Genomic DNA, 228,304 nt, shown 5'->3' on the forward strand with positions numbered 1-228,304 from the left:
TGTCGGCCTCGGCCAGCTTGCCGGCCTCCAGTGCGTCCACCACCGCCGTGTGCTGCTCGATCAGTGTGGCCACCGGCCTGGTGTCGCGAAGGCTTAGGCGCCGGGCGCGGTCCAGGTGTGCCTTGGCGGAGTTGACCGCAGCCCATGCGGACTCATGGCCGGCCAGCCGAAGGAGTTCGCGGTGGAAGTCCTCGTCGAGGCGGAAGAACTCCTCCACATCACCATTGGCGTCGGCCGCCGCCTGGCTTTGCAGCATCTCCCGCAGGCCGGCGAGGCCCGCCGTGTCCGCCGCAACGTCCCGCAGGGACGCGCATTCAATGGCTTCACGGACGAACTGGGCCTCCGAGACGCGCGCCAGGTCCACCAGGGAAACAAAGGAACCGATCTGCGGGAAGACCTGGACCAGGCCTTCTTCGCGGAGCAGTATCAGGCTTTCGCGCACGGGCGTGCGGCTCACGCCCATTTCTTGTGCAAGTTCGTTCTCTGAGAGCGGCTCACCAGGGGGAAGTTGCAGGGAAATGATGCGACGCCGAAGCGTTTCCAGGGTCTGATCCCTCACGGACAGTCGGGGCTGCTGTCCCTTGCCGCTTTTCTCGGTTGCCATGGCTCCAGTATAAGACTCTTGACACACTAGAATGGTAGTGCTTGTATGGTAGTAGCAAACGGAATGCGGCGGATCACAACAGAGGATCTGCAGTCCAGCTTCCGTTCACACTCTCCCCTTCGTTTTTCATCGCCTGCAAAGGAGCATTAGATGACTGAGAGCATCGCGCCGCCGACAACCAAGCCGGAAGCAAAGCCCACCCGTGAACTGGCCAAAGTGGCGGTTTCCGGCTGGCTGGGGACGGCCATGGAGTTCATGGACTTCCAGCTCTACTCGCTGGCAGCAGCCATCGTTTTCAACAAACTCTTCTTTCCCGACGTCAGCCCGGTCATCGGCCTGATCGCCGCCATGGCAACCTATGGCGTAGGCTACGTGGCCCGCCTCGCAGGTGCCGTCTACTTCGGCCGCATGGGTGACAGGATCGGCCGCAAGAAGGTCCTTTTCATCACCATCGCCCTGATGGGTGCGTCCACCACGCTCATCGGTGTCCTGCCCACTTACGCGATGATCGGAGTCTGGGCTCCCATCCTGCTGGTCGCGCTGCGGCTGGCGCAAGGCTTTGGTGCCGGTGCCGAGATCGCCGGAGCCACCGTGATGCTGGCTGAGTTCGCTCCGGCCCGCCGGCGCGGCCTGATCTCCTCTCTCGTCTGCCTCGGCACCAACTCCGGCACCCTCGCCGCCTCCGCCATCTGGGCAATCCTCGTCTCCACGCTGTCTGAAGAAGACCTGCTCAGCTGGGGCTGGCGCATCCCGTTCCTGTTCAGCTTCGTGCTCATGATCTTCGCCGTCTGGGTCCGCCGCTCCGTCAAGGAAAGCCCCGTCTTCGAAGAGCGTGCCGACGTTGTGGATGGCGTGGCACTGTCCAAGCGGGAAATCGCTGCCGCCGAAGAGCTCGCCAACACCAGCACCATCGAAGCTGCGCTGCATCAGCGCAAGGGAAAGGCGTTCCTGATCGCCCTGGGCCTGCGCTTCGGACAGGCAGGCAACTCGGGCCTGATCCAGACCTTCCTCATCGGCTACCTCGCCACCGTCCTCCTCGTCGATAAGAGCGTGGGCACCACCGCCATCATGTACGGCTCACTGCTGGGGTTCCTCACCATCCCCGTCATGGGCATGCTCGGTGACCGCTTCGGGCGCCGTCCGCTCTACCTGGCACTGAGTTCCCTCACCGCGCTGTTCGCGATCCCCATGTTGATGATGGTCACCAGTGGAAACACGGTCCTCATCACCGTCGCCATGGTGATCGGCCTCAACCTGGGAGTGCTGAGCCTCTTCGCCATGGAGAGCGTCACCATGGCCGAGTTCTTCGGCGCCCGCACCCGCTTTACCCAGCTGGCCCTGGCCAAGGAAATCGGCGGCATCCTGGCCACCGCCATCGGGCCGCTGCTTGCAGCAACCCTCACCGCAATCACCGGCCACTGGTGGCCCCTGGCTGCGATGCTCATCGCCTACTCACTGATCACCCTGGTCTCGGCCTTCGTGGGACCCGAGGTCCGCGGCCGCGACATGGTCCGCCTGGAAGACGCCGTATGAAAGCCGTCGTAGTCCATGGCGCCAACGATCTCCGGATCGACGAACGGCCGGAGCCGGAGGCTGGCCCCGGGGAGGTAGTGCTCGACGTCGAATGGGGCGGCATCTGCGGATCTGACCTTTCGTACTGGCGCCACGGAGCCTCCGGGACCGCGGCCCTGAAGTCGCCGCTGGTCCTCGGCCATGAGGTGGCCGGCCGGATCGCCCAGCTGGGCGCCGGCGTCGAAAACCTGGAGATCGGACAGCCGGTTACGGTCCACCCTGCCGAACTCGTCGGAAACGGCACCATGCCTGACCGGCTCAGGGGGAGGACCAACCTCTACCCGCAGATCCGGTACTTCGGTTCCGCGGCCTTTGACCCCCACACCGACGGCGGCTTCAGCGAACGCAAGCTCGCAAAGGCTTCCCAGATCCGCCCGCTGCCCGACGGCGTGAGCACTCTTCACGGTGCGCTGGCCGAACCGCTCGCCGTCGCGATGCACGCGGTCGGCCGCGCCGGTGACCTTACCGGCCGGGACGTCCTGGTCAACGGTGCCGGCCCCATCGGCTCCCTGGTGGTGGCAGCGGCCAAGCACGCCGGTGCCAGGACGGTCATTGCCGCCGACATCAACGACGCGGCGCTGCAGATCGCCAAGGCCATGGGCGCGGACGAGGTCCGCAACGTCTCCGGCGGGGGCACCCTGCCGGAGGACATGGAACTGGTGTTCGAGGCTTCCGGGATTCCCGCGGTGCTGGGCGGCGTCCTGCGGGCCACGGCCCGGGGCGGCAGGCTCGTCCAGGTCGGAAACCTGCCGGGAGCTCCGGCCCCGGCGGCCCTGGGCGACCTGGTCACCCGGGAAATCACCTGGATCGGTTCCTACCGTTTTGTGGACGAGATCACCGACGCACTGCGCGCCATGGCCGAAGGCCTGGACGTATCCCCGGTCATAACGCACACGTTCGGAATCGACCAGGCCGCCGAAGCCATGCGCGTCTTCGGCGACGCTGCCGCCGGCAGCAGCAAAGTGATGCTCCGGCTCAGCCCAACTGAGTAGCAGCAGGTGTCGTTATGGGAGCGCATAACGACACCTGCTGCGACCTACATGCAGATCCAGATACCTACGAAGGACCAACCAGTGAAGATCACCGACGCACGGGTAGTGGTTTCGTCACCCGGACGGAATTACGTCACGCTCGTTATTGAAACCGAGGACGGCATCACCGGCATCGGCGACGCCACCCTCAACGGCCGCGAGCTGGCTGTGGCGTCATACTTGTCCGAACACCTCTGCCCGCTGCTTATCGGCCGCGACGCGCGCCGGATCGAGGACGCCTGGCAGTACTTCTACAAGGGTGCCTACTGGCGCCGCGGGCCGGTGACCATGACGGCGATCGCCGCCATCGACGTCGCACTCTGGGACATCAAAGGCAAGGCTGCCGGCATGCCGGTATACGAACTGCTGGGCGGTGCCGCCCGCGAGGGCGTCATGGTCTACGGGCATGCCAGCGGCTCCAGCCTTGAGGACCTCAGCGCCGACTTCCAGCACCACCTGGACCTCGGGTACAAGGCCATCAGGGCACAGGCTGCGGTTCCCGGCCTGGACAAGACCTACGGCATTGCGCCGGTGGACGGGAAACTTTACGAACCGGCCAGCGGCAACGTACCCCAGGAGGACACGTGGGAGACCTCGGCGTACCTGGACTTCGCGCCGAAGATGATGGCCCACGTCCGCGACGAATTCGGCTACGGCGTCCACGTCCTGCACGACGTCCACCACCGCCTCTCGCCGATCGAGGCCGGCAGGCTGGGCGCCACCCTCGAGCAGTTCCGTCCGTTCTGGATCGAGGATCCGACGCCGGCCGAGGACCAGTCGGCATTCCGCCTGATCCGGCAGCACACCACCACCCCCATTGCGGTGGGCGAGGTGTTCAACTCGATCTGGGACTGCCAGCAGCTGATCACCGAACGCCTGATCGACTACATCCGCACGTCCGTTTCGCACGCAGGCGGGATCACGCACCTGCGCCGGATCTTCTCCCTGGCGGACCTCTACGGTGTGCGCTCCGGCTCGCACGGCGCCGGCGACCTTTCGCCGGCGTCGTTCGCCGCGGCCCTGCACGTGGACATGAGCATCCCGAACTTCGGCATCCAGGAATACATGGGCCACCGGGAGCCGGCCAACGAAGTGTTCACTACTTCCTACAGCTTCAACGATGGCTACATGCACCCCGGCGACGCCCCGGGCATCGGCGTAGAGTTCAACGAGGAAGCAGCCGCAAGATTCCCCTTTGACCCCAAATACCTGCCCGTCAACCGGCGGCTCGACGGATCGGTGCATGACTGGTGAGCCACTCCAACCAACAACCCGTGGCCCCGTTCGACGTCGTCGTTATGGGGGAGATCCTCGTTGAGGTGGCCACCGACGTGGCCTTCGCGCACGGAGTGCCGGCCCAGCTCGGTATTTCCGGCGACGCACTCAACGTCGCGGCTGCCGCGGCGGCAGCCGGCGCCCGCGTGGGCCTGCTGTCAGTACTGACCGACGACGACCTTGGCAAGGCGATCGCTGCCCGGATCGTTGAACTCGGCGTTTCCCCGGACCTGCTGACGTTCCGGACCGGGCAGCAGGGCGTTTACCTGGTGCACTGCGACCCGGACGGGCAGCGCGAGTTCTCCTACGCCCGCAGCGGCAGTGTCGGATCCAGCCTTGGCCCCGATGACGTTGACCCGGCCGTGTTCTCGGCCGCCGGCGCCGTGGTGGCAGGCGGCATTGCCTGCGCCATCTCGGAATCGTCCCGCGCCGCCGTCCTCAAGGCCTCCGCGCTGGCCAGACGCTTTGTGTTCGATCCCAATTTCCGGCCGCGGCTCACCTCAGTGGAGCAGGCGACGGCGGCGCTCCTGCACCTTGCTCCGCGCACGTTCCTGGTGACCCCCTCCTTCCCCGGTGAAACGTCCGCGCTCCTGGGCTGCGACACCGCGGTGGACGCGGCGGCCAAGCTGCGCGGCCTCGGCGCCGCCAACGTTGCCGTGACCTGCGGCGCAGACGGGATCCAGCTGGAGGGTGAAGGCGAAGGAAGTACCTGGATCGAGTCCATCCCGGCGCCCGCTGTGGTGGACCAGACCGGCGCGGGTGACGCGTTCGTCGGCACCCTGACCGCCCGGATGGTCCTGGGGGACGCCCTTCCCCTGGCGGCCCGCCTTGGTGCGGCGGCTGCGTCGCTGGTGGTGGGCGGCAAGGGCGGCACAGGCTTCATCCCCACCCTGGAACAGACCCGCTCCCATGCCGGATCTGCCGTCGCGCCACCCCACGAGGGAGCGCAGCCATCACACGCCTAAACGCAGCCACTCTCGCGGCCGCCGGCAAGCACCAGCCGCCGCTGGCCCCCGGCACGCTCAAGCCCGGCATTGTGCACCTCGGCCTCGGCGCCTTCGCCCGTGCCCATACCGCCGTCTTCACCGAAAACGCCATGCTCGCCACCGGCTCCTCAGCCTGGGGGATAGTGGGGGTGACCCAGCGCTCGGACACCGTGGCACGCCAGCTCGCACCGCAGGACGGGCTGTTCACCGTGGCCGAGCGGGGCAGCGGAGCTGCTCCGCTGCGCGTGGTGTCCAGCATCGTGGAAGCCATTTCCGGCCGGGACGATCCCGACACTGTCGTGGAGCGGATCGCCGCCCCCACCACGCAGGTGGTCACGCTCACCGTCACGGAAAAGGGATACCGGATCGATCCGAGCACGGGTTCGCTCAACACCGCCGACCCGCAGGTCCAGGCCGACCTCGCCGGGCGGCCGCCGCAGACGGCGGTCGGACAGATCGCCCGCGGCATCCAGCAGCGCGCCCGCACCGGGGCCGGTCCGCTCACCGTCGTCTCGTGCGACAACCTGCCCGGCAACGGCGAGCTGACCGGAACCCTGGTCCGTGCGTTCGCCGCGGCCCTGCCGAACACGGAAGCGGAGCCGCTGCTCGCCTGGCTGGATGCCAACGTCACGTTCCCGTCCACCATGGTGGACCGAATGGTGCCGGCCACTACGGAAGGCGACCTCGCCGCCGTCGAGCATGAACTCGGACTCCGGGACGAAGCCGCGGTGGTGGCGGAGCCCTTCATGCAGTGGGTCATCGAGGACAAGTTCGCCGCTGGGCGGCCGGCATGGGAGGAAGCCGGTGCGCTGTTCAGCACCGACGTCGCCGCGTGGGAGGCAGCCAAGCTGCGCCTGCTCAACGCCAGCCATTCGATGCTCGCCTACCTCGGCCTCGCCACCGGGAAGGTGACCATCGCAGACTCCCTGGGGGAGAATCCCTTCCGCGCGGCGTGCCGCCTCATGCTGGGCGAGGACGCCCTTCCCACCATCAGCCTGCCCCAAGGCCTGGACGGCAAGACCTACTGCGCCCAGATCCTGGACCGCTTCGCCAACCCGGCCCTGGGACACACCACCGCCAAGGTGGGCAGCGACGGCTCGCAAAAGATCGGACTGCGGCTGCTGACCACTATCCGTGCAAACCTCGACGCCGGGCGCGAACCGAAGTGGGCTGTGCTCGCCGTGGCAGCGTGGATGCACCACGTGGCCACCACGCCCGCGAACGAGCTGAACGATCCCCTCGCGGCGGACCTCAGCGCCGCACTCCCCGCGGAGCGCACCGCCGCCGCCGTCATTCCGGCGCTGCTGGGCGTGCGAAGCATTTTCGACGCCGGGCTCGCGGCCAACACAGCCTTCACGGAACTGCTCACACACTGGTACAACATCATCGACACCGACGGGCTGGACGGCCTGAGAAAAGAGATCACCCATGGCTGACGCAACCAGCGCCCTGCATGTTTCCCCCGTCATCCCGGTGGTCACCATCGCCGATCCGCAGCACGCCGTCCCGGTGGCACGCGCCCTGGTTGCAGGCGGCATCTCAATTATCGAACTGACACTGCGCACGGACACTGCCCTCGAATCGCTGAAGAGGATCGCCAATGAAGTTCCGGACATCCTGGTGGGAGCCGGCACCATCCTCACCCCGGCGCAGGCCGACGCCGCTATGGCAGCGGGCGCCCAGTTCCTGGTGAGCCCCGGCGTAACGCCTGCCCTGTTGGACCACATGCTGCAACTCGACGTTCCGGTCCTTCCCGGCGTGGCCACCGTGGGCGAAGTGATGGCCGTCCTCGAGCGTGGATTGACCGCCATGAAGTTCTTCCCCGCAGGTCCCGCCGGAGGGCCGGACTACCTTGCGGCCATCGGCGCACCCGTTCCCGCCGTGCAGTTCTGCCCCACCGGCGGCATCAGCCTGGCCTCCGCGCCGGACTACCTGTCGCTGGCGAACGTCACCTGCGTCGGCGGCAGCTGGCTGACCCCCCGGGCAGCGGTCGAGGGCGAAGACTGGCAGGAAATCACCCGCCTCGCACGGGAGGCAGCCGGGCTGCCGCGAGGCTGAGCATTTCCAGCCCCAACGTACGACGGCGGGCTTCCCGCCGTCGTACTGTTCAGGCCTTGGCGAGCGGCAGCACCAGCATGTAACCGGTCGGCAGGTCGCTGCTCCAGCGTCGCGGCTCGCGGACGACGAACTGCGTCGCCAACTGTTCAGGGGTGAGTACGGCGTTGGGCGCGGGGGACGGTCCCCACTGCCCGTCGCCGTACGGGTAGAGCGGATCCTGGACGCGGATGCCGGTGACTGAGAAGTCCTGGAAACTGTCGGGATCGCCGAGTGACTCGAAGCCGCTCATCACCCATACGTGGCGGCCGCGCCACATGACCAGCCCGACCGGCCGGTCCGTGTCGGCGATGGCGCGCGCAGCGGTCTGCAGCGCTTCCTCGTAGTCAGCGATGCTGACAACGGCGTACGGCCCCATCCCGACCTCGTTCAGCACCTGCGCCCAACCCAAGGGGTTGGCACCGTTGAACGAGTTGGACGACCGTGCCCGGGCCATCTCCCACAGCTCGCCCTGCTGAACGCTATCGGCCCACGTGACGGTCCCCGTTTCGTCGATGAGGTTGTGCATCATCTGGATGCTCGCCGCCACACACCACTCAAAGGTGTACTGCGGCACGAAGTCCCCCTCCTGGTAGAGGTTGAGGGCGAACGCCTGGGGCACAGGGGGCGGCGCGGGAACCGGGGGCGGCGTGGCGACCGATGGCGGGGTCGGCGTGGGGACCGATGGCGGGGCGGGGACGTCATCGCGTGCGGCGGGAGGGGCCGAGGAGGACTGGATGGGTTGATCGGGGGTGTTCTCATCGAGTCTGATCGCGGGTGTGCAGGCCGAGAGGAGGGTCGCCAGGATGACGAACCAGGCCAGAAGCAGACGGAGCTGGGCACCGATCATGATCGATCCAGTTTATCCCGGTCAGGCGCAGTTCGCCCTCAGCATCGGGACGCTCGTGGCAGCACTGGCGGGGGTCATCCTCGTCGCCGTGCCCTATGCGGAAGCAGGAGTCCAGTTACTCCGCGAGCGCAAGGATGTCGCCGGCGGATGATGCGAGCTACCCTGCCGCCCGGACTGCAGCCGGACTAGGTGTATTGACCTGAGAGGTTAGTGACGCGGCTGGCCGGTGTCTGACCCTTAAGGGCAGTGTGGGCTCGGTGGTGATTGTAAGCATGGAGCCAGTCGGGGAAGGCGGCAACACGCTCGGCCTCGGAGCGGTAGGGGCGGGCGTAGGCCCATTCCTCCAGCATCGTGCGGTTGAACCGTTCGACCTTGCCGTTGGTTTGCGGGCGATAGGGGCGGGTGCGTTTGTGCTTGATGTCCGGGCCCAGGGCTTGGGCGAAGGCGCGGGACCGATAGCAGTTTCCGTTGTCGGTCAGGACGCGCTGGACCGTGATCCCTTGGGCTTGGAACCAGGCGTTGGCGCGGTGCCAGAAGGCTGCTGCGGTTTCCTTTGTCTCGTCGGTGAGGATCTCGGTGTATGCAAGGCGTGAATAGTCATCGACGGCATTGTGGAGGTAGTGGTAGCCGGGCCGGCGGTTGGATGGAGTCCGGGCCTTGTTCCGGCGTCCGGTGGCCCTGCCGAGGGCGCGGTGTCCGCCGCCGTCCGGGATCCGACCAAGTTTCTTGATATCGACATGGACCAGGTCCCCGGGCTTCTCGTGTTCGTAGCGGCGGATCACTCTTCCGGTGCCACGATCAAGCCAGGCCAGTTTCGCCAGCCGGTAGCGGGACAGGACGCGGTGCACCGTGGAGGGGTGGATTCCCAGCAGATAACCGATCCTTGCCGGCCCCCACCGGCGGTTCACGCGCACGGCGATGATCCGCCGCTCCGTCCGCGTTGCTGTCCGCCGGGGCGAGGAATGCGGGCGGCTGGAACGGTCATTCATTGCCTCCGGGCCGTGCTCGCGGTAGCGCTGCGCCCAACGAGCCGCCGTTGGCACTGAGACCTGGAAGCGTTCAGCGGCACGGCGCAGACTCCAGCATTGGTCAACGACACATTGTGCGAGCTGCAGCCGGCCACGAGGGGTCAGAAGAGCGTTAGGGTGGGACATGAAGACCTCCGTGCGTGGAATTGGACTCTAGACAAGCCCCACTCCACCCGGAGGTCTTCTTCATGTCACCAAACCACGCCGCATGTAACTAACGTCCGTGGTCAATACAACTAGGATGGCCCAAAACGAAGGGCTTCCAGAAACGAGCGGAGAACGACCTGATGGATCAGCAAGCGACGGCGGCCCCCGAAACCGGGTACGCCCCCGTCAACGGAATGCAGATGTACTACGAGCTGCATGGTGCCGGCGGCACGCCGCTGCTGCTATTACATGGCGGACTGTTCGATATCGAGCAGCAATTTGGGGCTTTGCTTCCGGGCTTGTCGGCAGGCCGCCGGGTCATCGCGACGGACTTCCAAGGTCACGGCCGAACCAACGACATCGACCGTCCACTGAACACCCGCGACCTCGCCTCCGATATCGTCGGACTGCTGGAACATCTGGACGTCCGGGAAGTGGACATCTTCGGATTCAGCGTCGGCGGCGCGGTGGCACTGCATCTGGCAGTCAAGCGCCCGGACCTAATCCGCAAACTCATTGTCTCGTCCGTGTCTTTCCGGCCAGACGGCGATCGGGGCGAAAACTCCGAAGCGGTCGCCGCAATGACCGTGGACATGATCGCCGGCACCCCCATGGAAGAGCGCTATCTGACGGTGTCGCCGCACCCCGACCACGATCATCTGCAAGGACTCCTGGACAAGCTGGGGCGCTACGACGCGGGCGCCACGGGATGGAATGATGACGAGATCCGGGGCATCGCGGCCCCCACCCTGATCACCGTCGGCGACTGCGACATGGTCAGGCTCGAGCACGCGGTGCGGTTCCTGCAACTGCGCGGGGGAGACGTGAACGGCGACTTCGAGGGCGTACCGGCGTCGCAGCTCGCGGTTTTTCCCGGCACGACACATTTTTTCGGGCTCGCGAAGACACGTCTGGTGCAGGAAGTTGTGACCACTTTTCTGGACTCGCCTCCGCCGTCCGGGTGGCGGGACCTGTGACCACCTGAAGCGTCCGACGGCGGGTGCGCGCCGCCGTCGAACGCTTCAGGTCAAATGGTCGAAGTCTCCTCGCGCCCAGGCAGCGTGTCTTTGGGCGGAATCGTGCAGGATGGCTTTGGCTCCGGACGCGATGACGTTGTTGAAGTTGCCGTAGATCCGGTCGAACGTGAGCCCTTCCAGCTGCGCGGCGATGCGCAACGCCACCTGTCCGGATAGCGGTAAATGATTCGGGTAGCTGCGCATGAACGAGATGGAGCGGCGGTCCGGATTCGGATACACGCTGTCGCCGGTCAGCAGGACTCCTTTGCCGTCCGCGCCTGCCGGCCAGTGCACCACTGCGCTGCCCGGGAAGTGCCCGCCGGTCTGGTGGAGCGTCAACCCTGCGGCGATGGTTTGACTGCCGGACCAGTAGTCGATGATCGCATCGTGGCGCCCCAGCCACCGCCGGTCTGCGTCCGCCACGAGCACCGGGACGCCACCGAGCCGACGCGACCATTCGACCTGCACACCGAACATATGTGGATGGCTGGCGGCAATCGCCACGACCGGGCCTCGCTCGAGCACTGCCCTCACAGCGCTGTCATCGACATATCCGACCGGATCCCACAGCAGGGAACCTTCGGGTGTCACCACAAGTTGGGCGGTCTGGCCGATCCCGACTTTGGGCTCCGTCTTGATCCCGGTAAGTCCAGGCTCGTTCTCTTTCAGGATTGTCTGCTGGCCGGCGTTCGCCAGCTCGTCCAGGGTGAGCCACTTCTGTCCGTCTTCGGGCACATACTGCCGCTCATCGGTGCAGATCGGGCAGAGCCCGGGAGCGGGTTCGTCGCGTTCGACGGCGCAGGTTGCGCAGATCAGCATGGTTGGTCCCTCCAGGGCGTCTGGTGTCCAGCTTTCAGCCTTGTTCACCTTTGGCCTCAGGCTGGCGTGCCCAGACTATGGCACACGAACGTGTCCGAGGAAGACTCTTCCGGGAGACAGTGAACGCGTTCCGGTTCACGGCCGCGGCTGTTGTGCCTGGGTTCCCACGCTATGACGCCGTGACCTTGCCAAACAGGAACCGTCATAACACCTCACAACAGGTACTCCCACGCTCATGAAGGGACTGGTTTCCTGGAATCAGTTCCGCTTTCCCGCACTGAAGGACATGATGCACTCGCCGGCGACCGCACCGACCTGGAAGTCGGCAACACTGAAGTGCTGGCCGGCATGATCCGGGAGCTGATCGGATGCGACGTCCACCTGATCGAGGCAGCGGACCCCTATCCGGAAGACTACGAAGAAACCGTTGCGCGGAACAGCCGGGAACAACGCGAAAACGCCCGGCCGGCCATCGCCAATCCACTCCCGGACCTGTCACAATATGACACCGTGCTGCTGGCAAGCGGCATCTGGGCAACCGGGCACCGATCATCATGACGACATTCACCGAGGCGCTCGATTTCGCCGGCAAAGCCATCCACCCCGTCACCACCTTCGCCGTGAGCGGTCTCGGGTCCACCGAACGGGACTACGCAGCTGCCTGCCCCGGGGCCACCGTCGGCGAAGGGCTCGCCGTGCGCGGCGAGGAAGTAAAGGAAGCCGGGGCCGACGTCGAGGCCTGGCTCCGCCGCACCCTGCTGCTCGGCAGCTGAACAGCGCGCCTTAGCCGAAAGTTCTCCGGGAAAGCACTCATCGCTTCGGGATGCCTTGCCGGTCTCGCTTACTACGCAGGAATGACTTTTGTCGCCGATCCGATCACCCTTGTCGGGCTTCAGCTGCTCCATGCCTGGTTCTTCGGAGTAGTGGCCGGCGTAGGCCTGACCTTGTTTCAGCAGATCATCCCGCGTCCGGGTCTGGCGTCAGGCCTGTTCACCAACACGCGGCGTCTTGGCGCAATTGCGTCCGGTCCGATTATCGCCGTTGGATCAATGACGGCGTTCGGGTACCAAGCAGTCTTTGCCGCCTGCGCGGTCCTCACGGCCGTGGCCCTGGTAATCATTGAACTGACAGCAAAGACCCGGGAGCAACCGCGGAGCCAGGCCGAACGGCGAGTAGCGTTGAGGCCATAAGTGGTCAAGTACCGAGAGGGGATAGACGTTGAAACTGACACTCACGCAGTTCCTGACCCTGGATGGTGTTTCCCAGGGTCCTGGATCCCCAGAGGAGGACGCCAGCGACGGATTCAGTAAGGGAGGCTGGTTCGTGCCCTACCTTGACGAGGAGTTCGTGAAACTGGCCGCGGACTGGCTGGGCCGGGCCGATGCTTTGCTGTTTGGCCGCCGCACCTACGACAACTTTTCGCGGGACTGGCCACGGATCACGGACCCGGATGATCCGTTCACGGAAAAGATGAATGGACTCCCAAAGTACGTGGCCTCCCGCAGCTTGAAGACAGCGGATTGGGCTCCGACGACGATCCTGTCGGGAGACATCGCCGCGCAAGTTTCTGAACTAAAGCAGGAGTCCGGCCGGGAGTTGCAGATTCACGGCAGTGCAACCTTGGCCCAGTCGCTGTTGGCCGCAGGGCTGCTCGACGAGTTGCGCCTGGTGATCGCTCCGGTCGTGTTGGGCAGCGGCCGGAGGCTCTTTCCTGAGGGAGGCGCCGAGGCCGGGCTGCGGCTGATTCGCAATGAGACGACGCCGGGCGGCCTGGCGGTTCACGTCTATGAGTCGGCGGGTCTTCCCGAGTACGGGACCTACGAGCCGGGCGCGTAGTTCCCCGGAGGTTCTACCGCTGCTCCTCGTTTTTTCGGACAATCTCAGGGCCCTTGACGGCCTGCCTCGATCTTGGGATCGTGGAAATTGGACCGAGGAGGCGGCCACCATGCAAGAGAAAAACTGGTCGGTGAAAATCGTCATCGACGAACATGAAAACCAAACAAGGGCCACCGCGCGATTGAGGACCGGGAACCCGGCTGAACTGGAAGGCGTCGGGTTGGCCAGGCTGAATCCGGTGGACTCCAATGTGCCCGAGATCGGGGACGAGTTGGCGACCGCACGCGCCCTGGCGGACCTGGCGCATCAGCTGATCGAAGTCACCGCGGCCGATATCGAGAAAATTACCAAGGAACCTGCGCATCTCCGCCCGTAAGCCCGGGCGCTGCGTCGCTGGCAGTGTCGCCGTACCCTTGATACATGAGTGACATCGCGCATTCGACCGTCACGTTTGATGGCCGCTTCGCACGGGACTTCAAGGAGATGGCCATTCCCTGGCGGGCGGAGGAAGCTCCCGACCCGCAACTCCTGGTCCTTAACGAGGCCCTGGCCGCCGAGCTCGCTCTCGATCCTGCCTTCCTCCGGAGCCCCGAGGGTGTGCGTCTGCTGATCGGCAACGCCATACCTGCGGACGCCACTCCGGTGGCGCAGGCGTACGCCGGCCACCAGTTTGGCTGGTACGCGCCACGTCTGGGGGACGGGCGGGCGCTCCTGCTCGGTGAGGTCGGGCATGCGGACGGGCACCCTCGCGAGATCCACCTCAAGGGGTCGGGACGGACGCCGTTCGCGCGGAACGGGGACGGCCGGGCAGTGGTCGGGCCCATGCTGCGTGAATTCATCCTGAGCGAGGCAATGCACGCTTTGAACATCCCCACCACGAGGTCCCTCGCCGTCGTCGCGACCGGGCGTTCTGTGCAGCGGGAGTCTCCGCTGCCGGGCGCCGTTCTGACCAGGGTTGCCAGCAGCCACCTGCGCGTGGGCAGCTTCCAGTACGCCAGGTCCACGGGCGACATCGGCCTCCTTCGCCGCCTCGCCGACTACGCACTCGCGCGTCACTACCCGTCCATAGCTGCGGCGGGGAACCCATATCTCGCACTGTTCCAAGCGGTCATATCCGCCCAGGCGTCGCTGGTGGCGCGGTGGATGCTCGTGGGATTCGTGCACGGGGTTATGAACACCGACAACATGACGATCTCGGGCGAAACCATCGATTACGGGCCGTGCGCCTTCATGGAAGGCTTCGATCCCGGGGCCGTCTATAGTTCGATCGACGAGGCCGGACGCTACGCATACCGGAATCAGCCGGTGGTCGCGGAATGGAATCTTGCCCGGCTCGGCGAGTCTCTCCTGCCCCTGATCCACGATGACCAGGAGCAGGCGGTGGTCCTCGCGGTGGAAGCACTAGGCGGCTTCCGCCGGCAGTACAGTGACGCCTGGGCGGCGGGGATGAAGGCCAAGCTGGGGTTCCGTGCGGGCCTTGACGATGAGGTGGCCTCGGCTCTCGTGGACGAGCTTGTGGCTCTGGTGCAGGAGTCCCGTGCGGACTACACGTCGTTTTTCCGTCACCTCGCCAACGCTGCCCGCGGACGAGCAGGGGCTGCGCGCGGCATGATGGTTGACCTGGCCGCATTTGATGCCTGGGCTGAGCGCTGGCGCGCCTTGGGGCCGGATGCGGACGCCATGGACCGGGTCAACCCCGCGTACATCCCGCGGAACCACATGGTGGAGGAGGCATTGACGGCCGCCACTGGCGGGAACATGGGTCCGCTGCAACGGTTGATGGAAGCAGTTGGTTCACCCTTCGTTGAGCGGCCCGGACTCGAGCGTTACACCGTGCCCGCACCGGACAGCTTTGGCCCCTACCGGACCTTCTGCGGAACCTGAACCGCTGCGTCTGATGCGTGTCATCGTACGCTTCGCATCCCGCTGTAGGCTGCGACGGCCCCTACCAGGAAAATGAGGACGGTCAGATAGACCGGGCCGAGGTGCCCGGGCGTGGCCAGCCCCCATGGGTAGTGTGCAGGGAGGGCCACGGCGAGTCCGACGACCGGGACGACAACGGCTGTGGCGAAGGCCCACCGGTCTCCGCGGCGCACCCCGAACCAGGACAGGCCTGCGATGGCCAGTCCGGTCGCAGCGATGAAGCCGCTGAGTGCGATGTGCAGATGGCTGATGTAGTGATACAGCTGCGGGCTGAACGCCTCGACGTCCGCCTTCCCCTTGTCCACCTCATCGGGGCCGATGCCCAGCTCGAGGAAGGTGCCCGAAAAGTTCAGTACCAAGAAGACTGCGGCATACCCCACGAAGGCCAGGCCGGCAAGCGTCATGAGAGCGGCTCCTGTCCGGAGGCGGGACTGTTTCCCTTGGGGAGCTTGGACGGCAGACAAGGCCACCACCCCCTTTCCTATTCACGTAGATAGGTGAATGGGAGTCCCCTCGCCTCTGGCTTGTCAAGAGACGACTTGTAGATGCACAGGCTGGTCAGGAACCCGCACGGGAAGGCTAGACTCTGATCGGACTGCCGGAGGCGGTCCTGCAATCGGAACGCACGCAAAGGAGCAGCGATGGCCGGCGGCAGCCGCGAACCTGGCCGTTCCGTGACGTCCAAGGTCCTGGCCATCCTGGAAGCATTCGAGAAATCCCGCGGCGCAATGAGCCTGACCGACATTGCGGAACAATCAGGGCTGCCGCTGAGCACCGCACACCGTCTGGTCAACGAACTCACGGACTGGGGTTTCCTGACGCGCGAACCCAACGGCCGCTACCAGCTGGGCATCCGGCTGTGGGAACTTGCCCAGAACACCGGACGGCAGCTCCGCGAAGCTGCCCGTCCCTACATCCAGGACCTGTTCTCCCTGACAGGCGAGACAGCGCACCTGGCCATCCGGGCGGGACATGAGGTCCTTTACATCGACCGGGTCTACGGTTCCAAGCGCGTGCCCCGGGCCTCCCGCGTCGGCGGCCGCCTTCCCATGCACGCCACAGCCGTCGGGAAAGTCATCCTTGCGTTCGAGGACGACTGGGTCCGGGACGCCTACCTCAACCGCGACCTCGAGCGGCCCACCGCCCATACCCACATTGACCCGCGGCGGTTTGCCGAAGAGCTGATCCAGATCCGGGAACAGGGCTACGCCACCACCATGGAGGAGATGCGGCTCGGGTCGTGTTCCATTGCGGTCCCGGTTTTCCACACCGGCAGGATCGGCGCCGGACTGGGCCTCGTGCTGCCCACATCGCAGGCATCCACCATGACCAGGCACCTTCCCGTCCTCAAGGGCATATCGGCCCAGATTGAGCGTGCCACTGCACGGATTCCGCTGGAAACGTTGATTGGCGTGCATCGCGGAGCAAGGGACTGACGGGTCAAAGCGGCGACGCCGGGCCGGCTCTGACATTGCCTTCCGCTCAGTGGAAGTCAAAGCTGTTATCCCGAGGTGAGGTGGACCACACTGGTCCGTAAGAACCCCGGGCACCGTTGACGGTGCCGGGCGGAACCACTTTTCAAGGAGCCCCATGTCATCGTCGACAGAAACGGCCGGCCGCTGTCCCTTCGGATACGGCGCCGAAGCCCCCGCCGGACACCACGGCTATGAGCCCTTCCAGATGAAGGACCCTTTCGGTGCCTATGCCGAGCTCCGGTCCGAACAGCCGGTGATGTTCGATGAGCGCGTCGGCCTCTACGTTGTCTCCCGCTACGACGACATCAAGGCCGTTTTTGAGGACTGGGAAACCTTCTCCAGCGAAAACGCCCAGGCCCCGGTCCGCGAGCGCGGACCCGCCGCGAAAAAGATCATGGAAGACGGCGGCTTCACCGCCTACTCCGGACTTTCCGCCCGTCGCCCGCCGGAGCACACCCGGATCCGCGCCGTGGTGCAGAAGGCCTTCACGCCCCGCCGCTACAAAGCACTGGAGCCTTTCATCCGGGAAAACGTCGTCAAACTCATCGAGAAAATGCTCTCCCGCGAAGAGCGCCGCGGCGACATGGTCAAGGACCTCGCCTACGACGTCCCCACCATCACCATCCTCACCCTGATCGGCGCGGACGTTACCCGGGTGGACACCTTCAAGCGCTGGAGTGATTCCCGCGCCGCCATGACGTGGGGTGACCTGAGCGATGAGGAACAGGTCCCGCACGCCCGCAACCTGGTCGAATACTGGCAGGAATGCCTGCGCCTGGTCCGCGTGGCCCATGAGGAAGGCGGGGACAACCTCACCGCTGACCTCGTGAAGGCACAGCACGAAGGCGCGGAAATCTCGGACCATGAGATCGCCTCGGTTCTCTACAGCCTGCTCTTCGCCGGTCACGAAACCACCACCACGCTGATCGCCAATGCCCTGCGGGAGCTGCTGGCCCGTCCCGCGCAGTGGCAGCAGCTGGTCGAAGACCCCAAGAAAATCCCCGCAGCGATCGACGAGGTCCTCCGCTACGCCGGCTCGATCGTCGGCTGGCGCCGCAAGGCCCTGAAAGACACCGAAGTGGGCGGGGTCCCCATCGAGGAGGGGTCGCAGCTGCTGCTCCTGATGGGCTCTGCCAACCGCGATGAAAGCAAGTTCGAAGCCGGCGAAGACTTCGACATCACCCGCCCCAACGCCCGCGAGCACCTCTCCTTCGGCTTCGGAATCCACTACTGCCTGGGCAACATGCTGGCCAAGCTCCAGGCCAAAATCGCGCTCGAGGAAGTGGCCCGGCTCGCCCCGGAGCTGCAGCTCGAGGACCCGGAGGCCATCGCCTTCCGCGAGAACCTCTCCTTCCGTGTCCCCGAGACCGTTCCTGTCACCTGGAAGGCCTGACCCCATGCAAAGCAATGAATACATCCAGTTCTTCGACGGCGGCATCGAACCTGAGCTTGAAAACCTTGGGGGCAAGGGCGCTTCCCTGGTCACCATGACCTCCGCCGGCATGCCTGTCCCGCCCGGCTTTGTGGTCACCACCGCCCAGTTCGATGCGTTCATGGACGAAGCAGGCATCACCCGGCACATCCACCAGCTCCTCGCCGATCTGGATCCCGAGGACATGGGCCAGGTGGACAAGGTGTCCGCCGCCATCCGCGAGGACATCTGTTCCCGCCCCGTACCGCCGGCAATGCGTGAACTGACCATCACCGCCTACGAGTCGCTCATGGCCCGCTTCGACTCGCCGGTGCCGGTGGCCGTCCGCTCCAGCGCCACCGCCGAGGACCTGCCCGACGCCTCCTTTGCCGGCCAGCAGGACACCTACCTGTGGCTCGACGGGGTCAAAGCGGTCACCGAGCACATCCGCCAGTGCTGGGCCTCGCTCTTCACCTCCCGCGCCATCATCTACCGGCTCAAGAACAGCATCCCCAATGAGGGCCTGTCGATGGCCGTTGTGGTGCAGAAGATGGTCAACTCACGGGTGTCCGGCGTCGCCATCACCATGGACCCCACCAACGGTGACCGCTCCAAGATCACCATCGACTCCTCCTACGGGGTGGGGGAGATGGTGGTGTCCGGCCAGGTCACCCCGGACAACATCCTGCTGGACAAGGTGACGCTCGCCGTCGTCAGCGAACACCTCGGCGATAAGCACGCCGAACTGGTCCCCGACGCCGGCGCCAAGCGCCTGGTGGAACGCGAGGTCGACGCCGAACGCCGCGGCCGCCGCAGCCTCACCGATGCGGAACTCACCGCCGTCGCCCGGATGGCCAAGCGGGCCGAGAAACACTACAAGTGCCCCCAGGACATCGAATGGGCCCTCGACGCGGACCTGCCCGACGGCGACAACCTGCTGCTGCTCCAGTCCCGCCCGGAGACCGTGCACTCCTCGAAACCTGCCCCGCAGACGGCCCCGCAGCCGGTCGTCTCCGGCGGCTTCTTCAGCGCATTCAGCACGCCAACACTCAACCCTTCCGCCTAAGGCTCCACACACCAAGGCTCACCGCTGAGCCCTATGAAAGGACCGCCATGTCCCTGAAGTCCTTCCCCAAACCCTCCGAGCTAGCGGTCCCCGCCGGCGCCGACGGCTGGGAAAAGATCTACCCCTACTACCTCGTGTTCCAGGACAGGCTCAAGGAACAGGAGGACGCCAAGTTCTGGTTCTGCGACAGCCAGCACTGGCCCACCGTCTTCAAGCCCTTTGAAACCATCGGCGGCGAGTTCGCGGTCAAGTGCCTGGGCCAGTACAACGCCCGGCACCTGATGATCCCCAACGCCAACGGCATCGAATTCCGCATCCACCTTGGCTACCTCTACATGTCGCCCATCCCCGTGCCGGAAGACCAGATCGCCGCGCGTGTGCCGCTGTTCGAGCAGCGCGTGGGCCACTACTTCCAGAACTGGGAGCAGCTGCTCAAGGAGTGGCACGTCAAAGTCAAGGGCACCATCGCCGAGATGGAAACCATTTCCTTCCCCAAACTTCCGGACATGGTCCCCATGGAGGACATCGTTACCGGCAAGGGCAAGGACGGTTCCGAAAAGCTGCTGGAAAGCTACGACCGCCTGATCCAGCTGGCCTACCAGAACTGGCAGTACCACTTTGAATTCCTGAACCTGGGCTACATCGCCTACCTGGACTTCTTCAACTTCTGCAAGCAGGTCTTCCCGAACGTCCCGGACCAGTCGATCGCCACCATGGTGCAGGGCGTGGACATGGAGCTCTTCCGCCCGGACGACGAACTCAAGGGACTCGCTAAGCTCGCCGTGGAACTGGGACTCCAGGCCCACTTTGGCAACACGGACGACGTCGATGCCACCTTGGGTGCCGTCGCCGCCGCTCCGGGCGGGGACCGCTGGATCGCCCAGTACGAAGGGGCCAAGGACCCGTGGTTCAACTTCACGGTGGGCAACGGCTTCTACGGCCACGACAAGTACTGGAACGAGCACCAGGAAATCCCGCTCGGCTACATCGCGGACTACATCCGGCGCGTGGACGACGGCCAGGAAATCATGCGTCCCGTCGAAGCCCTGATCATCGAACGGGACCGCATCATCGAGGAGTACCGCGACCTGCTCGAAGGCGACAACCAGGCGGTCTTCGACGCCAAGCGCGGCCTTGCCGCCACCGCCTACCCCTACGTGGAGAACCACAACTTCTACATCGAGCACTGGACCATGGGCGTCTTCTGGCGCAAGATCCGTGAGCTCTCCCGCATGATGCACGCCGAGGGCTTCTGGACCGAACCGGACGACCTCCTCTACCTGGGCCGCAACGAGGTCCGCGACGCACTCTTTGACCTGGTCACCGGCTGGGGCGTCGGCGCCAAGCCGATCGGGCCGGACTTCTGGCCGGAGGAGATCGAACGCCGGCGCGGCATTGTGGACGCGCTCAAGACCGCCCGGCCTGCCCCGGCGCTGAACACGCCGCCGGAGTCCATCACCGAACCCTTCACCCGGATGCTCTGGGGCATCACCACCGAGCAGGTCCAGCAGTGGCTGGGTGCCGGCGAAGCGGTGGAAGGCGGCGGACTGCGCGGCATGGCAGCCTCACCTGGTGTGGTGGAAGGCCTGGCCCGCGTTGTCACCGACGCGGACCAGCTCTCCGAAGTGCAGCAGGGCGAGATCCTCGTTGCCACCGTGACGGCGCCTTCATGGGGTCCGATCTTCGGGAAGATCAAGGCTACGGTCACGGACATCGGCGGCATGATGAGCCACGCCGCGATCGTGTGCCGCGAATACGGACTTCCGGCCGTGACCGGGACCGGTTCGGCCTCCACCACCATCAAGACCGGCCAGAGGCTGCGGGTGGACGGGACCAAGGGCACGGTCCAGATCCTCGACGCGCTGGAACCTGACCTCCTGGCCGCCGGTTCCGGCGCGCACGCCCACAGCCATGTCTGACGTGACCATGCCTGAAGCAGGGAAAACTGTCCTGATCACCGGTGCCGCCGGCGGGCTGGGCCGGGCGTTCGCGCTCGGCTTCGCCGGCCGCGGCTACCGGGTCGCGGTGGCGGACATCAACCTTGAAGGCGCCGAGCAGACGGCGAAGCTGGTCCGCGAAATCGGCGGCGAAGCCGCAGCCTTCCCAGCGGACGTCACCAGCGTGGACTCCACGGAGGACCTCGCGAAAAGCTGCGCGGAGTTCGGAAACGGAAGCATCGACGTCGTCCTTAACAACGCCGCGGTGTACGCCGGGGTGACCCGGAGCCCGTTCGAGGACATTGACCCGGCCGAATGGGACCTGGTCATGAACGTGAACCTCAAGGGCCCGTGGCTGGTGACCCGCGCGGCCAGCCCCTACCTCCCGGAGGGCGGACGCGTCATCAACCTCTCCAGCGCCACCATCTTCAGCGGCTCCGAGCAATGGCTGCATTACGTCGCCTCCAAGGGAGGCGTGGTGGCCATGACCCGGGTCATGGCCAAGGAACTGGGCCGGCGGGGGATCACGGTCAACGCGATCGCCCCGGGCTTCACTCTCACCGAGGCCAGTTACGGGCTGATGGAAAACGCCGAGAACTACGGCGTGGACCGCGGTGCGATCAAGCGGGCCAGCCAGCCGGAGGACATCGTGGGTGCCGCGCTCTTCCTCGCCGGACCCGACAGCTCCTACTACACCGGCCAGACCATGGTGGTGGACGGCGGCCGCCAGTTCATCTGACGAGCCCGTCATCCAACCAAACATCCAACTTCAATCCAAGGAGGACCAATGCCAACGGTTCACTTCACCGACGCCCAAGGCGCCGTCCGCGACGTTCAGGGCAACGCGGGCGACTCGGTCATGGAAACCGCGGTACGCAACGGCGTCCCCGGAATCGTGGCCGAATGCGGCGGCTCACTGTCCTGTGCCACCTGCCACGTCTTCGTCCGGGAGGACTGCGTTTCGCAGCTGCCGCCCATGGAGGACATGGAGGACGAAATGCTCTACGGCACCGCCGTGGACCGCGAGGACAACTCCCGGCTGTCCTGCCAGCTGCGCCTGACGGACGACATCGAACTGTTCGTCACCACCCCGGAAACGCAGGTGTAGCCGTGGGCACCCACGCAGCGGCGCAGCCGACCAGCGTCACAGCCGGGGCACAAACCCTCCCCACACGGACGGGGCTCCTGATCATCGGCGCGAGCCAGTCGGGCGTGCAGCTCGCTGTATCCCTTCGCGCCCTGGGCTTCGACGAGCACATCACCCTCCTCGGCGACGAGGACCACCGCCCGTACCAGCGGCCGGCACTGTCCAAGGAGTTCCTGCAAGGCACGGTGGAGAGCGAATCACTCATCTTCCGCTCCAACGAGTACTGGGCCGAGCACAACGTGGAGCTGGTCAAGGGCGAATACATCGTCCGCATCGACAAGGAAGCGGACGGGTCCGGGGTGGCGCATGCGTCCTCCGGCCGGGAGTTCCCCTTCAAACGGCTCGCGCTCACCGTGGGTGCCCGTGCGCGGAAACTGGACATCGACGGCGGGGACCTGGACGGCGTGCTGTACCTGCGCAACGCCGACGACGCCCTGGCACTTAAGGCCCGGGTGGGCAACGCCACGGACGTGGTGGTGATCGGCGGCGGGTTCATCGGCCTCGAAGCCGCGTCCAGCCTGCATAAAATGGGCAGGAACGTCACGGTCCTCGAGTTCGGTCCGCGCCTTGTGGGCCGGGCCGTGGGGGAGGAGACCGCCGAGTACTTCCTGCAGGCACACCGCGCCCGCGGCCTGGACATCAGGCTCAACACCAGCGCGGCCCGCTTTACCGCGAACGACGCCGCAGGTGAAAATCAGAATTCAGTCGCCGCCGTCGAACTTCAGGACGGCACTGTGCTGCCTGCCCAGATTGTACTGATCGGCATCGGCGTCATTCCGAATACCCAGCTGGCCGAACAGCTGGGACTGGCCGTGGACAACGGCGTGGTGGTGGACCGGTTCGCGCTGGCGTCGGACGGGACCACCGTGGCGGTGGGGGATGTTGCCAACATGCCCAACCCCGTGCCGGGTTCCGAGCCGGGCGAACGGATCCGGCTGGAGAGCGTCAACAACGCCATCGAGCATGCCAAGGTGGCGGCCTACTCGCTCACGGGCAGGCGGGAGGAATACGCCGGCATCCCGTGGTTCTGGTCCAACCAGGCCGACCTCAAGCTCCAGATCGCGGGCCTCTGCAACGGCTACGACCGGACCGTGCTCCGGCGCGACGAGGAACGCGGCAAATTCAGCGTCCTGTACTACCGCCAGGGCCGGATCATTGCAGCGGACTGCGTCAATGCGCCGCTGGACTTCATGGCTGTCAAGAACGCCCTGGCCAAGGGCCGGAACATCCCGGCCGATGCCGCCGAGGACACCGCAACACCCCTCAAGACCATCACCACGGACAGCTAGCTGTACCCAGACAGCAGGTTGGCCCACCCGAAGGAGCATTATGAGCACCCCCAAGACTCCGGTCGCCGAGGCTGGCCCCGGCGCCGTCCCCACCGCTGTGGATACCGAAAATCCGGACCCGTTGGCCGAGGCCTTCGCCGCCGAGTACAGCATCCGGCCCGTTCCCGCACCGGGGCCGGTGGACACCACGCCCATCTGCACCACCCCTGCAGCCCTTGAGGAGCTCGACGCGCTGTGGCAGGCCGTTGTCCACGAGACACGGACCCGCGGAAACGACATCCACCTGCCGATTTCCCTCGCCTTCGCCGAACGGCTGTGCCGGGCCTACCCCCAGGCCGACGCCGGACTGGTGAGGGTGGCCACCCTGCTCCACGACACCGGCTGGGCCCACGTTGATGAAACCCGCATCATTTCGGAGGGCTTCGCCGGGGACTGGCGCAAGGCGGCCATCCGCTACGAACACGAGCAGCAGGGCTGCGACGTGGCACGCCGGGTGCTGCCCGGGCTGGGCTATTCGGCCGCGTTCGTGGAAAGCGTCTGCGAGATCATCGACGGCCATGACACCCGTCCCGTGGCGCGCTCGCTGGAGGATGCCCTGATGCGCGACGCCGACCGGCTGTGGCGGTTCGACCGTGCCGGGATTGCGCTGGCCTCCTCGTGGTTCAAGATGGATCCGGCAACCTACACGGACAGGCTGGCCACCGAGATCGTGCCCGAACTCATCACCCAGGCAGCCGTGGACATGGCCGCCGCAGACCTCGACCGCTCCAACGCCCTGCTGAAGACGGCGGTGATCCGATGACGTCCGCCACCCATGACGCTCCCGCCCTGACAGCCCGGAGTGGACTCTCCCTGCCGCACACCCACGTGGACACGATTTTCGTCGACGGTGCCTGGCAACCATCCCGCGGCACCGGCCGGAACCCGGTCACCGACCCTGCCACGGGCGAAGTCTGGGGCTCGGTCCCGGACGGCACGCCCGAAGACGTGGACGCCGCCGTCGGCTCCGCCCGGCGGGCGTTCCATAATTCCGACGACGGCGCCTGGCCCCGTCTGACACCTTCCGAGCGCGCCGCCTATCTGCTGCGGATTGCCGACGAAGTGGAACAGCGGGCTGACGAGCTGTCGCTGACCAACTCCCGGGAGAACGGCTCTCCGGTGGCCGAGTCCGCCGGTGCCGCGGCCAACGCGGCAGGCATCTTCCGCTACTTCGCGACCCTGGCCGAATACCTGGAGCGTGAGGACGTCCGTCCCTTCCCGCGCGGCGGGGGAGAGTCTGTGGTCCGGCGCGATCCCCTGGGAGTGTGCGCACTGATCGCGCCGTGGAACTTCCCCATCAACCTTGTGGTCATCAAGCTGGCGCCGGCACTGCTGGCCGGCTGCACCGTCGTGATCAAACCGGCGTCGCCCACGCCCTTGTCCATCCGTGTGATCATCGACGCGGTGGCCGCTGCCGGAGTACCCGCCGGCGTCGTCAACCTGGTCACCGGCTCCGGCCGGCTGGGAGATGCGCTGGTGAAGCATCCCGGTGTGGACAAGGTGGCCTTTACAGGTTCGACGCCCGTGGGCCGGAAAATTGCCGCCGCATGCGGGGAGCTGCTGCGCCCGGTCACGCTGGAGCTCGGCGGTAAGTCCAGCGCCATAGTACTGCCCGACGCCGACCTGGAGGCCATGTCCAAGGTGCTGATCCGCTCCTCCATGCGCAACACCGGCCAGACCTGCTACATCTCCACCCGGATTCTTGCACCCGCGAGCCGTTACGACGACGTAGTGGACATGGTCACGGCCACCATCGCCGCCGGGAAGCAGGGTGATCCGCTGGACCCCGCCACCGTCTTTGGGCCCTGTGCCACGGAGTCCCAGTACCGGACTGTGCTGGAGTACCTGGAATCGGGGCTTGCCGAAGGGGCGCGCGCCACGACCGGCGGCCGTGCGGCGTCGTTGGCCGGCGGGTTGGAGGGCGGCTACTTTGTGGAGCCCACGGTGTTCGCCGACGTCACCCCTGACATGCGGATCTCCCGCGAGGAGATCTTCGGCCCGGTGATCTGCGTCCTCAAATACGATGAGGTCGATGAGGCGGTTGCCCTCGCCAACAACACGGACTTTGGGCTGGGAGGCCTGGTGTTCGGGCAGGACCCCGAAACGGCCCTCGCTGTTGCTGACCGGATGGATACGGGCTCCGTAGGCATCAACTTCTTCGCCTCCAACCATGCCGCACCCTTTGGCGGCCGGCACGACTCGGGCCTGGGCACCGAGTACGGGATTGAAGGCCTGAATGCCTACCTGAGCTACAAGTCCATCCACCGCCGCGGGTAGAGGGAGCCGGTTCCCGTCGGCGTGACGCCCGCCGCGCTGAACCTCACGGCCTGCCTTCTCCCGCTGATGATCCGTCAGATAAACTGCCGTCGACGCTTCGGCAATGCCGGAAGGAGACCCGGATGGTGCAGCTAGGCCGGCCGTGGACACCCGGGGATTCGTGGTGGGTCCGGGACAACCTGCGTGAAGCCATAGACCGGCTCGTCGAGGTGGGCTACACGGTGAGAGGCGGGCAGGGCGAGGACCCGGAGCTGATTGACCCCGGGGGCTCGGCCGTGCAGACCTGGCGGGAGGACTACCCCTACCAGGAGCGGATGTCCCGGGAGGAATACGAACTCGAAAAGTATCGCCTGCAGGTGGAACTGCTGAAGTTTCAGTACTGGGGCCAGGATCACGGCCTGAAAATCGTGATCGTATTCGAGGGCCGCGATGCCGCCGGCAAGGGCGGGACGATCAAGCGGTTCACCGAACACCTTGATCCCCGCTCGGCCCGGACCGTGGCACTGAGCAAACCGTCGGACCGCGAGCACGGTCAGTGGTACTTCCAGCGCTACATCCAGCACCTTCCCACCGCCGGAGAGATCGTGATGTTCGACCGGTCCTGGTACAACCGTGCCAACGTGGAGCGGGTGATGGGCTTTTGCACCGACGATGAGTACGAGACCTTCATGGGGCAGGCTCCGTTGTTCGAGAAGATGCTGGTGGATTCCGGCATCCACCTCAGCAAGTTCTGGTTCTCCGTCACCCGGCACGAGCAGCGAACCCGCTTCGCGATCCGCCAGATCGACCCTGTGCGGCGCTGGAAGCTTTCGCCTGTGGACCTGGCCTCCCTGGACCGCTGGGAGGACTACACGAAAGCCAAGGAAGAGACGTTCCTGCGCACGGACACCGACCACGCACCATGGATCACGGTCAAGTCCAACGACAAGAAGCGGGGACGGGTCAACGCCATGCGCTTCTTCCTCAACCAGTTCGACTACGCCGACAAAGATGCCTCGGTTGTGTACGACCCGGACCCGCTCATCGTCCGCCGGGGCCGCGACGCCGTCGGAGACTGAAGGGTCCCACCGAAGTCAGAGTTCAGCGCTTTGAGCGTTGAACTCGCGGTTGAGGCGGTCCTTGGCCCGATGTTCCACCAGGGTGGGGATGTAGGTCCGGATCCTGCTGTCATCCAATGTTCCGTATTCCTCCGCGACAATCCGGCCCACAAGGGGGCGCGGTGCCTCGGGATATCGGGCGGCGAGCCGTTCCGTGATTTTGGCGATGGTGTCGGGCTTTTCCGTGTCGTCCATTAGATTATTTTGACGCCGGGGGGCCGCGGCGTCCATCACTTCGTAAGGCCTTCGTCAGTGGCGCAGCCGGATCTTGAGTGAGTTCTTTGCGGCAGCCTTCCGGTACGCGGCCTGGGTGTCGCGGGCGATGTCCTCTTCGATCTTCAGCAGCCGGGTGTAGGTGCGCGCCGCTTCCGGGGGCAGCCCCGGCTCCGAGGCCAGCCGGGTCAGGAGTCCGCGGGCCAGGACGCTGTCCTGGTGGTCGCCCAGGATCTGCTGAAGCCGTTTGGCCGCCTTGGCGAGTTTGCGGGCGCGTTTTCCGTGGATTTCCTCGACGGACTCGGCCGCGTGCCGCACTCTTTTGGCGTCCTTGCGGACCTGGTGCAGCGCGGCATCGCGGCCACCGGACTTGGCTTGTTTGGCAGTCTTGCGGGCACGCCTGAGGCGTTTGCCCGCCTTGTCGACCAGCGGGGCCGTTGTGGTGCCCGCGGGCCGGGAGGCGCGGGGAGTGGTTGGCGGATGGTCGCGGAAGTTCTCCAGATCCGTCAGGAGTTGGTGGTAGCGGCCGGAGTCCAGCGCGCTGAGGGTTTCCCTGAATCCGGTGTTGTAGGTGGTTTCGAGCTCATGCTCGATCGTTGCCTCGACGGGTCCGGTGCCGGACTGCCCCGGCAAGTCGTTCAAATGCTGACGGAGGCGTTCACGCATGACTTCGGCGTCCCGTGCTTTGCCGAGAATCCGGGCAAGCCACTTCAGTTCACCCGCAAGCTTCTTGACGGTGGATTTGTCGAAGAGCGGACGGTAGGTGGCCAGGGCGGAGCGGGCACGCCGGGTCGCGGACCTCATCTGGTGGACGGCGTCCGGTGCTTCCACGCGCACACCGGGGTCGTGAGTGAAGAGTTCAGTGATCTGTGCGCCGAGATAGGCGGATACGACGTCGGCCGCGGGTCCCTTGTTCCGCGGTTCCCGCGTGCAGGCCACCCGTTCCGGCGGCCAGGCATCCCCGAGAGCCCGCGCCAGTTTGGAGGGATGGCCCGAGCGGACCGCACCGGTTGAGGTAAGGACTTCCTCGGCGTCTGCGAAGAGGCGCTCCGTGCCGTGGACGAGTTCGACCTCCCATTCGCGCCAATCCTGCACCGTCTGGGCCGGATGCAGGGTCTCAGCGTGGACCATGTCGTCGGCAAGGTCGGCAAGGTGTTCGCCTGCCGGACCGTAGAGCCTGTGCGTGGTGCGCCCCGTGCTTAGCCGGGCGACGGGCACAAGTTTTTCTCCCCGGGTGTACACGTGCACGTGGCGGCCCAGTTCCTCCGGCACGGTGTCCGGTTGTCCGAGCGGGGCGTGAAGTTCCTGCCGCTGGTTGCCGCCGGCGGGGAGTTTGAGGTGCCACCCGTGGTCGTTGCCGCCGGTACGGCGGCGCAAAGTGATGCGCCGGGCAGCCAATGCAAGGGTGGGGGTGTCGAAGTACACCGCCTCAAGGCGATCCGTGACCGGTTCCGCGACGCGTCCCACACCGGGGACCTGCATCAGCTCCGGAAGCGCTGTGGAGGCATCGACGTCGTACTTCTGTTCGGTTTCGAGGCTCTCCATGGACGGCACGGCGGTCAGGCGTCCGCGCCGGCGGCGCCTTCAACCGTCAAGGGGGCAAAGATCGCTGCGACGACGTCGTCGCGGAGGAAGTACTGGCGTCGCTCCAGGGGTACCAGGCTGCCGCGGACTACGTAGTAGCCGCGGCCCTCGCCGGGGCCGCCGGCAGCAGTGTCGATGGCATCAAGCATCTCCGGGGCCAGGACCTGGTCCGGGCCCCGCTCCTGCAGCGCAGTCAGGTCTTCGGGCCGGAGGGAGCTGACGAGCCCCTGAATATCTGTCATTGTCCGTATCCTTGCCGGCACCGCTGGAATGACATTTGTTCCCCCCGCGGGCGATCCCGGGGTGCCATGGCCGGTTGCGTCCACCCCGATTGTAGGACCCGTCGTAGCGCGGGGCCAGACCTTGAATTCGGACAGGAAAAGTGACTTCAACTGATCGCTTCGCGTTTACCCTGCGTTAGTGGTGGTCCCGGATGCTGTCCGGACGATCCCGCAAGGAAAGGTCACCATGACACTTCGCCTTCCCCGCGCCCTGCCGACGCTCCACACGGCCACAGGCCGCTTTGTCCTGTCGCCGTTCAGTCCGGACGACGTCGAGCCGCTGGCGCACCTCCTGGCCAATGACGACATCTGGGCCACGGGGTTCGGTGACGGGCACCACCGGCCAGGTACGCACGAGGAATTGGTCCGCTTCATCGACCGGCGCCATGAAGGTCTCCGGATCTTCGCGGTGCACTATACGGGCTTGCCAGGCGGACCGTTGTTCGTTGGCACCACTGGTATTACGGAGTCGCACACACCGACACAGCGCGTGAAAATCGGCCGGACCCTCATCAGCCCGGCCTTCTGGGGAATGAAGGCAAACCATGAGGTGAAGCTGGCCCTGCTGGACTGGGTGTTTGCCCGCGGAGCAGGGCGCGTTGAATGCGATGTGGATCCGCGAAACCGCAGGTCACTGTCGTCCCTCAAACGGTTCGGGTTCACTGTTGAGGGCACCCGCCGGCGTTCTTCGCGGCGGAACGACGGATCATGGCGGGACATCGTCGTGCTGTCATTGCTGACGGAAGAGTGGCCTGCGACCAGGGAACGGGCTCTACGTGCCCTGGCAGATGTGGGCAATTTCCCGATGTGCCTCTGAAGCCGCCGAAGAAGGCATGCGCCTGGTTCGAGGTGAAGGGGGCATTCCGCCCCTAGCCCGGAGGAGGCACCCGGTCGACGATTGAATGAGACGACATGCGCGATGGGAGGTGCCGTCATGCAGTGGGATCTGGGACTTCAGGGTCTGGCGGTGCTGGGAGCGATGTCCGTTGGGCTCGGCATAGTCGCGGGGTTGACTGTGGGCGGGGGCGTGGGACGCCGGCTGTGGTCCATCGTGATCGCGGCCGTAGCGTGCTTCGGCGTCGGGCTGTTCACCAGCGAGGTGTGGTTCGGCTGGGCCACCGAGGCGGAGCTCCAGCCGAACATCGACGGGCTCTCGTTCGACGAAGTGCTCCTGTCCGGTGTGGTGACGACTGCCGTTGTCATCGTGGCCGCGCGGCTCCTGGCGCGCCGGGAGAGTTTTCGCGCCTAGATCCTTGTCCAAGGCTTCGAAGGCAGGGTCCAGGCCACCCTTCGGCCCGCGTCGGAGCTATTCGGCGGACGGCCGCTGGCGTTGCCTTTTGGTAGCCGACCGCTGCTGCTTTGTGGCGAGGCGACGCCGTTCCGACCCTCGGGTGGGCTTCGTCGGACGGCGGGGAGCCGCATCGGGAGCAAGGCCCTCGGAGACGAGTTCAGCCAGTTTGGCCAGCGCGGTCTGTCGATTGCGGAGCTGTGATCGACGCTCGGCGGCAGTCACGGTGATCACCCCGGAGCTTAGGCGACGTCCGAGCCGGGCGACGAGCATCGCCCGCTGGCCGTCCGAGAGCACAGCCGACTCGGCGACGTTCCAGGAGAGCTCGGCACGGCTGTCCGAGGTGTTCACGTGCTGGCCGCCCGGCCCGGATGAACGCGAGAACCTCCAGCTGAGTTCCGACGACGGGATCGTGAGCGCGGGGGTGACCTCCAGATCCATGCAACAAGTGTTGCATGGATGCTCCCTGCCGGTGCCTGACGGACTGGCACGGACGGCTCCTGCGCCTTGTTGCTCAGGCTGCCTGCCAGCCGGCGGGAAGCGTCTTCAGCCCGTAGACGATGGTGCTGTCCATCCGTTCCAGGCGCGCTCCCGGGGCGAGGGCCAGTCCGGGCAGCCGGGACAGCATGGCGGACAGTGCGATCCTTGCTTCCAGTCGTGCCAGCGGCGCTCCGAGGCAGAAGTGAATGCCGTGGCCGAAGGCCAGGTGCCGGTTCTGGCTCCGGTCGACGTCGAACTGCGCCGGGCGCTCAAATTGCCGTTCGTCGCGGTTCGCGGAGCCGATCCACGCGACCAGCGGGGCGCCGGCCGGAATCCGGACGTCGCCCAGGGTGGTGTCAGCTACGGTCACCCGGTACATGGACTGCACGGGGGACCGGAAGCGGAGCACCTCTTCGATGGCCCGGGGAAGCAGGGCCGGCTCCTGCCGTAACCGCTCGATGGTGCCGGGCACTTCAGTCAGGCAAAGAACCGCGTTGCCAATCAGGTTGGTGGTCGTTTCATTGCCAGCCACGAGAAGCAGGCTGCAGAAACCCAGCAGCTCGGCCACACTGAGCTTCTGCCCGTCAATCTCGGCCGAGAGCAGGTTGCTGATCAGGTCGTTGCCGGGCCGGCTCCGGCGCTGCTCGATCAGGTTCAGGAAATACTCGGTCATCTCCACGTTGGTGACGTGCTGGTCCTCATTCACCGCACCGGCCCGCGTTTGGCTGACGACGACGTCGGACCAGTGCTTGAAGCGGTCGCGGTCTTCAGCGGGTACCCCCATGAGTTCCGAGATCACGATGACAGGCAGCGGATACGCCAACTCCTGGATCAGGTCTGCCGATCCCAGGGCAGCGATCCCGTCCAGGAGTTCGTCCGTGAGCCGGGAGATGCGGGGAGCGAGAGCATCCACGGCTTTTGGCGTGAACGCCTGGGTCACCAGGGAACGCAGCTGCCGGTGCCGCGGGGGATCGGCCGTGATCAGGCTGGACGCGAACAACTGCCCCGTCTCGGACGGGTCGTCACCGCCCATCCGCGAGGAGAACCTGGCATATTCGGACAATACCCGCTGCACATCGTCATACCGGAAGACATGCCAGCTGCCGGATTGGTCGTCATGAAAGACGGGTGCGGCCTGCCTCATTCTCTCGTAATGGGGAAAAGGATCCAGCGGATGCTCATCGGCCGCCGCGAAGTCCATGGCTGTGTCAGGCAGTCGCCGGGTAGCTGGAGAGGATGTAGTCCGCCGCGGCAGGTCCTTTCATCCGCCGCCGGGAGTTGCGCAGGTCGATGCCGCAGCGCTCCATGGCAGCCCGGAAGGCGATGTCGTCCACCGGAGCGATGCTGTGAAGCAGGCACCAGCTCGTGTACAGGCCATAGAGACAGTCCGGTCCCAGGGGACAATGTGTGTCATCCGGAGCAGTGGCGTCGAGAAGGAATCGTTCGAAATGCGAGATGGCCATCAGGGCTCTTTTCCGCGGGTGCAACATGGCGCCACCGTTCGGCTACAGCGGCTCTCCTTGCGGCCGTGCACCCGGCGGCAAGGGGTCCCCACCTTGGAAAGGTGATTAGGGCTGTTACGAATCTACGGAATTCCGACGCGCCTGTCTAGACTACGAGCCGGTCCGGAGGGAGCCTGGGACTATCCCGCGATGTAACCTACACGAGCGGCCACGGGTACCGTGTCCCGGTGCGGTCAACCGCAGCACACCGTCGCGCAGCAAACGCTGCACCCGGCGCTGCAATGCGGTGACCTCCTCGTCGTCGAGGAGTCCGGCCACGCATGCCGGTACGGTTTCCGCGAGCGGGGTGATGTCCTTGAGCAGGGCGCGGGTGGAATCCTCGCGTATTACCGTGGGCGGCACGATATTCCACCTCAGGTGTTCGCTCAGCAGGTAGGCCGCGCGTTCCCGCCGGTACAACCCGGGCTCGAAGTCGTGCAGCGGCCGTTCCCCCGCCTCGGGCTTGTATACGGCACATGCCGAATCTTCAGCGGAGGAAACCCGGACGAGGAACGTCTCGTTGCTGCTGCGCAGCATGCGTCCAAGCAACTCAATGCGGCCCTCGGCGAGCAGTGTCAGCTCCCGGCCGGACACCGGCTGTCCCCTGTCACAACGCCCTCAGGCCGCTCAAGGGTTCCGACGACGAGTTCACCATGAGTACGGCCGGCGCCTGACCCTCAACGAATGAGACAACCGAGACCGACCCCGGGCTGATGACTATCCGCTGGAAGAGGTCCAGCGGCGTACCCAGGGCGTGGGCCACGGCGGCCTTGATCGGGTCGGCGTGGGAGAAGCACACGACGACGCCCCCGGCGTGCGCGGCGCACAGCACCTCGAGCGCGGCGACAATCCGCTCTTGCATCTCGGTGAAGCTCTCCCCGTCCGGGAAGCGGAACGCAGACGGGCTGCGCTGCACGGTCTGCCACTCGGGCAGGCCGGTCAGGCCGGCGAGCGCAGCGCCGGTCCACCCGCCGAAATCGCATTCGATCAGCCCGGCGTTGTCGTTCACCTCGAGCCCGGTGCGCGCTCCGGTGGGCTCTGCAGTCTCCCGGGCGCGCTCCAGCGGCGAGGAGTAGAGGCCGTCAATGGGAAGTCCCGTGAGCCGCTCGGCGACCCGTTCCGCCTGGACCCGGCCCCGGTCGGACAGGTGGAGTCCGGGGGCGCGTCCGGGCAGCACGGTTCCCGTGGTGGGCGTTTCCCCGTGGCGCACCAGCAGGAGCAGGGTGCCCTGCGATGTCGAAGGCGGTGTCGATTCCGACGGCGTTGCTGCAGTCATCAGGACCAAGCGTAGGCCGTTCCTCGGGTCCGCGCTCGGGAACTTCAGAAATTCCCTCGATTCCCCCCGTATTCGAGGTCTACCGTAGAGAGGTGAGTGATCGTCCCGATATCTTCACCGTAGGTGAATTGCGTGCCTCCGGCCACGTCCACAAGGACCTGCGCCACGAAATCCGTGACAACCTGCTCGCCGCGCTCGCGGCCGCCCGTGATCCGTGGCCCGGGATGTACGGTTTCAGCAGGACGGTCCTTCCCCAGCTGGAGCGTGCCCTGATTGCCGGCCACGACGTCGTCCTGCTCGGTGAGCGGGGACAGGGCAAGACGCGCCTCCTCCGCACCTTGGCGGGGCTGCTGGACGAGTGGTCTCCGGTGATCGAGGACTCGGAACTGAACGAACACCCTTATGAACCCATCACGGAGCACTCGCGCGCCCGGGCACTCACCGAAGGCGACCGGCTGCGGGTGGCGTGGCGACACCGCTCGGAACGCTACGTCGAGAAGCTCGCGACGCCGGATACCTCCGTTGCCGACCTCATCGGCGACGTCGACCCGATGCGCGTAGCGGAAGGCCGCCGGCTCGGGGACCCGGAAACCATCCACTACGGCCTCGTTCCGCGCTCCAACCGCGGCATCATCGCCATCAACGAACTCCCGGACCTGGCTGAGCGGATCCAGGTGGCGATGCTTAACGTGATGGAGGAGCGGGACATCCAGATCCGCGGCTACGTGCTGCGGCTGCCGCTGGACGTGCTCGTCGTCGCCTCCGCCAACCCGGAGGACTACACCAACCGTGGCCGGATCATCACACCGCTGAAGGACCGCTTTGGCGCCGAGATCCGCACGCACTACCCGATAGAGCTGGACGACGAAGTGGCCGTCATTCGGCAGGAGGGGCGGCTGGTGGCCGACGTCCCGCCCGTCATCCTGGAAATTCTGGCACGGTACACCCGGGCGCTGCGGCTGTCCCCGGCCATCAACCAGACCTCCGGGGTTTCCGCGCGGTTCGCCATCGCGGGCGCCGAGACTGTGGCCGCTGCCGCGCTGCGCCGGGCCAGCGTGCGCGGGGAGGATGAGGCAGTGGCCCGGATTGTCGACCTGGAGGCGGCGGTTGAAGTTCTCACGGGCAAAATTGAGTTTGAATCCGGTGAGGAGGGGCGTGAGCAGGCTGTCCTCGACCATCTCCTGCGGACTGCGACGGCTGAAGCCGTGCGGGCGCACTTCCATGGCATCGACCTCGGCCCGCTCGTGGCCGCGCTTGACGGTCACACTACCGTGACTACCGGGGAGCAGATCACCGCCCGGGAGTTCCTCGAGAACCTTCCGTCCCTTGACGGGTCGAGCCTCTATGACGAGATCAGCGGGCGCCTGGGGGCCAAGAACGACGGGCAGCGGGCCGCGGCCATCGAACTTGCGTTGGAAGGCCTCTTCCTCGCACGGCGGATCGCCAAGGAGTCCGACGACGAGGAAACGGTTTACGGCTAGCAATGGCCCCAGGCTGACACAGGATAGGGAAGGCAGCACCATGACCGCACACAACCGGTCCCGGTACAGCCGGTACCGGGGAGGGCCGGATCCGCTCGCCCCGCCGGTGGACCTGGCGGAGGCGCTGGACGCCGTCGCCGAGGACGTCATGGCCGGATACTCGCCCCGGCACGCCCTGCAGGAATACCTGCGGCGTGGCGGCCGCAACCGGGAAGGGCTCGACGACCTCGCCGGCCGCGTCCAGCAGCGGCGCAAGGACCTGCTGGGCCGGCACAAACTGGACGGCACCCTCAACGAGGTCCAAAAACTGCTGGACACCGCAGTGCTGGAGGAGCGCAAGCAGCTCGCCCGCGACGCCATGATAGACAACACCGACCGCGCATTCCGGGAAATGCAACTGCAGAACCTGCCCCGGTCCACGGCGGCGGCTGTCAATGAACTGGCGTCCTATGACTGGCAGTCGAGCACGGCGCGGGAGGCCTACGAGCGGATCAAGGACCTGCTGGGCCGCGAGGTGCTGGACCAGCGTTTCGCCGGGATGAAGGAGGCCCTCGAGGGTGCCACGGAGGAGGACCGCGCGGCCGTGGCCGAGATGCTGCAGGACCTCAACGGGCTGCTCGACAAACACCGGCGCGGCGAGGACACCGACGCGGACTTCCAGGAGTTCATGGCGAAGCACGGCCAGTTCTTCCCGGAGAACCCGCAGTCGGTCGAGGAGCTGATCGACGCGCTCGCGCAGCGCGCGGCCGCCGCCCAGCGGCTCCTGCAGTCCATGTCCGCCGAGCAGCGCGAGGAGCTGATGCGGCTCTCCGCGCAGGCGTTCGGCTCGCCCGAGCTTATGGCACAGCTGGGCCAACTCGACGCCAACCTTCAGGCCTTGCGACCCGGCGAGGACTGGAGCGGTTCCGAACGCTTCGAGGGCGAGGAAGGGCTGGGGCTCGGCGACGGCACCGGCGTGCTGCAGGACCTCGCCGAACTGGACGAGCTCGCTGAACAGTTCTCCCAGTCCTACAACGGCTCGCGTCTGGACGACCTGGATCTGGACGCCCTCGCCCGCCAGCTGGGACAGGATGCCGCGGTGTCGGCCCGGACCCTGGCGGAAATCGAGCGGGCCATGCACGACGGCGGCTTCCTGCAGCGCGGTGCCGACGGCGACCTCCGGCTCTCCCCGCAGGCCATGCGGCGGCTCGGCAGGTCGCTGCTGCGGGACACCGCCAGGCAGCTTTCCGGCCGGCAGGGCCGCCGGGACACGCGCGTTGCCGGGGCGGCGGGGGAGCAGACCGGCTCCAGCCGGCCGTGGGAGTTCGGCGACGCCGAACCGTGGGACGTCACTCGGACCATCACCAACGCCATCCGCCGCACAATCGGCAACGGCGGCGACCCCGGCCGCGGACTGCGCCTCGCCGTGGACGACATCGAGGTGACGGAGACGGAAGCCCGCACGCAGGCCGCCGTCGCCCTGCTGGTGGACGTCTCCTTCTCGATGGCCGCCGAGGGACGCTGGGTGCCGATGAAACGCACCGCGCTCGCCCTGCACCACCTCGTCACCACCAAGTTCCGCGGCGACCGGCTGCAGCTGATCTCGTTCGGCCGCTACGCGCAGTCTATGGACATTGGCCAGCTCATCGCCCTGGCGTCCCGGCGGGAACAGGGAACCAATCTGCATCACGGTCTGCTGCTGGCCGGCCGGTTCTTTCGCCGCCACCCCTCGATGCAGCACGTCCTCCTCGTGGTGACCGACGGCGAACCTACCGCGCATTTGTTGCCGGACGGGGACTCGTGGTTCGACTACCCGCCGGACCCGGAGACCATCCGTGTCACGGTTGCGGAGCTCGATCGCCTTGGCCGCGCAGGCGCGCAAGCCACGTTCTTCCGGCTTGGGGATGATCCGGGGCTGGAGCGGTTTGTTCAGCGGATGGCCCGCAGGGTCGACGGCCGCGTGGTTGCGCCTGAGGCCGGGGACCTCGGGGCCGCAGTGGTGGGGGAATACCTTCGCGCTCACTTCCGCGGCCGCCCCTACGACGACGCCGACTGGGCTTCGTAGCGGGGCGGAGGACGGCCAGGAAGCGCAACTAACGATCAGCCGCGTCAGCGCGGGCCCTGACGGATAATTGATGCGACCTGGCCAGGTGCGGAATTCCCTATGTGAGACTGGTCTGGTGATTACAGAACATGCCGTCTTGCCAGTCATTCCGGGCCAAGAACAGGACTTCGAGCGGGCGTTTAGTCAGGCGAGGCCAATAATTGCCTCGATGCCTGGCTTCCGAAAACTATCGTTGTCGCGTTCGATCGAGTCGCCGGGTACTTATCTGCTGCTTGTTGAATGGGATCGGCTCGAAGACCATACCGTTGGATTCCGACAGTCAGCGCAATACGGGAACTGGCGCGCATTACTGCACCACTTCTACGCTCCCTTCCCTGTCGTGGAGCACTACACGCAAGTCCTCTAAGCGGTCGAGATGTGGCGGATCACGGACCGCTTCGCGCGATGGAGGCCGTGGGCCCGCTGAGTCAGATGCGCAGCTCAACCGCATCTGCGAGGATAGTCCGGTCCCTGCAGTGCGAAGAAGGAGTCGACGCGATGACGAAGTACCTGATCTCGTTCCCGAGTGCAGCAATGGTCTTTCCCGACGAGGACCTGCAGGCAGTTTCGGATGCGTCGCACGCGGTCGTGCAGGAGGCGAAGGACGCCGGCGTCTGGGTGTTCGGCGGCGGCATCGACGAGAGCATCCCGCCCGTCATGGTCGACGGCGACGGGACCGTGAGCGAGGGCACCTACCCGCAGACGGCGCAACTCGAAGGCGGCTACTCCGTGCTGGAGCTGCCCTCGTACGATGCGGCACTGGAATGGGCAGCGAAGATCGCGGCTGCCTGCCGATGCGCGCAGGAGGTGCGCGCGTTCCAGTACGACCCCGCCAGCTGACGGCCCTCCACGTTCCTCTGCATCACGTGCGCTCACCACCCGGCCGTGCCCGGGCCACCCTTGAACGGGCCAACGATCTTCGTGGTGATCCAGCCGCCGTAAAAGTTACCTTCCTGGAAGGTGACCCGCTCGCCGTCGACCTCGCAGGAATCCATCGGACCCGGGTAGAGGGCCACTCGGGTGCTGAGGGCCTCGAAACCCCGGGCCGGTTCCGGGTAGGTCCACCCGCCACGGGGAACGAGGACTCCGCCGGCAACGACGTCGAAGTAGTGCGCTTCTCCCTTGAACTCGCAGAAGCTGGTGCCCTCGACCGGGACCAGTACACCTGCAGGGAATGCGTCCAGCGGCAGATAGTAGACAGGCGGATGACTCGTCTCCAGGACTCGCACTGCATCGGTGGTGTCGGCAATCACCTGCCCGCCTAGGCGCACAATAATACGTTCCGATCGCGGCTCCACCCTCGGCGGCCGCGGGTAGTCCCACACCGATTCTTGACCAGCCTTGGGTTTGATGGGCTTGGGACGCCGCACGAAGCCGGGAAATCCGTGAGCAGGAGTCATGTCCCCATGGTGCCATCTTTCCCGGGCATGCCGCCTGATACCAGGTTCAGCTTCCGCGCAGCGGCCAGGGACGCCACGCGACGGGTATATCGCGTAGCCGGACCTCCGCGTCGTCGAGTCGGTAGGATGCGACAGGGACAGGTTCACCTTTTCCACTTTCAGAGCCGGATCCGTCGTACGCTGTCAGCGCGTATTCACTCCACCGCTGGCTGCCCACGGGGTAGCGTTCGCGGTAGCCGCCAGCCGCGACGGTGAGCACCAGCCGCTCCATCCGGTCTGCCGTTGTCTCAGCCGTTTCGTCACATGCATCGCAGCCGCACACGGGAAATGGAAAGTCGTGCAGCACTCCGGCGTGCACTAAGACGCCCGGATACCCGGTCAGCACAAACGTCAGGGACGCTGCCCCGGACCGCCGCGGCGTGACCTTTACCGCCTGCAGCACGTCTCTGGCCTCTGTTAACAGAGCCGCGGCGTGCGCCGGGCTTTCGTGGACTTCCACGTCGTACACGGCAGCCAAGTAATCGAGGAGAGCAAGGGCCACCCTGTGAAGGCCGGCAAATCGCTCCGGGTGGCTGTCGATGCCATAGGAATCCGGGTCCGGGCCGCCATCGCCCCATTGCTGACCGTAGGGAATGGGTTTCCCTTCATCGGAGTAGTACGTGACCGCGGGAAGGGGCGGCCGGACGTAGCGCGGGTGTTCTGCAGGCGGTGAAACCGGGAGAGGAAGCCCTGGCGGGGACTCGTCCGGCTTTTCCTGGGCCCAGTCTGCCAACACATCAATGAGCGCCTGCACCGCGGCTTCGTCTGCGCTGCGCAGGCCGTCGAGCAGGCGATCGACCTCGAACTGCTTCTTCCTGTTTCCCACCGTAGGAGAGCCGCCTTCGTAGGCGGTCCACCGTGAGTCTGGCCTCAGCCGGGCAATAGTGTTCCCGGCAAATATGGCTGCAGCAGACCTGAGCATGCTGTCCTGCTCCAATTCGGACCCGTAAGTCCGAAGAAACCAAAACAGTCGGCCAGGGTCATCGGCCAGTTCTTCGGCCCGCACTCCGTGCCCGGCACAAAATCTCATGAACAGGACATAACCTCCAACATGCTTGACCTGCGGCTCAGGGCCCGATCTTGGCATATACAGCCCGGTGCGGCGGGCCATTGGAACGGGCAGTCCAGTTGGCTCCCCCTCGAACAAGTCTTCTGCCGATCCCATGCCGCGATCCTAGTCCGGGTGTCAGTCTCGCTTCAGTTTCTGGGCGAGCATCACGAGGATTCCGCTGGGACCGCGGAGGTAGGTGAGTTTATATTCGTCGCCGTAGGTCGCCACGCCGCGTAGCGGATGGCATCCGTGCTTCGCGGCTACCTCTAGGGCTTTGTCGATGTCGTCGACCGAGAAGGCCACGCGGTGCATGCCGATATCGTTGGGACGTGTTGGGCTGGACTCGATCGCTTTGGGGTGGATGTATTCGAAGAGCTCAAGTCGACCATGGCCGTCCGGTGTCTGGAGCATCGCAATCTTGGCATGGTTGCCGTCAAGGCCGACAGCAGTGTCGGTCCACTCGCCGCTGACCGTGTCACGGCCGACGACCGTGAGCCCGAGGTCGGCGAAAAAGTCGATGGTTGCTTCGAGATCGCGAACGGCGATACCGACGTTCTCAAGTTTGATGGCCATGCGTTGAAGCTACCAAGGCGGACCCATTAGCTCCAGTGGCAGCACTGGACGCGACTGAACAAGCACCGGGAAGGCACAGAGCTTTTCTTGGGCGAAGCCGAACCCTGACCGGGCTGAAAGTTGGCCTCTTCAGAGCCTCCCTTCCAAGGTGGGAAAGAATAGGCGGTCCGAAAGATTGCAACCTAATCGGGCATTATTCATCGCATCAAAAAATGCCAAAACCCATCTTCGGCGAATGGCGCGCTCCCCGCACCCGGGCTGGCATCTTCCGGTGAGGAGCGGGCCGTTCTAGCTCCGCGGTGGTTTCTCGGACAACGATATGGGGACGAGTATCTGAATGAATATGAAGCCAGCGCCTACCGAACCATAATGATGAAATGAAGCTCTGTTCCCAGGTTTCTTTTCCCCGCCACAGCAAGCGATTTGCGGTGTCTGTTGCGGCCTGTTCCGGTATGGTGATCACTTTTTTGTCAGGTTGCATTGTGTCTTCGGGGGACGGATACCCGCCTTGTATGCCGTCGGCTTTCTCAGTGAACCCGCCGAGCGCGACACCCGGCGGCATGGTGACGGTCCAAGCATCGGACGCCGGCTGTGATCCCCGCTATGGGGAGAACGCCCGCATCCAGGTCACCGTAACCGATGCGGCCGGCACGAAGGTCATCAACACAACTGCCCCGATGAATGACGCAGGCGGTTTCACCTACACCTTTGAGGTTCCATCCCAGGTGGCCATAGGAGACGCGACAGTTGAGGCTACACCGTACGGCATTGATTGGTGCGATGACACTGGCAGGAACAACCGCGCCGCCGGGCCAGACGCCACCATAGTGCGGGTGTCGTGTGCCGCACGAATTGAGCCGCTAAGCATCACCCGCTAGAGGCTCCGGCAGTCCAATCAAGCTATTCGAACCTCATCAACAGCCGAACCTTGACCGGGCCGAAAACTGACCATCTGGCGTGTGGGACTAGTTGGTGCCAGGAATTGGTCGCTCAGAGCGATAGCGACCTTTAACAGGCACCTGACCGGACAGCTCCTCCTGCAGTGTCGGTGAGCAGGGGCACGCGTCGGCCGGTGAGTCCAGTCAGGGTTGGGGCCAAATGCCAGCCCGTTGCTCTGCCCAAGCGGAAAGCCACCCTGACCGGGCAATATTGAGTGCGAGCTTACAACAGCGCACTAGGTGTATTGACCACGGACGTTAGTTACATGCGGCGTGGTTTGGTGACATGAAGAAGACCTCCGGGTGGAGTGGGGCTTGTCTAGAGTCCAATTCCACGCACGGAGGTCTTCATGTCCCACCCTAACGCTCTTCTGACCCCTCGTGGCCGGCTGCAGCTCGCACAATGTGTCGTTGACCAATGCTGGAGTCTGCGCCGTGCCGCTGAACGCTTCCAGGTCTCAGTGCCAACGGCGGCTCGTTGGGCGCAGCGCTACCGCGAGCACGGCCCGGAGGCAATGAATGACCGTTCCAGCCGCCCGCATTCCTCGCCCCGGCGGACAGCAACGCGGACGGAGCGGCGGATCATCGCCGTGCGCGTGAACCGCCGGTGGGGGCCGGCAAGGATCGGTTATCTGCTGGGAATCCACCCCTCCACGGTGCACCGCGTCCTGTCCCGCTACCGGCTGGCGAAACTGGCCTGGCTTGATCGTGGCACCGGAAGAGTGATCCGCCGCTACGAACACGAGAAGCCCGGGGACCTGGTCCATGTCGATATCAAGAAACTTGGTCGGATCCCGGACGGCGGCGGACACCGCGCCCTCGGCAGGGCCACCGGACGCCGGAACAAGGCCCGGACTCCATCCAACCGCCGGCCCGGCTACCACTACCTCCACAATGCCGTCGATGACTATTCACGCCTTGCATACACCGAGATCCTCACCGACGAGACAAAGGAAACCGCAGCAGCCTTCTGGCACCGCGCCAACGCCTGGTTCCAAGCCCAAGGGATCACGGTCCAGCGCGTCCTGACCGACAACGGAAACTGCTATCGGTCCCGCGCCTTCGCCCAAGCCCTGGGCCCGGACATCAAGCACAAACGCACCCGCCCCTATCGCCCGCAAACCAACGGCAAGGTCGAACGGTTCAACCGCACGATGCTGGAGGAATGGGCCTACGCCCGCCCCTACCGCTCCGAGGCCGAGCGTGTTGCCGCCTTCCCCGACTGGCTCCATGCTTACAATCACCACCGAGCCCACACTGCCCTTAAGGGTCAGACACCGGCCAGCCGCGTCACTAACCTCTCAGGTCAATACAACTAGGCCGCCGGTTGTCCGGCTCCGGAGGGCTAAATGACAAAACGAGAAATTTTCGGATCTATGTTGGGCCTGATAGTCACCATCGGCGTGACCGTACTGGTCATGTCCTTTATGTTCCCTCCGGGCCATCCAAATTTCGGCGTAATGGTTGGAACGATCGTGACTGTGTTCGTGCTCCTCGACGTTGCCCGAAACCTTTGGATTCACAGAATGCGCCGAAGTAACAGCGAATGACCTAGCTCAGATGCTCGGCACTGCTTCTGTGCGGTCCCGCATCGGCTCACTCGTAGACCGAACCCTGAGCGGCCCGAAAAGATGATCGGCCCGCCATATCGGCCGAAAAGTCCGTTCGCCATGGGAACCAGTTGTCTTGGGATAAATGCATTGGAATGCGGGCAGCCAGGAGCTCGTTTCAGGATGGGCTGTTTTTGGGACATGACCGTGGTTTACGCTCTGGTCATGGCAAGCGGAACTGGGGGCACTGTCCTGTAGCGGAAGGGAGCGAAAATGGCCAAGCGTCGAATGCACGGTATCTGGGTTTTGTACTTGTTGCCACCCTTCGCTTTCGCCGCCTTTCTCGTTTGGCTTATGAGGGACGTCTGGCACTGGTTCTGACGGGCCTCAGGGAAACTTTGACCCTCAAGTCCCTTACAACGGACTGTCCCTGCACCCGCATCATCCGCAATTACCGCAGTGCGCATCCGCTGAGACTAGCCGCCAGCGTCCCGGGTGCTCCTGGTACAAACAGCGACCAGCTCCTGTTGCTTCCCACCGCAGTAACGCCATTCAACACGCGTGAACGTAAGTGGCGGCCAGCGGTGTCGCTGGCCGCCACTGACTTACTCGGCCGAGGCAGTTCAGGAATAGTCGTAGAAACCTTTGCCGGACTTGCGTCCCAGCTCGCCGCGCGCCACCAGGTCGCGGAGGATGCGGGGCGGGGCGAACCGCTCACCTAGCGTTTCATGCAGGTATTCGGCGATGCCAAGGCGCACGTCCAGCCCCACGATGTCCGTGGTGCGCAGCGGTCCGGATGCGTGCCGGTAGCCAAGTTCCATCGCGGCGTCGATATCCTGTGCGCTGGCCACACCTTCTTCCAGCATTCGCATGGCCTCCAGTGCAATGGCGACGCCCAGGCGAGAACTGGCGAAGCCCGGGGCGTCATTGACCACGATGGGCGTCTTGCCCAAAGACGGTGTTCCGCACCGAGAACGGCACGGTCACGGCCGGGAACGCGTCCCCGCTCTCTGATGGGGCGTCCGCGGCGTGGATCGGTTCGGAGAACGCCGCGGGGATCCTGGGGATGGAGCCGCTGGCGCGGATCGCGGGCCGGGGTGCGCACGCGAACGATCCGCAGTATTTCGGGTACGCCCCGGTGGAGGCTGCGAACAAGGCCCTCGCGAAGGCGGGCATCAGCTGGGAGCAGGTGGGCGCCGTCGAACTTAACGAAGCGTTCGCCGCGCAGTCCCTGGCGTGCATCAACGCCTGGGGGATCGACCATGAGATTGTGAACCGGCACGGCGGTGCGATCGCGATGGGCCACCCCCTGGGCGCGTCCGGCGGCCGGATCCTGGGCACCCTGGCCCGGTCCCTGCAGGCCTCCGGTGAGCGCTGGGGCGTCGCCGCGATCTGCATCGGCGTCGGCCAGGGCCTCGCCGTCGTCCTCGAAAACATGACCGTTGCCCGCAGCTGAGTCCTGGAGCGCGGGCAGCGGTACCGGAAGATGCCGCAGCCCCGTTCGCCTTCATGGTCATGCTTTTGGGATACGGATGGCGGATCATCTAAGGTTGATGCCCGATGCTAGCTCTTGATGAAACGCCCGATCAGCCGACGCCCGCGCCTCCGCGTGGGCCGGTCTTTGTAGACGGATCGGGCCGGCGCCTGCGGCTGGTGAAGCTTGTCGGCCTCGGGTCGGTGGGGCTTGTGGCCGGATATGTCGTTCTCCTGCTGGTTGCATTCATCGGGGGGCCCAATGTCGCCGCCCCGTACCTCCCTCTGCCTCCGGCCCCGGCGGCTCCTGCGGCCGGTGACGTTCCTTCATCCCCTTCGGCGCCGGCGCCAAACGATTCAGCGCCCCCGGCTGGCGAGGCCGTGCCTGCGCCAGCCGCCTTCCAGGCACCGGTGACCGAACCTTCGGCCGTTCCGGTGGCGCCACCGGCCGGTGGCACGGACGTTCAGCAGACGCCCCCCTCTGATCCTGATACGGCTCCGGCGCCGCCCCCCGAGTCCACCTCGCCAGGCAAGAGCGGGACGGCTCCGGGTCAGACCACGCGGCCATCTGCCCCGTCGCAGCCGTGAGTGCACGTCGCCCGGCTAAAACCGCAGTTCCCGTCAGTGTAAGGGCCCACTGGTTCGTCCTCATCGCCGTCCTGTTTGCGCTGGGAATTGCCCTCGCAGTGCAGGGATACATGCACCACCTTGCCGGGATCGGCGACGACTCCGTGCCGGCGAGTGCGTCTGCGGGAAGCGTGCCGGATGCCGTCTCGAGCGGCGGCCCCGTAGTAGACGCCCGGGGCGGGGAAGTCCGCACCGCGAGTCCTCCGGACCATACGCTCGCGCTCACGTTCGACGACGGCCCGGACCCTGTCTGGACCCCTCAGATCCTCGATGTCCTCCGAAAGCATCAGGTTCACGCGACCTTCTTTGTGGTCGGCTCCGCGGCCATCGACAACCCCGAGCTCGTGCGCCGCATCATCGCCGAAGGCCACGAGATCGGCGTGCACACGCTCACCCACACTGATCTCGGCACTGCCCCGTCCTGGCGACGCGAACTCGAAGTCCAGGGTGCTCAGGAGGCGATCACCGGGATCACCGGACAAGCCACCTCGCTGCTGCGCCCACCGTACAGCTCCGGGAACGAAGCGATCAACGACAGCACCTGGTCCGCCATGCGAACGTCTTCGGACGAGGGGTACATCACGGTGTTGAGCACCGTCGACAGCCAGGACTGGCGGCGGCCGGGAGTTGAAACGATCGAGCGGAATCTCGCCCTGTCCGGTCCGCAGGGGCAGGTGCTCCTCATGCACGACGGCGGCAGCGACAGGGAGCAGACGGTCGCCGCGCTCGATTCCGCCTTGTCGCGGTTCGCCGGCCAGGGCAACCGTGTGACAACTGTCGGCGACGCAATCGGGATTGACAGCATGCGGGACGCTTCCACCGCGGAACAGATGACCGGAACCGCGTTCGTGCGGGGCATCCAGCTCAGCGATTTCGTCGTCACGGCTATCTCGTGGGGGCTGGTTGCGGCCGGCATCGTGACGCTAGTCCGTGCAGTCCTGGTAGTCGGCTTCGCGGCGCGCCACAGCCGGGCTGCGCGCCGTGTCCAGTCGGTGAGCCGCGGCCGGCGGCGCGTGGACGTGCCCGTGAGGCCGGAGATCACCGAGCCCGTCACCGTGATCGTCCCTGCCTACAACGAGGCCGTCGGCATTGAAGCCGCGGTCCGTTCCATCGTTGCCTCGACCCACCCCGTGGAGATCATCGTGGTCGACGACGGTTCAACCGACGGGACTGCAGGCATCGTTGAAGCGCTCGGCTTGCCCGGCGTCACAGTGATCCGCAAGGAGAACGGAGGGAAGCCGTCGGCCCTTAATGCCGGTCTTGACGCTGCCAGCCACGACCTTGTGGTGATGGTCGACGGCGACACCGTCTTCGAGCCGGATACGGTCCATTCACTGATCCAGCCGTTCGCCGACCCGCGGGTCGGGGCAATTTCGGGTAACACCAAGGTGGCCAACCGCGGCGGCATCCTCGGTGCCTGGCAGCACATCGAGTACGTCGTCGGCTTCAATCTGGACCGCCGATTGTTCGACGTCGCGGAGTGCATGCCTACCGTCCCCGGGGCCATTGGTGCTTTCCGCCGGGACGCCCTGCTGCGGGTCGGCGGAGTTAGCGACGACACGCTCGCCGAAGACACGGATCTCACCATGGCCCTGTGCCGCGACGGCTGGCGCGTCGTCTACCAGGACGACGCGCGGGCGTGGACCGAGGCCCCCGCCACCCTTGGCGCCTTGTGGCGCCAGCGGTACCGGTGGTGCTACGGCACGTTGCAGGCAATGTGGAAGCACCGCGGCGCGGTGGTGCAGCGGGGAGCCGCCGGCAAGCTCGGCCGGCGCGGACTTGGCTACCTCCTCGTTCTCCAGGTGCTGCTGCCCCTGTTTGCCCCTATCGTCGACGTGTTTGCGGTCTACGGGCTGATCTTCCTCGATCCACTCCGGATCGCGGCGCTCTGGTTCGTCTTCCTGGTGGTCCAATTACTCATGGCCGGCTACGCGTTCCGGCTCGACAGGGAACGGCTCGGGCCGCTCTGGACGCTTCCGCTTCAGCAGTTCGTCTACCGGCAGTTGATGTATCTCGTGGTCATCCAGTCCGTGGTCACGGCGTTGGCGGGTGTACACCTTCGCTGGCACCGCATGGAGAGGTATGGCAGCCTGCGGGTCCCGCCAGCTACTGAACGCCAGGCGTAGGAGGGGCTGCGCTGGCATGGCCGGTGGCGGTCCCCTGACGGTAGATCCGCCGGACGGCCGGCCAGTCGCCGTCGTGCATGGAACGGATGGTGATACTGGGTGGGACCGGTGCGGTCACAGGGTGGCCAAAAGTCCGGCCGTCTGCTCCAGGGCTCCGGGAACCAGGGAGTAGTAGGCCCACGTGCCGCGCTTCTCGCGGTGCAGCAGCCCGGCTTCCACCAGGATCTTCAGGTGGTGGGAGACCGTGGGCTGGCCAAGGTCCAGCGGCCCGGTCAGGTCGCACACGCAGGATTCACCGGAGGCGTCCGCCTTGACGATGGAGAGCAGGCGCAGCCGGTTCGGATCGGCCAGAGCCTTGAAGACCAGGGCTTTCTGCTTTGCCTCCTCTGCGCCCAGGGCAGGCGTACCTGCCGGGGCGCAGCAGGTTTCATCCGTGACCGGCTCGAGTACGGGCAGCGAGTTCATGTACCTATTATGCCCCGACATTGATAATCATCAATGTATGGACGTCCCGCAAAACTACGTTAGCCGGCCGCCGCGGAACTGTGCGGGAGCACGACGTCGTCCGCGGCGCGGGCTGCGGCGGGGAACAGGACGAGGAGAAGGCCGAGGCCGATTGCCCCGCCGATCAGTTGCGCCACGACGAAGCCTGGCACGGAAGGAGGGGCGATGCCGGCGAACGTGTCACTGAAGACGCGGCCGACCGTTACGGCCGGGTTCGCGAACGACGTTGAGGAGGTGAACCAGTATGCGGCCCCGATGTAGGCGCCCACAGCCGGCGCGGCAAGGACGCCCCGCTTGGTGGCGGCGAGGGCGAAGATGAGAAGAATGAGCCCCGCAGTCGCGACAACCTCAGCGAGCAGATGGCCCGGGGTGGCGCGCTCTTTGGTGGAGATGGAGGTCCCCACCTCAAACATCGCGTTCGCGAGCACGCTGCCACTTATTGCCCCTGCGGTCTGGGCTGCCACATAGGTGGCGAGTTCCGGCAAGGTCAATCCGGAGCGGCTGCGCCGGCCCAGGATCCAGTCGGCGAGGGAGACCACGGGGTTGAAGTGCGCACCGCTCACCGGTCCGAGCATCAGGATCAGCACGGTCAGGCCCAGCACCGTAGCAGTGCTGTTCTGCAGCAGCTGCAGGCCAACATCGCCGGGGGAGAGCTGCTGGGCGGCGATGCCGGAGCCGACGACGATGGTCACGAGCAGGCAGGTGCCCAGCAGTTCGGCAGCGGCGCGGCGCCACAGGGGCGGCTGGTTTGAAGTCATGCAAACAGCTTGACCGAAAGAATAAACTCAGTCAAAATTGAATCAATGAAAATTGAGGCAACTGGGGAGTTTAGGATTCGGGTCGCTAGGCACGCGGCCCTTGCCGATCCTGCGCGACTGCGCATCGTGGACCTGCTGACCTTGGGGGACTTCTCCCCGACGGAGCTCCAGGCCGAGCTGGGGATGTCATCCAATTTGCTGTCGCATCATTTGCGCACCCTTGAAGACGCCGGACTGGCCGTGCGCCGCCGCTCCGAGGCCGACCGGCGCCGCAGCTATTTCCGTCTCGCAGCCGGCGCGCTGGAGGGACTGGTGCCAGGCGGCGGGCAAGATGCCCGTCGTGTGCTGTTCGTCTGCACTCGGAATAGCGCCCGGTCCCAGCTTGCCGCCGCACTCTGGCAGCAGGCCAGCCATGTTCCGTCCATGTCGGCCGGCACTCACCCGGCGGACCGGGTCGCCCAGGGTGCCATCGACGTGGCCCGCCGCCACGGCATGGACCTCGAAGGCTGCCTTCCGCGCACGCTGGACCAGGTGGCGGAGGGCGGGGACTTTGTGGTGACCGTCTGCGACAATGCGCATGAGGAGCTGCCAGGCCTTGCCGGCGCCCACTGGTCAGTGCCGGATCCGGTTCGCCTGGGCACGGAGGAAGCCTTCGAGGCGGCCTTCGCGGACATAGCGCGGCGCGTCCAGGACCTGGCGCCCCGTGTGCTCACCGCATAATCGCCGCCTCATCGCCGCCCGCGCAATCGGGTGGCGATTGCCTGCGTCCGTGACATATTGACAATCATCAATCTATTACCAATACTCATTACATCGATCATCATCAATGTTCCATCGAGCGATGCCGAAACTGATTCCAGGAGAAACACTGTGAGCACCGAAACCGCCAAGAAGCCGTCCGTCCTCTTTGTCTGCATCCACAACGCGGGCCGCTCACAGATGGCCGCAGCCTTCCTCACTACCCTGTCCAACGGTGAAATCGAGGTCCGCTCCGCCGGTTCCCAGCCCGCCGAAAAAATCAACCCGGCAGCAGTCGAAGCCATGGCCGAGCTCGGCATCGACATGTCCGCCGAGATCCCGAAGGTCCTCACCACGGAAGCTGTCAAGGAATCCGACGTAGTAATCACCATGGGCTGCGGCGATGAATGCCCGTACTTCCCCGGCAAGCGCTACGAGGACTGGGTCCTGGAGGATCCAGCCGGTAAGGGCGTTGACTCCGTCCGCCCGATCCGCGACGAAATCAAGACCCGCATCCAGGGCCTGATCGAATCCCTCATCCCCGCCGCCAAGTAACCGTCCCGGACCAAGGAGCCTTTTGTGAGCACCCCCGCGAGCACCGAACAGCTGATCATCATCGGGTCCGGCCCCGCCGGCTACACCGCAGCCATCTACGCCGCCAGGGCGGGACTGAAGCCCCTGGTCCTGGCCGGATCGGTCACCGCCGGCGGTGCCCTGATGAACACCACCGAGGTGGAAAACTTCCCCGGGTTCCCCGGCGGTATCCAGGGCCCTGAGCTCATGGACGGGCTGCAGCAGCAGGCTGAGCGCTTCGGCGCCAAGGTGGTGTTCGACGACGTCACTGAAGTGACATTGGCCGGGCACCTCAAACGCGTGGTCACCGGCGCCGGCGACACCCACGAGGCGCCCGCCGTCATCCTCGCCACCGGATCCGCCTACAAGGAGCTGGGGCTGCCTGAAGAGAAGCAGTTCAGCGGCCACGGCGTCTCCTGGTGCGCCACCTGCGACGGGTTCTTCTTCCGCGACCAGGACATCGTCGTCGTCGGCGGCGGGGACTCCGCGATGGAGGAAGCGACGTTCCTGACCCGCTTCGCCCGGACTGTTACGGTGGTGGTCCGCAAGGGCGAACTGCGCGCCTCCCGCATCATGGCCCAGCGAGCCAAGGACAATCCCAAGATCAGCTTCGCGTGGAACTCCGCCGTCACCAGGATCCACGGCGATGGCAAAGTCACCGGCGTGACCCTGACGGACACACGGACCGGCGAAACCCGCGAGCAGGCCGCAACCGGCATCTTCGTGGCCATCGGACACCTGCCGCGCACGGAACTTGTGGAAGGCCAGGTTGACCTCGACGCCGAGGGCTACATCAAGGTGGACGCTCCCACCACGGTCACCAACCTTTCCGGCGTCTTCGCCTGCGGTGACGCCGTGGACCACCGCTACCGCCAGGCCATCACGGCTGCGGGCACCGGGTGCGCAGCAGCCCTCGATGCTGAGCGCTACCTGGCCGCCCTGGACGATGCGGACAGCATCGCCACGGCTTTGGTGGAAGAACCCACCCACGCCTAGAGGCCGCCGCACCTACTGAAGAAAGAGGACCTGATGGATTCGACGACGAACCTTCCCATTGCAGTGATCGGCGCCGGCCCGGTGGGCCTGGCCACCGCGGCGCACCTTTTGGAGCGCGGCCTGGAACCGCTGGTCTTCGAATCCGGGCCCTCCGCCGGCGCGGCCATCGAACAGTGGCGCCATATCCGGCTGTTCTCGCCATGGCGGTACAACATCGACGCCGCCGCCGTCCGCCTGCTCGAAGCCGCCGGCTGGGAATCTCCCCGGCTTACGGCGCTGCCCTATGGCGGGGAACTGATCGACAATTACCTGGCCCCGCTGGCCGCACTGCCAGCCATCAGCTCACGGCTGGAGACCGGTGCAAAGGTCATCGCTGTGACACGGTCCGGCATGGACAAGACCCGCACCCGTCACCGCGAAACCACCCCGTTCCTCGTCCGGGTGGAACACCAGGACGGCGAAATCCGCGACCATGCCGTGGCAGGTGTCATCGATGCCTCCGGCACCTGGTCCACCCGCAACCCGCTCGGCACCTCGGGCCTGCCTGCCATCGGCGAAGACACGGCTGCGGACAGGGTGTCCTCGCCGCTGCCCGATGTCACGGGACGTGACCGGGCCTCGTTCGCCGGCCGCCGCGTCCTGGTGGTCGGAGCCGGTCACTCCGCAGCCAACACCCTGATCAGCCTCGCCGACCTTGCCAAGGAAGAACCGGACACCCGGATCCTGTGGGCCGTGCGCGGGCCGTCCGCCGAGAAGGTCTACGGCGGCGGTGACGCGGACGGACTGCCTGCCCGCGGACAGCTCGGCAGCCGCCTCCGCCGGCTCGTCGGGGCAGGGACCATTGAACTGCACACCGGCTTCGGCATTGCTTCCCTCAAGGCCCTGGAGTCGGGCGTAACCGTTGGAGCTGTCGACGGCCGCACGCTGGAGGCCGACGTCGTGGTTCCCTGCACTGGCTTCCGCCCGGACCTGGACATCCTGCGCGAACTCCGGCTCGATCTGGACCCTGCCGTCGAAGCGCCCCGGGAGCTGGGACCGCTGATCGACCCCGAATTCCACTCCTGCGGCACCGTTGCGCCCCACGGCGCCAAGCTCCTTGCCCACCCGGAGCAGGACTTCTACATCGTCGGCATGAAGTCCTACGGCCGGGCGCCGACCTTCCTGCTGGCCACCGGCTACGAACAGGTCCGATCAGTGGTGGCGGCCCTCGCCGGGGAGCGCGAAGCAGCGGACACGGTTCACCTGGAGCTTCCGGAAACCGGGGTCTGTTCGTCCGACGCCGGAACCAGCTGCGACGTGCCGGCCCCGGCCTCCGCAGGAACGGCGGATGCAGGCTGCTGTTCCGCCCCCGAACCGGTACTGGTCGGCTTCCCCACAGGGCTTTCCCACGGACGTTCCGGCAGCAACTGAACCACCCCTTGACCGCATCCCTGCTCCCAAAGGAAACGACTAGTTTATGACCCAGGAAACCACCCGTCCGGGGGAGGCCCCGGCCGTCCTCTTCGTCTGCAGCAAGAATGGCGGCAAATCCCAACTCGCCGCCGGTCTCATGAACCAGCTCGCAGGCGGGGCGGTGACCGTCTACTCCGCGGGCACCAAACCGGGCAAGGCCCTCAATCCCCAGGCCGTTGAGTCCCTGGCCGAACTCGGCGTCGACATCACGGGCGAGCACCCGAAACCTGTGACCGACGCGGTCCTGGACGCCGTGGACGTCGTCGTCGTGCTGGGCACCGAAGCAAAGGTCGAGCCGCGCGATGGCACCCGGTTCGAGGTGTGGGAAACGGATGAGCCCTCCGAACGCGGCATCGAAGGCATGGAGCGCATGCGCCTGGTCCGGGATGACATCAAAGCCCGGGTCCAGAAGCTGTACGCGGAGCTGACCGGGAAGTAGCCGTGCCCGCGCCCGCGGTAACCCGGACACTGCTCGCAGAGGGTGCACCGCGGGGCGGCCTTCAGCGTTGTGCGTTACCCAGGCCACCGGCTGGGGCATCCTTTACTACGCGCTGCCCGCCGCGGTCCGGCCGATCAGCGAGGACACCGGCTGGGACCCGGCCCTCATCACCGGAGCCTTCTCCGCGGGGCTGCTTCTCTCGGCAGCTGCGGGCGTACCAGTGGGACGTGCACTGGACAGGGTAGGGCCGCGAACCGTCCTGACCCTCATCGCAGGATTCACCTCCACGATCTTCGCCCCGCTCACTGCCGTCCTGAGCAACGGGATCGGCTGGCGGGCCGCTTTCCTGGTCCTCGCCGGACTCCTGGGAGTCATTACGGTGCCGCTGCACGCCCGCTACCTCAACCGGTCCTGGACCTCCGCCCAGCACGGGGTAAACCCCGCAGTTGTCAGGCACCGGGTCCGCGACATCCGCCGCAGCCCTGAATTCATCGGGCTTCAGGGCCTCATGGTCCTGCTCTGCCTCGGCCTCTACACCGTGACGTTGAACATCATCCCGCTGCTGATGGAAAAAGGCGCCGGCTACGCAACGGCTGCCTTCGGGCTCGGTCTTATCGGCGCAGGCCAGGTTGGCGGGCGGTTGATCTTCTCTGCCATTCCCTCCGGGGCGCGGCTGCCGGTCATTACGGTCACCGCCACCGTTGCCATCCTCGTGCTCGCCCTCTTTCCGGGACCGGTGTCCCTGCTGATCGCGGCAGGCATGCTCGCCGGTGCCGTCCGGGGCTGTCAAACCCGGCTGCAGGCCACGGTCGTTGCTGATCGGTGGGGAACCGCCGGCCTTGGTACCCTTCAAGGCGCGTTCGCTGCACCGCTCACAGCCGCTACTGCCCTCGCCCCGGCCGCCGGACCGGCCATGGCAGCCTGGCTGGGCAGCTACACGAACATGGCCTACGCCATGGGAGCCGCCACCGGAACCGCGGCTGCCGTCACCCTCGCCGTTCGCTCGACAAAAGCCACCCACCGCCTTCGGGGGGTCGTGGAATGGGCGCCAGGGTGGCAGACTGCGGCCATGGATATCGAGCAATGGTGGGCGCAGCTGAAGCCGTCCACGAGGGCGTGGCTGATTGATAACAACGGCGACGCGGTTCCGGCGGAGATCGTCGCCGAGATCACGGACGCCGGAGGAAGCGTTGAGGCCGATGCCTGGTGGGTTGGCGAAAGCGGTCCCTCAGGTTTCTACTTCTCGGACGAAGCCATCGACTGGATCGAAGCGGTCGGAAACGGCGAAACGCCCGAACCCCGCTGACTGCTGGCACCACGAACTATGCGCCGCCCGCCAGGGATCAGGTTTCGTCCAGATTGGCCGGGAATAATGGGCGGGGCGGCGTCTGGAACCGAACCGGCGCCCGAAATGAATTCATCCAGATAGGGCTGTGGAGGTCATTTGACGTTGCTGGTTGACGGAACGGTCGGAACGGTTGCCGGGCGGGCAGCCGGGCAAAGTACGGTGCGGCAGAGGCTGGACGGATTGGACGTCCTGCGCGGTGCTGCCGTGGGTGCCGTTCTCCTCGGACATTCCTGGCCAGGGGTCTTTCAGGGTGCCGGAATCGTCGGAGTCATAGCCTTTTTTGTGCTGAGCGGGTACCTGATCACGGGCGTGCTGCTTCGGGACATCGAACGGCACCGCAAAGTTCGCTACGGCCTTTTCTATGCGCACCGGGCCTTCCGGCTGCTGCCGGCGCTCATTGCCTTCCTGGGGGTCTATGCCATCGTTGAACTGACGGCGGACGTCCTGGGGGACCGTTCCAAGGGAATCATCGGTTACACCCTTCTTGCCGGTTTTGGCTATCTCAAGGACCTGCCGCTTCCTTTTGATGTCAGCATGGCCATCGGGCCACTCTGGACGCTGGCGGTGGAGGAACAGTTCTATCTGGTCTGGCCGGCCCTGCTGGTGGTCGCGCTGCGGAAGAACCGCCAGGGACGGCTGGTGGGCTGGTCCGCCGCCGTCGTCATTTTCCTCATGACGGCGACTGTGGCGGGGATGCTTGCGCTGGCCCCGCACCTTCACTCGCTGGTTTACGCCCTTCCCACAACATGGGGACTCGGGCTGATCATCGGTTCGGCTGTGCGCCTCTACAGGGTCCGGGTCTTCCGCTGGTTCTCCCGTCCCCGGCTCCGGCTGGCGGCTTTGCCTGCCGCCGTCCTTGTCCTTGCCGCCCTGGCGTTCTTCCCCAGGGCCAACGAATCGCCGGTTTTCTTCTTCGTTGGAGGCCCGCTGGCCATGGCTGCCGCGGCCGTCCTGGTAATACTGGCAGCTTCCCGGCCCCTGGAAATGCCCGCGTGGACGCGTCCGCTCCAGTTGCTGGGCACGGTGTCCTACGCCGCGTACCTCTGGAACTACGTCATCATTCTCTGGCTGAACGACGGGTCCACGGCAGATCTGCCACCGCTCGTGGCTGTGTCGGCAATTATGCTCACACTGCTCGTGGCGGTCATCAGCTGGCACACGGTCGAAAAGCTGGGCCGCCTGGGGCGCGATCGTTTCGACGCGCGGTATCAGGCGAAGGCGGGTTCCCGCCCATGATCGGCTGCCGCCCGGAGTAGGGTTTTGCCATAGTCGACGAAGGAGTCAGCATGAGCTACAAATATCGAACCGTCCGGGTTCGCGGTACCGAACTGGTGGGAACAATTGCCCGGAAGCATGGCGGTGCGCCGGAAATTTACGAAACGTCCAAGGACGCGAGCACATCAGTGGTCCCGGTGTTCTTCGAGGAGACGGGCGAGATCCGTTTTTTTGACAGGTCAGTGCTACAGGACGTTGTGGCGCCTGCCGGTTAGCGGCGAACGTCAGGGTGGACGCCGACGGATGTCACGAGCATGATGAAGCCGTGATTTCTGATGACTCAGCGAACGTCGTGGCGCCGCGCCGGGCAACGCCGGCAGACGCGGCGACAGTGGCCCGGATGCTCCACGATTTCAACACCGAGTTTGAGACGCCTACCCCGGGCACAGCCGAACTGACGTTGCGAATTGCGAAGTTGCTGGCGGGGGAGGACGTGGTGGTGCTGCTCATCGGCGCGCCGCCCTGTGGGCTAGCGGTGTTGAGCTTCCGGCCCAACGTCTGGTACGAGGGCCCGGTGGCAATCCTGGACGAACTCTACGTTCAACCAGCCCTGCGGGGTCATCGCCTCGGGAGTGCGCTACTCGCCGCGGTTTGTGACCTGGTCCGCGGTCGCGGCGGCGCGCTCCTTGAAATCAACGTCGACGGCGACGACACCGATGCACGCCGCTTCTATGAAGCACGCGGGTTCACCAACACCGAACCCAACGGCACCGAGCCGATGCTTTACTACTATCAAGAGCTCTGACCTGCAGTCCGCGACCCGGCAGGATTCTCAAGGAGACACATCCGTGTCAGGATCAGGTATGCCCCACCGCCTGATGTTGCTGGACACTGCATCGCTGTACTTCCGTGCGTTCTACGGCCTGCCCGACACGATCCGCCGCGCGGACGGCACGCCGGTGAACGCCGTTCGCGGCTTGCTGGACATGATCGCGCGGCTCACCACTGACTTTGAAGCCACACACTTGGTGGCCTGCTGGGACGATGACTGGCGCCCGCAGTGGCGGGTTGACCTCATCCCGAGCTACAAGTCACACCGGGTGGCGCGGGAGGTGGCCGGTGCCCCTGACGTAGAGGCGGTGCCGGATGCGCTCGAGGCGCAGATCCCGATGATCCGCCGCGTGCTGGAGCTTGCCGGCATCGCCGTCGTGGGGGCGGCTGAACATGAGGCCGACGACGTCGTCGGCACCTACGCCACTAACGCCGGCTTGCCGGTGGACGTGGTCACGGGCGACCGTGACCTCTTCCAGGTCATCGACGACGACCGCCAGGTGCGGGTGATCTACACGGCGCGCGGCATGAAGAACCTCGAAGTCGTCACCGACGCGGTGGTCGTCGGCAAGTATCGCGTGCTTCCCGAGCAGTACGCGGACTACGCGATCCTCCGCGGCGATACTTCCGACGGGCTGCCGGGCGTGGGAGGTATCGGCGAGAAGACCGCCGCGTCGCTGCTTGGCGAATACGGCACGCTCGAGATGCTGCTCGAGGCGGCCACGGATACGGAAAGCGGGCTGTCCGCATCCGTACGGGCAAAGCTTGCAGCGGCAACTGACTACCTCAAAGTTGCACCCACTGTCGTGAACGTCGCACGCGACCTCGGGCTGCCGACGCTCGAGGAAGCGGGCGCGCAACTGCGCCCCGTGGCGGGCGATTCGCGCGCCGACCTTGAGCGACTGGCCACCGAATGGAACCTTGGCGGTTCTGTCAGGCGCCTCCTTGAGGCGCTCGACAAGCGGCAGTGAGGCGGCCCGGATAACTCTCCTGGCGCGTCAGGCCTTCGGGGCGGGCGCGGTGCTGTTGCGAACCACCAGGCGCGGGGTCAGCACTTCGGTGCGCTGGGGCAAGGACGGGTCTGCCAGGCGTTCGAGGAGGAGCCGGGCGGCGCGGATGCCGACGTCACGGCTGACAGGGTCCACGCTGGTCAGCGAAAGGTGCCGGATTCCGGCCAGGTAGGTGTTGTCGTAGCCGACGAGCGAGAGGTGCGACGGAACGCCGATGCCGTGCTCGTCGGCAGCAGAGAGTGCTCCCACGGCGAGGATGTCGTTGGCGGCGAGGACAGCGGTGGGCGGCTGCCCGCTGTCAATGAGGCCCTTCATTGCTTCAAAGCCGGAATGCTCGCTCAGGTCCGTTGCCACCACGCGGATGTTCTCCTGGAGGCCATGACGGGACATCGTGTCCTCATACGAGCGGGCCCGCAAGGCAGCTGACCGGGTGGGTGCGGTGAGGTAGGCGATGTTGCGGTGGCCGAGTCCGATCAGGTGCTCGACGGCGGCGCGTGCTCCGGCGACGTCGTCATTGGTGACGATGTCCGCAGAAGGTAGCTGGAAATCGCGGGCTCCGGCTATCACCGTCGGAGTATGCGCTGCGGCCCGCATAAGGGTGTCATCGGCCTGGACGTCTCCGGCAATGATGAGGCCGTCGACCCGGAGATCCATGAATGCCGAGACCGGGCTCTCCCCGGGCCGGGCAAGATAGGTGGGATCGCTCAGGACCATCCGCAGGTTCTGCTCACCGAGCACGCTCTGCAGCCCGTCGAGCAATTCCACGAACCAGGGGTTCGCCAGGTCGTCCAGCAAAACGCCGATGATTCCCGTGCGCCCGCTGGCAAGCCAGCGGGCAGCGTTGCTGGGCCGGTAATCGAGTGCTGCAATCGCGTCGGCCACCGCCTGCTTCTTTTCAGCACTGACTTTGGGGGAGCCACGCAGCACGAGCGAGACAAGGGCGCGGGAGACGCCGGCCACCCGGGCGACGTCGTAAATGGTGGGGCGTTTGGCCGCTTCCTGCTGCTTCACTTCACTCCCCGACGATCGGCCGTTTACTGCAGGCAAGCCTATCGCGGCCGGGGCGGCAGGTGCCGCTCCGGCCGCGATAGTTCACGGCGGCGTTGTGGAAAAGACCGGGCTCTACTTGGCCGCGGCCGGAGCGGCGATGACGGGCAGGCTGCCGGTGCGGAAGTGTACTTCCAGTTCCTCCAGCGACTGCCCCTTGGTCTCGGGAACGAACTTGGACACGAAAACCAACGAAACAATGTTCACCAGGACGAAGACTGCAAAGGTTCCGGTCGAGCCCAGGGCAACTACCAGGATCGGGAACAGGAAGGAGATGCCGGCGTTGACCGTCCACAGCGCAAAGACAGCGATCCCCATGGCGAACCCGCGGATGGCCATCGGGAAGATCTCCGACAGAAGGAGCCAGACGCACGTGCCGATGAAGCACTGCACGAAGGCGACAAACAGCATCATGGCGGCGAGGATCGTGTAGCTGACGAAATCTGACTGCGGCAGCATGAAGACGACGGCGAGGATCGCCTGTGACGCGACGACGCCGGAGAAGCCAATGACCAGCATGCGGCGTCGTCCGATGAAGCCCAGCAGGTAGATTCCCAGGATGGTCATCAGCACCGAGGTCACGCCCACCGCGACGGTGGCTACGAGTGAGGCGCTGACGCCGAGTCCGCTACGTTCCAGGATCGAGGGTGCGTAGTAGTTCACCGTGTTGATGCCGGTTGCCTGCTGGACCACTGCGAGGCCGATGCCGATCCAGAGGAGCTTGCGCATCCACGGGTTGTTCTTCAGGTCACGCCATGCGTGGGAGCGCTCATTCTTTGCAGTGTTCGCGGCTTCGACAATTTCCTTGTATTCGAAGTCGGCTTCTTCCGGGCTGCGGCTAAGGTCCAGGATGCGGCGGCTGTCCGAAAAGCGCTCCCGGATCGCGAACCAGCGGGGCGATTCGGGCAGGATGAGCATGCCGATCAACAGGGCGATGGCAGGAATGGACGCCACTCCCAGCATGAGGCGCCAGACCTCAGGATCGTGGATCAGCGAGTCGAGCAGTGCGTTGATGGCAAAGGCGAGCATCTGGCCGGTGACGATCATCAGTTCGTTGATGGTGACCATGCGCCCGCGCAGGTGGGCCGGTGCCATTTCCGCCAGGTAGAGGGGGCAGGTGACAGCCGCGGCGCCGACGCCGAGGCCGAGGATGACGCGGGCCACCACCATGAACCCGACCGTCGGTGCGATCGCACAGCCCAGTGCGCCCACCAGGAACAGCAGCGCGCAGATGAGGAGCGTGCCGCGGCGCCCGAGGGTGTCAGCCAGGCGGCCGCCGCTGAGGGCGCCCACCGCCGCACCCGGGAACAGCAGGGCGCTGACCACGGTGGCTTCTTCGACGGGGCTCATGCTCAGCGAATCCTGCATGTAGAGCAGTGCGCCGGAGATGACCCCGGTGTCATAGCCGAACAGGAGTCCGCCGAGGGTGGAGATGACAGTAAGGCGGGTCAGGTACCCGCGGTGTTTGGAGCCCGGTTTGTTCTGCGGTGCGGTAGGGCGTGCTGCATGCAACGACATTGTTGACTTCCTCGGATCGATTGGCCCGGACAACTGGACCGTGAGTGGGGTGCCGGCGAGTGTGCCAGATCACGTGCTGCACCCAACGTTAGAGCGCTCTAACGCTTAGGTCAAGACTTTGTTCTGACATAAGGTCAAATAGTCGGCCTGGCCGGCTCTGGACCAGCTCGGGGCACAATGGAGGCAAAGCCAACGAAACGAGAACACCATGACCACGCTCAAAGAACGCCTCCACGGCGACGTTGTGATCCATATGAAAGACAGGAACAAGGTGGCGCTAACCACCGTACGGAACGTCCTCGGCGAGATCGAAACACGCGAGAAGTCAGGCAAGACGCCGATTGAACTGGACGACGCCCAGGTGACCGGCCTGCTCCAGAAGGAGGCCGCCAAACGCCGCGACACCGCCAAGATCTACACCGAGGCCGGCGAGGCTGACCGTGCTGCCGCGGAAATCGCCGAAGCAGAGGTCATCGAGGCCTACCTGCCCAAAGCCCTGACCCGCGACGAGGTCGAAGCGATTGTGGACGAAGCTATCGCCGGGCTGAACGCCGAGGGCCAGGAACCGTCCATGCGTCAGATGGGCGCCGTGATGAAGCCGGTCACTGCGAAGGTCGCGGGCCGATTCGACGGCAAGGCCGTCAGCGAGATCGTGCGGAGCCGCCTGGCCTAGCTGTACTCAGCCATTAGGTTGGTTGCACCTGCTGATGGGCGGTTTGCCTCCGAGGCTGCCGTGGGGCCGGTGGTTGTTGTAGAAGTTTAGCCATGGTTGCAGGGCCTCGGTTCGGGCCTGGTTTGATGTGAAGGGCTGGCGGTAGGCCCAGCCTTCCTGCAGCGTGCGGTTGAAGCGTTCGGCTTTGCCGTTCTGCCAGGGATGCCGGGGTTTGATCAGGATGTGTTTCGCGCCCAGTGCGGCGAGTGCGTTCTGAAAATCCCGGGAAAGCCGATAGGCGAATGCGTTGTCAGTCATGACGCGTTTCACGGGTGCTCCGTTGGCTGCCATCGCTGCCGCGGGCCTGGTGAGGAACGCGGCGCAGGTCGGCCCTTTCTCGTCTGGCAGGACCTCGGCGTAGGCGAGACGGGAGTGGTCATCGACGGCCACATGGACGTAGTCGAAACCGACCCTTTCGTGGCCTGTGGAATGGTTGCGGGTGGATTGCTTTGGGTCCGCCCGCCATCCGCCGCCGTCGGGGATCCTGCCAAGCTTTTTGACATCGATATGGATCATGTCTCCAGGGGCATCTCGTTCATACCGGCGGTCTGTGGCCCGGGAAGCGCGGATTCGATTCCCGGTGACCGGATCCAGATCCCACAGCCGCGGCACCCCGGCCCGGGCCAAGATCCTCGACACAGTCCGGGCGCTCACCCCACACCGCCGTCCCAGATTCGATGGGCCTTCCCGGTGCTCAACACGCTGGGCAAGAACATCGGCTACGACCCTTGCCGGGGTCGCACGCGGACAGGACCTCGGCTTGGAGCTCCGGTCTTCCAGCCCTGCCCACCCATGGGTTCGGAAGCGGCTTATCCACCGGTGGGCGCAGGTCCGGGAGATGCCCAATTCCTTGGCCACATGGGCTACAGGACGGCCGGCAAGGACGCGCTCGACGATGATGCGCCTACCGTTCGGAGTCAGGCGGGCATTACGGTGGGACATGAGGACCTCTTAGTCGTTGGCTGTGTGTGGTAACCACCAACCTAAGAGGTCCTCACCTATTCACGATGTAACCAACGTCCTGACTCAGTACACCTAGCTGCCCCTGCTACTGGTGCGAGCAGCCTAACGGGACGAGAATGAGCTAGTGCTCTCACCTCGCCCCAGCGGCGACGTCAACGCCATGAGCGCCGGCGCCCGAAAGATCCAGCGTGTCTATCTCACGTTGACGCTGGGCAATACTGTTGCCGCCTCGTTCATCTGGGGCATCAACACGCTGTTCCTGCTGGATGCGGGGCTCAGCAACCTCGAAGCGTTTGCCGCGAACGCCTTCTTCACGGTGGGCATGGTGCTGTTCGAGGTGCCCACCGGAGTGGTCGCCGACGGCTGGGGTCGCCGCGTGTCATTCCTGCTCGGCACCGTGACCCTGGCTGTAACCACCTACTTCTACTATCTCCTCTGGCAGCTGTCCGCCCCGTTCTGGTTGTGGGCGGTCGTGTCGGTCCTGCTCGGCCTTGGCTTCACCTTTTTCTCGGGCGCGGTGGAGGCCTGGCTCGTCGACGCCCTGCGCTTCGAGGGCTATGAGGGCGGGTTGGAAGCGGTGCTGGGGCGGGGAGTGATGGTGTCCGGCGTTGCGATGCTCGTGGGTTCTGTGGCCGGCGGCGTCATTGCGCAGATCACCGACCTGGGCGTACCTTTCCTCATCCGTGTGGCTGTGCTGCTGGCCATGTTTGTGGTTGCGTTCCGGCTAATGCACGACGTCGGCTTCACACCCGAGCGCTCGGCCCACCCCGTGCGGGCGACGCGTGCAGTACTGAGGGCATCGGTCGATAACGGTTTGAAGAACCCGCCGGTCCGATACGTGATGCTGGCCGCGCCGTTCAGCGCCGGCGTCGGGATCTATGTGTTCTACGCGCTGCAGCCGTATCTGCTTGAGCTCTTTGGCGACCCGCGGGCCTACTCCGTGGCGGGCCTGGCGGCGGCCCTGGTGGCCGGCGCGGACGTGCTCGGCGGATGGCTGGCGCCCCGGATCCGGCGTCGTGTTCGCAAGCGCACCACTCTATTGGTCCTAAGTGGCGGCATCGCCGCCATCATCCTGGTGGTGCTCGGCTTCACCCACGTATTCTGGGTGGCCCTTGTGCTGCTGACTCTCTGGGCGGTGGTCGACGCCGCGAGCGTGCCGGTGCGCCAGGCCTACCTGAACGACATGATCCCCTCGAAACAACGGGCAACGGTGCTCAGCTTCGATTCACTGATTGGTTCCAGCGGCGGCGTGGTGGTGCAGCCGCTGCTCGGCCGCTCAGCCGATGCCTACGGATACGCGGCCTCGCTGGCAATCGGCGGCGTAATCCAGCTGATCGCGGTGCCGTTCCTGGTGGCCAGCCGCAGGCAGGGACACCCGGCCGATCTGTCCAACGCCCCCAGCGGCAAGGCTGTGCTGTGAACGCCTGGATCGATCACCTGGTGATCGTTGCCGATTTCCCTGGAGCAGGGTGCCGCCTGGTGGGCGGCAATGCTTGGCGTTGAGCCCACCGTGGCGGCAAGCACGCGCTGGGGCACGCACAACAGGGTGATGGCCATCAGCAGCGAAGGCATTCCTGATTGCTACCTCGAGGTCATTGCGATCGACCCCGAAGCCCCGGAGCCGGGGAGGCCGCGCTGGTTCGGCCTCGACAACCCCGAACTGCGCGAGGCCGTCCGCGAATCACCCCGTCTGGTGCACACGAGCCCGATCGACGCTAAGCACACGGCGCCGCTCACCGCGACGCTGGAATCACCACGGGGCCGTGTGGTGCTCGATGCCTGGCACACCGCACGCTGAACGGTGGAAAAGCCGTCTGAGGGTGCGGCGCTGCCCCCATGCGCTGCCCTCCCAATGCATTGAGTGTTGAGTGTCACTACGGGCCGGAGTAACGTGACCCTCACCCCACTCCGCACCACCCTGACTCGGGAGCAACCATGCCAAAGGTGAGACGTCGAATTGCCGCCCTCACGGCGGCTCTGGCCATGAGCGTGACAGGCGGCGCCGTCATGAGCCCCGCCTTCGCTGATCCGCGGGAAATCAAGAAGGAGCCCACCGCCGAGGGTTACGGCGGTGCCGTCAGCACCGTTGACCCGGAGGCATCCGCCGCGGCAATAGAAGTGCTCCGCAAGGGCGGCAATGCGGCGGACGCCGCCGTCGCCGCGGCCGCGACCCTGGGGGTGACCGAACCGTACAGTGCCGGGATTGGCGGCGGCGGCTACTTCGTCTTCTACGACGCGGAGAGCGGTGAAGTCGGCACCATCGACGGCCGCGAAACCGCCCCGGAAGATATGCCGACCGACGCGTTCATCGACCCCGCGACCGGCGCGCCCTACAAGTTCACGCCAGACCTGGTCACGAGCGGGGTTTCAGTCGGCGTCCCCGGCACGCCGGCCACGTGGGAGCGGGCTCTCGACCGGTGGGGCACCTTGGACCTTGGCGATGCCCTGAAACCTGCCATCAAAGTGGCCAACCGCGGCTTTGTGGTAGATGAGACGTTCCGCCAGCAGACGCTCGATAACAAAGTCCGCTTTGCGGCGTTCACGTCTACAAGCGATCTCTTCCTCCCCGGCGGCGACGCACCCGCCGTCGGCAGTGTCTTCCAAAACCATGACCTCGCCGCGACGTACCGGCTCCTCGCGAAAGAGGGGACAGACGGCTTCTACGAAGGCCCGCTCGCGGACGAGATCGTGGCCGCGGTGGAGGCCCCGCCGAAGACCGCCGAAACCACGCTGCCGGTTCCCGTCGGCTTCATGAAGGCTGAAGACCTGGCTGAATACGAAGCCCTGGACCAGGCACCCACGCACGTCGAGTACCGCGGCCTGGACGTGTACGGCATGGCTCCTTCGAGCAGCGGCGGCACCACCGTCGGCGAGGCCCTGAACATTCTTGAGCCGTTCAACCTGTCCGGGATGGCCACAGCTGACGGCAAGAATCCAGCCGCCCTGCACCACTACCTTGAGGCCAGCGCGCTCGCCTTTGCGGACCGCGGCAAGTACGTAGGCGATCCGGCTTTTGTGGACGTCCCCACCGACGAGCTGACTGATCCGCTGTTCGGCAAGGAGCGCGCGTGCCAGATCAACCCGGACAAGGCAGCCACGAAGCCCGTCGCACCGGGGGACGTCTCCGGCTACGACGGCGCGTGCCCGGCCGCCGCTGCCGCGCCCGCCGATGAGACGGATACGGAGAACATCTCCACGACCAACCTGACGGTGGCGGACAAGTGGGGCAACGTGGTGGAATACACCCTCACCATCGAGCAGACCGGGGGATCCGGCATCGTGGTGCCGGGCCGCGGATTCCTGCTGAACAACGAGCTGACGGACTTCTCCACCGTCTACAAGGACGACGATCCGAACCGGATCCAGCCGGGCAAGCGCCCGCGTTCCTCGATGTCCCCGACTATCATCCTCAAGGACGGTGATCCGTTCCTGGCGCTCGGTTCGCCCGGCGGATCGACCATCATCACCACCGTCCTGCAGACCATCCTGAACCGGGTGGACCTGGGGATGGATATCTCCGAGGCCATCGCGGCGCCGCGTGCTGCCCAGCGCAATACCGAAAAGGTCACGGCGGAACCAGGTTTTATCGCGGCATACGGTGAGGAGCTGGCACCGTTCGGCCACGTGTTCACCCCATCGGGTGACGCCTTCACATCGGCAGCGGAGATCGGTGCCGCCACCGCGGTCGAGTTCGGGCCCGGCGGGCTGATGGTGGCCGCTGCTGAACCCGCTAGGCGCGGCGGCGGCTCGGCGATGGTGGTCAAACCGTCGCGGTGATTCGGTCGCCAAGGAGGGCGACGGCGGGACTGACTCACGCCGTCGCCCTCCGTTTAGTTTCCTATATCCGGGACGCCAAACTGCGGCCATAATGACGGTATGAACGCGGGGGAGACCCCCGGCCGGCCGTTGACAGCCGCGACGAAGGCCTCCCCGGCAACCGTCCCGGTGCACGGCAAAAGGCCGGGAGCCGGCGCGAGCCGGCACCTCCGCCCCGCTTGCACCGCCTGCGGGGCGGGCATTTCGATCGCTTCACCTAAGGAGAATTCGACATGCTCAAGGACAGTGAAGTCGCCGCGGTCCTCCCTGCCAAGGACATCGCCAGGGCCCGTGGCTTTTATCGTGACGTCGTGGGTCTGGACGACCCGGAAGTCATGGACGACGAAAACGTGTTCTACCGCTGCGGCAAGGGAACTGTTTTTCTGCTGTACCAGACCGACAACGCGGGCACCGCGAAGAACACCCAGCTGGGCTGGATGACGGACAACGTCGAAGCCGAGGTCGACGAGTTGCGGGGCCGCGGAGCCACCTTCGAGGAGTACGACTTCCCGGGCCTGAAGACTGAGAACGGCATCGCTACCCTGCCGACAGGCAAGGCAGCCTGGTTCCTGGACACGGAGGGCAACATCCTCAACATCTTCCAGCGGACCTGACCACCCGTGGCTCCCGGCGATACAAACCGGGGGCCACCCGGAAGTGCACCGACTGCGACTGCTCCTCCGACGCGGCTTGCCCAGCGATACGACTGCTCCTCCGATTCGACGTGTGGCGGTAGCCTGACTGCAGCGACCCCATGCTGCCTACACGGAGGATCCATCCATGCGCCTTGCCATTTTGGACGATTACCAGTCTGTCGCCCGGGACTATGCGCCCTGGGAGCAGCTTGCAGCAGACGGCGTCGAAGCCACGTTCTTCGACCGGCCCTTCAAGGACGAGGACGACGCCGTAGCCAGCCTGGGCCGCTTCGGCATCATCATCGCCATGCGGGAGCGGACCGCCTTTGGTCGCGATGTCCTGGCGCAGTTGCCCGGACTGAAACTCCTGGTGACCACCGGCATGGCCAACCAGTCCATTGACCTTCGGGCGGCCGAGGAGCTGGGCGTGGCGGTGTGCGGGACCGGCGGCTCGCCGACTGCCGCCCCGGAACTGACCTGGGGCCTGCTGCTCGCGCTGGCCCGCAGCATTCCGTTCGAAGACCGGCGGCTGCGCGACGGGCGCTGGCAGTCCACCGTCGGCTTCGAGCTCGCGGGCAAGACACTGGGAGTCCTCGGCCTGGGCAAAATCGGGCGCCGCGTCGCCGCCTACGGACAGGCCTTCGGCATGAATGTCATCGCGTGGAGTCCCAACCTCACTGACGAGGCCGCCGCCGGCGCCGGCGTGGGGAAGGTCAGCAAGGAGGCGCTCTTCCGGGAATCAGACGTTGTTTCAGTGCACGTGCGCCTCTCGGAGCGCTCCCGCGGCGTGGTGGGCGAGGAGGAACTGCGTCTCCTGGGGCCGGCGGGCGTGCTGGTCAACACCGCCCGCGGACCCCTCGTCGATGAGGACGCCCTTATCCGGGGACTGAACGAAGGCTGGCTCGGCGGGGCCGCGCTTGATGTCTACGACCTGGAGCCGCTGCCGGCAGGCCACCGCCTGCTGTCCGCGCCGCGGACCGTCCTGACGCCACACCTGGGCTACGTGACGGAGCAAAGCTACCGGGAATTCTACGGCGGCGCGTTCGGAGCCGTGCAGGCCTGGCTCCGGGGCACCCCTGTTCGGCTGCTGACCGGTGCTCCCATTGGGAACTGAGCTGAGCCCCGGAGCCATGCCGTATCCGCAGCTCCGGCTCAATCTCGATGCCCTTGACAACAACATCCGCGTCATGGCGGCCTGGTGCCGGGACCGGCAGGTGGATCTGGCGCCACATGTGAAGACCACCATGTCCGCCCCGATCATCACCCGCCAGCTGGCCGCCGGTGCCGTCGGCGTAACCGTCGCCACCGTGGACCAGGTGGCTACGGCGTTGGGCTGGGGCCACCAGCAGGTTCTCATCGCCAATGAGGTGGTGGACCGGGACGGCCTGATACGGCTTCGCAGCTGGCTGGAGGAGGACCCCGCACGCGAAATCCGCTGTTTCGTGGACTCCGCTGCCGGCATCACCGCAGCGGCGCAGGTGTTCGCCGGGGAAGCGGGCGCGCCCCTGGAGGTGCTGCTCGACGTCGGACCCCGGGCGGGCGCACGGGAGTGCGCAGCCTCCACGACGCTGTCCGCCTTGCCGAACTGGTCAGCGCCGCGCCCGGCCTGAGGCTCGTTGGTGTTGCCGGTTACGAAGGCGTGGTGCCCAACAGCAGGGCGGATGAGACCGTTGCAGCCGTTGACCGGCACTGCCGGCTGGTGCGGGACATCTTCCTGGAAGCCGCGCCGTTTTTTGAAACGCACGGGCCCGTCTACTCCATGGGCGGTTCCGCGTTCCCGGACCGTGTGGCGGACTACCTTCCGGACGCCGGCCAGGTGCCCGGAACGCGGCGGATTCTCCGATCGGGTTGCTACGTCACCCACGATCACGGCACCTACGCGGGCGTCAGCCCCGTGCCCGGCCTCATCCCGGCCCTGACTGTCCGCGCCGTCGTGCTGTCAGTCCCCGAAGCAGGGATGGCCGTCGTCGGCGCCGGCAAGCGGGACCTTCCCTACGACGCCGGCCTGCCGGTGGTCCTGTCCGCCCAGACCGCGGACGGCGCCGCTAAGGACGGGGCAACAGCTGTGGTGCGCAATCTCTACGACCACCACGCAGTCCTCACCGGAGTGTCCGGCCTGGACGTCACCGATGTGGTTGACTTCGGCATCTCCCATCCCTGCTCGGCCTTCGACCGCTGGCCCGAATACGTCGTCACCGACGGAATGGGACGGGACATCGATGTGTGGCACACGGATTTCCACCGGTCATCTTTGGACGCTGTCCGCATGGGGATCACCCGGCGATGATGCTTCCCAGGTTCCGGTACTTAGCCAGCCGCCGGGGGAGCAGCTCATTCATCCCGGCGGCGGACAGGGTGGCGAGCTCGTATTCGATGGCCCGGCCCATGCGCAGGCAGAATGCCCTTGCCTCGAGGGAGGCGTCCCCGTGGCCGGCGTGGCCGCGTTCGTCCACGATGTGCTCCACCAGGCCGGCGGCGTAGAGGGCTGCCACGTTGACGCCTTGGGCTTCGGACATGGCCGGGGCAAAGGCGGTGCTCCGGTGGACGATGGCGGACGCGCCTTCGGGCGGGAGCGGGGACAGCCAGGCATGCCGGGCGGCGATGGTACGGTCCGCGGGCAGGAGCGCCAATGCCCCGCCCCCGGCACCTTGGCCCAGCAGTACGGACACGGTGGGGGAATTCAGTCCGATCAGGTCGTGCAGTGACCGGGCAATCTCGCCGGCCAGCCCGCCTTCCTCGGCCTCCTTGGACAAGGCCGCGCCGCCGGTGTCGATGACCGTGAGCAACGGCAGCCCCAGTTCTTCGGCGAGCCTCATCCCGCGACGTGCTTCCCGGAGCGACGCCGGTCCCATGGCGGTCTGCCGTGCGGGCCTGGGTCGGGTGTGGCCGATGACCACGCACGATTCCTGGCCGAAGCGCGCCAGGGCAAGTTGAAGCCCGGGGTCCTTTTCCCCCTGACCTGTGCCGTTCAGCGGGAGGACGTCCCTGGCACCGTAGGCAAGGAGCTGCCGCAGGTCCGGCCGGCGGGGATTGCGGGAGATTTCGATCGATTCCCAGGCGCCGGCGTCGGACGGCTTGACTGAGAGGGTCTTCGGCGCCGCGAGCTGTGGGTGCGGACCGCTGACCAGGATGCCCAGGGCGCGGTCGACGACGTCGGACAGTTGCGCCGGAGGGACCACGGCGTCGATGAGGCCTTTGTCGAAGAGGTTTTCAGCGACCTGAACGTTCTCCGGAAACGGCGTGCCGTACAGCGCCTCGTAGACGCGCGGTCCAAGGAAGCCAAGCAGGGCGCCGGGTTCCGCCACGGTGATATGGCCGAGGGATCCCCACGACGCCATGACCCCTCCGGTGGTGGGGTGCCTGAGGTACACGAGGTAGGGGAGCCCGGCCTGGCGGTGCGCGCGGACGGCGGCACTGATTTTCACCATGGACAGGAAGGCGATGGTGCCTTCCTGCATGCGGGTGCCGCCCGACGCCGGGCCGGCCAGGAGCGGCAGGCCCTCCCGGGTGGCCCGTTCGACGGCGGTGACGATGCGTTCCGCTGCGGCCAACCCGATGGACCCGGCGAGGAACCGGAACTCGCTGACGATGACAGCCACACGCCGGCCGCGGATGAGGCCTTCGCCGGTGATGACGGATTCGTCCACTCCTGTCCTGGCACGTGCGGCTGCCAGTTCCTCCCGGTACTCGGGTCCGGCATCGGGATCAACCACCGGAGCGTCCCAGCTCAGGTAGGAGCCCGGGTCGAGCACGGCGGTGATGAGTCCGGCGGCGTCGAGGTGCCTGACCTTCTGTTCTGTCAGCATGGTCAGCGCACTTCCTGCTCCGGGCCGGCGGGGGTGCCGTTTGCACGGGCGGGCAGCAGTCCGAGCCACTGCCGGATCTGTTCGCCGTCCTGGTCCAGCAGCGGCGGGGCGGTGTGCGCCGTGAGGGTCGTTTCGGCGGTGTCTGCTGCGCTGAAAAACCGCAGCGGTGGACCGGGCAGGCTCACGCTGCCCAGGATCTTGTGGTCGACGTCGATCACCAGCCCCTGGGAATGGACCTGCTCCCAGGCATAGACCTCGTCCAGCGTCCGGACCTTGCCGGCCGGTATGCCGGCTTCGTTGAGCTTTGTGAGCAGTTCCCCGGCCTCGTAATCGGAGAACGCCAACTCCACTTCCTCAATGACTTTCTCGCGGTTGCGCACCCGGTCCGCGTTGCTGGCGAATTCCGGCCGTGCTCCGTCGATTCCGAAGGTGGAGGCGAAGGTGTTCCAGAGCTTTTCGCTTCCCACGCTGATCTGGACCTTCCCCTGCCGGCAGTGGAACAGGCCGTAGGGGGCGATGGAGGGGTGGTGGTTGCCTTGGGCTTTCGGAACCTCGCCGGCCACAGTGGCCCGGGTGCCCTGGAAGGCGTGCACACCGATAAGGGCCGCAAGCAGTGAGGTGCGGACGATCTGGCCCTGCCCGGTCCGTTCGCGCTGCAGCAGGGCCGCCAGGGTGCCGAAGGCGCCATACATGCCGGACAGGAGGTCGGCGATGGGCACGCCCACCCGCTGGGGGTCCTCGGGCCCGGATCCCGTCAGGGACATCAGCCCGGCTTCGCCTTGCAGGATCTGGTCATAGCCGCTGCGCCGGGATTCCGGGCCGTCATGCCCGAAGCCGGTGATCGACAGGATCACCAAGGCGGGGTTGAGCGCGTGCATTTCAGCGGCGGAGAAACCCAGCCGGTCCAGGACGCCGGGGCGGAAGTTCTCGATCACGACGTCGGCGCGTTCCAGCAGTTCGCGCAGGACTGTCCGCCCGTCGTCGCTCTTCAGGTCCAGGGCGATGGATTCCTTGTTCCGGTTGCAGGACAGGAAGTAGGTGGCCTGCGGATCATCCTCAGGCCCGACAAATGGCGGGCCCCAGCCGCGGGTGTCGTCCCCGGTGCCGGGGTTTTCGACTTTGATGACCCGGGCTCCGAGATCGGCCAGCATCATGCCGGCATGCGGGCCGGCCAGGGCGCGGCTCAGGTCCACCACAAGGTAGCCCGAGAGCGGGCCGTCGGTCCGCGTCGTGGATTCAGTGCTCTTCATGGGAGTTCCTTTTGTTGAATATGGATGCCTGGGTTGCAGCGGCGGGGTTGGGTGGCGGCCCTTACAGCCAGCCCGGGACCACCATGACCAGCCAGGCGATGGCGGGACCGGCCACGACGACGATGCCGCTGTAGGCCAGGATCTGCTTGTAGAACCGGTCCTTGTCCACGTCTTCGGGCGCGTTGGCAAGCACCAGTGCGCCGTTGGTGGAGAACGGCGAGACGTCAACGATCGTCGAGGCGACGGCGAGGGCGGCGATGACGCCCACCGCGCCGATTTCGCCGGTGGCCAGGAAGGGTACGGCCAGCGGGATGAGGGCTGCGAGGATGGCGGTGGAGGAGGCGAAGGCCGAAACGACGCCGCCGATGTAGCAGATCAGCAGGGCAGCGAGCAGCGGCATGCCGAGCTGGGCTACGCCGTCGGAAACGAACTTGATGGTGCCGGCTTCTTCGAGGACGCCCACAAAGGTGAGCATGCCGCAGATGAGAAGGACGGTGGACCAGCTGATCTTGTTCACAGCGCCCTTCTGGGCGGCCGGGGACACCAGGGCCAGGACGATGGCGATCGTGATGGAGACGAAGCCGACGTCCACCTTGAAGCCGAGCGAGATGACAGCCAGCGCGATCAGGCCCAGGATGGTGACGAGCTGGGGGATATTGGCGCGGACCCCGTTTGCGGAGGCGCCTGCGTGATCCGCTGCAGGCGCACCGGATCCGCCCGATGTGCCCTTGGCCGACACGCCCGCCGGGGAGATGTCCGAGCCGGAGCCCTGCAGGGTGACGCCGGCTGCGCGGGCGCCGACGCTGACGGACATCCGCGTTTCAGCGGCCTGTTCCACTACCCGGCCGGCTTTGGTGGACCGGAACCTGCCGCCGCCGAGGACGAGCGACAGCACCACCGCGATGGCCAGGTTGAACAGGAAGCTGGCCAGGAAGATGGTCATGGGGCTGGCTTCGAGGTCGGTCTTGGCGATAATGCCGTTGACCGTCACGCCGTAGACGGCGATGGGGGAGAAGCCGCCGGCCTGGGCGCCGTGGATGACCATCATGCCCATCATGAGCGGGTTGATCTTGTGCTTGGCTGCAAAGCTGAGGGCGATCGGCGCGATGATGGCGACAGCGGCGGGGGACAATGCGCCGACGGCAGTGATCAGCGCGGTGATGGCGAACATGACCCAGGGGATCAGCGCCACTTTGTTGCCTACCAGCCGGACGGCGCCGCGCACCAGGAGGTCTATGGTGCCGTTGTTTTGTGCGATGGCGAAGAGGTACGTGACGCCGACGATGGTCAGGAAAAGGCCGCCGGGGAAGTTGGCCAGGATGTCGTTGGTGGACATGCCGAGGACGACCGACCCCAGCAGGAACGCCCCTACGAAAGCCAGGGCGCCCATGTTGAGGGGCAGCACCGTGGCCAGCAGGAACATCACCGCCAGGATGATGATGGACAGGACGGGAGCGGACATCGTTGTTCCTCCGGATCAGGGGTTGGTGTGACGTGGATTACTGGCTCACTGGCCTAGCCTCCTAGACACTAGGTGTCTTTGTCAATAGTTCTTCGGTAGGCTTGGGGTCAGGACGTCGCCGGAAGGACGCGCAATGCCAAAGAAGACAGCAACGCAACAGATCTCCAGGGTCTCGCGGCCGCGGCTCTATGAGCAGCTGGTGGAGCAGCTCATGGACTTCATTGAGGCCGCCGAGCTGGGGCCGGGAGACACCCTGCCGGCAGAGCGTGAGCTGGCTGAGCGGCTGGGGGTCTCCCGCGCAACGCTGGCGCAGGCCCTGGTGGCGCTTGAAGTTCTTGGCGTGATCGATGTCCAGCACGGCACCGGTGCCGTGCTGGTCTACCGGCCCAATGTTCCGTCCGTGATCAAGGGACTGCGCGAACACCGCAGCAGGCTTCCGGAGATCGTTGAAGCGCGGAGCACGCTCGAGGTCAAGCTTGCCGAACTGGCCGCGGCCCGGCGCAGCGAGGCGGACATGAAGGCCATTGACAAGGCCCTCGATGCGATGGCTGAGGAGGTTGCCTCAGGCGGCCGGGGCGCCCATGGCGACGAACTGTTCCATCAGGCCGTAACCGCCGCCGCGCACTCCGCGGTGCTCGCACAGCTCATGACGTTCATCGCCGGGATGGTGCTGGAGACCCGGCTCGAGTCGCTCGGGCAGCCGGGCCGCCCGGAGCAGTCACTCGCATCCCACCGCAAGATTGCTGACGCCATCAGGGCGCAGGATTCTGCTGGTGCGGCCGCGGCAATGCTGGAGCACATCGAACTCGTCTCGGATGTGGCCCTGCTGAAGAACTCCTAGGCCGCCCCGCGGGGGGATGGGCGTCCCAGGCCCGGACGGCGGACGAGGTGCGGCACAATTACTTGCAGGTTCAACTAACCAGCTGTACGGTTAACTTCAACCTTCAAGTAATTTGCACCCCTACCGAATGCTGAGGCCAAGATGACCGTTGTGTCCGAGCCCTTCACGCCGCCTGCAGTGGCAGTGCCCGACGCTGCCATCCGCAGCAGGGTTACCGTACCGTTGCGCTTCCCCGACGGGTTCGTGTCCACGGCAGAGGTGCTGACGTTTCAGGGGCTTGCCGACGGCAAGGAACACCTGCTGCTCGCCCTGGGCGCCTGGGAGCAGGCGCTGCTTGATACGGATGTTCAGGATCCGGCGATGCCTGGCGCAGGCCCGCTGGTCCGGCTGCACAGCGAATGCCTGACCGGCGACGTGTTCGGCAGCCAGCGCTGTGACTGCGGTCCTCAGCTGCGGGAAGCGGTGGAAGAAATCAGCGCCACCGGAGGGTTCCTCCTTTACCTCCGCCAGGAAGGCCGCGGCATCGGCCTGTACCCGAAGCTGGACGCCTACGCCCTGCAGGACACCGGTCTTGACACCTACGAGGCGAATCGTGCCCTGGGCCATGGCGACGATGAGCGCGACTACACGGCAGCTGCCCAGATGCTGGGCGCCATCGGTGCCACCACCGTCCGCCTGCTCACCAACAACCCGGACAAAGCAGCCCAGCTCCGCGTCCTGGGCATCGGCGTCACCGAGCAGGTCCCCACCGGGGTTCACCTCTCGCCGGCCAACCGCAGTTACCTGGCCGCCAAGCGGGACCATACGGCCCATACCCTCAACCTTGCGCCCGCTGACCTTCCAAGCCATGAAGAGATGCTGGCCCGCGTCGAGGCGCTCGTGCCACGCCTGCGGGAGCGGGCCGAGGAAACCGAGCGGATCCGCCGCCTTCCGGACGCCACGATGGCGGATTTGAAGGAGGCGGGTGTCTTCCGTGTGCTCTCGCCGAAGGCCGTTGGGGGCTTCGGCATGGGCGTGGAAACATACGTTGAGGTTGTGCGTCGGCTCGGCCGGGGATGCCCCTCCACAGCGTGGACCGTCGGGCACCTTATTGAGCACGTCTGGATGCTCTCCCGTTGGCCGCGTGACGTCCAGGACGACGTCTTCGCCGACGGACCGGCACCTCTGGCCGCCGCTACCGGCGCCCCCGTCGGGCAGGCGGTCAAAGTTCCGGGAGGCTACTCCATTACGGGCCGTTGGACCTTTGCCTCGGGCATGATGCACTCGGAGTGGGCGCTGCTGGCCGTGCAGCAGGGGGACGCCCGCCTGCAGTGCCTGGTTCCCATGTCCGACGTCGAACTGCTGGACGTCTGGCATACCGCCGGCCTGAGGGGAACGGGCAGCAACGATATCCAGGCGGAGGGCCTTTTTGTTCCGGAGTATCGGACGCTTGACTGGGCGTTGCTGAGCGCCGCTGACAATCCCGGCAGCCGGATCCATCCGGATCCGATCATCCACACACCCCTGGCCACGCTGCTGAACCTGGTGGCACCTGCCGCCGCCCTGGGGGCGGCCGAGCACGCCGTCGAATTGTTCCGCGAACGCGTTCTGGTGCGCAAAGTCAAGAACACGGCTGAAGACCGGCAGGCTGATTCGCCCCTTGCGCAGGCGCGGTTCTCGCACGCTTACGGGCTCGTTGCCACGGCTCGCTTGCAGTGGGATGAAGCGGTCCGGGTAATCACTGCCTCCCATCAGCGACGGCCCATGGCAATGACGGACCACGAGCGGGCACAATTCCGGCTCGCGCTCGCCCTCAGCGGCAAGGCTTCGGCCGACGCGGTTCGCCACATCATGGCAGGATCGGGCGGGAGCGCGCACCGCCTGTCCCATCCGCTCCAACGCATCCAGCGCGACGTTGACGTTCTGCTCAATCACCCGACGCTGACTCTGGACCCGATCCTTGAACAGGCGGGCCGCGGCCTGCTGGGCCTGGGGTTCACGGTTTCAGCGTTTTGACGGGTTGAAGGGGGCCATGGCCCGGCGTAAAGTCCATCGGACCACGGAAGCGAGGTGCCGATCATGGGTCGATTGATTGTTCAGGAATTCGTTACCGCCGACGGTTTCGCCGCCAATGCCAATAACGAATTTACGGCCTACGAGATGCTCAAAGGGGGCACGGCCGAATTCGACCGCAGCCAGTCGGCGTGGCTCGATACCGTCGATGCGATGGTCCTCGGGGCATCCACATACAGGATGTTCGCTGAATTCTGGCCCACTCTGGCATCAGAAGGCGAAATCATCGCGCCGGCACTCAACGCACTGCGCCGCTTTGTGTTCTCCCGGACGTTGAAGAACGCACCGTGGGGCGACTACCCCGAGGCCGCGGTCGAATCAGGGGATGCGGTTGCGGCGATCCGCCGCATCAAGGGCGAATTTGGAGGCACCATCGTGCTCTGGGGCAGCCTTACCTTGAGCGAGGCATTCTTTGACGCCGGCGAAGTGGACGGCGTCCGGCTTGTCGTCATGCCCGTTGCCATTGGCGCGGGCCGGGGCGTATTCCCTTCCGGCCGTGATCCCCTCCTCCTCACCCTCCTGGGCGCAAAGACCTACGACGCCGGGCTGGTTGAGCTCGAGTATTCTGTTGGGTCCGGCGGGCCGCGGCCTCGGCCGGAACGATCAGGATCAGCACGATGATGAGGGCGGCGGCGAGCATGTAGGTTCCGCCGGTGCAGGCAGTGGCAGCGCTGTCGGCCAGGGAGGCTGCGCCGGCGGAAGCCGTCACCAGAACACCCACTCCCAGGCTGCTGCCCAGCTGGTGCGCCGTATTGATCAGCCCCGAGGCCGCGCCTGCGTTGGCGGCGGACGCGCCGGCGAGGCCGGCGGCGGTCAGGGGACCGAAGGCGAGTCCCTGGCCGACGCCAAGGAGGACCATGGGAAACGCGCCCTGCAGCGCTCGGGCCGCCACCTGCTGTTCCGTGGACTGGCAGACCACCCTTCAGCAAGGTGTCCGCGGCGTAAGCCGCCTCGATCGGTGTACTGGCAGGCCCTCCCGGGATCGCGGGACCCGACGTAGCCTGATTCCATGGATGGCCAAAGCGACGTACGTGAGTTCCTCCGGTCCCGCCGGGCCAAAGTGACGCCCGAGCAGGTGAACCTGATCGTCGGCACCAACCGGCGCGTGCCCGGGCTGCGCCGGGAAGAAGTGGCCACCCTGGCCTCGGTCAGTGTGGACTACTACGCCCGGCTGGAGCGCGGTAACCTTACCGGTGTTTCCGACGAAGTCCTGGAAGCGATCGCCCACGCGCTGCGGCTGGACGAAGCCGAAACTGCCCACCTTTTTGCCCTGGCCCGCGCGGCTCAGCAGCGGCCTGCCCGCCGTCGTCGTCCGGCACCTCCGCAGCTGGTGCGCCCCGGGCTGCAGCGGTTCCTGGATTCCGTCACCGGCGCGCCCACCTGGATCCGCAATGAGCGCATGGACTTCGTCGCCGCCAACGCGCTCGGCCGCGCGCTGTACGCGCCGATCCTCGCTGATCCGGTGCGTCCCGCCAACAGTGCACGCTTTGTGTTCTTCAACCCGGAGGCGCGCACCTTTTACCCTGATTGGGAACAGGTGGCGAACGACGTCGTGGCCATCCTTCGCAGCTACGCCGGCCAGCGCCCGCACGACAAGGGCCTCACCGATCTGGTGGGGGAACTCGCCACCCGCAGCGAGGAGTTCCGCACCCGGTGGTGGGCGACATTGAACTCGCCTACGAGGCGATGGAACTGCCGGCCAATCCCGGCTGGACCATGTTCGCCTATACCGCCGAACCCGGTTCTGCCAGCGACGAGCGCCTGAAGCTGCTGGCCAGCTGGGCGGCCACCACCGACAGCGAAGACGCCGTGCCTGCCGCGGAAAAGACGCAATAGGTGCGCTCCGGCCCTATTGTCCGGCGCCGGGGAGCATCTGACGGTTCCTGATCCGTGATTCGCCGAACTCTATGGTGAGCGGTTGAATCTCCCGCGTCCCGGCGTTCCTGGTGCGGGGGCTGCCCACGGCAACATGCGGTAACCAGTGCGGGGACCTGAAGCCCAGGGCCCGGGAACTGAGGATGAAGTCATCGACGTTGTCCACCAGCAACCCGTCCAGCAGTTCGTGGAGGGCCTGGACGAGGAATACCTGGTATTTCCGGACGTGCTCCGGAACGTCCACTTCAAGCCCGGTCACGTTGCCGCCGCCCAGCGGAACCAACCGCTCGGCGCTGCCGGCGAAGCCCTCCAGCACGGGCAGCCCGTCCAACCAGGTCAGTGTGCTGTGGACAGCGGCATCAGCGCTGGTTATGCCTTTGGTCCATTCCGAGACGTCATGGGAAAAATCGTCCAGTACCCCGAGGTGCAGCAACGTCATATGCAGTCCGCGCGGCCTGCGCAGGGCACGGACGTAGCTGCCAAGGCCCTCATAGTCCGAGGGGCCGGATCCGATGCTGAGCACCGGCACCTCCACCGTAATCCGCGGAATAGTGTGCATTCCGGCCCCTCCTGACCGCGCCGACCGTAGTCTGTGGATGACATTATCCGCCGGGACGGGTCTCTCCGCCCAGTGACGGGCCCCTCGCCCAGCGGCAGGGGTCATCCGGCCAGCGGGCGCAGGCCGTCAAGCAGGGGAGTGGTGGGACGGCCTACCAGCCGGGCGAGGTCGCCGGTGGACAATGCGAGTGCACCCTGCTGGATGTTGCCGTCCAAGGCTGCGAGGAATCCTGCTGTCGCGGCGTCAAGGCCTGCGGCCTCCAAGGCGAGGGCGTGCTCAGCCGGACTCACCGAGGCATAGCTAACGGGGCGTCCAAGGACCGTGGAGAAGGCCGACGCCAGCTCCTCGTAGGTCCAGGCGTGATCGCCGGACAGCTCGTAAACGTGGCCTTCATGTCCGGCTGTGCTCAGGACGGCGGCGATGGCTGCGGCGTAGTCAGCGCGGGTTGCGCTGGCCACACGTCCCTCGCCGGCGCTGCCCAGGAGCGTTCCGGTCTCGCGGGCCGAGTGCAGGGCAGCAGCGTAGTTTTCCGTGTACCAGCCGTTGCGCAGGAACGTGAAGGGAAGTCCGCTGGCGCGGATGAACTCTTCGGCCTTCACATGGTCGGGTGCCAGGACCAGCGGGGTGGTGTCGGCGGCCAGGACGCTGGTGTAGAGGATGTGGCCGACCTTCGCCCGGACGGCGGCGTCGATGACGGTCTGGTGCTGGGTGGTGCGGTTCTGGATGTCGCTGCCGGATATGAGAAGGAGAGTGTCGTCCTCGTTCAGGGCAGCATCTACGCTGGCCGGGTCGTTGTAATCAAGCGTTGCCGTATTGACGCCGCGCGCCGACAGTTCGGCGAGCTGCTCGGCGGACCTGCCCGCCGCCACGATCCGGTCGGCCGGTACCCCGCGGCTCAGCAGTTCCTTGACGACGAGGCGTCCCAGCTGGCCGGTGGCTCCTGCAATGACAATGGACATGGAATTCTCCTAGGTATCCGGGCGCTTCTGTTCAGCGCCTTCTGTCATGGCCAACCGGCTTCGGGGGGCAACAATTCCGTCGCCGGATGACGCACTTTGAAGTGCAATAGGCACCGTCAGGTAAGCATTGGCAGGTCGATTAGCTCTCTCCCAGGGGCGGCTGAGAGGCGGGGATAGTATGAGCCAGTGCCGCACAGGATTTCGAAGGGCCAGGTCATTGCGTTCCGTCTTGGCGCCCACTGCCTCACCGAACGGCTGGTGGAGGACGGGCTGCTCCGCGCTGCCGGGCGGTGCGGAATCCAGAACAGCCCGCCCGGGTCGGCGCTGCTGGCCCTGCACGCCAGGGTGGGGAACCTCAGGCAGGGTCAGCTGGCCTCCGCAATCGCCGAGGAGAAAAGCCTGCTCCAGTCCTGGTGCATGCGCGGCTCGCCGTTCTACTTCCCGACCTCGGATGCGACGGTCTTCACTACCGGAATGCTGCCGCCCACCGAGGGGGCGATGCGCCACCTTGTTTCCGGCGTGGAGCCGGCGTTGGACAAGCTCGGGATGAGCTTCACCAAGGCCGTTGAGCTGACGGCCGCCGAGGTCGGCGACGTACTGTCCGGGCGGAGGCTCGCCATCAACGAGTTGGGCGCAGAGATAGCCACGCGAATTGCCCGCAGGCTGCCGCAGCGGCAACGAGGCATCTGGGAGGACCACGGTCCATACGCCCCCGGGCAGCCGCTTGGCGAGGGCATAGTCCATTTCTGCGTCCGCATCCTCACATTGCAGCGCGTAGTTTGTTTTGCGCCGCGCGCCGGGAACAAGGCACCACTCGTCCTGGTGAATGAATGGCTTGGCCATCCGATCCCGGACGTCGCCCCGGACCTCGCACGGGCCGAGCTGCTTCGCCGCTACTTGCGCTGCTACGGACCGTCAACACGCGGAGGGTTCGCCACGTGGACGGGGATCCATCCGGGTGACACCGGCCCTTGGTGGAGCTTGGTCGAGGACGAGATGACACAGGTCGACTTCGCCGGCCGGCCGGCCTGGATCCTCACCGAGGATCTCGACGCGCTGCTGTCGGCGCCGATGACGAAAGGGGTGCGTCTGCTCCCGCCACATGATCCGTACACCCAGATACACGATCGGAACACGATCGTCGACGAGATGTACCACCGGGAAGTCTGGAAAGCGGTGGGCGGACCAGGAACCGTCCTTACGAGGGGGGAGCTTGCGGGCACCTGGCGTGCGCGCCTGAGGGGGCCGAAGCTGACCATCGCCGTGAAGACGTTCGGCGCTCTGGGAGATCAAGACATCAAGTCGCTCAAGGATGAGGCCGGGCAGGTCGCGGCGCTGCGTGGCGCGCCGGCCGTAGAGGTCGGGTTCGAGACCTACTGACCCTGCAGCGGCGGACGCCGCGCGAGTATCACTGCCTGCGGCGACCGCTCAAGGCGCCCGGGTTCGCGTGTCATCCGGGCCACGGTGCTGAATCCGGCGTTGGCCAGTTGTTCGGAGATCCACGCAGTTGGGAAGAGTTGCGCATCCATGGAGACGTCGTGTCCGTAGGCGCGGGAGATTTGCCGGCGGCCCTCACCCGCCTGGAAGCTGACGAGCACATATCCTCCGGGCGCAAGGACCCGAAAGAATTCCGTAAAGACCTCGGGTATCTCCCAGGGTTCCAAATGGATGATGGAATACCAGGCGAAAATCCCGTCCAGCTGCTGGTCTGCATGGGGGAGGCGCGCGAGCTCTGCCACATCGAAGTCCAACCCCGGATGGTTCCTCCGGGCAACCTCAAGCATTCCGGCGGACATGTCAATCCCCGCCGTCGAAAGTCCCAAGGACTCCAACAATCCGATCATCCGGCCCGTGCCACAGCCGGCGTCCAGCACAAACCGGCCGTCCCCCTCGTTGACGTGGCTGGCGAACGCTTCGATCATTCCGCGGTCAGCCGGTGCTTCGATGCTGGCATCAGGGAGCAGCCGCGAATAACTCTCCGCGACCACGTCGTAGGCGGACCGGGCCCTGGCAAGTCGATCGTCAACAGGCATCCGGAAAGGCTATCCCGGGAATGCCATTACTGGCACAAGGCCTGCCGCAGGAACTGCACCTAATTCCATGTACAGGCTGCCGGACTCGCGTGGAATATTTTTCATGACAGAGTCTTCGTCAGTCATCTTGATAAATATAATCGGCGCCTTTGCGTGTTGCCGCGGCTTTTGGGATATGTGCGCAAATGCCGGGACCACTCGAATCAATTTCCACTTAATTGGGGGCGAAAGTCCGTAGTAATTCGGTCATGCGAGTACACCGGCGCAGCGAGTTAGGTGGACACCACTGCTGTATTTGTCCGACTCCCGAGTTTAACTGTGAGTGCTACTAAGTTTTTGCACTCCCGCCCTAGGCTATTCAGAGCTGTCGCGGGTGGGTAGGCCGGCCGGCCTCCGGCCGGCTGTTAATAATGAGGGAATTGCTGGGAATTCCAAGGTGTGGGGCTAATTCCCCACGGTGTTATCATCCAGCACAGAAAGTGAGAATTCCGTGAAAAACAAAACCGTCGCCCATTGGGGTGCAGGTTTAGCGTGTTTGGTTTTACTTCTCTCCGGAACCACAGCGGCCCAGGCCAACCTCGCCGGCAGCAGCTTTGATGCGGGCGACGGAAACCTAATCGTAAATGACGAGGCCCAGGACTGGGCCTCCATTGGCATCGTCTGTCCCCCCGGCACGGTCTTGGGGTGTGGGATTGACAAGCCCACTGGCCAGACTGACGATTCGTTCGGCAACGGCACCAAGGAAGACGATGCTGTACCAACTGTGATTGACGGCTCCATTCCGAACAACAAGAGCGATCTGCTTCGCTTCTACACGCGGCTCATGCCGGAAAACGGCGATGATTTCCTCTACCTGGCCTGGGAACGTGTCCAGGAACCAAACGGCACAACGAATATGGACTTCGAATTCAACAAGTCCAAGGACCTGTCAGACAACGGGGTCACTCCGGTCCGCTCGGCGGGTGACGTCCTCATCAAGTACGACCTCTCTCAAGGCGGCGTAAACCCTGTACTTGGCTACCACCTCTGGGTGACCAGCGGCGATCCGCGGGTCGTGTGCCAGGCCTCGAACACGGTTCCGTGCTGGGACAAGGTCCACACCCTGACCGGGTTCTTCGAAGGCTCCATCAACACTGCCCCTGTCACGGACCCTATTGCCCCGAATGCCCCGCGCACACTGAGTACCCGTACATTCGGTGAGGCCGCGATCAACCTGACCGATGCCGGCCTTATTCCGTCGGGAGCCTGCCTGCCCTTCGCTTCCGCGTACCTGAAGAGCCGCTCGTCTGACTCCTTCACGTCGGCCGTGAAGGACTTCATCGCGCCGATCAGCGCCGGCGAATCGCGGTGCGGAACAATCAACGTGATCAAGCAGGATGACGACAGCCCTGCCTCGGCCCTCCAGGGCGCCGTTTTCACGCTCTACAAGGACAACGCCCCTGTTGGCGGCACACTCGGTACCGAGGACACGCCCGTTGTGCCCGAAACGACGTGCACCACCGGTGCTGACGGCAAGTGCTCCTTCGCCAATATTCCGGTAGGCAACTACTGGGTGGTGGAGACCACCACCCCGGCGGGACATGACACCGCAGATCCGCAGCAGGCTGTTGTGGGGGCCGGAGGCACAGTGGCACTGACCTTCATCAACCCTCGCGATTTCAAGGTCATCGTCCTGGTGTGCAAGGAAGCCGACAACTCGCTCTACCCCAGCACCGTGACTGTGGACGGAGCGGACAAGACGTCCCTCGCTGCCGCACCGTCCGGTCTGACGGCTGCCCAACTGTGCGGCCTGGGCGGCGCCGCCTACGGCGACTTGAGCTACGGCGACCACCCGGCAAACGTCAACATCCCGCAGTAGGCGCAGAGTCTGAGCGCGAAGGACCCGGATCAGTTCGCCAGCTCCGGGTCCTTCAGCGGTTCAGGCCGGACGCAGTCGGTCTACTATTGCCGCATGCGACTCTGGATCAGGGCGTACCCGTCTCACCAGCGCGATGAAGACAACTGATGAGGAAGAAAAGGGCATCTCAATGACAACCCGCGATACCCATTCAATCGGCGCGCCGTGCCTCGTCGACACATTCCAGCCCGATCCCCGCGCCGCTATGGACTTCTACGGAGCCCTCTTCGGCTGGAGCTTCGACGATCCCGTTCCGATGCCGGCCGGGCTCGAGGGCGAGTACTTTGCTGCCCGCCTCAGGGGGCGGCGGGTGGCCGGCGTCGGCCAGGCGCCGGCGCTGTCCGGGCCGACGTGGAACACCTATGTACGCGTCGATGACATCGGGCAGGCCCTTGCTCGTGCTGAGCACGCGGGAGGCAGGCTTCTGGCGGGCCCGTTCGCCGCTGCCTCAGGTGGCGGGCTTGCCGTGGTCGCGGACGCTACCGGAGTACCATTTTGCCTGTGGCAGTCCGGTGAGAACGACGGCGCCGAGCTCGCCGATGAGCCAAACTCGTGGGCGATGAGCTCGCTGCACACGAGCGACGTCAGCAAAGCCCAGGCGTTCTACGGTGCCATGTTCGGCTGGGACCTTGAATCGGTGCCGGACGTGGCCTTCTCGCTGTGGCGGCAGTCGGGCCGCGTCGTGGCTGTCGTAACCGCAACGGACGGCACGGCTGTCCCGCCGCATTGGAGCGTCAATTTCGCCGTGCATGATGCGGACTCCACGGCCCGCCGCGCCGTCGCCCTGGGCGGCAGCATCTTGATGGCTCCGATGGACACGCCCGGATTCCGCAATGCCGTGATCGGCGACCCCCAAGGAGGCTTCTTCGCCGTCAGTGCAGCCGCAGGCTGACCGCCGGCGGTCACGGGCAGGCACAATGGAGGCGTGACTTCTCCGCTCCACCCTCCGGCCCCCGCACGCTCCAATCCAACCTTCGATATGGGCGTCATCGGCGCGGGCCTGGCATTCGCTGCCTCCCTGGAGGAATTAGCAGGTGCCCTGCTGGCCGGCGGGGCGGGCGGAACCGCTGTGGTCCAGGCGCCGCCCGGTACAGGCAAGACCACCCTCGTTCCACCCTTGCTGGCCAACATCGCGTCCTCCTCCGGATCCGGCGGCGCCGGCACCGCCCGGGCAGGAAAACACAGCGGGCCGCGCGTGGTGGTGACCCAGCCCCGCCGCGTGGCCGCGAGGTCGGCCGCGCGCCGCCTCGCAGCCCTGGACGGCAGTCGGCTCGGGGACCGCGTCGGCTACACGGTCCGTGGCGAGCGCGTCTCCGGCGCGGGCACCTTGATCGAGTTCGTCACCCCAGGAATCCTGCTCCAGCGGCTCCTTTCCGACCCGGGCCTGGAAACCGTGGACGCCCTGATCCTGGACGAGGTCCACGAACGCGGACTCGAGACCGACCTGCTCCTCGGCCTGCTCGCGGAGGTCCGCGAGCTGCGCAGCGACCTCACGCTCGTAGCGATGTCCGCCACACTGGACGCGCCGCGCTTCGCCGCCCTGCTCGGGTCAGGACAGGACGGAAACCACGACGGCGGCGGCCCGGCTCCCGTCGTCGACTGTCCGTCCGCGCTGTTCCCGCTGGAGACGGAGTGGGCGCCGGCGGCTGTGGCGCGGCTGGACACACGGGGCGTGACCCGCGCGTTCCTTGACCACGTGGCGGACACTGCCGCGGCAGCGCAGGCCAAGGCATTAGCAGCCGACCCGGGCATCGACGCCCTGGTCTTCCTTCCCGGGGCGCGGGAGGTCTCGCACGTCGCTGACCGCCTCCGGGGCCGGACTGACGCCGAGGTGCTGGAACTGCACGGCCAGGCCGGACCGGCGGAACAGGACCGCGCGGTCTCCGGCCGGGAACCCGGCGGACGTGCCCGGATCATCGTCTCCACCGCGCTGGCCGAATCCTCCCTGACGGTCCCGGGAGTCCGGCTGGTCATAGACTCCGGCCTGTCCCGTGAGCCGAGGCGCGACACGAACCGCGGCATGTCCGGCCTGGTGACTGTGTCCTGCTCGCGTGCGTCCGCCGACCAGCGCGCCGGCCGTGCCGCCCGCCAGGGGCCGGGACGGGTGGTCCGGTGCTATGACCAGCGGACGTTCGGTGCCGCTCCGGCCCACGCGACCCCGGAAATCGCCGTCGCCGACCTGACCGGCGCGGCGCTGCTGCTGGCCTGCTGGGGATCACCGGGCGGGCAAGGCCTGGCCCTTCCGGACGCCCCGCCCGCGGCCGCTATGGATGACGCCATCGAGGTCCTTCGCGAACTGGGCGCAGTTGGTCCGGACGGCCTTGCCACGGGCCTGGGCAAGACCCTCGCCAGGATTCCCGCAGACCCGCGCCTGGCCCGCGCCCTCCTGGACGGTGCCGCAACCGCCAGCCACCGGACCGCGGCAGAGACCGTCGCCGTCGTAGCCGGTGACCAGCGCGCTCCGGGCGCCGACCTCACCCGGCTGCTGGCTGCGCTGCGTCCGGGCAACGATCCGGCGGCCCGCCGTTGGAAGGACGACGTCCGGCGGATGGAAGCGATCGTCCGCAAGGAGATCACCGCCGTCGAACAAACCCCGGCCGTGTCCCCGGTGGCCTCCGCGGAGGCCGTCGGGTTCGTCGTCGGCCTCGCCTTCCCGGACCGGGTGGCGCGACGCGTCCCCGGGGCGGGGGAGCGCTACCTGCTGTCCTCCGGCACCCGGGCGGGCCTTCCGGCCGGCAGCCCGCTGTCAGGCCAGGAGTGGCTGGCTGTCGCCGACGTCTCACGCGCGGAAGGCCGCGACGCGGCGGGAACCGGCGCCGTCATCCGCTCTGCCGCCCCGCTGTCTGCCGAGACGGCTGAAGCCGCCGCCCGGCACCTGCTCAGGGAAACCGTGGAAGCCGGATTCGCCCAGGGACGCGTCACCGCCCGGCGGGAACGCCGGTTGGGCGCCATCCTGCTTTCCTCGACGCCGGTCCGGCCGTCAGCCGCCGAGGGGCGGGCCGCCGTGGCCCGCGCACTGGCCAAGGAAGGATTGGAGACCATCGGATGGTCGACGGCGGCGGACGCCCTGCGCCGCCGTCTTGCGCTGCTGCACCGGGAACTGGGCGGTCCGTGGCCCGACGTGTCCGAACAGGCGCTGCTGTCCCGGCTGGACGACTGGCTGGCGCCCGAGCTCGAAGCGCTGGCCGGCGGGAAGGCCACGGCCGGCGTCGACCTCACCGAACCGCTGCGCAGGCTGCTGCCGTGGCCCGACGCCTCCCGGCTGGGGGAACTGGCGCCGGAAACGCTGGAGGTGCCGAGCGGTTCGCGCGTCCGGATTGACTACCCTGATGCAGAGCACGACGACGGCCGCCCGGTGGTGGCGGTCAAGCTGCAGGAGTGCTTCGGCTGGGCCGAAACGCCACGGCTGGCGGGCGGACGGGTTCCGGTGCTGTTCCACCTCCTGTCACCGGCACGGCGGCCGCTTGCGGTGACGGATGACCTCGCTTCGTTCTGGTCGGGACCGTACGCGCAGGTGCGGGCCGAGATGCGCGGACGCTACCCGAAGCATCCCTGGCCGGAGGACCCGTGGACGGCGCCGGCCACCGCCCGGACGAAGAGCAGGATGTAGCGCCGTTAAGGGCAAGCCGGCTTCATTCGGCGGTGATGCGTATCCCGGCGACAGCCCCTGTCCAGGGGCCCGTGGGGTCCTGACGCGTCAGATGGACACCGACGTAGCCGGGCTGCAGTTCGACAACCTGCGACAGCACGCCCGAGCAATCGAGAACCAAGGGCGGCAACTCGACCGCGGTCCCTGGATCCTGGCTGATTGAAATGTGGACCTCTTTGATGCCTGCACAGGCCGCCGTCACGGTGTACGAGCCGGCAGCCTTCACTGTTGCGGTTTTGCTGAAGCCGACCCCGGGGCCGTTCGCGGGACCGGACTCGTCAAGCAGCACAGACCCGGCCGCCACTGTCAGGCGCTCTTTCAGTTCGGCGTAGTTGCGGGTTTCCCTGCCCAGAATGTCCGCACCTTTCGCCGGGACGGACGGCGCAGGACGGCCGCTGTACTCAAGGGCGGCGGTTGGCGGAGGATCGCTGGCGTCCTCGTACGCACACCCGGCCAGCAAGCCGATTAACGCCACTACTGCCGCACTACAGCGGCCCGGCCTCGTTCCCCCACGGCGTGACATGGGCTGAGTCTACGCTCCGCCCGCGGAAAGGTAAGCCATATCGGTCCGGATGGCGGATTCACTCTCGAGGCCACAACAGCGCCGAGACCAGACGACGAATCAAGACCATTGATCGGCGATACTTACCGATATATCGTTAAGTATCGCCGATGGTCGGCGAGCTTGAGAAAAAGAGGCGATGCCATGATGAAAGGCATTCAGGACAAATTTGCAGACAATGGGCCGGAACGCGGACGCTTCGGGCGCGGCCGGAGCCACCGGGGGCCCCACGGCCATGGCGGTGGCGGGTTCGGACGGGGCTTTGGGCCGGGGTTCGGACCGGGTTTCGGGCCGGGGGGACCGCGCCGGGCCAACAGGGGCGATGTCCGCTCCGCCATTCTTGCCCTCCTGGCCGAAGCGCCCTCCAACGGGTACGGGCTGATCAAAGCCATTGCCGAAAAGACCTCCGGAGCCTGGCGTCCCAGCCCGGGGTCGGTTTATCCGACGCTGCAGCAACTCGTCGATGAGGACCTGATCACGCAAGTCGGTGAAGGCCGCCGCACCGAGTTCACCCTCACCGATGCCGGCAAAGCCTACGTGGCGGACCACGCTGAGGAACTGGGCAGCGCCTGGAACACCGACCCGGAGGGCACAGGGCCCGCGTTTCATCAGAGCGTGGGGAAGCTCATGGGCGTCATTCATCAGTTCAGGGTGGCGGCAACCGACGAACAACGCCTGGCAGCCGTCGAAAAAATCGATGAGGCCCGGCGCGCGCTGTACCTCATCCTTGCGGAGTGAGCCGGGCAAGCCTCGAGGGGCACCAGTGAGGTAACTGATACACGGCGGAAACCTCGCGACGTTGCCGCGAAACATTGCACCGTTACGCTCATTCCTACCTGGACACAGCGGTCCACGCAGCGAACGGAAGGACACACCATGATGACTCTTTTGAGTACTTTGACACTCTCCCTTCATTCCGGCTGGAAGGACAAGGATCCGCACGCCGGCGGGCCGGGTTCCCTGAGCGCTTTCCCCAGCGGGCAACTCTCCTCCACGCCCTGGGAAGGGTGGTGGCACGACGAACCCTAGCCCGTCAGGCAGGAGTCACAACTCTCCCTCTTGAAGTTCAGCCGCTTCAGGGTGTCGAATCGTCTTACAGAGGCCGCACGGCGGCTCACGACTAAGACGCCTGGAGTTGCTCATGTCGGTAAAAGGCTCAAATGGCCGGGCCAAGAGCCCGGCCCGCGGCACCTCTGATTCCCGGAAGGCGGACGCCTCCGCCGGGGCCCCGGCCGAGGCGCCAGAGAAAGTCCGCAATGTGGCTCTGGTGGGCCACTCCGGCGCGGGCAAGACGATGCTGGTGGAGGCGCTGCTGGCGGCCACCGGCGTGATCTCACGGATGGGATCGATCGCGGACGGGTCCACCGTCAGCGACGCCGAACCCTCCGAGGTGCACCAACAGCGCTCCGTGGTGCTCTCCGTGGCCCCGCTGGTGGTGGAGGGCATCAAGGTCAACCTCCTCGACACACCTGGCTACGGGGACTTCACCGGCGAACTCCGCGCGGGCCTGCGGGCAGCCGACGCGGCCCTGTTCGTGGTGTCCGCCATCGACGACATCGATGCTGCCACCACGGCGCTCTGGGCGGAGTGCGACCAGGTGGGGATGCCCCGGGCGGTGGTGATCAGCCGGCTGGACCACCCGCGCGCGAACTTCGAGGCAACGGTGGCCGCGTGCCAGCGATCGTTCGGCGAATCAGTGGTGCCCGCCTACCTACCGGTGCGCACCGGCGATACCACCACCGGGCTGCACGGGCTGCTCTCCGGAACCGTATCGGAGTACTCCGCCGGCTCGGCGACGCCCGTTGTCCGGGATGCCAGCCCCGACGAGATCGCCGCCGCGGAAAGCGCCCGCGGAACCCTCATCGAGGGAATCATCTCGGAGAGCGAGGATGAAACACTCATGGACCGCTACCTCGGAGGTGAGGAGATCGACGTCGACCCGCTCGTCACCGATCTGGAGACCGCCGTCGCCCGCGGAACATTCTTTCCCGTGCTGGCGACATCCGCCGAAACAGGACTGGGCATGGCCGAACTCCTGGAAATGCTGACCCGCGCCTTTCCCTCTCCGCTGGAGCGCGCCCTCCCGCAGGTGACCAGCCTTGCGGGCGCGCCGGCAGCCCCGCTGGCGTGCGATCCTGCGGGCCCCCTCGCCGGCGAAGTGGTGCGGACCACCATAGACCCGTTCCTGGGCCGCGTCTGCCTGGTCCGCGTCTTCTCCGGCACACTGCGCGAGGATTCAGCAGTCCACGTCAGCGGGCGGGGGTTGTCCGAGCGTGGCCACGAAGACCATGACAGCGATGAGCGACTCACCCACCTCTACTCCCCGGTGGGCTCCAACCTCAAAGCCGTGCCGTTCTGCGTGGCGGGGGACATCTGCGCGATTGCCAAGCTGGCCAGTGCCGAGACCGGAGACACCGTATCCGCCAAGGAAGACCCGTTGCTGATCGTTTCGTGGGACATGCCGGAACCCCTGATGCCCGTGGCCGTGGAAGCGGCCTCCCGCAGCGATGAGGACGCCCTCGCCAAGAGCCTGGGGAAGGTGGCGGCAGGCGACCCGACGCTCCGCGTGGAACGGAACTCCGAGACCCATCAGCTGATCCTGTGGTGCATGGGCGAAGCCCACGGAGAGGTGGTTTTGGACAGGCTGCGTGAGCAGGGGGTCAAGCTGCAGACCGTGGACGTGATTACGCCGCTGCGGGAAACGTTCGCGGCACCCGCATCGGGACACGGGCGGCACGTCAAGCAGTCCGGCGGGCACGGCCAGTACGCCATCTGCGACATCGAGGTGGAGCCGCTGGAACGCGGCGCGGGCTTCGAGTTCGTTGACAAGACCGTGGGAGGTGTCATCCCGGGGCAGTACATCGGCTCGGTGGAGAAAGGCGTCCGGGCGCAGATGCAGAAAGGAGTGTCAGCCGGCTTCCCGCTGGTGGACATCCGCGTGACGCTGACCGGGGGAAAGGCGCACAGCGTCGACTCCTCGGATGCGGCGTTCCAGGCAGCAGGGGCGTTGGCCCTGCGGGAGGCGGCAGCCGGGGGCCGGATCCAACTCCTCGAACCGGTCCTGGCGGTGACCATCAGCGTCGCCGATGACTATGTGGGCGCAGTGATGAGCGACCTCTCGTCCCGCCGCGGCAGGCTGACCGGAACCGCCTCGGCGGACGGCAGCGGAACCGAGATCAACGCGGAAATACCGGAACAGGAACTGCTGCGCTACGCCGTGGAGTTGCGGGCCCTGACCGCCGGCACCGGCCGCTTCCGCCGCACCTACCTGCGCCACGAGCCGGTCCCGCCAAACCTGGCCCACTCGGCGCCGCGGCAGTAAGTCCCGTCCTGCGGACGCGGCACGTGGGAACCTAGGCGTGTGAGCGCAGATAGGCCGCGACCGGGGCAGCCACGGATGCGCCGATTTCGGCGGCACTTCGCTTGGTGCCTTTGACTGCAAAGGAGTGGTCGCCGCCGTCGTACCAATGGAGCGCGGCCGTTGGCCCGATCCGGGCAACCACGCCCTCCAGTAGATCAGGGGTGGCGAACGTGTCCCGCGTACCCTGCATGAACAGCATGGGAAGGGTGAGGCCGTAGAGGTGCTCATCGCGCAGCTTCTCCGGCTTGCCCGGGGGATGCAGCGGATAGCCGAGGTACACCAGCCCGGACGCCGGCATTCCTTCGGCCACCGCCATGGACGCCATCCGTCCCCCGAACGACTTGCCGGCAGCCCACACCGGACCCGTGTCGGAGTGTGCGGCCGCCCTGGCCGCGGCTTCCTGCATGGCGGCACGCCACGCCGCTATGGCAAGGGCCGGCCGGTCCGGGAACTTCCGCCCGGCCTCGCGGTAGGGGAAGTTGAAGCGCAAGGTGGCAACGCCGTCGTGATTCAACGCGTTGGTGAAGCCGACCATAAAAGGGTGCTCCATGCCTGCGCCGGCGCCGTGCGCCAGGACGAGCGTGGCGAACGGGTTGTCGGGCCGGGCGTAGACGCCGGAGACCAGGACATCGCCGACGCTGATGGTTACGGGGGACTCGTGTGCGGGCATGAGTCCATCATGCCGGACACGCATGCACAGCCGGCACACAGACCGGCGAAAGTCCCCGGCTCAGCCGCCGGCCGGGGTGACCCGCAACCAGCGGAACTCCTGGGGCCGGAGGGGGACACCGCCGTCGATTCGCACCGGGTTCCCTGTCAGCACGTCCACGGCCCCGGACGCGAATCCGGAGAGCGTCTGCGCAGTGACGGTCTCGTGGCCGTCGCTGAAGTTGGCGAGGACCAGGATGAGGGTTCCTTCGCCTGGCCGCTGGTAGCCCAGGACGCCCGGGTTGTTCGTGCCGAAATGAACCAGATGGGTTCCGGCGAATTCCGGAGTCGCGGACCGCACCGAGATCATGGTGCGAAGGCCTTCAAACACCGCGCCCTCGGGGGTGTCCGGGTCGTGGCGCTTCGCGTATCTCCCGGCCGGGTAGTGGGGACGGTGCACCCATCTGCTGTCCGCGCCGTGGCCCTCCTCCGCCGCGTAGCCGTAGTCGTTGAGCTGACCCACTTCATCGCCAAGGTACAGCAGGGGGATCCCGCCGGTGCTGAAGGCCACCGAATGGGCCAGCAGGATCCGGTCCACCGCCTGCCCGGCGCCGTCCTCCAGGCCGCACAGCGACGCCGTCGTGCCGGAGATGCGGCAATCACCCGTCCGCGGGTTGTCCTGGAAGGGAACGCCGCGCGCGAAGCTGCCCGGGAAACGGTTGACGTAGAAGGAGTTGAGGAAGCGGCGGTGGTCGAAGCCGTTGATGCCCAGTTCCGCGGCGTCCTCGTCCGCGAACGTCCAGCCGATATCGTCGTGGCTCCGCACATAGTTCACCCAGGAAGTACCTTCGGGGATGGTGTGCCGACGCTCCAGCGCCTGTGACAGCAGGGCCACATCCCGGGTGGCCATCGCCTCCCAGATCAGTGCCATCTGCAGCGGGTTGTACGAAAGCTGGCACTCTGCCGGATCGATGTACAGCGCCACTTCGTCGGGGTGGACGATCGCCTCGGACTTGAACAGCAGCGACGGCGCGGCCAGGCGGCAGACGGCGTTGAAGGCCTGAAGCAGCGTGTGGGCCTCAGGGAGGTTCTCGCACGGGGTTCCGAGCTGCTTCCAGATGAAGGCGACAGCGTCCATCCGCAGGATGTCCACCCCCTGGTTGGCCAGGAACAGCATCTCGCCGGCCATGGCCCTGAAGACGTCCGGGTTGGAGTAGTTCAGATCCCACTGGTAGGTGTGGAACGTGGCCCAGACCCAGCGGCCGTCCTCCATCCGGATGAAGGACCCCGGGTGGTTCTCGGGGAAGATCTCGCGCACGTTCTGCTCGAACGCGTCCGGCATGGTCCGGTCCGGGAAGATCCAGTAGTAGTCGCTGTACCCGGGATCGCCCGCCGCGGCCCGCCTGGCCCACTCGTGCTCATCCGAGGTGTGGTTGAAAATGAAGTCAACCACCAGGCTGATGCCGTTGGCCCGCAGCTCAGCGGCCAGTTCACGCAGCTGTTCCATGGTCCCGAGTTTCGGGTTGACGTCGCGGTAACTGGAAACGGCATAGCCGCCGTCGGAATGCGGTTCAGGCGCCAGGAACAACGGCATCAGGTGCAGGTAGGTGAGGCCAAGCTCCTTGAAATAGGGAATCCGGGCGCGGACTCCTTCGAGGTCCTCCGCATACCGGTCCACGTAGCAGACACCGCCCAGCATGCTGTTGGAGAGGAACCATCCGCTGTTGTGCTCGCGTTCGGCATCCAGTGCCTTGAGCTCCGCCGGGCGTTCGTTCCACGAGCGGGCCGCCTGGAGGACCAGCGACGTCAGCTGGTCCTGGAAGTCCGGCCGGGTGCCGTAGAGGGCATGGAAGAGCCGGTACAGGTCAGGGAAGTAACGGTCGAGCCGCTCACGGAAGCAGGCACTGTCCTGCCCCTGCGGCAGGAGGCCTGACTGCCCATCCAAGGCGCTGAGTGCATGTTCCCTCGATGCGTGGTCCACACCAGCAGCTTCAACCATGGAACGGGTCTCCTTCGACAATTTCCGGGCACCTTCCCGGGTGCTTTTCCCGGACTCCGCGGGGCATCCGGCCAGTTCACATCCTTACAGACCGTCGCGCGCGTGCCCAGTGGACAGGTCCAAGTTTCTTCCGTTCGGTGCCAGCAGCTGACGCAGCGGACCGGCCGGGGTAGGTTGTCACCATGGCGAGCGAATCCACCACCCTCACCGTCAACGGGCTCAACGGCCCCCGCGACATGCGCATTTCCAGTCCCGGCCGTGTCCTCTGGCCGGATCTGGGCCTGACCAAGCTGGACCTTGCGCGCTACCTCGCGGAGGTGGGGGAGGCGTTCATCGCGGCGAACGGCGGCCGCCCGGTTGCGCTGCAGCGGTTTTCGGAGAACGTCGACGGCGACCAGTTCTTCTCCAAGAATCCGCCGAAGGGCACACCGGACTTTGTCCGCTCGGTGATGGTGACGTTTCCGAGCGCGCGCTCGCATCCCATGCTGGTTCTTGACGAACCGGCTGCCGCGGTGTGGGCCGCCCAGATGAATACCGTGGTGTTTCACCCGTGGCCCTCCCGGGCCGGGAATACGGACAACCCGGACCAGTTGCGGATCGACCTGGACCCCCAGCCGGGAACGGACTTCGACGACGCCGTCCCCGCTGCGCTGGAGCTGAAGGAGGTCCTTGCCGAAGCGGGCCTCAACGCGTTTATCAAGACCTCGGGAAACCGCGGGCTGCATGTGTATGCGCCCGTGGAACCGGTGCGCGAGTTCCTGGAGGTGCGCCACGCCGTCATCGCAGCGGCCCGTGAGCTGGAGCGGAGGATGCCGGACAAGGTCACCACGGCCTGGTGGAAGGAAGAGCGCGGCGAACGGGTGTTTGTGGACTTCAACCAGGCCAACCGCGACCGCACCATAGCCGGCGCGTACAGCCCCCGCGCACTGTCCCACGCGCCGGTCTCCTGCCCCATCACGTGGGACGAACTGGGCAGCGCCGATCCGAAGAACTTCACCATCCTCACCGTCCCGGAGCGGCTGAAGACCGTGGGGGACCCGTGGGCGGACATGAACGCCAACCCGGGAAGAATCGACGTCCTGCTCCAGTGGTGGGAGCGCGACGTTACGGCCGGGCTCGGGGAGCTGCCCTTCCCGCCGGACTATCCGAAGATGCCTGGTGAACCGCCGCGGGTGCAGCCCAGCAGGGCGCGCAAGAAGGACTAGCTCATGAGCGGCTACTCGAACCGGGACGGATCGCCCATGCCGCGCCGCACTACCTCTGCCGAGCCGCCGGAGAAGTCGATGACCGTCGTCGGCTCCGCACCGCAGTCACCGGAATCAACCACGGCGTCCACCACATGGTCCAGCCTTTCCTTAATTTCCCAGCCCTGGGTGAGCGGTTCCTCCTCGTCCGGCAGCAGCAGCGTGCTGGAGAGCAGCGGCTCGCCCAGTTCGGCCAGCAGCGCCTGGACCACGGCGTTGTCCGGAATGCGGACGCCCACGGTCTTCTTCTTCGGGTGCAGGAGTCGCTTGGGCACTTCCTTGGTGGCCGGAAGAATGAAGGTGTAGCTGCCGGGCGTGACTGCCTTGATACTGCGGAAAACGTCGTTGTCGATCTGGACGAACTGGCCCAGCTGGGCAAAATCCTTGCACACCAGGGTGAAGTGGTGTTTGCTGTCCAGCTGCCGGATGGCACGGATGCGGTCCAGGGCGTCCCTGTTGCCCAGCTGCGCACCGAGGGCGTAGCAGGAATCCGTGGGGTAGGCGATGAGGCCGCCGGACCGCAGCAGCTCCACTATCTGGCCAATCGCGCGGGGCTGGGGATCATCGGGGTGCACGTCAAAATATCTGGCCATGCCCTGAGCTTAGGGCCCTGCGTTGATTTCTGCACGGAGGCGCCCGACCCTGAGGCGTTATGCCGTGGGCGGCCCCTATGCAGTTCCGCAGGTCTGGGGCAACATATGAAGTGTTTCAGGCCCGGGGCCGCCGGTTCCACGGGTGGTCCGGGTATCGACCGGTACGAGAGGACACCCCTGACGATGACCACGACACTCAATCCCTACCTCGGCTTCCGGGACAATGCGCGGGAGGCCATGACCTTCTACCAGTCCGTCTTCGGAGGCGAACTGGCACTCAGCACCTTTGGCGATTTCCACGCCAGCGAGGACGCATCGGAGCAGGACAAGATCATGCACGGCATGCTGTCCACCGGCACCGGCATGGTGCTGATGGGGGCCGACACGCCCAACAGCATGAGCTACAAGCCCGGCGACAACTTCTCCGTTTCCCTCAGCGGCGAGGACGACGCCGAACTGCGCGGGTACTGGGAGAAGCTGTCCGACGGCGGCACCGTGACGGTGCCGCTCGAACAAGCGCCGTGGGGCGACACCTTCGGCATGTGCACGGACAAGTTCGGCGTCGCCTGGCTTGTGAACATCGCCGGTCCCCAGCAGGGCGGTCCCCAGCAGTAGGTTCCCGGCCGTAACGGGCGGAAGGCCGTTCGGCGCCTACTTGCGAGCCACGAAGTAGGCGTTGAACGGATCCTCCTCGAGTTCCCTTACCTGCACGGAGCCGAAGCCCGCGGCCCGGACCATGGACTCGGCCAGTTGCACGCCCCACACCGTCCCGAGGCCTTCGCCGCCCTGCGCCAGGGACACTGACATGCAGTGGAACGTGGAGATCGCGTAGAGGAACGTCCCCCACGGCAGCTCAATGTTGTCGCCCAGGTTGCTTGAGGCCTTGATGTCGACCATGAGGAACGTGCCGTCCGGGCGCAGGGCCCTGTGGATGTTCTGCAGCACTTTTGCCGGCCGGGCCTGGTCGTGGATCGCGTCGAAGACAGTGACGAGGTCGACGCCCTCCACGATGTCCAGGTCCGCCGCGTCCAGAAGTTCGAACCGGGCGTTCGTGAGTCCCAGCCGCCGGGCCTCCGCCCGCCCGGCCTGGACGGCGTCCTCGAAGAAGTCGTACCCGGTGAACCTGCTCGCCGGGAAGGCCGCAGCCATCAGGTTGACGGCATGCCCGGCCCCGCAGCCGATATCCGCGACGTCGATTCCAGCCTTCAGCCGGTCGTCGCAGCCTGCCAGCGGCAGGATGGCAGACACGAGGGACGCGTCGTGGACGGAGGCGCTGTCCCCGGCCTGGATGTCCAGGAAATCCGGGTAGTCCTCATACCCCAGGCCGCCGCCTGTCCGGAACTTCTCCGCGATCCGGCCAGCCACCTCACCCATCAGGGTGATGTACTGCAGCGTCCGGGCCAGGTTGTCCACTCCCGGGCCGGAGACGGACGGGGCCAGCGCGGGGTCCAGCCGGTAGGTGTCCCCGGCGGGCTGGTACTGCACGAAGCGGGCCGTCACCATGCCGCCGAGCCATTCGCGGACGTAGCGTTCGTGGAGCCCCGCGGCGTCGGCAATCTGTTCGCTCGAGGCCGGCGGAAGTCCGGCCATCACGTCGAACAGGCCGGTCTGGTGGCCAATGCTGGCCAGGACGGCGGCCGAACTGTCGTTGAGGATACCGAGCAGCCGGGCAGCGCCCTCCCCAACAGCCTCTTCCGTGATTGCGGCCTCCTCGCCGGCAGTCCCGGCGCCTGCTGCAAGGCCGATATCGGTGGTGGTCATGATCTTTCCTTTCGTCCGCGGACGTCGATGTCCGGCTACTTCGAAGGTACGTTCGCGGCCGGGAGCGCCGCGTCGGGCGGATGATGCATCTTTCCCGGGGGCCGTGGGGAGAATGATGCAGGGAACCGGCCGGAGCCGGGACCGAAGCGGGCGAACGACGGCGGCGTGCGTGTGCCGCCGTCGTCGTCCGTCAGGTCAGTCCGTGTTCCCTTGCCCAGCCGGCCGCGGCTGTCCGGCTGGAGACTCCGATCTTGCCGAAGATGTTTGCCAGATGCCGGCCCACTGTTTTTTCACTAATGACCAGGGCCTTCGCCACCTGACGGTTGCTGGCGCCGGTAGTGATGAGTACCAGGACCTCGCATTCACGGGCGGTCAGGCCGCCCCTGTCCGCGGTGGCGGTGGCGGCATCGCGCTCCAGCCGTGCGATGTCCGGAGCGGCGCCGAGCTGGCGGTAGATGGCCATCGCGGTGGCAAGGTCGGCGTCGGCAGCACCCGTCTGGTCCAGCGCACGGCGGCAGCCGGCCAGCAGCTCATGGATCCGGGCCGTGCGGTACCGTGCACGCTGCCCGCGGTACGTGCGGGCCGCCGCATCGAGGAAGGGCAGGGCGTCCTCCGACCGTCCGGCGGTCAGCAGGACGGCGCCCCGGGCCTGGCATGCCCACGCCTGGATGCCTGGGGAGGCGAAGCGGCCGGCTGTCCGTTGCAGCTCGGCGGTCAAGGCTTCGGCGAGCGCCAGGTCATTCTGGTCCAAAGACAGTTCGACGGCCGGCAGGAGCAGCCGTGCCCGGTCCAGGAGACGGCTCTCGCCCAGGGCGGCACGCAGCTGGTTGAGCGCCTGCGCGGTGTCGCCGGCAGCGTGGCGCAGCAGGGCTTCTCCCGGCTGGGGATCCACGCCGACATCCCGGGCACGCCGATAGGCGGCCAACGCGCCGTCGGTGTTGCCGCGAAGCCGCCGGACCTCGCCCAGTTCGTAATAGCCCGCACCGGCCATCCAGCCGTGCGAATCAACCAGATTGTCGCTGGAGAGGCCGATTTCCCGTTCCACCGCATCCCAGCCGCCTTCGGCGCTGAGCAGCTGCAGCTCGTGGACACGGGCCACTCCGGTGTACACAAAGGCGGATGACTGGCCCGCGGTCCAGTGCTCCAGGGCGTCCGTCCAGGCACGCATCCGGGCAAGGTCGCCGAGCTGATGGCAGAGGTGGATGACCGTGCAATAGATGTCTCCGGACCACACGGGTGCAACATCCCCGGCCAGGACCGGCAGCATAGCCTCGTCCAGGTCGTTGAACCCGTCCACAGTCCGCCCGGCGCGGACGCCGGCCAGTCCCGCCAGTACGCGGGCGAAGCACCCCAGGGTGGGGTCCGCCAGGCGCCGGGCCAGGGTGTCGAGTTTGTCAGCGGCTGCCTGTGCCGGTCCGGGATCTTCCTCCAGATCCAGGGACATGGCACTTTCGAGATAGAGCAGGTATCCGTGCTCCGGCCGTTCCGGCAGGCCCTGCAGCAGGCGCCGTGCGCGGTTGAGCCAGCCCGAGGCAACCATAAGATCCCCGCGCATGCCCCACTGCAGTGACAGGACTATTGCCTTCATTGCTGCGGCGGGCCGGTCTCCACCAGCGGTGAGGCCGCGGTACAGCTCCTCGGCAACGGACTGCGATTCGGGAAGGTTGCCCAGCCACCACATGGCGTCGGCGAGGGCGTCCAGGTCCTGGAGCTCCAAACCTGTCGCGGTCCTGGCGGCCAGCAGCCCGTTCCGTGCCGCAGGCCAGTCCCTGCGGGCATAGGCCTCGCGGGCACTGGTAATCAAATCCTGTTCAGCCATACGACGTCTCCAAGGGGTGCTTCCAGCGTACTGCCGGGTGGAGTTTGCCGAAAAGGCGGTGCTGCCAAAAGACGCGGAGCACGGGCAGCCATGACTTTCGGCCCTACGGGGACACCCGGAAGAGGCGGAAGCTAGGACGTACATCTCCTCAACGGGAACGTGCCCGACGGAACGCCGCCCGACGGGAACAGGGAGCACTATGAAAAACCGACACCCGCAACTCCGGTTCCTCGGAGCGACGGACAGCGTGACCGGCTCCAGGTACCTGGTGGAAGCAGGCGGGAAACGCATCCTCGTGGACTGCGGGCTGTTCCAGGGCTACAAGCTGCTCCGCGTCCGCAACCGGGCCCCGTTCCCCGTCCCGCCGCACTCCATTGACGCCGTGCTGCTCACCCATGCGCACCTTGACCACACCGGCTACATTCCCGCCCTGGTCCGGGACGGCTTTGCCGGACCGGTGTATGCCACCGAAGGCACCACCGAACTGTGCACCCTGCTCCTGCCCGACAGCGGGCACCTGCAGGAAGAGGAAGCCAAATATGCCTACGAGCACGGATCGTCCAGGCACAGCCCGCCGGTACCGCTCTACACGGCGGCGGACGCGGTCAGGTCCCTCGACAGTTTCCGCAAACAGGGCTTCGACACCCCGTTGTCGCTGGGAGCGGGCATCTCCGCCACGTTCCTGCCCGCAGGCCACATCCTGGGGGCTGCCCAGATCAGGCTCGAGGTCGGCCCGCACTCCGTGCATTTCACCGGCGACCTCGGGCGCACAGACGATCCCCTGATGTTTCCGCCGCGGGGGCTGGGCACCACCGATATCCTGGTCACCGAGTCCACGTATGGCAACCGGAAGCACTCGACCCTGGATCCCGAGCTGCAGCTGGGCGAGATCATCACCCGGGTGGCGAAGAAGAACGGCGTTGTGATGATCGCCGCGTTCGCCGTGGGGCGGGCTGAGACACTGATGCTTCACTTGTCCCGCCTCCGCGGGCGAAACGCGATTCCGGACATCCCCGTGTACCTGAACAGCCCCATGGCCATCGACGCCTCCGGAATGTACCAGCGGCACCCCGACGAACACCGGCTCAAGCAGCAGGAATACGAGGACATGTACAAGGTGGCCAAGATGACCCGTACCGTGGACGATTCGAAGCTGCTCAATCTCCGCGGCGGCCCCATGGTGATCATCTCCGCCAGCGGCATGCTCACCGGAGGCAGGATCCTGCACCACATTGCGGAATACGGACCCGATCCGAAGAACGCGATCATCCTGAGCGGGTACCAGGCCGGCGGAACGCGCGGTGCCGCGCTCGCCGCCGGTGAACGGCAACTCCGCATCTATGGCGAGGACGTCCGGATCCGCGCCGAAGTGATCCAGATGGAAAGCCTCTCCGCGCATGCGGATTCGGACGGGCTGATCGAATGGATGAAGGCGGCCGGGCGGGAACCGCGGATGACGTACATCACCCACGGCGAACCCGAGGCATCCGATGCCCTCCGGGTCCGGATCAAGCGGGAGCTCGGGTGGCGGGTGCGCGTGCCTGAGCATCTCGAAAGCATCCTCCTGGAGGACCCGACGTGACCAACGGAAACCGTGCCGTCCTGAGCATGCTGGACGAAATCCGGACGCTGGCCCGGCCCCTCAACGGGTTCCGGGACCTTGACCGGCTGGTCCACCGGGCAGGCGCCGGCCGCTTCACGGCCATCGGCGAAGCCTCGCACGGCACGCACGAGTACTACACCCTTCGGGCCCGTCTTAGCATGCGGCTGATTGAGGAGCAGGGCTACAGCTGGATCGGCGTCGAGGGCGACTGGCCGGACTGCTGGCGGATTAACCGGTGGGTCCGGGGACAAAGCGGGCATGACACCGGCGTACACGCCATGCTCGCCGGGTTCGGACGCTGGCCCACGTGGATGTGGGCCAACCAGGAAGTGGCAGGCTTCCTGGACTGGCTTCGCGGCTGGAACCTCGAACGCCCTATGCAGGAGCGCGTGGGGTTCTACGGCCTTGACGTCTACTCGCTGTGGGATTCCCTGCGGGAGATCATCGGCTGGCTCCAGGACAACGAACCGGACGCGGTTCCCGCGGCCATGCGGGCATGGCAGTGTTTCCTGCCGCACCACGAAGACCCGCACGAGTACGCCTGGCGCACGCGGCTGGTGCCCGAATCGTGCGAGCGGGACGTGGTGGCACTGCTGGCCGAAGTCAGGAACCGGGCGCTGGCGCTACAGGACCACGAGTCCCGGGCCGAAAACGACGAGGCGTTCGACGCCGTGCAGAACGCCGTAGTCGCCGCCAACGCCGAACATTACTACCGCATCATGGTGCAGGGGAACAGGGAGTCCTGGAACGTCCGGGACCATCACATGGCGGACACGGTGGACCGGCTCAGCGCGCATCTTGGCCCCGCATCCAAGGGCATCATCTGGGAGCACAACACGCACGTGGGCGATGCACGGGCCACGGACATGGCGCGGGACGGGCTGGTCAACGTGGGCCAATTACTGCGCGAGCGCCACGGACCCGAAGGGGTGACCCTGGTGGGTATCGGATCGCACCGGGGAACTGTGATGGCTGCCGACGCGTGGGGCTCCCCTGAACGTGTCCTGACGGTGCCCGACGCCCGCACCGGCAGCCACGAGGACCTGCTGCACAGGGCACTGGGCGCCCCGGCCTTGCTGGAATTCGGCCGGGACAGGTCCGGGCCGTGGCTGTCGGCCTGGCTGGGGCACCGGGCTATCGGTGTTGTCTACCGGCCCGCCAGGGAATACGGAAACTACGTTCCCACCCGGATGGGAGGGCGCTATGACGCCCTGATCTGGCTGGAACAGACCCAGGCGCTCCGTCCGCTCCATCACGAGGCGCCGCCCGGCGAGCCGGAGTTCGAAACGGAACCCTCAGGTTTCTGAAGCCCTTGGCCGGCCGGCGCAGGGAGCCTACCGGCGACGCAACATGAAGATGGCCGCCGGTACGTACCAGAGCAGCGGTACCAGCCGCAGGACAGTGGTCAGCCAGCCCACGGGAGACAGCGGCCCGGCCTCCGGGATCACCGACAGCGTGGACACGAACGAGGCAGCCGCCGCCAGGGCCGCGACCCAGCCCAGGGGTGCAGGAAAAGCCTGCTTCCGCAACGCCACCACGGCGACGGCGGTGAACATCACTCCGGCCGGCAGGTTCGCCAGGGCCAGCGTCACCAGGCAGAGATCCGCGACGGCCGCAGCCACCCCCGGAGACACCCCGGCCTGCGACGGCAGCGTCAGGGTGATCTGGGCAGCCTGGCCCAGGATGTTCAGGCCGGCGCCGAGCACCCCGGCAGCGAACGCAATGCCGGCCAGCGTCCCGGGTTCCCCTTCCCTCCGGTGCAGGAGTGAACGCACGTAGCCCAGGAACCAGATCAGGGCGGCTGAGCTGAACACAAATAGCAAGCTCTGTGCCAGGACGGGCGTCCTGTTGGCGAGCAGGAAGGCCGCATAACCGGTGTCCGATGCCGTGGGCCACGGGCCGGTGAGGAGGACTTCCATCGAGCCGCCTGCGATCCCAAGGGCTGCGGAGACCAGGCCGGCCACGGCCCCCTCCAGCCCGAAGTGCTCCCCGCCCGCCGCGTCGTTAGCCGGAACCTGCCGACGGCGGGTCATGGGCGCTCCCTGGCCGCCAGCAGTCGGCCCATTACCAGGCCGGTCACCAGCGCCATTCCCGCGGCCATCAGGATGGCGGCGGCAACGCCGATGGCGAGGACCGTCGTCGGCGGCTGTCCCGGCTGCCACAACGGGGTTGCGACGGCGAAGAACACTCCCAGCCCGACGCACCACGCCACGGCGTTCCCGGCAACCCACCATCCGCTGTTGGGAAGGTGGCGGCGGAGTTCCGGCCATTGCGCCAGTCCGATCGAACATAGCAGCAGCAAGGCGGCGGGCACCGCGACGGCGAACTGCAGGAGCGGTGGCCATGCCTGCCATTGCACGGCGAAGGTGCTCGGGCTCAGCCCGATGAGCCAGGCGATTGACGCGCCGGCGGCGGTGCGGATGGTCCAGGCGCGCACCCGGAGTCCGGGCAGGGCACGCTTGAGGACGTGGGCCTGGGCGAGCCCCAGGACCGTGCCCTCGGCCGCGCCCGCCAACGTCAGCCAAACCAGCGCGGCTCCGGTGTCCGGAATGACCACGAAGACGGCGACGACGGCGGGAGCCAGGAAGCCTGCACTTTCGCCCATTGTGACCCACAGCAACCAGCGCCTGAGGAACGGCTTTGACCGTACGGGAGCGGCGGCCGCCCGGGTGTCCTCCATGGCCCTGACGCTACGCGGGGGCAGGCGGCCCGGTGAGGGGCTTAAGGCCCTAACCCCGGCGTCTGCCCGCGGAGCACACTGAAGGGGTCAGCGGCCTTCGGCGTGCTGATCCGAAAACGCGACGGAGAAGAGCAGGATTCAGAATGAGCAAACCAATCGTCGTCGGCATCAACGGCTCCACGGGAAGTGAGGCCGCAATGTCGTGGTCCCTTCACCGTGCGGCCAAGCTGAAGCTGCCGGTCATCGGAGTCCATGCGGTGGATGACCGCTGGATGTCACCGGACTTCCAGTACCACGAACTGATCAGGGAATCCGGCATGGAACTCCTGAGGCAGGTGCAGGAGGATGCCGCCAAGAAAGCACCGGATGTCGCCGTCGATGTGCAGTTGCGCCACGGCAGCGCCGGCTCGGCCCTAAAGGAAATGTCCAAGGACGCCTCCATGGTGGTCATCGGATCGCACCACCGCCACTGGGCGGACGGCGGGCCCATGACGGACCGGGCCCTGCAGATCGTTACCGCCTCGGACAGCCCGGTGGCGGTCATTCCCACGGACCAGGGACCGGAAGGGCGTGGCGTGGTGGTGGGCGTGGACGGTTCGGAGGAGTCGCTGCAGGCCGTCGCTTTCGCCGCCGCAGAAGCTGACCGCGAGGGGGACGAACTGACAGCCGTGCTGGCTTTCCGGCGTCCCGCCCGCTGGGTGCAGAGCGGGATGCCGGCCAGCGGCTTGGCCGAAGTCATTGAGGAAGAAGACAAAATCGTGCTCGCCGAATCGGTGGCGGGGCTGCGGGACAGGTACCCGGACCTGGTGGTGAATCAGGTGCTCGACAAGGACACCGATCCGGCCAAGGCGCTTGTGGAGGCGGCCGCGAACGCCCGGCTCCTGGTGATCGGCAGCCGCGGGCGCGGGGGATTCAGCAGGCTCCTGCTCGGCTCCACCGCCCACGCCGTCCTGCTACGGGTTCCGTGCCCCACAGTGGTGACCAGGGTGCACAAGGTCAAGCACGAGGAATAGCGGGCACCTCCGGTGCACAAGGGAGGCCCCCTCTGCTGAACTGGTCAGCGGAGGGGGCCTCCCTTGCGCACAGGACTAGGTTCTGCCGCCATCCTGCCGATGTGAGGGCTCCAGCCTGGTGGCTAGATCCATTTGGGTGCTGGCGGTACTTCGGGCAGGTCAGCGTCCGACGGCGGTGTGGCGGGGTCCGCTGTTGTGGTGCCTGTGGCTGTGGTGCTTGTTGCCGCCACTCCGCGGCTGCCGCGTCCGGTGGCCCATTGCGTGACGGCCGCGAGCGGGCCGGAGATGACCGTCGGTGTTTCGGCGTCGGTGTCCCCGAAGGTCATGACGTCCGGCTGGTCGGTGACTTTGACGAGCAGTCCGGTGTCGGTCCCGCGGGTGTGCCAGGCGCCGGTGATGTCCTTGAGCAGGCGGGACAGGACCGGTGCCGGGATGTCGTTGAAGGTGGCGCCGTTGTCCAGGTCCACGGCGTGGACCCAGACTTCGCGGGTGCGCATCCAGACGGTTTCCTCGGCCGGGACGGTCCGTCCTTGCGCTGTTTTGACTTTGTGGTGCCAGGCCTCGGCCGGGAGGTCCCGCCATTCGACGTTCAGGTGCACCGCGGAGTGGTCGAACAGGTGCCGCAGGGCGATCGGCGGCAGGGTCGCGCCGAAGTCGATTTCGTGGTCCCGCACCGACGTGGAGGCATACATGGGTGTCTCCACGCCGGTGGCTGCCCACTCGATGAGACGCGCGATGGCCCGCGCGTTGTAGCCGATGTGGGCCGTCACGTGCCGCCGGGTCCAGCCTGGCAGCAACGAGTCCCCGTCCAGGTCCGCGTCCGTGAGCTCGTTGAGCTTGCGGGCGAAGAATGCCGTGCCCCGCCGTGCCTGCAGCAGGCCCTCGAGCAGGACCGGGTCGGTGGTCCGGTCGTGGCGGGCGACCATCAGGCTTCCTTGACCACGCGGTTGGTCAGCTGGCCCAGGCCCTCGATGGTGGTGACCAGGATCTGGCCTTCCTGCAGGTAGCGCTTGGGATCCTGGGCGTGGCCCACACCGCCGGGGGTGCCGGTCGCGATCACGTCACCGGGGTTCAGGGTGATGATCGTGGAGATGTAGGAGACCAGGAATTCCGGGGTGAAGACGAGGTCGCCGGTGGGGGTGCTCTGCTGGACTTCGCCGTCCACGGCCGAGGTCATCAGCGGACCGGCGGTGAACTCATCCTGCGTGACGAGGGCGGGGCCGAACGGGGTGGAGTTCTCCCAGGTCTTGCCCTGGAGCCACTGGATGGTGCGGAACTGGTAGTCGCGCATGGACACGTCGTTCAGCACCGAGTACCCGGCGATGTGGTCCTTGGCGTCGGCTTCGCTGATCCGGCGGCCCTTCTTGCCGATGACCACGGCGAGTTCGGCTTCCCAGTCCACGGTGTCCGATTCCTGCGGCAGGGCCAGGTCATCGTTGGGGCCGATCAGGGATTCCTGGTACTTGGCGAACACGGTGGGGTATTCGGGGATTTCCCGGCCCATTTCCTTGATGTGGTTGCGGTAGTTGTGGCCCACGCAGATGATCTTGCCCGGGAACGGGACCACCGGGGCGAGGTCGGCGCCCTCGAGCGGGTGCGTCGCACCGGTTGCGGCCCTGGCGGTGGCCTCCCAGGCCTCGGTGCGGAGGAGTTCCCCGACGTCGGCAAACCCGTCGATCTCGGTCAGGGTGGTCCCGTCCTGGCGCACGGCCTTGGTAACTGTTGTTCCCTCATTCGAGAGGCGGAGGGTGAGGAGTCTCATTACTTGGTGCGTCCTTCGATGTAGGTGCGGTTGAAGTTCAGGCGTTCAAAGATGGGGGCGTCGCTGAACCGGAACAGGTCAAACGACGTTTGTGAATCTGTCCCGGCCTGCAAGGACCAGGCGGCCCAGGACGGGACAACGAAGAGGTCGCCCTTGGCCAGGTTCCGGGTTTCGCCGTTCAGGACCACGGAGCCGGTCCCTTCGAAGACCTGCCAGACGCTGGAGCCGACTTCGCGGACGGTCTCTGTGGACGCGCCGGGCCGGAAGCGGTGGAATTCGGCCCGGATGGTGGGCATCACGTCCCCGCCGGTGGTGGGGTTGGTGTAGCGGACGGCGGCGTGGCCCTGGGACACAGTGGCCGGGTGGCCCTCGTCCTCGAGCAGGAGCTGCTCGGTCAGGGCGCGGTCGGTGTATTCCCAGCGGTAGGCCGCGATGGGGGAGCTGGTGGTGTCATCCAGGCCCGAGAGCGGGCGAAGGCCCGGGTGGGCCCAGAGCCGCTCGGAACGGGAGATGTCCGGGGTGGCCTCGTCCGTGACGCGCTCGGTGCCGAACTCGAAGAACCCGGCGTCGGCGTAGTGCACGAACGGGATATCGAGGCCGTCGATCCAGGCCATCGGCTCATCTGTGTCGTTGTGGTGGCCGTGGAAGTTCCAGCCCGGGGTCAGCAGGAAATCCCCGCGGGACATCCGCACCGGATCCCCGTTCACCACGGTCCAGACACCCTCGCCCTCAACCACGAAACGGAACGCGTTCTGCGAGTGGCGGTGCTCCGGGGCGGTTTCCCGGCCCCCCAGGTACTGGATCGCAGCCCACAGCGTCGGCGTCGCATACGGCGTACCGGCCAGGCCCGGATTCGCCAGCGCAATGGCGCGGCGTTCCCCGCCCCGGCCCACCGGCACCAGGTCACCGGCACGGGCCGCCAGCGGGTACAAGTCACTCCACCGCCACACGTGCGGGACCGCCTTCGGCGACGGGACCATCGGCATTAAATCCGCGATCTCAGTCCACAACGGGATAAGGTTCTCGCGATCAAAATCCCGGTACAGCTCCTTGAGCTGCGCAGCCTCTTCGGGCGTCGGCTCCGGAGCAGTATGCCCCGCGGCCACTGATTCATGAGTCGTGTTCTCGGCGCTGATGGACACGTGGGCCTCCTCTATAGGTCAGAACGGCTTTTTTGGCGTAGTTCGACTCTACGGATGCCGCCGTGTGACCCCCAACATATTCTGCTGGTCAGAATTATCCGAGGTGCCGTGCCAGCTGTCCGACCCGGTGCCTAGTCCGGCTCCGCCGGATTGGCGGCGATATCGATCTCCAGCTGCCGGCAGGTTTCCCGCAGGGCCCGCACCAGTCCGGCGTCGAACACCCTGCGGAAACGGGTTGCCGGAGTGGCGACGCTGATCGCGCCGACGACGATCCCGTGCCGGTTGTGCAGGGCCATTCCCAAGGCGCTGACACCCTCTTCGGTGCCTTCGAAGTTGGCGGCAAAGCCGTTGCCGCGGATGGACTCCAGTTCGCGCAGGAAGGCGGGGTACTCGGCATCCGGAATAGTGTCCCCGCCAATCTCGGCGTTGTTGCTGCGGAAGAGCTGGTCAATCATGTGGGGTTCCAGTTCGGCGAGCATGGCCTTGCCCCCGGAGGTCTTATTGGCAGGCATCACCGTTCCCTGCCGGTCGCCCACCCGCAACACGTTGTTTCCCTCCACCGTGGCCAGAAAGCGCACTTTGGTGCCTACCCGCACCATCAGGTTGACCGTCTCGTTCAGCTGCGCGGAAAGCAGTTCCATGTGCGGCTGGGCGAGGGAGCGGAGCAGCCGGGTCCAGCTCAGTCCGGCCGGCCCCACTCCCATTGCCGGGCCGGGCACGTAGCGGCGGGTTTCATCCTGGACGGCGAAACCGCGGTAGACCAGCATCGCCAGGAGGCGATGGGCCGTGGACGGGGCAACAGCCAGCTCCTCGGCCGCATCCTTGAGTCGCAGCGCTCCGCCGTCGCGGAGCAGCTGCAGGAGCTGCAGCGCGTTGTCCACCGCCTCGATGGAATAGGTGGGCCGCTTTTGCACGGGCTTCCGGGCTGATTTTGCTGCCCGGTTGGAGGTTGGCTCTTTCTGCACATCAGAATTATATTGTGGTTCACCTCCAACAGCCATGACAGTAGTGGCATGAATCACACACCTCTCGCTGCAGCGCCGCAACGGTCCTCGCCGGGGGCCTCCGCCCCCACAACCGTTGATGGGCCTGCATCACGGTTCTCGAAAGCTTCGGCCGCAGCCGTTCTCGTCTGCTGGCTCCTGGTGGTCTTCGATGGCTATGACCTCATTGTCTACGGCACGGTCCAGTCTTCCCTGATTACCGAGACCGGCTGGGGCCTAAGCAAGGCCACCGCCGGCACCATCGGGTCCATGGCCTTCCTCGGCATGATGATCGGTGCGATCTTTGCCGGCCGGATGGCGGACTCATGGGGGCGCCGCCGCACCATCCTGGGTTGCGCCATCGTTTTCTCCATCTTCACCGTCCTCTGCGCCTTCGCACCCAACGCCGCTGTCTTCGGTGCCCTCCGGCTCCTCGCAGGCATCGGCCTCGGCGGCCTCGTGCCGTCGGCGAACGCCCTCGTTGCCGAACTCGTCCCCACCAAATGGCGGTCCACCATCGCCACGCTGATGATGTCCGGTGTCCCCATCGGCGGATCCATCGCCGCCCTGGTCGGCATCCAGCTGATTCCCGCTTTCGGCTGGCAGTCGATGTTCCTCGTGGCCGTCCTGGCCCTGGTGATCGTGGTGCCGCTGGGACTGAAATACCTCCCGGAGACGCTGGCCCCGGCCGGCGCCGCAGTCAGTGCTGCAGGGAAAGACCCGGCGAAGGACGCCGGCAAGGGCCATGCTGTCAAGGAACCTTCCGGCTTCTCCTCCCTGCTCCGGGCCCCCTACCTGGGCGTCAGCATGCTGTTCGCCCTGGCGACCATCGCCACCCTCTTCGCCTGGTACGGACTGGGGACCTGGCTGCCTAACCTCATGCAGCTGGCCGGCTACAACCTGGGTTCCGCACTGACTTTCGCTCTGGCCCTCAATCTGGGTGCGGTGGCCGGCTCGGTCATCACGGCCTGGGCCGGGACCCGCTTCGGCCCGGTGCCGACCGCCATCGCGGCTGCCGCCGTCGCCGCCGGCGCACTGGTGGTCCTTGTCACCGGACCGTCGGTGACGGTCGTCTATCTCATGCTGGTCCTGGCAGGCGTCGGCACCCACGGCACGCAGTGCCTCATCATCGCCGCCGTCGCGAGCCACTATCCCGGACACCTGCGCGGTACCGCGCTGGGCTGGGCTTTGGGGACGGGCCGCATCGGCGCCGTCGTCGCACCCCAGGTGGGCGGCCTCCTGCTGGCCGCCGGACTGGGCGTCAATTCCAATTTCATTGCCTTCGCCGGTGCAGCCGCCATCGCAGCGGTCCTGCTGGCCGCCGTCGGTCTCAAACTCAAATCGAAACTCTCAACACCCTCACCTACAGGAGCAATCAATGTCTGAGCACGCCACGTCCACCGATGTCCTCGTCATCGGAGGGGGAATGGCCGGACTGGCCGGAGCCCTAGCGCTGCGCGAAAACGGTGCCAACGTCACCCTCGTGGAGCGGGCTCCGGAATTCGGCGAGGTCGGCGCCGGGCTGCAGATGGCGCCCAACGCCTCACGCGTCCTCCGCCGCTGGGGCCTGCTGGAAAAAGCGCTGGAAATCGGCGTCCAGCCCAAGCACCTGGTTTTCCGCGACGCCGTGACCGGCGAGGAGCTCACCCGCCAGACCCTCGGTGCTGAGTTCGAGGAACGCTACGGCGCCCCGTACGTCGTGATCCACCGCAGCGACCTTCACCGGGTCCTGCTCGAAGGCTGTGAAGCGGCCGGCGTGACGCTGGTCAACGACGTCATGGTGGAGAGTGTTGAAACCGTCAACGGCCGCGGGGTTGCCCACACTGCAGCCGGTGTGGACTACGAGGCAGACGTCGTGATCGGCGCCGACGGACTCAAGTCCACCCTGCGCCCGCTCGTGGCCAGCGACGAACCGGTCCCCTCGGCCTACGTCGCCTACCGCGGCACCGTGCCGATCACCGAAAACACCCCCAAAACGGACCTCGAGGACGTCATCGTCTACCTCGGTCCGGACTGCCACCTCGTGCAGTACCCGCTGCGCAAGGGCGAGCTGCTGAACACTGTGGCCGTCTTCAAGTCCGCCTCCTTCGAACGTGGGGAGGAGCAGTACGGCGGCGTCGACGAGCTCGAGGCAGCCTACAAGGATTGCGTGCCGGCCGTTCAGGATGCGCTCAAGAACCTGGCTACCGGCATCCGTTGGCCGATGTACGACCGCGACCCGATCGAAAACTGGGTGGCCGGCCGGATGGTCCTGATGGGCGACGCCGCCCACCCGATGCTCCAGTACCTCGCCCAGGGCGCCTGCCAGGCGCTTGAGGACGCCGCCGTGCTGCAGGACGTCAGCAGCGGAACCGTCTTCACCGCAGATGGCGTCAACCCGGACGCGTGGGACGGAGCGATCAAGGAATTCACCAACCTCCGCGCCGGCCGTACCGCCCGGGTCCAGCGCACCGCCCGCGTGTGGGGCGAATCCTGGCACGTCTCCGGGCTGGCCCGGACGCTGCGCAACCTGCTCTTCAAGAGCCGGAAGGACAACGACTTCCAGTACAACGACTGGCTGTACGGCCAGACCGGCGAGGGCATGCCCGCCCAGGGCCGCCCGGCGGCGGCTAAAGTTCCCGCCTGATCCGCGGACCCTGCTGAGAGCTGCACCGGTGCCTTGAACTGCACCTTCTGGAAGTGCCGGACACGTTCCCGTGTCCGGCACTTCCTGCGTCTGCCGCTGTCAGCGCCGGCACTCATGGTCCCGGGCAGCCCGCGCCGCGGCCGGGTTGTTGCCCGCGCCCCAGCCCGTCGGTAACGTTTTGGGTGGAACTCCCGGAGGAAAGGATGCCGCCGTGAGGAAAGTCTCCCTCTACCTGGATGTGGACGGAGTCCTATGCCCGTTCGGGGCCGCCGGGGTTACCGACTGGGGGACCAGGTGGCGGATGTCCAACGCAGGACTCCTTGAGGTGGCCTACGCCGGCGAGCTGGTGGAGTCCCTCAACACGCTGTCCCGGACACCCGGCCTCCGGTGCGTCTGGCTCACCAGCTGGGAGGAGATGGCCCCGGAATACCTGTGCCCGGCAATCGGCCTCGCCGGCCGGGAATGGCCCGTCCTGGCCAGCTCCGGACCGGCCGGCGGCGAAGGCTGGTGGAAACTGCGGGCCCTGCAGCGGGACCTTGAGGAGACGGCGCCGGACCGTGCCGTGTGGATCGATGACCAGCTCTAATTCGAAGCCGAGGCGCGGGCCTGGGCGTCCATCCTTGGCCCTCGCCTGCTGTTGGTTTCACCGCATCCCAGACGGGGATTGTCCCGCGCTGAACTGGAGGCCGTGCGTGCTTTCCTTTGACCGCCGGTTGTTTTGTCCTCAGGGCGTTGACGCGTACGATCGTTAGGGTTTCAAGCCCCTTCCGAACAACACCACGTGAATTTCCGGCAAACATCCGGGTAATGCTGCGTGCGGACAGGGCACGGGGAAGTGGAACTGCTGACCGTCGACTCTGCAGATTGGGCAACAGGTGGAAATCACCTTCATGGTGGCGCTGGTAATAGCGCTGGCACTATTTTTCGACTTCACCAACGGCTTTCATGACACCGCCAATGCAATGGCTACGCCCATCGCCACCGGTGCCATCAAACCCAAGACGGCGGTTGCCCTGGCAGCAGTCCTGAACCTGATCGGAGCGTTCCTTTCCACCGAAGTTGCCAAGACTGTTTCCGGCGGCATCATCAAGGAAGGCTCCGACGGCATCCAGATCACCCCGGACATCATCTTTGCCGGTCTCATGGGCGCCATCCTCTGGAACATGATCACGTGGCTCAAAGGCCTCCCGTCGAGTTCCTCGCACGCCCTCTTCGGCGGCCTCATCGGCGCGGCGATCGCCGGCATCGGCATCCACTCGGTGAATTTCGAGTCCCTCATGCAGAAGGTCATCCTGCCCGCCATCTTCGCACCGGTCATCGCCGGAGGCGTGGCGTACATCTGCACCCGCCTGGCCTATGCGCTGACGGCCCGGCATGATCCGGAGACGGGCAGCAAGCTCACGCAGAAGCGTGGCGGTTTCCGCACCGGCCAGATCTTCACGTCCAGCCTGGTAGCGCTGGCTCACGGCACCAACGACGCACAGAAGACGATGGGCATCATCACGCTCGTGCTGATCGCCGCCGGCACGCAGCAGCCGGGCTCCGGCCCGCAGTTCTGGGTGATCGCAGCCTGTGCCTTCGCCATCGCCATCGGAACCTACGCCGGCGGCTGGCGGATCATCCGCACCATGGGTTCGGGCCTGACGGACGTCAAGCCGGCCCAGGGCTTCGCTGCGGAAGCCAGCACGGCCTCGGCGATCCTTGCGTCATCGCACCTGGGCTTCGCGCTGTCCACCACCCAGGTGGCCTCCGGATCAGTGATCGGTTCAGGGCTTGGCCGCAAGGGCACTTCGGTGCGCTGGGGCACGGCCGGCCGGATCGCCGTCGGCTGGCTTTTCACGCTGCCTGCCGCCGGCATCGTGGGCGCCCTGACCGCTCTGCTGGTCAAGACAGGCGTCGTGGGTGTTGTCATTGCCGCCGTTGCCGGGACCGCCGCAGTGCTGTTTATGTTCTTCGAGTCCCGCAAGTCCCATGTGGGCCACCACAACGCCGTGGAGGTGGAGGAGGCAGGGCAGGCCGTCCGCTTCCGCAAGAAAAAGGCATTGGCCGCTAGCCGCGCCCACAAACTGAACGGTGGAAAATAGATGAAATGGTTGGAATTGGTCCAGGTGGCCGGTGCCACGCTCCTCGCCGCCGTTACGGTGGTGGTCCTGTACTCCATCGGAGTCCGCTTCACTGCGATCGCGGGTGACCCCGAGCAGGCTACGCCCCGGTGGATGAAATCGCTCGCCTACGCCTGCTTCGGGCTCTGCGGCGTGGCCGTGCTGTTCGGGCTGTACCTGATCATTCCGTACTTCAGCAAATAGCTTCAGCAGTCAGTGCCGGTCTCGCTTAACCCCTGGAGCACGAGGTGCTGCTCTGGCGGATACGGCCCATCGGGGGAATAGTTAACACTGTTTCAGCGTGTTTGGTCCGGCGCCGCCACCGGCCGATTCCGGGAGCCATCCCGAAGGGTTCTATCCAGTCCGGTTCCCCTGCCGGGAACCGCAAGCAGGTGGGTCTGTCATGCACAGTCAAACCGGGGCTGCGGCCCGGCTAACACCCCGACTACCAGGAACCGCGGCGGCTGTGTGCCTGCTGGTCGTGATGAGTGGCTGCTTCGGCCCGCCGTCGCCGTCATCTACGGAGAGCACGACGACGGCATCCTCCTCGACGTCCGATTCATCCGCTACCGCGTCCCCGGACGACCCCAACGACCCGCCAACGGCTGCGCCTTTGCCGGGGCCCGGGGACGGCCCGCCGCCCGCGGCGGGCGCACCCGTCATCCGCTGGGTCCCCATCGGGCCGGCGGCTCCCTCCGACCCGCCGGAGGGAGCGCTGTACGAGTTCCTGCGCAAGCGGGACTGTGCCGGCCTGCGCGACTCGACGCTCAACACCGGTTTCCCTGCCGTGTGGACGGCTGCGGAAGCCACCTGCCAGGCCCTGGCCACGGACCTGCCGGTGGACTGGGAACGGGCACAGACTGCGCTGGCAGATGTCACAGGCCTTCCGCCCGGAAGGTGCTGGGAAATCAAGGTCACGGCATCCCTGCAGCAGGCCGTGGATCTCCGGAATGCACATCAGGGGGTTCAACTCCTCGTGGATGCCGCAGGCGCAGGCGACGACTGCCCCCGCCGGCTGACAGGACTGACGGTCCTCGCCGGGCCTCACGCCGGTGCGGCCGCTCCGACCGTTCCCGCGGGCGGGGGAACACCGGTGCGGCTCGAGGGCTTCTTCGTGAACGTGGACAACGTTTTGGTGAGCGGCAATCCGGTTGAATTCGAAGGCCCGCAGTTTGGACCCTTCGTGTTCTACGCCCCGCCCGCAAACGGCATCGAGTCTGCGCGTGTGACGGTGGAAGCCACGCCGCCGGTGTCTGGTGAAGCCGTGCTGTTCTTTGCCGGCCCGACGCCGCCCGGTCCCACACCAACAGAGCCGACCACGACGGCACCGCCGGAGCCGCCGGGAACGGGACTTCCGACAGTCGGGCCCCCGGCAGCTGAAGCCCCGCCGGCGCCACAGCCATGAGCGGAGACCCGGAGGCAGATCCCCGCTGGAAGCGCGCCGTCGACATGCTGGCGGTCATCGGCCCGCCGCTGACCATTGCCACGGCATTGCTGGTCTACTTCGGCTGGGCGCGGACGGATGCCCAGGCGAAGGCCATGGGGCTGGACGTGAGCCTCTTTGGATACACCGTGCAGGACTTCGTCCTCCGGAGCATCCCTTCGCTTTTCATCCCGCTTGTCTGGCTGCTGATTGTTGCTGTCGGCTGGCTTTCCCTGGACCGGTTCCTGGCAAGGCACCTGGCCGCCGGCCGGACCGCAGGCATCCGGCGGCTCGCCGCGGTGATCCTGATAGCCGGATTGGCCTGTGCAGCAGCGATGTGGCTTGTAGTGATCCTGCAGCCTGAACGCACGGTACTGTTCGTGCCGTACATCATGGCCGGAGGCGTCCTGCTGGCCGCCTGGGGCCTGAGCCTCTGGCGGCGCTCCGCGCCAGAGCCAGGCCGCAGCCTGGCCGCACTGTCGCGGGGATCGGAAAAAACGCTTATCTTCTGCCTGGTCACCCTGCTGCTTTTCTGGGGCACCTCGGACTTCGCCCAGGCGCTGGGACGGGGACTGGCGGTGAGCTACGAGGAGCGGTCCGCGCTCCTGCCCACCGCGGTTGTCTTCAGCAAGGACCGGCTGGGCATCAGTGCGCCCAACGTCCATGAACAGTCCAGCGGCACGGCGGAGAATCCGGTCTACCAGTACAGCGGCCTGCGCCTTTTGGTGGTCAGCGGCGGACGGATCTTCCTGCTCAATGAGGGCTGGACGCTCCGGAGCGGCAAAGTAGTGGTGCTCCGTGACGATCCCGGCATGCGCGTGGAGTATGGGAACCCCGAGTCGAAATGACTAGGCTGTGGCCATGTCCAGTCTCCAATACTTCGTGGCCACATCCCTCGACGGATTCATCGCCACGTCAGACGACAACCTGGCCTGGCTCCTCCAGTTCGACGGGTTCGAGGGCGGACGCGAAAGCTACGAATCATTCATGTCAGACGTCGGCTGCATCGTGATGGGCGGGGAAACCTACGCCTGGCTGATGGAGCACGAGCCCGGCAACTGGCCGTACCCTGACACGCCATGCTGGGTTTTCACCCACCATGAACATTCCGCGCCCCGGGGCGCTGACATCACCTTCGTCCGCGGCGACGTTCGCGAGTTCATGGATGACTTTACGGCGGAGGCGGACGGCAAGAACATCTGGCTGGTTGGCGGGGGAGAGCTCGCGGCCCAGTTCGCCGATGCCGGCCTGTTGGACGAAATCATCGTCTCCATCATTCCGGTGGTGCTCGGCGCAGGTAAGCCCGTGCTGCCCATCAGGACCGGTCCCACCCGGCCGCTGGAACTGGCGGCGTCCACTCCCATGGGCAGGGGAATCGTCGAGCTGCGGTACCGGCTCCGCTGACACCTCACGGGCTCAGTCAGGGGGCGACGTCCCTGATCAGGTTGGTGATGCGCGCCGTGGACAGGCGGCGGCCCTTTTCGTCGGTCATCACCACCTCGTGGGTGGTCAGCGTGCGGCCCAGGTGGATGGCCGTGCAGGTTCCTGTCACAATGCCGGAGGTGATGGCGCGGTGATGCGTGGCTCCCACCTCGATGCCCAGCGCCTGCCGCCCCGGACCGGCGTGCATCCCTGCAGCAAATGAACCGAGCGTCTCGGCCAGCACCACGTGGGCACCGCCGTGCAGGATCCCGGCCACCTGGGTGTTGCCTTCCACCGGCATGGTTGCCACGGTCCGTTCCGGACTCATTTCCAAGAAATGGATGCCCATCTTCACCACCAGGGCGCCAACACCGAATTCGCCCAGCCACTCGTGCAGTTCTTCCGGGATTCCGGCGGCCGCCAGTTCGTCGGCGAACCGGCCGGGCGTGAAATTGTCCATCATGGCAACTAGGCTGGCACCTGTGAGCGAAACTACCAAACCGGCCCTTGCCCCATCTGCACCAGACATCCTCCCGGCAACAGAGTCCGCATCAGCGACTGCGGCCAAGCCCACCCGGAAAACCACAAGCACTGCGGAGCCGGTTTCCGCCACCGTTGCCCCCGTGATTCCCATCACCGACCAGCCCCGGCTCCTGGTGCTGGACGGCCACTCCATGGCGTTCCGCGCCTTCTTCGCCCTGCCGGCGGACAAGTTCTCCACTGCCTCGGGGCAGCACACCAACGCGATCCACGGTTTCACGTCCATGCTCATTAACCTGATCAAGGAACAGAAGCCCACCCACATTGCCGTGGCCTTCGACGTCTCCGACGAAACCACCCACCGCAAGGTCGAATACAGCGACTACAAAGGCGGCCGTAACGAGACGCCCCGGGAGATGAGCGGCCAGATCGACCTCATCGACAAGGTCATGAACGCGTGGGGCATCAAAACCATCAAGCTGCCCGGCTACGAGGCGGATGACATTCTGGCCACCCTCGCCGCGATGGGGGAAAAGGCAGGCTACGAAGTGCTGCTGGTGACGGGCGACCGTGATGCCTTCCAGCTGATTACGGACAATGTATTCGTGCTGTACCCCAGGAAGGGCGTCAGCGACATTCCCCGGCTGGATGCGCCTGCCATCCGGGAAAAGTACTTCGTCAGCCCGGCCGAGTACTCCGACCTGGCAGCTCTGGTGGGCGAGACGGCGGACAACCTCCCGGGCGTGCCCGGCGTTGGCCCCAAGACAGCCGCCAAGTGGATCAACCTCTACGGCGGGCTGGAAGGCGTACTGGAACACCTCGACGCGATCGGCGGCAAGGTCGGCGACGCCCTCCGCGAGAATGTGGAGGCCGTCAAGCGGAACCGCCGGCTGAACAGGCTCCACACCGACCTGGAACTTCCGGTGACGCTGGACGACCTGGCAGAGCCGCGACCTGACCAGGCCGCCCTCGAGCAATTGTTCGACGAGCTTGAGTTCAAAACCATCCGCACCCGCCTCTTTGCCCTCTACGGCAGCGACGACGTTGACCTCGCCGAGCGGGAAAGCCTCGATGTCCCGGACTACGTCACGCCGGCCGGTGCGGCCGAGCTCAGCGTCTTCCTTGAAGCAGGCGCCGGACAGCGGTCCGCCGTCGCCGTCGACCTCGTCCCCGGACGAATCGGCGAAGACGCCGCCGCGCTGGCGATCGTCAGGGACGGCGCCGCGGCATTCATCGATCTGTCGAGCCAGGATGCGGAGTCCGAAAACGTCCTGGCGGCGTGGCTGCGCGACCCCGAAGCACCGAAGGTGATGCACGGTTTCAAGGCTGCCCTGAAGGCCCTGACTGCCCGCGGCCTGGAGCTGGAAGGAGTGGTCGATGATACGTCGATTTCCGGTTACCTCATCCAGCCGGACCGCCGCACTTACGAGCTCGCAGAGCTGGCGCAGCACCACCTCAACATCGAAATCTCCACCGCCGTTGCGAAGGCCGGGCAGCTGGAACTGGCGTTCGACGGCGATGACGCAGCCGCCGCCGGCGAACTCGTCCACGCTGCCGCCGTCGTCCAAACCCTCAGCCGCTATTTCGAGGCGGAGCTGAAGGAACGCAAAGCGGAGGAACTGCTTTCAACCCTTGAGCTTCCGGTCAGCCGGGTGCTGGCCGACATGGAGCTCGCCGGAATCGCCATCGACATGGCTCGGATGGATGAGCAGCTGGCTGACCTCGCCAAAGTCATCGACAACGCCCAGGATCTTGCCTTCGCCGCGATCGGCCACGAGGTCAACCTGGGATCACCGAAACAGCTGCAGACTGTGCTCTTCGACGAACTGCAGCTGCCGAAAACCAAGAAGATCAAGTCCGGTTACACCACTGACGCTGCTTCGCTGAAGAACCTGCTGGAAAAGACGGGCCACGAATTCCTGGTCCAGCTAATGGCGCACCGGGAATCGTCGAAGCTCCGCCAGATGCTCGAATCACTGAAGAAGTCGGTCGCCGAGGACGGACGGATCCACACCACCTACGCGCAGAACGTGGCGGCCACCGGCAGGATCTCCTCAAACAACCCCAACCTGCAGAACATCCCCATCCGCAGCGAGGAAGGCCGCCGCGTCCGTGGCATCTTCGTGGTCAGCGACGGCTATGAATGCCTCCTGTCCGCGGACTATTCGCAGATCGAGATGCGCATCATGGCGCACCTCTCGGGGGATGCCGGGCTGATCCAGGCGTACCGGGACGGCGAGGACCTGCACCGGTTCGTGGGATCCAACATCTTCCACGTCCCCACGGACCAGGTAACCAGTGCCATGCGTTCGAAGGTCAAGGCGATGTCATACGGCCTTGCCTACGGCCTGACCTCCTTTGGGCTCTCCAAGCAGCTGGAGATTTCCGTCGACGAAGCCCGGACCCTGATGAAGGAATACTTCGACCGGTTCGGAGCCGTACGCGACTACCTCCGGGGCGTGGTGGACCAGGCCAGGATCGACGGCTACACGGCCACCATCGAGGGCCGCCGCCGTTACCTCCCGGACCTCACCAGCACGGACCGACAGCTCCGGGAAAACGCGGAACGCATTGCGCTGAACTCTCCCATCCAGGGATCGGCGGCGGACATCATCAAGCGCGCCATGCTCGGCGTGCACGCGGAGCTGAAGGCCCAGGGGCTGAAGTCGCGGATGCTCCTGCAGGTCCACGACGAACTGGTGCTTGAAGTGGCCGCCGGAGAGCGTGTTGCAGTGGAGAAACTCGTCACCGAGCAGATGGGCTCCGCAGCGGACCTCAGCGTCCCGCTGGATGTCCAGATCGGTGTCGGTCCGAGCTGGTACGACGCCGGCCACTAGCAGTTTCAGGACCCGCAGGACGCCGGTAACCCGGCGTCCTGCGCGGTCATCCATTCGGTTCAAGGGGGAGCAGGACGTGGCAGACAAGTACGAGATCCGTCGTTTCAGGGCAGCTGAGAAGGGCCTGCCCGGCTATGAGCAGGGAACGGACTGGATCCAGGCCGTGGGTTTCGGATTCCACGACACCCGCCGCAACGGCGATTACGTGGACAAGATCATGGCCATGTACCGGACGGACGGACGCGAGCTGACCGGGGTCTACCAGACCGGTGCAGTGGCACAGCACTCCCTGGGCGCCCGCGTTCCGGTAGCGACGTTCGGCACCCTTCGCAGGGACCTGAATGTTGGTTACGGCCGCCAGCTCCTCACACACATGGTGACGGCAGTCACCGTGCGCGGAACACACCGGCGCCAGGGCCTCCTGCGCCGCATGATGAGCGAAGACCTCACCGCGGCGAAAGCGGACGGCCTGGCAATTGCGGCGCTGACCGCTTCCGAAGGCTCCATCTACGGCCGGTTCGGCTACGGTGTGGCAACATTTGAGCGCAGCATCAAGGTGGATACCGGGCCGCGCTTCGGCCTCCGCCACCAGCCTTCCGGAACGGTGGAAATCGCCGACCGGAAGGTGCTCCTCGAACTGGCCCCGCAGGTGTTCGAGCGCGTGCACCGCCACACCCCGGGCTCCATCGTCCGGCAGGACGCGTACCGGCAGAACATCTCCGGCACCGTGGGCCGCGACGGCAATGAAGATGAAGCAATCAAGTGCGCGCTGCACTACGACGGCGACGGAACGGTGGACGGCTACGTCTCGTACAAGTTCGCCGGCTGGGACAGCAAGCCGTACACCGTGGACGTCGTGGACCTCGTGGCCGCAACAGATGCAGCGTATCTGGAGCTCTGGCAGTTCCTTGGCAGCATTGACCTCATCCAGCGCGTCAGCTGGGCGGATGCGCCGGTGGACGATCCGCTGGTGTGGGCCCTCGCGGACCCGCGCTGCGTCGAGGCCTCCGACCATCGGGACATGCTCTGGCTCCGCATCCTGGACAGCATCGGTGCCCTTGGTGCCCGGCGTTACTCCGCCGACGGAAGCCTGGTCCTTGCTGTCGAGGACACCATGGGATTCGCTGGCGGGACGTTCCTCCTGGACGTCAGCGGCGGTGAGGCCAGTGTTTCGGCGGCACCGGCCGGGGCACAGCCGGACCTGTCGATGGACGTAGCCGATCTCGCCTCCATCTACCTCGGCGCCGTCTGTCCGGTTACGTTGAAGGCGGCCTGGCGGATTCAGGAACACACCCCCGGTGCCGCGCTCCGCGCGAGGCTCATGTTCGCCGTCGAACGGGCGCCCCACTGCCTGACGCATTTCTAGGCGGCCTTTCGGCGTGCATCCGCTTTGACCGGTGTTGGCCGCGGCGACTAGAATAAACGGGCGTGTACTACGTGCACGTATCTAGAATCCACAAATCAGGATGAACCTGGCAGAACCATGCGTTCTGCCATCACCCGCGCACTCGTCAATACGGGTGGGCGGCGGTCCGCCTGACCGACTAACTATCCACAACGGAGCCCCTACTACATGACCATCACCTCCACCGAGAAGCCCGGTACCCCCGTAGTCGCGATTAACGACATCGGTACCGCTGAGGACTTCCTCGCAGCAGTCGACGCCACCATCAAGTACTTCAACGACGGAGATCTCGTCGAAGGTACCGTCGTCAAGGTCGACCGCGACGAAGTTCTGCTCGACATCGGTTACAAGACCGAAGGTGTCATCCCCTCCCGCGAGCTTTCCATCAAGCACGACGTTGATCCCGGAGACGTCGTCTCCGTTGGCGATCAGGTCGAAGCCCTGGTGCTCACCAAGGAAGACAAAGAAGGCCGCCTGATCCTCTCCAAGAAGCGTGCTCAGTACGAGCGCGCCTGGGGCGACATCGAGAAGGTCAAGGAAGAAGACGGTGTCGTCACCGGTACCGTCATCGAGGTTGTCAAGGGTGGTCTTATCCTCGACATCGGTCTGCGCGGCTTCCTGCCCGCATCCCTCGTCGAGATGCGCCGTGTGCGCGACCTTGCTCCGTACATCGGTCAGCAGATCGAAGCCAAGATCATCGAGCTGGACAAGAACCGCAACAACGTTGTGCTTTCCCGCCGTGCATGGCTCGAGCAGACCCAGTCCGAGGTCCGCTCCACGTTCCTCAACAAGCTGGAAAAGGGCCAGGTCCGTCCCGGCGTCGTTTCCTCCATCGTCAACTTCGGTGCATTCGTGGACCTGGGCGGCGTAGACGGCCTGGTTCACGTTTCCGAGCTGTCCTGGAAGCACATCGACCACCCGTCCGAGGTTGTCGAAGTTGGCCAGGAAGTCACGGTCGAGGTTCTCGAAGTCGACCTGGACCGCGAGCGTGTTTCCCTGTCGCTCAAGGCTACGCAGGAAGATCCGTGGCAGACCTTCGCCCGCACCCACGCCCTGGGCCAGGTTGTCCCGGGTAAGGTCACCAAGCTGGTTCCGTTCGGTGCGTTCGTTCGCGTCGAAGACGGCATCGAGGGCCTGGTCCACATCTCCGAGCTGGCTGTCCGCCACGTGGAGCTGGCCGAGCAGGTTGTCTCCGTTGGCGACGAACTGTTCGTCAAGGTCATCGACATCGACCTGGAACGCCGCCGCATCTCGCTGTCCCTCAAGCAGGCCAACGAGGGTGTCGACGCCGAATCCACCGAATTCGATCCCGCTCTGTACGGCATGGCCGCAGAGTACGACGAAGAGGGCAACTACAAGTACCCCGAGGGCTTCGACCCCGAGTCCAACGAATGGCTCGAGGGCTACGAAAACCAGCGCGCCGCCTGGGAGCAGCAGTACGCTGACGCCCAGACCCGCTGGGAAGCACACAAGAAGCAGGTTGCCCAGCACGCTGCCGACGACGCTGCAGCTGCAACGTCCGGTGACAGCGATTCCGGCACCACCAGCTACTCCTCCGAGCCGGCTGCAGCCGAGACCGGTGCAGGCACGCTTGCTTCGGACGAGGCTCTTGCAGCACTGCGCGAGAAGCTGACCGGCAACTAATTTCCCGGTTCCCTGAGGACGTGATTCCTTGGGACCCAGGCAGTTAGCTAGCTGAAGGTGGCCGTCCCCCGAAAGGGGGCGGCCACCTTTTTGTTTACGCCAGCAACGTTCCTTACCGCAGCAACCGGTCGGTCGCAGGGTCCGCGCTTCCGTCGAAGTACTGGTCGAGAACTTCCTGGAACACGGGCTCGTGCGGAGCGGCGCGCAGGAACAGCGTCATGCAGGACTGGAGCTTCCGGGCATCGATCCCGCCGAAGATCCGGACGGCGCTCAGGCCGGTATGGGCGGCAACAGCCCGGGCGCATTCCAGGAGCCGCGGCCCAAGCGCAGGGTGCGCCAGATAGGCCTCCGCCTCCGCCAGCGACGTGATGGCATATTTCCGGGACGTGGGGCTCTGCCCGAGGCCGGCGATCTGCGGGAAGATGAACCACATCCAGTGGCTCTGCTTCTCCCCGTCACGAAGCTCCTGAAGGGCCCGCTGGTATGTCCCGCCAGCGTCCTGGGCGTGCACAAACCGTTCAAGGTCGAAGGGATCTTCCACCGCGGGCCTCCTCAAACTCAGCTGGACACTGTCCATTCATCCAACCACCGGACCCGGCCGCATGGCGAGGGGGTTGATGCGCGCCGCCTGGAAAGGTCCTCCTGCCGGCACAGGTCAGCGAAGGTTGATCCGCGCCGTCACCGTTGGGCTCAAACCATCCCCGGCCAGCTCGGCGCCCGCCGAACGCAGGAGTGCCTGTGCCGCCGTGTTCCCGGCGCTCGTTTCGGCCTGCAGCACGGAAGCGCCGGTGCCTCGGGCCACGGCGTGGACGAGCCTCAACGCCTCACGGCCGATGCCCTGGCCACGGAAGCTGCGGCCCAGCCACATCCCGGTTTCGAGCGACGCCATCCCCGACGGCGTGGTTCCGGCGCGCTTGAGCCGGATCGAGCCGGCCACCCGGCCGCCAAAACTGACAGCCCAGGATTTCTGGCTAGCCGGACTGTCGAGGCCGGCCGCCGCGGCGCGGTGGTAGTCGCGGAACCAGCTGATCCGCTCCTCGTTCCAGCCGGGTGTAGCGCCCAGCGGGGGAGTGACCTCGTCGGCCGCGGCATCGGTGAGGGCGAGGCCCAGCAGCGCCTCGAGGACTTGCTCGGTGACGTCGAGCAGCTCCACACTGCCGGCGAGGGGCAGCGCTTGTTCAGAATGCGGCGACGGCTCAGAAGGGGACATCGATCCATTCCGTTTCTTCCGGCCGCAGGACTGCGCTGCCTGCTGTCATCGACGCCAGGCGTTCGGCGGCCCGCTCCAGTTCGTCGGGCTGGTCGGCCAGGGCTACCCGGAGGACAGTGTCCCTGGCGCCATAGCTGGTTTCCGCCATCACGTAGCCGGCTGCGCGGAGGTCGTTCTCCAGCCGTCCGGCGGCCGCATGCGGAACCTCCACCGAGCAGATCCGCAGCCGGCTGCGCCGGACCAGCGGCGCCAGGTCCAGCGCGGAGGACACCGACTCGGAATAGGCCCGCACCAGGCCGCCTGCACCCAGCAGGATCCCGCCAAAATAGCGCACGACGACGGCACTGACGTCGCTGAGGTCCGTCACCCCGGGCACTGCCTCCCGCCGGAGGAGGGCCTCGAGCATGGGGATGCCTGCGGTTCCGGACGGTTCGCCGTCGTCGCTGGAACGCTGGATGTCCCGGTCCGGGCCCAGCACGAACGCTGAGCAGTGGTGCCGGGCGTCATGGAATTCCTTGCGCAATCCTGCCACCAGGGCCCTTGCGCCGTCTTCGTCCCCGGTACGCCGGATCACGGTGATGAACCTCGACCGCTTGATCTCCAGTTCGTGGCGGAAGTCGGGCCCCGCCGCAAGGGTGGTGTAGGCCGTGGCCCTGCTCTCGCCGCGATCCGCCTTTTCCACCACCGGTTCAGTTTAGTCTGGTGGGGTGCTGAAAATCGGGTTGACGGGCGGCATCGCCTCGGGGAAGTCAGTTGTCGCGTCGCGTTTGCGGGAGCTGGGGGCCGTGCTGGTCGACGCCGACGCCCTGGCGCGTGACGTGGTGGAACCAGGGACGCCAGGGCTTGCCCGCGTCGTGGAAGCCTTCGGGGAGGACATGCTGGGTCCCGACGGCGGGCTGGACCGGGCACGGCTCGGCGCGGTGGTGTTCGGCGACCCTGACCGGCTCGCGGTGCTCAACGCCATCATCCATCCCCTCGTCCGGGAGCGGGCCGCCGCGATGATCGATGCCGCCCCCGCCGCCGCCGCCGTCGTCGTACAGGACATTCCGTTGCTGGTGGAAACGGGCCAGGGCAGTAATTTCCATCTGGTGCTGGTGGTGGATGCACCGGATGAGGTGCGGGTGCAGCGCATGGTGGAACAACGGAAGATGACAGCGGAACAGGCGAGGTCCAGGATGGCGGCGCAGGCCGCCAGGGACATCCGCCTGGCCGCTGCGGACGTGGTCCTGGACAACTCCGGAAGCATTGATGAGCTCAGGGCCGCTGTTGACCGGCTGTGGTTCCGCCGGCTGGCCCCTTTTGCGGACAACATCAGCAAGCAGCGTCCGGCGCCGCGGGCGGGCGGGCCTGTACTTGCCCCGTCCGATCCGACGTGGGAAACCCAGGCGGCCCGCCTGGCTGCCAGGCTGGAGGCTGCCGCTCCGGCGGACATCCTGGCGGTGGACCATATCGGATCCACTGCCGTGCCCGGGCTTGATGCCAAGGACATCATTGACCTCCAGTTGACCGTTGCGGACCTGGCGACGGCGGACCGGATCGCGCCGCTGCTTGCCGCGGCGGGCTTCCCCCTCTGGCCCGGGGTGTTTGCTGACAGCCCCAAGCCGTCGCACCCTGACCCGGCGGACTGGGCCAAGCGCCTGCACGGCAATGCCGACCCCGGCCGGCCGGTCAACCTCCACGTCCGGCCCGCGGGATCGCCCGGCTGGCGTTTTGCCCTGTGTTTCCGGGACTGGCTCCGTGACGATGCTGCGGCCAGCCGCGACTACCTGGCCGAGAAACGGAGGGTTGCCGCCCTCCACAGCGTGGACAAGTCGACGGCGGGCTATGCAGCGGACAAGGAAGCGTGGTTCTCGGAGCATGCCGCCGGCCGGATGGACGCGTGGGTGCAGCGCACCGGCTGGCAGCCGCCGTCGTACGGAGCCGGTCCGGACGCCACCGGTACTCCCGGCATCACAGCCGGCCCGGCAGGCAGTGATGCCGGGAGTACCGCCCAAAGCTGAATCGGGGGCACGATGTCAGAGCCCGGCGGTAGATTAGATTCATGAGTCTTGCCCAGCAAATCAACCGCGTCGTGGCTCCGTTCGAGGTCATCAGTGAGTTCAAGCCGGCAGGCGACCAGCCGGCCGCCATCGCGGAACTGACCGAACGCATCAAGAACGGCGAAAAGGACGTGGTGCTGCTCGGCGCCACCGGTACAGGTAAGAGCGCGACGACGGCCTGGCTCATTGAGCAGGTCCAGCGTCCCACCCTGGTGATGGTGCAGAACAAGACCCTCGCCGCGCAGCTGGCCAACGAATTCCGCGAACTGCTCCCGAACAACGCCGTCGAGTACTTCGTGTCCTACTACGACTACTACCAGCCGGAAGCCTATGTGGCGCAGACGGACACCTTCATCGAGAAGGACTCATCCGTCAACGAGGAAGTCGAACGCCTCCGCCACTCCGCTACCAATGCCCTGCTGACCCGGCGGGACGTGATTGTGGTGGCCACCGTTTCCTGCATCTACGGCCTGGGCACGCCGGAAGAGTACATCGCGGGCATGGTGACGCTCCGCAAGGGGGCGGAGATGAACCGTGACGACCTGCTCCGGAAATTCGTCTCCATGCAGTACACCCGCAACGACATGGACTTCCACCGCGGCACGTTCCGGGTGCGCGGCGACACCGTGGAAATCATTCCGATGTACGAGGAACTGGCCATCCGGATCGAGTTCTTCGGTGACGAGATCGAGAACATCCACACCCTCCACCCCCTGACCGGCGAGGTGATCCGGGACGAAGAGGAGATGTACGTCTTCCCGGCCTCGCACTACGTCGCAGGGCCGGAACGCATGGCCCGGGCCATCAAGCGGATCGAGGATGAACTCGCCGAGCGGCTGCAGGTGCTGGAAAGCCAGAACAAGCTGGTGGAAGCCCAGCGGCTCCGCATGCGCACCACCTACGACCTTGAGATGATGCAGCAGATGGGCTTCTGCAACGGCATCGAGAACTACTCCTCGCACATCGACGGGCGGGCACGCGGAACTGCGCCGCACTGCCTCCTCGACTACTTCCCGGACGACTTCCTGCTGGTGATCGATGAGTCCCATGTGACGGTGCCCCAGATTGGCGCCATGTACGAGGGCGACATGTCCCGCAAGCGGAACCTGGTGGACTTCGGCTTCCGCCTGCCTTCGGCAATGGACAACCGGCCGCTAAAGTGGGACGAGTTCCAGGAGCGCATAGGCCAGACCGTGTACCTGTCCGCCACCCCCGGCAAGTACGAACTCGGCAAGTCTGACGGCTTCGTGCAGCAAATCATCCGGCCCACGGGCCTGATCGACCCCGAGGTGGTGGTCAAGCCCACGAAGGGCCAGATCGACGACCTGCTGGGCGAGATCAAGACCCGCACCGCGAAGAACGAACGTGTCCTGGTCACCACGCTCACCAAGCGCATGGCCGAGGACCTCACCGACTACCTGCTGGGCCACGGCGTGAAGGTCGAATACCTGCACTCCGACGTGGACACGCTCCGCCGGGTGGAACTGCTGCGGGAACTCCGGATGGGTGTCTTCGATGTCCTCGTGGGCATCAACCTGCTCCGGGAAGGCCTCGACCTTCCGGAGGTTTCGCTGGTGAGCATTCTGGACGCGGACAAGGAAGGCTTCCTGCGATCGTCCACCTCGCTGATCCAGACCATTGGCCGCGCCGCCCGTAACGTGTCCGGGCAGGTGCACATGTACGCCGACCGCATCACCGACTCCATGGCGCACGCCATCGACGAGACCAACCGCCGCCGCGCCATCCAGGTGGCCTACAACACCGAAAACGGCATCGACCCGCAGCCGCTGCGGAAAAAGATCGCCGACATCACCGACCAGCTGGCCAAGGAGGACGCGGACACCCGCGAACTGCTCGCCACCGCCGGGAAAACCCGGGGCAAGGGCAAAGGCGCGACCACCGTGCGCCAGGACGGCCTGGCGGCCGCACCGGCGGAGGACCTTGTGGGCCTGATCGAGCAGCTGACGGAACAGATGCACGCCGCGGCCGGTGAACTGCAGTTCGAACTTGCTGCGCGGCTGCGCGATGAAGTGGGCGAATTGAAGAAGGAACTGCGGCAGATGCAGGCCGCCGGCCACGCCTAGGGTAAAGTTGTTGTCACGTAGGGGAGTATCCCAAGCGCTACGATCGTCAACACGCACGGCATAGATGCCCTGCCGGGCGTAGCGGGCTGCCGTTTCAGCACTAAGTGCGCAGGCAAGTCGGAGAGACTTACACCGCATCTTTGTACCCTGCGAAAGGCATCCCTGTGCTCGAACTACCCGTCTGGTTCGAGGTCGGCTCACTCGTCGCCCTCGGCCTTATCCTCCTGATCGACCTGTTGCTGGTTGTTCGGCGTCCCCACGAACCTTCCATGAAGGAAGCCGGCCTCTGGGTGGCGTTCTACGTGACGCTCGCCCTGGTCTTTGCGGGCGCCATGTTTGCCTTCACAGGCCCGGAGTACGGCGGGCAATTCGTTGCCGGCTGGGTGACGGAATACAGCCTCAGCATCGACAACCTCTTTGTCTTCATCATCATCATGGCGCGCTTCTCCGTGCCCCGTAAGTACCAGCAGGAAGTGCTGATGGTGGGCATCATCATCGCGCTGGTCCTGCGCGGCATCTTCATCCTCTTGGGCGCCATCGTGATCGAGCAGTTCAGCTGGGTCTTCTACATCTTCGGTGCCTTCCTGCTCTGGACCGCCTGGAAGCAGGCCCAGGACGAGGGCGAAGACGAAGAGGACAAGGAAAACCCGCTGATCGCAAGGCTCCGCAAGGTGATTCCGATGTCGGAGAAGTTCGACGGCGGCAAGCTGCGCACCACGGTTGACGGCAAGAAGGTCTTCACCCCGATGCTGATCGTCTTCGTCACCATCGGCCTGACCGACCTGCTCTTCGCCGTTGACTCCATTCCGGCGATCTTCGGCCTGACCCAGAGCCCGTTCATCGTCTTCACCGCAAACCTCTTCGCCCTCATGGGCCTGCGCCAGCTGTACTTCCTGCTCGGCGGCCTGATGAACCGCCTGATCTACCTGAAGCACGCGCTGTCGTTCATCCTGGCGTTCATTGGCGTCAAGCTGGTCCTCCACGCAATGCACGTCAACGAACTGCCGTTCATCAACGGCGGCCAGCACATCGAGTGGGCTCCCGAGATCCCCACGTTCGTCTCCTTGGCGGTCATCGTCGGCACCATCATTGTTGCCGTGATCGCCAGCCTGGTCAGTTCCAAGGCTGCCCAGGCGAAGGTGGACGCCCGTCTCGAAGAGGACGCCCGCAAGAGCATGAGCGACGCCGAGTAAAGGTTCCGCACCGCTTCGAACACACCAGACAACCCCGGTCACCTCCAGTGGCCGGGGTTGTCTGCATGGGAAGGCCTTCCTCGGTCCGGCGGCCCTGTTTGCCCGGGCGGCCCGGGGCTATGCTCTGAAGATGGCAGACACTTCCGGGGCGGAGCCCGGCGTTAGCCACGCGCAGCGGCTTCTCCTGCAACGCCATACCGTCCAGCGGCGCACCGTCATCCTCCTGGGGTCGGCGCAGCTCCTGAGCGGAATCGGCACGGGTGCCACCGTTGCCATCGGCTCGCTGCTGGCAGTGGACCTTTCCGGATCCAGCGTCTGGGCAGGGTCCGTCGCCACGGTGATGACACTCGCCGCCGCGCTGTCGGCGCTGCCGCTGGCGTCGCTGGCCGAACGCCGCGGCCGCCGTGCCGGCCTGGTGACGGGTCTCGCGGCAGCCCTCGCCGGTATGGTGTGCATCGTCGGTTCCGTGGTCTCAGGAACTTTTGCCTTACTGCTCCTGGGCACGGCCGGCGTGGGGGTCGGCACCGCGTCAAGCCTGCAGTCGCGCTTCGCCGCCGTGGACCTCGCCGATGACGAACACCGCGGGCGCGCCCTGTCCGCCGTCGTCTGGGCGATCACCATCGGCGCCGTTGCAGGACCCAACCTCATCCAGCCCGGCGCGGTGGTGGGCCAGGCAGTGGGGCTGCCGCCCATCGCGGGCCCCTTCATCATTTCCGCCGCCGGGCTCATGCTGGCCTGCGCCCTGCTCCTTGCAGGGCTCCGCCCGGACCCGCTGCTGTTCGCGCGGCAACTCGCGGCAGCCGGGAGCCAGCCGGCCGCCGGCCTTCAGCCGGCCGTGCCACGCGGGCGGGCCCTTGGCCGGGGATTGCGGGCGGCCCGCAGCTCGCCGGCCGCCGTCCTGGCGCTGTCCGCCGTCGTGGGTGCCCATGCTGTCATGGTGGGCGTGATGTCCGTGACGCCGCTGCACCTTCAGGAACTGGTGGCCGGCCCCGGCACCGCCACCCATGCGGGGCACGCGGCCTCCGGGGACGTCCTGGTGATCATTGGCTTCACCATCTCGCTGCACATTGCCGGGATGTTCGCGTTGTCGCCCGTGTTGGGGTGGCTGACGGACACGGCAGGCCGGAAGCAGACGATCCTCCTCGGGTTCGTCCTGCTGCTCGCGGCAGTGTCCGTCGCCGGCCTGGGACAGAGCTCCACTGCCGGAGTCGCCGTCGGGCTGGTTCTCCTCGGACTCGGGTGGTCTGCAGCAACGATCGCAGGATCAACGCTCCTGGCTGAAAGCGTCCGCCAGGAAGACCGTGTGGTGGTGCAGGGCGTGTCGGACATGCTGATGGGAGCAGCCGGCGCGGTGGGCGGCGCCATCTCCGGCGTCATCCTCAGCTGGGCGGGCTACCCGGGCCTCAACCTGGCGGGAGGACTGGTTGCCGGAGCTGTCCTTGCGGCAGCCGTCGTCGCGCTCCTGCCCGGGCGGGCAGGAGGCCTTACGGGCAGGATGTCCCGAACCGCCCGGGGCCGCTCACTTGCGGACTGAGCGCACCATTCCCAGCAGGCGGCCGAAGATGCCTTCGCCGTCGTCCGCAATGCCGTCGTGGTGGAAGTCCGCTGTCTCCCACACCTGGAGCCCGCGCACCGCCGAGGCCGTTTCGAGCGAGAGGTCCCGGTCAACGTAGATATCCTCGCTGTACACCGCGGCGGCAACGGGAACCGTGTTCGCAGCCAGCCGGTCCGGGTTATACAGCGGCTTCCAATTAGGCTTCTCCGCCAGCAGCTGCGCAACGTTCCCCAGCGGACGCAAGGCCGGATCCTGTTCAAAATACCAGGGGTAGACCATTTCGCCGGTCAGTAACGGCTCGGCGGCCTCCGGACGGAACTCCGGGAAGTCCTGGAGCACCCGCAGCGCTGCCCAGTCCGTCGCCTCGCCCTGGCCATAGATCGATTCATGCATGAGGGCATACAGCGGGTTCCCGGCACGCGTGACAAGTCCACGGACCTGTTCCAGGAAGGCGTCCGAGAGGCGCTCCCCGTCGGGCGTCGCCACAAAGGCGTCCTCAAGCAGGTGGTGCAGGGTGTCCACGCGCGTATTGCCGCCGAGGAACGACCCAACCATCTGGAAGCGCTCCACGGTGAGCCGCCCGCCGTCGGGCAGGTACTCCTCCGTGTCACGAAGGTGCCGTGCAATCCGGCTCACGGCGGCGCGGTCCTCGGGATAGGCGGCGAAGTATTCCGCGTTGCGGGCGGCGACCCGGCGGTAGGTAGCCTGGTACACCCTGTCCGCAGGACCGCGGAGCGGCGCGAGTCCGCCGGTGATGAGCGCCTCGCGCAGACCCTCCGGGGCGAAGGAGAGGTAGCTGAGCGCGCAGAAGCCGCCGTAGCTTTGGCCGTAGATGGTCCACGGGGCGGACCCGAGGGCATGCCGGATCGCTTCGGCATCAGCCACAATCGAGTCCGCGCGGAAGTGCGTCAGGTACTCCAGCTGGTCCGCATCATTCCCGCGCAGAGGGAGCGTGTTGCGGTCGATCGGCGTGGACAGCCCGGTCCCGCGCTGGTCCAGCATGAGGATGCGGAAGTCCTTCGCCGCCGCCTTGCTCCAGCCGCCGAGCGAGGGAAGCCGGTTGCCGCGGCCTCCGGGGCCGCCCTGCAGGTAGAGCAGCCACGGAAGCTCCGCGGCTTCCTCCTCGCTGTGGTCGGCCGAGACGTATTCACGGGCAAAGACGGTGATCGTCTCCCCGGCGCCCGAGCCGCCACCGAAGTGGTCCAGCGGCACCTCGAAAAAGTGCTCAGCCGTGCGCATCCGGCGGTATTCGTGCCGCGCCCTGACGGTATGCGGGACGGCCGGCGCGGTGGTGCCGGCGGCCGCGGCCTCCAGCATTCCCACGGCGGCCAGTCCGGTCATCGGAAGATCAGCCAAGGACCTGCGCCTGACGGGCGGTGCCGAAGGACTCAAGGGCTTCCCCGGTCAGCCGGAACGTGGACCACTCCTCCATGGGGAACGCGCCCAGCTTCTTGTAGAAGTTGATGGACGGTTCATTCCAGTCGAGGACGCTCCACTCGACGCGCGCATAACCGTGTTCGACGGCGGTGGCGGCCAGGTGCTGCAGCAGTGCCTTGCCGTGGCCCTCGCCCCGTGCCTCCGGAGCCACGTAGAGGTCCTCGAGGTAGATGCCGTGGACGCCTTCCCACGTGGAATAGTTCAGGAACCAGAGCGCAAAGCCCTGGACGTCACCGGATTCGTTCTCCGCCATGGCGGCATACACCCGCGGATGATCGCCGAAAAGTACCGCGGTGAGCATTTCCGGTGTGTTCCGGACGGCGTGGGGTTCCTTTTCGTAGACGGCCAGGTCGTGGATCATCTGCAGGATGACGGGGACGTCGTCTACGGTGGCTGGCCGGATTACACTCATGATGGGGTTCTCGTCTCTCCCTGCTGGAGGGTGTGTTTTGAAGCTCGGGCTTGATGTCCACTCTACTGAATCCTGCCGCCCTGCCGCTCGATGCGGGGGGAGGCAACCGGCGCCCACACTACTACCCACCGGCGGTGAGCTATGAACGGCCAGAACGGAGTGCGCACCCCGGCGAAACTCCTGCTCATCGTGGTGCTGGTAGTGGGAGGTGCCGCGCTTGCCGGCGGGGCGCTTTTTCAATGGACCGGCCCGCGTCCGGATCCGGTATCACCAGCATCCGCTCCGGCGGGGGCCGTGCCGTCGCCAGCATCCGCTCCGGCGGGGGCCGTGCCCCTCACCGACCTCCGGGCGCTGGTCAGCGGTCCCGGGGCGCTGACCATCAGCGTCCTGGGGGACTCCACCGGGGATGAACCGGGCGAATGGGTCGACTTGTGGGCCCGGGACCTGGCGGCACGCGGAACCGTTACCCTCCACTTCTGGGACGCGGCCGCAGGCAACTGGGATGCGCATCCCACGGTGTACCCGGGTCCTGATCGATCCATCACTGTCTGGAACGGTTCCCGGGCAGGCGCCTCCTACGGCTATCCGCTCGAACACCTGCACCGGATCCAGCCCTCGCGGCCTTCGTTCACGGTGCTCAATTTCGGGCACAACCCGTACCCGGACCGGGCTGACGAGGGGGCCGCGGAGCTTCTGGCGGCTTCTGACGCCAAGTGGGCCGCGCCGGTTCCGGCAGCAATCGTCCTGCAGAACCCTTCGTTGGGAATGTGGCAGGAGCAAACGGCGGGCAGTGTGTCCGCGCTTCGGGGCTGGGCGCCGGGGGCGGGCTACCCCGTGATCGACGTCAACGAAGCGTTCCGGGCACGTGGAGGCCTGCCTGGCCTGCTGGCGGACGACGTCCATCCGAATCCAGCAGGGCAGCGGCTGTGGGCGGACACAGTCCGTGCCGCCCTGGGTTGATGGCCGGAGCCCCGGTCAAAGCCTGTTGACGTCGGTCACCCGCACCACAGCGGTGCCGGTCTCATCCGACGCCGCCAGGTCCACCTCCGCAGAGATCCCCCAGTCGTGGTTTCCGGCAGGGTCGGCAAAAATCTGCCGGACCTTCCACATACCAGGTTCCTCGGTGATGATGAGCAGGCCCGGTCCGCGGGCGTCCGGACCGGTTCCGATGTCGTTGTGTTCGTCGAAGTAGTCGTCCAGGACGTCCTCCCAGCGGTCGGCATCCCAGCCGGTGCCGCCGTCGAGCTCGCCGAGTTCCGTGGCAGCCTCATCGGCGAAGAGTTCCACGCGCCGGAACATTTCGTTCCGGACCATCACCCGGAACGCCCTGATGTTGGAGGTCAGCGACGGCGGCGGAGGCGGGGGAGCGTCGTGCGGTGTCGGGGCGGCGCCGGAGGTGAGCTCCTCCCACTCGTCCAACAAGCTTGAGTCCACCTGCCGGACCAGCTCACCGAGCCAGGCAATGAGGTCCTCGAGGTCTTCCCGCAGGGCATCCTGCGGGACCGTCTGGCGCAGCGCCTTGAAGCCGTCGGCCAGGTACCGCAGCACGATGCCTTCGGAACGGGCCAGGCCATAGAACTGGACGAATTCGCCGAAGTTCATGGCCCGCTCATACATGTCACGGACCACGGACTTGGGAGCGAGTTCGAAGTCGCCCACCCACGGCGCTGCCTTGCGGTAGACGTCGAACGCTTCGCCCAGGATTTCCGCGAGCGGCTGGGGATAGGTGACGTCTTCCAGCATGGCCATCCGCTGGTCGTACTCGATGCCGTCTGCCTTCATCGCAGCGATGGCTTCCCCGCGGGCCTTTTTCTGCTGGGCCGAGAGGATCTGCCGGGGCTTTTCCAGCGTGGATTCGATGACGGACACCACGTCAAGGGCGTACGACGGCGACTCCGGATCAAGGAGTTCCAGTGCCGCCAGCGCAAACGGCGAGAGCGGCTGGTTCAGCGCGAAGTTGGCCTGCAGGTGGACCGTGAGCCGGACGGTCCTGCCGTCGGGTCCCTGTTCCCCGGCCGGGATCCGTTCCACCACTCCTGCGGCCAACAGTTCCCGGTAGATGCCCAGCGCCTTTTTCATCAGCTGCAGCTGTGAGCTGCGTGGTTCATGGTTTTCCGTGAGCAGCCGCCGGGCGGCCTTGAACGGGTCGCCGGGCCGTTCCATCAGGTTCATCAGCATGGCGTGGGTCACGGTGAAGCTTGACGTCAGCGGATCCGGCACCGAGGAAACCAGGCGGTTGTAGGTGGGTTCACCCCAGGACACGAAGCCCTCCGGCGGCTTCCGCTTGACCACCTGGCGGAGCTTCTTCTGGTCGTCCCCGAACTTTGCAGTGGCCTTGGCCATCGCCTTGACGTTCTCGATCACATGCTCCGGGGCCTGCACCACCACGGTGCCGGCGGTGTCGTAGCCGGCCCGTCCGGCGCGGCCTGCGATTTGGTGGAACTCGCGGGAGTTCAGCAGCCGGGTGCGGACGCCGTCGTACTTGCTGAGGGCGGTGAGCAGGACCGTGCGGATGGGCACGTTGATGCCCACGCCCAGCGTGTCGGTGCCGCAGATGACCTTGAGCAGGCCGGCCTGGGCCAGCTGCTCCACCAGCCGGCGGTACTTCGGGAGCATGCCCGCGTGGTGGACGCCGATGCCGTGGCGGACCAGCCGGTTGAGGGTCTTGCCGAACCCGGCCGCGAAGCGGAAGCCCGCAATCAGCTCGGCGATCTTGTCCTTCTCCTCACGCGTGCAGACGTTGATGCTCATCAGGTTCTGGGCGCGGTCGATCGCCTCCAGCTGGCTGAAGTGGACCACGTACACCGGGACCTGCCTGGTGGAGAGCAGCTCTTCAAGGGTCTCGTGGACCGGCGTCTGCTCGTAGTAGTAGTGCAGCGGAATCGGACGTTCAGCGGAACTGACAGTCGTCGTCGGGCGCCCCGTCAGCTCGGTGAGGCCGGCCTCGAAGCGGCTGACATCGCCCAGCGTTGCGGACATCAGCAGGAACTGGGCCTGCGGCAGCTCCAGAAGCGGCACCTGCCAGGCCCAGCCGCGCTGCGGGTCGGAGTAGAAATGGAACTCATCCATGATCACCGCGCCCAGATCCGCACCGGCCCCCTCGCGCAGGGCGATGTTGGCGAGGATTTCTGCAGTGCAGCAGATGATCGGCGCGTCCTGGTTGACGCCTGAATCACCGGTAATCATCCCCACGTTTTCGGCGCCGAAGATTTCGCACAGGGCGAAGAACTTTTCCGACACGAGTGCCTTGATGGGCGCCGTGTAATAGCTGCGATCTCCCCGGGCCATCGCCTGGAAGTGCGCGGCGATTGCCACCAGGGACTTGCCGGAGCCTGTCGGAGTAGCCAAAATGACGTTGTCGCCGGACGCCAGCTCCATGATGGCTTCGTCCTGCGCAGCGTAGAGTGACAGCCCCCGGCTTTCGGTCCACTCGACGAAGCGGGTGTACAGCTCGTCCGGATCGTGGGCCGTCCCGCTGGAGGTGCGTTCGGCCGGGACAGGGAGCTGCTCAACGAGTTTCATTGCTTTCAAGCTTAGTGCCCGCCGCCAATGGGTGGTTCTTCCTTGGTCGCGGGGCCGGCCGGGGCTAGGCTCGGCCTGACGGCAAGAGCACGAGCCATTGGAGGGCGTCTTTGAAATGGGATCCTGCGAAGTACGTGGAGTTCGGGAACCACCGCGACAGGCCGTACTTTGACCTCACGGCGCGCGTCCATGCTGACAATCCGCGCCACGTGGTGGACCTCGGTTGCGGGCCCGGCAACCTGACAGCCACGCTGGCCGAACGCTGGCCCGCTGCCGAGGTTGTCGGCATCGACTCGTCCGCCGAAATGCTGCGCCAGGCTGAAGACCATACGGCGCAGTACGCGAACCTTTCCTTTGCGCTCCGGAACATTACCGAATGGATGCCGTCGGACCTGACGGATGTGGTGGTGACCAATGCGGCCCTCCAGTGGGTCCCCGGGCACACCGGGCTGCTGGCCGGCTGGCTGGAGGCACTCAGGCCGGGCGGCTGGTTCGCCATGCAGGTTCCCGGCAATTTCGGTTCTCCCTCCCATGCGCTGATGAGGCAGCTTGCCGAGTCCGGCCGCTGGAAGGAAGCGCTCGACGGCGTGCTGCGCCACGATGACGCTGTCGCCGAGCCCGCCGAATATCTGAACATCATGCTGGACGCCGGCTGCGACGCCGACGCCTGGGAAACCACCTACCAGCAGGTGCTTCAGGGGCCGGACCCGGTGCTCGAGTGGGTCAGGGGAGCAGGGCTGCGTCCGGTGCTTGCGGCGCTGGCGCCGGAAGAGGCTGCGGAATTCGAAGCCGAATATTCGGCGCTGCTCAGGGACGCCTACCCTGCCACCGCCCACGGCACCATCTTTCCGTTCCGGAGGACCTTCGCAGTCGCTCGGAAACGGGCCTGAGAATGCCGTCACTGCGGGGGGAGGTGCGGTGCTCCGGGGCCTGATGCTGCGGCTGCTCGCCACGCACAAACCGGCGGTGCTGGCCATCGTGGTGCTTCAGCTCGTCCAGACAACGGCCAATCTCCTGCTGCCCACGCTCAATGCCTCGGTGGTCGACGACGGAATCGTCAAGGGTAATACAGACCTCATTCTTCGGCTGGGCGGCTGGATGGCTGCAATTGCCGCTGTCCAGGTAACTGCTGCGCTGGCCGCGGGATACCTCAGCGCCAATGTGGCCATGAAGCTCGGCCGCCAACTGCGCCTGGAGCTTTTCGCGAAAGTCCAGACGCTGTCCTCCCAGGAAGTGGCGATGTTTGGTGTGCCAAGCCTGGTCACACGTGCCACCAACGATGTGCAGCAGATCCAGGCGCTGGCCGTGCTGGTTTTCACCATGCTGGTGGCGGCGCCTGCGATGGGGATCGGCGGTGTTGTGCTGGCCCTGAACCAGGACGTGGCCCTTTCCGGCATCGTGGTGGCCATCGTGCCGGTGCTGGCGCTCATTATGTACGTGATCGTCCGCCGGCTGGTGCCCCTGTACCGCGAAGGGCAGGTCCTCGTCGACCGCATCACCAGCGTGTTGCGGGAGCAGATCATCGGCGCCAACGTCATTCGCGCCTTTGTCCGCCAGGCACACGAGGCGCGCCGGTTCGCCGTCGTCAACCGTGACCTGACCCGGAACAACCTGCAGTCGGCGCTGCTGGTGGCAGGAATGCTGCCGCTGATCATGATCGTGGTTAACCTGTCGTCCGTGGGCGTGGTGTGGTTCGGCGGCCACAGGATCCAGGCCGGGGAAATGCAGATCGGCGCACTCACGGCGTTCATTGCCTACATCCTGCAGATCCTCATCGCCATCATGATGGCGATGTACGTTCTGACGACCGCTCCCAGGGCCGCCGCCTGCGCGGAACGGATCCGGGCCGTGCTGGAGACCCGCCCGGCCATCGCGGATCCGCCGGTTTCCCGTTCGGGGCTGCCCCACGGGCGGCGCGCACCCGGCGGCACGGTGGAATTCCGGGACGTCACTTTTTCCTATCCCGGAGCTGAGGCGCCGGTGCTGGACCGCATCAGCTTTACGGCTTCGCCGGGCACCATCACCGCCATCATCGGTTCCACCGGCAGCGGAAAGTCAACACTGATCAACCTGTTGCCCCGGTTCCTGGACGCCACCGCAGGGGACGTCATGATCGGCGGGCATAACGTCCGCTCGCTTCCGCTTCATTTCCTGCGGGACAGCCTGTCGCTGGTGCCCCAGCGTGCCTATCTCTTTGCCGGCACCGTGGCCGAGAACCTGAGGATAGCCGCCCCCCATGCCAGCGACGAGGACCTCTTCCGCGCGCTGCGTACCGCCCAGGCGGAGGACTTTGTCCGGGAACTGCCGCAGGGACTCAACAGCGCCGTCGGCCAGGGCGGTACCAACCTGTCCGGCGGACAGCGCCAGCGCCTGTGCATAGCCCGGGCTCTGCTGCGCGACGCTCCGGTGTACCTGTTCGACGACAGCCTCTCGGCGCTGGACTATGCCACGGACGCCCGCCTCCGCCAGGCGCTCGCCCCGCTCACGCGCCGATCCACGGTGATCATCGTGGCCGAGCGCATCGCCACCATCCTTGATGCGGGCCTCATCCTGGTGCTGGACCAGGGCAGGCTCGTTGCCCAGGGGACGCACGCGGAACTCATGCGCACCTCGACGGTGTACCAGGAAATCGCCGCCTCACAGCTTGCGCTGGGAGGCAGTCTATGACCGAAAGCACGACGGCGGCGGTCGCCGGCGGCGGACCTGTCGCCGGTGCCTGGGCCACCGGCCGGCGCCTCCTGGGACTTCTGGGGCCGGTCAAATGGCGGATGCTCGCCGCCGTGGCGGCCACGTGCGCGTTTGTGGCCCTCAACGTGACAGCGCCCAAATTGCTGGGTGACGCCACGGACGTCGTCGTCGACGGGGTCTTTGGAGGCACCTTCAGCGAACAGGAGCTGGCCTCCCTGCTGCTGATCGTGGCAGTGATGTACCTCGGGGCGTCTGTTTTTAGCTGGGTGCAGGGCGCCGTCACCGCGACGGCGGTGCAGCGGGTGAGCTACCGGTTGCGGGCCGCCGTGGAGGACAAACTGCCGCGCCTCCCGTCTGCGCATTTCGACGAGCAGCGCCGCGGCGATGTCCTCAGCAGGGCCACCAACGACGTAGACAACATTTCGCAGGCCCTGAACCAGCTGCTGAACCAGCTGATCCTGTCCGTGCTGATGCTGTTCGGCGCACTGTCGATGATGCTCTGGCTGTCACCGTTGCTGGCGGTCATTGCGCTGGTGACTGTGCCGTTTTCCGCGCTCGTCACGGTCCTCGTGGCGCGGAAGTCCCAGGCGCATTTCTCCAAACAGTGGAGCACCACGGGCGAACTCAACGCGCACCTGGAGGAGTACATCACCGGCCACGAGGTGCTCAAGGCTTTCGGCCGGCAGGGGATGGCCACCGAGACCTTCACCAACAGCAATGACAGGCTGTTCCGGACCAGCGCCCGCGCACAATACGTCTCCGGGGCCGTCCAGCCCCTGCTGGTGTTCGTCTCCAACCTCAATTACCTTGCCGTGGCCGTGGTCGGGGCCCTGCAGGTCACGGCCGGCGCGATGACCATCGGCGGAGTCCAGGCCTTCATCCAGTTCAGCCGGCTCTTCAGCCAGCCCATCAGCCAGATCGGCGGCACGGTGACGCTGATCCAGTCCTGCATCGCCTCAGCCGAGCGCGTGTTCGCACTGCTCGACGCGACCGAAATTCCGCCGGAGAGGGTGGCACCCGGGCAGGCGGACCCGGTTCCGGGGGAGTCGGTGCAGGGGGACCCGGTGCAGGGGGAGCCGGTGCCTGGGGAGCCGTCAGGCGCCCTCAATCCAGGAACCGAAATCGACCAAACCGGAATCACCCGAGTCGGGGTTGCCGGCGGCCGCGTGGTGTTCGACGCCGTCACCTTCGGTTACAGCAGTGAAGCACCCGTGGTCCATGAACTGTCCTTCACCGCCGAGCCGGGCCGGACCGTCGCCATCGTGGGCCACACCGGTGCAGGCAAAACCACCATGGTGAACCTGCTGATGAGGTTCTACGAGCTGGATTCCGGCCGGATCACCATCGACGGGGTGGACATAACGGAATGCTCGCGGGATGAGCTCCGGTCCATGATCGGGATGGTGCTGCAGGACGCCTGGGTGTTCACCGGCACCATCAGGGAGAACATTGAATACGGCCGCCCCGGTGCGAGTGACGCGGACATCCAGGCCGCGGCCGAAGCCACGTTGGTGGACCACTTTGTCAGGGCCCTGCCGGACGGCTACGCGACAGTGTTGGGCAACGACGGCGACAGCCTAAGCCACGGCCAGCGCCAACTGATCACCATCGCCAGGGCACAGCTGGCCGGCCGCAGCATCCTGGTTCTGGACGAGGCGACGAGTTCGGTGGACACGCGCACTGAGGTGCAGATCCGGCGCGCGATGCTGCAGCTGAGGCAGGGCCGGACCAGCTTTGTGATTGCCCACCGTTTGTCCACCGTGCGGGACGCTGATCTAATTCTGGTCATGGACCACGGACGAATCGTTGAACAAGGGAACCACCACCAGCTGCTCGCAGCCAACGGGCACTACAGCAGGCTCTGCGATGCCCAGTTCGCCGGCAAGGAAGAGGCCTTGCGCGCAGGGGAGTCCGGGCTGTGAGCGGTGTGAACGAATTTCCCGGGACCTGGAAGCCGAACCAAGGCAGTTCCGTGCCGCTCTTCGAACAGTTGCGCCTGAACATCATCGAGCGGGCGGACAGCGGCGTCCTTGCCCCAGGCACCCGCCTGCCGGCGGTTCGCAGCCTGGCCACCGCCCTGGGCGTGGCTCCGCACACCGTGGCCCGCGCATATAAGGAACTGGAAGCGGCAGGAGTCGTTGCAACCCGCGGCAGACACGGAACCATCGTCTGCGCCAGGGACGAAGCCTGGTCCTCGCTGAGTGCGGCGGCGGCAGAATTCGCTACCGCGGCCAAGGCCCAGGGCGCCAGCTTCGCCGAGGCGGTCCAGCTGTTGGCGGCGGCCTACGACGCCGAATAGGCGGCCGCATGGAAATTCGAAGAAGTTTTCGATTAGCATTAGTGGGTGCCTAAAGCCGTAGCTGAAGAACCAGCCGTTGATGCCCGCTCCGCCGTCGTACCCCTAAACCAAGGAAAACCGGCGCGTCCTGACCTTTCCCGCCTCGTGGTGAAAGGGGCGCGCGAGCACAACCTGCGAAACGTGGACCTGGACCTGCCGCGGGACTCGATGATCGTTTTCACCGGGCTGTCCGGATCCGGCAAGTCATCCCTGGCGTTCGACACGATCTTCGCCGAGGGCCAGCGCCGCTACGTTGAGTCGCTCTCCGCATACGCCCGGCAGTTCCTGGGGCAAGTGGACAAACCGGACGTCGACTTCATCGAAGGGCTGTCCCCGGCGGTCTCCATCGACCAGAAATCCACCAGCAAGAACCCGCGTTCCACAGTTGGCACAATCACCGAGATCTACGACTACATGCGCCTGCTCTGGGCCCGTGTGGGGCGCCCGCACTGCCCCATCTGCGGCGAGCAGGTGGCCAAGCAGACGCCGCAGCAGATCGTCGACCAGTTGCTGGAACTTCCCGAGGGCACCCGCTTCCAGGTGCTGGCACCCGTGGTCCGCGGGCGGAAGGGCGAATTCGTCGATCTGTTCAAGGAACTCACGGCCAAGGGCTACTCCCGGGCCCGGGTGGACAGCGAACTGATCCAGCTCAGCGACCCTCCCAAGCTGGGAAAGCAGTTCAAGCACACCATCGAAGTGGTAGTGGACCGGCTAGTGGTCAAGGACGGCATCCGCCAGCGCCTGACCGACTCCGTGGAAACCGCGCTGGGTCTGGCCGAGGGCCGGGTTCTGGCGGAATTCGTGGACCTCGAAGCAGACGATCCGGAACGGGTCCGGGCGTTCTCCGAGCACCTCGCCTGCCCCAACGAGCACCCCCTCGCCATCGACGAAATCGAACCCCGCTCGTTTTCCTTCAACAATCCCTTCGGTGCGTGCTCGGCGTGCAGCGGCATCGGCACCAAGCTCGAAGTTGATGAGGAACTCATCATTCCGAACGCCGAACTTTCCCTGGGCGAGGGCGCCATCGCCCCCTGGTCCCTGGGCACGGCCACCAGCGAGTACTGGAACCGGCTGCTGTCCGGGCTGGCCAAGGAGCTCGACTTCTCCATGAAGACGCCGTGGCAGAAGCTCCCCGAGGACATCCGGCAGACCGTCCTGCACGGCAAGGACCACAAAGTCGTGGTGCAGTACCGCAACCGCTTCGGCCGGGAGCGCAAGTACAGCACCGGCTTCGAGGGTGTCATCCAGTACGTGCACCGCAAACACCTGGAAACGGATTCCGATTCCGCCCGGGACCGGTACGAAGAGTACATGCGGCAGATCCCCTGCCCTGCCTGCAACGGCGCCCGCCTGAACCCGGCCTCGCTTTCGGTGCTGATCAACGGCAAATCCATTGCCGAGGTCGCCGCCATGCCCATGCGTGAATGTGCGCACTTCCTGGACTCCCTGGTGCTGACCGGCCGCGAAGCCCAGATCGCGCACCAGGTCCTGAAGGAAATCCAGGCGCGCCTGACCTTCCTCCTGGACGTGGGGCTCGAGTACCTGAACCTGGAGCGCCCCTCCGGCACCTTGTCCGGCGGCGAGGCCCAGCGGATCCGCCTGGCAACCCAGATCGGTTCCGGCCTGGTGGGCGTTCTCTACGTCCTCGACGAGCCGTCCATCGGCCTGCACCAGCGCGACAACCGCCGCCTGATCGAGACCCTCACCCGCCTGCGCGACCTCGGCAACACCCTCATCGTGGTGGAGCACGATGAAGACACCATCCAGGAAGCGGACTGGGTTGTCGACATCGGACCCGGCGCCGGAGAACACGGCGGCCAGGTGGTGCACTCCGGCTCGTACAAGGAACTCCTGGAGAACACGGAATCGCTCACCGGCGACTACCTCTCCGGCCGCAAGAAGATCGACATTCCCAAGAAGCGGCGCAAATACGACAAGAAGCGTGAGCTGAAAGTCATCGGGGCCAGGGAGAACAACCTCGTCAACGTGGATGCCGCGTTCCCGCTGGGCCTGTTGACGGCCGTGACAGGGGTGAGCGGCTCCGGCAAGTCCACCCTGGTCAACGAAATCCTTTACAAGGTGCTCGCCAACAAGCTCAACGGCGCCAAGCAGGTGGCCGGACGGCACAAGTCAGTGCAGGGCCTTGAGCACCTGGACAAGGTGGTACACGTCGACCAGAGCCCCATCGGCCGGACACCGCGTTCCAACCCCGCCACGTACACGGGTGTGTTCGACAACATCCGGAAGCTCTTCGCCGAGACCACGGAAGCCAAGGTCCGCGGCTACCAGCCCGGGCGGTTCTCGTTCAATGTGAAGGGCGGCCGCTGCGAGGCCTGCTCCGGCGACGGCACGCTGAAGATCGAAATGAACTTCCTGCCTGACGTCTACGTGCCGTGCGAAGTCTGCCACGGCGCACGGTACAACCGGGAAACCCTGGAAGTCCACTACAAGGGCAAGACCATCGCCGACGTCCTGGACATGCCGATCGAGGAGGGCGCGGAATTCTTTGCCGCCTTCACGCCGATCGCCCGGCACCTCCGCACGCTGGTCGACGTCGGACTCGGTTACGTGCGGCTGGGACAGCCGGCCACTACGCTGTCCGGCGGTGAAGCGCAGCGCGTCAAGCTGGCTGCGGAACTCCAGAAGCGTTCCAACGGCCGGAGCATCTACGTCCTGGACGAGCCCACCACAGGGCTGCACTTCGAGGACATCCGCAAGCTGCTGATGGTCCTCCAGGGGCTGGTGGACAAGGGCAATACCGTGATCACCATCGAACACAACCTCGACGTCATCAAGAGTGCGGACTGGATCGTGGACCTGGGACCCGACGGCGGCTCGGGCGGTGGCCAGATCATCGCGACCGGCACCCCCGAACAGGTCGCAAAGTCCACCACGAGCTACACGGCCTCGTTCCTGGCTGAAATCCTGGGCTAGCCGGCCACTGCGCCGAATGGCTGGAGCGTGCTGATCCGGCGGGTAGAAGTATTCCCGCCGGGGAATGCGAGTTTCAGCCATTCGCGCACTCATGAGAAACTAGCCCGGTGACCCTTTCAACAGTGCCCGTGATCTTCGACCTGGACGGCACTCTTGTCGATCCGGCAGGCGGGATTACGGGCGGAATCTCCGCGGCCCTTACCCAACTCGGCATCAGGGTTCCCGCCCAGGCCCAACTGGACGCCATGATCGGTCCGAAACTCAGCGACTCCCTCCTCAACGTCGCCGGGGTTCCGCAGGAGCAGCTGGCCGAGGTCATCCGCCTGTACCGGGCCTACTACCTGGAAACCGGCATCGCGCAGAGCCGCCTGTATCCGGGCATCCCCGGCCTCATCGAGGAATATGCCGCGTCCGGCCGTCCCATTGCAGTGGCCACGCAGAAGCCCGAAGGTCTGGCACGGATTGTGCTTGAACACCACGGCATCGCGTCCTCGTTCCATTTCATCCGCGGTTCGGCAGCCGATGAAGCTGCCCACGCCACGGCCCCGCGCGGCAAAACCGAGATTGTTGCCGCAGCCCTGTCCGACCTCCGCACACAGCACGCCGTCATGGTGGGCGACCGTGCGCAGGACGTCGCCGGTGCCCTGGCCAACGGCCTTGACTGCATCGGCGTGAGCTGGGGGTTCGCGCCCGACGGTGAGCTGCAGGAGGCGGGCGCCGTGGCGATCGTGCACTCCACCACCGACCTCGCCGCCACCGTTAACAGCATGGACGCACTGCGTGCCGCAGCACTGGGCGGGGTGAACAACGATGGCGTTGTTTGATGCGATCCGCTGGACCACGCGCACGCTGATCTCCGGAACGTGCCGGCCCACCGTCATCGGGCTGGAGAACGTTCCCAAGGAGGGGCCCTTTATTGTCGCGCCGAACCACCTGTCCTTTCTGGACAGCGTGATTGTGCAGGCCCTCATGCCCCGGCCGGTGGCCTTCTTCGCCAAGGCCGAATACTTCACCACCGGAGGCGTCAAGGGGAAGGTCATGAAGTCCTTCTTCGAATCCGTCGGCTCCATTCCCGTGGAACGCGGCGAACAGGCCGCCAGCGTGGCGGCGCTCAAAACCCTCCTGGACATCCTCGAATCCGGAAAAGGCATCGGCATCTACCCGGAGGGCACCCGGTCCCGGGACGGCATCCTGTACCGCGGACGCACCGGTGTCGGCTGGCTCGCCCTGACCACGGGTGCACCCGTCATTCCCGTCGGCCTCATCGGAACCGAGCACCTCCAGCCGGCAGGCCAGAACGGCGTGAAGCCGCAGCACTTCACCATGAAGGTCGGCGAGCCGCTGTACTTCGAAAAGACCGGGCCCGACCACTCGCTGCCGGCACGCCGCCAGGTCACCGACCGCATAATGGACGCCATCGCCGAGCTCAGCGGCCAGGAGCGCTCCACCAGTTACAACCAGAGCAAGGTTGCGGAGTAGCGTCGGGGGCACCCGTGCATCCTCAGTAGACTTGATTCGTGGCAAATCCAGCTAGTTACCGACCCCAAACGGGTGAGATTCCAACCAACCCGGGCGTGTACCGCTTCCGGGATCCGCACGGCCGCGTCATCTATGTCGGCAAGGCCAAAAGCCTTCGCTCCCGCCTGAATTCATACTTCGCCAATCCGGGCGGCCTGCTTCCCAAGACCTACGCGATGGTCCACGCGGCCAGCAGCGTGGAGTGGACCGTCGTCGGAAGTGAACTGGAATCGCTCCAGCTGGAATACACCTGGATCAAGGAATTCAAGCCCCGGTTCAACGTGGTTTTCCGGGACGACAAGACCTACCCGTACCTCGCCGTCACCATGGGGGAGAAGCTGCCCCGTGTGCAGGTGCTCCGCGGAGAACGCCGCAAGGGCACCCGCTACTTCGGCCCGTACACGGCAGGGGCCATCCGCGAAACGATGGATACGCTGCTGCGCGTTTTTCCTGTCCGCAGCTGCAGTCCCGGCGTCCTGAAGCGGGCGCAGGCCAGCGGCCGGCCGTGCCTGCTCGGCTACATCGACAAATGTTCAGCACCGTGTGTGGGCCGCGTGACGCCGGAGGAGCACAGGGCACTGGCGGAAGACTTCTGCTCATTCATGGGCGGTGAGGCCAAGCGCTTCATCGGACGCCTGGAAAAGGACATGGCCGCTGCGGTCGCCGAACTCGACTACGAGCGGGCCGCGCGTGTCCGCGACGACATCATTGCCCTCCGGAAGGTTTTCGAACGCAACGCCGTGGTCCTGTCGGAGGACACCGACGCCGATATCTTCGCACTGCATGAGGACGAACTGGAGGCAGCCGTCCAGGTGTTCCATGTCCGGGGCGGCCGCGTCCGCGGCCAGCGCGGCTGGGTAGTGGAGAAAGTCGAGGACTCCACCACGCCGGACCTGGTGGAGCACCTGCTCCAGCAGGTCTACGGCGAGGAAGGCGAAACGCAGGGGCGGATGCCGCGGGAGGTCCTGGTTCCCGAAGAGCCGAGCAACGCGGCCGAACTCGCTCAGTGGCTTGCCGGCCTGCGGGGTGCAAAAGTGGACATCCGCGTCCCGCGCCGCGGCGACAAGGCAGCCCTCATGTCCACGGTGCGGGAAAATGCCGAGCACGCCCTGAAACTGCACAAGTCACGCCGCGCCGGAGACCTGACGAACCGGTCGCTGGCATTGCAGGAACTCCAGGAGGCCCTGGACCTGCCCGTCGCGCTGCTCCGCATCGAATGCTTTGATATCTCGCACGTGCAGGGGACCAACGTGGTGGCGTCCATGGTGGTGGTGGAAGACGGCCTTCCCAAGAAATCCGACTACCGCAAGTTCTCGATCACCGGCGCCGCAGCCGCGGACGACACTGCGGCCATGCATGATGTCCTCACGCGCCGCTTCCGGAACTACCTCCAGGAGCAGTCGGACCACGCCGAAGCCGCCAGGCTTCCCGGGCACCAGGCAGCGCTGGAGGCCATGGCGACCGCTTCCGTGCAGGACACCACCACACCCGCACCGCGCGCCAAGTTCGCCTACCCGCCCAACCTCGTGGTGGTGGACGGCGGCAAGCCCCAGGTCAACGCCGCGGCACGTGCCCTGGCGGAGCTCGGCATCGACGACGTCTACGTGGTTGGACTTGCCAAGCGCCTTGAGGAGGTATGGCTGCCGGACAGCGACTTCCCGGTAATCCTGCCGCGGACCTCCGAGGGCCTCTACCTGCTTCAGCGGATCCGCGATGAAGCCCACCGTTTCGCTATTACCTTCCACCGCCAGAAGCGCGGCAAGGCCATGACGGTGTCCGCCCTGGACAGTGTTCCCGGCCTGGGAGAGGCCAAGCGCAAAGCCCTGCTCGCCCAGTTCGGCTCGGTCAAGAGCATCCGGACAGCCAGCGCTGCGGAACTTGCCACCGCCAAGGGCATCGGGCCTTCGCTGGCGGACGCCATCGTCAGCCATTTCAGTAACGCCGCCGCATCCCCGGACCCTGAATCGCCGGCCATCAACATGACGACCGGCGAAATCATTGAAACTTAGCTAGGGTAAGGACCTGAAGCGGAACGCGCGGTTGCGTCGAATTACACAGCAGGAATGGGGCATTACTCATGGCAGAGTCAACGGCAGGATCCGACGCGGAACAGGACGGCATGACGCCGGTCAGGCCCGTTGAAGCGGAACTGCTTGTGGTGACGGGTATGTCCGGGGCAGGGCGCAGCACCGCTGCGGATGCACTCGAGGACCATGGCTGGTATGTCGTCGAGAACCTTCCGCCGCAAATGCTCGGCACCCTCGCCGAACTGGTCTCCCACGCCCCGCAGTCCATTCCCAAGCTCGCTGTGGTGGTGGACGTACGAAGCAAGGCCCTCTTCACCGACATCCGGGCAGCCCTTAAAACACTTGAGGCGAGCGGTGTAACGTTCCGGGTCCTGTTCCTTGACGCCAACGACGACGTCCTGGTTCGCCGCTTCGAGCAGGGCCGCCGCCCGCACCCCCTGCAGGGAGGCGGGCGGATCCTCGACGGCATCGCCGCGGAACGGGACCTGCTGCATGAACTTCGGGATTCCGCGGACATCGTGCTGGATACCTCCGAATTCAATGTCCACGCCCTCGCCACTGCCATCACGGAACTTTTCAGCGACACCGGCCCCGTGGCCCTGCGGCTGAACGTCATGAGCTTCGGCTTCAAGTACGGGCTGCCCGTGGACGCCAATTTTGTGGTGGACGCCCGCTTCATCCCCAACCCCCACTGGATCCCGCAGCTCCGCCCCCACACGGGCCTGGACAAGGACGTCAGCGATTACGTTCTGGAGGCTGAAGGCGTCAAGAGCTTCGTGGACCGCTACGTGCTGGCCATCGAGCCGGTTCTGGATGGCTACCGCCGGGAGAACAAGCATTACGCCACCATCGCCGTGGGCTGCACGGGCGGAAAGCACCGTTCGGTGGCCGTCGCCATGGAGTTGTCCAAGAAGCTCGCGCAATATCCGCGTGTCACAGTGACCACCACCCACCGGGACCTGGGCCGCGAGTAATGGGACTGCTTACCGGGCCGCTGCCCATGGTTCCGCCGGCCGGCGGCGCCGGCGGCGGGCAGCTGGACAAGGGTCCGTCCGTCGTCGCCCTCGGCGGAGGGCACGGACTGTCCGCCTCGCTGTCCGCCCTTCGGCTGCTCACCTCCGACCTGACGGCCATCGTCACCGTAGCGGACGACGGCGGGTCCTCCGGCCGCCTGCGCGAGGAGTACGGCGTCCTCCCGCCCGGCGACCTGCGGATGGCGCTCACGGCACTCTGTGACGACACTGACTGGGGCAGGACCTGGCGGGACGTCATGCAACACCGCTTCCACCCCGGTGGCGGCCGCGGCGGCTCCCTTGACGACCACGCGATGGGCAACCTGCTGATCGTCACCCTCTGGGAACTGCTGGGCGACACGGTCGGAGGCCTCAAATGGGCCGGCGCACTGCTGGGTGCCCGCGGACAGGTCCTGCCCATGTCCAGCGTGCCACTGACGATCGAAGGGGATGTCCGGGTGCCGGGTCCTGACGGGTCGTACACGCTGGAGACGGTGACAGGGCAGGCCAAGTGCGCAGTGGCGGGCTCGCTGGAGAGCGTGCGGCTCCTGCCGGAGTCGGCGCACGCCTGCGTGGAAGCCCTGACTGCCATCGAGCTGGCCGACTGGGTCATCCTCGGCCCGGGGTCCTGGTACACGTCCGTGCTGCCGCACCTGCTGCTGCCCGAGATGCGCCAGGCGCTCTCCGATACGCCGGCCAAGCGGTGCCTCACCATGAACCTGGCCACGGACACCAAGGAAACCTCCGGGATGTCCGCCGCCGACCACCTGCACGTGCTGCGGAGCTATGCGCCCGACTTCAGCATCGACGTCGTGCTGGCGGACCCGGTCTCCGTGCCGGACGTCGAAGAGTTCAAGCGGGCAGCGGGGATGCTCGGTGCCGAGGTGGTGTTGGGTAAAGTAGGGGCGTCGAGCCGCCGACCGATCCACGACCCCCTGCGTCTGGCAACGGCGTACCACGATATTTTCGGGAACAGTTAGGAAGGTGCCATGGCACTGACATCATCAGTCAAGGAAGAACTGTCCCGCCTGGACATTAAGAAGTCCTCGGTCCGCAAGGCTGAAGTCTCCGCAATGCTGCGATTCGCCGGCGGTCTCCACATCGTTTCGGGCCGCATCGTGATCGAGGCCGAGGTGGACCTCGCGTCCACGGCACGCCGGCTCCGGGCTGCCATCGCGGAGGTCTACGGCCACCAGAGCGAGATCATCGTCGTCTCCGGCGGCGGGCTCCGCCGCGGCAACCGGTACGTGGTGCGGGTAGTGCGGGACGGGGAAGCCCTGGCCCGCCAGACCGGCCTGCTGGACGCCCGCGGCCGCCCTGTGCGCGGCCTGCCCTCTGCCGTGGTCAACGGATCCGCCGCCGACGCAGAAGCCGTGTGGCGCGGCGCCTTCCTGGCCCACGGGTCGCTGACGGAACCGGGCCGCTCCTCGGCCATGGAAGTGACCTGCCCCGGGCCCGAGTCGGCACTGGCCCTCGTGGGCGCAGCGCGGCGCCTCGGCATCCAGGCCAAGGCCCGGGAAGTCAGGGGAGTGGACCGGGTGGTCATCCGGGACGGGGACACCATCGCAGCCCTGCTCACCCGCATGGGCGCGCATGATGCGCTGATGGTCTGGGAAGAGCGCCGCATGCGCAAGGAAGTCCGGGCCACCGCCAACAGGCTGGCCAACTTCGACGACGCCAACCTGCGCCGCTCGGCCCAGGCCGCCGTTGCCGCCGGGGCCAGGGTTGACCGCGCCCTGGAGATCCTCGGCGACGACGTGCCGGACCACCTGAAGTATGCCGGCGAGCTGCGCGTGGCCCACAAACAGGCCAGCCTGGACGAACTTGGCCGGCTGGCCGATCCGCCCATGACCAAGGATGCGATAGCAGGCAGGATCCGCAGGCTCCTGGCCATGGCCGACAAACGTGCCCTCGACCTGGGCATTCCCGGCACCGAGGCCAATGTGACGCCGGAAATGCTGGACGAGTAACGGCGCCCCTAGAATCGAGACCGGGTTACGGAAACCCGCTAAATTTCCGGGTGACCAGTCATCCGGATGCACAATCCGAGAGTTACCAAACCGGACAACCTGTCCACGACATTGGAGGATTTTGTGACCGAGTACGTACTGCCTGAACTCAGCTACGACTACGCAGCGCTGGAGCCCCACATCTCCGCACGCATCATGGAACTGCACCACAGCAAGCACCACGCAGCCTATGTGACCGGCGCCAACAACGCGCTGGCCCAGCTGGCTGAGGCACGCGAAAAGGGCGACTTCGCCAACATCAACCGTCTTTCGAAGGACCTGGCCTTCCACACCGGCGGCCACGTCAACCACTCCGTGTTCTGGAACAACCTCTCCCCGGACGGCGGCGACAAGCCCGAGGGTGAACTGGCCGCAGCCATCGACGACGCCTTCGGTTCCTTTGACGCCTTCCGGGCGCAGTTCAGCGCTGCCGCACTGGGCCTGCAGGGTTCGGGCTGGGGCTTCCTGGCCTACGAGCCCATCGGCGGAAACCTCGTCATTGAGCAGCTCTACGATCAGCAGGGCAACGTTGCGCTGGGCACCACGCCGCTGCTGATGCTCGACATGTGGGAGCACGCTTTCTACCTGGACTACGTCAACGTCAAGGCCGACTACGTCAAGGCTTTCTGGAACATCGTGAACTGGGCCGACGTCGCCAAGCGCTTCGACGGTGCACGCAGGAACGCCACGGGCCTCATTACCCTCTAAAGCCGTTCAGGCGTGACGTGGCAGACATGCCCCTGTAACAAACTTCACATTTAGCCCGTTTCGGACCGAATCGTGGAAGGTCGGCCCCCGCACTTGCGGGGGCCGACCTACTTAAACGTAAGATGGATCACGGAAGGCGGTTAGCCTTCAGCAATGTGGCTGGTCGCCCTCCGATCTGGTAATCATCTCTGCCCAATGGCGTGCGGGATCTGTTAGTTGGCTTGAACGCCCGCTCAACTAGTTGTGCTTCTACAAGCACCAAGGAGACTGAAAAAGTGACGACCCGTATTGGTATCAACGGCTTTGGCCGTATCGGCCGCAACTACTTCCGCGCAGCACTCGCACAGGGCGCTGACCTCGAGATCGTTGCAGTCAACGACCTCACCAGCCCCGAGGCGCTGGCCCACCTCTTCAAGTACGACTCCGTCGGCGGGCGCCTGAAGGAGACCATCGAGGTCAAGGACGGCAACATCGTCGTCAACGGGAACGTCGTTAAGGTTCTTGCCGAGCGCGACCCCGCCAACCTCCCCTGGGGCGAGCTGGGTGTTGACATCGTCATCGAGTCCACCGGCTTCTTCACCAAGGCCGCAGCTGCCAAGAAGCACATCGACGCCGGCGCCAAGAAGGTCCTGATTTCCGCCCCCGCCTCGGATGAGGACATCACCATCGTGATGGGCGTGAACCACGAGCTGTACGACAACGCCACCCACCACATCATTTCCAACGCGTCCTGCACCACCAACTGCCTTGGCCCGCTGGCCAAGGTGGTCAACGACGAGTTCGGCATCGAGCGCGGCCTCATGACCACGGTCCACGCCTACACGGCTGACCAGAACCTGCAGGACGGCCCGCACAACGATCTCCGTCGCGCCCGCGCCGCCGCCATCAACATGGTGCCCACCTCCACCGGTGCGGCCAAGGCAATCGGCCTGGTCCTCCCGGAGCTCAAGGGCAAGCTGGACGGCTACGCCATCCGCGTGCCGGTCCCCACCGGTTCGGCCACCGACCTCACGGTCACCGTTTCCCGCGAGACCACCGTTGAGGAAGTCAACGCCGCCCTGAAGAAGGCGTCTGAGTCCGAGGCACTCCAGGGCTTCCTGACGTACACGGATGAGCCGATCGTCTCCTCCGACATCGTCGGCGACCCCGCCTCCTCGATCTTCGACTCCGGTCTCACCAAGGTCATCGGCAACCAGGTCAAGGTTGTTTCCTGGTATGACAACGAATGGGGCTACTCCAACCGCCTGGTCGACCTCACGGAGCTCGTCGCATCCAAGCTGGGCTAGGGTTAGACACATGACATTCCACACCCTCAACGAACTGATCGCTGATGGTGTCCGCGGGCGGTACATTCTGGTCAGAAGTGACCTGAATGTGCCGCTCGACGGCTCTGAAGTGACTGACGACGGCCGCATCAAGGCCTCCCTGCCAGTACTGACGAAGCTCACGGACGCCGGTGCCCGCGTGCTGGTCACAGCCCACCTCGGCCGCCCCAAGGGCGCCCCGGAAGAGAAGTACTCCCTCAAGCCTGCCGCCACGCGGCTTGCTGAACTGGCCTCCTTCAAGGTCACCCTGGCCGGAGACACCGTCGGTGCCTCGGCCCGGGAGCTTGCCGCTGCGTTGCGGGACGGCGAAGCGCTGATCCTTGAAAACGTCCGCTTCGATGCCCGTGAAACCAGCAAGGACGACGCCGAGCGCGGCGCCTTCGCGGACGAACTGGTGGCTTTGACGGGGGAGAACGGTGCTTTCGTGGATGACGCCTTTGGCGCCGTCCACCGCAAGCACGCCAGCGTGTACGACGTCGCCACGCGGCTGCCGTCGTACCAGGGCGACCTTGTGCACACCGAAGTCGAGGTGCTGCGCAAGCTCACGACGGAAACCCAGCGGCCCTACGTTGTGGTTCTCGGCGGCTCCAAGGTTTCGGACAAGCTTGCCGTTATCGATAACCTGATCGGCAAAGCCGACACCATCCTGGTGGGCGGCGGCATGCTGTTCACGTTCCTCGCGGCTGAGGGCCACAAGGTGGCAGGCAGCCTCCTCGAAGAAGACCAGATCCCCGTAGTGCAGGAGTACCTGAAGCGGGCGGCGGACGCAGGCACCGAGTTCATCGTGCCCACGGACGTTGTGGTTGCGGCCAAGTTCGCTGCGGACGCTGACCACGAGACGGTCAGTGCTGACGCCATCGAAGACAGCAGCTTCGGCGCGCAGGGCATCGGCCTGGACATCGGCCCCGAATCCGCGGCTGCATTTGCCGCCCGGATCAAGGGTGCCAAGACGGTGTTCTGGAACGGCCCCATGGGTGTGTTCGAATTCGAGGCCTTCGCCGGGGGCACCCGTGCCATCGCGCAGGCGCTCACCGAAGCGGACGCGTTCACCGTGGTTGGCGGAGGCGACTCTGCTGCTGCGGTGCGTACGCTGGGCTTCGCTGACGACCAGTTCGGCCACATCTCCACGGGTGGCGGCGCCAGCCTGGAGTACCTCGAAGGCAAAGAACTGCCGGGCCTCAGCGTCCTCGACCGCTAGATCCTCCAGCCGGCAGGGCACCCACTGAAAAGTCGGGGCCCTGCCGGCTGTTCACATCACAAGCATTTTTGGAGAACACGTGACTACGTCAACGAATGGCAAGTTCGACCGCACGCCCCTGATTGCCGGCAACTGGAAGATGAACATGGACCACGTCCAGGGCATCACGCTGCTGCAGAAGCTGGCCTGGACCCTGTCCGACGCCAAGCATGATTACAGCCGCGCTGAAGTTGCTGTCTTCCCGCCTTTTACCGACCTCCGCGGCGTCCAGACCCTGGTCCAGGGCGACGAGCTGGAAGTTGTCTACGGCGCACAGGACCTGTCGCAGTTCGACTCCGGCGCCTACACAGGTGATATTTCGGGCCAGTTCCTGAACAAGCTGGGCTGCAAGTATGTGCTGGTGGGACACAGCGAACGCCGCACCATCCACAACGAGTCCGACGACGTCCTCAACGCGAAGGTGAAGGCTGCCTTCCGCCACGGAGTCACCCCGGTGCTGTGCGTCGGCGAAGGCCTGGAGATCCGGCAGGCCGGGACGCACGTCCAGCACACCCTTGACCAGCTGCGCGCCGACGTCGAAGGCCTCAGCGCCGAAGACGCGGCCGAACTCGTGGTCGCCTACGAGCCCGTCTGGGCCATCGGCACCGGCGAGGTGGCAGGTCCGGAGGACGCCCAGGAAATGTGCGCCGCCATCCGTGCCGAACTCGTCACCCTCTTCGGCGATGACGTTGCCGCCAAGGTCCGCCTGCTCTACGGCGGTTCGGTCAAGGCCAACAACGCAGCGGCCATCCTGAACGAACGCGACGTCGACGGCGTGTTGGTGGGCGGGGCCAGCCTCGATCCTGCTGAGTTTGCTAATATTGTCAGGTTCGAGAGTCACCTGCTGACGGATTAGTCCGGACACAGGCGTGACCCCCGCAATCATCAACTTCTGAAAGGCCGTCGTGGACGTTCTTCATGTCATTCTGCAGATCCTCCTGGGCATCACCAGCCTCCTGCTGACGCTGCTCATCCTGCTCCACAAGGGACGGGGCGGCGGTCTGTCGGACATGTTCGGCGGAGGAATGAGCTCCGGCCTCAGCTCGTCCGGAGTGGCGGAACGGAACCTCAACAGGTTCACGGTCATCCTCGGCGTCACTTGGGGCGTTGTCATCATCGCGCTCGGCCTGCTGATGCGCTTCTCCGGAGGCGGCGACTCCTAGCATTCCGCTCGAAACAGATCGGGGACCGGGAGTTTTCCCGGAATTTACACTCCCGGTACTAACGGCCCTGCCGCCGTCGGGAACTCCGCACTAAACTGTGGCTGTTGGCTTCCAACAACCGGTCAGTCGAGTAGCCAGGAGTTCCCGATGGTGCATGCTGCTTCAGGGTTCCGGGGAACCCGTGTCGGGGTGGCCGAAGGGTCAGCCCCCAGAATCCAGCCAAACGACGTTGTCGGTGAACGCTTGCCGCGTATTCGTGTTTCCTATTGGTGCGCCAAAGGACACGAGACGCGGCCAGTTTTCCTTAAGCTCCCGGAAGACCAGATCCCCGTCGTCTGGGACTGCCGCCGTTGCGGCTGTCCGGCGTCGCGCGACGAGACGCTGGTGGAAGTCCCGCACCATTCCGAAGAGGGCTACAAGAGTCACCTCGAGTACGTTAAAGAGCGGCGCTCCAGCCAGGACGCCGAAGACGTACTGGCTGGAGCGCTGGAACGGCTACGAGCCCGCGGAACCCTTTCGGACTAGCTGCTCGGGAACCCTTGAGGCGGCATTCTCATCGATCAGCCACAGTGTCCGTGTGCGGCCCCTTGGCCCTGCCGCCGGGACCTGTACCGGGTTTGCACCGGCCAGGGCAAGCCCTACGGCCCCGGCCTTGTCCTCACCCGCCACAACCATCCACACTTCACTGGCCGTGTTGATCGCGGGCAATGTCAGGGAAATCCGCTCCGGCGGCGGTTTCGGCGAGTTCCGGACACCCACCACCGTGAGCTCCTTTTCCCGGATGCCTGCCTGTTCCGGGAAGAGCGAAGCAACATGGGCATCCGGGCCCACGCCAAGAAGGACCACATCGAACCGCGGCAGCTTCCCCGGGTTCTCGGGCCGGTCGTCGGACATGTCCGCGGCATGCTCCGCCGCGGCTGCCTCGGCGAGTCGGCGCGCGTAATCGGCCGCCGCGTCCTCCGGGCTGTCGAAGTCGTCCGTGGACCCCGGCTGGTTTACGCGGTCCGGGTCCACTGATATGCGGGACAACAGGGCGTCGTGGGCCTGAAGGGTGTTGCGGTCGCTGTCGGTGCTGCCGACGAAGCGCTCGTCGCCCCACCAGAAGTTAACTTTGGACCAGTTCACTGCCGGAGCCGCCGCGGAGTCAGCAACCGCCTTGAGGGTTCCAATGCCCACAGTGCCGCCCGTAAGCACCACCGTCGCCTCATCGTGTTTGTCCTGGACGTCCACGAGCTTGGTGATGAGCCGCGCCGCAATGGCAGCCATCAGTACGGATGAGTCAGGGTGGATGCTTACTCTGGGATCAGCGCTCACTGGGACGGACACTCCTTAGATTTGTACGGGGCAGTCCAATAGTAATCACTTCGCCGAACACTTCGTCGGGATCCAGGCGCCGGAGCTCTTCCGCCAGGCAGTCCTTCAGGCTGCGGCGCGGGAGGGAGATGCGCTGCGCCGGCTGGCCGGGCTGGGTCAGTTCCGCCACGGACAGTCCCGGCCGGAACAGCTGGACGTCACCGCTGGCACGGCTCAGCCGCACCCGGCGGATACCGGTCCCGGCAGGATCGGCCACGATGGTCACGGGGGCGTCCAGGGCCAGCGTCAGCCATGCTGCGAGGAGCAGCGTGCTGGGGGAGTCCGAGGCGCCTTCCACGGCCACGGCCGTGACGGGAGACGGGTCCACCTGGTCCAGCACTGCGGCCAGCTGGATCCGCCAGTTGGTCAGGCGTGTCCAGGCGAGGTCGGTATCCCCGGCCTTGTAGGTGTTCCGGATGTTGTCCAGAGCCCGCTGCGGATCCTCCTCGTTGGCTGAGTCGGTGATCCGGCGGTGGGCTATGCGGCCGATGGATGTATCACAGGCGCTCTTCGGCGCGCCGTGCGGCCACCAGGCCACAATCGGTGCGTCCGGGAGCAGCAGTGCCGCCACCAGGGACTCGCTTTCCTCCGCGAGTTCGCCGTAGCCGCGCAGGACGATTACTTCGGACGCGCCGGCGTCGCCGCCCACCCGGATCTGGGCATCCAGCCGGGTGGGGGCCTTGGCACCGGCATCGGCGAGGACGATGATCCGGCAGGGGTGTTCCCGGCTGGCTTCGTTGGCCGCTTCGATGGCCTCTTCCTCGAGCCCGGACTTGGTGACGACCACGAGGGTCAGCACACGTCCGAGCGCGATCACGCCGCCCTGCTCGCGCAGGGACATGATCTTCTTGGAGATGGCGGAGGTTGTTGTATCGGGAAGATCTACGATCATGGCCTTCTCCAGGTTCGTCCGTCGCGGGCAAGCAGCTCATCCGCCGAGGCAGGGCCCCAGCTTCCGGGGGCGTAGGGTTCGGGCTGTTCGTCCAGGCTGGCCCAGTACTCTTCGAAGGGATCCAGGATCTTCCAGGACAGTTCCACTTCCTGGTGCCGCGGAAACAGCGGCGGCTCACCCAGCAGCACGTCCAGGATGAGGCGTTCGTACGCTTCCGGGCTGGATTCGGTGAACGAGTGCCCGTAGCCGAAGTCCATCGTCACGTCTCGGACTTCCATCTGGGTGCCCGGCACCTTCGAACCGAAGCGGATGGTTGCGCCCTCATCAGGCTGCACGCGGATCACCACGGCGTTCTGGCCGAAGTCGTCCTCGCCGTGATCGCGGAACAGCAGGTTGGGTGCGCGCTTGAAGACGACGGCGATTTCCGTCACGCGGCGTCCCAGGCGCTTGCCGGCGCGCAGGTAGAACGGCACACCGGACCAGCGACGGGTGTGGATGTCCACACGGACCGCGGCGTAGGTTTCCGTGGTGGAGTCGGCGGGAATGCCTTCCTCCTCCAGATAACCGAGGACCTGCTCGCCGCCCTGCCAGCCGCCGGCGAACTGACCGCGCGCCGAGTGGGTGGACAGGTCATCGGGGAGCTTGACCGCGGCCAGGACCTTTTCCTTCTCGGCACGCAGGTCATCGGCGTTGAAGGAAATGGGCTCCTCCATGGCGGTGAGCGCCAGGAGCTGCAGCAGGTGGTTCTGGATGACGTCGCGGGCAGCGCCCACACCGTCGTAATATCCTGCCCGGCCACCGGTACCGATGTCCTCGGCCATGGTGATCTGGACATGGTCAACATAGTTGGCGTTCCAGAGCGGCTCGAACAACTGGTTCGCGAAACGCAGCGCCAGGATGTTCTGGACCGTTTCCTTGCCCAGGTAGTGGTCAATCCGGAACACGGCATCCGGCGGGAACACGGACTCCACGATGTCATTGAGCTGCCGGGCCGACTCAAGGTCGTGCCCGAACGGCTTCTCAATGACCACGCGGCGCCACTTGTCACCCTCGGCCTGCGCCAGCCCGTGCTTGGACAGCTGCCGGCAAACCTGCTCGAACGCCTTCGGCGGAATGGACAGGTAGAACGCATGGTTGCCCCGCGTTCCGCGCTGTTCGTCCAGTTCGTCAATCGTGTCGCCGAGCCGCTCAAAGGCGTCGTCGTCGTCGAACTCTCCCTGGACGAAACGGATGCCCTCGGACAGCTGGTTCCACACGGCCTCGTCAAACGGGGTCCGGGCATACGCCATGACCGCCGCCTTCACCTCGGCGGCGAAATCCTCGTTCTCCCACTGCCGCCGCGCGAAGCCCACCAGGGCAAAGCTCGGCGGCAGCAGGCCACGATTAGCCAGGTCATACACGGCAGGCATGAGCTTCTTGCGGGCAAGGTCGCCGGTCACGCCGAAGAGGACCAGCGAGGAGGGGCCGGCGATGCGGTTCAGCCTGCGGTCCCGAGGGTCCCTCAACGGGTTGCGGCCCCGCGCTGCTGACTTCCTGCTGCCGTTTTCAGTTTCTGGCATGGTTGGTTCGGTGCCTTAGCTTTCAGTGTGGGATGCTGCCTGGCCGGCAAGCTCTGAAACAATGTCCTGCAGCTGCTTGACGCCGGCGGCGCGGTCCGTTAGGTGCAGGCGGAGGACCGGACGTCCGTGGTCGCTGAGGACCTGGGCATCACCGGCGGCCTGAGCCGAGATCAGCTCACCGAACGTGAACGGCCGCTCCGGAATGGAGAGGTCCGTCGCGGACTCGGCGGTGACCTGCAGGAACGCACCGATTGCCGGTCCGCCCTTGTGGAACTGGCCGGTGGAGTGCAGGAATCGCGGACCCCAGCCGAACGTCACAGGACGGCCACTGACTGCAGCGAGCTGGTCGCGGACGCCTTCGAACGGTGCGTATGCCAGCCGGTCGAAGTAGGCCTGGACGCTGAGGTAGCTGTCGTCTGCCAGCTGGGCGAGCAGTGCGGACACGGCGCCGGACGCCGTCGAAGCATCTCCGAGCCAGTCTCCGCCACGGACCTCAATGGCGCCGTCGACGAAATTGGCGGGCGTGGGCTCGGGCTGGGCGTCCAGCAGGCCGCGGGCGGCCACCTTGGCGGCCTCGACGTCGGGCTGGTCAAACGGGTTGATGCCCAGCAGGCGGCCGGCAACGGCCGTCGCGAATTCCCACACCATCATCTGCGTCGCCAGGCCACCGGCGATGGCAACCTCGTTTTCGCCGAGCTGCACGTCGTCAGCGTCGGCTGATACAAGGCGTACCACCAGGACATCGGCTGCACCGGAAGTGACCTCCGGTGCAGACGGGCCGGCCACCACGGGGAGAACGCCGGTGCCCAGCTTGCCGGTAGATTCGGCAATGAGCTGTTCGGCCCAGTCAGCGAAGCCGACAATGCCGGACCCGTCCTCCGCGATGACGATCTTGTTGCGCAGCGGGCTGGTGCCGCCCAGGGCGGTGCCCAAGGCCAGGCCGATGTTTTCGGCGGTGTCCTCGTTGAGGATCTCCGCGGCTTCCTCGGCTTCGTCCAGGAACCCCTGGATGTCCACTCCGGCGAGTCCGCAGGGAACGAGCCCGAAGGCGGTCAGCGCCGAGAAGCGGCCGCCGACGTTCGGGTCCGCGTTGAAGACGGCGCGGTAGCCGGCCTCCCGCGACGCCTTGTCCAGCGGCGAACCCGGGTCGGTGACGATGACGATCCGGCTCTTGGCGTCGATTCCGGCGTCGGTGAAGGCCTGCTCGAAGATCCGTCGCTGGGAGTCAGTCTCCACGGTGGAACCTGACTTGGAGGACACCACGATGGCTGTTTCGGTAATCCGGTCCACCAAAGCGGCACTGACCTGTTCGGGGTCGGTGCTGTCAAGCACAGTCAGCTCGACGCCAGCGGTTCCCGCGATGACCTCAGGCGCCAGCGAGGAACCGCCCATGCCGCAAAGGACAATGCGCGTCACGCCGTCGGCCTTCAGTGCATCACGGAGTTCCAGGATGTCGCTGACCAGGGGCTGGGAGACGGTGGCCGCCTCGACCCAGCCCAGTCGGATAGCGGATTCCTGCTCGGCATCCGGACCCCACAACGTATGGTCCTTCGCGAAAATCCGGGTGGCAATGCGGTCTTCCAGCAGTGCGGGAAGGTGCTGCTCAAGTGCCTTGCGGGCTGCGCCGGTGGCGTCGTAGCTGAGTGTGCTCATGGTGGGTTAGGAAGCCTTCCGTGCGGAGGCCAGCGCGGCTTCGACGTCGCCGAGGAGTTCCTTCCAGCTGGCCACGAACTTGTCGAGGCCTTCGGATTCGAGCAGTGCCACGACGTCGTTGTAGGAGATTCCGAGCGCGTCGAGGGCGTTCAGGGTCGCGTTGGCGTCGTCGTAGCCGCGGGTGACGGTGTCGCCGGTGACTACGCCGTGGTCGAACGTGGCGTCGAGGGTCTTTTCCGGCATGGTGTTGACCACGCCGGGGGCGACGAGTTCGGTGACGTAGAGGGTGTCCGGGTAAGCCGGGTCCTTCACGCCGGTGGAAGCCCACAGCGGGCGCTGCGGAAGCGCGCCGGCTTCGGCGAGCAGTGCCCAGCGTTCGGTGGAGAAGAGCTCCTCGTAGACCTGGTAGGCAAGGCGGGCGTTGGCCAGGCCGGCCTTGCCCTTGAGTGCCTTGGCTTCGTCGGTGCCGATGGCGTCGAGGCGCTTGTCGATTTCGGCATCGACGCGGGAGACGAAGAAGGACGCCACGGAGTGGATCTTGGAGAGGTCGTGGCCGTTGCCCTTGGCCTGCTCCAGGCCGGACTGGAAGGCGTTGATCACGGCGCGGTAGCGTTCCAGCGAGAAGATCAGGGTCACGTTGACGCTGATGCCCTCGGCCAGGGTCGCCGCGATGGCTTCGAGGCCTTCAAGGGTTGCCGGGATCTTGATCAGGACGTTGTCCTTGGCGACCTTCTTGTACAGGTGCTTCGCTTCGGCGATGGTCCCGGCGGTGTCCCAGGCGAGGCGGGGATCCACTTCGATGGAAACCCGGCCGTCAACACCCTTGGTGGCTGCGGCGACGGGAGCGAACAGGTCGCAGGCGTCAGCCACGTCGGTGGTGGTGATTTCGAAGACGGTCTCTTCCACGGTGGCGCCGGCAGCGGCCTGGGCGGCGATGACGGTGTCGTAGTCGTGGCCGGTGGTGATGGCTGCGTGGAAGATGGACGGGTTGGTGGTGACGCCAACGACGTTCTTCTCTTCGATGAGCTTGCGCAGGGTGCCGGTCTGCAGGCGGCCGCGGGAGAGGTCGTCGAGCCAGATCGAGACGCCGGCGTCGGAAAGCTGCTGGGTGGGGGTAGTCATGTCGAACTCCTTGAAGTCATGGGTTCCGGGGGACGGTGTCCCCCGGAACCGTGGTGGATCAGTTGGAGAGGCCGGCGAGGGATTCCTTCGCCGCGGCGGTGACGGCTTCTGCCGTGATGCCGAATTCCTGGAAGAGGCGCTTGTAGTCGGCGGAGGCGCCGAAGTGCTCGAGGCTGATGGAACGGCCGGCGTCGCCGACGAATTCGCGCCAGCCCAAAGCCAGGCCGGCTTCGACGGAGACGCGTGCCTTCACAGCCGGGGGCAGGACGGCGTCGCGGTAGGCGGCGTCCTGCTTGTTGAACCACTCCACACACGGCATGGACACCACACGGGTGGGGATGCCTTCGGCCTGGAGCGCTTCGCGGGCGTTCACGGCCAGCTGGACCTCGGAACCGGTGCCGATCAGGATGACCTGGGCGTCGGCGGTCTTGCCGTCCTTGGAGGCCTCGGCCAGGACGTAGCCGCCCTTGGCCACGCCGGAGACGGCACCGAACGTGTCGCCGTCGGCGTCGCCCTCGCCGCGGGCGTAGGTGGGGATGTTCTGGCGGGTCAGCACGATTCCGGCCGGGTTTTCGTGGTTTTCCAGCATGACCTTCCAGGCAGCGGCGACCTCGTTCGCGTCACCGGGGCGGACAACGTCCAGGCCCGGAATGGCACGCAGGGAGGCCAGCTGCTCCACCGGCTGGTGGGTGGGGCCGTCTTCGCCCAGGCCGATGGAGTCGTGTGTCCAGACGTACAGGGACGGAACACCCATCAGCGCGCCGAGGCGGATGGCCGGGCGCTGGTAGTCGGAGAAGATCAGGAACGTGCCGGAGAACGCCCGGGTCTTTCCGTGCAGGGCGATGCCGTTCACGATGGACGCGGCGGCGTGTTCACGGATGCCGAAGTGCAGCACGCGGCCGTACGGGTTGCCCTTCCACGCACCGGTGGACCGGGACGCGGGAATGAACGAGGGCGAACCCTCGATGGTGGTGTTGTTGGACTCGGCGAGGTCGGCCGAACCGCCCCACAGTTCCGGCATGACCGGGCCGATCGCGTTCAGGACCTTGCCGGACGCGGCACGGGTGGAGACGTCCTTGCCTGCTTCGAACACCGGCAGGGCGGAGTCGAGCTCCACCGGGAGCTTGCGGGCCTCGACACGCTCGAGCAGCGCGGCTGCTTCCGGGTTGGCGGCCTGCCATGCCTCGAAGGAGTCCTGCCATTCGCTGCGGGCAGCGGCACCGCGGTCCACGACGGCGCGGGCGTGCGCCAGGACCTCCTCGTCGACCTCGAAGGTCTTCGCCGGGTCAAAGCCCAGGACGTCCTTCAGCGCCGATACTTCTTCAGCACCCAGGGCCGAACCGTGGATCTTGCCGGTATTCTGCTTCTTCGGCGCCGGGTAGCCGATGATGGTGCGCAGCGACACGATCGAGGGCTTGGTGGTCTCCGCCTTCGCCGCGATCAGGGCCGCGTACAGTTCCTGGACGTCTTCCTTGTATTCGCCGGTCTTGGTCCAGTCCACGCGCTGGACGTGCCAGCCGTAGGCCTCGTACCGCTTGAGGACATCCTCGGTGAACGCAACGTCGGTGTCATCTTCGATGGAGATGTGGTTCTCGTCGTAAACAACCACAAGGTTGCCGAGTTCCTGGTGGCCGGCGAGGGAGGAAGCCTCGGAAGTCACGCCTTCCTGGAGGTCGCCGTCGGAGGCAATGACCCAGATGGTGTGGTCGAACGGGGACTGGCCGGCGGGAGCGTCGGCGTCGAACAGGCCGCGCATCCGGCGCTGGGAGTAAGCGAAGCCGACCGAGGACGCCAGGCCCTGGCCCAGCGGACCGGTGGTGATTTCCACACCGGCGGTGTGCTTGTACTCCGGGTGCCCCGGGGTCAGTGAATCCCAGGTACGCAGCGCCTTCAGGTCCTTCAGCTCCAGGCCGTAACCGGAGAGGAACAGCTGGATGTACAGCGTCAGGGACGTGTGGCCGGGTGAGAGGATGAACCGGTCACGGCCGATCCAGTCCGGGTTCTTCGGGTCATGGCGCATCAGCTTCTGGAAGAGAAGGTACGCGGCCGGGGCCAGGCTCATCGCGGTGCCCGGGTGGCCGTTTCCAACTTTTTCGACCGCGTCCGCGGCCAAAACACGGGCCGTATCAACAGCTCGCTGGTCCAAACTGGTCCATGACAGTTCTTGCTCTTCCAAATGTGGCACGAAAACCGGGCCCCTCTCTGTGCTGACGGCAGGTGGTACGAACAGGCCGGAGCGGGGGCACACATAATGGCGCCCGCTGCGGTTAGTACCAGCCGTTCACCATTGAAACGTTGATCTTCATTCAGTCGCGTCCGAGATTCCGGGAATGCGCATTCCATAGGCATTCCTTGCGTGCTGATCTGCAGACAGCTTAGCCCCATTCCAAGGGCTGGTCAGCGTGTATCTCACTAAGTGGACTGAATTTTCCTTATATGAATCACCGCGTCGCGCAGCGCCCGTGAGGATGGGTTAACGTGCCGGAATCATGGAGGCTTCGGAGTCCTAAGAGCCACGGTATGATATTCGGAGGCCACCGCCGGAGGGAGCGGGCCCGGTTTGGGCCGCCGCCGCTGCGAGAACCAGCCGGACTGAACAGCCAGACAGAACAGAGTGACTGCCACCGTGAGCACAACAGATACGCCGCTGAACGCCTCCCGGCTTCCCGGAAAGATCGGGATAGCCCGCAAAGCCAAGGCGTACCTTGCCCTCACGAAACCGCGGGTCATCGAACTGCTGCTTGTGAGCACTCTGCCAACCATGATCTACGCCGAACGCGGATTCCCCTCCGTCGGGCTGATCCTTGCCACGCTCGTGGGCGGGGCGTTTGCTGCCGGAAGTGCAGGGGCTTTCAACTGTTACCTCGACCGTGACATCGACAAGCTGATGCACCGGACCGAGAACCGTCCCCTGGTTACCGGCGAAGTGACTCCGCGCGAGGCATTGGTGTTCTCCTGGCTTCTGGGTGCCGCCGCCATCGCAATCCTCTGGTTCGGCGCCAACCCGCTGTCGGCGTGGCTGGGCCTCGGGGCAATCGTCTTCTACGTGGTCATTTACACCATGATCCTTAAGCGCCGCACGGCCCAGAACATCGTCTGGGGCGGAGCCGCGGGTTGCTTCCCGGTGCTGATTGCGTGGGCCGCCGTCACCAACACGGTCGAGTGGCCGGCGATCGTCCTGTTCATGGTCATTTTCCTGTGGACGCCGCCGCACTACTGGCCGCTGTCCATGCGCTACGGCGAGGACTACCGCAACGCGAAAGTCCCGATGCTCGGCGCTATCGCCGGGGCCAAGGTCGTCTCGGTCCAGGTAGTGCTGTACGCGTGGGCCATGGTGGCGTGCTCGCTGCTGCTGGTCCCTGCCGGCGGGGCGGGCTGGGTCTACACGGTCACCGCCGTGGCCGCAGGTGCCTGGTTCCTGTATGAATCGCACGCCCTCTACAACCGGGCCCAGGGTGGCGACGTCTCCGACAAGGGCGCCATGAAGGTCTTCCACGGTTCCATCAGCTACCTCACCCTGCTCTTCATCGCCCTGGCCGTCGACCCCTTTGTGGGCTCGGCCATCATGGGCTAGACGCTCTCTCACTACCTGTCGCTTTATCCCGGGCGCTCTCTCACCTGCGAGGTGAGGGGGCGTTCTGCCATGCGGCAGGAACTGCGAGAGCGTCCAGGGGAAACCCGCAGGAGCTGAGAGAGCGTCGTGGGGTACCGGTGGCAGGGCACACAAAAGCACCCCGGTCACTGCGGACCGGGGTGCTGATTCTTCGCTGCTTTACTTATCTGCGCTGCCCTACTTAAGCGGCCTCACTTGACCGGGCTGGACCGGGCGACGTCGGCGGCGTTCGTTGCGGCGCTTATGAGCAGGGCCGCACCCAGCATGTGGGCGCCCACCAGGAGGGCGGGGATGCCGTTGTAGTACTGCGTGAATCCGATGGCTGCCTGGAGCACCGTGACTCCCAGGAGCATCAGTACGGCGCTGCGGAAAGGGCCTGTGATCCGGTCGCGGAACACAAGGTACAGGCCAAACAGCGCGCCTGCCGTGACGAGGTACGCGGGCACCGCGTGGATGTGCGAGAACAGGTCCCAGTCCAGGCCGTTCCGGGGGGCGTCAGCATCGCCGGCGTGCGGTCCGGCTCCCGTAACCACAACACCGAGCATCACGGCGACGGCGGAGAAGAGGGCGACGGCGGCCATCACCGGCCGTGCAGCGCCCGGCAGGGATGGAAGTACGACGCCGGCGAACCGTCCCGTTCGGCCGTACGCCCTGTTGACCAGCAGGGTCGCAATCACGACGAGGGCCATCGACACCAGGAAGTGCAGCCCCACCACCCAGGGATTGAGCTGGGTCAGCACGGTAATGCCGCCGATGACGGCCTGCGCCGGGATGCTGGCCAGCAGGCCCAGGGCCAGGAGGAACAGGTCCCTGCGCTCCTTGCGGAGGTTCCACAGATACACCAGCATGAGGACCGCAATCGCGGCCAGTGCGAATGTCAGGAGCCGGTTTCCGAATTCGATGAAGCCGTGGATGCCCATTTCCGGGGTGTTCACCAGGGATGCGTCAGTGCAGCGCGGCCACGTAGGGCAGCCGAGCCCGGACGCGGTGAGGCGGACGGCCCCTCCGGTCACGACGAGCACCGTCTGGCCGATGAGGGAAAGGACCGCCAGCCTGCGGACGGTGCTGTCGACCGTGACTGGCAGCTTGGACGTCATTCGTCCGAGAATCTGGGGGAGGCGCGATTCCGTACTCACGGTTTTCTCAATTCCACTTGAACCAACGGATGGCAGCTGCGCCGGCGAGGACCGTCCAGAGCAGCAGGACTAGGGTGGCGCCTCCATTAAGGGTGCCGGCGAGGAAAGCATCCCGCAGCGCCTCGCCCAACGCGCCGGACGGCAGGAAGTGGACCACTTCCCCGGCGGGCGCGGGCAGCCGCTCAGCGGGAATGACGATTCCGCCCAGGGCCCCGAGCAGGATCCATAAAAGGTTGGTGATGGCCAGGGTAGCCTCCGGCCGGACCGTTCCGGCGACCAGGAGGCCAAGGGCGGTGAAAGCTGCCGCCCCCAGGACCAGCAGCGCCAGCGCCGGTACCCAACCCGTCGTCGTCGGCTGCCAGCCGAGTGCCAAGGCCACGGCCCCGACCACCAGCACCTGCAGGGCCAGCACGGCCAGCACGGCCAGGATTTTTCCTGCGATCAGGCCGGCTCGCCCCAGGGGGGTGGTGGACAGGAAGCGCAGCACCCCGTAACGGCGGTCGAACCCGGTGGAAATGCCCTGGCCGGTGAAGGCCGTGGACATCGCACACAAGGCGAGGATTCCCGGTACCGCAACGTCAACCCGGGTTCCGCCCAGGCCGTCCAGCAGCGGGGTGACGGTCAGCCCCACCAAGGCCAGCAGGGGCAAGACGATCGCCAGGATGAGCTGCTCGCCGTTGCGCAGCATGGTGATTGCTTCGTACTTGCCTTGGAGCAGAATGCGGCGGTGAAGCGGGGCAGGAGCGCTGCCCAGGACGCGGGTCATCGCATCTCCCTTCCCGAGATGTCCAAAAATACGTCTTCCAGGCTCCGGGCTTCCAGGCTCATGGAGCCGGGCATGATGCCATGGCCGGCCCACCAGGCCGTCAGTGCGGCCAGGTCCTCCGGCGTTAGTACTCCGGTGGCGGCGTAACTCCCGGCGCGGGTTTCCCGGATGTCGACGGCGGCAGGCAGGACGCCCGTGAAGTCCAGCCCGGGACGCGCCTCGAAGAGAAGGGTCCGGACGTGTTCCCGGGCGGCGTCCGTGCTCAGGTTCCGCATCAGCAGTTGGGCCACTGTGCCTTCGGCGACATTCCGGCCGGCGTCAATGATGTAGACGTAGTCAGCCAGCCGCTGGGCATCGTCCATCAGGTGGGTGGTGAGGATGATTCCCATGCCGGCGTCGCGTAACTCGGAAATCAATTCGAACACCAGCTGGCGCGACTGCGGATCCAGCCCCGCGCTTGGTTCGTCCAGGAAGAGGACCTCGGGGTTTCCAGCCAGGGCCGCTGCGAGGGCGAGCCGCTGGCGCTGGCCACCGGAAAGGCGCCGCACCGTCGTGCGGCTGAAGCTGTCAATGCCCAGGCGTCCCACCAGGTCATCCACGGACCATGGATCCTGGTACATTCCGGCGATATGCTTCAGCAGTGGGATGGGCCGGGCCGACGGCGGGAGCCCGCCGTCCTGGAGCATGACACCCACGCGGGAACGAAGGGAAGCCCCTGCCGTGTCCGGGTCCTGGCCCAGCAGGGAGACGGTGCCGCCGGATCGGCGCTGCAGTCCTTGCGCACATTCAATAGTGGTGGTTTTGCCGGCGCCGTTGGCTCCCAGCAGGGCCGTGACCTGGCCGCGTTCGGCGGTGAGGGAAACACCGCTGACCACCCGGAGCATTTTGCCGTCAAGGGAGGCCAGGGGGCCAACGTCCTTAATAAGTCCCGTGATGGACAGGACGGGAGAATCGGGAGATCGCACCAAAGCATTCTACGCGATGTAGTACGCCCGCCTTCCGACGGCATGTGACTGTAGGTCAGCCTCGCCTTACTGGAACGGGGGAGTAAATTACGACATGATTGTGTTGTGTATTCCATGAGCACCCGACTTTCTGCGCCCCGAACCGGGTCCGCCGCGCCAAACGGCGCCGCCGGTTCGTTCCGGCCCGGGACGGCTGTGCCCCAGCCGGCCTCCGCAGCCCGGCCGGCGTCGACGCCGCACGCGTTCTCGGCGGACTCGGATGAGCGCACGCGTGACCGCGTACTGAACGCGGTGCTGGAGCACGGTCCGGTCAGTGCTGCCGAGCTCGGCGACCTGCTCGGCTTCACGCCAGCAGCCGTGCGGCGGCACTTGGACCACCTGTCACGCAGCGGTGTGATTGAGGTCAAGCGCGTGGCCAAGGCAGGAGCCGGTGCAGGACGCCCGGCCCGCCGCTACGTCCTGAGCTCGCAGGGCCAGTCCCGCCTCGGGGACGACTACCTTGACATTGCCGGCCTGGCTCTCCAGCGCCTGGGCGAAATTGCCGGACCCGATGCGGTCCGCGAGTTCGCCGTCGAACGCTTCGCGGAGATGGAACGCCGCTACGCGCCGGAGATCGAGGCCGCCGGGCCGGATATCACCGCGCGGGCACAGGCCCTTTCCGCCGCGCTGAGCCGGGACGGTTTTGTGGCCTCGGCAGCCTCCATTGAAGCCAAGGCGCCGCTCCCTGCTGCGCTCTCCAGCGTCCAGCTGTGCCAGGGCCATTGCCCCATCCAGCAGCTGGCGACCAGGTTCCCCGTGTTCTGCGACGTCGAAACCGAAGTATTTTCCCGGCTCGTCGGCGTCGACGTGCGCAGGCTGTCCACGCTGGCACGCGGCGGACACGTCTGCACCACCCACATACCTACAGGCCGTCCGGCCGCCAAGGGACCCGAGGGTCCCGGACACACCACGGACAGCCTGGGCGAAGTATCCAACCATCTGCAAGAAAGGCCGTGATGACGGACCAACTATCAGAGAACAAGGTTGCTGAAACTACTGTGATTTCGGAGATTCTGGAGAAGAACCCCGAGCTCCACGGTATTGGCACCTATGAGTACGGCTGGGCCGACAAGAACGATGTCGGAGCCAACGCACGTCGTGGCATCAACGACGAAGTTGTCCGGGACATTTCGGCCAAGAAGAACGAGCCGGAGTGGATGCTGGACCTGCGCCTGAAGGGCCTGAAGTACTTCGACCGCAAGCCCATGCCCACCTGGGGTGCAGACCTCTCCGGCATCGACTTCGACAACATCAAGTACTTCGTGCGCTCCACGGAGAAGCAGGCCGCCACGTGGGAAGACCTCCCCGAGGACATCCGGAACACCTACGAGAAACTGGGCATTCCGGAAGCTGAGCGCAGCCGCCTCGTTTCAGGCGTGGCAGCACAGTACGAATCCGAGGTCGTGTACCACCAGATCCGCGAGGACCTCGAAGCCCAGGGCGTCATCTTCCTGGACACCGACACTGCACTGCGCGAGCACCCGGAGATCTTCCAGGAGTACTTCGGCACCATCATCCCGGTGGGCGACAACAAGTTTGCGTCGCTCAACACGGCCGTGTGGTCCGGCGGTTCCTTCGTATACGTCCCCAAGGGCGTTCACGTGGACATCCCGCTGCAGGCATACTTCCGCATCAACACGGAAAACATGGGCCAGTTCGAGCGCACGCTGATCATCGCCGACGAGGACTCCTACGTCCACTACATCGAAGGCTGCACGGCGCCGATCTACACGTCGGACTCGCTGCACTCTGCCGTTGTGGAAATCATCGTGAAGAAGGGCGCCCGCGTCCGCTACACGACCATCCAGAACTGGTCCAACAACGTGTACAATCTGGTCACCAAGCGCGCCATCTGCGAAGAGGGCGCCACCATGGAATGGATCGATGGCAACATCGGCTCCAAGGTCACCATGAAGTACCCGGCCGTCTACCTGGTGGGCGAGCACGCCAAGGGTGAAACGCTGTCCATCGCGTTCGCCGGCGAAGGCCAGCACCAGGACACCGGCTCGAAGATGGTTCACATCGCACCGAACACCAAGAGCTCCATCGTCTCCAAGTCCGTGGCACGCGGCGGCGGCCGTGCCGCCTACCGCGGCCTGGTCCAGATCCGCGAAGGCGCCAAGCACTCCGCCAACACGGTCCGCTGCGACGCCCTGCTCGTGGACACGATCAGCCGTTCGGACACGTACCCGTACATCGACATCCGCGAAGATGACGTCCAGCTGGGTCACGAGGCAACCGTCTCGCGCGTTTCCGAAGAACAGCTCTTCTACCTGATGTCCCGCGGCATGCGCGAAGACGAAGCCATGGCGATGATTGTCCGCGGCTTCATCGAGCCGATCGCCCGCGAGCTTCCGATGGAATACGCCCTCGAGCTGAACCGCCTCATTGAACTCCAGATGGAAGGATCCGTCGGTTAATGACTGCCGAAACTGTTACTGAAAAGGCCCGCATCGGAGCGCCTTCCATCGCCGGCTTCACCGAGGAAGGCGAGGGGCTGGTCGCCGCCAAGGTGGACCACAGCCACAATCACGGCGTTACCGTGATGTCCTCCCGCGCCGAACGCCTCACAAGCTTCAACGTGGCCGACTTCCCGCTGCCCACGGGCCGCGAGGAGGAATGGCGCTTCAGCCCGGTCCGCGGGCTGGCCAACCTGCTCTCCGACACCGCCACGGACCGTGATCCCGTGCCGGCCGCCGGCTACACCGTTGAAGCGCCTGAAGGCTACGTCCGCGGCACGCTGGCTCCCGGTGCAGCACCCCGCGGAAGCGTCCTGGTCCCCGCCGACCGGGCCGCCGTCGTCGCCTCCGCCAACACGGACGAGGCACTGCACGTGGTCATCCCGGCGGAAGCCGAGCCGGCTGAGCCGCTGCGGATCCTGGTCCACGGCGAAGCCGCGGGCCGCCGCTCCAACGCACACTTCGTGCTGGAAGCGGGTGCCAACTCGCGCAGCGTCGTGATCCTGGAGCACACGGGTTCGGCCGACCACAACGGCAACCTGGAAGTCATCGTTGGCGAGGGCGCCAAGCTCACCGTGATCTCGGTACAGCTCTGGGAAGACGACGCCAAGCACCTGGCTCAGCACGACGCGCAGGTAGGCAAGGACGCTGTGTACAAGCACATCGCCGTGTCCCTGGGTGGCTCGATCGTTCGCCTGAACTCCAACGTCCGGTTCTCGGGCGAGGGTGCCGACGCCGAGCTGCTGGGCCTCTACTTCGCCGACGCGGGACAGCACCTGGAGCACCGCTCCTTCGTTGACCACAACGTGGCCAACTGCAAGTCCAACGTGCTCTACAAGGGCGCCCTGCAGGGCAAGGATGCACACACCGTCTGGGTCGGCGATGTCCTCATCCAAAAGCAGGCACTGGGCACCGATTCGTACGAGAAGAACCAGAACCTCGTGCTGACGGACGGCTGCCGTGCGGACTCGGTCCCGAACCTCGAGATTGAAACCGGCCTCATCGAGGGTGCCGGCCACGCGAGCTCCACCGGCCGTTTCGATGACGAGCACCTGTTCTACCTCATGGCCCGCGGCATCCCCGAGGACGTCGCCCGCCGCCTGGTTGTCCGCGGGTTCCTCAACGAGATCATCCAGAAGATCAAGGTCCCGGCACTCGAAGAGCGCCTGACCGAGGCTGTTGAGCGCGAGCTCGCCGCGAGCGAGAACTGAAACGGACAGGCCGGAACGCATGAGTGAACAACCCAAGGGTGAGCTGGTATGCAATGCCAACGACATCCAGGTCAAGCAGGCGCTGCGGATCCTGATCGACGACTATCCGGTAGCCGTCGTCCGGGACTCGATGGGAGAAATCCACGCCATCGGCGACACCTGCTCGCACGCGGACATTTCACTGTCCGAGGGCGAGGTGGAAGGCTGCGCGATCGAGTGCTGGGGCCACGGCTCGCAATTCGACCTGCGCAACGGCCAGCCCCTGCAGCTTCCTGCCTACGATCCCGTGCCGGTCTTCGCCGTCGAGCTTGACGGTGACGACGTCTACGTGGATGTAACCAATGTCCTGAACGGCGCCACCGTCAACACCTACTGAGCGCCCCGGCCTCACAAGACTTACGAACGAAAAGAAAGAAGAGCATGTCAACTCTTGAAATCAAGGACCTGCACGTCAGCATTGAGACGGAGCAGGGCACCAAGGAGATCCTGAAGGGCGTCAGCCTGACCATCAGGACCGGCGAAACCCACGCCATCATGGGACCCAACGGTTCGGGCAAGTCCACCCTGGCGTCCACCATTGCCGGTCACCCGCGCTACAACGTCACCAGCGGTTCCATCACGCTCGACGGCGAAGATGTCCTGGCCATGAGCGTGGACGAGCGCGCCCGCGCCGGCGTCTTCCTCGCCATGCAGTACCCGGTGGAGGTCCCCGGCGTCAGCATGACCAACTTCCTCCGGACCGCCAAGACCGCCATCGACGGCGAAGCGCCCAAGCTGCGTACCTGGACCAAGGACGTCAAGGCTGCCATGCAGAAGCTGCGCATAGATGCCGACTTCACCCAGCGCAACGTCAACGAAGGCTTCTCCGGCGGCGAAAAGAAGCGCGTGGAGATCCTGCAGCTCGAGCTCTTCAAGCCCAAGTTCGCGGTCCTGGACGAGACCGACTCCGGCCTGGACGTCGACGCCCTGAAGGTTGTCTCCGAGGGTGTCAACCGTGCCCACGCCGAAGGCAACATGGGTACCCTGCTCATCACGCACTACACCCGGATCCTGCGCTACATCAAGCCTGAATTCGTCCACGTCTTCGTTGACGGCCAGGTTGTCGAAGAGGGCGGTCCGGAACTCGCCGACCGCCTCGAAGAAGAAGGCTACGACCGTTACGCCAAGGGTGCCGGCGCAGCAACCATTCCCGCAGCCGACGCTGCAGTCCAGGGCTAGTGAGGACAACGCCATGACCGAAATCAAAGCGGCCCGCACGGGCCTCGAAGATGTCGAAGAGGCACTGAAGGACGTCATCGACCCCGAGCTGGGCGTTAACATTGTTGACCTGGGTCTGCTGTACGGACTGAAGTACTCGGACGACGACGGCGCGCTGCTCATCGACATGACACTCACGACGGCGGCCTGCCCGCTCACGGACGTCATCGAGGAGCAGGTAGGCAAGGCCCTCGAGGGCGTTGTGGACGACTGGCGGCTGAACTGGGTCTGGATGCCGCCGTGGGGTCCGGAGCGGATCACCGAAGACGGACGCGACCAGATGCGTGCCCTCGGGTTCAACATCTAGGCACGGACTCCGGTCGGATTAAACCACGACGGCGGCCGGTCACCTTCCCAGCGAAGGTGGCCGGCCGCCGTCGAGCTTTAAGCGGTTGCTCCCTAGGCGCCCTTATGGCGCGGCGTAACGGCAGTTACGCAGCAGCGGATCCAGCTACAGGGTTGCCGCACTGAACGTATCGCACTGGTTGATGTCGCCGGTCTGATAGCCCTGGTAGAACCACCGCTGCCGCTGCTCGCTTGATCCGTGCGTCCAGGCTTCCGGCGAGACGCGCCCGGTGGCAGCCTCCTGGATGCGGTCATCGCCGACGGCCGATGCCGCGGAGAGGGCATCGTTCAGGTCCTGCTGGGTGAGCGGTTCAAGGAACGGCTGGCCTGTCTTCGGATCCTGCTGAGTGGTCGCATACCGGACCCAGAGGCCCGCGTAGCAGTCCGCCTGCAGCTCCACGCGCACGGCACCCGATTCGGGTCCCTGGGGATCCTGCTGGGCGCGGTCCAGGTTGCCGAGGACGTTCTGGACGTGGTGGCCGAATTCGTGCGCCACCACGTATTCCTGGGCCAGCGGACCACCGGACGATCCAAAGCGGTCCACCAGGTCCTGGAAGAAGCCGGGGTCGAAGTACGCGGTGGTATCAGCCGGGCAATAGAACGGACCCACCGCAGAGGTTGCGCCGCCGCAGGCCGTATTGGTGGCCTGGCTGAAGATCACCGTGGTGGGACGCGGATACTCCGTGTTGTACTGGGCCAGGTAGGCCGGCCAGAATGCGTTGAGGCTGTTCACCGTTCCGGTGATACGGCAGTCGAGCCGGGCATCGGCGTCAGCGCCGGTTTCGCAGGCAGGTGCCGTGCCCTGGCTTTGCGGCTCCTGCGCAGCCCCGGTCAGGCCCTCCAGCAGTTGGGGGTTGACCCCGAACAGAGCGGCCAGCAGGAGGATGATTCCGCCCCCGATACCGCCGCCGATCTTGGTTCCGCGGCCCATGCCGCGCCGGTCCTGGACCTGCGACGGGTCCAGCTGGACGTTGTCATTGAAACTCATAGTGTCACAATAACCCGACCGGACCGGCCCGTAGCCGTGGACGCCGGTAAAGTTGATCCGATGCCTTTCCTCAACAGACTCCAACAATGGGCCGACGACCGCCCCGACGACACCGCCGTCGTCGTGGCCGGCCGGCACCTGGACTGGGCGGCGCTTCGGGACGCCGCGACGGCGCGGATCACGGACGCCGCGGCCGTGACGATACTCGCTGAGCCGAACTCGGTGGACTTCGCCATATCCTTCGCAGCCGCGGTGGCGGGGGACCGGCAGTGTGCCGTCCTCGACCCCGCCTGGCCCGTGCAACTGCAGGCCGACATCGCCGCCCGGCTGGACAATGCCGTCGCGGCCGGCCCGCCGGCGACCGCGGAGCTTCGTGACGGCCTGCCCGAATCCCCCTTCCTGATCGGACTGACCTCCGGCACCACCTCCGTGCCCAAGGCATTCACAAGGTCACGGCGCTCGTGGCAGCTTTCCTTCGACGCATCCATCGAGTTCTTCGGCCTTACCCAGCAGGACAAGACCCTCGCCCCGGGTCCGCTGGCGGCCAGCCTTAACCTGTATGCGCTCTCCGAGTGCCTCTATGCCGGCTCGGAATTCCACACGCTGGAATCGTTCGACGTCGGCGACGTGCACGCCGCCATCACGCACGACGGCATTACCCGCCTTGTCCTGGTCCCCACCATGCTCCGGTTGCTCAGTGAGCGGGGACTGGCCGGGTGCGTGGACGCTTCCGGCATCACCTCCATCATCTGCGCCGGGTCCAAGCTCGATGCCCGGACGTTGGAAGCCGCGCGCCGCTGGGCACCCCGGGCCACCATCTTCGAGTACTACGGCGCGTCCGAACTGAGCTTCGTGTCCGGGGCGGGCCTGCGCTCGGGCGCGCCGCTGGACGCCGGAGGAACCCGTATCGGCAAACCGTTCCCCGGCGTCGACGTCCGTATCCTTAATGACGCGGGCGACCGGGTTCCCGACGGCACGGACGGCAACATATGCGTCCGGAGCGGCATGGTGAGCAACGGCTACCTCTGGGGCGACGACGGGCAGGCGCTCCGCTGTTTCGACGGCTGGTACACCGTGGGGGACCAAGGCTACCTGCTGGACGGTGAGCTCCACATCCTGGGACGGCGCTCGGACATGATCATCACCGCCGGCAAGAACGTGTATCCGCACGAAGTGGAACTGGCCCTCGCGTCCGTCCCGGGCGTGGCGGCCGCCGTCGCATCGGGCATGCCCGATGATGTGCGCGGCCAGCGGGTGGTTGCCGGTGTGGTCCCATCCCATGGAGGCATCACGGCAACCCAGCTCAAAGCCGGTCTTGATGACGTCCTGCCCAGGGACAAGCGGCCGCTCCAGTATTTTGCCTTGGCCGAGCTGCCCGTCACGGACCGAGGGAAAGTCAGCAGGCAACTGCTGCTGGACTGGATTGAACGCGGAGACACAAGGGTCCGCCGCCTTGGCTGAACCTGTGCCGGAGCAGTTGCCGCCGGACCGGCAGCCCGTGGTCATCGCGGCCCTGCGGACTCCCATCCGAAAGGCCAACGGGGCCTTCAGGGAGATCCGCGCCCATGAGCTTTTGGCCCCTGTGCTTCGCCGCCTCCTGATGGACAGCGGCCTGCCGGCATCAGCTGTTACGGACGTTGTGATCGGCAATGCGGTGGGAGGCGGCGGCAATGTTGCGCGCCTGGCTGCCTTGGAGGCCGGCTTGCCCGTCAGCGTTCCCGGTGTGACGGTTGACCGTCAGTGCGGTTCCGGGCTGGACGCCATAGTGCTCGCCGCACGGCTGGTAGCTGCCGGCGGCGGCGGCGCATACCTTGCGGGCGGGGTCGAAAGCATTAGTACCGCACCCCTCCGCGCGAACAGGGCCGCCGACGGCAGCCCCGAGTTCTTCCGCCGCGCGCAGTTCGTGCCTCTGGCCTATGGCGATCCGGATATGGGGGTCGCGGCGGAGAATGTGGCATCCGTTTCGAGGATCGGCCGGGACCGCCAGGACGGATTTGCGTTGCGAAGCCACCAGCGGGCACTGGCCGCGGCAGCGGCGGGAAACTTCCATGGCGAGACCGTGCCGCTGGAGGCCGCCTCCGGCACCGTGGCGTCCGACGACGGCCCGCGGTCAAGCCTGTCGGCCGCTTTGTTGTCCCGGTTCCCGCCCGTATTCGCCGAGGACGGCACGGTCACCGCCGGGAATTCCTGTTTCGACGCGGACGCCGCGTCCGCCGTCGTGGTCACCTCACTCCAGCGTGCCCGTGAGCTGGGGGCAACCGACGGACTGCTGGTGCTCGGTACGGATACCGCGGGTGTGGACCCGCAGGTTCTGGGTATGGGGGCTGCAGCGGCGGCCGGACGGCTCCTGGCGGCACACAACGTAGCGGCCGCGGATATCGGGCTCGTGGAATTCAACGAGGCTTTCGCCTCGCAGACGCTCGCCTGCCTGGACGCCCTCGGCATCGATCCGGAACGGGCAAACCTCGACGGCGGTGCGCTGGCGTTGGGCCACGCGTACGGGGCATCGGGGGCTGTGCTGGTGACGAGGCTCCTTGCGCAGGCGCGAGGTCACAGGACGCCGGGACCGGCCACACCGGCAGGAACGCTGGCGCTGGCCATGATCAGCATCGCCGGGGGAATGGGAACGGCAGCACTCTTCCGGTATGGGCGGCTGGCGCAGGCCCCGGCGGGCGGCTAGCGGCCGGGCTGCCCGTCGTCGGTGCCGTCATCGTCCATGCCTGGTTCACCAAGCCCCCGGGCGGCGAGGGCATCGCCGGTCTGGCGCGCGTAGGCCACCGTAGTAATGAAGACCGGCAGGACCAGCGCCCGGGGGTTGCGTTCCAGGCCCCGCGCCCGGGCGGAGTCCCTGACGTCCGAGTAGGCCCCGGCGATGAAGGGAATGCTGCGGAGCATGATCGCGATGGTGAGCGCGAAGCGTTCAGGATCCGCACCAAACCGCCTGAATGGCACAGCCAGGGAGACGACGCCGTCGAGGAGCCGCTGCATGGGCGTGGTGGCGGTCAGTATGGACGCGGCCACCACGCACACCAGGACGTTGAGGACAATCCGTGCCGCGACGGGACCGCCCAGCTGCCACCACTGGAACAACCCGATGGCCGCCAGCACGGGGAGGATGGGCCGGACGGCCTTGACCAAACGTGCGGGACCGGCGCCGCTGGCGAGGAACAGGGCGCACATGAGGGCCAGGACCGTTGCGGCGACCGCCCAGTCCACCACCAGGAATGAGGCCAGGCCGCAGCCGACGACTGCGAGGAACTTCAGCCAGAGCGGCGCCCGGTGGACCAGTGAGGTGCCGGGAACGTAGTTGACCAGCAGGAAGTCGTGGCCGCTCACGTGTCCTCCCGGCTGTGCGGGGCCAGCCTGGCGCGCACCGGCGGCAGGCCGGCGCCTGCCAGTGCCTTGTAGTGTTCGACGGCGGCGTCCGCACCGCCGTCGAACACCACCCGTCCGGAGTCCACAACCAGTACGCGGTCCATGTCGCGGACCAGATCCAGGTCGTGCGTGGACATCACAATTTGTTGGCTGAGGCCCGCGATGGTACGGCGGAGAAGCTCGCGGTTGCGAAGGTCCAGGAGCGTGGACGGCTCGTCCAGCACCAGAACGGCAGGCTCCACGGCAAGGACCGCGGCCAGCGCCATCAGCTGCCGTTCGCCGCCCGACAACTCGTAGATGCTTTGGTCTGCCAGCGGCATCAGGCCAAAGCGGTTGAGCATTGCCGAGGCCGCGTCCCGGCGTTCCCTCGGGTTCCGGATGGAGCGCCGCAGCGAGAGTTCCACGTCCTCCCGGCCGGTGGGCATCACTAGTTGCGACAGCGGATCCGTGAACACAAAACCGACCTTCCGGCGCACGGCACGCACAGAGTCGACAGTGTCCGCGCCGTCGATGGTCACCTGGCCACGGCTTGGTGCGACCAGACCGTTGAGCAGACGCAGGAGCGTGGACTTCCCGGAACCGTTCGCTCCGATCACCCCGATCCGCTGTTCGGTTAGATGGAGGGAGATTCCGTCCAGGAGTGTCTTGGGATCCGGACGTCCATCCACGGCCACCCGGACATTGACCCCGTCCAGAACGATGCTGCCCATGCTAGTTGGTGGCCCCGCCCGTTCGGGCCGTGACCGCTACGGAGTTCCGGCCGGCGCGGCGGATCAGGAGATCCGGGAATGCCTTGTGCAGGGCGAGTGCGATCGTCACGGCCAGGACGTTCTTGATGATGTCGCCGGGGTAGTAGGCCAGGTCAAGGAGGAACGCCTTGGAAAGGTCCAGTTTGCCGTTGACCATCATGCCGAGGACACCGAGGCTGTGGATCACCACAACACTGGAGGCCATGGCTGCGGCGAAGAGGAACAGCCCGCGGTATTTCATGGTGCGGCGCAGCACGATCGTTGTCAGCCAGCCGACAGCGAGGGCACCGAGCGGGAAGGCGATGATGTAGCCGGCAGACGGACTGGCAAGGATCCCCAGACCGCTCCTGCCGCCGCTGAAGATCGGCAGGCCGGCCAACCCCAGCAGGGTGTACAGGCCGACGGCGGCGAACGCCCGGCCGGGACCAAGCGCCAGGCCCGTCAGCATGACGGCGAGGGTCTGCAGGGTGATGGGGACGCCGAGGCCGCCTACCGGGATGGCCGCAATAAGCGCGGAGCCGGCTACGAGGGCAGCAAAGACGGCGATGAGGCCGAGATCCGTGGCGTTCCAGCGGGTCCGGCCCGGTTTACGGTCTGATTTACCGCCGGAGCCGGCCTGGCCGGTGACGGCGTTGTCAGTCTGGGACATGGGAGTTCCTGTCGGTGGGTGAGGGTGCGGTGTTATGGGGAGGCGGGCGACTGCCCGCGGGCGGCCGTTTTCCTTCAATTCCGACGATACGTCTCCGGCCACGGACCTATTTTGTAGGGGATCCACTAACGGAGGGCGCCGGCTCTGGACGGGGTGGCCAATGACCACCCACCACGCCCCCGGAACGGGGTTGACGTCGCAGGGTCCTCCGGGACGCGCCGGGCCGGTAGACTGGTAGAGGCCGTTCTCTCGGCCACACTGCCCCGGCCCCGAGACTCCATCCGTTGTGCCGCGGCGTTCCCCGTTGTGAAAGGCCTTACCTGCATTGATTACCGTCCAGGATCTCGAACTGCGCGCCGGCGCCCGCCTCCTCATGGACCAGGTGAGCTTCCGGATCGACAAGGGAGACAAGATCGGCCTGGTCGGCCGTAACGGTGCAGGCAAGACCACGCTCACCCGGGTCCTCGCCGGCGAAGGACTACCGGCTGCCGGAAAGGTCACCCGCAGCGGTGAGATCGGCTACCTTCCCCAGGACCCCCGCACGCCCGACATGGAGCAGCTCGCACGGGACCGGATCCTGTCCGTCCGCGGACTGGACATCGCCGTCGGCAAGCTCCGCCTGGCCCACGAGGAAATGGCCAGTGAGGACGCCGCTGTCCAGAGCAAGGCGATGAACCGCTATGACCGGCTCGAATCCGAGTTCCTGGCGGCGGGCGGCTACGCTGCCGAAGCCGAGGCAGCAGCGATCTGCTCGAACCTCGCGCTCCCGGACCGTCTGCTGAACCAGCCGCTCAAGACGCTGTCCGGCGGACAGCGGCGCCGCGTGGAACTCGCCCGCATCCTCTACTCGGATGCCGAGACCATGCTCCTCGATGAGCCCACCAACCACCTCGATGCCGACTCCATCGCCTGGCTGCGTGACTTCCTGAAGAACCACCAGGGCGGCCTGATCGTGATCAGCCACGACACCGAACTACTCGAAGCAACGGTCAACAAAGTCTTCCTGCTGGACGCCAACCGCGCGCAGATCGACTTCTACAACATGGACTGGAAGCGCTACCTCCAGCAACGCGAAACCGACGAACGCGCCCGCAAGCGGGAACGCGCCAACGCTGAGAAGAAAGCCCAGGTCCTCTTCGACCAGGCCAACAAGATGCGGGCAAAGGCCACCAAGGCCGTTGCCGCGCAGAACATGGCCAAGCGCGCCGAACGCCTGCTCAGCGGGCTGGAAGCCGTCCGCGAAAACGACCGCGTGGCAGCCCTGCGCTTCCCGGACCCCTCTCCCTGCGGCAAGACCCCGCTCACCGCGGACGGCCTCAGCAAGTCCTACGGCTCGCTGGAAATCTTCACCGATGTGGACCTCGCAATCGACCGCGGCTCAAAGGTGGTCATCCTGGGCCTCAACGGCGCCGGCAAGACCACGCTGCTGCGGATGCTGGCCGGCGTGGACAAGCCCGACACCGGCGAAGTGATCGCAGGCCACGGGCTGAAGGTGGGCTATTACGCCCAGGAGCACGAAACGCTCGACGTCGACCGCACCGTCCTGCAGAACATGCGTTCCTCCGCGCCCGACATGAAGGACGCCGAGGTCCGGGGCATCCTCGGCTCGTTCCTGTTCTCCGGCGACGACGTCGACAAGCCCGCCGGAGTGCTCTCCGGCGGTGAAAAGACCCGGCTGGCTCTGGCCACGATCGTGGCTTCGAGCGCGAACGTGCTGCTCCTCGACGAGCCCACCAACAACCTGGACCCCGCCAGCCGCGCCGAGATTCTTGGCGCACTGCGGAACTACACCGGCGCCGTTGTCCTGGTGAGCCACGATGAGGGTGCTGTCGAAGCCCTCAACCCCGAGCGTGTTGTCCTGCTGCCCGACGGCGTCGAGGACCACTGGAACGAAGACTACCTGGACCTGATTACGCTGGCTTAGGCTGCGGCCCAGTCACGTCTGTCGGGGCGCCTTCGCTTTGCACCGCGCTCGATTTGCCGCGTGCTCGCTCGTTCCTCGCTTAGACGCACGCTACACAAATCAACCGCGTCGCTTCGCTTGCGGGTCTGTCACCGGTCAGGTTGGCCCAGTCGCCAGCGGACCGGCCTCCTGCGCCCGTGATCGTCTGTAGCCCTTGCTAGGTGATGCTGAACATCGAGTTGTGGTCTCCCGCTCCTGCCCAGAGGAATTCGTGGTCTTGTGCGACTCTGCCAAATCAGCGGGCGTTCAAGTTGGTCGCGCCGCTAACAGCACCTTCGCCCTTGGCACGAGAGGAGCAGCGTGCGTGATTTATGTAGCGTGCGTCAAAGGCGAGGAACGAGCCAGCACGCGGGAAATTACGCGCGTTGCGGAGCGGACGCAACGGACTAAGCCAACGCAACCGTCGGAGCGGACGCAACTGGCCGTCGAAACCGAATGAACATCAGTACCCCTGGGCGTCGAGGATGGCGTCTTCCTCTTCCTCGGCCGTCGCGTTTTTCCGCTTGCGGGGCGCGGGCCGGCGCCGGCCCGCGGCCATGGCGTATTCGGGCGTACCGTCGGCCTCCGCGTCCTGGGCGTCAATTTCCGCGTTGCGGGCCTGCTGCCGCGCCGCGTAGCCGAAGCCAATAAACATCAGGACGCCGAAGGCGAACCACTGCAGCGAATAGGACAGGTGTGTTCCTTCTTCGGTGGAAGGCTTCGGGAACGGATAGGGCATGGCCGCAGCAGCAGGCGTCTCGGAGGCGAGCTGCCCGTATGCGCCAGTTAGCACCGGGTAGCCAAGCTGGGCGGCGTAGGCCGGCAGATCGATGGAGGCAAGCTGCCCGTCGGGGGCGCCGCGCTGCAGTTCGGGCTCACCTGGCTTGAGGCGGACCACAACGGTGACCTCGCCGGAGGGCGGCTCCGGGACGGCGTCCGGGCGTCCGGGCGTGTTGTTGCCGATGGGGAGCCAGCCGCGGTCCACAACCACTGTCTGTCCGGTATTGAGTTTGAAGGGGACCACCACTTCGTAGCCCGGCTGGCCGTTGAGCGGGCGGTTGCGCACCACGCGCTGGCCGCCGACATCGTAGCGGCCCTTCATCTCCACCTGGGTCCACTCCTTGTCGGCATCCAACCGGGAGAACTGCGCCTCGACGGCGGCGAACGGCAGGGGAGCGGCCGAATAGTTCGACGTGACACGGTTGATTTCCGCTAAGCTTTCCGCCCTGCGGTCCATCTGCCAGCGGCCAAGGAAGACGCAGGCCGTGGCAAAGATCGCAGCCAACAGAAGGTAACCCAGCCATTTGCTGGAGAAGAGGAAGCGGTACATTCAGCTGTCCCTGTCTGCCACAGGGGCAAGATCCAGCGGCAAAGTCTCTTTCCACAGGCCCCGGGTCTGCAGGTAGTCTTCCAGCCACAGCCTGTGCTCCTCGCAGGCCAGCCAGGTCTTGCGGCGTTCCGGCGTGTGGATCTTGGGATTGTTCCATAGCAACTGCCAGGCTGCGCCGGAGCGGCAGGCTTTCCGGGAGCACATGGGCGCGGCCGTTTCGGCAGGGGCGGGGTCGCCACCGGCCAAGTCAAAAATGTTCATGAAGCTGCCCGTTCCTGCCCGTCGATATCGTCTTCGTCCTCAATGACCTCACCTTGGAGTACGGTTGGCCTTTCGTCTGCGCCGGCTGCCGGTGATTCCGGCGCTTCGAGCTCTGCCAGCGGTGCGGCGTCCAGCAGGTAGTCGCTGTGAACCTCGGCCTTGTCGCTTCCATTGGCGATGACCACGGCAATCCAGGGCAGGAACACTGCGCCGGCAATTGGTATGACCTTGAACCAGCCGTCAACGACAAAGACGAGAATGAGGCACACCATGCGGATGCCCATCGCGACGGCGTACTTGATCATCCGCCCCCGCATCTCTTCCGAGTGGGCGGTTGCGGCGTCCGTAATGCTGTGCACCTGGGCGTCACCGGAGGCGGCGTCCGGATCACCGGACATCGAAGGTCCGGGTCGTTTTGCAAGTGTCACGGCTGTTTGATCACGCTCCCAAGGCTTAACCCAATTCTCTCACCCTCACGAGTGCCGCCCAAACGGGGGCTAAGATCGGAGGCAGTAAAAATCCAGCCCCTCACAGCGGTGCCCCGTGCCGCAGAATCCCGGAGCAAACTATGACTGAAGCAGCATCAACCGGCCGCAGCGTTCTGATCACCGGCGGCAACCGCGGCATAGGACTGGCCATCGCAGAGGCTTTCCTGGCCAACGGTGACAAGGTTGCCGTGACATACCGCAGCGATGCTGCACTTCCGGCGGGGATCCTCGGGGTCAAGGCCGACGTCACCGATGAGGCTTCCGTGGACGCCGCCTTCGCGGAGGTCGAAGCCGCCCACGGTCCGGTGGAGGTACTGGTGGCCAACGCCGGCATCACCAAGGACACGCTGCTGATGCGCATGAGCGAAGACGACTTCACGTCCGTCATCGACACCAACCTGACGGGTGCTTTCCGTGTCATCAAACGGGCGTCGAAGGGCATGATCCGGATGCGCAAGGGCCGCGTTGTGCTCATTTCCTCTGTTTCCGGGCTGTACGGCGCCCCCGGCCAGATCAACTACTCCGCCTCCAAGGCCGGATTGGTGGGCATTGCCCGTTCGCTGACGCGTGAACTGGGAGGCCGCGGCATTACCGCCAACGTCGTCGCACCTGGCTTCATCAACACGGACATGACGGCGGAACTGCCGGAGGCCACCCAGAAGGACTACCTGTCCAAGGTGCCGGCAGGGCGCTTCGCCGAAGCCGCCGAGGTGGCGAACGTGGTTCGCTGGATTTCCAGTGACGAAGCGTCGTACATCTCCGGCGCCGTCATCCCCGTTGACGGCGGTCTGGGGATGGGACACTAGCCCTCCTCTAAATGCCCCAAACCCCCTTGCCATGAAGGGACCTTTTGCCCATTACACGCCCCTCCGGCGGGTGTGTAATGGGCATACCGGCCGGTCCCGCGTGTGAACCGGCCACAAACTGCGGAGAAAATCACAAGGGAGCTATCATGGCCGATCTCAATAAATGGACGCCGTCCGAGGTTCTTGAGCCGATTCGGCGGTTTCTCGACGGCGACCTGACAATGTCGTCAATCCGCGTCGAACAGTTCATGGACGGCAACGTGCTCGTGGTGCGTGCCGAGGTTCCCGGCATCGAACCCGAGAAGGACGTTGACGTCTCCGTGGCCGACGGCATGCTGCACATTAAAGTGGAACGCGAGGAAAAGTCGGAACACAAGAGCAAGAGCGGTTACCGTTCAGAGTTCCGTTACGGCTCATTCTCACGGAGTGTCTCGCTGCCCCCCGGCGCCCGGGAGGAAGACGTCACCGCTTCCTACAAGGACGGCGTGCTTGAAGTACGTGCCCCGGCTCCCGAGCAGGCACCGGCCACCGGAACGCGCAAGATCCAAATCGACCACGGCTGAGTCGGCGCCGTCAGTCCGCTTCCCGGCGTGCTTCCCCGAGCCCGCCGGCCAGCATCGCCCTGCCTTGCCGGAACTAGGCCGGGTCCGCTTCTTTGTGGACGTCAAACAACTGAAAAGTTCCCATCCGCTGGCATGATGGATGGCAGACCCACAGATTTTGGACGTTTGTAACAAAGGAGCTCGAATGGGATTGCTGGACAACAAGACCGCCATTGTGACCGGTTCGTCGAGGGGGATTGGCGCCGACGTCGCCAAGCTCCTCGCAGCCGAAGGTGCCGCCGTCGTAGTGAACTACCGCCAGAAGGCCCCGCGGGCCAACAAAGTGGTGACCGAAATTGAATCGGCCGGCGGCCGCGCCGTTGCCGTCGGTGCCGACCTCACCACGCAGGAAGGCGTCCAGGCGCTGGCCAGCGCCGCCATGGAGAACTTCGGCTCACTCGACGTTCTGGTCCTCAACGCCTCCGGCGGCATGGAATCGGGCATGGCAGACGACTACGCGCTGAAGCTGAACCGTGATGCCCAGGTCAACATGCTGAACGCCGCCGTGCCGCTGATGCGGGAGGGCTCCCGCGTGGTCTTCGTCACCAGCCACCAGGCCCACTTCATCGATTCCGTACCCACCATGCCCGAATACGAGCCGGTGGCACGCAGCAAGCGCGCCGGCGAGGACGCCCTGCGCGCCCTGATTCCGAACCTTGCGGATAAAGGCATCTCGTTCATTGTGGTTTCCGGCGACATGATCGAGGGAACCGTGACCGCCACGCTGCTTGACCGCTCCAACCCGGGTGCCATCGAAGCCCGCCGTGCCGAGGCCGGCAAACTGTATTCAGTCGCCGAGTTCGCCGCCGAGATCGCCAGGATGGTGACTGCCGACGTCGAAACCGGGCACACCGAGTACGCCGGCGGTGCCGATTACTTCGGCAAGGGCACCGGCCAGGCCGGCTAGGACCGCCGGCGGCCAGTCCGCCGGGATGGCACGTCGCGGCAATGTTCCTCGGAACAACTGCCGCGACGTGCCATCTCGCGGTTAATGCCTGAAGTAGTTGATGCTCAGACCCCGGCGATATGCCGCACGGCGTCGAGGTAAGGCAGGCTGACCGCGGCGTCCGCGGCCGCGCGGACAGCCGGTTTCGCATTGAATGCGACGCCGATTCCGGCCGCGCTGAGCATGTCCAGGTCATTGGCGCCGTCGCCCACCGCGATGGTGTGCTCCATGGGGATGCCCTCGGCGGCGGCCCACTCGCGGAGGTACTTCTCCTTCGCCGCACGGTCGACGACCGCCCCGAGCACCTTGCCCGTCAGTGCGCCGTCGACAATCTCCAATTCATTGGCGATCCAGTAATCCAGCCCGAGGTCCTCCGCTATGGGGCGCAGGATCTGGTTGAAACCGCCCGATACCACTGCCACGGCGTGGCCTGCGGCCTTGAACGCCGCCACGAGGTCAGCGGCGCCTTCGGTAAGTTTCACCTCGGCCCGGACGGAATCGACGACGTCGGCAGGTAACCCCGCGAGGACCGCCACCCGGGCGTGCAGGCTCTGGGCAAAGTCGAGCTCGCCGCGCATGGCAGCTTCGGTCACCGCCGTGACCTCTTCCTTCTTCCCGGCGTAGGCGGCCAGGAGCTCAATGACCTCCTGCTGGATCAGCGTGGAGTCAACATCCATGATGAGGAACTTCCGGGGCGCCTCCCTTAGCGACGCCGGGACGATGGCCGTATCCATGCCGCCGAAGGCCGCGGAGGCCACCTCATGACGCAGCGCAGTGATGTCGGCAGCCGTCCCGGATTCCACGGCGAAGTCCACCGTGTACACCTCGAAGCGGGCGTCGCCGGTCCGGGATTCAGCGGAGAAAGAAGCCCCTGATCCAGTCAGCAGGGAACGGAGGTGCTCCAGTTCCGAAGGGGACAATTTCACGCCGTAGCTGACCGCAGTCACGTTCGAACTCATGGCTGCAATCTTAGCCAGCGCCCACCTTGTGCCCGAATTCGTTTCGTTCCGCCTATTGCAGTTGCCGACGGCGGGCCGTGGGGCGGTGTATCAGTTATCAGTCGGACCCCGTTTTGTCCTAGTGTCTACTCCTATGAGTGATGTTCTGGAATTGGACGCCGTCAGCGTTGTCCGAGGTAAAAAGACCCTGCTGGACAAGGTTGACTGGCAGGTCAACGAAGGCGAACGCTGGGTGATCCTCGGCCCCAACGGCGCCGGCAAAACCACTCTTCTTCAGATCGCGGCCGCCCGGATGCATCCGAGCAGCGGCACGGCAGGAATTCTTGACGAGATATTGGGCCGGGTTGACGTCTTTGAACTCCGCCCCCGCATCGGCCTCTCTTCGGCCGCCCTCGCCACCCAGATTCCGGAAAACGAGAATGTCCTCAACGTCGTGGTCACCGCCGCCTACGGCGTCACCGGCCGCTGGCGCGAGGGATACGAGCGCGACGACGAGCGGCGGGCTTTCCGCCTCCTCAACGACTGGGGGATGGGCCCGCTACTGAACAGGACTTTCGCCACCCTGTCCGAAGGTGAACGCAAACGGGTCCAGATCGCCCGCGCCCTCATGACCGATCCCGAGCTGTTGCTGCTCGATGAACCTGCCGCCGGCCTCGATCTGGGCGGCCGCGAGGAACTCGTCCACAAACTCGGAGAGCTAGCCAAGGACGAGGCAGCACCGGCCATGGTCCTGGTGACCCACCATCTTGAGGAAGTTCCGCCGGGGTTCACGCACGCCATGCTGCTGCGCGACGGCGGAGTGGTTGCCGCTGGCCCCATCACCGACGTCCTGACAGCCGAGCACCTCAGCGAGACCTTCGGCCTGCCCCTCGATGTAACGGTCAACGCGGGACGTTACACGGCCACCGCCCGCCGCTGACCCGGCGGTCACGCGAGCGTGGAGTTACTCAGCGGCGTCTTCATCTTCTTCGCGGGGCTGTGGGCCGGAACCATCAACAGTGTTGTGGGTTCGGGCACCCTGGTCACGTTCCCCGTGCTTATCGCACTGGGCATTAGCCCGGTAACAGCCTCCATCAGCAATGCCATGGGGCTGGTGGCAGGGAACGCCGCGGGTGCGTGGGGGTACCGGAAGGAACTCGCGGGCCGGGGCAGGCAGCTCCTGCGGCTGCTGCCTGCGTCCCTGCTGGGCGGCATCAGCGGCGCCTGGCTGCTGCTGCATCTGCCGGAAAAGGTCTTCCACTACGCCGCTCCCGCCCTGATTGTGCTGGCCCTGCTGATGGTGGTTTTCCAGCCCCGGCTCCAGCAGTGGGTCCGCAACCGGGAGGCGAACCCGGAACATGCCATCAGGGACAAACGCCACGGCGTGCTGCTGATCGTGTTGGTTTACCTGGCCGGCGTCTACGGGGGCTATTTCGTAGCAGCCCAGGGCATCCTCCTGGTGGGAATCCTTGGCGTGTTCATGACGGGAACCATCCAGAACGCCAACGCCATGAAGAACATCCTCGTCCTGGGCGTAAACATCGTGGCGGCAGTGTCCTACCTGCTGTTCGCATTCGGGCGCATCAACTGGACAGTCGTGGGGATCATCGCCGTGAGTTCGCTCATCGGCGGCGTCATCGGCTCGAAAGTCGGCCGGAGGCTTTCCCCGCCGGTCCTGCGCGGAGTCATCTTTGCGTTGGGCCTCGTGGCGCTGGGCTTCATGATCGCGAACCTCTTCAAGTGACCGGCGCCCCGTGACCGGCGCCTGTGCCCAGAGCCCCGTGCCCGATGGACCACCCGCCCCAATGAATGGCTTCCAGTGACTTTCCACTATCTCGAATCCGCTGACGATCCACGCGTTTCCGACTACACCCGCCTGACGGACGTCCACCTCCGCAAAGTGCGCGAACCCGCGGAAGGCATGTACATCGCCGAATCTTCGCGCGTGCTCCGGCGTGCCCTGGCCGCCGGCCATGTGCCACGGTCGTTCTTCCTTGCCGAGAAATGGCTCGCTGACCTTGCCGACGTTTTCGACCGGTTTCCGGACGTTCCGGTCTACGTCGGCAGCGCCGCCTTGCTGGAAGAAATCACTGGATTCCATCTGCACCGCGGCGCCATGGCGGCGATGCACCGGCCGGCTCCGGTACCGCTTCCCGAACTCCTCGCCGGCGCCCGGCGGGTTGCTGTCCTCGAGGACATCGTGGACCACACGAATGTCGGCGCGATCTTCCGGTCCGCTGCCGCCCTGGGCGTGGATGCCGTGCTGGTCTCTCCGCGCTGCGGCGACCCGCTTTACCGGCGCAGCGTCCGCGTGAGCATGGGCACTGTGTTCCAGGTTCCGTGGGCGCGCCTGGAGTCATGGCCGGCCGACCTTGGGGCGCTCCGGGAACAGGGATTCACGGTGGCTGCCCTGGAACTGACCGGGGACGCCGTGGACCTCGACGAACTAGCGGCCCGGAATCCGGACAAACTCGCGCTGGTGCTGGGCACGGAGGGCGCAGGAATGAGCGCCGACACCCTCGCCGCCGTCGACCTTGCCGTCAAGATCCCCATGCGCGCAGGAGTCGACTCGCTCAACGTCGCGGCGGCGTCCGCCGTCGCTTTCTGGGAACTGCGCCCGAAAGGCTGACGCCCCGCAGTTGGCAGGCGGCGAAGGCGCAGGTTTTCCGCTATGATTGATAGCTGGCCGTCCGGTACATTCTGCCGGCCATCCCATTCATACCTGGCAACTGGCAAAATCCAGTTGTGCGAACAAAGGTCCCATTATGAAGTCTGATATCCACCCGAAGTACGAAGCTGTTGTATTCAACGACCTGGCTTCCGGCGTCAAGTTCCTGACCAAGTCCACCGTGTCTTCCAAGAAGACCATCGAGTGGGAAGACGGAAACACCTACCCGGTCATCGACGTCGAAATCTCCTCCGAGTCCCACCCGTTCTACACGGGCAAGCAGCGCATCATGGACTCCGCAGGCCGCGTCGAGCGCTTCAACGCTCGCTTCAAGGGCTTCGGCGGCAAGAAGTAACAACTTCTCCCCAAGGTCAATTGGGAAAGCCCGCACCCTCCGGAACTTCCGGAGGGTGCGGGCTTTTCGCGTTTTTGGGGCAGGATGGGAAACATGACATTCCCTCCTTTTGAGGCAGGCCCGGCGGATGGCACGCACGACGACGGCGCCCGCCGCCATGGTGAGTACAAGGTTCCGGGCGGCAAGCTCGTTGTGGTGGATTTCGACGTCGTGGACGGACATCTGGCGCATGTTTCGGTCAGCGGCGACTTCTTCCTGGAACCCGATGAAGCGCTGCTGGACATCAACCGCGCCCTGACCGGCCTCCCGGACTCAACGGACGCCGCAGATATCTCCGCGGCTGTGTCCGCCGGCCTTCCCGAAGACGCCGTCCTGTTCGGATTCTCCGCCGATGCCGTGGCCATCGCCGTCCGCAGGGCGCTGGCGAAGGCCACCGGCTGGGCGGACCACCACTGGAATGTGATTGCCCCGACTGTGCTGCCGACTCACGTCAATGTGGCCCTCGACGAGGTGCTCACTGAGGAAGTGGGGGCCGGACGCCGCAATCCCACGCTACGGTTCTGGGACTGGGAGGAACCGTCCGTGGTGATCGGCAGCTTCCAGTCCGTCCGCAACGAGGTCCATCCTGAGGGCGTGGCACGCCATGGCATCAGCGTGGTACGCCGGATCAGCGGCGGGGGAGCGATGTTCATGGAAGCGGGCAACTGCATCACCTACTCGCTGTACCTTCCCCAGACCCTGGTCGACGGCATCAGCTTCGCGGACTCCTACGCCTTCCTCGACGCCTGGGTCATGGCTGCGCTGGAGAAACTGGGCATTAGTGCTTTCTACCTCCCGCTCAACGACATCGCCACGGAGCACGGCAAGATCGGCGGGGCTGCCCAGAAGCGGCTGGCAAACGGCGGCATGCTGCACCACGTCACCATGAGCTACGACATCGACGCCGACAAGATGGTGGAGGTCCTGCGGATCGGCAAGGAAAAGCTTTCGGACAAGGGCACCACCAGTGCCAAGAAGCGGGTGGATCCCCTGCGCCGCCAGACCGGGCTGGCCCGGGAGGACATCGTGGAGGCCATGATGGACGTCTTCACCGGCCGCTACGGGGCAACCCCCTCCGTCCTCACGGACACGGAACTTGCCGCCGCCCGTGACCGCGTGGCAGCCAAGTTCGGCACCGCGCAGTGGCTGCACCGGGTGCCTTAGGATTTTCATCGACTGCTCCGCAAGCGCCGTTCTGAGCGGCCTAAACGGCAGTTACGGAGCAACCGATCGTGCTTTTGCGGCCGCTGCCTGTGCAATGAGGGCACGGTGCAGGTGGCTCCGCTGCTCGATGATGATCCGGCGCAGCGCCCGCGGTGCCGCGGGATGCCGTGTGAGCCAGCCGTCCGTCTGGAGTATCACGGCATGGCTGTCCGGGCTGGCGCCGTCCAGATCCTGTCCTGCTGGATAGAGCCCGCGGACAATCCTGCTGGCGATCTCGATGCTGCGCTCCGCCCAGACGCGTTCCAGGCAGCCGAAGTACGGTGCCACGAACCGGTCCAGCAGCCCGTCGGGTGCCGTGTTGAAACCTGTGATCGTGGCGCTGAGCAGCTGGTTGGAAAGCGCGGTGCCCTGGACGGCTGCGTCCCACGCGGCGGCTTTGACGGCGGCGTCCGGCCGGGATGCGAGGGCCGTGGCGTGGCCGGCACGGCCCGACGCCGTAGTGTCGCGGGCCAGTTCCGCGTCGAGCTCGGCCTCCGTTGCCTGCCCGTTGGCTGCCAGGGCGTGCCACAGGCTCCAGCGGAGTTCCGGGTCAACCGCAAGCCCCTCAATGACGGTGGTCCCGTCCAGGATTCCCCGCACCAGGTCCAGTCGGCCTGTTGCCTGGCGGCTGGTGGTGGCCAGGGTCCGAGCCCAGGCAAGCTGGTGGTCCGAACCAGGCTTTGCGGCGGCAAGCTCCCGCGCGGCCGCGTCCAGGAAGCTGCCACGGACTGCTGCCCGTTCTGCCACCGGGACATAGCGGTCAATGGCGGTTGAGGCGTTGCCCAGAATATTCAGCAGGACGCCGATGCCCGTTTCGGCGGGACCGAATTTTTCCACCGCGGCCACATAACGGTCCGCCGGTGCCGCGCCGTCGCGGGCCGTATCCCAGAGCGCCGTCCAGCAGAGTGCCCTCGCCATGGGATCCCGCAGGGCGCCAAGGGACTCGCGTGCGGTCGCTTCGGAACGCGGATCAAACCGGACCTTCGCATAGCTGAGGTCGTCGTCGTTGACCAGCAGGAGCGCCGGAACCGGCTTGCCGTCCAGTTCCGGGATCTCTGTGGCGTGCCCGCCCAGATCCGTTTCCACGCTGTCCATGCGGACCAGCGAGCCATCAGTGTCGAAATCGTAGAGTCCGATCCGGAGGCGGTGCGGACGCAGTTCCTGCCGTCCGGTGGCAGGGTCCACCGCGTCTTGGACGAGGACCACCTTGCCCAGCACGCCGTCGTGCTCCTCGATGTGGGCAGTGATGGTGGAAATACCCGAGGTCTGCAACCACTGGCGGGCCCACAGCCCCAGGTCGCGGCCCGAGGCCTCGCTGAGCGCGGCGAGCAGGTCTGCGAGCGTGGTGTTGCCGTACGCATGGTCCTTGAAATACCGGCGGGAGCCGGCGATGAACGCCTCAAATCCGACGTAGGCCACCAGCTGTTTGAGGACGGATGCGCCCTTTGCGTAGGTGATGCCGTCGAAGTTCTGTTTGGCCGCCTCGAGGTCCGGGATGTCCGCGACGATCGGGTGGGTGGTGGGCAGCTGGTCCTGGACATAGGCCCAGGCTTTCCGGTTGTTGGCGAAGGTCACCCAGGCCGTGTCCCAGTCCGTGGCGCTGTCCACACCCAGCGTGCCCATGTAGTCGGCGAAGGACTCCTTGAGCCAGAGGTCGTTCCACCACTGCATGGTCACGAGGTCGCCGAACCACATGTGGGCCATTTCGTGCATCAGGGTGTTCGCCCGTCCCTGGTACTGGGAATCGGCCGCACGGGACGTAAAGACGTAGTTTTCCGTAAAAGTGACGAGCCCGGGGTTCTCCATGGCGCCGAGGTTGTATTCGGGCACGAACGCCTGGTCGTATTTACCCCAGGGGTACGGGTAGTCGAAAAGGTCGTTGAAGAAGGCGAGGCCCTGCTTGGTCAGCTGAAACAGGTGCGCGGTGTCGAATGATGCCGCCATCGAGCGGCGGCAGTAGAGCGCCAACGGAATCTCCAGCCCGGAGCCGTCCGCCAGAGTGCCGCTCCAGTGGTCCTCGGCCTTGAAGTACGGCCCTGCCAGCACTGTGGTGATGTAGGTGGACATCTGCCGCGTCGGCGAGAAGTCCCACCGGCTTGTTGCGGGGTCGCTCGTCAGCTGGGTGCGGTCCGCCTCGGCGCCGTTGGAGGCGACCTCCCAGTCGGACGGAGCCATCACGTGGAAGGTGAATTCCGCCTTGAGGTCGGGCTGTTCAAAGTTCGCGAACACCCGCCGGGCGTCGGCCGGTTCGTACTGGGTGTACAGGTAGCACTTGCCGTCCGCGGGATCGAAGAAGCGGTGCATGCCCTCGCCGGAGGTGCTGTAGAGGGCCGTGCCGGTGACAGTGACCTGGTTTTCGGCCTGCAGGTTCTCCAGCCGGATGCGGGACCCGACCACCACGTCGGCGACCGAAAGCCCCTTGCCGTTCAGGAACACGCTGTGCACATCGCCGCTGATGAAGTCCAGGAAGGTGTTTCCGCCGGGTTCCCGCGCTGAAAAGTTGATGACGCTGCGGCTGGTATAGCCGGTGACCTCCGGATCCCGGGCCTGGCGGACGTCGAGGGACACGTCATAGCTGTGGGTGGTGATCAGGGCTGAGCGATTTGCCGCTTCTTCGCGTTGCAGGTTCTCATTCGACACCAAGCTATTGAATCATGGGCCGCTCGGTCATCGGCGCGGCCGAATGGTCCGTTCAAGTGAGGAGCTCGGGTGGCCAGTGCGGGTGTCAGTGCGGCTGGATGATCAGGACGGCGGCGCCAAGGCCCAGCGCGGCGATAAGCAGCCAGGCCGCAAGGGCTGCCAGCAGTGCTTGGGCACCGGTGTGGAGCAGGGTCTGCACACGGACTGCCGAGCCCAGGCCGAAGAGCGCCATGCCCAGCAGCAGGTCCTGCACGGCGGCCGCCGCCTCCAGCCAGCCGGGGGACAGCCAGCCGGTCGACCGCACGGCCACCATGGCCACAAAGCCGATGACGAACAGCGGCACAACCGGCGGCAGGCGGAGCTCGGCGCCGTCGGCTTCGGCTGCCGGATCGGTCGGCCCCGGCTGTCCCGCCCCGCCCGGGCCCGGGCCGGTATCGGTCCGGGACCCGTTCCCAGCCCTGTTCCGGGCGCTTTTCCGGGTATTGTTCCCTGCCGCGCGGCTCATGGCCGTCCTCTGGTGGACGCCGGCGGCGGCCACCATGGGGGCCAGGAGGATCACCCTTGTCAGCTTGACGACGACGGCGATCGCCAGGGCTCCGGTTCCTGCGGTCTGCGCTGTGGCCACCACCTGGCCGACGTCGTGCACCGACGCGCCGGTCCATGCACCGAACACCTCCGGGGTGAGCTGCAGCGGGTGCAGGAGGAGCGGCAGGACGCCGATGGCCAGCGTGCCGCACAGGGTTACCAGCGCCACCGGCAGGACGGTGTCCGCATGCCGGATCCTGCGGACCGCAGCCATGGCACCAATGGCAGAGGCGCCACAGATGGAGAAGCCCGTGGCAATCAGCAGCGACGCGTCACGGGTCAGCCGGAACATCCGCGATATCCCGTAGGTCCCTGCGAAACTCACCAGCACCACCCCGGTAATCAGCAGCAGCGACTGCCAGCCGAGCCCAAGGATGTCCATGACGCTGACCTTCAGTCCCAGGAACACAATGCCGGCCCGCATCAGGTGCTTGCCGCCGAAGTCGAGGCCGGCGCGCCCCCGCCCGGCAGCCCAGGTTCCCGTGCCGGGAAGGTTCGCTGCGAGCAGGCCCAGGACGACGGCAACGGTCATGGCAGGCAGGACAGGCACCATTGCGTGTACGGTAAAGGCCACCCCGACGGCGAAAACGGCAGTGAGTAGTCCCGGCAGCAGGGGTGGGATCCGTGCGACGATCCGTCCCTGGCGGGCGGCGGGGAATCTGGGCAATGGCACTCACATACTTTGCCGGAACAGTGCGGAAAAACACGAACCGGAGGGCGTGGCGCCAACACGCCACAATGGGCACCAGTAATGAATTCGAAACAAAAAGGTGGTTGGCTAATGACCATGTCTGACCTATTCCAGGATTACTCCGAGGCCGCCGAACGCACCGGTGCCTACGACGAGATGTTTGCCCCAGGCCAAGAAGCCAGGAAGTCCTACGGGCAGGTCGCAGGGGCCCTTCGGGAGCTTTCCCTCACCGATGTCACCGCCCGCGCCGATTCCATGGCCCGGACGTTCCTGGACCGCGGTGTCACGTTTGACTTCGCAGGTGAGGAACGGCCGTTCCCCCTCGACATCGTGCCCCGCGTGATTCCTGCGGATGAGTGGACTGTCCTGGAAAAGGGTGTCGCGCAGCGGGTCCGTGCGCTGGAGGCCTTCCTCAACGACGTCTACGACAAGATGACCGTGGTTGCCGACGGCGTCATCCCGCGCCAGCTTGTCACCACCAGCGCCCACTTCCACCGCCAGGTTCACGGCTTCGAGCCGGCCGGCGGCGTCCGCGTCCACATCTCAGGGATCGACGTCGTCCGTGACGCTGCGGGAACCTTCCGGGTACTGGAGGACAACGTGCGCGTGCCGTCCGGCGTGAGCTACGTTCTGGAAAACCGACGTGCCATGGCCAAGGGCCTGCCGGAAGCGTTCGGCCAGCAACTGATCCGCCCGGTGGAGGAGTACCCGCGCCGGCTGCTGTCCGCGCTCCGCAAGACGGCACCGTCCGGCGTGGACGACCCGACGGTGGTTGTCTTGACCCCCGGCGTGTTCAACAGCGCGTACTTCGAGCACACCCTGCTTGCCGGCCTTATGGGCGTGGAGCTAGTGGAGGGCCGCGACCTGATCTGCCGCGGCAACCGGGTGTACATGCGGACCACTGCCGGCGAACAGCGCGTTGACGTCATCTACAAGCGGATCGATGACGACTTCCTCGATCCGCTGCAGTTCCGGGCAGATTCCATGCTCGGCTGCCCCGGCCTGGTGAACGCCGCCCGCGCCGGCGGCGTGACCATCGCCAATGCCGTGGGCAACGGCGTCGCTGACGACAAACTCGTGTACAGCTACGTGCCCGACCTCATCCGCTATTACCTCAACGAAGAGCCCGTCATTGCCAACGTGGACACGTTCCGGCTGGAGGAAAAGGAAGCGCGTGAGCACGTCCTGGACCGGCTCGACGAACTGGTCGTCAAACCGGTGGACGGCTCCGGCGGTAAGGGCCTGGTCATCGGGCCCGATGCGTCCAAGGACGAACTCGAAGCGCTGCGAAAGCGCGTCATCGCCGACCCCCGCGGCTGGATTGCCCAGCCGGTCCTGCAGCTGTCTACAGTTCCCACGCTCAGCGGTGATAAGTTTGGCCCTCGGCACGTCGACCTGCGGCCGTTTGCCGTCAACGACGGCGACGACGTCTGGGTGCTTCCCGGCGGACTGACCCGGGTGGCCCTCAAGGAGGGGTCGCTGATCGTCAACTCCAGCCAGGGCGGGGGGTCCAAGGACACCTGGGTGCTCTCTGACTCTCCCCAGGTTCCGGTGGAACTCCTGCCGAGGCCGTCCATCACCGTCCGCGAGCGGGTTTCGGTGTGGCCGGTCGAAAGCAACTGGCGCGACCGCCAGACGGAGCAGCAGCAGTGAGCCGCCGCGCGCTGGCGCAGCCCGCCTTAGTTTCGCCTTTTATGTTCACGCAGATTTCGGACCCGCAGGAGGTAGCCGCAAATGCTTAGCCGTATTGCCGAGTCCCTATTTTGGATCGGCCGCTATGTGGAGCGGGCGGACGGCACTGCCCGCATCCTGGACGTCCACCTTGAGCGGCTCAACCATCTGCCCACGGAGGAGCGCGACAACGTCGCCCGGGAACTCCTGGCAGTCATGGGAGCCCGGCCCGAGGGTGACGAATTCGGCCTTGAGGAGCTGCTGCACGCCCTCGCCTACGACAAACAGAGCGCCACGTCGATCGCCGGATCACTGGGTGCCGCCCGCGAGAATGCCCGCCGTGCCCGCGAGACGGTTTCCTCCGGGCTCTGGGAGAGCCTGAACACCACGTATTACGGCCTGAACCAGCACCGGAAGGACGTAGTGGGCACCTACCGGTACTGCCACTGGGTGCTGGAACGCACCGCCATGGTGAGCGGGCTGGCGGACACCACCGTCAGCCACGATGACAGCTGGCTGTTCCTGGCTCTGGGACGTTCCCTGGAGCGTGCCGACATGACGGCCCGCATGCTCTCAACCCGCGATGTGCTCTCTGCCGGCATGTCATGGGTCAACATGCTCCGTTGCGCCGGAGCCTACGAGTCGTTCCTTCGGACGCGCCGGGCTGCCTTCGGGGACCAGCACGCTGCCGAGTTCCTGCTCCTGGACCGGCTGTTCCCCCGCTCCATCGTCTACGCACTGCGGGACGCGGACGAGTGCCTGGCGAAGCTGGACCCCTCCGCGCAGCGTGTCGGCTTCATCAACGACGCACGCCGGATCGTGGGCCAGGCCCGCACCTTCCTGGAGTTCCACCGCACGGACGACCTCATGTCCGAATTGCCGGAGCACATGGAGCGCGTCCAGAAGGCTGTGTCGCAGGCTTCAGACGCCATTTCCCGTAAGTACTTCAATCAGGCGGACGAACTTGCCTGGGTGGGAGAAGTTTCATGACCCGGCTGAGTATCATCCACAAGACCGGCTACAAGTACAACAAGCGTGTCACGCTGTCCTACAACGAAGCCCGCATGACGCCGCTGACCGATCCGCAGCAGGTGGTGCTGGAGTCGTCCATGAAGGTTGCGCCGTCGCAGGCCGCCATCAGCAGCTATCGCGACTACTGGGGCACGCGGGTCACTGCCTTCGATATGCAGATGCCCCACGAGTACCTGGAGGTGGTCGCCACCACCACCGTAGAAGTGCACCGTGTGGAGCGTGTGCCGGCTGATGGCGACATCGTTGCCTGGGACGTACTGCAGGCACCTGAGACGCTCAACCAGTTCAGTGACTGGATCCCGCAGTCCCGGCTGAGCGGTCCCGGAGTCGAAGTCCTCGGCATCATCCCTGGGATCGTCGAAGGCCGCGACCCCCACGGGGCCGCCATGGCCATCTTCGAGTGGATGCGCGGCGAAATGACCTACATGAAAGGCTCAACCGGGGTTACGACCAACGCGGCACAGGCCTGGGGCCAGCGCCAGGGGGTCTGCCAGGATCTGGCGCACCTCGCCATCGGCGCGCTGAGAAGCTGTGGAATTCCGGCCCGTTACGTCTCCGGTTACCTTCACCCGCGTTCGACGGCGGACATCGGTGAGACGGTGGCCGGCCAGTCCCATGCGTGGCTGGAGTGGTGGGACGGAGAATGGCGCAGCTGGGATCCGACCAACCACAAGCCGGCCGGTGACTTCCATGTCACCGTGGCACGGGGCCGCGACTACCGGGATGTGCCGCCGCTCAAGGGCATCCTGTCCGGAGGCGGCGGCTCCGCGTTGAACGTGAGCGTGGAAATCACCCGCCTGGCGTAGCCAGGCGGCACAGCTTTCTTACGCGTACCCGTTTACTCGTACCCGGACCGGGTGGCGTCGTCCAGCGGTGTCCACCAGGTCAACGGGGGAGTGACCTTAAAGCGCCGGCCGGTAACGGTGTCCGGGGTGATCCGGACAAAGTGTTCTTTCTTCCCGGCCTGCCAGGGGAAGAGAAGCAGCCCAACCGTGTCCAGAACCTCCTGCGGGTTCTTGACCGGGGCGGCCTGCCCTTTGATCACGACGCTCCAGGCGATGCCGGTGTCCGCGTCCACGCCGTCGGCTTCCACGGCCACGGGTGTATCACCGGTGGCCGCCTGCAGCTTCGTGCCGTCGGCCGTGCGAAAGACCAGCGTTCCGTGGTCCACCTTGTAATTGATGGGGAAGATATCCGGGTGGTCCTCGACCCAGACAGCCAGCCGGCCTACCGAGACGCTCCTCAGCAGGCGCCAGCATTCGTGGTTGTCAAGGTTTTCGACTTCGTGCGGGTGGTCAGCCCCCGGTTTCCGATCAGTGCTCATGACGCCGAGCCTAAGCGAGGAAACGTCCGGAAAACTAGGGCCCAAGGACCCCTGCCGCCTCACACGCAAGGTTTCGACCCCAGGATGAAGGCCTTAACGGTATTCTGGCCTCACGACGCCGGAGCGGACGGGCGCGGTCAGGAGTGGGTTGTGGATATGCATGCCGATGGCGACGGTCCCGGACGATATACGGCAGCCAGCGGCACGAGGATCGAAGACCTGCTCAAGGACTTCGTTTCCCGGGCCGGTGAACTCCTCCAGTTCCAGGAGCGCATGGGCGGCCTTCTTGAAGCGGTTGTGGCCGTCGCAGAGGACTTGAGCCTCGATGCCGTCCTGGAGCGGGTTGTCCAGTCAGCCTGCCAGTTGCTGCGCGCCCGCTACGGGGCACTGGGTGTTATCGGGGACGACCGTGCACTCAGCCACTTCATCACCGTTGGTATCGACGGCGAACTCGCCAAGAAGATCGGACCCCTCCCCACCGGTCATGGCGTCCTGGGCTTACTGATCTCGGATCCGCGGCCGTTGCGGCTCCATGACCTGCGGAGCCATCCCGAAGCATACGGCTTTCCCAAGCACCACCCGCCCATGCAGTCATTCCTTGGCGTACCCGTCCGGGTACGCGACGTTGTCTTTGGAAACCTCTATCTGACGGAGAAGGAGGGCGGCGGCGATTTCACGGTGGAGGATGAGGAGCTTGCTGTTGCCCTCGCGGCCGCTGCCGGCGTCGCCATTGAGAACGCGCGGCTCTACGACGACGCCCGGCGGCGTGCGCAATGGCTGGAAGCCTGCATGGATGTGTCAGGGCTGATGCTGGGCACCGATCCCACGTCGTCGGACGGCCTCGATCCCATTGCCGGACGGGCGCTGCGGGAATCCGGTTCCCGGCTTGCGCTGATTGTGGAGCCCAGACACGACGGCCCCGGCTACATCGTTGCCGGGGCGGACGGCACGGACGCGGAACTGTTCTCCGGATTGCCTCTGTCCATGGATTCGGAGGCACTCCAGGGCGTGCTCGAAGGAGGCGAGCCTATGCTTGTGGACAATGCCGCCGACGTTCTGGGGGTGCTGGCGGGGACTGTTGCCGGTCCGCTCCTTGCCGTGGCCCTCAGTACACAGGGCGCGCACCACGGCTTGCTGCTCCTTGTCCGGGATGCGGGAGCCGGGCCCTACGGACGAACCGACGTGGAGATGGGTGCTGTCTTCGGGTCACACGTCGCGTTGGCGCTTGAACTAGCCAGGGTCCACCGGCTGCGGGAAGAGCTTCTGGTCTTTACCGATCGCGACCGCATCGCCCGAGATCTGCATGACCTCGTGATCCAGCGGCTGTTCGCTGCCGGCCTCAGCGTCCAGAGCCTGAACCGCTTCACGAAGGAAGATCTTGCCCTTGAGCGCATCCGCGCCATCACCGGGGAGCTCGACGAAGCCATCCGCAGCCTCCGGGACACTATCTACTCGCTCAAAACCGGCCCCAACGACACTGAACTGCTCAGCGGGCGGCTCCTGCGTGTCACACGAAGTGCTGCCAAGTCAATGCCGTTTACGCCCGGCCTTAACCTGGAAGGTCCGGTGGACTCGGTTCTCCCGGACAAGGCCGAGCATGTGGTGGCCGTGGTGACCGAAGGGCTCAGCAACGCCGTCCGGCATTCGGGGGCAGACTCGATCGAGGTGTCCGTGTCCGCCCTGAGCGGCAGGATGACGGTCCTGGTCACGGACAATGGCCGCGGATTCAACGGTTCATCGAAACGCAACGGACTCAGCAACATGGAGGATCGGGCCAGAATGCTGAATGGCACATGCACCATCACCGGCACGCCGGACGCGGGAACCAGCCTGGAGTGGTCAGTCCCCCTTTAGCGCCGGTGTCCGTCCGAATCGGTCCCGGCGGCGTGGGCCGACGCTGAATGGGCGGCGCCGGAATGCCCTGTCGCTGACGGGGCCGACATCGCGTTGTTGGCAATATACACAGCCGCCTGCGTGCGCCGTTCAAAGCCCAGTTTTGCCAGGAGCGAGGACACGTAATTCTTCACGGTCTTCTCCGCCAGGAACATTTCCGCCGCGATCTGGCGGTTGGTGAGGCCGCCGCCCACGAGTTCCAAGACGCGTCGTTCCTGAGGCGTGAGCCCGGCGATCCTCGGATCCACCTGCTGGGGCGCTACCAGGCTCTCGACGATGCTCGCCGCCACACCGTCGTCGAAGAGTGACTCACCGGCCGCGGCACGGCGCATTGCCCCTATCAGGTCGGTGCCGCCGATCTCTTTGAGGACGTACCCGCGGGCGCCGGCGAGGACCGCACCGCGCAGTGCCTGCTCATCGTCAAAGCTTGTCAGGATGAGGCAGTTCAGGTTGGGGTCGACGGAACGCACGTCGCGGCAGACTTCGATTCCCGTTCCATCCGGAAGGCGGGCGTCGAGCACGCTCACATCCGGATGCAGGGCGGGAATGCGGCGCGTAGCCTCGACAGCGGACCCTGAGCTTCCCACGACCTGGAAACCCTCGCCTTCAAGAAGCTCCTGGAGCCCCCGCCTGACAAGTTCGTGGTCATCGAGGATGAACACACGGATCAGGTCAGTGTGCATGTCCTGAGCGGAGTGGCCTTGGTCTGCCCGAGGAATCATGGTCCTCCTGTCCGGCGGCCGGAGCTGCCATAATCGGTCCGCAACCAGCTTGCCGGTGCGGTGCAGATCCCATTATCGCTGTCTGGACCCGGTTTCCGTCATCCGGCTCTGCAATTCTCGTTGACGGCGCTAAGTGCTGCAAGGGTCCTTGGACCCAGCGGAGCATGACTTTAGGCCCTACCGACGGCCGGACCCCGCCCACATCCTTGAAGGACACCTGCCGGCGTGCCCGTCGGTCCTGCCCTGACAGCCGCCCTCGAGAGGGGAAGCCATGAATGAGTCCAGGGACGCCCGTACGATCGTAGTGGGCGTCGACGGTTCGGATGCGTCCGTGGAAGCCCTGAAACAGGCCCACGGCCTCGCAGGCCAGCTCGGAGCGCAGGTTGTCGCAATGGGGTGCTGGGATTACCCGCCTGTGTACGACGGCTACGTGGCCATGGGGATCGATGACTTCGATGTGCGTGCGGGGGAGATCCTCCAGGAAGCTGTGGAGAAGGCCTTCGGTCCGGAAACGCCGCAGGACGTCGAGGTCCGGCTCGTGCAGGGACGCCCAAGGCATACCCTCATTGAGGCGAGCCGGACTGCTGACATGCTGGTTGTGGGACGACGCGGCCACGGCGGCTTCGGTGGCCTCCTGCTGGGCTCGGTGAGCTCTGCCTGCGTTGCCCATGCCCACTGCCCGGTCCTGGTGGTGCACACCCCCGAAAAGCGGTGATTCAGGAGTCGGCTCCGGCCCTGCGACTCACTCCAAAGCGGCCCGCTACTCGAAGGCGGCGCGCCGGGGATCGGACAGCCGGGTGGTCCACAGGTCAGGCTTCTTGACCTTGAACCGGCGGCCGGTCAGTGCCTTGGGCGCAAGACGGACGTAGTAGTCCTTGTCTCCGGGCTGCCATGGTTCCAGGAACAGGGCATCCACTTCGTCCTTTTCGTCCTGGGTTTCAATCAGTTCTGCTTCGCCACGGGCAACCACGCTCCATGCCATCTCTTCGTGGGCGTCGTAGCCGTCGATTTCGAAAGCCACGGGTTTGGACGTCATGGCTGCCCAGAGCTTGGTTCCGCCCGCTGTCCGGAAGACGATGCTGCGGCGCTGGAGCACGAAATTAACCGGGAAAATCTCCGGGTGTGCATCGACTATCAGGGCGATTCTCCCCACCGTCTCGGTGTCGAGCATAACCCAGCACTGGTCAATGGACAGCTGGCCCTCAGGCGGTGACATCTCGTTCATGTAAACCCACGTTACGGTCCCACCCGGGCGCCCATTAGGGCCATTAGGCCCGTAGCGGCACCCGCAAAGACCCTGCTAGAGGAGATGTGTCTACCAGGGGCTCGGTTTATAGTCCTTGAGGAAGACGCCGTACTGGTCCTCGCCGTTTTCGCCCATGACGATCGGATCGTAGACCCTGGCTGCACCGTCCACGAGGTCCAGCGGCGCGTGGAAGCCTTCCTCCATGAGCCTGACCTTGGTGTAGTGGGGCCGCTCGTCCGTAATCCACCCCGTGTCCACCGCGGTCATGAGGATGCCGTCGGAATCCAGCATTTCCTGCGCGCTGGTGCGGGTCATCATGTTCAGCGCGGCTTTGGCCATATTGGTGTGCGGGTGGCCCGGGCCCTTGTAGGCGCGTGAGAACTGCCCCTCCATGGCGGAGACGTTCACGATGTACTTGCGGTGCGCGGTGGAGCGCTTCATGGCAGCCCGCAGCCGGCTCACCAGCAGGAAGGGTGCAGTCACGTTGCAGAGTTGCACCTCCAGCATTTCCAGCGGATCCACTTCGTTCACCACCTGGGTCCAGCTGTTGATCGTGGCGAGGTCCGGAACCAGGCCGCCGGCGTCGATGGCCGTTCCGGAAGCAATCCGTTCCAGCGATGCGGACCCTGTCGAGAGGGCAAGGGAGGTGATGGCGTCCCCGGCCAGGACCGGGTGCTCCATGACGCTGCTGGCCAGGGCAAGCGGGTGCTTGTCATGGGCGTGGCCGAAGGTCACCAGTTCCGGCCCGCCGTTGGCCGCTTCAAGGGCTGCCGGCAAGGGTTCGTCCTCGGCATCGACCAACGGCTTATAGGCGTTGCCGGACCGGCGGACAGTCTGGGCGGCATTGTTGATGATGATATCCAGCGGTCCTGCAGCGTCCAGCGAGTCGGTCAGGGCCATCACCTGGGAGGGGTCACGGAGGTCGATGCCCACAATCCTGAGCCGGTGGAGCCAGTCCCCGCTGTCCTCCATCGCCGCGAAGCGACGCGCGGCATCCTTCGGGAACCGTGTGGTGATGGTGGTGTGTGCTCCGTCGCGGAGCAGCCGTAGTGCGATGTACATGCCGATTTTCGCGCGGCCGCCGGTAAGCAGCGCGCGGCGGCCTGTGAGGTCCGTGCGCGCATCACGCTTGCTGTGGCTGAATGCGGCACATTCAGGACACAGCTGGTGGTAAAAGGCGTCAACCTGCGTGTAGTGGTTCTTGCAGATGTAGCAGGGGCGCGACCTGATGAGGTGCCCGGCGACCTTGCCCGTTGCTGAAGCCTCCAGCTTGTTCCCGCGCGTTTCGTCATCGATGCGGTCGGGAGCAGCCGTTGCCGTCTGTGCGATCACGGCGCGGTCAGACTCCGCGATCAGGTCCCGCTTGGTGACCCGGCGGTGGCGTTTGACAGCCTTGAACATCTTGCCGGTGGCGCGGCGTACCGAGACGTAGTCAGGGTGTTCCTCGTCGTAGGCATGGATGGTGTTGAGAACCTTGACGCAGGCCTGGATGTCCTCAGGCGTCAAATCGGGGGTGTTCATTGGTCCAATTTTACAGCCTGTGAATCCCGCGGCCTGCCGTCAAGGTTCAGCGGTGGCGGATAGCCCTTAGTCGGTGACAGTCACGCCCAGTGCCGCGGCGTGGGCTTCTCCCACCTTGGCCACGGAGTCCCGCGCAGACGGGTAGTTTTCGGTAGCTGCCTTAATCGCGTTGGGGACCAAATGAAGGTTGGCCGCCGACAGTGCGCGTTCAGCTTCGTCCGGCTCCGGGACTTCCTGGCCCTTCGACAGCACCGTAATGCCCGAGTCCGTGACTTTGAAGCCGCGGGCGCGGTCACGTTCGGGATCCAGCCCGATGGCTGCACCGGCGGGCACCTTGACGTTCTTGTCGATGATGGCACGATGAACCACGGCACCCTCGCCGATCTGGACCTTGTCCATGAGCACCGAATCCACCACACGGCTCGAGGTGCCCACGTAGACGTCGTTGGACAGGACCGAACCCTCCACGATGCCGCCGGAGATCACTACGCCGCTGGCCACGATCGAGTCGAGGGCCGTACCTACGGTGTTTCCCTGGCCGCGAACGAACTTTGCCGGCGGTGAAATGCTCTGCCGGGTGTAAATGGGCCAATCCGAGTTGTACAGGTTGAAGACCGGCATCGGCGAAATAAGGTCCATGTGGGCGTCGTAGAAGGAGTCGATGGTTCCGACATCGCGCCAGTACGTGCGGTCCCGCTCCGTCGAACCCGGAATATCGTTCAGCGTGAAGTCGTAGACGCCCGCTTCGCCCTTGTTGACGAAGTACGGGATGATGTCCCCGCCCATGTCGTGCTTGGTGTCGAGTCGCTCGGCATCCACGTGCAGTGCGTCCACCAGGGCATCGGCATCGAACACATAATTTCCCATGGACGCCAGGAACTGCGTCGGGTCGGCGGCAAGGCCGGGGGTCGAGGAAGGCTTCTCGACAAAGGCCGCGATCTTCTGGGGATCGTTCTGGTCCACCTCGATCACGCCGAACTGGTCTGCCATGTTCAGGGGCTGGCGGACCGCGGCCACGGTGGCCTTGGCGCCACTTGCAACATGCTGTTCCACCATTTGGGCGAAATCCATGCGGTAGACGTGGTCTGCGCCCACCACGACCACAATGTCGGGGTTGGCGTCATGGATCAGGTTCAGGGATTGGTAAATGGCGTTGGCGCTACCAAGGAACCAGCTCTTGCCGACGCGCTGCTGTGCGGGGACGGAGGCAATGTAGTTTCCCAACTGGGTGGACATTCGCCACGTTTCGGAAATGTGCCGGTCAAGGCTGTGGGATTTATATTGCGTAAGCACCACAATCTGCAAATACCGGGAATTCACCAGGTTGGACAGCGCAAAGTCGATCAGCCGGTAGCTTCCGGCAAAAGGCACGCCGGGTTTGGCCCTGTCAGCCGTCAATGGCATCAGACGGTTACCCTCGCCGCCCGCGAGGACAATAGCCAGGACTTTCTTATTCAACGGCATGGTGGTCGCTCCTGTACGCCTTCGTATCTTCCCCAAAAGTCCGGCACGCCCGGACTCCTTCACACTAGAACAGATACGCCGTAAGGACTACCTTGGGTATCGTGCGAATAGACATTGTGACTAAAGAGTTCCCGCCCGAGATTTACGGCGGCGCCGGGGTCCATGTGGCCGAATTGAGCCGTGTGCTGGCCAAGCATGTGGATTTGCAGGTGCGGGCCTTCGGGGCGCCCCGGGATCCCGACTACCACGGGGCGAAGGTGACGTCCTACTCCGTTCCGGAGGATCTGGGTGCGGCCAACGCCGCCGTCCAGACGCTCGGAGTGGATCTGCGGATCGTGCCGGACATTGCGGGGGCGGACCTTGTGCATTCGCACACGTGGTATGCCAACATGGCGGGCCACCTTGCGTCGCTGCTGCACGGCATCCCGCACGTGTTGAGCGCCCACAGCCTGGAGCCGCTGCGTCCGTGGAAGGCCGAGCAGCTCGGCGGTGGCTACGCCCTGTCGTCCTGGGTGGAAAAGACCGCCTACGAGGCCGCGGCAGCCATCATCGCGGTCTCCGAAGGAATGCGCCAGGACATTCTGCGCAGTTACCCGGAAGTCGATCCGGCCAAGGTCCGCGTGGTGCACAACGGCATTGACGTCGAACTCTGGACCCGCGACGAAGGCGATGACGCCATCCGCGCCCTGGGAATCGATCCTGAACTGCCCAGCGTCGTATTCGTAGGCCGCAACACGCGCCAGAAGGGCGTTCCCTACCTGCTCCGTGCTGCCGCGAAACTGCCGGCCAACGTCCAGCTTGTCCTGTGCCTCGGCGCGGCGGACACTCCGGAACTCGCCGCGGAAACCGCCCGCCTCATCGAGGAACTTCAGAGCCAGCGCACCGGCGTCGTCCTTGTTGAACGGATGTTGCCCCGCAATGAACTGATCCAGGTGCTCAGCCACGCAACCGCGTTCGCCTGCCCTTCCATCTACGAGCCCCTGGGCATCGTCAACCTGGAAGCCATGGCCTGCGGCGCGGCCGTCGTGGCAAGCGCCACCGGCGGGATCCCCGAGGTTGTCCAGCACGGTGAAACCGGACTGCTGGTGGAGCTGGAGCAGGTCACCGACGGTACCGGAACGCCGCTGGATCCGGAGAAGTTCGTCAACGAGTTCGCGGCTGCCCTCACCGAAGTGGTGTCCGATCCCGAGCGGGCGCGCGTCATGGGCCAGGCGGGGCGGCGCCGCGCGGAGGAGCACTTCTCCTGGGAGTCCATTACGGAAACCACCCTCGAGGTGTACCGCTCGGTCCTTGCCTGATTCGGAATAAACAACGACGGCGCCGCTCCCGGTAACGGGGGCGGCGCCGTCGCTGTTTCCGACGTTCAGTGGCGAAAGGCAGTGGAACTAGCGGCGCGGAGCCTTGGCATCACGTGCCTGCCGGGCCACGAGGACCTTTTCGTCAACGGGGGCCTTGCCGTCGGCGCGCTGCGTCCGGAAATACGAACGTGCCTCATCCTGCCGGGCCTGTTCGGCGCCGGTCGCAATTGCTGCACGGAGGTGCTCCGGGCCGTAGCCGAAGGCGTCCACCAGATCCAGGGCGTGGGGCCGGATCTTGACCAGGAGGCGGTTGATGTAGTCGCCCACGGTGCGGGCACGCTGCATCGACAGGCGCCCGTTCATGAGGTACCAGGACAGGTTCTTCTCGATGAGCGAAAGTCCGAACAGGTCCCGGAGCCACGTCAGCACCCGCTTCGTGCCCGGGTCCTGCACGTCGGCCAGGGCTTCCGTGAAGGCTTCCCACTGCAGCAGTTCCGCGTGCGCCTGCGCCGCTTCGATCAGCTCATGCTGATGTTCGTTGAAGGCGACAGCGGCCTTCTGCTGCGGCAGCTTGTTGGTCCCCTTCAGCGCGGCACCGGCCTCGGCAACCATGGTCTGCACCCGGTCGGTCAGCAGTAACCGCTGCGTGCCCTCGTCCCGCAGCGCAATGGCTGCCTTCTGGACCGAGCCCGTGTCGGCCACGAACTGGGCAACCTGGCGAAGGCCCGTCCGGTGGACTGCGGTGCCGGCGGCCTGGCTCACCACGTAACGGGCCAGGACCCCGACATCGACGCTGCGGAATTCCTTCGCGTAATCCGCGAGGAGCCGCTTGGCCACAAGCTGCAGCAGCACCGTGTTGTCACCTTCGAAGGTGACATAGACGTCCAGGTCGGCGCGCAAGGATGCAAAGCGGTTCTCAATCAGGAACCCGGCGCCCCCGCATGCTTCGCGGCATTCCTGCAAGGTGTCCAGGGCGTGCCACGTGCTGAGCGGTTTGAGCGCGGCCGCCAGTGTCTCCAGGTCCTGCCGGTCCTCGTCCGTGTCATGTGCACCGGAGAAGACGTCGTCGAATTTCTGCAACAGTTGCTCGTGGGCGAAGCCCGCAGCGTAAGTTGTGGCAAGCCGGGTGAAAAGCCGCCGCTGATGGCGCTGGTAGTCCAGCAGCACTTCCTCGTCAGTGTGGGAGGAGGCATTGAACTGGCGGCGTTCGGTGGCGTACTGGATGGCCGTCTTGAGGGCGAGCTTGCTGGCAGCCACCGCGGCGCCGTCAAGGGAGACCCGGCCCTGGACCAGGGTTCCCAGCATGGTGAAGAATCGGCGGCCAGGGCTGGCGATGGGGGAGGTGTAGCTGCCGTCAGCGTCTACGTTGCCGTAGCGGTTGAGCAGGTTGGTCCGTGGAATGCGGACGTTGTCGAAATGCAGCCGCCCGTTGTCAATGCCGTTGAGCCCGCCCTTGACGCCGTCGTCCTCCCCGCCGATGCCCGGAAGGAATTTCTTCGTTTCCGGATCCCGCAGGTCAACGTAGAAGGCGTGAACGCCATGGTTCACTCCGTTCGTGACGAGCTGGGCGAACACCACGGCGCCGAGTCCGTCTATTGCGGCGTTGCCGATGTAGTCTTTCCACGCGGCCCGGAAGGGGGTGTGGATGATGAACTCCTGGGCGGCCGGGTCAAAGGTTGCCGTGGTGGCGATGCTGGCAACATCGGAGCCGTGGCCTGTTTCCGTCATCGCGAAGCAGCCGGGGATGTCCAGGTTCATGATGCCCGGCAGCCACTTGGCGTGGTGCTCCCCGGTGCCAAGGTGCATGACGGCTGATCCGAAAAGCCCCCACTGGACGCCGGCCTTGATCTGGAGCGACGGATCGGCGGTGACGAGTTCCTCGAACCCGGCGATGTTGCCGCCGTGGTCATCGGAGCCGCCCAGCGACGCAGGAAAGGCGCGGTGGACGGCGCCGTTTTCCACCAGGTACTTGAGTTGGCCGAAAGTGCGCTTGCGGTGCTCCGTATGGGTAAGGCCCTCGGTCTTGTGCAGTTCGGGCAGGCCCGACAGTTCGCGCGAGTGCCGGCGGATGTGCGCCCACTTCCCCAGCAGCTGCTCGCCCAGGGCGGCGACGTCGACGGCGGGGGCCGCCGGGGCCGGGTGGTTTGTGCGGCCCGCGGGGCGGCGGCCTGCCTGGCTGGCGGGGCGGTCAACTACGTCAGTCATGTCGATTCCTTCTTTGGTTCTGACAATTCACTCAGGGTTTGGATTGTGGGGGTCCAGTGTTTTCAGCTCGGGGGCAATGCCGACGCACAGCCAGGCGGTGATCTGGCGGGCCATGGTTTCCTGGTCCGGTTTGGCCGGGGAGTCCGGCGTGCCGAGCCATTGCTCGCCGGCGTTCCGGACAAGCCCGATCGCAGCGGTGGGCCAATAGCCGATGACGGCTTCCTTCCCGGCGCCCAGGTGGGCGCGCATGGGGCGCGCGATCATGTCCCGGACCTCTTCGAAGAAGTGGCCCAGGGCCCCGGCAGCCGCGATGCCCCCGGGGGCCGTCTCCGGCTCGCCGGCGGAGTAGGTGGTGACGAATGTGTAGACATTGGGACTGGTCTCCGCCATTTGAAGGTAGGCGGACACCATGGCCAGAAGCCCCTCCCGTGGCGTTTGCGCTCCCTGGGCAGCCTCGTGGATACGGCGCTGCATCTGGCTGATCACCACTTCGCCCACAGCCTGCTGGAGCCCCGCCTTGTCGCCGAAATAGCGGTAGAACACAGACTTGGACGTTCCGGCTGCGGCGGCGATGTCCTCCATGGATGCGTCACTGCCCAGCGCATGGACCGCTTTCCGCGCTGACTTGATGAGCTCGCGCCGGCGCTCTTCCCGGTGGGACTGCCAGCGGGCCGCGCGTCCATCAATCGTGCTCCCGCCCTCGGGGCTGTCGGGCGCCGGGTTGGCGGTCGCGGGGGTGCCGCCCTCGGGAGCGGCAGGATCAATGGGAGGCATGTTCACGATACCCAGCGTATCAGGTACGCTGGGTATCGGTAATCAGCGTTGAGCAGAAGGAGACAGCACATGTCCTTTAACGGACAGTCCGCCACCGGACCAGAAGAATCATCCGACGCCGCGGCGGCCCCTCGCGGAGAAGCCCCGCTGCGCAAGGCTGTGGTGGTCGGCGGGAACCGGATTCCGTTTGCCCGGACCGGCGGGGCGTACACCAAGTCCTCGAACCAGGACATGCTGACTGCAGCACTGGATGGCCTGATTGCCCGCTTCGGCCTTCAGGACGAACGGATCGGGGAGGTTGCCGCCGGCGCCGTGCTCAAGCACTCCCGCGACTTCAACCTCACCCGGGAGGCCGTGCTCGGCTCCGCCCTCTCCGCGGAGACCCCGGCGTATGACCTCCAGCAGGCGTGTGCCACCGGGCTGGAGACCGTCCTCGGCCTGTCCAACAAGATCAAGCTCGGACAAATCGACTCGGCCATCGCCGGCGGTGTCGACTCCGCCTCGGATGCACCGATCGCCGTCAGCGAGGGCCTGCGGGAGGTTCTGCTGGACCTCAACCGGGCCAGGACCCTGCCCCGGCGGCTGCAGGTCCTGAGCCGCCTTCGCCCCAAGGACCTCGCACCTGACGCTCCCAATACGGGGGAACCCCGGACGGGGCTTTCCATGGGTGAGCACCAGGCCCTCACCACGGCACAATGGAAGATCACGCGGGAAGCCCAGGACCAGCTGGCCTATAACAGCCACCGCAACCTGGCCGCTGCCTACGACTCCGGTTTCTTCGACGACCTGCTCACGCCGTACCGCGGGCTGACCCGGGACTCGAACCTCCGCGCCGACACCACCCTCGAAAAGCTGGCTACCCTCAAGCCCGTCTTCGGCACGAACCTTGGCGCCGAGGCAACCATGACAGCCGGCAACTCCACGCCGCTCACGGACGGTGCGTCCACCGTGCTGCTTGCCTCGGAGGAATGGGCAGACGCGCATGAACTTCCCAAGCTCGCAACGGTCGTCGACGGCGAGGCGGCAGCGGTCGACTTCGTCCACGGCAAGGACGGCCTCCTCATGGCGCCGGCATTCGCAGTACCTCGCCTGCTCGCCCGCAACGGCCTGACGCTTGGCGACATCGACTTCTTTGAGATCCACGAAGCATTTGCCGGCACCGTCCTCAGCACACTGGCCGCCTGGGAGGACGAGGAATTCGGCCGAACCCGCCTTGGCCTGGAGGGCGCGCTGGGCAGTGTGGACCGGTCGAAACTGAACGTCAACGGCTCATCGCTGGCAGCCGGGCACCCGTTTGCCGCCACCGGCGGGCGGATCGTGGCGTCGCTGGCCAAGATGCTCCACGAAAAGGGCCGGGTGGACGGCCGTCCGGCCCGTGGCCTGATTTCCATTTGCGCGGCCGGCGGCCAGGGCGTCGTCGCCATTCTTGAAGCACTTTAGGAGGCTGGCGTGACGGACAAATACACACAATTCGTAAGCCGCGGAATAGGCAAGGATGCAGCCAGGAAACTCGGCCTGCCGCAGCCGGTGGTGCTACGGCGGTACCAGCCGGGGCAGCCGCTGGTTCCAGGTCCCATCCTGGTCCAGGGATCCAGCGGAGGGGCTGACGAACTGGCCGCAGCCCTCCTGTCCGGGGACCTCGATGTCCGCCGGCACGCAGTACCCCGGGAGAAACTGGGTGCTATCATCCTGGTGCTGGACGACCTCGAGCGGCCGGAGGATCTGGAAAAGCCCGTCCTTTCAGCGGGAGCTTCCGTCCGGGACCTGGCACCCAACGCGCGCGTGGTGACGATCTCCCGGACCCCTGCGAGCGCTCCGGGACCGGCGTCTGCCGCGGCTCGCCAGGGAGTTGACGGACTGCTGCGTTCCCTCGCCAAGGAGTTGCGGGCCGGTGCCACGGCAAACGGCATCATGCTGGCAGACGGGGTAAGCGCCACCGCTCCCAGTGCCCTCGGGGCCCTGCGCTTCTTCCTATCCGGGAGATCGGCGTTTGTCGACGGCCAGTTCCTCACCGTTTCAACCCGGGAGGGACAGCTCCCCGCTGATCCCGACAAGCCGCTTGCCGGCAAAGTCGCCGTCGTAACCGGCGCCGCCCGGGGCATCGGCGCGGCGATTGCCCGGACCCTCCACCGCGACGGTGCCACCCTGGTCGTCGTCGATATTCCCGCAGCCGGAGACCATCTGGCAGCGGTCGCCAACGAGGTGCGCGGTACGGCACTCCAGCTGGACATCAGCCGGGAAGACGCCGGCCAGCGGATCATCGACCACGCGGCGGGCAGGCACGGACGCCTGGACATCGTGATCCACAACGCGGGAATCACCCGGGACAAGCTGCTGGCCAACATGGACCAGGGCCGCTGGAATTCCGTCGTTGCCGTGAACATCGCCGCCCAGCTTCGCATCAACGAGGCGCTCCTGGCCTCCGAACAGTTCCGGAACTCGCCGCGCATTGTCTCGGTTGCCTCCACCAGCGGCATAGCGGGCAACCGCGGTCAGACGAACTACGCGGCGTCCAAGGGCGGCGTGATGGGCATGGTGCGTGCCACGGCACCCCTTATGGCGGAGCGCCACGGAACCATCAACGCCGTGGCGCCGGGCTTCATCGAGACCGAGATGACCGCCCGGATCCCGTTTGCGACGCGTGAAATTGCCCGGCGCCTGAACTCCCTTCAGCAGGGGGGCCAGCCCGGAGATGTTGCGGAGGCCATCGCATTCCTCGCCAGCGACGCCGCGGGCGGCATCACGGGCGAGGTGCTGCGGGTGTGCGGCCAGAACCTGGTGGGCGCATGACCGGTGCCCAGCCCGTGATCCTCGGAGACATGCCGTCCTTGTCCAAGCTGTATGTGAATGCCGCGGCAACGGCGGCCCGTCGCCGCGTGCTGGGTACAGACGCGGGGATCTCGCTTCCGCCCTTCGGACACGAGGTCAGGGGAGTGCTGGCCCAGGTGGGAAACCTCACGGCCTACCAGCACCTGGTGGGGGAGACGGCAAGCGACGTCCTGCCCGCCGGATTCCTCCATGCCCTGGCTTTTCCCGTGTCAATGAGCGTGATGAACCGTGACGACTTCCCGTTGCCGTTGCTGGGTATGGTGCATCTGGCCAACACAGTGGAGCAGCATGGGCCCCTCCTGTTCACGGAGTCGCTGGACATCACGTCATGGGCCGAAAACCTCCGCGGGCACCGCGCCGGCACGCAGGTTGACGTCGTCGCGGAGGTCCGCCGCACGGAGCAATCCGGGGTCGTGTGGAAGGGTACCTCCACGTATCTGGCCAAGGGTGTATTCCTTCCCGGGATCGACAAACCTTCGGTCACCCCTGGTCCCACGACGTTCGCGGCGCCCGACCCCACGGCCCAATGGCAGTTGGGCGTTGACACCGGCAGGGCGTACGCGGCCGTGTCCGGCGACTTCAACCCCATCCACCTGAGTGTGCTCTCGGCCAAGGCGCTGGGCATGCGGCGCTCCATAGCGCACGGTATGTACCTCGCCTCACGGGCGCTGGCCGACGTCGGTGCCGTCAAGGGGGATTCGTTCCGCTGGGACGTTGCCTTTGAGGCACCGGTGTTCCTGCCCGCGCGTGTTGCCCTGGACATCAGCTCGGTCCATTCCGACGCCGGCGCCTGGCAGCTTTCCGACTACGTCGCGTGGAACCCCCGCTCCGGCCGGCGGCATTTCAGCGGCAGCGTAACGGCGCTTTAGCGCTGGCTCGCCAAAGAAGTAAATGACGACGCCGGAGCTCCCCGCCCAAGGGGGGTCCGGCGTCGTGGTTGTTTCTTTTAGCGCTGCTGGTCAGGGCTGTCCGGCCCTGACCACCCTGAGGATGCGGTGCAGGTTCAGCACAATTGATTCGGCGGCGCTGGGTGCGTCCGGGTTGACGTCGTCGGAGGCCATGCGCTCGGCCAGGGCGTCCACGGACGCCGTGGCCGCAGCAATCAGCTCCTCCTGCCGTTCCGGATGCTCGTCTTCCATGGACCGGAGGACCTCGCTGACGGCTGCCAGTGCATCGGCAAGCGGTTCGCTGTACGGAAGCGGGATGACGAAAGGAACGTCCTTGTCCCAGATGACATCGGAGAGCACTTCGGTCATGTCCTGGATATGGAACGTAACGCTTTCAAGGCCCCTGACATCTTTGTAGTCGCGGTCGAGGTCGTGCGGGTGGAGCTTGCGCCGCGGATTGACCTGCCTGCTGGCATCTGCCTTTTGGACGGCTGCCCTGACGGCACGGGCGGACTGGGCGAGCTCGTCCGAACGCGCAGCCCAGTCCTCGTGTTCGGGCGGCCACTTTTCCCGCAGGGCTTCGCCCATGTCCGAGAGCTGCTTGGCGAGCGCCCATCGGAGTTCGGCGAGGCTGAGCGCAGCGGCTTTGAAATGGAGGGGCGGGAACACCAGCATGTTGACGGCGATACCCACAACGACGCCCACACCCATTTGCAGGAGGTAGCCGAACGAGAAGTCGTCCGGGTTGTGTCCGCCCACCAGGAGCACCAGGAGCGCAGCCGTCGGAATCCAGTCGCGGCCGGCGCCAAGCCGCGGCAATCCCGCGAGCAGGACCCCCAAGGCCATGACGATGCCCACCGTCAACGGCGAGGGGTCGGTGACGCTGACCAGCAGGAACGCCAGGCCGATCCCGAGCCCGAGGCCCACAAGCGTCTGCACGCCCTGCTTTACGGATCCTGACACGTTCTCGTACATGGCCACAAGGGCACCCAGCGGGGCGTAGTACGGATACTGGGCAGCGGCGCCGGGCATCATGGGTGCAATAAGGAATGCCAGGCCCGCCGCGAGCCCTGCCTTGGCGGCCAGCTGCAGCCGGGGACCCGACAGTGCCACCGCGACGCTGTCCGTGACGGACTGCCGTATTTTGCCCACCCGCGACGGGGCGGCCTCGTCCTGCTGTTTTGTGTTTGCCATTTGGCCCAACCATAAAGGTGCATCGGGGATGCTACAAATGGACAAACCTACTCACGGGTAGGCGCCGGCCGCCCTTACCCGCCCGCCGGCGCAGGTCTCGCGCTGGAGGCCGCAGCCTGCCGCGCCGCCTGCGCCAGCCGGTGTGCGCGGCCCGGTGTCCTGCCTTCTTCCTGAGTTCCGGGAATGTAGCCGAAAGCCAGGTCATAGGCGGGGTCGGCAAAGCCCAGCGCGCCATTGGCACCTTCATGCCCGAACGCCCTGTGGCTGCCGAAGTTGCGGCTGGGGTGCGGCTTCATGAAAATCACCGCGAAGGCATTGTCCAGTCCTGAGCTCCGGTCCAGGCCCCATACCTGTTCCTCGGACATGATCCTGGCGGTCTCCGGTGCCAGGAAGGCGGGTTCCCCCTCAATGCCGGTTGTGGCGGCAGCGTAAACCCGGGCCAGGCCTTCGGCTGATCCCACGCCACCGGCGCTGCTCATGCCGAGTTCGCGGACGATCCTGTGATTGGGGAGCTCCATCACTGTGCTGACCGCAGCGTTGCCGTTGAGTCCCTCAAGGCCAAGCGGATCCAGCCAATCCTGCCGGGGATCGGCGGTGTACAGCACGTCCAGGTAGCGGGCCTCCTCCTCTTCCGGCAGCCCGAGGAAGAAGTCGACCCCGAATGGCAGCCTGATACGGGAAGTGTACAGCTCCTGCAGGGTCGTGCCGGCGACGCGGCGGCACAGCTCCTCCATGATGATGCCGATGGCCAAAGCGTGGTAGCCGAACGTGGCGCCGGGGCGCCACAGCGGTGCTGTTGCCGCAAGCTTCCGGGCAGCATCCGGCGTCGTGAATTCACTGAGAGCCAGTCCGCCCTCCACGCCCAGCAGCCCCGCCCGGTGGGAAAGCGCCTGGCGGACGGTGATGGCCTGTTTTCCGTGGGCAGCAAACTCCGGCCAGTAGTGGGCAACCGTGCGGTCCAGGTCCAGCAAGCCATCCTGGACCAGGAGCGCGATGACGAATGCTGCAACGCCTTTCGAACACGAGTAGGCGCCCGTGATCGAATCCGGAGCCAGGCGGGGCCCGCCGCTCAGCTGCAGCACTCTGGTGCCCGAATGGTAGACAGAGACCTGGGCGCTGTACTGCGGGTCATCAAGAAGGAACGATTCAAACAGGTCCCGGACCGCTCGGTATTCGGGCGCGGCAACGCCTGACGATAGTGGCATGGCACAAGACTAGCGGCGGGCCGGGACGGCTCCCGTCAGCGGGCGCCGTGTCCCGGGGCCACTTCCTCGCCGCTGCGGACGGGACCGGGAGGAGTGCCGTCTCCGAACGGGCGCCCTCCCAGTGCCTCACGCCCGTGCTCCGTCAGCCATCCGGCCAGGTCCGGGCCCTGCGGGACGATGCCGGTGGGATTGATGTCCTCGTGAACGATGTAGTAGTGCTGCTTGATTTGCACGAAATCGATCGTGTCACCGAATCCGGGCGTCTGGAACAGATCCCGGGCATAGCCCCACAGCGCCGGCATCTCGCTGAGCTTTTGGCGGTTGCACTTGAAGTGGCCGTGGTACACGGCGTCGAACCTGACCAGGGTGGTGAACAGCCGCACATCGGCCTCCGTGATGGTGTCGCCCACAAGGTACCGCTGGCCGGTGAGCCGCTCCTCCAGCCAGTCCAGGGCGGTCCAGAGCCGAGTGTAGGAAGCGTCATAGGCGTCCTGCGAACCGGCAAAGCCGCAGCGGTATACGCCGTTGTTGACCTCGGTAAACACTCTCTTGTTGACCTGGTCGATCTCCGCCCTGAGATGCGCGGGGTAGAGCTCGGGGGCGCCTGAGCGGTGGAACGCCGTCCACTCCGTGGAGAAGTCCAGCGTGATCTGCGGGAAATTGTTGGTGACCACCCCGCCTGACCGTTCGTCGACGATCGCGGGGACGGTGATTCCGCGCGGATAGTCGGGGAACCTTCGGAAATAGGCGTCCTGGATCCGTTCAATGCCCAGCACTGGATCGACACCGCCAGGGTCCAGATCGAAAGTCCAGGACCGTGCATCATGTGTGGGGCCCGGCTGCCCCAGTGATATGGCTTCCTCAAGCCCCAGCAGCCGGCGGACGATGACCGTCCTGTTCGCCCAGGGGCAGGCGCGGGCTGCGATGAGGCGGTAACGGCCGGCTTCCACCTGCCAGCCGGGTTCACCGTTCCGCCCCGGAGCGCCGTCGCTGGTGATCCGGTCCTCAATGTAGTTGGTGTCCCGGGTGAATTCCTCTCCTCCGGTGACGTAGGACCCCCTGGTGCTGAACCCGGGGTCGGATGAGTGATCGGAAGGACGGAACTCGGAGGTCATGGTCCCACCCTATTGGGTTGTGACCGCCAAAAGCACCCGGGCCATGGGTTGCCAGGCCACCCACCAGGCGCCGGCTACGACGCCCGCGAAGAGCAGGATCCACACAACGGAGGGCACCGACGTGGCCCGGTAGAGGAGATGCGCGTCGGACGTGGGCAGCCTGTCCCGGCGCCGCAGGTGGACCTTGGCGAGTTTGGCCAGGTCACGGACGGCGGCCACCAGCAATGCCAGGCCCAGCGCAATCACAACCTGGCCGGTGAACTCGGGCGGAACGAAAAGCACCAGGAGCGCGCACCCCAGGACGGCCGCTGCCGTGATGAGGAGCCCGATGGCGTTGCGGATGAACAGGAACGAGCCCAGCAGGGTCAGCGTGCCGACGGACATCGCCGCCGGTCCCCAGCCGTTGAAACCGGACCACACCATGACCGCCCCGACGACACCTGGCACGGGATAGCCCCAGAACGTGGACCACACGGCGGGAAGGCGTCCCCGGCTGTACGTGGTGGTCGTTCCGGAGTGGTCAAGGCTCAGCCTGATGCCGCCGAGGCGCTGCCCGGTGGTGAGGGCGGCGAACGCATGCCCGAGTTCGTGGGTGACGGTGGCCAGCAACCCGAAGTACCGCCACGAAGCCCGCGGCAAGGACAGTGCGGTGGCGAGCACGATGACAATCACGAGTTCCGTTGCCGTGACCTGGGGAGAGGGCGACAGCGAAAAACCGGAAACGATCCTGTCCCACAGCGAGCCGGCCACGTCCGTCACGGTCTGCCCCCGGACTTGCCGCCGGCATGATCGATGCAATACGGCGTCCAGGGGCGTGCTTCGAGCCGGCCTTCGGCAATAGGCTCGCCGCAGATTTCACAGAAACCGTAACTGCCGTCAGCGATCCGGCCGAGCGCCTTCTCGACCTGCGCGAGTGTGGCGCTGCTTTGCTGCATCAGGGCGGCAGCCTGAGAGAGCTCGAAGGCGATGGTGGAGCCTTCGGGATCGTGTTCGTCGTCGACGTTCGAATTTTGCCGCGCGGCGTTCGCGGAGGCGATGTCGGCGCGGAGTGCCGGCAGCAGCAGGGTTTTCCGGGCGCGCTCCGATTCCAGCAGGATCCTGAACCTCTCGACGTCGACCATAGAGTCCAAGGCTAGCGCGGTCCGGTGAGCGAGGCTAAAGCGCTTGGCGTAGTCGGGCCCAAAGACCCCTTGCCGCGGCACAGCGCCGCCGTAGAGTGAAAGTGCGCGAAGCCAGTCCATGTCCGGTGAGGGGCCGCCCGCCGGATGGCAGGCGCGCCTGAGACCGGGAGACACGATGAACGATCCGTCGATGAAAGACTCCGCAGCGGAAGCCGAAGCCTTGGCGGCGGTGGAGAGGCACCACGGCAGCATGCTGCGACGGCTCACGGCGCTGACAGACGCGCTGACGAGCGCCGTGGAGAACCACGACTCCGTATCCGAGCATGACGCGCACGAGGTCCTGCTGGAGTGGTGCGAAAACGAACTGGTGCCCCACGCCCTCGCCGAAGAAGGCCCGCTCTACAGCGGACCCAGGGAAACCGCGGAGGGAAGGTTGCTGGTTGAAGGCATGCTGGCCGAGCACCAGGTGATCGTGGCTCTCGTGGAGGAGTTCCGCGGGACCCGGGGTGTGGCCGCTGCTATAGCCGCCGGGGCCGTCCAACGCATCTTTGCCCTGCACCTGGACAAAGAGAACAGGCTTCTCATGCCGTTTGTGGTGTCACAGCCCGGGCTGTCACTGGCCGAAGCCGTTTCAGGGTTGCATGAACTTGTGGGTGAAGAGCACGGACACCCGCGGCGAAACGGGCACGGTTAGCGGGCCGTCCAATAGAGTAAGGCCATGGCGGACGGAACCGAACAAGACCACACAGGAATAGCCGACGACCTGCTCCGCAAACTTGCGGCAGTCCGCGGCGTGAGCACCTCCTTCCGCGGCTGGGACGGCGCGGAACACCCCGTCGCAGCGAAAACCCTGCACGGTGTTTTAACAGCGCTGGGGGACCGGACCGGAACAACGGACGAGATTCAAAGCACCCTGCGCGATGCGGAACTCGAGCCATGGCGCCGGCTTCTGCCGCCGTCGGTCGTTTCCAGGGAAGGGCGCGAAATAAACGTTGCCGTATACGTCCCGCACGGAACGCCTGTCAGCGTTTGGGCGGTGACTGAGGACGGAACGCGGGTGCAGGCCGAGCAGCGCGAAGACTGGGAAGAGCCGCGCGACGTGAACGGTGTCCTTAAAGGGCGCGCAGCATTCGCCCTCCCCGGCGATATGCCACTGGGCTGGCACACCCTGCATGCCGAAGCGGCCGGGGAAGAGGCGGAATGTGCCCTCATCATTACGCCTGAGCGGCTCGGGACCACCCGCCGCCTGGCATCCGAACGCCATTGGGGACTCACGGCCCAGCTGTATTCGGTCCGCTCTTCCCGATCATGGGGCATCGGTGACTTCGCCGACCTGGTGGACCTGGCCGCGATTGCAGGACAGGACGGCGCCGGTTTTGTCCTGGTGAATCCCCTGCACGCCGGTGAGCCCCGGCCCCCCATCGAAGATTCGCCCTATCTGCCCACCACCCGTCGCTTCTTCAATCCCCTCTACATCCGCGTCGAGGACGTGCCGGAGTACGCCTACCTGGACCCTGCGGCCAGGACGAGGATCGAAAACCACGCCTCGTCGCTCCACGCTGCCAATACGGCCGACGGCCTGCTCGACAGAAACGCCAGCTACAAGGCCAAACTCGAGTCACTGGAGCTCATCTTCACGGTCCGCCGCAGCCCCGCCCGGGAGCGCATGTTTAAAAATTTTTGCGCAGCGGAAGGCACGGGCCTGGACGACTTCGCCCTGTGGTGCACCCTTGCGGAGCGGCTTCCGCCCACGGCGCCTGAGTGGTCCGGAGAAGCGTCGTCCCCGGACACCCCGTATTGCGACACCGTGCGGGAAGACCACGCGGACCGGCTGGAGTTCTACCGCTGGATGCAGTGGATCTGCGACGATCAGCTGGCCACCGCACAGCGGACGGCCAAGGAGTGCGGGATGGCCATCGGGATCGTCCACGACCTGGCGGTGGGCGTCAAGACGTCCGGAGCCGACGCCTGGATGCTTCGCGGCGAACTGGCCCAGGGCGTTACCGTAGGGGCCCCGCCGGACGTCTTCAACCAGCAGGGGCAGAACTGGACCCAGCCGCCCTGGCACCCCGGCCGGCTTGCGGCCTCGGGCTACAAGCCCTACCGCGACATGCTCCGTACGGTACTCCGCCATGCAGGCGGCGTCCGCGTGGACCACATCCTGGGTCTTTTCCGGTTGTGGTGGATCCCGGAAGGCGCCGGACCGGACGAGGGCACGTATGTGTACTACGACCATGAAGCACTCATCGGCATCCTGGCCCTTGAGGCGCAGCGGGCGGGCGCGACGGTTGTCGGCGAGGACCTTGGCGTGTTCGAGCCATGGGTCCGCGACTACCTGGCGGAGCGGGGCATCCTGGGCACGTCCATCCTGTGGTTTGAACACAATGACGCAGGTCCGCTACCGCCCGAGGAATACCGCCAACAGTGCCTGACCAGCGTCAACACCCACGACCTGCCCCCGACGGCGGGGTATCTCGCCGGGGAGCACGTCACCCTCCGCGAATCGCTGGGACTCCTGCTGCGTCCCGTCGAGGAGGAAAGGGCGGAAGCTGCAGCCGAACAGGAATCCGTATTGGCCCTCCTCCGCGAACGGGGGCTGATCTCTGAACCGTCCGGAGGCATCCAAGGCACGGTGGAAGCCCTCTATGCCTTCACCGCCCTGACGCCGTCGGCCCTGCTGGGCGTGGCCCTCGTGGACGGCGTCGGGGAAACCCGTACGCAGAACCAACCCGGAACGGACGCGGAACACCCCAACTGGCGCATTCCCCTCGCCGGGCCTGACGGTCCAGTTCTCATTGAGGACCTGCCCCGGAACGGCCGGTTCAATTCGCTGGTGGGCGTCGTCCGGGAGGCGCTGAAACCGTCGGGCTGAAGGGTGACTGCTGACTTCAACGTTCGGGAACCGGCGGATGCCCCGGGTCAGAACCCGCGGGGCCGAGGATCCGCAGGGCCTCGTTGTGCGCTTCAAGCTCTTCGGGGGCCACGGTCCCCCCGCGCAGGAAGCCCGCATCGGAAATAACGCGGCGGAGCTCCGAAAGCGTTCGTGGCGTGGCCACGCCGAGGTGCGCCATGGCGTGGCAGTTCGCGCACAATGGAATCAGGTCCGTGACCGGATCGAGTCGATAATTGCTGACCAGAAGCGATGGCGGCACGGTGTGGTGGACGTCGATGAATTCCCCGCCGGCGTCCCCGTAGGCGATCTCGAAGGAGAAACCGCAGGCCGCACAACTGGTTCCGAAGTGTGCGATGCAGGCACGGCGCGCCTCCGGATCCCGTTCGTACCGGTTCGCTCCGACGGTGCTGACGGCCCACGCGGGGTACGTCCCGGGCGCCGGCAGTGTCGGTTCCGGAACCGGTGCGGGGCCTTCCAGGCGCCAGAGGTCACGGATCCGGGCTTCCGCGGGCGGATCCAGGACCTGGCCGTGGCGGATGTGGTTCCAGCCCACGTCCGGGAGCGCGTGCCCGAGGAGCTCCGGCCCCAGCTGGTCGCCGAGGGGCAGGAGGGAGTCGAAGGCCACGAGCAGTCGGGAGGATGCCGTGCCGGCAGCGGCGGTCGGCGGAACACTGCAGGGCTCCGCAGTGATCACCACGCCATGCCCCAGCAGGCCCGTCCCATGCTTTCCCCTCACCAGCAGCCATGCGTCCGAACCGGCGGCGGCACCGGCGGCGGGCCACTCGCAATGGAACCGTCCGGTTTCCTGTACTTGCCCGACGACGGCGGCATAGTTCCAGCCTTCCCGGCGGTCCGGGTTCCACAGCAGGAAGATGGCAGTCATGCGCCCTTGCTTTCAGGGAAGCCGCGGGCTTTATACGCCGGGGACACGGTGCTCCAGCACATAGTCTGCGATCGCCCTTGCGGAGGTCGCCGCAGGGGAGGGGGCATTGCGCAGCCGGGTTCCTGCCAGCTCCTGCCCGGTCACATCCATGCATGCCGCCGTAAAGGCGGTTCGGCTCCGCCGGGGCGTTGAACCAGTACTTGGTTGACACCGGTCAGGCCGTTCTCGAACCCGAGTGCGCTGGCGGCCATGTAAAGCCTCCAGATGCGCGCCCGCCCGGGGCTGCTGGCGCCGACAGCCGCCTCCCAGTGCTCCTCCAGGTTGTGAACCCAGGCGCGGAGGGTGAGTGCGTAGTGTCGCCGGAGCGCCTCGACGTCGAGCACTTCAAACCCGCCCGTCTCCAGCGCCCCGATCATGTCGGCGAGGCTGAGCATTTCGCCGTCGGGAAACACATAACGGGGTATGAACGAGTCCGGGTCCGGGCTTGTAGGGCCTGCATTCCACGAGATCGCATGGTTCAGCAGCCTGCCGCCGGGACGCAGCAGGCCATGGAGCCCGGAGACGTAGCGGGATATTTGCTCGCTGCCTACGTGCTCGGACATGCCGATCGAACTGATCGCATCGTATGGACCGTCGTCCACGTCGCGGTAGTCCTGTACGCGGATGTCGACGCGGTCGGTCAGGCCGGCGTCGGCTACACGCTTGCGGGCGAGCCCCGCCTGCTCGCTGGAAAGAGTGACGCCCACGACGTCGACGCCGAAACGCTGGGCAGCGTGGAGCGCGAAGCTGCCCCAGCCGCACCCGACGTCCAGTACCCGCATTCCCGGTTCCAGGCCCAGCTTGCGGCACACCAGGTCGATTTTGGCCTCCTGGGCAGCTTCCAAACTGTCCTGCCCGCCACGTTCGCCCGGCTGGTCAGTCCAGACAGCACAGGAGTAGACCATTGACGGGCCGAGGACCAGGGCATAGAAGTCATTGCCTACGTCGTAATGATGCGAGATCGCAGCGGCATCGCGGCTTTTAGAGTGGCGCCGGCCGTGTCGATGGATCCTGGCTTCCTCCGGTGGCGGAGCGGGATTCGGTCCGATCGCGCCGGTCCGGACTGCGGTCTTGAGGAGTGTCCACGCTTCCTTGGCCGACAGCGGGGGAAACGGCCCGGGTTCGGCGAACTTTCCGGCCGAGCTCAGTGCGGCGAAGCTGGCGAAAATGTCGCCGGGTGCGTCTATGTCCCCGGCTACATACGCCCGGCTGAGGCCCAGTTGTCCGGGGGACCACAGGATTCGGCGGAGGGCGCGCCGGGAACGGAACTCGAGCACCGGGGCGCCGTCCGGACCCGCCTCCGAACCGTCCCAGGCGCGCAAGCGTAACGGGATCCCTTCAGTGCCGAGGACTATGGCCAGCGCTTCGGCCAGCCGGGATGCCACACCTGTTGTCTTCGCCATGTGCACTGCCTCTCATTCCACAACGAAACTGCTGCCTGCCGGTCCTCATCTCCTAGCTGCGGAAGAGCTGCCTGCGCCCTGCCGCACCTGTAGTTGTTCAATCTATGGTGCAACCCCACTTGGTGTCTTGGGCCTAACGACACCCCCGGATCCGGCGGGCAAAAAACGGTCGACCGGCTTGCAGATTGGGAGGAGGATTAAAAGGCATTCACTATGAGGAGGTCAGTGATGTGCTATCCGTATAACAAGGAATTCCAGAGGGACACCAGAAAAGAGGAATCGCGGAAGCCGGAGAAGCGACCGGAAACGCGTGTGGAGGCGAAGGACTTCAAGTTTTGGGCCTTCCCGCGCCGGGAACGGAAGTTCACGGGTTCGGAACCGGTCGTGGACCGGACACCCGAAAAGGTCTAACGGAACCTGGACAAGGGATAAGAAAAGGCCCCGCACGGCGGGGCCTTTTTCCTGGTTCCTGGCTTAGAGATCTTCCTGGGAGAGCGCCTTGGTTTCAGCCGGAGTGGGGCGTCCCAAACGTTCGTCGAGGGCAACACGCAGCTTTGCTGCGGCAACCTGGACCCGGTGCTCGGAAGGGGTCAAATGCCTGTCGCGGGGCGTGGACACGTGACGGGGCGTGCGGGACTTCTTTTGCTCCGGTGTGCTGGTGCTCATGGCCTTCCCTCCTCCGTTCGGTCCGTGGTCGTTGTTCCATTGTCCCCGATTGGTTCCCCTGAGTCCACGGCGTCGACGTCCTCGTCCCATGTGCCGCCCTCGCCGTTGGCCTCCGTCACCGATTGCCAGGCAATGTCCAGCAGCTCAAGTTCTTCTTCACGCGCGAGGTCGCTCCGCGCCAGGACGGCAAGGGACGCCAGGCCAATGGCCTTGGCATCCTCGTCTGCCTCCAGGGCCTTGTCCAGGGCCCACTGCGTGCGCTTCCACCATTCGGCGCGGTCGTCAGCCCGCGTTTTTTGCCTCAGCGCCTGGGCGTCCGCCACGGCTTTGACGCAGTGTCCGCCAGCCAATGAAGGCGGCGAGGACGGCGCCAGCCAGCACCGCCAGCGGCCCCAGCGCGGCCACGATCTGCCACCACTCGGCAGGGGCGGAGAGCGCAGCTTCAAGAGGGGCCGGGGAGAACTTCACAGAACCAGCCTAGGCCGTGGACACCGGCCGGGCAGGTATTTGCGCAGCCGCCGCCGCGAGTCTCCTGATTGGTTGCGCCGTTCGCCGGTACCGTTATTTTGGGGGTGCATGACATGGAGAACGGCGTGACGGACCGGCTGTGGGACAGGGAGGTGCAGGAGTTCATAGCTGCCTGCCGCCAGGAGAAGCTGAGCGACATTTCGGTAAACCAACTCGACACGGAAAACGGACAGTCGCTCTTGTCCGTTTCGGCAACCTACCGGTCCAGGAATGGGCGCATTCTGCCCGTCGGTTACCGGTGGACGAAGTCACGATCCGGCCCGATGGGGGAGGTCTACATCGGTCGGGCGAACGCGCCGGCCGGTCTGGAGCTGGACGGACTCTTCTGGTTGGCCCTCAGGTCCGGCCTGTGGGTTGAGCGGCGCCACGTCGCCTTTGCACTGCTGGCACTAACTGATCTTCAGTCAAAAGCCGACGGAGTCCGCGTGCGGCTGCAGCTCGAGTACCTCAAGGTGCTTGGCGGCAATGAACCCGGCGCACAAGCGCGGGAACTGACCCTGCAAACACTCAACGACCTCGCTTATCTGTACGGCACCCGTTCGACGCCAACAGCCTGAGCTGAACACCGCATCACGAAGGACACGACGATTCCACCCTGCAGCTCCAAAGTACTGACCATTGCGACCGCCTTACTCCTGCTGGGTGGACTGTCCGGCTGTGACGCCGCAGCATCCGCCGGCGCTGCGATTGCCAAAACCCTCCGGAGCGCTGAACCCCACCCTGGTTCGGAGGAGCCGGTTCCCCAACCGGCAATAGGCCCTGAGGAGGTTGCTGCCGCAAACGCGCAGCTTGGCAATATCCCGGTGAAGGGGCGCGCACCGAAGACCGGCTATAGCCGCGAACAGTTTGGGCCGACCTGGGCGGATGTGGACCGAAACGGATGTGACACACGAAATGACATCCTGGCCCGGGACCTGACCGGCGAGACATTCAAACCCGGCACCCGCGACTGCGTCGTGGCAACCGGCATTCTGGCCGACAAGTACACCGGGGCAACCATCCGGTTCGTCCGCGGTCCGGATTCCAGCTCAGCGGTGCAGATCGACCACATCGTTCCGCTGTCGCTGGCCTGGCAGACCGGCGCCCAGCAGTTCAGCGCCGAGCAGCGGAAACAATTCGCCAACGATCCGCTGAACCTCATGGCGGCCGACGGCGCGGCGAACTCGGCCAAGGGGGACAGTGACGCCGCCTCCTGGCTGCCACCGAACAAGTCCTTCCGATGCGAATACACTGCCCGGATGACCGCGGTGAAGGCGAGGTACAAGCTATGGGTCACCCAGCCGGAGCGTGACGCGATCCAGCGCGTCCTGGCCACCTGCGCCTGATTTCGAATGAAGCCCGCCACTGAAGCCACCGCAGACAACTACGCCCTGGGTTACGCCCAGCGGCGATCTTGGGTCATGTGGTCCTGGATGTGCGGCGTCGGCCTATTGCGGTCCACGAAACTGCTCACGGAACGCGGACCCCGATACGCGAGGTGGCTGGAGAGCTGCTGAGTGGATTAGCACGGTTGAACGTGGGCCTCACGGGTTTGGATACAGAAAAAACCCCCGGAATCCTTGAACTGCTCCCCGGAAGTTGGACTGAGAAATTCAGTTCAAACTCCCGGGGAGCAGTTTCGTGCAATCAAGTAGTTCATTGTCTGAAGTCCAGCGCCAGGCCGCTGTAGCGTGGTTTGAGAAAGGCCTTGCAGATACGGCCACAGCTAACCTGCTGGGCGTGTCCCGTTGGCCGGTTAAGGCGCTGTATCGGCGGTGGAGGATTCGTGGTCAAGGAGCGCTGGTGACCAAACCGGGAAAGCAGTCATACTCTTTCGACTTCAAGCTCGCGTTGGTCGAACGGTTCCTCGCAGGCGAGACCGCACCGGATCTCGCAGCCGAGGCTGACCTGTCTTCGCCGTTGTTACTGAAAAAGTGGGCGCGTGTGTATCGTCACGAAGGCGCGGACGCCTTGCGCCCGAAGCCTAAAAGGCCGACCTCGGAAGCCCGAGACCCCACCACCGTCGGAGACATCCGAGCTGGAGCGGCTGCGCCGGGAAAACGAACGTTTGCGGGCAGAAGTGGCCTATCTGGGAAAATTACGGGCCTTGAGGGCTCAAAAACAACGGTGAAGGTTCAAGCCCTCATCGCCCTCAAGGCTGACTTCCCACTTCCGGTCCTGCTGCATGTCTCGGGTCTTGCCCGATCGACATTCTTCTATCACCAGTCCCGCCTCCAGGCGCCAGACCCGCAGGAGGCACTCAAGACCGCAGTCACAGAGATCTTCACGACGAACCACGGCCGGTACGGACACCGACGTATCCACACGGAACTGATGAAGCAAGGCTGGGCGATCGCGAAGAAGACCGTGCTGAAGCTGATGGGCATCCTCGGGCTCGTCTGCGAGGTTCGGCGGAGGAAGCGCTACAACTCCTAGCAAGGCGAACAGGGCGCTGTTGCGCCTAACCGGCTGAACCGGGAGTTCGACGCCACCGCCCCGAACCAAAAGTGGGTGACGGATGTGACCGAATTCAGTATCGGCGACCGAAAGCTCTACTTCTCACCGGTCATGGACCTCTTTGACCGGCAGATCATCGCCCATTCAATCAGCACGTCCCCGAACCTCGCGCTCACCAATACTTCCCTGAAGCAAGCCCTCGCCTGCCTGGAGCCCGGTCAGCAGCCGGTCGGGCATTCAGAAGGGCAACTGCTACGACAATGCCGTGATGGAGAACTTCTTCGGCCACCTCAAGGAAGAGATGTTCCACCGCGTCCGGTTCCTCAGCACCGACGCTCTGGCCGTGCACCTGAACGAATACATCCGCTGGTACGACACCAACCGGATCTCAACAAAGCTTGAGGGCCTGAGCCCGGTGCAATACAGTGCCCAGGCCCTCGCGGCTTAGGATCTTATTTTACCCGTCCAACTTCCGGGGACCAGTTCAAAGAGGTGCGGGGCGCTTCATTATGCGGACGAACTGTCAGCTGCGGTACTTGAACAGCGCGGTGTGGGACGATCCGTCCTTGAGTGTCAGCTTGAACATGCGGCAGGAGTTGGCCCACGCCTTCTCTGTCTTCCAGACGTACGTGTAGACACCCTGAGCCGCATCGTAGGACAGACTGCTGGAGCCTGCAGTCGATGTAGTCTCCACCTCAGCAAGAGCCGCCCCTGTATCGCAGGTAACAGGCGCCGACGTCGGTGATCCCGCTGCCAGGATGTCCATGCCGAGGTCGCCGCCCAGGCTGAACTGCATAGGTACAGCCCGTCCGGCCGTCATGACGTTCAGGGCCGGCGCCGCGTCCACCGGTGCCATGAACCCGCCGAAGTTGTAGGCTGAGCCGACCGCGGGCAAGGTTACCGTGGAGGCGGTACCCATTGCGTGGTCAGCGGTGAAGCCCACAACCCCAATCTCGACATCCTTTCCTCGGGAGACCTCGGTGATGGTTGCCGTCCGCGCTGCCGCATCGACTGCGCCTGCCGGAATGCCGTCCACGCTGAGGCCCCAGATGCCGACCCGGGGATCGCTGGACTCCCACGTCACCTGAACGGTGCTGGTGCCGCCGGCGGTGGACGTCGCCACAGCTTTGACGTTCAGCGGGGCAGCAGGGAGGGCGTCGCGGGGACCGGATCCGACGTGGACCGCTGCCGACGCGTTGGCAATTAGGCCGTTCGCGTCCGTCATCCTGACCTGCATCTGCCCGTCCCACTTTGCCGGGTAGGTGTGCCGGGCGACCGGAGTGGTGCCGGATTCTTCGAAAGTCCCGTCACCGTTGTAGTCCCAGTCGTACCTGATGATCGACGAATTGGGCGAGTACGAGGCTGATGCGTCGAAGGTGAACTCCTGACCCACCGGACCCCAGTACGCCGGGTGCCGGAGGATGGCGACAGGCCGTTCCTGGATTCGGGTCAGGGCCGTGGTCAGTGCGGCTTTCGTGTCCCCGCCGTTGACGATGACCTGGCCCGTGGTGGCCTGCGCCAGCGCCGCGTAGAAGCTGCTGAAGTAGGACGGAACGACCGGGTAGACGTTGACGGGGTCGATCTCCAGGGCCCGCTGTGCGACGGACGCGAGCGTACTTCCGTCCACGAGGTCAGGGTCGTGGTAGTCGGCGTCGGTCAGAACCACGGCCGCCTTGGTGGCCCCATTGCGCCATTCGAGCCCGTTGAAGGCCGTCATGAGGGCGTGGAGGGTGGCCTCGGGGCGGTCTCCGCCGCCGCTGGCGTAAATGGTGGTGAGCTGGGTGTTGAACTCCGTGGTGTCTTCCTGGAACCCGCTGAGGATACGGGCGGTGAACTGGTCCCCGGCGTCCTTGTACTCCACGAGAGCGACGCGTCCGCGATTGACCTTGATCGTGTCGGCCATTTCGGCCGCGAAGGCTTTCGTCGCCTCAATCTGGCCCCACATGGAGCCCGTGGAGTCGATCAGGAACACTACATCCAGTCCGGCGGTTCCGGCGCCCGGAAGGCTGACGGTGTCGTTTACCCCCGCATCGGGGAGCAGGGGCTTGAGGCGTTTGGCGATCTCAACGGAGGCACGGTAGATGCTGCCGCCGTCCTCGTCATAGGTGCCGTGGCCCACCTGGTCCCACACGTAAGGGCTGGCGCCGCAGACAAAGTCGTGGGTGGCGCAGGAGAGCCCGGTAGTGGAGGTGAAGCCGACGGGAAGGTAGGGGACGCGCGATCCGAGGGAACCTGTGCCGGTGCCGCAGTCAGGAACATCGAACCGCCACTCCGATTTGTTGGGCAGGCCGAGGCAAGCAGGCGGAATGAGGCCTTGCCCTTCCGGAAGGTACAGCCTGGGATCCCCGAACAGGGCTTGGTAGACCACCCGGCGTTTCAGGTCGTCGCTGAGCTTCTCATTGTACGTCTCGCCCACGACCTGCGCGCCCTGGGAGTAGCCGCCGAGAACAAAGAGCGAGTCTGGGCAGGTTGACGCCCGTGCCTTCAGGTACGCGTGCAGCTCTTCGACGCCCTCATCGACGCTGGCGCCGTAGCTGAAACCGCCACCGCCCGTCGCCGCCGCTCCCAGCGACCTGAGGGCCCTGTCCCAGTCCTGGGAACCGACCGGAAGGGCAGGGTAGGCGTGCCCTTCGATCATCTCTGAACCCAGTTCGTAGTGGTGCGTGATGGCGGGTCCGTCGATTCGGGCGTCGATTTCGTCTTTGAATTTGGTCGCTTCACCTTCGAAGAGGCCTTGTCCTGACCCGCGGGCGAACACTGTTTCGACGCTTTTGCATTCCTCGACCAGCGCCCAGACGGGCGCTGCAATGGCCGCCGGGGCGGTGAGCGTTAAGGTTGCCATCGCGGCAGTGAGGACTGCGGCGGTGATGTGTAACGGAGTTTTCGGGCGCACAGCAATTACCCCCATGTGGTTACTGAACTGAAATTGCCGCTTTCGGCGGCGTCTGGGGCCGCGGATTCGGCCAGACTGCTCTCAGAGTACCTGC

The 228,304-nt window shown here is 65.9% G+C and carries 215 protein-coding genes and 4 pseudogenes (1 of these 219 only partly in view); 135 read left to right on the top strand and 84 right to left on the bottom strand.

The window, feature by feature from the left end:
• A protein-coding gene (locus tag Q8Z05_RS17680; RefSeq protein ID WP_305940873.1) for a GntR family transcriptional regulator crosses the window boundary here: on the bottom strand, positions 1–604 show its 5' portion. 128 nt of this gene lie to the left of the window's left edge; 604 of the gene's 732 nt are visible here — the first part of the coding sequence; the start codon lies at positions 602–604; its stop codon lies off the left edge, out of view.
• 150 nt (positions 605–754) lie between these two features.
• Here Q8Z05_RS17680 and Q8Z05_RS17685 point away from each other — a divergent pair, with 150 nt between their 5' ends.
• The 6 genes from Q8Z05_RS17685 to eda all read left to right on the top strand — a co-directional run bounded on the left by Q8Z05_RS17685 (position 755) and on the right by eda (position 7,526).
• Entirely contained in the window at positions 755–2,137 is a 1,383-nt protein-coding gene (locus tag Q8Z05_RS17685; RefSeq protein WP_305940874.1) for an MFS transporter, read from the top strand.
• Positions 2,134–3,168 carry an L-idonate 5-dehydrogenase gene (locus tag Q8Z05_RS17690; protein WP_305940875.1) on the top strand — a complete coding sequence of 345 codons (1,035 nt, stop codon included), beginning with the start codon at positions 2,134–2,136 and terminating at the stop codon, positions 3,166–3,168. Before Q8Z05_RS17685 ends, Q8Z05_RS17690 begins: the two co-directional genes overlap by 4 nt.
• Before the next feature lie 81 nt (positions 3,169–3,249).
• A complete protein-coding gene (gene manD, locus Q8Z05_RS17695) occupies positions 3,250–4,461 on the top strand; it encodes a D-mannonate dehydratase ManD (RefSeq protein ID WP_305940876.1) in 1,212 nt (403 codons plus the stop codon).
• 44 nt (positions 4,462–4,505) lie between these two features.
• On the top strand, positions 4,506–5,447 hold the full coding sequence (locus tag Q8Z05_RS17700; protein ID WP_305943612.1) for a PfkB family carbohydrate kinase: 942 nt from the start codon (positions 4,506–4,508) through the stop codon (positions 5,445–5,447).
• 71 nt (positions 5,448–5,518) lie between these two features.
• Complete coding sequence (locus Q8Z05_RS17705; RefSeq protein WP_305940877.1) at positions 5,519–6,904, top strand: mannitol dehydrogenase family protein; 1,386 nt, start codon at positions 5,519–5,521, stop codon at positions 6,902–6,904.
• Complete coding sequence (eda, locus tag Q8Z05_RS17710; RefSeq protein WP_305940878.1) at positions 6,897–7,526, top strand: bifunctional 4-hydroxy-2-oxoglutarate aldolase/2-dehydro-3-deoxy-phosphogluconate aldolase; 630 nt, start codon at positions 6,897–6,899, stop codon at positions 7,524–7,526. Before Q8Z05_RS17705 ends, eda begins: the two co-directional genes overlap by 8 nt.
• A 49-nt stretch (positions 7,527–7,575) precedes the next feature.
• Here the strand turns inward: eda and Q8Z05_RS17715 are convergent, their stop codons facing one another.
• Positions 7,576–8,184 carry a hypothetical protein gene (locus tag Q8Z05_RS17715; protein ID WP_371745878.1) on the bottom strand — a complete coding sequence of 203 codons (609 nt, stop codon included), beginning with the start codon at positions 8,182–8,184 and terminating at the stop codon, positions 7,576–7,578.
• Positions 8,185–8,410: 226 nt separating this feature from the next.
• On the opposite strand from Q8Z05_RS17715, the gene Q8Z05_RS17720 reads away from it, so the two are divergent.
• Positions 8,411–8,563, top strand: coding sequence for a hypothetical protein (locus Q8Z05_RS17720; protein ID WP_305940880.1), 153 nt, complete (start codon positions 8,411–8,413; stop codon positions 8,561–8,563).
• A 34-nt stretch (positions 8,564–8,597) separates the two neighbouring features.
• On the opposite strand, the gene Q8Z05_RS17725 is transcribed toward Q8Z05_RS17720, so the two are convergent.
• Positions 8,598–9,566, bottom strand: a complete 969-nt coding sequence (locus tag Q8Z05_RS17725) for an IS481 family transposase (protein ID WP_305940881.1) — start codon at positions 9,564–9,566, stop codon at positions 8,598–8,600.
• A gap of 161 nt (positions 9,567–9,727) precedes the next feature.
• Here Q8Z05_RS17725 and Q8Z05_RS17730 point away from each other — a divergent pair, with 161 nt between their 5' ends.
• A complete protein-coding gene (locus tag Q8Z05_RS17730; RefSeq protein WP_305940882.1) occupies positions 9,728–10,564 on the top strand; it encodes an alpha/beta fold hydrolase in 837 nt (278 codons plus the stop codon).
• Between the two features lie 45 nt (positions 10,565–10,609).
• On the opposite strand, the gene Q8Z05_RS17735 is transcribed toward Q8Z05_RS17730, so the two are convergent.
• Positions 10,610–11,422, bottom strand: a complete 813-nt coding sequence (locus Q8Z05_RS17735) for an MBL fold metallo-hydrolase (RefSeq protein WP_305940883.1) — start codon at positions 11,420–11,422, stop codon at positions 10,610–10,612.
• A gap of 336 nt (positions 11,423–11,758) precedes the next feature.
• On the opposite strand from Q8Z05_RS17735, the gene Q8Z05_RS17740 reads away from it, so the two are divergent.
• The 6 genes from Q8Z05_RS17740 (at position 11,759) to Q8Z05_RS17765 (ending at position 15,142) form a co-directional block, all read left to right on the top strand.
• Positions 11,759–11,980 (top strand): flavodoxin, encoded by a 222-nt coding sequence (locus Q8Z05_RS17740; RefSeq protein WP_305940884.1) that lies wholly within the window; start codon positions 11,759–11,761, stop codon positions 11,978–11,980.
• The gene (locus tag Q8Z05_RS17745) at positions 11,977–12,195 is read left to right on the top strand and encodes a flavodoxin (RefSeq protein ID WP_305940885.1); all 219 of its coding nucleotides are present in this window, start codon (positions 11,977–11,979) and stop codon (positions 12,193–12,195) included. Before Q8Z05_RS17740 ends, Q8Z05_RS17745 begins: the two co-directional genes overlap by 4 nt.
• 39 nt (positions 12,196–12,234) lie before the next feature.
• A complete protein-coding gene (locus Q8Z05_RS17750) occupies positions 12,235–12,612 on the top strand; it encodes an MFS transporter (RefSeq protein ID WP_305943613.1) in 378 nt (125 codons plus the stop codon).
• Between the two features lie 28 nt (positions 12,613–12,640).
• The gene (locus Q8Z05_RS17755) at positions 12,641–13,258 is read left to right on the top strand and encodes a dihydrofolate reductase family protein (protein WP_305940886.1); all 618 of its coding nucleotides are present in this window, start codon (positions 12,641–12,643) and stop codon (positions 13,256–13,258) included.
• Positions 13,259–13,367: 109 nt separating this feature from the next.
• The gene (locus tag Q8Z05_RS17760; RefSeq protein WP_305940887.1) at positions 13,368–13,634 is read left to right on the top strand and encodes a DUF1876 domain-containing protein; all 267 of its coding nucleotides are present in this window, start codon (positions 13,368–13,370) and stop codon (positions 13,632–13,634) included.
• A gap of 44 nt (positions 13,635–13,678) precedes the next feature.
• The gene (locus Q8Z05_RS17765) at positions 13,679–15,142 is read left to right on the top strand and encodes a protein adenylyltransferase SelO (protein ID WP_305940888.1); all 1,464 of its coding nucleotides are present in this window, start codon (positions 13,679–13,681) and stop codon (positions 15,140–15,142) included.
• Positions 15,143–15,162: 20 nt separating this feature from the next.
• On the opposite strand, the gene Q8Z05_RS17770 is transcribed toward Q8Z05_RS17765, so the two are convergent.
• Positions 15,163–15,585 carry a hypothetical protein gene (locus Q8Z05_RS17770; protein ID WP_305940889.1) on the bottom strand — a complete coding sequence of 141 codons (423 nt, stop codon included), beginning with the start codon at positions 15,583–15,585 and terminating at the stop codon, positions 15,163–15,165.
• A 237-nt stretch (positions 15,586–15,822) separates the two neighbouring features.
• On the opposite strand from Q8Z05_RS17770, the gene Q8Z05_RS17775 reads away from it, so the two are divergent.
• The 10 genes from Q8Z05_RS17775 to ppk2 all read left to right on the top strand — a co-directional run bounded on the left by Q8Z05_RS17775 (position 15,823) and on the right by ppk2 (position 26,880).
• Positions 15,823–16,617 carry an IclR family transcriptional regulator gene (locus Q8Z05_RS17775; RefSeq protein WP_305940890.1) on the top strand — a complete coding sequence of 265 codons (795 nt, stop codon included), beginning with the start codon at positions 15,823–15,825 and terminating at the stop codon, positions 16,615–16,617.
• 154 nt (positions 16,618–16,771) lie between these two features.
• Entirely contained in the window at positions 16,772–18,049 is a 1,278-nt protein-coding gene (locus Q8Z05_RS17780) for a cytochrome P450 (protein ID WP_305940891.1), read from the top strand.
• A gap of 4 nt (positions 18,050–18,053) precedes the next feature.
• The gene (locus Q8Z05_RS17785; protein ID WP_305940892.1) at positions 18,054–19,133 is read left to right on the top strand and encodes a PEP/pyruvate-binding domain-containing protein; all 1,080 of its coding nucleotides are present in this window, start codon (positions 18,054–18,056) and stop codon (positions 19,131–19,133) included.
• Between the two features lie 47 nt (positions 19,134–19,180).
• Positions 19,181–21,052, top strand: a complete 1,872-nt coding sequence (locus Q8Z05_RS17790) for a PEP-utilizing enzyme (RefSeq protein ID WP_305940893.1) — start codon at positions 19,181–19,183, stop codon at positions 21,050–21,052.
• Positions 21,045–21,809 (top strand): SDR family NAD(P)-dependent oxidoreductase, encoded by a 765-nt coding sequence (locus Q8Z05_RS17795; protein ID WP_305940894.1) that lies wholly within the window; start codon positions 21,045–21,047, stop codon positions 21,807–21,809. Before Q8Z05_RS17790 ends, Q8Z05_RS17795 begins: the two co-directional genes overlap by 8 nt.
• A gap of 48 nt (positions 21,810–21,857) precedes the next feature.
• Entirely contained in the window at positions 21,858–22,178 is a 321-nt protein-coding gene (locus Q8Z05_RS17800; RefSeq protein WP_305940895.1) for a 2Fe-2S iron-sulfur cluster-binding protein, read from the top strand.
• A 2-nt stretch (positions 22,179–22,180) separates the two neighbouring features.
• Positions 22,181–23,506 carry an NAD(P)/FAD-dependent oxidoreductase gene (locus Q8Z05_RS17805; RefSeq protein ID WP_305940896.1) on the top strand — a complete coding sequence of 442 codons (1,326 nt, stop codon included), beginning with the start codon at positions 22,181–22,183 and terminating at the stop codon, positions 23,504–23,506.
• A 40-nt stretch (positions 23,507–23,546) separates the two neighbouring features.
• A complete protein-coding gene (locus Q8Z05_RS17810; RefSeq protein ID WP_305940897.1) occupies positions 23,547–24,308 on the top strand; it encodes an HD domain-containing protein in 762 nt (253 codons plus the stop codon).
• Positions 24,305–25,822, top strand: coding sequence for an aldehyde dehydrogenase family protein (locus tag Q8Z05_RS17815; protein WP_305940898.1), 1,518 nt, complete (start codon positions 24,305–24,307; stop codon positions 25,820–25,822). Before Q8Z05_RS17810 ends, Q8Z05_RS17815 begins: the two co-directional genes overlap by 4 nt.
• Positions 25,823–25,944: 122 nt before the next feature.
• Positions 25,945–26,880 carry a polyphosphate kinase 2 gene (gene ppk2, locus Q8Z05_RS17820; protein ID WP_305940899.1) on the top strand — a complete coding sequence of 312 codons (936 nt, stop codon included), beginning with the start codon at positions 25,945–25,947 and terminating at the stop codon, positions 26,878–26,880.
• 15 nt (positions 26,881–26,895) lie between these two features.
• Here ppk2 and Q8Z05_RS17825 read toward each other — a convergent pair whose 3' ends face one another.
• The 3 genes from Q8Z05_RS17825 to Q8Z05_RS17835 are packed head-to-tail and all read right to left on the bottom strand — an operon-like array spanning position 26,896 to position 28,958.
• Entirely contained in the window at positions 26,896–27,114 is a 219-nt protein-coding gene (locus Q8Z05_RS17825) for a three-helix bundle dimerization domain-containing protein (protein WP_305940900.1), read from the bottom strand.
• A gap of 54 nt (positions 27,115–27,168) precedes the next feature.
• On the bottom strand, positions 27,169–28,677 hold the full coding sequence (locus Q8Z05_RS17830; protein ID WP_305943614.1) for a CYTH and CHAD domain-containing protein: 1,509 nt from the start codon (positions 28,675–28,677) through the stop codon (positions 27,169–27,171).
• Between the two features lie 14 nt (positions 28,678–28,691).
• Complete coding sequence (locus tag Q8Z05_RS17835; protein WP_305940901.1) at positions 28,692–28,958, bottom strand: hypothetical protein; 267 nt, start codon at positions 28,956–28,958, stop codon at positions 28,692–28,694.
• Between the two features lie 226 nt (positions 28,959–29,184).
• On the opposite strand from Q8Z05_RS17835, the gene Q8Z05_RS17840 reads away from it, so the two are divergent.
• Both Q8Z05_RS17840 and Q8Z05_RS17845 read left to right on the top strand, forming a co-directional pair.
• Complete coding sequence (locus tag Q8Z05_RS17840) at positions 29,185–29,814, top strand: GNAT family N-acetyltransferase (protein WP_305940902.1); 630 nt, start codon at positions 29,185–29,187, stop codon at positions 29,812–29,814.
• Positions 29,815–29,931: 117 nt separating this feature from the next.
• Positions 29,932–30,246 (top strand): hypothetical protein, encoded by a 315-nt coding sequence (locus Q8Z05_RS17845; protein WP_305940903.1) that lies wholly within the window; start codon positions 29,932–29,934, stop codon positions 30,244–30,246.
• 57 nt (positions 30,247–30,303) lie between these two features.
• Here Q8Z05_RS17845 and arfB read toward each other — a convergent pair whose 3' ends face one another.
• The 5 genes from arfB to Q8Z05_RS17870 all read right to left on the bottom strand — a co-directional run bounded on the left by arfB (position 30,304) and on the right by Q8Z05_RS17870 (position 33,543).
• Complete coding sequence (arfB, locus tag Q8Z05_RS17850) at positions 30,304–30,726, bottom strand: alternative ribosome rescue aminoacyl-tRNA hydrolase ArfB (protein ID WP_305940904.1); 423 nt, start codon at positions 30,724–30,726, stop codon at positions 30,304–30,306.
• 73 nt (positions 30,727–30,799) lie between these two features.
• Entirely contained in the window at positions 30,800–31,909 is a 1,110-nt protein-coding gene (locus tag Q8Z05_RS17855) for a cytochrome P450 (protein WP_305940905.1), read from the bottom strand.
• A 64-nt stretch (positions 31,910–31,973) separates the two neighbouring features.
• The gene (locus Q8Z05_RS17860; protein WP_305940906.1) at positions 31,974–32,228 is read right to left on the bottom strand and encodes a hypothetical protein; all 255 of its coding nucleotides are present in this window, start codon (positions 32,226–32,228) and stop codon (positions 31,974–31,976) included.
• Positions 32,229–32,378: 150 nt separating this feature from the next.
• A complete protein-coding gene (locus tag Q8Z05_RS17865) occupies positions 32,379–32,861 on the bottom strand; it encodes a hypothetical protein (RefSeq protein ID WP_371745879.1) in 483 nt (160 codons plus the stop codon).
• Positions 32,862–32,874: 13 nt separating this feature from the next.
• The gene (locus Q8Z05_RS17870; protein ID WP_305940907.1) at positions 32,875–33,543 is read right to left on the bottom strand and encodes a histidine phosphatase family protein; all 669 of its coding nucleotides are present in this window, start codon (positions 33,541–33,543) and stop codon (positions 32,875–32,877) included.
• Positions 33,544–33,635: 92 nt separating this feature from the next.
• On the opposite strand from Q8Z05_RS17870, the gene Q8Z05_RS17875 reads away from it, so the two are divergent.
• From Q8Z05_RS17875 to Q8Z05_RS17890, 4 genes are all read left to right on the top strand, one after another.
• Positions 33,636–35,024 (top strand): sigma 54-interacting transcriptional regulator, encoded by a 1,389-nt coding sequence (locus Q8Z05_RS17875; RefSeq protein WP_305940908.1) that lies wholly within the window; start codon positions 33,636–33,638, stop codon positions 35,022–35,024.
• A 40-nt stretch (positions 35,025–35,064) separates the two neighbouring features.
• Positions 35,065–37,068, top strand: coding sequence for a vWA domain-containing protein (locus Q8Z05_RS17880; protein WP_305940909.1), 2,004 nt, complete (start codon positions 35,065–35,067; stop codon positions 37,066–37,068).
• A 70-nt stretch (positions 37,069–37,138) separates the two neighbouring features.
• Positions 37,139–37,474 (top strand): antibiotic biosynthesis monooxygenase family protein, encoded by a 336-nt coding sequence (locus tag Q8Z05_RS17885; protein WP_371745880.1) that lies wholly within the window; start codon positions 37,139–37,141, stop codon positions 37,472–37,474.
• Between the two features lie 131 nt (positions 37,475–37,605).
• Positions 37,606–37,947, top strand: a complete 342-nt coding sequence (locus tag Q8Z05_RS17890) for a YciI family protein (protein ID WP_305943615.1) — start codon at positions 37,606–37,608, stop codon at positions 37,945–37,947.
• A gap of 32 nt (positions 37,948–37,979) precedes the next feature.
• On the opposite strand, the gene Q8Z05_RS17895 is transcribed toward Q8Z05_RS17890, so the two are convergent.
• The 3 genes from Q8Z05_RS17895 to Q8Z05_RS17905 all read right to left on the bottom strand — a co-directional run bounded on the left by Q8Z05_RS17895 (position 37,980) and on the right by Q8Z05_RS17905 (position 40,170).
• Positions 37,980–38,507, bottom strand: a complete 528-nt coding sequence (locus Q8Z05_RS17895; RefSeq protein ID WP_305940911.1) for a DUF427 domain-containing protein — start codon at positions 38,505–38,507, stop codon at positions 37,980–37,982.
• 46 nt (positions 38,508–38,553) lie between these two features.
• A complete protein-coding gene (locus Q8Z05_RS17900) occupies positions 38,554–39,372 on the bottom strand; it encodes a DUF6226 family protein (protein ID WP_305940912.1) in 819 nt (272 codons plus the stop codon).
• 360 nt (positions 39,373–39,732) lie between these two features.
• Positions 39,733–40,170: a VOC family protein gene (locus Q8Z05_RS17905; protein ID WP_305940913.1), complete on the bottom strand. Its 438-nt coding sequence runs from the start codon at positions 40,168–40,170 to the stop codon at positions 39,733–39,735.
• A gap of 530 nt (positions 40,171–40,700) precedes the next feature.
• Between Q8Z05_RS17905 and Q8Z05_RS17910 the strand changes: the two genes are divergently transcribed.
• Positions 40,701–41,048 (top strand): hypothetical protein, encoded by a 348-nt coding sequence (locus Q8Z05_RS17910; protein WP_305940914.1) that lies wholly within the window; start codon positions 40,701–40,703, stop codon positions 41,046–41,048.
• A gap of 410 nt (positions 41,049–41,458) precedes the next feature.
• Positions 41,459–42,427 (top strand): IS481 family transposase, encoded by a 969-nt coding sequence (locus Q8Z05_RS17915; RefSeq protein WP_305940915.1) that lies wholly within the window; start codon positions 41,459–41,461, stop codon positions 42,425–42,427.
• Positions 42,428–43,281: 854 nt separating this feature from the next.
• Here Q8Z05_RS17915 and Q8Z05_RS17920 read toward each other — a convergent pair.
• Positions 43,282–43,614 (bottom strand): annotated as a pseudogene (locus Q8Z05_RS17920) (3-hydroxyacyl-CoA dehydrogenase family protein); the annotation flags it as partial.
• Between Q8Z05_RS17920 and Q8Z05_RS17925 the strand changes: the two are divergent.
• Positions 43,611–44,114: pseudogene (locus tag Q8Z05_RS17925) on the top strand (3-oxoadipyl-CoA thiolase); the annotation flags it as partial. The pseudogenes Q8Z05_RS17920 and Q8Z05_RS17925 sit on opposite strands and share 4 nt — an antisense overlap.
• Before the next feature lie 601 nt (positions 44,115–44,715).
• A complete protein-coding gene (locus tag Q8Z05_RS17930) occupies positions 44,716–46,884 on the top strand; it encodes a bifunctional polysaccharide deacetylase/glycosyltransferase family 2 protein (RefSeq protein ID WP_305940916.1) in 2,169 nt (722 codons plus the stop codon).
• 114 nt (positions 46,885–46,998) lie between these two features.
• Here Q8Z05_RS17930 and Q8Z05_RS17935 read toward each other — a convergent pair whose 3' ends face one another.
• The gene (locus Q8Z05_RS17935; RefSeq protein WP_305940917.1) at positions 46,999–47,349 is read right to left on the bottom strand and encodes an ArsR/SmtB family transcription factor; all 351 of its coding nucleotides are present in this window, start codon (positions 47,347–47,349) and stop codon (positions 46,999–47,001) included.
• 59 nt (positions 47,350–47,408) lie between these two features.
• A complete protein-coding gene (locus tag Q8Z05_RS17940; RefSeq protein ID WP_305940918.1) occupies positions 47,409–48,146 on the bottom strand; it encodes an aquaporin in 738 nt (245 codons plus the stop codon).
• Positions 48,147–48,191: 45 nt separating this feature from the next.
• On the opposite strand from Q8Z05_RS17940, the gene Q8Z05_RS17945 reads away from it, so the two are divergent.
• The 10 genes from Q8Z05_RS17945 to Q8Z05_RS17990 all read left to right on the top strand — a co-directional run bounded on the left by Q8Z05_RS17945 (position 48,192) and on the right by Q8Z05_RS17990 (position 56,709).
• Positions 48,192–48,866, top strand: coding sequence for a metalloregulator ArsR/SmtB family transcription factor (locus Q8Z05_RS17945; protein WP_305940919.1), 675 nt, complete (start codon positions 48,192–48,194; stop codon positions 48,864–48,866).
• A 150-nt stretch (positions 48,867–49,016) separates the two neighbouring features.
• On the top strand, positions 49,017–49,439 hold the full coding sequence (locus Q8Z05_RS17950; protein ID WP_305940920.1) for an arsenate reductase ArsC: 423 nt from the start codon (positions 49,017–49,019) through the stop codon (positions 49,437–49,439).
• Positions 49,440–49,463: 24 nt separating this feature from the next.
• Positions 49,464–50,453, top strand: coding sequence for a thioredoxin-disulfide reductase (gene trxB / locus Q8Z05_RS17955; protein ID WP_305940921.1), 990 nt, complete (start codon positions 49,464–49,466; stop codon positions 50,451–50,453).
• A gap of 33 nt (positions 50,454–50,486) precedes the next feature.
• Positions 50,487–51,863 carry an FAD-dependent oxidoreductase gene (locus Q8Z05_RS17960; RefSeq protein ID WP_305940922.1) on the top strand — a complete coding sequence of 459 codons (1,377 nt, stop codon included), beginning with the start codon at positions 50,487–50,489 and terminating at the stop codon, positions 51,861–51,863.
• A 46-nt stretch (positions 51,864–51,909) separates the two neighbouring features.
• Positions 51,910–52,344, top strand: coding sequence for an arsenate-mycothiol transferase ArsC (locus Q8Z05_RS17965; protein ID WP_305940923.1), 435 nt, complete (start codon positions 51,910–51,912; stop codon positions 52,342–52,344).
• A 67-nt stretch (positions 52,345–52,411) separates the two neighbouring features.
• Positions 52,412–53,650: an MFS transporter gene (locus Q8Z05_RS17970; RefSeq protein WP_305940924.1), complete on the top strand. Its 1,239-nt coding sequence runs from the start codon at positions 52,412–52,414 to the stop codon at positions 53,648–53,650.
• Positions 53,651–53,788: 138 nt separating this feature from the next.
• The gene (locus Q8Z05_RS17975) at positions 53,789–54,928 is read left to right on the top strand and encodes an acyltransferase family protein (protein WP_305940925.1); all 1,140 of its coding nucleotides are present in this window, start codon (positions 53,789–53,791) and stop codon (positions 54,926–54,928) included.
• A 50-nt stretch (positions 54,929–54,978) separates the two neighbouring features.
• Complete coding sequence (locus Q8Z05_RS17980) at positions 54,979–55,182, top strand: hypothetical protein (protein ID WP_305940926.1); 204 nt, start codon at positions 54,979–54,981, stop codon at positions 55,180–55,182.
• Between the two features lie 125 nt (positions 55,183–55,307).
• The gene (locus Q8Z05_RS17985) at positions 55,308–55,712 is read left to right on the top strand and encodes a GNAT family N-acetyltransferase (protein ID WP_305943616.1); all 405 of its coding nucleotides are present in this window, start codon (positions 55,308–55,310) and stop codon (positions 55,710–55,712) included.
• Positions 55,713–55,770: 58 nt separating this feature from the next.
• Positions 55,771–56,709, top strand: coding sequence for a 5'-3' exonuclease (locus tag Q8Z05_RS17990; protein WP_305943617.1), 939 nt, complete (start codon positions 55,771–55,773; stop codon positions 56,707–56,709).
• Positions 56,710–56,736: 27 nt separating this feature from the next.
• Here Q8Z05_RS17990 and Q8Z05_RS17995 read toward each other — a convergent pair whose 3' ends face one another.
• Both Q8Z05_RS17995 and Q8Z05_RS18000 read right to left on the bottom strand, forming a co-directional pair.
• Positions 56,737–57,759, bottom strand: a complete 1,023-nt coding sequence (locus Q8Z05_RS17995) for a LacI family DNA-binding transcriptional regulator (RefSeq protein ID WP_305940927.1) — start codon at positions 57,757–57,759, stop codon at positions 56,737–56,739.
• Positions 57,760–57,870: 111 nt separating this feature from the next.
• Positions 57,871–59,313: a sugar porter family MFS transporter gene (locus Q8Z05_RS18000; RefSeq protein ID WP_305940928.1), complete on the bottom strand. Its 1,443-nt coding sequence runs from the start codon at positions 59,311–59,313 to the stop codon at positions 57,871–57,873.
• A gap of 208 nt (positions 59,314–59,521) precedes the next feature.
• Here Q8Z05_RS18000 and Q8Z05_RS18005 point away from each other — a divergent pair, with 208 nt between their 5' ends.
• Positions 59,522–59,986 carry a GatB/YqeY domain-containing protein gene (locus tag Q8Z05_RS18005; protein WP_305940929.1) on the top strand — a complete coding sequence of 155 codons (465 nt, stop codon included), beginning with the start codon at positions 59,522–59,524 and terminating at the stop codon, positions 59,984–59,986.
• Positions 59,987–59,992: 6 nt separating this feature from the next.
• Here Q8Z05_RS18005 and Q8Z05_RS18010 read toward each other — a convergent pair whose 3' ends face one another.
• Positions 59,993–60,967 (bottom strand): IS481 family transposase, encoded by a 975-nt coding sequence (locus tag Q8Z05_RS18010; RefSeq protein ID WP_305940930.1) that lies wholly within the window; start codon positions 60,965–60,967, stop codon positions 59,993–59,995.
• A gap of 181 nt (positions 60,968–61,148) precedes the next feature.
• Here Q8Z05_RS18010 and Q8Z05_RS18015 point away from each other — a divergent pair, with 181 nt between their 5' ends.
• The 7 genes from Q8Z05_RS18015 (at position 61,149) to Q8Z05_RS18045 (ending at position 67,726) form a co-directional block, all read left to right on the top strand.
• Complete coding sequence (locus Q8Z05_RS18015; protein WP_305943618.1) at positions 61,149–62,408, top strand: MFS transporter; 1,260 nt, start codon at positions 61,149–61,151, stop codon at positions 62,406–62,408.
• A gap of 27 nt (positions 62,409–62,435) precedes the next feature.
• On the top strand, positions 62,436–62,786 hold the full coding sequence (locus Q8Z05_RS18020; RefSeq protein ID WP_305940931.1) for a VOC family protein: 351 nt from the start codon (positions 62,436–62,438) through the stop codon (positions 62,784–62,786).
• 137 nt (positions 62,787–62,923) lie between these two features.
• Positions 62,924–64,765 carry a gamma-glutamyltransferase gene (gene ggt, locus Q8Z05_RS18025; RefSeq protein WP_305940932.1) on the top strand — a complete coding sequence of 614 codons (1,842 nt, stop codon included), beginning with the start codon at positions 62,924–62,926 and terminating at the stop codon, positions 64,763–64,765.
• A gap of 272 nt (positions 64,766–65,037) precedes the next feature.
• Entirely contained in the window at positions 65,038–65,418 is a 381-nt protein-coding gene (locus Q8Z05_RS18030) for a VOC family protein (RefSeq protein ID WP_305940933.1), read from the top strand.
• 166 nt (positions 65,419–65,584) lie between these two features.
• A complete protein-coding gene (locus Q8Z05_RS18035) occupies positions 65,585–66,553 on the top strand; it encodes a D-2-hydroxyacid dehydrogenase family protein (RefSeq protein ID WP_305940934.1) in 969 nt (322 codons plus the stop codon).
• 16 nt (positions 66,554–66,569) lie between these two features.
• The gene (locus Q8Z05_RS18040; RefSeq protein ID WP_305940935.1) at positions 66,570–67,049 is read left to right on the top strand and encodes an alanine racemase; all 480 of its coding nucleotides are present in this window, start codon (positions 66,570–66,572) and stop codon (positions 67,047–67,049) included.
• A complete protein-coding gene (locus Q8Z05_RS18045) occupies positions 66,989–67,726 on the top strand; it encodes a hypothetical protein (RefSeq protein WP_305940936.1) in 738 nt (245 codons plus the stop codon). Before Q8Z05_RS18040 ends, Q8Z05_RS18045 begins: the two co-directional genes overlap by 61 nt.
• Here the strand turns inward: Q8Z05_RS18045 and Q8Z05_RS18050 are convergent.
• The 3 genes from Q8Z05_RS18050 to Q8Z05_RS18060 all read right to left on the bottom strand — a co-directional run bounded on the left by Q8Z05_RS18050 (position 67,713) and on the right by Q8Z05_RS18060 (position 71,957).
• Positions 67,713–69,245, bottom strand: a complete 1,533-nt coding sequence (locus Q8Z05_RS18050) for a carboxyl transferase domain-containing protein (protein WP_305940937.1) — start codon at positions 69,243–69,245, stop codon at positions 67,713–67,715. The genes Q8Z05_RS18045 and Q8Z05_RS18050 overlap by 14 nt on opposite strands.
• A gap of 2 nt (positions 69,246–69,247) precedes the next feature.
• The gene (locus Q8Z05_RS18055; protein ID WP_305940938.1) at positions 69,248–70,495 is read right to left on the bottom strand and encodes a CaiB/BaiF CoA transferase family protein; all 1,248 of its coding nucleotides are present in this window, start codon (positions 70,493–70,495) and stop codon (positions 69,248–69,250) included.
• A 61-nt stretch (positions 70,496–70,556) separates the two neighbouring features.
• A complete protein-coding gene (locus Q8Z05_RS18060) occupies positions 70,557–71,957 on the bottom strand; it encodes an SLC13 family permease (RefSeq protein ID WP_305940939.1) in 1,401 nt (466 codons plus the stop codon).
• A 133-nt stretch (positions 71,958–72,090) separates the two neighbouring features.
• On the opposite strand from Q8Z05_RS18060, the gene Q8Z05_RS18065 reads away from it, so the two are divergent.
• From Q8Z05_RS18065 to Q8Z05_RS18080, 4 genes and pseudogenes are all read left to right on the top strand, one after another.
• Entirely contained in the window at positions 72,091–72,798 is a 708-nt protein-coding gene (locus tag Q8Z05_RS18065) for a FadR/GntR family transcriptional regulator (protein ID WP_305940940.1), read from the top strand.
• A 141-nt stretch (positions 72,799–72,939) separates the two neighbouring features.
• Positions 72,940–74,793, top strand: coding sequence for a GTP cyclohydrolase II RibA (gene ribA, locus Q8Z05_RS18070; RefSeq protein ID WP_305940941.1), 1,854 nt, complete (start codon positions 72,940–72,942; stop codon positions 74,791–74,793).
• A gap of 63 nt (positions 74,794–74,856) precedes the next feature.
• Positions 74,857–75,471 (top strand): dihydrofolate reductase family protein, encoded by a 615-nt coding sequence (locus Q8Z05_RS18075; RefSeq protein WP_305940942.1) that lies wholly within the window; start codon positions 74,857–74,859, stop codon positions 75,469–75,471.
• A gap of 454 nt (positions 75,472–75,925) precedes the next feature.
• Positions 75,926–76,686 (top strand): annotated as a pseudogene (locus Q8Z05_RS18080) (helix-turn-helix transcriptional regulator).
• 13 nt (positions 76,687–76,699) lie between these two features.
• Here Q8Z05_RS18080 and Q8Z05_RS18085 read toward each other — a convergent pair.
• Together Q8Z05_RS18085 and Q8Z05_RS18090 are read right to left on the bottom strand one after the other, a co-directional pair.
• Positions 76,700–77,284 carry a hypothetical protein gene (locus Q8Z05_RS18085; protein ID WP_305940943.1) on the bottom strand — a complete coding sequence of 195 codons (585 nt, stop codon included), beginning with the start codon at positions 77,282–77,284 and terminating at the stop codon, positions 76,700–76,702.
• Between the two features lie 101 nt (positions 77,285–77,385).
• On the bottom strand, positions 77,386–78,243 hold the full coding sequence (locus tag Q8Z05_RS18090) for an SDR family oxidoreductase (protein ID WP_305940944.1): 858 nt from the start codon (positions 78,241–78,243) through the stop codon (positions 77,386–77,388).
• A gap of 186 nt (positions 78,244–78,429) precedes the next feature.
• On the opposite strand from Q8Z05_RS18090, the gene Q8Z05_RS18095 reads away from it, so the two are divergent.
• Positions 78,430–79,623, top strand: a complete 1,194-nt coding sequence (locus tag Q8Z05_RS18095) for a winged helix DNA-binding domain-containing protein (protein WP_305940945.1) — start codon at positions 78,430–78,432, stop codon at positions 79,621–79,623.
• On the opposite strand, the gene Q8Z05_RS18100 is transcribed toward Q8Z05_RS18095, so the two are convergent.
• Complete coding sequence (locus Q8Z05_RS18100) at positions 79,617–80,276, bottom strand: class I SAM-dependent DNA methyltransferase (protein WP_305940946.1); 660 nt, start codon at positions 80,274–80,276, stop codon at positions 79,617–79,619. The genes Q8Z05_RS18095 and Q8Z05_RS18100 overlap by 7 nt on opposite strands.
• 535 nt (positions 80,277–80,811) lie before the next feature.
• Between Q8Z05_RS18100 and Q8Z05_RS18105 the strand changes: the two genes are divergently transcribed.
• The 3 genes from Q8Z05_RS18105 to hrpB all read left to right on the top strand — a co-directional run bounded on the left by Q8Z05_RS18105 (position 80,812) and on the right by hrpB (position 85,783).
• The gene (locus tag Q8Z05_RS18105) at positions 80,812–82,134 is read left to right on the top strand and encodes a prealbumin-like fold domain-containing protein (protein WP_305940947.1); all 1,323 of its coding nucleotides are present in this window, start codon (positions 80,812–80,814) and stop codon (positions 82,132–82,134) included.
• 169 nt (positions 82,135–82,303) lie between these two features.
• Positions 82,304–83,065: a VOC family protein gene (locus tag Q8Z05_RS18110; protein ID WP_305940948.1), complete on the top strand. Its 762-nt coding sequence runs from the start codon at positions 82,304–82,306 to the stop codon at positions 83,063–83,065.
• 87 nt (positions 83,066–83,152) lie between these two features.
• A complete protein-coding gene (hrpB, locus tag Q8Z05_RS18115) occupies positions 83,153–85,783 on the top strand; it encodes an ATP-dependent helicase HrpB (protein WP_305943619.1) in 2,631 nt (876 codons plus the stop codon).
• A gap of 22 nt (positions 85,784–85,805) precedes the next feature.
• On the opposite strand, the gene Q8Z05_RS18120 is transcribed toward hrpB, so the two are convergent.
• Positions 85,806–86,297 carry a hypothetical protein gene (locus Q8Z05_RS18120; protein ID WP_305940949.1) on the bottom strand — a complete coding sequence of 164 codons (492 nt, stop codon included), beginning with the start codon at positions 86,295–86,297 and terminating at the stop codon, positions 85,806–85,808.
• 234 nt (positions 86,298–86,531) lie between these two features.
• On the opposite strand from Q8Z05_RS18120, the gene Q8Z05_RS18125 reads away from it, so the two are divergent.
• From Q8Z05_RS18125 to Q8Z05_RS18135, 3 genes are all read left to right on the top strand, one after another.
• A complete protein-coding gene (locus Q8Z05_RS18125; protein WP_305943620.1) occupies positions 86,532–87,122 on the top strand; it encodes a PadR family transcriptional regulator in 591 nt (196 codons plus the stop codon).
• A gap of 150 nt (positions 87,123–87,272) precedes the next feature.
• Positions 87,273–87,413, top strand: a complete 141-nt coding sequence (locus Q8Z05_RS18130) for a hypothetical protein (protein WP_305940950.1) — start codon at positions 87,273–87,275, stop codon at positions 87,411–87,413.
• 112 nt (positions 87,414–87,525) lie between these two features.
• The gene (locus Q8Z05_RS18135; RefSeq protein WP_305940951.1) at positions 87,526–89,706 is read left to right on the top strand and encodes an elongation factor G-like protein EF-G2; all 2,181 of its coding nucleotides are present in this window, start codon (positions 87,526–87,528) and stop codon (positions 89,704–89,706) included.
• A gap of 31 nt (positions 89,707–89,737) precedes the next feature.
• Here Q8Z05_RS18135 and Q8Z05_RS18140 read toward each other — a convergent pair whose 3' ends face one another.
• Positions 89,738–90,415, bottom strand: coding sequence for an alpha/beta hydrolase family protein (locus Q8Z05_RS18140; protein ID WP_305940952.1), 678 nt, complete (start codon positions 90,413–90,415; stop codon positions 89,738–89,740).
• A gap of 60 nt (positions 90,416–90,475) precedes the next feature.
• Positions 90,476–92,392 (bottom strand): amylosucrase, encoded by a 1,917-nt coding sequence (locus tag Q8Z05_RS18145; RefSeq protein ID WP_305940953.1) that lies wholly within the window; start codon positions 92,390–92,392, stop codon positions 90,476–90,478.
• 182 nt (positions 92,393–92,574) lie between these two features.
• Here Q8Z05_RS18145 and ligD point away from each other — a divergent pair, with 182 nt between their 5' ends.
• Positions 92,575–93,597, top strand: a complete 1,023-nt coding sequence (ligD, locus tag Q8Z05_RS18150; protein WP_305940954.1) for a non-homologous end-joining DNA ligase — start codon at positions 92,575–92,577, stop codon at positions 93,595–93,597.
• An 11-nt stretch (positions 93,598–93,608) separates the two neighbouring features.
• On the opposite strand, the gene Q8Z05_RS18155 is transcribed toward ligD, so the two are convergent.
• Entirely contained in the window at positions 93,609–94,229 is a 621-nt protein-coding gene (locus Q8Z05_RS18155) for an L-threonylcarbamoyladenylate synthase (RefSeq protein WP_305940955.1), read from the bottom strand.
• A 183-nt stretch (positions 94,230–94,412) separates the two neighbouring features.
• On the opposite strand from Q8Z05_RS18155, the gene Q8Z05_RS18160 reads away from it, so the two are divergent.
• Entirely contained in the window at positions 94,413–94,844 is a 432-nt protein-coding gene (locus tag Q8Z05_RS18160; RefSeq protein ID WP_305940956.1) for a VOC family protein, read from the top strand.
• A 36-nt stretch (positions 94,845–94,880) separates the two neighbouring features.
• On the opposite strand, the gene Q8Z05_RS18165 is transcribed toward Q8Z05_RS18160, so the two are convergent.
• A complete protein-coding gene (locus tag Q8Z05_RS18165) occupies positions 94,881–95,990 on the bottom strand; it encodes a class I SAM-dependent methyltransferase (protein ID WP_305940957.1) in 1,110 nt (369 codons plus the stop codon).
• A 190-nt stretch (positions 95,991–96,180) separates the two neighbouring features.
• On the bottom strand, positions 96,181–97,809 hold the full coding sequence (locus Q8Z05_RS18170; RefSeq protein WP_305940958.1) for a LuxR C-terminal-related transcriptional regulator: 1,629 nt from the start codon (positions 97,807–97,809) through the stop codon (positions 96,181–96,183).
• Between the two features lie 199 nt (positions 97,810–98,008).
• On the opposite strand from Q8Z05_RS18170, the gene Q8Z05_RS18175 reads away from it, so the two are divergent.
• A complete protein-coding gene (locus Q8Z05_RS18175) occupies positions 98,009–99,391 on the top strand; it encodes an MBL fold metallo-hydrolase RNA specificity domain-containing protein (protein WP_305940959.1) in 1,383 nt (460 codons plus the stop codon).
• Positions 99,388–100,719: an erythromycin esterase family protein gene (locus Q8Z05_RS18180; RefSeq protein WP_305940960.1), complete on the top strand. Its 1,332-nt coding sequence runs from the start codon at positions 99,388–99,390 to the stop codon at positions 100,717–100,719. Before Q8Z05_RS18175 ends, Q8Z05_RS18180 begins: the two co-directional genes overlap by 4 nt.
• A gap of 27 nt (positions 100,720–100,746) precedes the next feature.
• Here Q8Z05_RS18180 and Q8Z05_RS18185 read toward each other — a convergent pair whose 3' ends face one another.
• Complete coding sequence (locus Q8Z05_RS18185) at positions 100,747–101,445, bottom strand: hypothetical protein (RefSeq protein WP_305940961.1); 699 nt, start codon at positions 101,443–101,445, stop codon at positions 100,747–100,749.
• On the bottom strand, positions 101,442–102,092 hold the full coding sequence (locus Q8Z05_RS18190; protein ID WP_305940962.1) for a hypothetical protein: 651 nt from the start codon (positions 102,090–102,092) through the stop codon (positions 101,442–101,444). Before Q8Z05_RS18190 ends, Q8Z05_RS18185 begins: the two co-directional genes overlap by 4 nt.
• Before the next feature lie 143 nt (positions 102,093–102,235).
• Here Q8Z05_RS18190 and Q8Z05_RS18195 point away from each other — a divergent pair, with 143 nt between their 5' ends.
• Positions 102,236–103,105 carry a universal stress protein gene (locus Q8Z05_RS18195; protein WP_305940963.1) on the top strand — a complete coding sequence of 290 codons (870 nt, stop codon included), beginning with the start codon at positions 102,236–102,238 and terminating at the stop codon, positions 103,103–103,105.
• A gap of 122 nt (positions 103,106–103,227) precedes the next feature.
• Here the strand turns inward: Q8Z05_RS18195 and Q8Z05_RS18200 are convergent, their stop codons facing one another.
• The 4 genes from Q8Z05_RS18200 to Q8Z05_RS18215 all read right to left on the bottom strand — a co-directional run bounded on the left by Q8Z05_RS18200 (position 103,228) and on the right by Q8Z05_RS18215 (position 106,974).
• A complete protein-coding gene (locus Q8Z05_RS18200; protein ID WP_305940964.1) occupies positions 103,228–104,031 on the bottom strand; it encodes a maleylpyruvate isomerase family mycothiol-dependent enzyme in 804 nt (267 codons plus the stop codon).
• Complete coding sequence (locus Q8Z05_RS18205) at positions 104,031–104,867, bottom strand: fumarylacetoacetate hydrolase family protein (protein WP_305940965.1); 837 nt, start codon at positions 104,865–104,867, stop codon at positions 104,031–104,033. The genes Q8Z05_RS18200 and Q8Z05_RS18205 overlap by 1 nt, the downstream gene beginning before the upstream one ends.
• Positions 104,867–106,009, bottom strand: coding sequence for a cupin domain-containing protein (locus Q8Z05_RS18210; RefSeq protein ID WP_305940966.1), 1,143 nt, complete (start codon positions 106,007–106,009; stop codon positions 104,867–104,869). Before Q8Z05_RS18210 ends, Q8Z05_RS18205 begins: the two co-directional genes overlap by 1 nt.
• Before the next feature lie 131 nt (positions 106,010–106,140).
• The gene (locus Q8Z05_RS18215; protein WP_305940967.1) at positions 106,141–106,974 is read right to left on the bottom strand and encodes an IclR family transcriptional regulator; all 834 of its coding nucleotides are present in this window, start codon (positions 106,972–106,974) and stop codon (positions 106,141–106,143) included.
• A gap of 48 nt (positions 106,975–107,022) precedes the next feature.
• On the opposite strand from Q8Z05_RS18215, the gene Q8Z05_RS18220 reads away from it, so the two are divergent.
• The 8 genes from Q8Z05_RS18220 (at position 107,023) to Q8Z05_RS18255 (ending at position 114,547) form a co-directional block, all read left to right on the top strand.
• Positions 107,023–108,378 (top strand): MFS transporter, encoded by a 1,356-nt coding sequence (locus tag Q8Z05_RS18220; protein ID WP_305940968.1) that lies wholly within the window; start codon positions 107,023–107,025, stop codon positions 108,376–108,378.
• Entirely contained in the window at positions 108,371–109,618 is a 1,248-nt protein-coding gene (locus Q8Z05_RS18225; protein ID WP_305940969.1) for an FAD-dependent oxidoreductase, read from the top strand. Before Q8Z05_RS18220 ends, Q8Z05_RS18225 begins: the two co-directional genes overlap by 8 nt.
• A gap of 211 nt (positions 109,619–109,829) precedes the next feature.
• A complete protein-coding gene (locus Q8Z05_RS18230; RefSeq protein ID WP_371745881.1) occupies positions 109,830–110,204 on the top strand; it encodes an HAD domain-containing protein in 375 nt (124 codons plus the stop codon).
• Between the two features lie 289 nt (positions 110,205–110,493).
• A complete protein-coding gene (locus tag Q8Z05_RS18235) occupies positions 110,494–111,702 on the top strand; it encodes an inorganic phosphate transporter (RefSeq protein ID WP_305940970.1) in 1,209 nt (402 codons plus the stop codon).
• A complete protein-coding gene (locus tag Q8Z05_RS18240) occupies positions 111,703–111,924 on the top strand; it encodes a hypothetical protein (protein WP_305940971.1) in 222 nt (73 codons plus the stop codon).
• Positions 111,925–112,186: 262 nt separating this feature from the next.
• Complete coding sequence (locus tag Q8Z05_RS18245; RefSeq protein ID WP_305940972.1) at positions 112,187–113,125, top strand: hypothetical protein; 939 nt, start codon at positions 112,187–112,189, stop codon at positions 113,123–113,125.
• Positions 113,122–113,991 carry a hypothetical protein gene (locus Q8Z05_RS18250; protein ID WP_305940973.1) on the top strand — a complete coding sequence of 290 codons (870 nt, stop codon included), beginning with the start codon at positions 113,122–113,124 and terminating at the stop codon, positions 113,989–113,991. The genes Q8Z05_RS18245 and Q8Z05_RS18250 overlap by 4 nt, the downstream gene beginning before the upstream one ends.
• A 13-nt stretch (positions 113,992–114,004) precedes the next feature.
• Positions 114,005–114,547 carry a dihydrofolate reductase family protein gene (locus Q8Z05_RS18255; protein ID WP_305940974.1) on the top strand — a complete coding sequence of 181 codons (543 nt, stop codon included), beginning with the start codon at positions 114,005–114,007 and terminating at the stop codon, positions 114,545–114,547.
• A 16-nt stretch (positions 114,548–114,563) separates the two neighbouring features.
• Here the strand turns inward: Q8Z05_RS18255 and Q8Z05_RS18260 are convergent, their stop codons facing one another.
• Positions 114,564–115,028: a hotdog fold thioesterase gene (locus Q8Z05_RS18260; RefSeq protein WP_305940975.1), complete on the bottom strand. Its 465-nt coding sequence runs from the start codon at positions 115,026–115,028 to the stop codon at positions 114,564–114,566.
• A 211-nt stretch (positions 115,029–115,239) separates the two neighbouring features.
• On the opposite strand from Q8Z05_RS18260, the gene polA reads away from it, so the two are divergent.
• The 3 genes from polA to rpsA all read left to right on the top strand — a co-directional run bounded on the left by polA (position 115,240) and on the right by rpsA (position 120,931).
• Complete coding sequence (polA, locus tag Q8Z05_RS18265; RefSeq protein ID WP_305943621.1) at positions 115,240–117,882, top strand: DNA polymerase I; 2,643 nt, start codon at positions 115,240–115,242, stop codon at positions 117,880–117,882.
• A gap of 76 nt (positions 117,883–117,958) precedes the next feature.
• On the top strand, positions 117,959–119,248 hold the full coding sequence (locus tag Q8Z05_RS18270) for a GNAT family N-acetyltransferase (RefSeq protein WP_305940976.1): 1,290 nt from the start codon (positions 117,959–117,961) through the stop codon (positions 119,246–119,248).
• 207 nt (positions 119,249–119,455) lie between these two features.
• The gene (gene rpsA / locus Q8Z05_RS18275) at positions 119,456–120,931 is read left to right on the top strand and encodes a 30S ribosomal protein S1 (RefSeq protein ID WP_305940977.1); all 1,476 of its coding nucleotides are present in this window, start codon (positions 119,456–119,458) and stop codon (positions 120,929–120,931) included.
• Positions 120,932–121,043: 112 nt separating this feature from the next.
• Here rpsA and Q8Z05_RS18280 read toward each other — a convergent pair whose 3' ends face one another.
• From Q8Z05_RS18280 to Q8Z05_RS18290, 3 genes are all read right to left on the bottom strand, one after another.
• On the bottom strand, positions 121,044–121,472 hold the full coding sequence (locus Q8Z05_RS18280; RefSeq protein ID WP_305940978.1) for a DUF1810 domain-containing protein: 429 nt from the start codon (positions 121,470–121,472) through the stop codon (positions 121,044–121,046).
• Positions 121,473–121,586: 114 nt separating this feature from the next.
• A complete protein-coding gene (locus Q8Z05_RS18285; protein WP_305940979.1) occupies positions 121,587–122,141 on the bottom strand; it encodes a GNAT family N-acetyltransferase in 555 nt (184 codons plus the stop codon).
• Positions 122,128–122,826 carry an IMPACT family protein gene (locus Q8Z05_RS18290; protein ID WP_305940980.1) on the bottom strand — a complete coding sequence of 233 codons (699 nt, stop codon included), beginning with the start codon at positions 122,824–122,826 and terminating at the stop codon, positions 122,128–122,130. The genes Q8Z05_RS18285 and Q8Z05_RS18290 overlap by 14 nt, the downstream gene beginning before the upstream one ends.
• A 22-nt stretch (positions 122,827–122,848) precedes the next feature.
• Between Q8Z05_RS18290 and coaE the strand changes: the two genes are divergently transcribed.
• The 4 genes from coaE to Q8Z05_RS18310 all read left to right on the top strand — a co-directional run bounded on the left by coaE (position 122,849) and on the right by Q8Z05_RS18310 (position 128,991).
• Entirely contained in the window at positions 122,849–124,141 is a 1,293-nt protein-coding gene (coaE, locus tag Q8Z05_RS18295; RefSeq protein ID WP_305940981.1) for a dephospho-CoA kinase, read from the top strand.
• 41 nt (positions 124,142–124,182) lie between these two features.
• A complete protein-coding gene (gene uvrB, locus Q8Z05_RS18300) occupies positions 124,183–126,264 on the top strand; it encodes an excinuclease ABC subunit UvrB (protein WP_305940982.1) in 2,082 nt (693 codons plus the stop codon).
• Positions 126,265–126,428: 164 nt separating this feature from the next.
• On the top strand, positions 126,429–127,457 hold the full coding sequence (locus Q8Z05_RS18305) for a TerC family protein (RefSeq protein ID WP_305940983.1): 1,029 nt from the start codon (positions 126,429–126,431) through the stop codon (positions 127,455–127,457).
• 130 nt (positions 127,458–127,587) lie between these two features.
• Positions 127,588–128,991, top strand: coding sequence for an MFS transporter (locus tag Q8Z05_RS18310; RefSeq protein ID WP_305940984.1), 1,404 nt, complete (start codon positions 127,588–127,590; stop codon positions 128,989–128,991).
• Here Q8Z05_RS18310 and Q8Z05_RS18315 read toward each other — a convergent pair.
• Positions 128,977–130,329, bottom strand: coding sequence for an alpha/beta fold hydrolase (locus Q8Z05_RS18315; protein WP_305943622.1), 1,353 nt, complete (start codon positions 130,327–130,329; stop codon positions 128,977–128,979). The genes Q8Z05_RS18310 and Q8Z05_RS18315 overlap by 15 nt on opposite strands.
• 31 nt (positions 130,330–130,360) lie before the next feature.
• Entirely contained in the window at positions 130,361–130,861 is a 501-nt protein-coding gene (locus tag Q8Z05_RS18320) for a GNAT family N-acetyltransferase (RefSeq protein WP_305940985.1), read from the bottom strand.
• A 141-nt stretch (positions 130,862–131,002) separates the two neighbouring features.
• Between Q8Z05_RS18320 and Q8Z05_RS18325 the strand changes: the two genes are divergently transcribed.
• Positions 131,003–131,821 carry an SGNH/GDSL hydrolase family protein gene (locus Q8Z05_RS18325; RefSeq protein WP_305940986.1) on the top strand — a complete coding sequence of 273 codons (819 nt, stop codon included), beginning with the start codon at positions 131,003–131,005 and terminating at the stop codon, positions 131,819–131,821.
• 15 nt (positions 131,822–131,836) lie between these two features.
• Here the strand turns inward: Q8Z05_RS18325 and Q8Z05_RS18330 are convergent, their stop codons facing one another.
• A complete protein-coding gene (locus tag Q8Z05_RS18330) occupies positions 131,837–134,383 on the bottom strand; it encodes a DEAD/DEAH box helicase (protein ID WP_305940987.1) in 2,547 nt (848 codons plus the stop codon).
• A gap of 110 nt (positions 134,384–134,493) precedes the next feature.
• Between Q8Z05_RS18330 and Q8Z05_RS18335 the strand changes: the two genes are divergently transcribed.
• The 17 genes from Q8Z05_RS18335 (at position 134,494) to Q8Z05_RS18415 (ending at position 153,868) form a co-directional block, all read left to right on the top strand.
• Positions 134,494–135,273, top strand: coding sequence for a trans-aconitate 2-methyltransferase (locus Q8Z05_RS18335; RefSeq protein WP_305940988.1), 780 nt, complete (start codon positions 134,494–134,496; stop codon positions 135,271–135,273).
• A 43-nt stretch (positions 135,274–135,316) separates the two neighbouring features.
• A complete protein-coding gene (locus tag Q8Z05_RS18340) occupies positions 135,317–137,050 on the top strand; it encodes an ABC transporter ATP-binding protein (RefSeq protein WP_305943623.1) in 1,734 nt (577 codons plus the stop codon).
• Complete coding sequence (locus tag Q8Z05_RS18345; RefSeq protein ID WP_305940989.1) at positions 137,047–138,993, top strand: ABC transporter ATP-binding protein; 1,947 nt, start codon at positions 137,047–137,049, stop codon at positions 138,991–138,993. The genes Q8Z05_RS18340 and Q8Z05_RS18345 overlap by 4 nt, the downstream gene beginning before the upstream one ends.
• Positions 138,990–139,370, top strand: a complete 381-nt coding sequence (locus tag Q8Z05_RS18350) for a GntR family transcriptional regulator (protein ID WP_305940990.1) — start codon at positions 138,990–138,992, stop codon at positions 139,368–139,370. Before Q8Z05_RS18345 ends, Q8Z05_RS18350 begins: the two co-directional genes overlap by 4 nt.
• A 45-nt stretch (positions 139,371–139,415) precedes the next feature.
• Positions 139,416–142,343, top strand: coding sequence for an excinuclease ABC subunit UvrA (gene uvrA, locus Q8Z05_RS18355; RefSeq protein ID WP_305940991.1), 2,928 nt, complete (start codon positions 139,416–139,418; stop codon positions 142,341–142,343).
• A gap of 107 nt (positions 142,344–142,450) precedes the next feature.
• The gene (locus tag Q8Z05_RS18360) at positions 142,451–143,167 is read left to right on the top strand and encodes an HAD hydrolase-like protein (RefSeq protein WP_305940992.1); all 717 of its coding nucleotides are present in this window, start codon (positions 142,451–142,453) and stop codon (positions 143,165–143,167) included.
• Positions 143,154–143,822: a lysophospholipid acyltransferase family protein gene (locus Q8Z05_RS18365; protein WP_305940993.1), complete on the top strand. Its 669-nt coding sequence runs from the start codon at positions 143,154–143,156 to the stop codon at positions 143,820–143,822. The genes Q8Z05_RS18360 and Q8Z05_RS18365 overlap by 14 nt, the downstream gene beginning before the upstream one ends.
• 38 nt (positions 143,823–143,860) lie before the next feature.
• Positions 143,861–145,870, top strand: a complete 2,010-nt coding sequence (gene uvrC, locus Q8Z05_RS18370) for an excinuclease ABC subunit UvrC (RefSeq protein WP_305940994.1) — start codon at positions 143,861–143,863, stop codon at positions 145,868–145,870.
• Between the two features lie 68 nt (positions 145,871–145,938).
• A complete protein-coding gene (gene rapZ / locus Q8Z05_RS18375) occupies positions 145,939–146,862 on the top strand; it encodes an RNase adapter RapZ (protein WP_305940995.1) in 924 nt (307 codons plus the stop codon).
• A complete protein-coding gene (locus tag Q8Z05_RS18380; protein ID WP_305940996.1) occupies positions 146,862–147,881 on the top strand; it encodes a gluconeogenesis factor YvcK family protein in 1,020 nt (339 codons plus the stop codon). Before rapZ ends, Q8Z05_RS18380 begins: the two co-directional genes overlap by 1 nt.
• A 9-nt stretch (positions 147,882–147,890) precedes the next feature.
• Complete coding sequence (whiA, locus tag Q8Z05_RS18385; protein ID WP_305940997.1) at positions 147,891–148,871, top strand: DNA-binding protein WhiA; 981 nt, start codon at positions 147,891–147,893, stop codon at positions 148,869–148,871.
• Between the two features lie 123 nt (positions 148,872–148,994).
• Positions 148,995–149,618 carry a superoxide dismutase gene (locus tag Q8Z05_RS18390; protein ID WP_305940998.1) on the top strand — a complete coding sequence of 208 codons (624 nt, stop codon included), beginning with the start codon at positions 148,995–148,997 and terminating at the stop codon, positions 149,616–149,618.
• 275 nt (positions 149,619–149,893) lie between these two features.
• On the top strand, positions 149,894–150,904 hold the full coding sequence (gene gap / locus Q8Z05_RS18395) for a type I glyceraldehyde-3-phosphate dehydrogenase (protein ID WP_305940999.1): 1,011 nt from the start codon (positions 149,894–149,896) through the stop codon (positions 150,902–150,904).
• A 10-nt stretch (positions 150,905–150,914) separates the two neighbouring features.
• A complete protein-coding gene (locus Q8Z05_RS18400) occupies positions 150,915–152,141 on the top strand; it encodes a phosphoglycerate kinase (protein WP_305941000.1) in 1,227 nt (408 codons plus the stop codon).
• A gap of 79 nt (positions 152,142–152,220) precedes the next feature.
• The gene (tpiA, locus tag Q8Z05_RS18405) at positions 152,221–153,036 is read left to right on the top strand and encodes a triose-phosphate isomerase (RefSeq protein WP_305941001.1); all 816 of its coding nucleotides are present in this window, start codon (positions 152,221–152,223) and stop codon (positions 153,034–153,036) included.
• Between the two features lie 49 nt (positions 153,037–153,085).
• Entirely contained in the window at positions 153,086–153,343 is a 258-nt protein-coding gene (gene secG, locus Q8Z05_RS18410; protein WP_011691936.1) for a preprotein translocase subunit SecG, read from the top strand.
• 147 nt (positions 153,344–153,490) lie between these two features.
• Positions 153,491–153,868 carry an RNA polymerase-binding protein RbpA gene (locus Q8Z05_RS18415; protein WP_305941002.1) on the top strand — a complete coding sequence of 126 codons (378 nt, stop codon included), beginning with the start codon at positions 153,491–153,493 and terminating at the stop codon, positions 153,866–153,868.
• On the opposite strand, the gene pgl is transcribed toward Q8Z05_RS18415, so the two are convergent.
• From pgl to tkt, 6 genes are read right to left on the bottom strand one after another with little or no spacing between them, the layout of a single operon-like run.
• Entirely contained in the window at positions 153,839–154,609 is a 771-nt protein-coding gene (gene pgl / locus Q8Z05_RS18420; protein WP_305941003.1) for a 6-phosphogluconolactonase, read from the bottom strand. The genes Q8Z05_RS18415 and pgl overlap by 30 nt on opposite strands.
• Positions 154,610–154,646: 37 nt before the next feature.
• Positions 154,647–155,588 (bottom strand): glucose-6-phosphate dehydrogenase assembly protein OpcA, encoded by a 942-nt coding sequence (locus Q8Z05_RS18425; protein ID WP_305941004.1) that lies wholly within the window; start codon positions 155,586–155,588, stop codon positions 154,647–154,649.
• Positions 155,585–157,147 (bottom strand): glucose-6-phosphate dehydrogenase, encoded by a 1,563-nt coding sequence (zwf, locus tag Q8Z05_RS18430; RefSeq protein WP_305941005.1) that lies wholly within the window; start codon positions 157,145–157,147, stop codon positions 155,585–155,587. The genes Q8Z05_RS18425 and zwf overlap by 4 nt, the downstream gene beginning before the upstream one ends.
• Before the next feature lie 15 nt (positions 157,148–157,162).
• Positions 157,163–158,800 carry a glucose-6-phosphate isomerase gene (locus Q8Z05_RS18435; protein ID WP_305941006.1) on the bottom strand — a complete coding sequence of 546 codons (1,638 nt, stop codon included), beginning with the start codon at positions 158,798–158,800 and terminating at the stop codon, positions 157,163–157,165.
• 6 nt (positions 158,801–158,806) lie between these two features.
• Positions 158,807–159,922 carry a transaldolase gene (tal, locus tag Q8Z05_RS18440; RefSeq protein WP_305941007.1) on the bottom strand — a complete coding sequence of 372 codons (1,116 nt, stop codon included), beginning with the start codon at positions 159,920–159,922 and terminating at the stop codon, positions 158,807–158,809.
• A gap of 58 nt (positions 159,923–159,980) precedes the next feature.
• The gene (gene tkt, locus Q8Z05_RS18445; RefSeq protein WP_305941008.1) at positions 159,981–162,098 is read right to left on the bottom strand and encodes a transketolase; all 2,118 of its coding nucleotides are present in this window, start codon (positions 162,096–162,098) and stop codon (positions 159,981–159,983) included.
• Positions 162,099–162,536: 438 nt separating this feature from the next.
• On the opposite strand from tkt, the gene Q8Z05_RS18450 reads away from it, so the two are divergent.
• The gene (locus Q8Z05_RS18450) at positions 162,537–163,496 is read left to right on the top strand and encodes a heme o synthase (protein ID WP_305941009.1); all 960 of its coding nucleotides are present in this window, start codon (positions 162,537–162,539) and stop codon (positions 163,494–163,496) included.
• Positions 163,497–163,726: 230 nt separating this feature from the next.
• On the opposite strand, the gene Q8Z05_RS18455 is transcribed toward Q8Z05_RS18450, so the two are convergent.
• The 3 genes from Q8Z05_RS18455 to Q8Z05_RS18465 are packed head-to-tail and all read right to left on the bottom strand — an operon-like array spanning position 163,727 to position 166,402.
• Positions 163,727–164,671 (bottom strand): COX15/CtaA family protein, encoded by a 945-nt coding sequence (locus Q8Z05_RS18455; RefSeq protein WP_305941010.1) that lies wholly within the window; start codon positions 164,669–164,671, stop codon positions 163,727–163,729.
• 7 nt (positions 164,672–164,678) lie between these two features.
• Positions 164,679–165,437, bottom strand: coding sequence for an ABC transporter permease (locus Q8Z05_RS18460; protein WP_305941011.1), 759 nt, complete (start codon positions 165,435–165,437; stop codon positions 164,679–164,681).
• A complete protein-coding gene (locus tag Q8Z05_RS18465) occupies positions 165,434–166,402 on the bottom strand; it encodes an ABC transporter ATP-binding protein (protein ID WP_305941012.1) in 969 nt (322 codons plus the stop codon). Before Q8Z05_RS18465 ends, Q8Z05_RS18460 begins: the two co-directional genes overlap by 4 nt.
• 114 nt (positions 166,403–166,516) lie before the next feature.
• On the opposite strand from Q8Z05_RS18465, the gene Q8Z05_RS18470 reads away from it, so the two are divergent.
• The 6 genes from Q8Z05_RS18470 to Q8Z05_RS18495 are packed head-to-tail and all read left to right on the top strand — an operon-like array spanning position 166,517 to position 171,675.
• Positions 166,517–167,398 carry a helix-turn-helix transcriptional regulator gene (locus Q8Z05_RS18470; RefSeq protein ID WP_305941013.1) on the top strand — a complete coding sequence of 294 codons (882 nt, stop codon included), beginning with the start codon at positions 166,517–166,519 and terminating at the stop codon, positions 167,396–167,398.
• Positions 167,398–168,861 (top strand): Fe-S cluster assembly protein SufB, encoded by a 1,464-nt coding sequence (gene sufB, locus Q8Z05_RS18475; protein ID WP_305941014.1) that lies wholly within the window; start codon positions 167,398–167,400, stop codon positions 168,859–168,861. Before Q8Z05_RS18470 ends, sufB begins: the two co-directional genes overlap by 1 nt.
• Positions 168,861–170,111 (top strand): Fe-S cluster assembly protein SufD, encoded by a 1,251-nt coding sequence (gene sufD, locus Q8Z05_RS18480; RefSeq protein WP_305941015.1) that lies wholly within the window; start codon positions 168,861–168,863, stop codon positions 170,109–170,111. The genes sufB and sufD overlap by 1 nt, the downstream gene beginning before the upstream one ends.
• Before the next feature lie 19 nt (positions 170,112–170,130).
• A complete protein-coding gene (locus Q8Z05_RS18485) occupies positions 170,131–170,487 on the top strand; it encodes a non-heme iron oxygenase ferredoxin subunit (RefSeq protein WP_305941016.1) in 357 nt (118 codons plus the stop codon).
• Between the two features lie 44 nt (positions 170,488–170,531).
• A complete protein-coding gene (gene sufC / locus Q8Z05_RS18490) occupies positions 170,532–171,329 on the top strand; it encodes a Fe-S cluster assembly ATPase SufC (protein ID WP_305941017.1) in 798 nt (265 codons plus the stop codon).
• 13 nt (positions 171,330–171,342) lie between these two features.
• Positions 171,343–171,675: a metal-sulfur cluster assembly factor gene (locus Q8Z05_RS18495; protein WP_305941018.1), complete on the top strand. Its 333-nt coding sequence runs from the start codon at positions 171,343–171,345 to the stop codon at positions 171,673–171,675.
• 144 nt (positions 171,676–171,819) lie between these two features.
• On the opposite strand, the gene ypfJ is transcribed toward Q8Z05_RS18495, so the two are convergent.
• Complete coding sequence (ypfJ, locus tag Q8Z05_RS18500; protein ID WP_305941019.1) at positions 171,820–172,701, bottom strand: KPN_02809 family neutral zinc metallopeptidase; 882 nt, start codon at positions 172,699–172,701, stop codon at positions 171,820–171,822.
• Between the two features lie 60 nt (positions 172,702–172,761).
• Between ypfJ and Q8Z05_RS18505 the strand changes: the two genes are divergently transcribed.
• Together Q8Z05_RS18505 and Q8Z05_RS18510 are read left to right on the top strand one after the other, a co-directional pair.
• A complete protein-coding gene (locus Q8Z05_RS18505; RefSeq protein WP_305941020.1) occupies positions 172,762–174,162 on the top strand; it encodes a class I adenylate-forming enzyme family protein in 1,401 nt (466 codons plus the stop codon).
• Positions 174,155–175,381, top strand: a complete 1,227-nt coding sequence (locus Q8Z05_RS18510) for a thiolase family protein (protein WP_305941021.1) — start codon at positions 174,155–174,157, stop codon at positions 175,379–175,381. Before Q8Z05_RS18505 ends, Q8Z05_RS18510 begins: the two co-directional genes overlap by 8 nt.
• Here the strand turns inward: Q8Z05_RS18510 and Q8Z05_RS18515 are convergent.
• From Q8Z05_RS18515 to Q8Z05_RS18525, 3 genes are read right to left on the bottom strand one after another with little or no spacing between them, the layout of a single operon-like run.
• Positions 175,378–176,037, bottom strand: coding sequence for an energy-coupling factor transporter transmembrane component T family protein (locus tag Q8Z05_RS18515; protein ID WP_305941022.1), 660 nt, complete (start codon positions 176,035–176,037; stop codon positions 175,378–175,380). The genes Q8Z05_RS18510 and Q8Z05_RS18515 overlap by 4 nt on opposite strands.
• The gene (locus Q8Z05_RS18520) at positions 176,034–176,786 is read right to left on the bottom strand and encodes an energy-coupling factor ABC transporter ATP-binding protein (RefSeq protein ID WP_305941023.1); all 753 of its coding nucleotides are present in this window, start codon (positions 176,784–176,786) and stop codon (positions 176,034–176,036) included. Before Q8Z05_RS18520 ends, Q8Z05_RS18515 begins: the two co-directional genes overlap by 4 nt.
• Position 176,787: 1 nt before the next feature.
• On the bottom strand, positions 176,788–177,474 hold the full coding sequence (locus Q8Z05_RS18525) for a biotin transporter BioY (protein WP_305941024.1): 687 nt from the start codon (positions 177,472–177,474) through the stop codon (positions 176,788–176,790).
• A gap of 325 nt (positions 177,475–177,799) precedes the next feature.
• On the opposite strand from Q8Z05_RS18525, the gene Q8Z05_RS18530 reads away from it, so the two are divergent.
• Positions 177,800–179,398, top strand: coding sequence for an ABC-F family ATP-binding cassette domain-containing protein (locus tag Q8Z05_RS18530; RefSeq protein ID WP_305941025.1), 1,599 nt, complete (start codon positions 177,800–177,802; stop codon positions 179,396–179,398).
• A gap of 481 nt (positions 179,399–179,879) precedes the next feature.
• Here Q8Z05_RS18530 and Q8Z05_RS18535 read toward each other — a convergent pair whose 3' ends face one another.
• The 3 genes from Q8Z05_RS18535 to Q8Z05_RS18545 are packed head-to-tail and all read right to left on the bottom strand — an operon-like array spanning position 179,880 to position 181,435.
• Positions 179,880–180,746 (bottom strand): SURF1 family cytochrome oxidase biogenesis protein, encoded by an 867-nt coding sequence (locus Q8Z05_RS18535; RefSeq protein WP_305941026.1) that lies wholly within the window; start codon positions 180,744–180,746, stop codon positions 179,880–179,882.
• Positions 180,747–181,007: a hypothetical protein gene (locus tag Q8Z05_RS18540; protein WP_305941027.1), complete on the bottom strand. Its 261-nt coding sequence runs from the start codon at positions 181,005–181,007 to the stop codon at positions 180,747–180,749.
• A complete protein-coding gene (locus tag Q8Z05_RS18545) occupies positions 181,004–181,435 on the bottom strand; it encodes a DUF3099 domain-containing protein (RefSeq protein ID WP_371745882.1) in 432 nt (143 codons plus the stop codon). The genes Q8Z05_RS18540 and Q8Z05_RS18545 overlap by 4 nt, the downstream gene beginning before the upstream one ends.
• Before the next feature lie 140 nt (positions 181,436–181,575).
• Here Q8Z05_RS18545 and fabG point away from each other — a divergent pair, with 140 nt between their 5' ends.
• The 3 genes from fabG (at position 181,576) to Q8Z05_RS18560 (ending at position 183,810) form a co-directional block, all read left to right on the top strand.
• On the top strand, positions 181,576–182,301 hold the full coding sequence (gene fabG / locus Q8Z05_RS18550; RefSeq protein ID WP_305941028.1) for a 3-oxoacyl-ACP reductase FabG: 726 nt from the start codon (positions 181,576–181,578) through the stop codon (positions 182,299–182,301).
• 146 nt (positions 182,302–182,447) lie between these two features.
• A complete protein-coding gene (locus Q8Z05_RS18555; RefSeq protein ID WP_305941029.1) occupies positions 182,448–182,864 on the top strand; it encodes an Hsp20/alpha crystallin family protein in 417 nt (138 codons plus the stop codon).
• Between the two features lie 184 nt (positions 182,865–183,048).
• Positions 183,049–183,810 carry an SDR family oxidoreductase gene (locus tag Q8Z05_RS18560; RefSeq protein ID WP_305941030.1) on the top strand — a complete coding sequence of 254 codons (762 nt, stop codon included), beginning with the start codon at positions 183,049–183,051 and terminating at the stop codon, positions 183,808–183,810.
• Positions 183,811–183,914: 104 nt separating this feature from the next.
• Here Q8Z05_RS18560 and serB read toward each other — a convergent pair whose 3' ends face one another.
• Complete coding sequence (gene serB, locus Q8Z05_RS18565; protein WP_305941031.1) at positions 183,915–184,808, bottom strand: phosphoserine phosphatase SerB; 894 nt, start codon at positions 184,806–184,808, stop codon at positions 183,915–183,917.
• Positions 184,809–184,941: 133 nt separating this feature from the next.
• On the opposite strand from serB, the gene Q8Z05_RS18570 reads away from it, so the two are divergent.
• The 5 genes from Q8Z05_RS18570 (at position 184,942) to Q8Z05_RS18590 (ending at position 189,013) form a co-directional block, all read left to right on the top strand.
• Entirely contained in the window at positions 184,942–185,727 is a 786-nt protein-coding gene (locus tag Q8Z05_RS18570; protein WP_305941032.1) for an ABC transporter ATP-binding protein, read from the top strand.
• Positions 185,728–185,745: 18 nt separating this feature from the next.
• Positions 185,746–186,531 (top strand): sulfite exporter TauE/SafE family protein, encoded by a 786-nt coding sequence (locus Q8Z05_RS18575; RefSeq protein WP_305941033.1) that lies wholly within the window; start codon positions 185,746–185,748, stop codon positions 186,529–186,531.
• 75 nt (positions 186,532–186,606) lie between these two features.
• The gene (locus Q8Z05_RS18580) at positions 186,607–187,416 is read left to right on the top strand and encodes a TrmH family RNA methyltransferase (protein ID WP_305941034.1); all 810 of its coding nucleotides are present in this window, start codon (positions 186,607–186,609) and stop codon (positions 187,414–187,416) included.
• A 136-nt stretch (positions 187,417–187,552) separates the two neighbouring features.
• Positions 187,553–187,810, top strand: a complete 258-nt coding sequence (locus Q8Z05_RS18585) for a type B 50S ribosomal protein L31 (protein ID WP_028267311.1) — start codon at positions 187,553–187,555, stop codon at positions 187,808–187,810.
• Positions 187,811–187,903: 93 nt separating this feature from the next.
• Complete coding sequence (locus Q8Z05_RS18590) at positions 187,904–189,013, top strand: lipoate--protein ligase family protein (protein WP_305941035.1); 1,110 nt, start codon at positions 187,904–187,906, stop codon at positions 189,011–189,013.
• A gap of 51 nt (positions 189,014–189,064) precedes the next feature.
• Here Q8Z05_RS18590 and pepN read toward each other — a convergent pair whose 3' ends face one another.
• Together pepN and Q8Z05_RS18600 are read right to left on the bottom strand one after the other, a co-directional pair.
• The gene (gene pepN / locus Q8Z05_RS18595) at positions 189,065–191,692 is read right to left on the bottom strand and encodes an aminopeptidase N (RefSeq protein ID WP_305941036.1); all 2,628 of its coding nucleotides are present in this window, start codon (positions 191,690–191,692) and stop codon (positions 189,065–189,067) included.
• An 85-nt stretch (positions 191,693–191,777) separates the two neighbouring features.
• Complete coding sequence (locus tag Q8Z05_RS18600; protein WP_371745883.1) at positions 191,778–192,950, bottom strand: YeiH family protein; 1,173 nt, start codon at positions 192,948–192,950, stop codon at positions 191,778–191,780.
• Positions 192,951–193,064: 114 nt separating this feature from the next.
• Between Q8Z05_RS18600 and Q8Z05_RS18605 the strand changes: the two genes are divergently transcribed.
• The 3 genes from Q8Z05_RS18605 to Q8Z05_RS18615 all read left to right on the top strand — a co-directional run bounded on the left by Q8Z05_RS18605 (position 193,065) and on the right by Q8Z05_RS18615 (position 196,477).
• Positions 193,065–194,621 (top strand): circularly permuted type 2 ATP-grasp protein, encoded by a 1,557-nt coding sequence (locus tag Q8Z05_RS18605; RefSeq protein WP_305943626.1) that lies wholly within the window; start codon positions 193,065–193,067, stop codon positions 194,619–194,621.
• Positions 194,622–194,702: 81 nt separating this feature from the next.
• Positions 194,703–195,629 (top strand): alpha-E domain-containing protein, encoded by a 927-nt coding sequence (locus Q8Z05_RS18610; protein WP_305941037.1) that lies wholly within the window; start codon positions 194,703–194,705, stop codon positions 195,627–195,629.
• Positions 195,626–196,477, top strand: coding sequence for a transglutaminase family protein (locus Q8Z05_RS18615; RefSeq protein ID WP_305941038.1), 852 nt, complete (start codon positions 195,626–195,628; stop codon positions 196,475–196,477). The genes Q8Z05_RS18610 and Q8Z05_RS18615 overlap by 4 nt, the downstream gene beginning before the upstream one ends.
• A gap of 32 nt (positions 196,478–196,509) precedes the next feature.
• Here the strand turns inward: Q8Z05_RS18615 and Q8Z05_RS18620 are convergent, their stop codons facing one another.
• A complete protein-coding gene (locus Q8Z05_RS18620) occupies positions 196,510–196,995 on the bottom strand; it encodes a pyridoxamine 5'-phosphate oxidase family protein (protein ID WP_305941039.1) in 486 nt (161 codons plus the stop codon).
• Between the two features lie 156 nt (positions 196,996–197,151).
• On the opposite strand from Q8Z05_RS18620, the gene Q8Z05_RS18625 reads away from it, so the two are divergent.
• Positions 197,152–198,849: a GAF domain-containing sensor histidine kinase gene (locus tag Q8Z05_RS18625; RefSeq protein ID WP_305943627.1), complete on the top strand. Its 1,698-nt coding sequence runs from the start codon at positions 197,152–197,154 to the stop codon at positions 198,847–198,849.
• Here Q8Z05_RS18625 and Q8Z05_RS18630 read toward each other — a convergent pair.
• Positions 198,846–199,610 (bottom strand): response regulator, encoded by a 765-nt coding sequence (locus Q8Z05_RS18630; protein ID WP_371745884.1) that lies wholly within the window; start codon positions 199,608–199,610, stop codon positions 198,846–198,848. The genes Q8Z05_RS18625 and Q8Z05_RS18630 overlap by 4 nt on opposite strands.
• 271 nt (positions 199,611–199,881) lie before the next feature.
• On the opposite strand from Q8Z05_RS18630, the gene Q8Z05_RS18635 reads away from it, so the two are divergent.
• A complete protein-coding gene (locus tag Q8Z05_RS18635) occupies positions 199,882–200,325 on the top strand; it encodes a universal stress protein (RefSeq protein WP_305941041.1) in 444 nt (147 codons plus the stop codon).
• 45 nt (positions 200,326–200,370) lie between these two features.
• Here Q8Z05_RS18635 and Q8Z05_RS18640 read toward each other — a convergent pair whose 3' ends face one another.
• The 3 genes from Q8Z05_RS18640 to glgC form a co-directional block, all read right to left on the bottom strand.
• Entirely contained in the window at positions 200,371–200,835 is a 465-nt protein-coding gene (locus Q8Z05_RS18640) for a pyridoxamine 5'-phosphate oxidase family protein (RefSeq protein WP_305941042.1), read from the bottom strand.
• 90 nt (positions 200,836–200,925) lie between these two features.
• Positions 200,926–202,377, bottom strand: a complete 1,452-nt coding sequence (locus tag Q8Z05_RS18645; RefSeq protein WP_305941043.1) for an SDR family NAD(P)-dependent oxidoreductase — start codon at positions 202,375–202,377, stop codon at positions 200,926–200,928.
• Between the two features lie 66 nt (positions 202,378–202,443).
• Positions 202,444–203,841: a glucose-1-phosphate adenylyltransferase gene (gene glgC, locus Q8Z05_RS18650; protein ID WP_305941044.1), complete on the bottom strand. Its 1,398-nt coding sequence runs from the start codon at positions 203,839–203,841 to the stop codon at positions 202,444–202,446.
• Between the two features lie 101 nt (positions 203,842–203,942).
• On the opposite strand from glgC, the gene glgA reads away from it, so the two are divergent.
• Entirely contained in the window at positions 203,943–205,139 is a 1,197-nt protein-coding gene (glgA, locus tag Q8Z05_RS18655; protein ID WP_305941045.1) for a glycogen synthase, read from the top strand.
• Positions 205,140–205,226: 87 nt separating this feature from the next.
• Here glgA and Q8Z05_RS18660 read toward each other — a convergent pair whose 3' ends face one another.
• Entirely contained in the window at positions 205,227–207,344 is a 2,118-nt protein-coding gene (locus Q8Z05_RS18660; protein WP_305941046.1) for an acyl-CoA dehydrogenase family protein, read from the bottom strand.
• A gap of 27 nt (positions 207,345–207,371) precedes the next feature.
• Positions 207,372–208,124 (bottom strand): TetR/AcrR family transcriptional regulator, encoded by a 753-nt coding sequence (locus Q8Z05_RS18665; protein ID WP_371745885.1) that lies wholly within the window; start codon positions 208,122–208,124, stop codon positions 207,372–207,374.
• 63 nt (positions 208,125–208,187) lie between these two features.
• Between Q8Z05_RS18665 and Q8Z05_RS18670 the strand changes: the two genes are divergently transcribed.
• Genes Q8Z05_RS18670 through Q8Z05_RS18680 form a run of 3 tightly spaced genes read left to right on the top strand, consistent with a single transcriptional unit; the run spans position 208,188 to position 211,816 of the window.
• On the top strand, positions 208,188–209,558 hold the full coding sequence (locus Q8Z05_RS18670; RefSeq protein ID WP_305941047.1) for an acetyl-CoA C-acetyltransferase: 1,371 nt from the start codon (positions 208,188–208,190) through the stop codon (positions 209,556–209,558).
• A 9-nt stretch (positions 209,559–209,567) separates the two neighbouring features.
• A complete protein-coding gene (locus Q8Z05_RS18675) occupies positions 209,568–210,908 on the top strand; it encodes a 3-oxoacyl-ACP reductase (RefSeq protein ID WP_305941048.1) in 1,341 nt (446 codons plus the stop codon).
• Complete coding sequence (locus tag Q8Z05_RS18680; RefSeq protein ID WP_305941049.1) at positions 210,905–211,816, top strand: MaoC family dehydratase; 912 nt, start codon at positions 210,905–210,907, stop codon at positions 211,814–211,816. Before Q8Z05_RS18675 ends, Q8Z05_RS18680 begins: the two co-directional genes overlap by 4 nt.
• A gap of 90 nt (positions 211,817–211,906) precedes the next feature.
• Here Q8Z05_RS18680 and Q8Z05_RS18685 read toward each other — a convergent pair whose 3' ends face one another.
• From Q8Z05_RS18685 to Q8Z05_RS18705, 5 genes are all read right to left on the bottom strand, one after another.
• A complete protein-coding gene (locus tag Q8Z05_RS18685; RefSeq protein WP_305941050.1) occupies positions 211,907–213,028 on the bottom strand; it encodes an FUSC family protein in 1,122 nt (373 codons plus the stop codon).
• Positions 213,029–213,102: 74 nt separating this feature from the next.
• The gene (locus Q8Z05_RS18690; RefSeq protein ID WP_305941051.1) at positions 213,103–214,233 is read right to left on the bottom strand and encodes a serine hydrolase domain-containing protein; all 1,131 of its coding nucleotides are present in this window, start codon (positions 214,231–214,233) and stop codon (positions 213,103–213,105) included.
• Positions 214,234–214,268: 35 nt separating this feature from the next.
• A complete protein-coding gene (locus Q8Z05_RS18695; RefSeq protein ID WP_305941052.1) occupies positions 214,269–215,348 on the bottom strand; it encodes a glutathione S-transferase family protein in 1,080 nt (359 codons plus the stop codon).
• Between the two features lie 9 nt (positions 215,349–215,357).
• The gene (locus tag Q8Z05_RS18700) at positions 215,358–216,107 is read right to left on the bottom strand and encodes a M50 family metallopeptidase (protein ID WP_305941053.1); all 750 of its coding nucleotides are present in this window, start codon (positions 216,105–216,107) and stop codon (positions 215,358–215,360) included.
• On the bottom strand, positions 216,104–216,469 hold the full coding sequence (locus Q8Z05_RS18705; protein ID WP_305941054.1) for a TraR/DksA family transcriptional regulator: 366 nt from the start codon (positions 216,467–216,469) through the stop codon (positions 216,104–216,106). Before Q8Z05_RS18705 ends, Q8Z05_RS18700 begins: the two co-directional genes overlap by 4 nt.
• A gap of 190 nt (positions 216,470–216,659) precedes the next feature.
• On the opposite strand from Q8Z05_RS18705, the gene Q8Z05_RS18710 reads away from it, so the two are divergent.
• Positions 216,660–217,163, top strand: a complete 504-nt coding sequence (locus Q8Z05_RS18710) for a hemerythrin domain-containing protein (RefSeq protein WP_305941055.1) — start codon at positions 216,660–216,662, stop codon at positions 217,161–217,163.
• Between the two features lie 24 nt (positions 217,164–217,187).
• The gene (gene malQ / locus Q8Z05_RS18715; protein WP_305941056.1) at positions 217,188–219,341 is read left to right on the top strand and encodes a 4-alpha-glucanotransferase; all 2,154 of its coding nucleotides are present in this window, start codon (positions 217,188–217,190) and stop codon (positions 219,339–219,341) included.
• A gap of 16 nt (positions 219,342–219,357) precedes the next feature.
• Here malQ and Q8Z05_RS18720 read toward each other — a convergent pair whose 3' ends face one another.
• The 5 genes from Q8Z05_RS18720 to Q8Z05_RS18740 form a co-directional block, all read right to left on the bottom strand.
• Positions 219,358–220,245: an HNH endonuclease gene (locus tag Q8Z05_RS18720; RefSeq protein ID WP_305941057.1), complete on the bottom strand. Its 888-nt coding sequence runs from the start codon at positions 220,243–220,245 to the stop codon at positions 219,358–219,360.
• Positions 220,246–220,385: 140 nt separating this feature from the next.
• On the bottom strand, positions 220,386–221,687 hold the full coding sequence (locus Q8Z05_RS18725; protein ID WP_305941058.1) for a class I SAM-dependent methyltransferase: 1,302 nt from the start codon (positions 221,685–221,687) through the stop codon (positions 220,386–220,388).
• Positions 221,688–222,161: 474 nt separating this feature from the next.
• Entirely contained in the window at positions 222,162–222,353 is a 192-nt protein-coding gene (locus Q8Z05_RS18730) for a hypothetical protein (RefSeq protein ID WP_305941059.1), read from the bottom strand.
• Positions 222,350–222,676 carry a hypothetical protein gene (locus Q8Z05_RS18735; RefSeq protein WP_305941060.1) on the bottom strand — a complete coding sequence of 109 codons (327 nt, stop codon included), beginning with the start codon at positions 222,674–222,676 and terminating at the stop codon, positions 222,350–222,352. Before Q8Z05_RS18735 ends, Q8Z05_RS18730 begins: the two co-directional genes overlap by 4 nt.
• Positions 222,636–222,821, bottom strand: coding sequence for a hypothetical protein (locus Q8Z05_RS18740; protein ID WP_305941061.1), 186 nt, complete (start codon positions 222,819–222,821; stop codon positions 222,636–222,638). The genes Q8Z05_RS18735 and Q8Z05_RS18740 overlap by 41 nt, the downstream gene beginning before the upstream one ends.
• 113 nt (positions 222,822–222,934) lie before the next feature.
• Here Q8Z05_RS18740 and Q8Z05_RS18745 point away from each other — a divergent pair, with 113 nt between their 5' ends.
• The 5 genes and pseudogenes from Q8Z05_RS18745 (at position 222,935) to Q8Z05_RS18760 (ending at position 225,765) form a co-directional block, all read left to right on the top strand.
• Positions 222,935–223,438 (top strand): hypothetical protein, encoded by a 504-nt coding sequence (locus tag Q8Z05_RS18745; RefSeq protein ID WP_305941062.1) that lies wholly within the window; start codon positions 222,935–222,937, stop codon positions 223,436–223,438.
• 309 nt (positions 223,439–223,747) lie between these two features.
• The gene (locus Q8Z05_RS21505; RefSeq protein ID WP_371745886.1) at positions 223,748–224,206 is read left to right on the top strand and encodes an HNH endonuclease family protein; all 459 of its coding nucleotides are present in this window, start codon (positions 223,748–223,750) and stop codon (positions 224,204–224,206) included.
• A 313-nt stretch (positions 224,207–224,519) separates the two neighbouring features.
• Positions 224,520–225,296: an IS3 family transposase gene (locus Q8Z05_RS18755; protein ID WP_305941063.1), complete on the top strand. Its 777-nt coding sequence runs from the start codon at positions 224,520–224,522 to the stop codon at positions 225,294–225,296.
• Positions 225,297–225,380: 84 nt separating this feature from the next.
• A pseudogene (locus Q8Z05_RS21510) lies at positions 225,381–225,476 on the top strand (hypothetical protein); the annotation flags it as partial.
• Positions 225,477–225,585: 109 nt separating this feature from the next.
• Entirely contained in the window at positions 225,586–225,765 is a 180-nt protein-coding gene (locus Q8Z05_RS18760; RefSeq protein WP_305941064.1) for an IS3 family transposase, read from the top strand.
• A 75-nt stretch (positions 225,766–225,840) separates the two neighbouring features.
• Here the strand turns inward: Q8Z05_RS18760 and Q8Z05_RS18765 are convergent, their stop codons facing one another.
• On the bottom strand, positions 225,841–228,159 hold the full coding sequence (locus Q8Z05_RS18765) for a PxKF domain-containing protein (RefSeq protein ID WP_305941065.1): 2,319 nt from the start codon (positions 228,157–228,159) through the stop codon (positions 225,841–225,843).
• Positions 228,160–228,304 lie beyond the last annotated feature (145 nt).

It is taken from the genome of Arthrobacter oryzae (genome assembly GCF_030718995.1).
GTDB lineage: Bacteria > Actinomycetota > Actinomycetes > Actinomycetales > Micrococcaceae > Arthrobacter > Arthrobacter oryzae_C.

Coding starts and splice junctions, on each gene's coding strand:
- Q8Z05_RS17685 (WP_305940874.1), top strand. CDS start 755: ATGACTGAGAGCATCGCGCCGCCGACAACCAAGCCGGAAGCAAAGCCC.
- Q8Z05_RS17690 (WP_305940875.1), top strand. CDS start 2,134: ATGAAAGCCGTCGTAGTCCATGGCGCCAACGATCTCCGGATCGACGAA.
- Q8Z05_RS17700 (WP_305943612.1), top strand. CDS start 4,506: ATGGGGGAGATCCTCGTTGAGGTGGCCACCGACGTGGCCTTCGCGCAC.
- eda (WP_305940878.1), top strand. CDS start 6,897: ATGGCTGACGCAACCAGCGCCCTGCATGTTTCCCCCGTCATCCCGGTG.
- Q8Z05_RS17720 (WP_305940880.1), top strand. CDS start 8,411: ATGATCGATCCAGTTTATCCCGGTCAGGCGCAGTTCGCCCTCAGCATC.
- Q8Z05_RS17725 (WP_305940881.1), bottom strand. CDS start 9,566: ATGTCCCACCCTAACGCTCTTCTGACCCCTCGTGGCCGGCTGCAGCTC.
- Q8Z05_RS17730 (WP_305940882.1), top strand. CDS start 9,728: ATGGATCAGCAAGCGACGGCGGCCCCCGAAACCGGGTACGCCCCCGTC.
- Q8Z05_RS17735 (WP_305940883.1), bottom strand. CDS start 11,422: ATGCTGATCTGCGCAACCTGCGCCGTCGAACGCGACGAACCCGCTCCC.
- Q8Z05_RS17745 (WP_305940885.1), top strand. CDS start 11,977: ATGACGACATTCACCGAGGCGCTCGATTTCGCCGGCAAAGCCATCCAC.
- Q8Z05_RS17760 (WP_305940887.1), top strand. CDS start 13,368: ATGCAAGAGAAAAACTGGTCGGTGAAAATCGTCATCGACGAACATGAA.
- Q8Z05_RS17765 (WP_305940888.1), top strand. CDS start 13,679: ATGAGTGACATCGCGCATTCGACCGTCACGTTTGATGGCCGCTTCGCA.
- Q8Z05_RS17770 (WP_305940889.1), bottom strand. CDS start 15,585: ATGACGCTTGCCGGCCTGGCCTTCGTGGGGTATGCCGCAGTCTTCTTG.
- Q8Z05_RS17775 (WP_305940890.1), top strand. CDS start 15,823: ATGGCCGGCGGCAGCCGCGAACCTGGCCGTTCCGTGACGTCCAAGGTC.
- Q8Z05_RS17780 (WP_305940891.1), top strand. CDS start 16,772: ATGTCATCGTCGACAGAAACGGCCGGCCGCTGTCCCTTCGGATACGGC.
- Q8Z05_RS17785 (WP_305940892.1), top strand. CDS start 18,054: ATGCAAAGCAATGAATACATCCAGTTCTTCGACGGCGGCATCGAACCT.
- Q8Z05_RS17790 (WP_305940893.1), top strand. CDS start 19,181: ATGTCCCTGAAGTCCTTCCCCAAACCCTCCGAGCTAGCGGTCCCCGCC.
- Q8Z05_RS17795 (WP_305940894.1), top strand. CDS start 21,045: ATGTCTGACGTGACCATGCCTGAAGCAGGGAAAACTGTCCTGATCACC.
- Q8Z05_RS17800 (WP_305940895.1), top strand. CDS start 21,858: ATGCCAACGGTTCACTTCACCGACGCCCAAGGCGCCGTCCGCGACGTT.
- Q8Z05_RS17810 (WP_305940897.1), top strand. CDS start 23,547: ATGAGCACCCCCAAGACTCCGGTCGCCGAGGCTGGCCCCGGCGCCGTC.
- Q8Z05_RS17815 (WP_305940898.1), top strand. CDS start 24,305: ATGACGTCCGCCACCCATGACGCTCCCGCCCTGACAGCCCGGAGTGGA.
- ppk2 (WP_305940899.1), top strand. CDS start 25,945: ATGGTGCAGCTAGGCCGGCCGTGGACACCCGGGGATTCGTGGTGGGTC.
- Q8Z05_RS17825 (WP_305940900.1), bottom strand. CDS start 27,114: ATGGACGACACGGAAAAGCCCGACACCATCGCCAAAATCACGGAACGG.
- Q8Z05_RS17830 (WP_305943614.1), bottom strand. CDS start 28,677: ATGGAGAGCCTCGAAACCGAACAGAAGTACGACGTCGATGCCTCCACA.
- Q8Z05_RS17835 (WP_305940901.1), bottom strand. CDS start 28,958: ATGACAGATATTCAGGGGCTCGTCAGCTCCCTCCGGCCCGAAGACCTG.
- Q8Z05_RS17840 (WP_305940902.1), top strand. CDS start 29,185: ATGACACTTCGCCTTCCCCGCGCCCTGCCGACGCTCCACACGGCCACA.
- Q8Z05_RS17845 (WP_305940903.1), top strand. CDS start 29,932: ATGCAGTGGGATCTGGGACTTCAGGGTCTGGCGGTGCTGGGAGCGATG.
- arfB (WP_305940904.1), bottom strand. CDS start 30,726: ATGGATCTGGAGGTCACCCCCGCGCTCACGATCCCGTCGTCGGAACTC.
- Q8Z05_RS17855 (WP_305940905.1), bottom strand. CDS start 31,909: ATGAGGCAGGCCGCACCCGTCTTTCATGACGACCAATCCGGCAGCTGG.
- Q8Z05_RS17860 (WP_305940906.1), bottom strand. CDS start 32,228: ATGGCCATCTCGCATTTCGAACGATTCCTTCTCGACGCCACTGCTCCG.
- Q8Z05_RS17870 (WP_305940907.1), bottom strand. CDS start 33,543: ATGACTGCAGCAACGCCGTCGGAATCGACACCGCCTTCGACATCGCAG.
- Q8Z05_RS17880 (WP_305940909.1), top strand. CDS start 35,065: ATGACCGCACACAACCGGTCCCGGTACAGCCGGTACCGGGGAGGGCCG.
- Q8Z05_RS17885 (WP_371745880.1), top strand. CDS start 37,139: ATGCGACCTGGCCAGGTGCGGAATTCCCTATGTGAGACTGGTCTGGTG.
- Q8Z05_RS17890 (WP_305943615.1), top strand. CDS start 37,606: ATGACGAAGTACCTGATCTCGTTCCCGAGTGCAGCAATGGTCTTTCCC.
- Q8Z05_RS17895 (WP_305940911.1), bottom strand. CDS start 38,507: ATGACTCCTGCTCACGGATTTCCCGGCTTCGTGCGGCGTCCCAAGCCC.
- Q8Z05_RS17905 (WP_305940913.1), bottom strand. CDS start 40,170: ATGGCCATCAAACTTGAGAACGTCGGTATCGCCGTTCGCGATCTCGAA.
- Q8Z05_RS17915 (WP_305940915.1), top strand. CDS start 41,459: ATGTCCCACCCTAACGCTCTTCTGACCCCTCGTGGCCGGCTGCAGCTC.
- Q8Z05_RS17935 (WP_305940917.1), bottom strand. CDS start 47,349: ATGAACTCGCTGCCCGTACTCGAGCCGGTCACGGATGAAACCTGCTGC.
- Q8Z05_RS17940 (WP_305940918.1), bottom strand. CDS start 48,146: ATGACTTCAAACCAGCCGCCCCTGTGGCGCCGCGCCGCTGCCGAACTG.
- Q8Z05_RS17945 (WP_305940919.1), top strand. CDS start 48,192: ATGAAAATTGAGGCAACTGGGGAGTTTAGGATTCGGGTCGCTAGGCAC.
- Q8Z05_RS17960 (WP_305940922.1), top strand. CDS start 50,487: ATGGATTCGACGACGAACCTTCCCATTGCAGTGATCGGCGCCGGCCCG.
- Q8Z05_RS17965 (WP_305940923.1), top strand. CDS start 51,910: ATGACCCAGGAAACCACCCGTCCGGGGGAGGCCCCGGCCGTCCTCTTC.
- Q8Z05_RS17980 (WP_305940926.1), top strand. CDS start 54,979: ATGAGCTACAAATATCGAACCGTCCGGGTTCGCGGTACCGAACTGGTG.
- Q8Z05_RS17985 (WP_305943616.1), top strand. CDS start 55,308: ATGCTCCACGATTTCAACACCGAGTTTGAGACGCCTACCCCGGGCACA.
- Q8Z05_RS17990 (WP_305943617.1), top strand. CDS start 55,771: ATGCCCCACCGCCTGATGTTGCTGGACACTGCATCGCTGTACTTCCGT.
- Q8Z05_RS18000 (WP_305940928.1), bottom strand. CDS start 59,313: ATGTCGTTGCATGCAGCACGCCCTACCGCACCGCAGAACAAACCGGGC.
- Q8Z05_RS18005 (WP_305940929.1), top strand. CDS start 59,522: ATGACCACGCTCAAAGAACGCCTCCACGGCGACGTTGTGATCCATATG.
- Q8Z05_RS18010 (WP_305940930.1), bottom strand. CDS start 60,967: ATGTCCCACCGTAATGCCCGCCTGACTCCGAACGGTAGGCGCATCATC.
- Q8Z05_RS18015 (WP_305943618.1), top strand. CDS start 61,149: ATGAGCGCCGGCGCCCGAAAGATCCAGCGTGTCTATCTCACGTTGACG.
- ggt (WP_305940932.1), top strand. CDS start 62,924: ATGCCAAAGGTGAGACGTCGAATTGCCGCCCTCACGGCGGCTCTGGCC.
- Q8Z05_RS18030 (WP_305940933.1), top strand. CDS start 65,038: ATGCTCAAGGACAGTGAAGTCGCCGCGGTCCTCCCTGCCAAGGACATC.
- Q8Z05_RS18035 (WP_305940934.1), top strand. CDS start 65,585: ATGCGCCTTGCCATTTTGGACGATTACCAGTCTGTCGCCCGGGACTAT.
- Q8Z05_RS18040 (WP_305940935.1), top strand. CDS start 66,570: ATGCCGTATCCGCAGCTCCGGCTCAATCTCGATGCCCTTGACAACAAC.
- Q8Z05_RS18050 (WP_305940937.1), bottom strand. CDS start 69,245: ATGCTGACAGAACAGAAGGTCAGGCACCTCGACGCCGCCGGACTCATC.
- Q8Z05_RS18055 (WP_305940938.1), bottom strand. CDS start 70,495: ATGAAGAGCACTGAATCCACGACGCGGACCGACGGCCCGCTCTCGGGC.
- Q8Z05_RS18060 (WP_305940939.1), bottom strand. CDS start 71,957: ATGTCCGCTCCCGTCCTGTCCATCATCATCCTGGCGGTGATGTTCCTG.
- Q8Z05_RS18065 (WP_305940940.1), top strand. CDS start 72,091: ATGCCAAAGAAGACAGCAACGCAACAGATCTCCAGGGTCTCGCGGCCG.
- ribA (WP_305940941.1), top strand. CDS start 72,940: ATGACCGTTGTGTCCGAGCCCTTCACGCCGCCTGCAGTGGCAGTGCCC.
- Q8Z05_RS18075 (WP_305940942.1), top strand. CDS start 74,857: ATGGGTCGATTGATTGTTCAGGAATTCGTTACCGCCGACGGTTTCGCC.
- Q8Z05_RS18085 (WP_305940943.1), bottom strand. CDS start 77,284: ATGCACACTATTCCGCGGATTACGGTGGAGGTGCCGGTGCTCAGCATC.
- Q8Z05_RS18090 (WP_305940944.1), bottom strand. CDS start 78,243: ATGTCCATTGTCATTGCAGGAGCCACCGGCCAGCTGGGACGCCTCGTC.
- Q8Z05_RS18100 (WP_305940946.1), bottom strand. CDS start 80,276: ATGCCTGTTGACGATCGACTTGCCAGGGCCCGGTCCGCCTACGACGTG.
- Q8Z05_RS18110 (WP_305940948.1), top strand. CDS start 82,304: ATGACAACCCGCGATACCCATTCAATCGGCGCGCCGTGCCTCGTCGAC.
- hrpB (WP_305943619.1), top strand. CDS start 83,153: ATGGGCGTCATCGGCGCGGGCCTGGCATTCGCTGCCTCCCTGGAGGAA.
- Q8Z05_RS18125 (WP_305943620.1), top strand. CDS start 86,532: ATGAAAGGCATTCAGGACAAATTTGCAGACAATGGGCCGGAACGCGGA.
- Q8Z05_RS18135 (WP_305940951.1), top strand. CDS start 87,526: ATGTCGGTAAAAGGCTCAAATGGCCGGGCCAAGAGCCCGGCCCGCGGC.
- Q8Z05_RS18140 (WP_305940952.1), bottom strand. CDS start 90,415: ATGCCCGCACACGAGTCCCCCGTAACCATCAGCGTCGGCGATGTCCTG.
- Q8Z05_RS18145 (WP_305940953.1), bottom strand. CDS start 92,392: ATGGTTGAAGCTGCTGGTGTGGACCACGCATCGAGGGAACATGCACTC.
- ligD (WP_305940954.1), top strand. CDS start 92,575: ATGGCGAGCGAATCCACCACCCTCACCGTCAACGGGCTCAACGGCCCC.
- Q8Z05_RS18155 (WP_305940955.1), bottom strand. CDS start 94,229: ATGGCCAGATATTTTGACGTGCACCCCGATGATCCCCAGCCCCGCGCG.
- Q8Z05_RS18160 (WP_305940956.1), top strand. CDS start 94,413: ATGACCACGACACTCAATCCCTACCTCGGCTTCCGGGACAATGCGCGG.
- Q8Z05_RS18165 (WP_305940957.1), bottom strand. CDS start 95,990: ATGACCACCACCGATATCGGCCTTGCAGCAGGCGCCGGGACTGCCGGC.
- Q8Z05_RS18170 (WP_305940958.1), bottom strand. CDS start 97,809: ATGGCTGAACAGGATTTGATTACCAGTGCCCGCGAGGCCTATGCCCGC.
- Q8Z05_RS18175 (WP_305940959.1), top strand. CDS start 98,009: ATGAAAAACCGACACCCGCAACTCCGGTTCCTCGGAGCGACGGACAGC.
- Q8Z05_RS18185 (WP_305940961.1), bottom strand. CDS start 101,445: ATGACCCGCCGTCGGCAGGTTCCGGCTAACGACGCGGCGGGCGGGGAG.
- Q8Z05_RS18190 (WP_305940962.1), bottom strand. CDS start 102,092: ATGGAGGACACCCGGGCGGCCGCCGCTCCCGTACGGTCAAAGCCGTTC.
- Q8Z05_RS18195 (WP_305940963.1), top strand. CDS start 102,236: ATGAGCAAACCAATCGTCGTCGGCATCAACGGCTCCACGGGAAGTGAG.
- Q8Z05_RS18200 (WP_305940964.1), bottom strand. CDS start 104,031: ATGGTCGCCCGCCACGACCGGACCACCGACCCGGTCCTGCTCGAGGGC.
- Q8Z05_RS18205 (WP_305940965.1), bottom strand. CDS start 104,867: ATGAGACTCCTCACCCTCCGCCTCTCGAATGAGGGAACAACAGTTACC.
- Q8Z05_RS18220 (WP_305940968.1), top strand. CDS start 107,023: ATGAATCACACACCTCTCGCTGCAGCGCCGCAACGGTCCTCGCCGGGG.
- Q8Z05_RS18225 (WP_305940969.1), top strand. CDS start 108,371: ATGTCTGAGCACGCCACGTCCACCGATGTCCTCGTCATCGGAGGGGGA.
- Q8Z05_RS18240 (WP_305940971.1), top strand. CDS start 111,703: ATGAAATGGTTGGAATTGGTCCAGGTGGCCGGTGCCACGCTCCTCGCC.
- Q8Z05_RS18250 (WP_305940973.1), top strand. CDS start 113,122: ATGAGCGGAGACCCGGAGGCAGATCCCCGCTGGAAGCGCGCCGTCGAC.
- Q8Z05_RS18255 (WP_305940974.1), top strand. CDS start 114,005: ATGTCCAGTCTCCAATACTTCGTGGCCACATCCCTCGACGGATTCATC.
- Q8Z05_RS18260 (WP_305940975.1), bottom strand. CDS start 115,028: ATGATGGACAATTTCACGCCCGGCCGGTTCGCCGACGAACTGGCGGCC.
- polA (WP_305943621.1), top strand. CDS start 115,240: ATGGCGTTCCGCGCCTTCTTCGCCCTGCCGGCGGACAAGTTCTCCACT.
- rpsA (WP_305940977.1), top strand. CDS start 119,456: ATGACCATCACCTCCACCGAGAAGCCCGGTACCCCCGTAGTCGCGATT.
- Q8Z05_RS18285 (WP_305940979.1), bottom strand. CDS start 122,141: ATGTCCCCTTCTGAGCCGTCGCCGCATTCTGAACAAGCGCTGCCCCTC.
- uvrB (WP_305940982.1), top strand. CDS start 124,183: ATGAGTCTTGCCCAGCAAATCAACCGCGTCGTGGCTCCGTTCGAGGTC.
- Q8Z05_RS18310 (WP_305940984.1), top strand. CDS start 127,588: ATGGCAGACACTTCCGGGGCGGAGCCCGGCGTTAGCCACGCGCAGCGG.
- Q8Z05_RS18315 (WP_305943622.1), bottom strand. CDS start 130,329: ATGCTGGAGGCCGCGGCCGCCGGCACCACCGCGCCGGCCGTCCCGCAT.
- Q8Z05_RS18320 (WP_305940985.1), bottom strand. CDS start 130,861: ATGAGTGTAATCCGGCCAGCCACCGTAGACGACGTCCCCGTCATCCTG.
- Q8Z05_RS18325 (WP_305940986.1), top strand. CDS start 131,003: ATGAACGGCCAGAACGGAGTGCGCACCCCGGCGAAACTCCTGCTCATC.
- Q8Z05_RS18330 (WP_305940987.1), bottom strand. CDS start 134,383: ATGAAACTCGTTGAGCAGCTCCCTGTCCCGGCCGAACGCACCTCCAGC.
- Q8Z05_RS18340 (WP_305943623.1), top strand. CDS start 135,317: ATGCTGCGGCTGCTCGCCACGCACAAACCGGCGGTGCTGGCCATCGTG.
- Q8Z05_RS18345 (WP_305940989.1), top strand. CDS start 137,047: ATGACCGAAAGCACGACGGCGGCGGTCGCCGGCGGCGGACCTGTCGCC.
- Q8Z05_RS18365 (WP_305940993.1), top strand. CDS start 143,154: ATGGCGTTGTTTGATGCGATCCGCTGGACCACGCGCACGCTGATCTCC.
- rapZ (WP_305940995.1), top strand. CDS start 145,939: ATGGCAGAGTCAACGGCAGGATCCGACGCGGAACAGGACGGCATGACG.
- Q8Z05_RS18380 (WP_305940996.1), top strand. CDS start 146,862: ATGGGACTGCTTACCGGGCCGCTGCCCATGGTTCCGCCGGCCGGCGGC.
- whiA (WP_305940997.1), top strand. CDS start 147,891: ATGGCACTGACATCATCAGTCAAGGAAGAACTGTCCCGCCTGGACATT.
- Q8Z05_RS18400 (WP_305941000.1), top strand. CDS start 150,915: ATGACATTCCACACCCTCAACGAACTGATCGCTGATGGTGTCCGCGGG.
- Q8Z05_RS18415 (WP_305941002.1), top strand. CDS start 153,491: ATGGTGCATGCTGCTTCAGGGTTCCGGGGAACCCGTGTCGGGGTGGCC.
- pgl (WP_305941003.1), bottom strand. CDS start 154,609: ATGGCTGCCATTGCGGCGCGGCTCATCACCAAGCTCGTGGACGTCCAG.
- Q8Z05_RS18425 (WP_305941004.1), bottom strand. CDS start 155,588: ATGATCGTAGATCTTCCCGATACAACAACCTCCGCCATCTCCAAGAAG.
- zwf (WP_305941005.1), bottom strand. CDS start 157,147: ATGCCAGAAACTGAAAACGGCAGCAGGAAGTCAGCAGCGCGGGGCCGC.
- Q8Z05_RS18435 (WP_305941006.1), bottom strand. CDS start 158,800: ATGAGCACACTCAGCTACGACGCCACCGGCGCAGCCCGCAAGGCACTT.
- tal (WP_305941007.1), bottom strand. CDS start 159,922: ATGACTACCCCCACCCAGCAGCTTTCCGACGCCGGCGTCTCGATCTGG.
- Q8Z05_RS18460 (WP_305941011.1), bottom strand. CDS start 165,437: ATGACCCGCGTCCTGGGCAGCGCTCCTGCCCCGCTTCACCGCCGCATT.
- Q8Z05_RS18470 (WP_305941013.1), top strand. CDS start 166,517: ATGAGCACCCGACTTTCTGCGCCCCGAACCGGGTCCGCCGCGCCAAAC.
- sufB (WP_305941014.1), top strand. CDS start 167,398: ATGACGGACCAACTATCAGAGAACAAGGTTGCTGAAACTACTGTGATT.
- sufD (WP_305941015.1), top strand. CDS start 168,861: ATGACTGCCGAAACTGTTACTGAAAAGGCCCGCATCGGAGCGCCTTCC.
- Q8Z05_RS18485 (WP_305941016.1), top strand. CDS start 170,131: ATGAGTGAACAACCCAAGGGTGAGCTGGTATGCAATGCCAACGACATC.
- sufC (WP_305941017.1), top strand. CDS start 170,532: ATGTCAACTCTTGAAATCAAGGACCTGCACGTCAGCATTGAGACGGAG.
- Q8Z05_RS18495 (WP_305941018.1), top strand. CDS start 171,343: ATGACCGAAATCAAAGCGGCCCGCACGGGCCTCGAAGATGTCGAAGAG.
- ypfJ (WP_305941019.1), bottom strand. CDS start 172,701: ATGAGTTTCAATGACAACGTCCAGCTGGACCCGTCGCAGGTCCAGGAC.
- Q8Z05_RS18505 (WP_305941020.1), top strand. CDS start 172,762: ATGCCTTTCCTCAACAGACTCCAACAATGGGCCGACGACCGCCCCGAC.
- Q8Z05_RS18520 (WP_305941023.1), bottom strand. CDS start 176,786: ATGGGCAGCATCGTTCTGGACGGGGTCAATGTCCGGGTGGCCGTGGAT.
- Q8Z05_RS18525 (WP_305941024.1), bottom strand. CDS start 177,474: ATGTCCCAGACTGACAACGCCGTCACCGGCCAGGCCGGCTCCGGCGGT.
- Q8Z05_RS18535 (WP_305941026.1), bottom strand. CDS start 180,746: ATGTACCGCTTCCTCTTCTCCAGCAAATGGCTGGGTTACCTTCTGTTG.
- Q8Z05_RS18540 (WP_305941027.1), bottom strand. CDS start 181,007: ATGAACATTTTTGACTTGGCCGGTGGCGACCCCGCCCCTGCCGAAACG.
- fabG (WP_305941028.1), top strand. CDS start 181,576: ATGACTGAAGCAGCATCAACCGGCCGCAGCGTTCTGATCACCGGCGGC.
- Q8Z05_RS18555 (WP_305941029.1), top strand. CDS start 182,448: ATGGCCGATCTCAATAAATGGACGCCGTCCGAGGTTCTTGAGCCGATT.
- Q8Z05_RS18560 (WP_305941030.1), top strand. CDS start 183,049: ATGGGATTGCTGGACAACAAGACCGCCATTGTGACCGGTTCGTCGAGG.
- serB (WP_305941031.1), bottom strand. CDS start 184,808: ATGAGTTCGAACGTGACTGCGGTCAGCTACGGCGTGAAATTGTCCCCT.
- Q8Z05_RS18570 (WP_305941032.1), top strand. CDS start 184,942: ATGAGTGATGTTCTGGAATTGGACGCCGTCAGCGTTGTCCGAGGTAAA.
- Q8Z05_RS18585 (WP_028267311.1), top strand. CDS start 187,553: ATGAAGTCTGATATCCACCCGAAGTACGAAGCTGTTGTATTCAACGAC.
- Q8Z05_RS18590 (WP_305941035.1), top strand. CDS start 187,904: ATGACATTCCCTCCTTTTGAGGCAGGCCCGGCGGATGGCACGCACGAC.
- Q8Z05_RS18605 (WP_305943626.1), top strand. CDS start 193,065: ATGTCTGACCTATTCCAGGATTACTCCGAGGCCGCCGAACGCACCGGT.
- Q8Z05_RS18610 (WP_305941037.1), top strand. CDS start 194,703: ATGCTTAGCCGTATTGCCGAGTCCCTATTTTGGATCGGCCGCTATGTG.
- Q8Z05_RS18615 (WP_305941038.1), top strand. CDS start 195,626: ATGACCCGGCTGAGTATCATCCACAAGACCGGCTACAAGTACAACAAG.
- Q8Z05_RS18620 (WP_305941039.1), bottom strand. CDS start 196,995: ATGAGCACTGATCGGAAACCGGGGGCTGACCACCCGCACGAAGTCGAA.
- Q8Z05_RS18625 (WP_305943627.1), top strand. CDS start 197,152: ATGCATGCCGATGGCGACGGTCCCGGACGATATACGGCAGCCAGCGGC.
- Q8Z05_RS18630 (WP_371745884.1), bottom strand. CDS start 199,610: ATGATTCCTCGGGCAGACCAAGGCCACTCCGCTCAGGACATGCACACT.
- Q8Z05_RS18635 (WP_305941041.1), top strand. CDS start 199,882: ATGAATGAGTCCAGGGACGCCCGTACGATCGTAGTGGGCGTCGACGGT.
- Q8Z05_RS18640 (WP_305941042.1), bottom strand. CDS start 200,835: ATGAACGAGATGTCACCGCCTGAGGGCCAGCTGTCCATTGACCAGTGC.
- Q8Z05_RS18645 (WP_305941043.1), bottom strand. CDS start 202,377: ATGAACACCCCCGATTTGACGCCTGAGGACATCCAGGCCTGCGTCAAG.
- glgC (WP_305941044.1), bottom strand. CDS start 203,841: ATGCCGTTGAATAAGAAAGTCCTGGCTATTGTCCTCGCGGGCGGCGAG.
- Q8Z05_RS18660 (WP_305941046.1), bottom strand. CDS start 207,344: ATGACTGACGTAGTTGACCGCCCCGCCAGCCAGGCAGGCCGCCGCCCC.
- Q8Z05_RS18670 (WP_305941047.1), top strand. CDS start 208,188: ATGTCCTTTAACGGACAGTCCGCCACCGGACCAGAAGAATCATCCGAC.
- Q8Z05_RS18680 (WP_305941049.1), top strand. CDS start 210,905: ATGACCGGTGCCCAGCCCGTGATCCTCGGAGACATGCCGTCCTTGTCC.
- Q8Z05_RS18685 (WP_305941050.1), bottom strand. CDS start 213,028: ATGGCAAACACAAAACAGCAGGACGAGGCCGCCCCGTCGCGGGTGGGC.
- Q8Z05_RS18690 (WP_305941051.1), bottom strand. CDS start 214,233: ATGCCACTATCGTCAGGCGTTGCCGCGCCCGAATACCGAGCGGTCCGG.
- Q8Z05_RS18695 (WP_305941052.1), bottom strand. CDS start 215,348: ATGACCTCCGAGTTCCGTCCTTCCGATCACTCATCCGACCCCGGGTTC.
- Q8Z05_RS18705 (WP_305941054.1), bottom strand. CDS start 216,469: ATGGTCGACGTCGAGAGGTTCAGGATCCTGCTGGAATCGGAGCGCGCC.
- Q8Z05_RS18710 (WP_305941055.1), top strand. CDS start 216,660: ATGAAAGACTCCGCAGCGGAAGCCGAAGCCTTGGCGGCGGTGGAGAGG.
- malQ (WP_305941056.1), top strand. CDS start 217,188: ATGGCGGACGGAACCGAACAAGACCACACAGGAATAGCCGACGACCTG.
- Q8Z05_RS18720 (WP_305941057.1), bottom strand. CDS start 220,245: ATGACTGCCATCTTCCTGCTGTGGAACCCGGACCGCCGGGAAGGCTGG.
- Q8Z05_RS18725 (WP_305941058.1), bottom strand. CDS start 221,687: ATGGCGAAGACAACAGGTGTGGCATCCCGGCTGGCCGAAGCGCTGGCC.
- Q8Z05_RS18730 (WP_305941059.1), bottom strand. CDS start 222,353: ATGAGCACCAGCACACCGGAGCAAAAGAAGTCCCGCACGCCCCGTCAC.
- Q8Z05_RS18745 (WP_305941062.1), top strand. CDS start 222,935: ATGGAGAACGGCGTGACGGACCGGCTGTGGGACAGGGAGGTGCAGGAG.
- Q8Z05_RS18760 (WP_305941064.1), top strand. CDS start 225,586: ATGGAGAACTTCTTCGGCCACCTCAAGGAAGAGATGTTCCACCGCGTC.
- Q8Z05_RS18765 (WP_305941065.1), bottom strand. CDS start 228,159: ATGGCAACCTTAACGCTCACCGCCCCGGCGGCCATTGCAGCGCCCGTC.